This is a genomic window from Nonomuraea sp. WAC 01424, from assembly GCF_003947315.1.
Lineage (GTDB): Bacteria > Actinomycetota > Actinomycetes > Streptosporangiales > Streptosporangiaceae > Nonomuraea > Nonomuraea spiralis.
Genome location: NZ_QHHZ01000013.1, coordinates 1 through 226,387, shown reverse-complemented (window position 1 = coordinate 226,387; position 226,387 = coordinate 1). Strand labels below are relative to the sequence as shown.

Annotated in this window: 211 protein-coding genes, 3 tRNA genes, 1 other RNA gene and 4 pseudogenes (1 of these 219 cut by a window edge); 117 read left to right on the top strand and 102 right to left on the bottom strand. The window is 70.7% G+C overall.

Going from position 1 to position 226,387, the window contains the following annotated elements:
• The 3 genes in view from DMB42_RS33420 to DMB42_RS56080 are tightly spaced (at most 49 nt apart) and all read left to right on the top strand, a layout consistent with a single transcriptional unit that may run on beyond the window.
• Positions 1–2,371: the 3' portion of a BTAD domain-containing putative transcriptional regulator gene (locus DMB42_RS33420; RefSeq protein WP_125640842.1), read on the top strand. 827 nt of this gene lie to the left of the window's left edge; the window shows 2,371 of its 3,198 coding nt (coding positions 828–3,198); its start codon lies off the left edge, out of view; it ends in the stop codon at positions 2,369–2,371.
• Between the two features lie 35 nt (positions 2,372–2,406).
• Complete coding sequence (locus DMB42_RS53540) at positions 2,407–2,568, top strand: hypothetical protein (protein ID WP_185844989.1); 162 nt, start codon at positions 2,407–2,409, stop codon at positions 2,566–2,568.
• Positions 2,569–2,617: 49 nt separating this feature from the next.
• The gene (locus DMB42_RS56080) at positions 2,618–5,218 is read left to right on the top strand and encodes a LuxR family transcriptional regulator (RefSeq protein WP_125640839.1); all 2,601 of its coding nucleotides are present in this window, start codon (positions 2,618–2,620) and stop codon (positions 5,216–5,218) included.
• Here the strand turns inward: DMB42_RS56080 and DMB42_RS33410 are convergent.
• Positions 5,215–5,895 carry a hypothetical protein gene (locus DMB42_RS33410; protein WP_125640836.1) on the bottom strand — a complete coding sequence of 227 codons (681 nt, stop codon included), beginning with the start codon at positions 5,893–5,895 and terminating at the stop codon, positions 5,215–5,217. The genes DMB42_RS56080 and DMB42_RS33410 overlap by 4 nt on opposite strands.
• 165 nt (positions 5,896–6,060) lie before the next feature.
• On the opposite strand from DMB42_RS33410, the gene DMB42_RS33405 reads away from it, so the two are divergent.
• The 4 genes and pseudogenes from DMB42_RS33405 (at position 6,061) to DMB42_RS33395 (ending at position 8,280) form a co-directional block, all read left to right on the top strand.
• Complete coding sequence (locus DMB42_RS33405; protein ID WP_125640833.1) at positions 6,061–7,452, top strand: MFS transporter; 1,392 nt, start codon at positions 6,061–6,063, stop codon at positions 7,450–7,452.
• Between the two features lie 44 nt (positions 7,453–7,496).
• Positions 7,497–7,670, top strand: a pseudogene (locus tag DMB42_RS56440) (sigma factor); the annotation flags it as partial.
• A gap of 115 nt (positions 7,671–7,785) precedes the next feature.
• A pseudogene (locus DMB42_RS56435) lies at positions 7,786–7,866 on the top strand (zf-HC2 domain-containing protein); the annotation flags it as partial.
• 27 nt (positions 7,867–7,893) lie between these two features.
• Positions 7,894–8,280: a hypothetical protein gene (locus tag DMB42_RS33395; RefSeq protein WP_260478096.1), complete on the top strand. Its 387-nt coding sequence runs from the start codon at positions 7,894–7,896 to the stop codon at positions 8,278–8,280.
• On the opposite strand, the gene DMB42_RS33390 is transcribed toward DMB42_RS33395, so the two are convergent.
• On the bottom strand, positions 8,277–9,614 hold the full coding sequence (locus DMB42_RS33390; RefSeq protein ID WP_185844988.1) for an aminotransferase class I/II-fold pyridoxal phosphate-dependent enzyme: 1,338 nt from the start codon (positions 9,612–9,614) through the stop codon (positions 8,277–8,279). The two genes, DMB42_RS33395 and DMB42_RS33390, sit on opposite strands and share 4 nt — an antisense overlap.
• 38 nt (positions 9,615–9,652) lie before the next feature.
• Here DMB42_RS33390 and DMB42_RS33385 point away from each other — a divergent pair, with 38 nt between their 5' ends.
• Positions 9,653–10,276 carry an FMN-binding negative transcriptional regulator gene (locus DMB42_RS33385; protein ID WP_125640827.1) on the top strand — a complete coding sequence of 208 codons (624 nt, stop codon included), beginning with the start codon at positions 9,653–9,655 and terminating at the stop codon, positions 10,274–10,276.
• Positions 10,277–10,345: 69 nt separating this feature from the next.
• Here DMB42_RS33385 and DMB42_RS33380 read toward each other — a convergent pair whose 3' ends face one another.
• The gene (locus DMB42_RS33380; RefSeq protein ID WP_125640824.1) at positions 10,346–10,639 is read right to left on the bottom strand and encodes a hypothetical protein; all 294 of its coding nucleotides are present in this window, start codon (positions 10,637–10,639) and stop codon (positions 10,346–10,348) included.
• Positions 10,640–10,749: 110 nt separating this feature from the next.
• Between DMB42_RS33380 and DMB42_RS33375 the strand changes: the two genes are divergently transcribed.
• Positions 10,750–11,226 (top strand): GbsR/MarR family transcriptional regulator, encoded by a 477-nt coding sequence (locus DMB42_RS33375; RefSeq protein ID WP_125640822.1) that lies wholly within the window; start codon positions 10,750–10,752, stop codon positions 11,224–11,226.
• On the opposite strand, the gene DMB42_RS33370 is transcribed toward DMB42_RS33375, so the two are convergent.
• Positions 11,223–11,447 (bottom strand): helix-turn-helix transcriptional regulator, encoded by a 225-nt coding sequence (locus tag DMB42_RS33370; protein WP_125640819.1) that lies wholly within the window; start codon positions 11,445–11,447, stop codon positions 11,223–11,225. The genes DMB42_RS33375 and DMB42_RS33370 overlap by 4 nt on opposite strands.
• Complete coding sequence (locus DMB42_RS33365; protein ID WP_125640816.1) at positions 11,448–11,867, bottom strand: hypothetical protein; 420 nt, start codon at positions 11,865–11,867, stop codon at positions 11,448–11,450. It abuts the gene before it with no gap.
• Positions 11,868–12,051: 184 nt separating this feature from the next.
• Between DMB42_RS33365 and DMB42_RS33360 the strand changes: the two genes are divergently transcribed.
• On the top strand, positions 12,052–12,381 hold the full coding sequence (locus DMB42_RS33360; protein ID WP_125640813.1) for a CU044_2847 family protein: 330 nt from the start codon (positions 12,052–12,054) through the stop codon (positions 12,379–12,381).
• Positions 12,382–12,389: 8 nt separating this feature from the next.
• Here the strand turns inward: DMB42_RS33360 and DMB42_RS33355 are convergent, their stop codons facing one another.
• Positions 12,390–12,779 carry a DUF4440 domain-containing protein gene (locus tag DMB42_RS33355; RefSeq protein WP_185844987.1) on the bottom strand — a complete coding sequence of 130 codons (390 nt, stop codon included), beginning with the start codon at positions 12,777–12,779 and terminating at the stop codon, positions 12,390–12,392.
• A gap of 101 nt (positions 12,780–12,880) precedes the next feature.
• Positions 12,881–13,462 (bottom strand): TetR/AcrR family transcriptional regulator, encoded by a 582-nt coding sequence (locus DMB42_RS33350; RefSeq protein WP_125640808.1) that lies wholly within the window; start codon positions 13,460–13,462, stop codon positions 12,881–12,883.
• A 90-nt stretch (positions 13,463–13,552) separates the two neighbouring features.
• On the opposite strand from DMB42_RS33350, the gene DMB42_RS33345 reads away from it, so the two are divergent.
• Positions 13,553–13,924 carry a DUF4267 domain-containing protein gene (locus DMB42_RS33345; RefSeq protein WP_125640805.1) on the top strand — a complete coding sequence of 124 codons (372 nt, stop codon included), beginning with the start codon at positions 13,553–13,555 and terminating at the stop codon, positions 13,922–13,924.
• A gap of 32 nt (positions 13,925–13,956) precedes the next feature.
• Here the strand turns inward: DMB42_RS33345 and DMB42_RS33340 are convergent, their stop codons facing one another.
• The 5 genes from DMB42_RS33340 to DMB42_RS33320 all read right to left on the bottom strand — a co-directional run bounded on the left by DMB42_RS33340 (position 13,957) and on the right by DMB42_RS33320 (position 18,334).
• The gene (locus DMB42_RS33340) at positions 13,957–14,556 is read right to left on the bottom strand and encodes an MFS transporter (protein WP_185844986.1); all 600 of its coding nucleotides are present in this window, start codon (positions 14,554–14,556) and stop codon (positions 13,957–13,959) included.
• 50 nt (positions 14,557–14,606) lie between these two features.
• Positions 14,607–14,969: a hypothetical protein gene (locus tag DMB42_RS53535; protein WP_185844985.1), complete on the bottom strand. Its 363-nt coding sequence runs from the start codon at positions 14,967–14,969 to the stop codon at positions 14,607–14,609.
• 142 nt (positions 14,970–15,111) lie between these two features.
• A complete protein-coding gene (locus DMB42_RS33330) occupies positions 15,112–16,431 on the bottom strand; it encodes a M20/M25/M40 family metallo-hydrolase (RefSeq protein ID WP_125640799.1) in 1,320 nt (439 codons plus the stop codon).
• Complete coding sequence (locus DMB42_RS33325; protein ID WP_260478095.1) at positions 16,428–17,192, bottom strand: GNAT family N-acetyltransferase; 765 nt, start codon at positions 17,190–17,192, stop codon at positions 16,428–16,430. Before DMB42_RS33325 ends, DMB42_RS33330 begins: the two co-directional genes overlap by 4 nt.
• A gap of 14 nt (positions 17,193–17,206) precedes the next feature.
• Positions 17,207–18,334: a M20/M25/M40 family metallo-hydrolase gene (locus DMB42_RS33320; protein ID WP_125640794.1), complete on the bottom strand. Its 1,128-nt coding sequence runs from the start codon at positions 18,332–18,334 to the stop codon at positions 17,207–17,209.
• Positions 18,335–18,521: 187 nt separating this feature from the next.
• On the opposite strand from DMB42_RS33320, the gene DMB42_RS33315 reads away from it, so the two are divergent.
• From DMB42_RS33315 to DMB42_RS33260, 12 genes and pseudogenes are all read left to right on the top strand, one after another.
• Positions 18,522–19,964 (top strand): M17 family metallopeptidase, encoded by a 1,443-nt coding sequence (locus DMB42_RS33315; RefSeq protein WP_125640791.1) that lies wholly within the window; start codon positions 18,522–18,524, stop codon positions 19,962–19,964.
• On the top strand, positions 19,961–20,941 hold the full coding sequence (locus DMB42_RS33310) for a MaoC family dehydratase (protein ID WP_125640788.1): 981 nt from the start codon (positions 19,961–19,963) through the stop codon (positions 20,939–20,941). Before DMB42_RS33315 ends, DMB42_RS33310 begins: the two co-directional genes overlap by 4 nt.
• Positions 20,938–21,756 (top strand): CoA ester lyase, encoded by an 819-nt coding sequence (locus tag DMB42_RS33305; protein WP_125640785.1) that lies wholly within the window; start codon positions 20,938–20,940, stop codon positions 21,754–21,756. Before DMB42_RS33310 ends, DMB42_RS33305 begins: the two co-directional genes overlap by 4 nt.
• Before the next feature lies 1 nt (position 21,757).
• On the top strand, positions 21,758–22,963 hold the full coding sequence (locus DMB42_RS33300; RefSeq protein WP_185844984.1) for a pyridoxal-phosphate dependent enzyme: 1,206 nt from the start codon (positions 21,758–21,760) through the stop codon (positions 22,961–22,963).
• Entirely contained in the window at positions 22,947–24,461 is a 1,515-nt protein-coding gene (locus tag DMB42_RS33295; protein ID WP_125640778.1) for a serine hydrolase, read from the top strand. Before DMB42_RS33300 ends, DMB42_RS33295 begins: the two co-directional genes overlap by 17 nt.
• A 10-nt stretch (positions 24,462–24,471) precedes the next feature.
• Complete coding sequence (menC, locus tag DMB42_RS33290; protein WP_125640775.1) at positions 24,472–25,587, top strand: o-succinylbenzoate synthase; 1,116 nt, start codon at positions 24,472–24,474, stop codon at positions 25,585–25,587.
• 63 nt (positions 25,588–25,650) lie between these two features.
• Positions 25,651–25,893 (top strand): annotated as a pseudogene (locus DMB42_RS56430) (IS5/IS1182 family transposase); the annotation flags it as partial.
• A 259-nt stretch (positions 25,894–26,152) separates the two neighbouring features.
• The gene (locus DMB42_RS33280; protein WP_125640769.1) at positions 26,153–27,775 is read left to right on the top strand and encodes a CdaR family transcriptional regulator; all 1,623 of its coding nucleotides are present in this window, start codon (positions 26,153–26,155) and stop codon (positions 27,773–27,775) included.
• Between the two features lie 126 nt (positions 27,776–27,901).
• Positions 27,902–29,842 carry a S9 family peptidase gene (locus tag DMB42_RS33275; protein WP_185844983.1) on the top strand — a complete coding sequence of 647 codons (1,941 nt, stop codon included), beginning with the start codon at positions 27,902–27,904 and terminating at the stop codon, positions 29,840–29,842.
• A complete protein-coding gene (locus DMB42_RS33270) occupies positions 29,842–31,071 on the top strand; it encodes a methylaspartate ammonia-lyase (RefSeq protein ID WP_125640763.1) in 1,230 nt (409 codons plus the stop codon). Before DMB42_RS33275 ends, DMB42_RS33270 begins: the two co-directional genes overlap by 1 nt.
• Entirely contained in the window at positions 31,055–32,257 is a 1,203-nt protein-coding gene (locus DMB42_RS33265; RefSeq protein ID WP_125640761.1) for a CaiB/BaiF CoA-transferase family protein, read from the top strand. The genes DMB42_RS33270 and DMB42_RS33265 overlap by 17 nt, the downstream gene beginning before the upstream one ends.
• Positions 32,254–33,504, top strand: coding sequence for an amidase (locus DMB42_RS33260; protein ID WP_125640758.1), 1,251 nt, complete (start codon positions 32,254–32,256; stop codon positions 33,502–33,504). The genes DMB42_RS33265 and DMB42_RS33260 overlap by 4 nt, the downstream gene beginning before the upstream one ends.
• Here the strand turns inward: DMB42_RS33260 and DMB42_RS33255 are convergent.
• Positions 33,484–35,142 carry a DUF885 family protein gene (locus DMB42_RS33255; protein ID WP_125640755.1) on the bottom strand — a complete coding sequence of 553 codons (1,659 nt, stop codon included), beginning with the start codon at positions 35,140–35,142 and terminating at the stop codon, positions 33,484–33,486. The two genes, DMB42_RS33260 and DMB42_RS33255, sit on opposite strands and share 21 nt — an antisense overlap.
• Before the next feature lie 248 nt (positions 35,143–35,390).
• Here DMB42_RS33255 and DMB42_RS33250 point away from each other — a divergent pair, with 248 nt between their 5' ends.
• The 7 genes from DMB42_RS33250 (at position 35,391) to DMB42_RS33220 (ending at position 45,325) form a co-directional block, all read left to right on the top strand.
• Positions 35,391–36,950: an ABC transporter substrate-binding protein gene (locus DMB42_RS33250; RefSeq protein WP_185844982.1), complete on the top strand. Its 1,560-nt coding sequence runs from the start codon at positions 35,391–35,393 to the stop codon at positions 36,948–36,950.
• Between the two features lie 14 nt (positions 36,951–36,964).
• Positions 36,965–37,945 carry an ABC transporter permease gene (locus tag DMB42_RS33245; RefSeq protein ID WP_031169949.1) on the top strand — a complete coding sequence of 327 codons (981 nt, stop codon included), beginning with the start codon at positions 36,965–36,967 and terminating at the stop codon, positions 37,943–37,945.
• A 1-nt stretch (position 37,946) separates the two neighbouring features.
• A complete protein-coding gene (locus DMB42_RS33240; protein WP_221762468.1) occupies positions 37,947–39,830 on the top strand; it encodes a dipeptide/oligopeptide/nickel ABC transporter permease/ATP-binding protein in 1,884 nt (627 codons plus the stop codon).
• A gap of 1 nt (position 39,831) precedes the next feature.
• On the top strand, positions 39,832–40,581 hold the full coding sequence (locus DMB42_RS33235; RefSeq protein WP_125640749.1) for an ABC transporter ATP-binding protein: 750 nt from the start codon (positions 39,832–39,834) through the stop codon (positions 40,579–40,581).
• Between the two features lie 1,084 nt (positions 40,582–41,665).
• On the top strand, positions 41,666–42,211 hold the full coding sequence (locus DMB42_RS33230; RefSeq protein ID WP_125640747.1) for a flavoprotein: 546 nt from the start codon (positions 41,666–41,668) through the stop codon (positions 42,209–42,211).
• 4 nt (positions 42,212–42,215) lie between these two features.
• Positions 42,216–43,430 (top strand): helix-turn-helix domain-containing protein, encoded by a 1,215-nt coding sequence (locus DMB42_RS33225; protein ID WP_125640744.1) that lies wholly within the window; start codon positions 42,216–42,218, stop codon positions 43,428–43,430.
• A gap of 1,304 nt (positions 43,431–44,734) precedes the next feature.
• Entirely contained in the window at positions 44,735–45,325 is a 591-nt protein-coding gene (locus DMB42_RS33220) for a DUF4240 domain-containing protein (RefSeq protein WP_185844981.1), read from the top strand.
• Here the strand turns inward: DMB42_RS33220 and DMB42_RS33215 are convergent.
• Positions 45,322–45,570: a UTRA domain-containing protein gene (locus tag DMB42_RS33215; RefSeq protein WP_125640738.1), complete on the bottom strand. Its 249-nt coding sequence runs from the start codon at positions 45,568–45,570 to the stop codon at positions 45,322–45,324. The two genes, DMB42_RS33220 and DMB42_RS33215, sit on opposite strands and share 4 nt — an antisense overlap.
• 107 nt (positions 45,571–45,677) lie before the next feature.
• Positions 45,678–46,904 carry an IS630 family transposase gene (locus DMB42_RS33210; protein WP_221762467.1) on the bottom strand — a complete coding sequence of 409 codons (1,227 nt, stop codon included), beginning with the start codon at positions 46,902–46,904 and terminating at the stop codon, positions 45,678–45,680.
• A 75-nt stretch (positions 46,905–46,979) separates the two neighbouring features.
• On the opposite strand from DMB42_RS33210, the gene DMB42_RS33205 reads away from it, so the two are divergent.
• Both DMB42_RS33205 and xerC read left to right on the top strand, forming a co-directional pair.
• Positions 46,980–47,294, top strand: a complete 315-nt coding sequence (locus tag DMB42_RS33205; protein WP_125640735.1) for a hypothetical protein — start codon at positions 46,980–46,982, stop codon at positions 47,292–47,294.
• 275 nt (positions 47,295–47,569) lie between these two features.
• Positions 47,570–48,379: a tyrosine recombinase XerC gene (xerC, locus tag DMB42_RS33200; RefSeq protein WP_260478094.1), complete on the top strand. Its 810-nt coding sequence runs from the start codon at positions 47,570–47,572 to the stop codon at positions 48,377–48,379.
• A 69-nt stretch (positions 48,380–48,448) separates the two neighbouring features.
• Here the strand turns inward: xerC and DMB42_RS33195 are convergent.
• From DMB42_RS33195 to dnaA, 9 genes are all read right to left on the bottom strand, one after another.
• Positions 48,449–48,522, bottom strand: a tRNA-Ile gene (locus tag DMB42_RS33195).
• 136 nt (positions 48,523–48,658) lie between these two features.
• Complete coding sequence (locus DMB42_RS33190; protein WP_125640729.1) at positions 48,659–49,312, bottom strand: DUF3566 domain-containing protein; 654 nt, start codon at positions 49,310–49,312, stop codon at positions 48,659–48,661.
• Positions 49,313–49,315: 3 nt separating this feature from the next.
• Positions 49,316–51,814 (bottom strand): DNA gyrase subunit A, encoded by a 2,499-nt coding sequence (gene gyrA, locus DMB42_RS33185; RefSeq protein WP_125640726.1) that lies wholly within the window; start codon positions 51,812–51,814, stop codon positions 49,316–49,318.
• Positions 51,815–51,829: 15 nt separating this feature from the next.
• Entirely contained in the window at positions 51,830–53,773 is a 1,944-nt protein-coding gene (gene gyrB / locus DMB42_RS33180) for a DNA topoisomerase (ATP-hydrolyzing) subunit B (protein WP_125640723.1), read from the bottom strand.
• A gap of 303 nt (positions 53,774–54,076) precedes the next feature.
• Positions 54,077–54,574 carry a DUF721 domain-containing protein gene (locus DMB42_RS33175; protein ID WP_229823898.1) on the bottom strand — a complete coding sequence of 166 codons (498 nt, stop codon included), beginning with the start codon at positions 54,572–54,574 and terminating at the stop codon, positions 54,077–54,079.
• Positions 54,564–55,796: a DNA replication/repair protein RecF gene (gene recF, locus DMB42_RS33170; RefSeq protein WP_125640720.1), complete on the bottom strand. Its 1,233-nt coding sequence runs from the start codon at positions 55,794–55,796 to the stop codon at positions 54,564–54,566. Before recF ends, DMB42_RS33175 begins: the two co-directional genes overlap by 11 nt.
• An 88-nt stretch (positions 55,797–55,884) precedes the next feature.
• Complete coding sequence (gene gnd / locus DMB42_RS33165) at positions 55,885–56,826, bottom strand: phosphogluconate dehydrogenase (NAD(+)-dependent, decarboxylating) (RefSeq protein ID WP_125640717.1); 942 nt, start codon at positions 56,824–56,826, stop codon at positions 55,885–55,887.
• A gap of 49 nt (positions 56,827–56,875) precedes the next feature.
• Positions 56,876–58,015: a DNA polymerase III subunit beta gene (gene dnaN / locus DMB42_RS33160; protein WP_125640714.1), complete on the bottom strand. Its 1,140-nt coding sequence runs from the start codon at positions 58,013–58,015 to the stop codon at positions 56,876–56,878.
• Positions 58,016–58,541: 526 nt separating this feature from the next.
• The gene (gene dnaA, locus DMB42_RS33155) at positions 58,542–60,122 is read right to left on the bottom strand and encodes a chromosomal replication initiator protein DnaA (protein ID WP_125640711.1); all 1,581 of its coding nucleotides are present in this window, start codon (positions 60,120–60,122) and stop codon (positions 58,542–58,544) included.
• Between the two features lie 447 nt (positions 60,123–60,569).
• Here dnaA and rpmH point away from each other — a divergent pair, with 447 nt between their 5' ends.
• From rpmH to DMB42_RS33115, 8 genes are all read left to right on the top strand, one after another.
• The gene (gene rpmH, locus DMB42_RS33150; RefSeq protein WP_043614899.1) at positions 60,570–60,707 is read left to right on the top strand and encodes a 50S ribosomal protein L34; all 138 of its coding nucleotides are present in this window, start codon (positions 60,570–60,572) and stop codon (positions 60,705–60,707) included.
• An 83-nt stretch (positions 60,708–60,790) separates the two neighbouring features.
• Positions 60,791–61,132, top strand: coding sequence for a ribonuclease P protein component (gene rnpA / locus DMB42_RS33145; RefSeq protein WP_229823899.1), 342 nt, complete (start codon positions 60,791–60,793; stop codon positions 61,130–61,132).
• Positions 61,129–61,407 (top strand): membrane protein insertion efficiency factor YidD, encoded by a 279-nt coding sequence (yidD, locus tag DMB42_RS33140; protein ID WP_125640704.1) that lies wholly within the window; start codon positions 61,129–61,131, stop codon positions 61,405–61,407. Before rnpA ends, yidD begins: the two co-directional genes overlap by 4 nt.
• A 4-nt stretch (positions 61,408–61,411) precedes the next feature.
• Positions 61,412–62,335, top strand: a complete 924-nt coding sequence (yidC, locus tag DMB42_RS33135; RefSeq protein ID WP_125640702.1) for a membrane protein insertase YidC — start codon at positions 61,412–61,414, stop codon at positions 62,333–62,335.
• Positions 62,336–62,355: 20 nt separating this feature from the next.
• Positions 62,356–62,844, top strand: a complete 489-nt coding sequence (locus DMB42_RS33130) for a R3H domain-containing nucleic acid-binding protein (RefSeq protein WP_125640699.1) — start codon at positions 62,356–62,358, stop codon at positions 62,842–62,844.
• A 544-nt stretch (positions 62,845–63,388) separates the two neighbouring features.
• Positions 63,389–64,060 (top strand): 16S rRNA (guanine(527)-N(7))-methyltransferase RsmG, encoded by a 672-nt coding sequence (rsmG, locus tag DMB42_RS33125; RefSeq protein WP_125640696.1) that lies wholly within the window; start codon positions 63,389–63,391, stop codon positions 64,058–64,060.
• 146 nt (positions 64,061–64,206) lie between these two features.
• Positions 64,207–65,139 (top strand): ParA family protein, encoded by a 933-nt coding sequence (locus DMB42_RS33120; protein ID WP_396984367.1) that lies wholly within the window; start codon positions 64,207–64,209, stop codon positions 65,137–65,139.
• Positions 65,140–65,580: 441 nt separating this feature from the next.
• Positions 65,581–66,546, top strand: coding sequence for a ParB/RepB/Spo0J family partition protein (locus DMB42_RS33115; RefSeq protein WP_125640693.1), 966 nt, complete (start codon positions 65,581–65,583; stop codon positions 66,544–66,546).
• 879 nt (positions 66,547–67,425) lie between these two features.
• Here DMB42_RS33115 and DMB42_RS33110 read toward each other — a convergent pair.
• The 3 genes from DMB42_RS33110 to DMB42_RS33100 form a co-directional block, all read right to left on the bottom strand.
• Positions 67,426–68,472, bottom strand: a complete 1,047-nt coding sequence (locus tag DMB42_RS33110; RefSeq protein ID WP_125640690.1) for a low specificity L-threonine aldolase — start codon at positions 68,470–68,472, stop codon at positions 67,426–67,428.
• A 1,418-nt stretch (positions 68,473–69,890) separates the two neighbouring features.
• Entirely contained in the window at positions 69,891–70,847 is a 957-nt protein-coding gene (locus tag DMB42_RS33105; protein WP_125640687.1) for a D-alanine--D-alanine ligase, read from the bottom strand.
• A gap of 129 nt (positions 70,848–70,976) precedes the next feature.
• On the bottom strand, positions 70,977–72,323 hold the full coding sequence (locus DMB42_RS33100; protein WP_125640684.1) for a PLP-dependent aminotransferase family protein: 1,347 nt from the start codon (positions 72,321–72,323) through the stop codon (positions 70,977–70,979).
• A 155-nt stretch (positions 72,324–72,478) separates the two neighbouring features.
• Here DMB42_RS33100 and DMB42_RS33095 point away from each other — a divergent pair, with 155 nt between their 5' ends.
• Complete coding sequence (locus tag DMB42_RS33095; protein ID WP_125640681.1) at positions 72,479–73,096, top strand: GNAT family N-acetyltransferase; 618 nt, start codon at positions 72,479–72,481, stop codon at positions 73,094–73,096.
• Positions 73,097–73,187: 91 nt separating this feature from the next.
• Here the strand turns inward: DMB42_RS33095 and trxA are convergent, their stop codons facing one another.
• From trxA to DMB42_RS33050, 8 genes and pseudogenes are all read right to left on the bottom strand, one after another.
• Positions 73,188–73,502: a thioredoxin gene (trxA, locus tag DMB42_RS33090; RefSeq protein ID WP_125640678.1), complete on the bottom strand. Its 315-nt coding sequence runs from the start codon at positions 73,500–73,502 to the stop codon at positions 73,188–73,190.
• A gap of 10 nt (positions 73,503–73,512) precedes the next feature.
• On the bottom strand, positions 73,513–74,445 hold the full coding sequence (gene trxB, locus DMB42_RS33085; protein ID WP_125640675.1) for a thioredoxin-disulfide reductase: 933 nt from the start codon (positions 74,443–74,445) through the stop codon (positions 73,513–73,515).
• A gap of 124 nt (positions 74,446–74,569) precedes the next feature.
• A complete protein-coding gene (locus DMB42_RS33080) occupies positions 74,570–75,448 on the bottom strand; it encodes an anti-sigma factor (protein ID WP_125640672.1) in 879 nt (292 codons plus the stop codon).
• Positions 75,438–76,073, bottom strand: a complete 636-nt coding sequence (gene sigM, locus DMB42_RS33075) for an RNA polymerase sigma factor SigM (protein ID WP_125640669.1) — start codon at positions 76,071–76,073, stop codon at positions 75,438–75,440. The genes DMB42_RS33080 and sigM overlap by 11 nt, the downstream gene beginning before the upstream one ends.
• 16 nt (positions 76,074–76,089) lie before the next feature.
• A complete protein-coding gene (locus DMB42_RS33070; RefSeq protein WP_125640666.1) occupies positions 76,090–77,607 on the bottom strand; it encodes a protein kinase family protein in 1,518 nt (505 codons plus the stop codon).
• A 230-nt stretch (positions 77,608–77,837) separates the two neighbouring features.
• Positions 77,838–79,442, bottom strand: coding sequence for a murein biosynthesis integral membrane protein MurJ (gene murJ, locus DMB42_RS33065; RefSeq protein WP_229823900.1), 1,605 nt, complete (start codon positions 79,440–79,442; stop codon positions 77,838–77,840).
• Positions 79,439–81,499, bottom strand: a pseudogene (locus tag DMB42_RS55310) (DUF6049 family protein). Before DMB42_RS55310 ends, murJ begins: the two are co-directional and overlap by 4 nt.
• Before the next feature lie 80 nt (positions 81,500–81,579).
• Positions 81,580–82,134, bottom strand: coding sequence for a YbaK/EbsC family protein (locus DMB42_RS33050; protein ID WP_260478093.1), 555 nt, complete (start codon positions 82,132–82,134; stop codon positions 81,580–81,582).
• Positions 82,135–82,234: 100 nt separating this feature from the next.
• On the opposite strand from DMB42_RS33050, the gene DMB42_RS33045 reads away from it, so the two are divergent.
• Positions 82,235–83,659 (top strand): CCA tRNA nucleotidyltransferase, encoded by a 1,425-nt coding sequence (locus DMB42_RS33045; protein WP_185844980.1) that lies wholly within the window; start codon positions 82,235–82,237, stop codon positions 83,657–83,659.
• On the opposite strand, the gene DMB42_RS33040 is transcribed toward DMB42_RS33045, so the two are convergent.
• Complete coding sequence (locus DMB42_RS33040) at positions 83,639–84,928, bottom strand: MFS transporter (RefSeq protein ID WP_125640655.1); 1,290 nt, start codon at positions 84,926–84,928, stop codon at positions 83,639–83,641. The two genes, DMB42_RS33045 and DMB42_RS33040, sit on opposite strands and share 21 nt — an antisense overlap.
• A 106-nt stretch (positions 84,929–85,034) precedes the next feature.
• Here DMB42_RS33040 and idi point away from each other — a divergent pair, with 106 nt between their 5' ends.
• On the top strand, positions 85,035–85,619 hold the full coding sequence (gene idi, locus DMB42_RS33035; RefSeq protein WP_260478092.1) for an isopentenyl-diphosphate Delta-isomerase: 585 nt from the start codon (positions 85,035–85,037) through the stop codon (positions 85,617–85,619).
• 24 nt (positions 85,620–85,643) lie between these two features.
• On the opposite strand, the gene DMB42_RS33030 is transcribed toward idi, so the two are convergent.
• Together DMB42_RS33030 and DMB42_RS33025 are read right to left on the bottom strand one after the other, a co-directional pair.
• A complete protein-coding gene (locus DMB42_RS33030; protein WP_125640649.1) occupies positions 85,644–86,723 on the bottom strand; it encodes an inositol-3-phosphate synthase in 1,080 nt (359 codons plus the stop codon).
• Between the two features lie 13 nt (positions 86,724–86,736).
• Positions 86,737–87,321, bottom strand: coding sequence for a PadR family transcriptional regulator (locus DMB42_RS33025; RefSeq protein ID WP_125640646.1), 585 nt, complete (start codon positions 87,319–87,321; stop codon positions 86,737–86,739).
• Positions 87,322–87,454: 133 nt separating this feature from the next.
• Between DMB42_RS33025 and DMB42_RS33020 the strand changes: the two genes are divergently transcribed.
• From DMB42_RS33020 to DMB42_RS33005, 4 genes are all read left to right on the top strand, one after another.
• Complete coding sequence (locus DMB42_RS33020; protein WP_125640643.1) at positions 87,455–87,841, top strand: DUF5318 family protein; 387 nt, start codon at positions 87,455–87,457, stop codon at positions 87,839–87,841.
• Positions 87,842–88,072: 231 nt separating this feature from the next.
• Positions 88,073–90,562 carry a transglycosylase domain-containing protein gene (locus DMB42_RS33015; protein WP_185844979.1) on the top strand — a complete coding sequence of 830 codons (2,490 nt, stop codon included), beginning with the start codon at positions 88,073–88,075 and terminating at the stop codon, positions 90,560–90,562.
• The gene (locus tag DMB42_RS33010; RefSeq protein ID WP_125640637.1) at positions 90,559–91,875 is read left to right on the top strand and encodes a glycosyltransferase family 87 protein; all 1,317 of its coding nucleotides are present in this window, start codon (positions 90,559–90,561) and stop codon (positions 91,873–91,875) included. Before DMB42_RS33015 ends, DMB42_RS33010 begins: the two co-directional genes overlap by 4 nt.
• A complete protein-coding gene (locus tag DMB42_RS33005) occupies positions 91,872–92,936 on the top strand; it encodes a mannosyltransferase family protein (RefSeq protein WP_125640633.1) in 1,065 nt (354 codons plus the stop codon). Before DMB42_RS33010 ends, DMB42_RS33005 begins: the two co-directional genes overlap by 4 nt.
• 80 nt (positions 92,937–93,016) lie before the next feature.
• Here the strand turns inward: DMB42_RS33005 and DMB42_RS33000 are convergent, their stop codons facing one another.
• Positions 93,017–93,760: a deoxyribonuclease IV gene (locus DMB42_RS33000; RefSeq protein WP_185844978.1), complete on the bottom strand. Its 744-nt coding sequence runs from the start codon at positions 93,758–93,760 to the stop codon at positions 93,017–93,019.
• Between the two features lie 75 nt (positions 93,761–93,835).
• Between DMB42_RS33000 and DMB42_RS32995 the strand changes: the two genes are divergently transcribed.
• On the top strand, positions 93,836–94,015 hold the full coding sequence (locus DMB42_RS32995) for a hypothetical protein (RefSeq protein ID WP_125640630.1): 180 nt from the start codon (positions 93,836–93,838) through the stop codon (positions 94,013–94,015).
• 58 nt (positions 94,016–94,073) lie between these two features.
• Here the strand turns inward: DMB42_RS32995 and DMB42_RS32990 are convergent, their stop codons facing one another.
• Positions 94,074–94,391 carry a hypothetical protein gene (locus tag DMB42_RS32990; RefSeq protein WP_229823904.1) on the bottom strand — a complete coding sequence of 106 codons (318 nt, stop codon included), beginning with the start codon at positions 94,389–94,391 and terminating at the stop codon, positions 94,074–94,076.
• Positions 94,392–94,583: 192 nt separating this feature from the next.
• On the opposite strand from DMB42_RS32990, the gene rpsF reads away from it, so the two are divergent.
• The 7 genes from rpsF (at position 94,584) to DMB42_RS32955 (ending at position 99,029) form a co-directional block, all read left to right on the top strand.
• Positions 94,584–94,874, top strand: coding sequence for a 30S ribosomal protein S6 (gene rpsF / locus DMB42_RS32985; protein WP_026214314.1), 291 nt, complete (start codon positions 94,584–94,586; stop codon positions 94,872–94,874).
• Positions 94,875–95,042: 168 nt separating this feature from the next.
• Positions 95,043–95,588 carry a single-stranded DNA-binding protein gene (locus DMB42_RS32980; protein ID WP_125640627.1) on the top strand — a complete coding sequence of 182 codons (546 nt, stop codon included), beginning with the start codon at positions 95,043–95,045 and terminating at the stop codon, positions 95,586–95,588.
• A 63-nt stretch (positions 95,589–95,651) separates the two neighbouring features.
• Positions 95,652–95,888, top strand: a complete 237-nt coding sequence (gene rpsR, locus DMB42_RS32975; RefSeq protein WP_020543048.1) for a 30S ribosomal protein S18 — start codon at positions 95,652–95,654, stop codon at positions 95,886–95,888.
• Between the two features lie 14 nt (positions 95,889–95,902).
• Positions 95,903–96,349 carry a 50S ribosomal protein L9 gene (gene rplI, locus DMB42_RS32970; RefSeq protein ID WP_125640624.1) on the top strand — a complete coding sequence of 149 codons (447 nt, stop codon included), beginning with the start codon at positions 95,903–95,905 and terminating at the stop codon, positions 96,347–96,349.
• 213 nt (positions 96,350–96,562) lie between these two features.
• Positions 96,563–97,432 (top strand): ABC transporter substrate-binding protein, encoded by an 870-nt coding sequence (locus tag DMB42_RS32965; RefSeq protein WP_125640621.1) that lies wholly within the window; start codon positions 96,563–96,565, stop codon positions 97,430–97,432.
• Positions 97,433–97,449: 17 nt separating this feature from the next.
• Positions 97,450–98,289: an amino acid ABC transporter permease gene (locus DMB42_RS32960; RefSeq protein WP_260478091.1), complete on the top strand. Its 840-nt coding sequence runs from the start codon at positions 97,450–97,452 to the stop codon at positions 98,287–98,289.
• On the top strand, positions 98,286–99,029 hold the full coding sequence (locus tag DMB42_RS32955; RefSeq protein WP_185844977.1) for an amino acid ABC transporter ATP-binding protein: 744 nt from the start codon (positions 98,286–98,288) through the stop codon (positions 99,027–99,029). The genes DMB42_RS32960 and DMB42_RS32955 overlap by 4 nt, the downstream gene beginning before the upstream one ends.
• On the opposite strand, the gene DMB42_RS32950 is transcribed toward DMB42_RS32955, so the two are convergent.
• The gene (locus DMB42_RS32950) at positions 99,026–100,501 is read right to left on the bottom strand and encodes an APC family permease (RefSeq protein WP_260478090.1); all 1,476 of its coding nucleotides are present in this window, start codon (positions 100,499–100,501) and stop codon (positions 99,026–99,028) included. The genes DMB42_RS32955 and DMB42_RS32950 overlap by 4 nt on opposite strands.
• A gap of 123 nt (positions 100,502–100,624) precedes the next feature.
• Positions 100,625–101,926, bottom strand: coding sequence for an MATE family efflux transporter (locus tag DMB42_RS32945; RefSeq protein WP_125640616.1), 1,302 nt, complete (start codon positions 101,924–101,926; stop codon positions 100,625–100,627).
• Between the two features lie 286 nt (positions 101,927–102,212).
• Here DMB42_RS32945 and dnaB point away from each other — a divergent pair, with 286 nt between their 5' ends.
• Positions 102,213–105,551, top strand: a complete 3,339-nt coding sequence (gene dnaB, locus DMB42_RS32940) for a replicative DNA helicase (RefSeq protein WP_125640613.1) — start codon at positions 102,213–102,215, stop codon at positions 105,549–105,551.
• Between the two features lie 34 nt (positions 105,552–105,585).
• On the opposite strand, the gene DMB42_RS32935 is transcribed toward dnaB, so the two are convergent.
• On the bottom strand, positions 105,586–107,124 hold the full coding sequence (locus DMB42_RS32935; protein WP_185844976.1) for an FtsX-like permease family protein: 1,539 nt from the start codon (positions 107,122–107,124) through the stop codon (positions 105,586–105,588).
• On the opposite strand from DMB42_RS32935, the gene DMB42_RS32930 reads away from it, so the two are divergent.
• Positions 107,111–107,536: a helix-turn-helix transcriptional regulator gene (locus tag DMB42_RS32930; RefSeq protein ID WP_260478089.1), complete on the top strand. Its 426-nt coding sequence runs from the start codon at positions 107,111–107,113 to the stop codon at positions 107,534–107,536. The genes DMB42_RS32935 and DMB42_RS32930 overlap by 14 nt on opposite strands.
• A 104-nt stretch (positions 107,537–107,640) precedes the next feature.
• Entirely contained in the window at positions 107,641–108,096 is a 456-nt protein-coding gene (locus tag DMB42_RS32925) for a universal stress protein (RefSeq protein WP_125640605.1), read from the top strand.
• Here the strand turns inward: DMB42_RS32925 and soxR are convergent.
• Both soxR and DMB42_RS32915 read right to left on the bottom strand, forming a co-directional pair.
• The gene (gene soxR / locus DMB42_RS32920; protein ID WP_125640602.1) at positions 108,062–108,568 is read right to left on the bottom strand and encodes a redox-sensitive transcriptional activator SoxR; all 507 of its coding nucleotides are present in this window, start codon (positions 108,566–108,568) and stop codon (positions 108,062–108,064) included. The two genes, DMB42_RS32925 and soxR, sit on opposite strands and share 35 nt — an antisense overlap.
• A gap of 9 nt (positions 108,569–108,577) precedes the next feature.
• Positions 108,578–109,009: an Lrp/AsnC family transcriptional regulator gene (locus DMB42_RS32915; RefSeq protein WP_125640599.1), complete on the bottom strand. Its 432-nt coding sequence runs from the start codon at positions 109,007–109,009 to the stop codon at positions 108,578–108,580.
• 56 nt (positions 109,010–109,065) lie between these two features.
• On the opposite strand from DMB42_RS32915, the gene DMB42_RS32910 reads away from it, so the two are divergent.
• Complete coding sequence (locus tag DMB42_RS32910; RefSeq protein ID WP_125640596.1) at positions 109,066–109,977, top strand: SMP-30/gluconolactonase/LRE family protein; 912 nt, start codon at positions 109,066–109,068, stop codon at positions 109,975–109,977.
• 5 nt (positions 109,978–109,982) lie between these two features.
• Here the strand turns inward: DMB42_RS32910 and DMB42_RS32905 are convergent, their stop codons facing one another.
• Together DMB42_RS32905 and DMB42_RS32900 are read right to left on the bottom strand one after the other, a co-directional pair.
• Entirely contained in the window at positions 109,983–110,714 is a 732-nt protein-coding gene (locus tag DMB42_RS32905) for an ABC transporter permease (RefSeq protein WP_125640593.1), read from the bottom strand.
• Positions 110,711–111,616, bottom strand: a complete 906-nt coding sequence (locus DMB42_RS32900) for an ABC transporter ATP-binding protein (RefSeq protein WP_125640590.1) — start codon at positions 111,614–111,616, stop codon at positions 110,711–110,713. Before DMB42_RS32900 ends, DMB42_RS32905 begins: the two co-directional genes overlap by 4 nt.
• Before the next feature lie 109 nt (positions 111,617–111,725).
• Here DMB42_RS32900 and DMB42_RS32895 point away from each other — a divergent pair, with 109 nt between their 5' ends.
• The 3 genes from DMB42_RS32895 to dnaN (DMB42_RS32885) all read left to right on the top strand — a co-directional run bounded on the left by DMB42_RS32895 (position 111,726) and on the right by dnaN (DMB42_RS32885) (position 115,031).
• Complete coding sequence (locus tag DMB42_RS32895; RefSeq protein WP_125640587.1) at positions 111,726–113,144, top strand: sensor histidine kinase; 1,419 nt, start codon at positions 111,726–111,728, stop codon at positions 113,142–113,144.
• Positions 113,144–113,797 (top strand): response regulator transcription factor, encoded by a 654-nt coding sequence (locus DMB42_RS32890; RefSeq protein WP_125640584.1) that lies wholly within the window; start codon positions 113,144–113,146, stop codon positions 113,795–113,797. Before DMB42_RS32895 ends, DMB42_RS32890 begins: the two co-directional genes overlap by 1 nt.
• A 136-nt stretch (positions 113,798–113,933) precedes the next feature.
• Positions 113,934–115,031, top strand: coding sequence for a DNA polymerase III subunit beta (dnaN, locus tag DMB42_RS32885; RefSeq protein WP_125640581.1), 1,098 nt, complete (start codon positions 113,934–113,936; stop codon positions 115,029–115,031).
• A gap of 4 nt (positions 115,032–115,035) precedes the next feature.
• On the opposite strand, the gene DMB42_RS32880 is transcribed toward dnaN (DMB42_RS32885), so the two are convergent.
• A complete protein-coding gene (locus DMB42_RS32880) occupies positions 115,036–115,491 on the bottom strand; it encodes a MarR family winged helix-turn-helix transcriptional regulator (RefSeq protein ID WP_125640578.1) in 456 nt (151 codons plus the stop codon).
• A gap of 63 nt (positions 115,492–115,554) precedes the next feature.
• On the opposite strand from DMB42_RS32880, the gene DMB42_RS32875 reads away from it, so the two are divergent.
• Both DMB42_RS32875 and DMB42_RS32870 read left to right on the top strand, forming a co-directional pair.
• Positions 115,555–115,842 (top strand): antibiotic biosynthesis monooxygenase, encoded by a 288-nt coding sequence (locus DMB42_RS32875; RefSeq protein ID WP_125640575.1) that lies wholly within the window; start codon positions 115,555–115,557, stop codon positions 115,840–115,842.
• Entirely contained in the window at positions 115,839–116,681 is an 843-nt protein-coding gene (locus DMB42_RS32870; RefSeq protein ID WP_125640572.1) for an SDR family oxidoreductase, read from the top strand. Before DMB42_RS32875 ends, DMB42_RS32870 begins: the two co-directional genes overlap by 4 nt.
• Positions 116,682–116,689: 8 nt before the next feature.
• On the opposite strand, the gene DMB42_RS32865 is transcribed toward DMB42_RS32870, so the two are convergent.
• The 6 genes from DMB42_RS32865 to upp all read right to left on the bottom strand — a co-directional run bounded on the left by DMB42_RS32865 (position 116,690) and on the right by upp (position 120,763).
• A complete protein-coding gene (locus tag DMB42_RS32865) occupies positions 116,690–117,364 on the bottom strand; it encodes a FadR/GntR family transcriptional regulator (protein ID WP_125640569.1) in 675 nt (224 codons plus the stop codon).
• A 100-nt stretch (positions 117,365–117,464) separates the two neighbouring features.
• On the bottom strand, positions 117,465–118,808 hold the full coding sequence (locus tag DMB42_RS32860) for a helix-turn-helix transcriptional regulator (RefSeq protein WP_125640566.1): 1,344 nt from the start codon (positions 118,806–118,808) through the stop codon (positions 117,465–117,467).
• Between the two features lie 96 nt (positions 118,809–118,904).
• The gene (locus tag DMB42_RS32855; RefSeq protein WP_125640563.1) at positions 118,905–119,438 is read right to left on the bottom strand and encodes a PH domain-containing protein; all 534 of its coding nucleotides are present in this window, start codon (positions 119,436–119,438) and stop codon (positions 118,905–118,907) included.
• A complete protein-coding gene (locus DMB42_RS53530; protein ID WP_185844973.1) occupies positions 119,435–119,593 on the bottom strand; it encodes a hypothetical protein in 159 nt (52 codons plus the stop codon). Before DMB42_RS53530 ends, DMB42_RS32855 begins: the two co-directional genes overlap by 4 nt.
• A gap of 97 nt (positions 119,594–119,690) precedes the next feature.
• Positions 119,691–119,915, bottom strand: a complete 225-nt coding sequence (locus tag DMB42_RS32850) for a hypothetical protein (protein WP_125640561.1) — start codon at positions 119,913–119,915, stop codon at positions 119,691–119,693.
• Between the two features lie 209 nt (positions 119,916–120,124).
• Complete coding sequence (upp, locus tag DMB42_RS32845; protein ID WP_125640558.1) at positions 120,125–120,763, bottom strand: uracil phosphoribosyltransferase; 639 nt, start codon at positions 120,761–120,763, stop codon at positions 120,125–120,127.
• A 149-nt stretch (positions 120,764–120,912) separates the two neighbouring features.
• Here upp and DMB42_RS32840 point away from each other — a divergent pair, with 149 nt between their 5' ends.
• From DMB42_RS32840 to DMB42_RS32825, 4 genes are all read left to right on the top strand, one after another.
• Entirely contained in the window at positions 120,913–121,428 is a 516-nt protein-coding gene (locus tag DMB42_RS32840; RefSeq protein ID WP_379478580.1) for a tRNA adenosine deaminase-associated protein, read from the top strand.
• 19 nt (positions 121,429–121,447) lie between these two features.
• Entirely contained in the window at positions 121,448–121,924 is a 477-nt protein-coding gene (locus tag DMB42_RS32835; RefSeq protein WP_125640552.1) for a tRNA adenosine deaminase-associated protein, read from the top strand.
• A gap of 14 nt (positions 121,925–121,938) precedes the next feature.
• Entirely contained in the window at positions 121,939–122,376 is a 438-nt protein-coding gene (gene tadA, locus DMB42_RS32830; RefSeq protein WP_125641180.1) for a tRNA adenosine(34) deaminase TadA, read from the top strand.
• A 10-nt stretch (positions 122,377–122,386) separates the two neighbouring features.
• A tRNA-Ser gene (locus DMB42_RS32825) sits at positions 122,387–122,476 on the top strand.
• A 42-nt stretch (positions 122,477–122,518) separates the two neighbouring features.
• Here DMB42_RS32825 and DMB42_RS32820 read toward each other — a convergent pair.
• The 4 genes from DMB42_RS32820 to DMB42_RS32805 all read right to left on the bottom strand — a co-directional run bounded on the left by DMB42_RS32820 (position 122,519) and on the right by DMB42_RS32805 (position 125,162).
• Positions 122,519–122,842, bottom strand: a complete 324-nt coding sequence (locus tag DMB42_RS32820; protein WP_125640549.1) for a hypothetical protein — start codon at positions 122,840–122,842, stop codon at positions 122,519–122,521.
• 109 nt (positions 122,843–122,951) lie between these two features.
• Entirely contained in the window at positions 122,952–123,248 is a 297-nt protein-coding gene (locus tag DMB42_RS32815; protein ID WP_125640547.1) for a type II toxin-antitoxin system VapB family antitoxin, read from the bottom strand.
• A 45-nt stretch (positions 123,249–123,293) separates the two neighbouring features.
• Complete coding sequence (locus tag DMB42_RS32810; RefSeq protein ID WP_125640544.1) at positions 123,294–124,151, bottom strand: neutral zinc metallopeptidase; 858 nt, start codon at positions 124,149–124,151, stop codon at positions 123,294–123,296.
• A 54-nt stretch (positions 124,152–124,205) separates the two neighbouring features.
• Positions 124,206–125,162 carry a neutral zinc metallopeptidase gene (locus DMB42_RS32805; protein WP_125640541.1) on the bottom strand — a complete coding sequence of 319 codons (957 nt, stop codon included), beginning with the start codon at positions 125,160–125,162 and terminating at the stop codon, positions 124,206–124,208.
• 88 nt (positions 125,163–125,250) lie between these two features.
• On the opposite strand from DMB42_RS32805, the gene DMB42_RS32800 reads away from it, so the two are divergent.
• Positions 125,251–125,892, top strand: coding sequence for a LysE family translocator (locus tag DMB42_RS32800; protein WP_125640537.1), 642 nt, complete (start codon positions 125,251–125,253; stop codon positions 125,890–125,892).
• Between the two features lie 3 nt (positions 125,893–125,895).
• On the opposite strand, the gene DMB42_RS32795 is transcribed toward DMB42_RS32800, so the two are convergent.
• A complete protein-coding gene (locus DMB42_RS32795; RefSeq protein WP_221762462.1) occupies positions 125,896–126,372 on the bottom strand; it encodes a hypothetical protein in 477 nt (158 codons plus the stop codon).
• A gap of 224 nt (positions 126,373–126,596) precedes the next feature.
• A complete protein-coding gene (locus DMB42_RS32790; protein ID WP_260478088.1) occupies positions 126,597–127,721 on the bottom strand; it encodes an FAD-binding oxidoreductase in 1,125 nt (374 codons plus the stop codon).
• Between the two features lie 258 nt (positions 127,722–127,979).
• On the opposite strand from DMB42_RS32790, the gene DMB42_RS32785 reads away from it, so the two are divergent.
• Positions 127,980–128,753 (top strand): DUF4253 domain-containing protein, encoded by a 774-nt coding sequence (locus DMB42_RS32785; RefSeq protein WP_260478087.1) that lies wholly within the window; start codon positions 127,980–127,982, stop codon positions 128,751–128,753.
• A gap of 39 nt (positions 128,754–128,792) precedes the next feature.
• Here the strand turns inward: DMB42_RS32785 and DMB42_RS32780 are convergent, their stop codons facing one another.
• Positions 128,793–129,731 carry a hypothetical protein gene (locus tag DMB42_RS32780; RefSeq protein WP_125640531.1) on the bottom strand — a complete coding sequence of 313 codons (939 nt, stop codon included), beginning with the start codon at positions 129,729–129,731 and terminating at the stop codon, positions 128,793–128,795.
• Between the two features lie 349 nt (positions 129,732–130,080).
• Here DMB42_RS32780 and DMB42_RS32775 point away from each other — a divergent pair, with 349 nt between their 5' ends.
• On the top strand, positions 130,081–130,263 hold the full coding sequence (locus DMB42_RS32775; protein ID WP_125640528.1) for a hypothetical protein: 183 nt from the start codon (positions 130,081–130,083) through the stop codon (positions 130,261–130,263).
• 368 nt (positions 130,264–130,631) lie between these two features.
• Here DMB42_RS32775 and DMB42_RS32770 read toward each other — a convergent pair.
• A tRNA-Ser gene (locus tag DMB42_RS32770) sits at positions 130,632–130,719 on the bottom strand.
• A gap of 107 nt (positions 130,720–130,826) precedes the next feature.
• On the opposite strand from DMB42_RS32770, the gene ffs reads away from it, so the two are divergent.
• Positions 130,827–130,922, top strand: an RNA gene (gene ffs, locus DMB42_RS32765) — signal recognition particle sRNA small type.
• A 31-nt stretch (positions 130,923–130,953) separates the two neighbouring features.
• Positions 130,954–133,293, top strand: a complete 2,340-nt coding sequence (locus DMB42_RS32760; RefSeq protein ID WP_125640525.1) for a DNA polymerase III subunit gamma and tau — start codon at positions 130,954–130,956, stop codon at positions 133,291–133,293.
• A gap of 24 nt (positions 133,294–133,317) precedes the next feature.
• Here DMB42_RS32760 and DMB42_RS32755 read toward each other — a convergent pair whose 3' ends face one another.
• Entirely contained in the window at positions 133,318–134,736 is a 1,419-nt protein-coding gene (locus DMB42_RS32755) for a GAF domain-containing protein (protein ID WP_125640522.1), read from the bottom strand.
• Between the two features lie 332 nt (positions 134,737–135,068).
• On the opposite strand from DMB42_RS32755, the gene DMB42_RS32750 reads away from it, so the two are divergent.
• The 5 genes from DMB42_RS32750 to DMB42_RS32730 all read left to right on the top strand — a co-directional run bounded on the left by DMB42_RS32750 (position 135,069) and on the right by DMB42_RS32730 (position 138,961).
• Positions 135,069–135,419, top strand: coding sequence for a YbaB/EbfC family nucleoid-associated protein (locus DMB42_RS32750; RefSeq protein ID WP_125640519.1), 351 nt, complete (start codon positions 135,069–135,071; stop codon positions 135,417–135,419).
• A gap of 2 nt (positions 135,420–135,421) precedes the next feature.
• Complete coding sequence (recR, locus tag DMB42_RS32745) at positions 135,422–136,021, top strand: recombination mediator RecR (protein ID WP_125640516.1); 600 nt, start codon at positions 135,422–135,424, stop codon at positions 136,019–136,021.
• A complete protein-coding gene (locus DMB42_RS32740) occupies positions 136,014–136,544 on the top strand; it encodes a DUF5063 domain-containing protein (RefSeq protein ID WP_125640513.1) in 531 nt (176 codons plus the stop codon). Before recR ends, DMB42_RS32740 begins: the two co-directional genes overlap by 8 nt.
• An 87-nt stretch (positions 136,545–136,631) precedes the next feature.
• Positions 136,632–137,906, top strand: coding sequence for an aspartate kinase (locus DMB42_RS32735; protein ID WP_125640510.1), 1,275 nt, complete (start codon positions 136,632–136,634; stop codon positions 137,904–137,906).
• Positions 137,903–138,961: an aspartate-semialdehyde dehydrogenase gene (locus DMB42_RS32730; protein WP_125640507.1), complete on the top strand. Its 1,059-nt coding sequence runs from the start codon at positions 137,903–137,905 to the stop codon at positions 138,959–138,961. Before DMB42_RS32735 ends, DMB42_RS32730 begins: the two co-directional genes overlap by 4 nt.
• A 116-nt stretch (positions 138,962–139,077) precedes the next feature.
• Here the strand turns inward: DMB42_RS32730 and DMB42_RS32725 are convergent, their stop codons facing one another.
• Positions 139,078–140,100, bottom strand: a complete 1,023-nt coding sequence (locus DMB42_RS32725; RefSeq protein ID WP_125640504.1) for a hypothetical protein — start codon at positions 140,098–140,100, stop codon at positions 139,078–139,080.
• A 157-nt stretch (positions 140,101–140,257) separates the two neighbouring features.
• Between DMB42_RS32725 and DMB42_RS32720 the strand changes: the two genes are divergently transcribed.
• From DMB42_RS32720 to DMB42_RS32705, 4 genes are all read left to right on the top strand, one after another.
• Positions 140,258–140,926, top strand: a complete 669-nt coding sequence (locus tag DMB42_RS32720; RefSeq protein WP_185844972.1) for a TetR/AcrR family transcriptional regulator — start codon at positions 140,258–140,260, stop codon at positions 140,924–140,926.
• A 66-nt stretch (positions 140,927–140,992) separates the two neighbouring features.
• Positions 140,993–141,958 carry an LLM class F420-dependent oxidoreductase gene (locus DMB42_RS32715; protein WP_125640499.1) on the top strand — a complete coding sequence of 322 codons (966 nt, stop codon included), beginning with the start codon at positions 140,993–140,995 and terminating at the stop codon, positions 141,956–141,958.
• Positions 141,959–142,072: 114 nt separating this feature from the next.
• Positions 142,073–143,374, top strand: a complete 1,302-nt coding sequence (locus DMB42_RS32710; RefSeq protein WP_260478086.1) for an amidase — start codon at positions 142,073–142,075, stop codon at positions 143,372–143,374.
• A 65-nt stretch (positions 143,375–143,439) separates the two neighbouring features.
• Positions 143,440–143,784 (top strand): YkvA family protein, encoded by a 345-nt coding sequence (locus DMB42_RS32705; protein WP_229823909.1) that lies wholly within the window; start codon positions 143,440–143,442, stop codon positions 143,782–143,784.
• Here DMB42_RS32705 and DMB42_RS32700 read toward each other — a convergent pair.
• The 4 genes from DMB42_RS32700 to DMB42_RS32685 form a co-directional block, all read right to left on the bottom strand.
• The gene (locus DMB42_RS32700) at positions 143,781–144,977 is read right to left on the bottom strand and encodes an amidohydrolase family protein (protein ID WP_125640497.1); all 1,197 of its coding nucleotides are present in this window, start codon (positions 144,975–144,977) and stop codon (positions 143,781–143,783) included. The two genes, DMB42_RS32705 and DMB42_RS32700, sit on opposite strands and share 4 nt — an antisense overlap.
• A 158-nt stretch (positions 144,978–145,135) precedes the next feature.
• A complete protein-coding gene (locus tag DMB42_RS32695) occupies positions 145,136–145,879 on the bottom strand; it encodes a tyrosine-protein phosphatase (protein WP_125640494.1) in 744 nt (247 codons plus the stop codon).
• A gap of 10 nt (positions 145,880–145,889) precedes the next feature.
• On the bottom strand, positions 145,890–146,720 hold the full coding sequence (locus DMB42_RS32690; protein ID WP_260478085.1) for an SURF1 family protein: 831 nt from the start codon (positions 146,718–146,720) through the stop codon (positions 145,890–145,892).
• A gap of 32 nt (positions 146,721–146,752) precedes the next feature.
• Positions 146,753–147,232 carry a helix-turn-helix domain-containing protein gene (locus DMB42_RS32685; protein ID WP_125640491.1) on the bottom strand — a complete coding sequence of 160 codons (480 nt, stop codon included), beginning with the start codon at positions 147,230–147,232 and terminating at the stop codon, positions 146,753–146,755.
• Between the two features lie 58 nt (positions 147,233–147,290).
• Here DMB42_RS32685 and DMB42_RS32680 point away from each other — a divergent pair, with 58 nt between their 5' ends.
• The 3 genes from DMB42_RS32680 to DMB42_RS32670 are packed head-to-tail and all read left to right on the top strand — an operon-like array spanning position 147,291 to position 149,410.
• Positions 147,291–147,803: a GNAT family N-acetyltransferase gene (locus DMB42_RS32680; protein ID WP_125640488.1), complete on the top strand. Its 513-nt coding sequence runs from the start codon at positions 147,291–147,293 to the stop codon at positions 147,801–147,803.
• Positions 147,800–148,399, top strand: coding sequence for a TetR/AcrR family transcriptional regulator (locus DMB42_RS32675; RefSeq protein ID WP_125640486.1), 600 nt, complete (start codon positions 147,800–147,802; stop codon positions 148,397–148,399). The genes DMB42_RS32680 and DMB42_RS32675 overlap by 4 nt, the downstream gene beginning before the upstream one ends.
• 33 nt (positions 148,400–148,432) lie before the next feature.
• Positions 148,433–149,410, top strand: coding sequence for a D-isomer specific 2-hydroxyacid dehydrogenase family protein (locus DMB42_RS32670; protein WP_185844971.1), 978 nt, complete (start codon positions 148,433–148,435; stop codon positions 149,408–149,410).
• On the opposite strand, the gene DMB42_RS32665 is transcribed toward DMB42_RS32670, so the two are convergent.
• Positions 149,382–149,684 (bottom strand): hypothetical protein, encoded by a 303-nt coding sequence (locus DMB42_RS32665; RefSeq protein ID WP_229823911.1) that lies wholly within the window; start codon positions 149,682–149,684, stop codon positions 149,382–149,384. The genes DMB42_RS32670 and DMB42_RS32665 overlap by 29 nt on opposite strands.
• 122 nt (positions 149,685–149,806) lie before the next feature.
• Here DMB42_RS32665 and DMB42_RS32660 point away from each other — a divergent pair, with 122 nt between their 5' ends.
• Positions 149,807–151,219 carry a class I SAM-dependent methyltransferase gene (locus tag DMB42_RS32660; protein ID WP_125641159.1) on the top strand — a complete coding sequence of 471 codons (1,413 nt, stop codon included), beginning with the start codon at positions 149,807–149,809 and terminating at the stop codon, positions 151,217–151,219.
• A gap of 256 nt (positions 151,220–151,475) precedes the next feature.
• On the opposite strand, the gene DMB42_RS32655 is transcribed toward DMB42_RS32660, so the two are convergent.
• The 3 genes from DMB42_RS32655 to DMB42_RS32645 form a co-directional block, all read right to left on the bottom strand.
• Complete coding sequence (locus DMB42_RS32655; RefSeq protein WP_125640480.1) at positions 151,476–154,484, bottom strand: AfsR/SARP family transcriptional regulator; 3,009 nt, start codon at positions 154,482–154,484, stop codon at positions 151,476–151,478.
• Positions 154,485–154,738: 254 nt separating this feature from the next.
• Complete coding sequence (locus tag DMB42_RS32650) at positions 154,739–155,383, bottom strand: GNAT family N-acetyltransferase (protein ID WP_125640477.1); 645 nt, start codon at positions 155,381–155,383, stop codon at positions 154,739–154,741.
• A gap of 141 nt (positions 155,384–155,524) precedes the next feature.
• On the bottom strand, positions 155,525–156,811 hold the full coding sequence (locus DMB42_RS32645) for a pyridoxal phosphate-dependent aminotransferase (protein WP_125640474.1): 1,287 nt from the start codon (positions 156,809–156,811) through the stop codon (positions 155,525–155,527).
• Positions 156,812–156,890: 79 nt separating this feature from the next.
• Here DMB42_RS32645 and DMB42_RS32640 point away from each other — a divergent pair, with 79 nt between their 5' ends.
• Genes DMB42_RS32640 through DMB42_RS32630 form a run of 3 tightly spaced genes read left to right on the top strand, consistent with a single transcriptional unit; the run spans position 156,891 to position 159,504 of the window.
• On the top strand, positions 156,891–157,826 hold the full coding sequence (locus tag DMB42_RS32640; RefSeq protein ID WP_125640471.1) for a LysR family transcriptional regulator: 936 nt from the start codon (positions 156,891–156,893) through the stop codon (positions 157,824–157,826).
• A gap of 9 nt (positions 157,827–157,835) precedes the next feature.
• Positions 157,836–158,507, top strand: coding sequence for a ribonuclease HII (locus DMB42_RS32635; protein ID WP_125640468.1), 672 nt, complete (start codon positions 157,836–157,838; stop codon positions 158,505–158,507).
• A 16-nt stretch (positions 158,508–158,523) separates the two neighbouring features.
• Complete coding sequence (locus tag DMB42_RS32630; RefSeq protein ID WP_125640465.1) at positions 158,524–159,504, top strand: LLM class flavin-dependent oxidoreductase; 981 nt, start codon at positions 158,524–158,526, stop codon at positions 159,502–159,504.
• Positions 159,505–159,546: 42 nt separating this feature from the next.
• Here DMB42_RS32630 and DMB42_RS32625 read toward each other — a convergent pair whose 3' ends face one another.
• The 3 genes from DMB42_RS32625 to DMB42_RS32615 all read right to left on the bottom strand — a co-directional run bounded on the left by DMB42_RS32625 (position 159,547) and on the right by DMB42_RS32615 (position 162,418).
• The gene (locus tag DMB42_RS32625; RefSeq protein WP_125640462.1) at positions 159,547–159,933 is read right to left on the bottom strand and encodes an SCO5389 family protein; all 387 of its coding nucleotides are present in this window, start codon (positions 159,931–159,933) and stop codon (positions 159,547–159,549) included.
• A gap of 77 nt (positions 159,934–160,010) precedes the next feature.
• Positions 160,011–160,940 (bottom strand): ATP-binding protein, encoded by a 930-nt coding sequence (locus DMB42_RS32620; protein WP_125640459.1) that lies wholly within the window; start codon positions 160,938–160,940, stop codon positions 160,011–160,013.
• Between the two features lie 101 nt (positions 160,941–161,041).
• A complete protein-coding gene (locus DMB42_RS32615; protein ID WP_260478084.1) occupies positions 161,042–162,418 on the bottom strand; it encodes an LCP family protein in 1,377 nt (458 codons plus the stop codon).
• 126 nt (positions 162,419–162,544) lie between these two features.
• On the opposite strand from DMB42_RS32615, the gene DMB42_RS32610 reads away from it, so the two are divergent.
• On the top strand, positions 162,545–163,273 hold the full coding sequence (locus tag DMB42_RS32610; protein ID WP_125640456.1) for a class I SAM-dependent methyltransferase: 729 nt from the start codon (positions 162,545–162,547) through the stop codon (positions 163,271–163,273).
• 40 nt (positions 163,274–163,313) lie between these two features.
• Positions 163,314–164,744, top strand: a complete 1,431-nt coding sequence (locus DMB42_RS32605) for an MFS transporter (RefSeq protein ID WP_125640454.1) — start codon at positions 163,314–163,316, stop codon at positions 164,742–164,744.
• Here DMB42_RS32605 and DMB42_RS32600 read toward each other — a convergent pair.
• The 3 genes from DMB42_RS32600 to DMB42_RS32590 form a co-directional block, all read right to left on the bottom strand.
• Positions 164,722–165,282 carry a hypothetical protein gene (locus DMB42_RS32600; protein WP_125640451.1) on the bottom strand — a complete coding sequence of 187 codons (561 nt, stop codon included), beginning with the start codon at positions 165,280–165,282 and terminating at the stop codon, positions 164,722–164,724. The two genes, DMB42_RS32605 and DMB42_RS32600, sit on opposite strands and share 23 nt — an antisense overlap.
• 48 nt (positions 165,283–165,330) lie before the next feature.
• Positions 165,331–166,005 (bottom strand): hypothetical protein, encoded by a 675-nt coding sequence (locus DMB42_RS32595; protein ID WP_125640448.1) that lies wholly within the window; start codon positions 166,003–166,005, stop codon positions 165,331–165,333.
• Between the two features lie 85 nt (positions 166,006–166,090).
• Positions 166,091–167,074, bottom strand: a complete 984-nt coding sequence (locus DMB42_RS32590) for a polyprenyl synthetase family protein (protein WP_125640445.1) — start codon at positions 167,072–167,074, stop codon at positions 166,091–166,093.
• A gap of 129 nt (positions 167,075–167,203) precedes the next feature.
• Between DMB42_RS32590 and DMB42_RS32585 the strand changes: the two genes are divergently transcribed.
• A complete protein-coding gene (locus DMB42_RS32585) occupies positions 167,204–168,154 on the top strand; it encodes a serine hydrolase (RefSeq protein ID WP_221762459.1) in 951 nt (316 codons plus the stop codon).
• Between the two features lie 4 nt (positions 168,155–168,158).
• Here the strand turns inward: DMB42_RS32585 and DMB42_RS32580 are convergent, their stop codons facing one another.
• A complete protein-coding gene (locus DMB42_RS32580) occupies positions 168,159–169,112 on the bottom strand; it encodes a zinc-binding dehydrogenase (protein ID WP_125640441.1) in 954 nt (317 codons plus the stop codon).
• An 87-nt stretch (positions 169,113–169,199) separates the two neighbouring features.
• Between DMB42_RS32580 and DMB42_RS32575 the strand changes: the two genes are divergently transcribed.
• Positions 169,200–169,787 (top strand): TetR/AcrR family transcriptional regulator, encoded by a 588-nt coding sequence (locus tag DMB42_RS32575; RefSeq protein ID WP_221762458.1) that lies wholly within the window; start codon positions 169,200–169,202, stop codon positions 169,785–169,787.
• Between the two features lie 35 nt (positions 169,788–169,822).
• Here DMB42_RS32575 and DMB42_RS32570 read toward each other — a convergent pair whose 3' ends face one another.
• Complete coding sequence (locus tag DMB42_RS32570) at positions 169,823–170,692, bottom strand: LysR family transcriptional regulator (RefSeq protein ID WP_125640435.1); 870 nt, start codon at positions 170,690–170,692, stop codon at positions 169,823–169,825.
• 71 nt (positions 170,693–170,763) lie between these two features.
• On the opposite strand from DMB42_RS32570, the gene DMB42_RS32565 reads away from it, so the two are divergent.
• Positions 170,764–171,642, top strand: a complete 879-nt coding sequence (locus DMB42_RS32565) for a 4-hydroxy-tetrahydrodipicolinate synthase (RefSeq protein ID WP_125640432.1) — start codon at positions 170,764–170,766, stop codon at positions 171,640–171,642.
• Here DMB42_RS32565 and DMB42_RS32560 read toward each other — a convergent pair.
• Positions 171,604–172,587 carry an FAD-dependent monooxygenase gene (locus tag DMB42_RS32560; protein ID WP_125640430.1) on the bottom strand — a complete coding sequence of 328 codons (984 nt, stop codon included), beginning with the start codon at positions 172,585–172,587 and terminating at the stop codon, positions 171,604–171,606. The genes DMB42_RS32565 and DMB42_RS32560 overlap by 39 nt on opposite strands.
• A gap of 85 nt (positions 172,588–172,672) precedes the next feature.
• Here DMB42_RS32560 and DMB42_RS32555 point away from each other — a divergent pair, with 85 nt between their 5' ends.
• Positions 172,673–173,113 (top strand): MarR family winged helix-turn-helix transcriptional regulator, encoded by a 441-nt coding sequence (locus DMB42_RS32555; protein ID WP_260478083.1) that lies wholly within the window; start codon positions 172,673–172,675, stop codon positions 173,111–173,113.
• Between the two features lie 158 nt (positions 173,114–173,271).
• A complete protein-coding gene (gene abc-f, locus DMB42_RS32550) occupies positions 173,272–174,891 on the top strand; it encodes a ribosomal protection-like ABC-F family protein (protein ID WP_125640424.1) in 1,620 nt (539 codons plus the stop codon).
• A gap of 3 nt (positions 174,892–174,894) precedes the next feature.
• Here the strand turns inward: abc-f and DMB42_RS32545 are convergent, their stop codons facing one another.
• Genes DMB42_RS32545 through DMB42_RS32535 form a run of 3 tightly spaced genes read right to left on the bottom strand, consistent with a single transcriptional unit; the run spans position 174,895 to position 182,316 of the window.
• A complete protein-coding gene (locus DMB42_RS32545) occupies positions 174,895–179,730 on the bottom strand; it encodes a DNA repair ATPase (protein WP_125640421.1) in 4,836 nt (1,611 codons plus the stop codon).
• 1 nt (position 179,731) lies between these two features.
• Positions 179,732–181,831 (bottom strand): flotillin family protein, encoded by a 2,100-nt coding sequence (locus DMB42_RS32540; protein WP_125640418.1) that lies wholly within the window; start codon positions 181,829–181,831, stop codon positions 179,732–179,734.
• Complete coding sequence (locus DMB42_RS32535; RefSeq protein ID WP_260478082.1) at positions 181,831–182,316, bottom strand: hypothetical protein; 486 nt, start codon at positions 182,314–182,316, stop codon at positions 181,831–181,833. Before DMB42_RS32535 ends, DMB42_RS32540 begins: the two co-directional genes overlap by 1 nt.
• 220 nt (positions 182,317–182,536) lie before the next feature.
• On the opposite strand from DMB42_RS32535, the gene DMB42_RS32530 reads away from it, so the two are divergent.
• Positions 182,537–183,451 (top strand): NADP-dependent oxidoreductase, encoded by a 915-nt coding sequence (locus tag DMB42_RS32530; protein ID WP_125641146.1) that lies wholly within the window; start codon positions 182,537–182,539, stop codon positions 183,449–183,451.
• 31 nt (positions 183,452–183,482) lie between these two features.
• Here the strand turns inward: DMB42_RS32530 and DMB42_RS32525 are convergent, their stop codons facing one another.
• Positions 183,483–184,004, bottom strand: a complete 522-nt coding sequence (locus DMB42_RS32525) for a CGNR zinc finger domain-containing protein (RefSeq protein WP_260478081.1) — start codon at positions 184,002–184,004, stop codon at positions 183,483–183,485.
• Positions 184,005–184,100: 96 nt separating this feature from the next.
• Here DMB42_RS32525 and DMB42_RS32520 point away from each other — a divergent pair, with 96 nt between their 5' ends.
• The gene (locus DMB42_RS32520; protein ID WP_125640413.1) at positions 184,101–184,961 is read left to right on the top strand and encodes an alpha/beta fold hydrolase; all 861 of its coding nucleotides are present in this window, start codon (positions 184,101–184,103) and stop codon (positions 184,959–184,961) included.
• A gap of 116 nt (positions 184,962–185,077) precedes the next feature.
• Here the strand turns inward: DMB42_RS32520 and DMB42_RS32515 are convergent, their stop codons facing one another.
• Genes DMB42_RS32515 through DMB42_RS32505 form a run of 3 tightly spaced genes read right to left on the bottom strand, consistent with a single transcriptional unit; the run spans position 185,078 to position 187,431 of the window.
• Entirely contained in the window at positions 185,078–185,995 is a 918-nt protein-coding gene (locus DMB42_RS32515) for an aminoglycoside phosphotransferase family protein (RefSeq protein ID WP_125640410.1), read from the bottom strand.
• Between the two features lie 34 nt (positions 185,996–186,029).
• Positions 186,030–186,908, bottom strand: a complete 879-nt coding sequence (locus tag DMB42_RS32510) for a 1,4-dihydroxy-2-naphthoyl-CoA synthase (protein ID WP_125640407.1) — start codon at positions 186,906–186,908, stop codon at positions 186,030–186,032.
• Positions 186,909–186,918: 10 nt separating this feature from the next.
• Positions 186,919–187,431, bottom strand: coding sequence for a PadR family transcriptional regulator (locus DMB42_RS32505; protein WP_125640404.1), 513 nt, complete (start codon positions 187,429–187,431; stop codon positions 186,919–186,921).
• 76 nt (positions 187,432–187,507) lie between these two features.
• On the opposite strand from DMB42_RS32505, the gene DMB42_RS32500 reads away from it, so the two are divergent.
• Positions 187,508–188,068, top strand: a complete 561-nt coding sequence (locus DMB42_RS32500) for a hypothetical protein (RefSeq protein WP_125640403.1) — start codon at positions 187,508–187,510, stop codon at positions 188,066–188,068.
• On the opposite strand, the gene DMB42_RS32495 is transcribed toward DMB42_RS32500, so the two are convergent.
• Positions 188,061–188,393 (bottom strand): helix-turn-helix transcriptional regulator, encoded by a 333-nt coding sequence (locus tag DMB42_RS32495; RefSeq protein ID WP_043615149.1) that lies wholly within the window; start codon positions 188,391–188,393, stop codon positions 188,061–188,063. The genes DMB42_RS32500 and DMB42_RS32495 overlap by 8 nt on opposite strands.
• 86 nt (positions 188,394–188,479) lie before the next feature.
• On the opposite strand from DMB42_RS32495, the gene DMB42_RS32490 reads away from it, so the two are divergent.
• Positions 188,480–188,650 carry a DUF3073 domain-containing protein gene (locus tag DMB42_RS32490; RefSeq protein ID WP_125640400.1) on the top strand — a complete coding sequence of 57 codons (171 nt, stop codon included), beginning with the start codon at positions 188,480–188,482 and terminating at the stop codon, positions 188,648–188,650.
• Positions 188,647–188,781 (top strand): hypothetical protein, encoded by a 135-nt coding sequence (locus DMB42_RS55305; protein ID WP_260478080.1) that lies wholly within the window; start codon positions 188,647–188,649, stop codon positions 188,779–188,781. Before DMB42_RS32490 ends, DMB42_RS55305 begins: the two co-directional genes overlap by 4 nt.
• A 64-nt stretch (positions 188,782–188,845) precedes the next feature.
• Here the strand turns inward: DMB42_RS55305 and DMB42_RS32485 are convergent, their stop codons facing one another.
• Complete coding sequence (locus DMB42_RS32485) at positions 188,846–189,673, bottom strand: alpha/beta hydrolase (RefSeq protein ID WP_125640397.1); 828 nt, start codon at positions 189,671–189,673, stop codon at positions 188,846–188,848.
• Between the two features lie 117 nt (positions 189,674–189,790).
• Here DMB42_RS32485 and DMB42_RS32480 point away from each other — a divergent pair, with 117 nt between their 5' ends.
• Entirely contained in the window at positions 189,791–190,357 is a 567-nt protein-coding gene (locus tag DMB42_RS32480; protein WP_125640394.1) for an NADPH-dependent F420 reductase, read from the top strand.
• A gap of 48 nt (positions 190,358–190,405) precedes the next feature.
• Here the strand turns inward: DMB42_RS32480 and DMB42_RS32475 are convergent, their stop codons facing one another.
• From DMB42_RS32475 to DMB42_RS32465, 3 genes are all read right to left on the bottom strand, one after another.
• A complete protein-coding gene (locus tag DMB42_RS32475) occupies positions 190,406–191,812 on the bottom strand; it encodes an LCP family protein (RefSeq protein WP_125640391.1) in 1,407 nt (468 codons plus the stop codon).
• A 164-nt stretch (positions 191,813–191,976) separates the two neighbouring features.
• Positions 191,977–192,636, bottom strand: a complete 660-nt coding sequence (locus tag DMB42_RS32470; protein WP_125640388.1) for a response regulator transcription factor — start codon at positions 192,634–192,636, stop codon at positions 191,977–191,979.
• Positions 192,633–193,772, bottom strand: coding sequence for a sensor histidine kinase (locus tag DMB42_RS32465; RefSeq protein WP_125640385.1), 1,140 nt, complete (start codon positions 193,770–193,772; stop codon positions 192,633–192,635). Before DMB42_RS32465 ends, DMB42_RS32470 begins: the two co-directional genes overlap by 4 nt.
• A 165-nt stretch (positions 193,773–193,937) precedes the next feature.
• On the opposite strand from DMB42_RS32465, the gene DMB42_RS32460 reads away from it, so the two are divergent.
• Entirely contained in the window at positions 193,938–194,978 is a 1,041-nt protein-coding gene (locus DMB42_RS32460) for a carboxymuconolactone decarboxylase family protein (RefSeq protein WP_125640382.1), read from the top strand.
• A gap of 2 nt (positions 194,979–194,980) precedes the next feature.
• On the opposite strand, the gene DMB42_RS32455 is transcribed toward DMB42_RS32460, so the two are convergent.
• Positions 194,981–195,463, bottom strand: a complete 483-nt coding sequence (locus tag DMB42_RS32455) for an MSMEG_6728 family protein (RefSeq protein WP_125640379.1) — start codon at positions 195,461–195,463, stop codon at positions 194,981–194,983.
• An 86-nt stretch (positions 195,464–195,549) separates the two neighbouring features.
• Here DMB42_RS32455 and DMB42_RS32450 point away from each other — a divergent pair, with 86 nt between their 5' ends.
• The 7 genes from DMB42_RS32450 (at position 195,550) to DMB42_RS32420 (ending at position 208,451) form a co-directional block, all read left to right on the top strand.
• Positions 195,550–197,829: a xanthine dehydrogenase family protein molybdopterin-binding subunit gene (locus DMB42_RS32450; RefSeq protein ID WP_125640376.1), complete on the top strand. Its 2,280-nt coding sequence runs from the start codon at positions 195,550–195,552 to the stop codon at positions 197,827–197,829.
• Positions 197,830–197,872: 43 nt separating this feature from the next.
• Positions 197,873–198,574 carry a DUF2267 domain-containing protein gene (locus tag DMB42_RS32445; RefSeq protein WP_125640373.1) on the top strand — a complete coding sequence of 234 codons (702 nt, stop codon included), beginning with the start codon at positions 197,873–197,875 and terminating at the stop codon, positions 198,572–198,574.
• Positions 198,575–198,763: 189 nt separating this feature from the next.
• Positions 198,764–199,231 (top strand): ATP-binding protein, encoded by a 468-nt coding sequence (locus tag DMB42_RS32440; protein ID WP_185844970.1) that lies wholly within the window; start codon positions 198,764–198,766, stop codon positions 199,229–199,231.
• 75 nt (positions 199,232–199,306) lie between these two features.
• The gene (locus DMB42_RS32435) at positions 199,307–202,570 is read left to right on the top strand and encodes a BTAD domain-containing putative transcriptional regulator (protein ID WP_125640367.1); all 3,264 of its coding nucleotides are present in this window, start codon (positions 199,307–199,309) and stop codon (positions 202,568–202,570) included.
• Between the two features lie 51 nt (positions 202,571–202,621).
• Entirely contained in the window at positions 202,622–204,337 is a 1,716-nt protein-coding gene (locus tag DMB42_RS32430; protein ID WP_125640364.1) for an acetolactate synthase large subunit, read from the top strand.
• A 91-nt stretch (positions 204,338–204,428) separates the two neighbouring features.
• Positions 204,429–207,215 (top strand): BTAD domain-containing putative transcriptional regulator, encoded by a 2,787-nt coding sequence (locus tag DMB42_RS32425; protein WP_125640361.1) that lies wholly within the window; start codon positions 204,429–204,431, stop codon positions 207,213–207,215.
• A gap of 45 nt (positions 207,216–207,260) precedes the next feature.
• Positions 207,261–208,451: an esterase family protein gene (locus tag DMB42_RS32420; protein ID WP_125640359.1), complete on the top strand. Its 1,191-nt coding sequence runs from the start codon at positions 207,261–207,263 to the stop codon at positions 208,449–208,451.
• On the opposite strand, the gene DMB42_RS32415 is transcribed toward DMB42_RS32420, so the two are convergent.
• Complete coding sequence (locus DMB42_RS32415; RefSeq protein WP_125640356.1) at positions 208,443–209,822, bottom strand: MFS transporter; 1,380 nt, start codon at positions 209,820–209,822, stop codon at positions 208,443–208,445. The two genes, DMB42_RS32420 and DMB42_RS32415, sit on opposite strands and share 9 nt — an antisense overlap.
• 85 nt (positions 209,823–209,907) lie before the next feature.
• Between DMB42_RS32415 and DMB42_RS32410 the strand changes: the two genes are divergently transcribed.
• The 3 genes from DMB42_RS32410 to DMB42_RS32400 all read left to right on the top strand — a co-directional run bounded on the left by DMB42_RS32410 (position 209,908) and on the right by DMB42_RS32400 (position 214,229).
• Complete coding sequence (locus DMB42_RS32410; RefSeq protein ID WP_125640353.1) at positions 209,908–210,888, top strand: Lrp/AsnC family transcriptional regulator; 981 nt, start codon at positions 209,908–209,910, stop codon at positions 210,886–210,888.
• A gap of 61 nt (positions 210,889–210,949) precedes the next feature.
• Entirely contained in the window at positions 210,950–211,930 is a 981-nt protein-coding gene (locus DMB42_RS32405; RefSeq protein ID WP_125640350.1) for a zinc-binding dehydrogenase, read from the top strand.
• Positions 211,931–211,952: 22 nt separating this feature from the next.
• On the top strand, positions 211,953–214,229 hold the full coding sequence (locus DMB42_RS32400; protein WP_260478079.1) for a polysaccharide lyase 8 family protein: 2,277 nt from the start codon (positions 211,953–211,955) through the stop codon (positions 214,227–214,229).
• A 14-nt stretch (positions 214,230–214,243) separates the two neighbouring features.
• Here DMB42_RS32400 and DMB42_RS32395 read toward each other — a convergent pair whose 3' ends face one another.
• Complete coding sequence (locus tag DMB42_RS32395; RefSeq protein ID WP_125640347.1) at positions 214,244–216,382, bottom strand: peptidase domain-containing ABC transporter; 2,139 nt, start codon at positions 216,380–216,382, stop codon at positions 214,244–214,246.
• A complete protein-coding gene (locus DMB42_RS32390; protein ID WP_125640344.1) occupies positions 216,382–216,675 on the bottom strand; it encodes a hypothetical protein in 294 nt (97 codons plus the stop codon). The genes DMB42_RS32395 and DMB42_RS32390 overlap by 1 nt, the downstream gene beginning before the upstream one ends.
• 214 nt (positions 216,676–216,889) lie before the next feature.
• Here DMB42_RS32390 and DMB42_RS32385 point away from each other — a divergent pair, with 214 nt between their 5' ends.
• Positions 216,890–217,927, top strand: coding sequence for an endo-1,4-beta-xylanase (locus DMB42_RS32385; RefSeq protein ID WP_221762457.1), 1,038 nt, complete (start codon positions 216,890–216,892; stop codon positions 217,925–217,927).
• A gap of 35 nt (positions 217,928–217,962) precedes the next feature.
• Here the strand turns inward: DMB42_RS32385 and DMB42_RS32380 are convergent, their stop codons facing one another.
• Positions 217,963–218,664 (bottom strand): hypothetical protein, encoded by a 702-nt coding sequence (locus tag DMB42_RS32380; RefSeq protein ID WP_125640341.1) that lies wholly within the window; start codon positions 218,662–218,664, stop codon positions 217,963–217,965.
• A gap of 288 nt (positions 218,665–218,952) precedes the next feature.
• Here DMB42_RS32380 and DMB42_RS32375 point away from each other — a divergent pair, with 288 nt between their 5' ends.
• A complete protein-coding gene (locus tag DMB42_RS32375) occupies positions 218,953–219,345 on the top strand; it encodes a hypothetical protein (RefSeq protein ID WP_125640338.1) in 393 nt (130 codons plus the stop codon).
• Between the two features lie 48 nt (positions 219,346–219,393).
• Here the strand turns inward: DMB42_RS32375 and DMB42_RS32370 are convergent, their stop codons facing one another.
• Positions 219,394–220,596: a cytochrome P450 gene (locus tag DMB42_RS32370; protein ID WP_125640335.1), complete on the bottom strand. Its 1,203-nt coding sequence runs from the start codon at positions 220,594–220,596 to the stop codon at positions 219,394–219,396.
• Between the two features lie 9 nt (positions 220,597–220,605).
• A complete protein-coding gene (locus tag DMB42_RS32365; RefSeq protein WP_125640332.1) occupies positions 220,606–221,265 on the bottom strand; it encodes a TetR/AcrR family transcriptional regulator in 660 nt (219 codons plus the stop codon).
• A gap of 273 nt (positions 221,266–221,538) precedes the next feature.
• Between DMB42_RS32365 and DMB42_RS32360 the strand changes: the two genes are divergently transcribed.
• Positions 221,539–222,864: a sensor histidine kinase gene (locus DMB42_RS32360; protein WP_260478078.1), complete on the top strand. Its 1,326-nt coding sequence runs from the start codon at positions 221,539–221,541 to the stop codon at positions 222,862–222,864.
• On the top strand, positions 222,849–223,502 hold the full coding sequence (locus DMB42_RS32355) for a response regulator transcription factor (RefSeq protein ID WP_125640329.1): 654 nt from the start codon (positions 222,849–222,851) through the stop codon (positions 223,500–223,502). The genes DMB42_RS32360 and DMB42_RS32355 overlap by 16 nt, the downstream gene beginning before the upstream one ends.
• Here the strand turns inward: DMB42_RS32355 and DMB42_RS32350 are convergent.
• Positions 223,499–224,947: a DHA2 family efflux MFS transporter permease subunit gene (locus tag DMB42_RS32350; protein WP_260478077.1), complete on the bottom strand. Its 1,449-nt coding sequence runs from the start codon at positions 224,945–224,947 to the stop codon at positions 223,499–223,501. The genes DMB42_RS32355 and DMB42_RS32350 overlap by 4 nt on opposite strands.
• Positions 224,948–225,184: 237 nt before the next feature.
• Positions 225,185–225,961 carry an alpha/beta fold hydrolase gene (locus tag DMB42_RS32345; protein WP_185844969.1) on the bottom strand — a complete coding sequence of 259 codons (777 nt, stop codon included), beginning with the start codon at positions 225,959–225,961 and terminating at the stop codon, positions 225,185–225,187.
• Positions 225,962–226,387: the final 426 nt, after the last annotated feature.

Here is a 226,387-nt window from a genome sequence, read left to right as displayed (position 1 = left end):
CTCCGGCCTGTCCGCCACGCTCGGCGCGCCTCCCGACACGCTCCCCGCCCTGATCAGCCGCGGCCTGTTCGTCGAGGCCGACCAGGACGGCCACCGGCTGACCTCGACCAGCAGGCACGTCCTCACCCGGCACGCCCCGCTCGACCGGCACGAGGCCCACGACGTGGCCGCCGTAGCCGCCCGCTGGTACGTCGAGCACGACCAGCCCGAGCTGGCCCTGCGCGCCGCCGTCGCGACCGCCCATCCGGACCTCGCCGCGTCACTGCTCAACTCCCACGGCCCCCGCCTGGCCGAGCGCGGCGACGTGATCGCGGCGCTCGACCTGCTGCCCGAGCCCGCCAGGAGCTCTCCCCCGATGCTCAGGCTCGCGGGCATCGCCGAGCTCAACCGCGGCCACTGGACCCGCGCCCGCGACCTGCTGGCCCAGGCCGCCGCCGGTCCCGCCTTCGACGCGTTCCTGGCCAGGCGGCTCGGCTTCATCGACCACCTGCGCGGCGACCTCGACGCGGCCATGGCGGCGTACGCCAAGGGCCACGCGTACGGCTCGCCGCCGGCCGACGCCGCCATGTGCGCCGCCTCCATGGCCTCGGTCCTGTGGCTGAAGGGCGACCGTACGGGCTGTGCCGAGCTGGCTGACCGGGCGCTGGAACAGGCCGGCCTGCTGGGCGACCCAGGCGCGCTGGCGATGGCCAACACGGTGCTGGCCATGCTCGCCGCGCTCGACGGCGACCGCCGCGCCAACGACGCCCACTACCTGCGCGCCCTCGAGTACGCCGAACGCGCCGGCGACATCGTCCAGCTCATCAGGATCCGGGCCAACCGGGCTTCCCGTCATCTCGACGAGGGCGCGTACGCCGAGGCGCTGGCCGAGACGGAGGCCGCGAGCCGGCTGTGCGACCTGGTGTCGTTCGCGCCCTACGCGGCGCTCAACGTCGCCAACCGGGCCAAGGCCCTCGTCGGGCTCGGCCGGCTGGAGGAGGCCGCGATCGACGCGGCCGACGCGGTGGCCAGGTGGGAGGCGATGGGCTCGCGGCTGGTCAGCGTCGGGCTGGTCAGGCTGGGCGAGATCCACGAGCTGCGCGGCGAACGCGGGCAGGCCGCCGCGACCTACCGCCGGGTGATCGCCGAGACCGGCTCGCTGGGCGAGGTGCAGACCCTGTCCAACGCGCTCAACGCGCTGGCCGGGCTGCTCGCCGAGGAGGACCCCGAGGAGGCCGGCGAGGTGGCCCGGCAGGCGCTGGCGCACGCCGACGGCATCGCGGGCGTCGCCGCGCGGGTGGCCGCGGCGCACGTGGCCCTGGCCGGGGGCCGCCGCGAGGAGGCCGCCCGGCTGCTCGACGCGACCGAGCCGGTCGCCGTCGAACGCCGGGACCACGCGGCCCAGGCCGTGATCTGCGAGCTGCGCGCCCGGCTCGACGGCGATCCCGCGCGGGCCGACGAGGCGGTGCGCAGGTGGGCGGTGCTCGGCGACCCGATCGGGCTGGCCAGGGCCGAGCTGGTACGCGCGGCCCTGGCCGACCCGGCGAACGGCGGCGAGGCGGCCGTACGGGTGCGCGAGCGGATGCACGCGATCGGCTGCCGGGCGCTCGACGACCGGATCGACGAGCTGATCGCCCGCGCGGCGCCCGTACCGGGGGCGGCGGTGGTGATCGAGACCATGGGAACGTTCCGGGTGCTGCGGGGGGCGGTGCCGGTCCCGCGTACGGCCTGGCAGTCGCGCAAGGCCCGCGACCTGCTGAAGATCCTGGTCAGCCGCCGGGGCGGGGCGATCAGCAGGGAACGGCTGGTGGAGATCCTCTGGCCCGAGCAGCAGGACGACACGGTCGGGCTGCGGCGGCTCAACGTCATGGTCTCCACGCTGCGCGCGGTGCTCGACCCGGCCCGCGAACGGCCTCCGGACGACGTCGTGGTCTCCGAGGAGGGCGCGCTGCGCCTGGACCTGGCCCACGCCGACGTCGACGTGGAGCGCTTCCTCGACCTGGCGGCCGAGGCCGTACGGCTGGAGCAGGCGGGCCGCGCGGCCGAGGCGCTGGAGCGGTGGACGGCGGCGGAAGGCGCGTACGGCGGCGAGTTCTGCGAGGAGGACCCCTACGCCGACTGGGCCGTGGGCCTGCGCGAACAGGCGAGGCTGGCCTACGTGCAGGCGTCCGCCCGGCTGGCCGCGGCACGCACCCGCGAGCGGCGCTACGACGAGGCCGCCCGCTACTGGCTGCGCCTGCTGGAGCGCGACGGCTACGACGAGCGTGCCCACCTGGGCCTGGTACGGGTGCTCGACCTGGCGGGCCGGCGCGGCGACGCCCGCAGGCGCTACCACCTCTACGCCGAGCGCATGCGGGAGCTGGAGGTCGAGCCCGCGCCCTATCCCACCTGAACCAGACCTGAACCATCCGGGGGGATGGTGCTGCGATGAGGACGGTCATCGTACGGCTGGTCGAGCCCGAGCAATCCGGCGGCCAGCTCCGCGGGCTGCTCGAAGAGGTGGGGGGCGAGCCGGTGCCGTTCAGCGGGGCCGACGCCGTGATCACCCTGTTGCTGAACGCGGCCGGCCTGAACCGCGATCCCGCCTGAACCTCGCACGAACCTCCCCTCGCCACCATCTGTGGTGAGAGGAGGCACGATGAGCGAGCAGCTGGGGAGCGGATGGCCGTTCGTCGGGCGAGGGGGGTCGATCTCGACCGTGCGCGAGGCGCTGCGGTCGGGAGCAGGCGCGATGATCGCCGGTGAGGCTGGGGTCGGCAAGAGCAGGCTGGCGGCACAGGCGCTGGCCGGGCTCGACGGGTACGAGGTCGTACGGGTGCTGGGCACCGAGACCGCGTCGATGATCCCGTTCGGGGCGTTCGCCCACGTACTGACGGGCCCGCCGCACGCGGGCGAGAACCTGCTGCGGTGGGCGGCGCGGCACCTTCGCGGCGAAGGAAGCGGTGGAGGAAGGGGAGAACTGCTGGTGAGCGTGGACGACGCGCACCGGCTCGACCCGGCGTCGGCGGCGCTGGTGCACTACCTGGCCGCCGGTGGGGAGGCCAGGGTACTGGTCACGGTATGTACGGGCGGGCCGCTGCCCGCGCCGGTGGCCGCGCTGTGGAAGGACGAGCTGCTGACCAGGGTCGAGCTGCCGCCGCTCGGCCGCGACGAGGTCGGCCAGGTGTTGGCGGGCGCGCTCGGCGGGGAGGTGGCGGCCGGGACCGTACGGCATCTGGCGGCCGTCACCGGCGGGAACGTGCTCTACCTGCGCGAGGTCGTGCACGCCGGACGCACGTCGGGCTGCCTGGCCGAGAGCGGCGGCGAGTGGCGCTGGCGGGGCGAGCTGTCGATGACGACCCGGCTGCGCGAGCTGGTCGGCGCCCGGATCGGACACCTGGACCAGGACGAGCGCGAGGTGCTGGAACTGGTGGCGTTCGGCGAGCCGGTGGGGGCCGAGCTGCTGGTCGCGCTGACCTCGGCGGGCGCGGTCGAGCGGGTCGAGGCCCGCGGCCTGGTCACGGTCGCCGGCGACGGCCGCCGGGAGCAGGTACGGCTCGGCCACCCCCTGTACGGCGAGGTGGTCCGCGGCGACTGCGGCACCCTGCGGGCCAGGCGGCGGCTGCGGACCCTGGCCGAGGCGCTGGAGACCCGCGGCCTGCGGCGGCGCGAGGACGAGCTGCGCGCGGCCGTGTGGCGGCTGGACAGCGGCTCGGCGGCGGCGCCCGGGATGTTGTTGTCGGCCGCGAACCTGGCCTGGGCCAGGCGCGATCCGCGGCTGGCCGAGCGGCTGGCCAGGGCCGCGATCGAGGCGGGCGCGGGCGTGGCGGCGGTCGCGCTGCTCGGCCAGGTGCTGATGGTCCTGGGCGACGCGGACGCGGCCCTGGCGGCGCTGCGGCAGGCGGCCAGGAACGCGGTCACCGAGGACGAACGCGCCCAGCACGCCTTCAGCCTGGGCCTCAACCTCGCCTGGGCGGGCGCGGACGCCGAGGCGTGCCGGGTGCTCGACATGACCGACGAGACGCTGACGGATCCGGCCTTACGACAGGAGAGGCACATCTACCGGGGCGTCGCGGACTTCTTCGCCGGTCGGCTGGCAGGGGCGGCGGACTCGCTGGCTCGGGCGCGCGCGTACGCGCCGATGACCGTACGGGGTGCGGCGCACGCGGCCGGGCTGGAGGCGTGGATCGAGGCCTACTCGGGCCGTACCGGACGTTGCCTGGCCGTGGTCGAGCGGGCGCTGGCGGGCAAGGACGACTGGGAGGACGACGCCCCGCACGCGCTGCCGACGCTGCTGGACGCGCGCTGCGCCGCGCAGGTGTTCTCCGGCCGGCTGGACGCCGCGGCGCGGACGGCCGCCGAGGGCATGGCGCTGACGGCGGCCGAGCTGTCGGTGTCGGGGTTCGGGGCGTACCTGGCGGTGGTCGGCGGGCTGCGCGGCGACGCGGCCGGCGCGGCCCGCTGGGCCAGGGAGGAGGCGGCCCGGCTGCCCGCGCGTACGCCGTACCTGGGGCGGTGCCTGGCCGAGCTGGCCCACGCGCGGGCGTTGCTGGGCGAGACCGGGGCGGCGCGGGCCGCGCTGGCCGAGGCCGAGGAGCTGGCCTCGCGCTGGGCCTTCACCCGGCAGCCGGTCCTGCGGGCCGCGGTCTGGGTGGCGGCCTCGGCGGGCGACCTGGACGAGGCCGTACGCCTGTGCCTGTCGGCCGCCGGTCTGGCCGAGCGGCACGAGCAGTTCGGGCACCTGATGTTCGCGCTGCACGACCTGGTGCGGCTGGGCGTACCCGCCCTGGCGGCCCGGCGCCTGACCGCGCTGGCCGAACGGGTGGACGGCCCGCTGGCCGCGCTGGCCGCCCGGCACGCCCGTGCCGCCGGTGATCCCGCCGAGCTGCGGGCCGTCGCCGCCGAGTTCGAACGGCTCGGCCTGATCCTGTACGCCGCCGAGGCCCTCGCCCAGGAGTCGGCGGCCCACCGCCGCGCGGGCCGGGGCACGCTGGCCAAGGGGGCGCAGACCAGGGCGTGGGCGCTGGCCAAGCGGTGTCCGGGCGTCTCGACGCCCGCGCTGGTGGAGCTGGCCACGCCGGAGCTCACGCCGCGCCAGCGGGAGATCGTCAAGCTGGCCGCCGCCGGGCTGACGAACCGGCAGATCGCCGACCGGCTGACACTGTCCACCCGTACGGCGGCCAACCATCTCCAGGCGGCCTACGAGAAACTGGGGGTCAACGACCGTACGCAGGTGGGACGGCTGCTGGCGGCGCTCTAGACGAGCCTGAGAAGGCCGTCGTACAGGGCCTGGCGGTCGCCGTCCGCCATGGCCCGGTACGGCTCTGCGGCCCGCCGGTTCGTGTCCGCCTCGATGGCGGCCCGCCTCGACGGATCCTTGAGCCCGATGATCCCGGCCGCGGCCAGGTCGGCCGCGCGCCAGGACTCGGCATGGGCGTCCGCGCGGTGGTGCCGCAGCGCGGCGAGCCGGTTGAACAGCAGCAGACCGGCCGGTGCGGCGACCGGCTCGTACGGCGGGGCCATCACCTCCAGCGCGCCGCCGGGCACCCGTACGGCCCGGTCGAGCACCGCGCCCACGGACGCGGCGAGACCGGTCACGTCGTGGCCGGCCCAGACACGGCCGGCCGCCTCGGCGTGCAGGGCGTACAGGGCGTCGATGAAGGCCAGGCCCTTGGGCGTCGGCCGCAGGGTCCCGTCGGCGTCCCGGACCAGGGCGCCTTCGCGCAGGTGGGTCTCGACGATTTCGGTGACGTCGCCGTACCGGTGGACGGCGGCGAGCGCGGCCGGGGTCACCGGGCGCAGGGGGAGCACGTAACGCAGGTCGTCGAGCAGGCCGGGGGTCAGGCCGGTGCGTCCGGCCAGGTCCAGGACGGCTCCGCGGGCGGCGGCGTGCACGTTGACGTGGGCCGCGTCGATGACGGGAGCAACCGCAGCCACAAACTCCAACAGGTCCCGAAATTTCGGCATTGAGCGTCATTATGTCGCTGATTCCGTGGTCGATCAGCAGGAAACCATAATCGCCCGGCTCCAGGGTGGGCTCAACCGTCCGGCGTCCGCCGGTGTTCTCCCACCGCCCGGTTCCTCCCTCCCCTGGAGTCCCCCATGTCCCTCCGTCCTCGCTGGGCGGCCCTGCCCGTCGTGCTGGTCGCGGTGTTCATGACCACGCTCGACTTCTTCGTCGCGAACGTGGCCGTGCCCTCGATCCGCGCCGACCTGCGGCCCGGCGACGCGGCGATCCAGTTCGTGATCGCCGGGTACGGGCTGGCGTACGCGGCGGGCCTGATCGTCTCGGGGCGGCTCGGCGATCTCCACGGCCCGCGCCGGCTCTTCACCGCCGGGCTGGCCCTGTTCACGCTCGCCTCGGCCGCCTGCGGCGGCGCGCCGGACGCCACCACCCTGGTGCTCGCCCGGGTCGCGCAGGGCGCCGCGGCGGCGCTGCTCGCACCGCAGGTCCTCACGCTGATCGGGGCACTGTTCCCGGGCGCGGACCGGGCGAGGGCCTTCGGCTGGTACGGCACGGTCGTGGGCCTGGCCGGGATGAGCGGCCAGGTGGTGGGCGGACTGCTGGTGGCCGCCGATCCCCTGGGCCTCGGCTGGCGGGCCTGTTTCCTGGTCAACGTGCCGATCGGCCTGGCGGCGCTGGCTCTGACCGGGCGGCTGGTCCCCCGCGTCCCGGGGGCCGGGGCCCGTACGGGGCTGGACCTGGCGGGGGCGGCGCTGGTCGCGGCGGGCCTGGTGGGCGTCGTGCTGCCGCTGGTCCAGGGGCGCGCGGAGGGCTGGCCGCAGTGGACGTGGCCGTGCCTGGGCGGGGCGGCGCTCACGCTGGCGGCGTTCGTACGGCGGCAGCGCCGGCTGGCGGCGGCCGGTCGCGAACCGCTGCTCGACCTGGAGGTGTTCGGCGAGAAGGGGTTCGCGGCCGGGCTGGCGGCGGTCGCGCTGCTGTTCGGCACCTCGGCGGGCCTGTCGTTCGTGCTCGCCCTGTACCTTCAGGACGGCCTCGGGCTCGGCCCGCTCGCCGCCGGGGCAGTGTGCACCGCGCTGAACCTCGGCTTCTTCCTGGCCTCGCCGCGCTCGGCCCGCGTCCCCCGCGTGGTCGGCCCGCTGGGGCTGCTGCTCGGGCTGGGGTTGCTCTACCACGCGGGGGACTCGCCGTATCTCGTGGCGCTCGCGCTGCTGGTGGCTGGCGCGGGGATGGGCCTGGTCATGTCGCCGCTGCTGTCCACGGTCCTGGCATCCGTACGCCGGGAGCACGCGGGCGCGGCGGCCGGCGTGCTCGGAACCGTTCAGGAGACCGGCGGCGTGCACGGCGGCACGGTCACCGGCGCGATCTTCTTCGGCGCACTCGACGGCGGCTGGCACGCGGCCACCAGGGCCGCCCTGCTCGTGCTCGTCGTGGGCGCGCTGGGCGTGCTGGCGCACTCGGCGCTGCGTCCCCGGCGGGCCGCTTCGGCCCCTGCGATGTCGTTGAAGCCGAACCGCTGCTCATCTCCGTAGTACCGGGTGTGTGGCTTGTTTCGGACGAGTCTCTGCTGGCCGGCATGGCAACTGGCGACACCCAGGCCGCCACCGCCCTCGTACGCCGTTACCAGGCCAGGGTCTACGGCCTGGCCCGGACGATCGTGCGCGAGTCCGCGCTCGCCGAGGAGATCGCCCAGGAGGCGTTCGTACGGGCGTGGCGGCACGCGGCCGCGTACGACGCCCGGCGCGGGGCCGTACCGGCCTGGCTGCTGACCATCACCCGCAACCTCGCCCTCGACGCGCTGCGCATCAGGCGCGAGGAGCCGGTGGATCCGGCCGTCCTGATGACCCGGCGGCTGCGCGGAGACCGGCGACCTCATCCCCGAACTGGCCGCCGACACCCTCACCGGCGCCGAACGCGCGGCCGCCCTGCATCACCTGGCCGCCTGCGCGCGCTGCCGGCACGACCTGGCGGACATGGCCGGGCTGGTGGACTCGATCATCGCGCTGGCCCCGCCCGAGAACCCGCCGCCCGCCTTCGAGTCGCGCGTGCTGGCCGGGATGACCGGCAACTGCTGCCTGGCCGCCGCCTTCCACGACGGCCGTCGCCGGGTGGGCACGGCCTTCGCCTACCAGGGCTCCCCGAGCTGGCTGTTCCTGGTGGTCCAGTCGGCCTCGGGCAGCGGCGCGTACCGGGCCACGCTGGTCAGGACGGACGGCCTGCGCGTCCCTCTGGGCGAGGTGCCGGTCTCCGGCGGCAGGGGCTCGTGGGGGACGACGATCGACACGCCGGTCGCGCAGGTGGGCCGGATCGTGCTGGCCAGACCGGGGGCGGGAGATCTGGTGGCCGCGTTCTGGCCCTAGCCGTAGCGGCCGGAGGTGGGCGGGCGCAGGGCGGTGGCCAGGTCGTCGGCCAGGCGGACGGTCTCACCGGGCCGCAGCGTGGAGACCGTCAGGCGCAGCGCGGGCGGCGTACGGACGCGGTTGCGGGCGCCGGGCGCGGCGGCCCAGCCGAGGGCCAGCAGCCGGGTGACCGCGGTGGTCTCGTCGGCGACCGGCACCCAGACGTTGAGCCCGCTGCGGCCGTGCGCCCGGATGCCGCGCGCGGCCAGCGCCTCGATCAGGCCGTCGCGGCGCTCGGCCAGCGCGGCGGCCACGGCCGGCGTGTCCACAGCCTGTGCACGCCAGAGGTGGGCGACCGCGCGTTGCAGCAGATGGCTGACCCAGCCCGCGGCCAGCCGCTGCCGCCCGCGCAGCCGGTCGAGCGTGACGGTGTCGCCCGTGACCAGCGCCAGCCGCAGGTCGGGGCCGAACGCCTTGGCCGTCGAACGGGTGAGCAACCACCGGGTCGTGACGCCGGACAGGGGATGGAGGGGGAGGTCCACCAGGCTCGCGCCGTGGTCGTCCTCGATCAGCACCACGTCGGGGCGGGTGGCGAGCAGGGCGCGCAGGTCCGCGGCGCGTCCGGCGGTGACGGCCGCGCCGGTCGGGTTCTGGGCCCGTGCCGTGATCACCACCGCTCGTACGCCCGCCCGCAACGCCCGGTCGAGCTCGTCCGGCAGCGGGCCCTCATCGTCCAGCCGCATCGGCACCGGGCGCAGCCCGAGGACGGCGACCAGGTCGAGCAGGGCCGTCCAGCCCGGGTCCTCCACGCCGATGGCGTCGCCGGGCCGGAGGTGGGCGGCCAGGACGCGCTCGACCGCGTCGAGGGTGCCCGAGGTGATCGCCAGCGGCGCGGCGGGCACGCCGTCGGCACGCAGGCGGGTGGCGGCCAGGGTGAGGAGTTCGGCGTCGTCGCCGGTGCCGTACATGGCCGGGTGCTCCTCGTGCGCCCTGGCCGCGGCGGCGAGCGCGTCGTGCAGCCGCGGCAGCAGGGCCGGGTCCGGATTGCCGTGGGACAGGTCGCGTACGCCCGGCGGCACCTCGATGCGGATCTCCTCGCGGGTCGTGCTGGCCGGACGCGGCCGGACCCGGGTGCCGCGCCGGCCCGCCGTCTCGACGATGCCGCGCTCCCGCAGCAGCCGGTAGGCGGCCGCGGCGGTGTTGGGGCTGACCTCGGCGATCGCGGCCACCTCGCGCACCGGCGGCAACGACGCCCCCGGGAGAAGCAGCCCCGCGGACACGGCGGCCTCGACGCCCGCCGCGATCTCACTGGCCGTCCCGCCAGCGATCAGATATGTTTCTGACACAAAATGCATTATGTACTAATACAAAGCCCGACGGGAGGGGTTTCGTCATGCTCATCCACCCCTGGGACGCGGCCCGCGACGACGACGAATGGCGTACCTGGCTGGCCACCCGCGACTTCGGCCAGATCGCCGCGAACGGCCCGGACGGCGGCCCGCCCGTCGTCGTCCCCACCCATTTCCTGTACGACGGCGCGGCCGAGGTGCTGCTCCACCTGGCCAGACCCAACCCCCTGTGGACGGCGATCGAGGCCAACCCACTGGTCCTGCTGACCGTGCACGACGACTACGCCTACATCCCCGGCGGATGGCGCACCGGCTCCCCCGAGACCGGCGTGCCCACCAGCTACTACGCCTCCGTCCAGCTCACCTGCCGGGCCGAGATCGTGGACGACGCCGAGGGCAAGGCGGAGATCCTGCGCCGCCAGCTCGCCCACTTCCAGCCCGACGGCGCGCACGGCGTCGTGGCGGCCGGCGAGGGGCCGTACCACCGGCAGCTTCCCGGGCTGCGCGGGCTGCGGCTGGCGGTGACGGAGGTGCGCGCCAAGTTCAAGTACGACGGACGCCGTACCGTCGAGGACCTTGAGCGCATCGCCGGCATGCTGGCCGAGCGCGGCCGTCCGGGCGACGCCGGGGCCAGGGAGCAGCAGCTCAGGCGAATGGCGGGGCAGTAGCGCAGGTGCGCAGCATGCGGAGCAGGGCCCGCTTCTCCCGTACGGTGACGGTCAGCCCGTGGTGGTGCTTCACCGTGATCCAGGCCCGCGCGTACATGCACCAGTACGACCTGCGCGGCGGCCGCCGGAGACCCAGGCGTTGGCCAGCGGTACGAGGTGGTCGACGTCGATCTGTTCCTCGCTGTGCAGGGTCAGGCCGTCGTACTCGCTGAACCAGGTGCCGCGGACGGCCTCGCAGTCGAGGTCCGTGGTCACCGACAGCGCGTCCCGGCGCAGGACGACCTCCCGGGTGTCGCACGCGCCCTCGGCCTCGGTCCAGAGGTGGGCTCGGGCAGGACCAGGGGTAGGAGCAGCAGCGGCCACACGACGACGATCACGGGTCCAGCATTAGCAGCGGGCCGTTGTTGCTCCTAGTATTTGACCACCTACCGAGAGCAATGTCGGCCGAGATCGCGGCGGGCTGGAGGTCCCACATGGCAGCGCAGGACGGCCCAGGCCGGGAGCAGGTGCTCGACTGGGTCGAGCGGGTTGCGGCCTTCGTCTCCGAGGAGTGGGGACTGGCCCCCATCACGGGCCGCGTCCTGGGCTGGCTCATGGCCTGCGACCCGCCCGCCCAGAACGCGTCCGAGATCGCCGACGCGATCGGCGCGAGCCGCGCGTCACTGACGACGACCATGCAGCTCCTGACGTCCCTCCGGCTCGTCCACAAGGTCCGCAGGCCGGGCGAGCGCAACGTCTACTACCAGATCGAGGACGACGCCTGGTCGAAGGTCCTGCGCCAGAAGCTGGCCGCGTTCACGGCGTTCGACGCGCTGGCCGAGGAGGGCCTGCGGCTCGGCTGGACCGACGAGGCCCAGACCGCCCGCATCCGCTCCGCGCACGAGTCCATCGCGGCCGTCGCCACCGCCCTCGACAGCCTGTGGAAAACCGGCGCGCCTGTGGATAACTAGCCTTCGGAGTCCGGATACTGGAAGACGTCGTCGAGGGGCACCCGGAACACCCGGGCGATCTGGAAGGCCACCTCGAGAGAGGGTGAGTAGCGGCCCTGCTCGATGGCGATGACGGTCTGCCGGGTGACGCCGATCCTGCGGGCCAGCTCGGCCTGCGTCATCTCCTCGTGGGCGAACCGCAGGGCCCTGATGGAGTTGGTGACCTTGGTGGCCTTGCCCATCTACAGGCCCCTCCGATAGGCGACCAGCCGCACCGGCGTGGCCACCAGGGCCGACAGGACGAGGCCCGCGTAGATGGCGTTGGCGATCCAGAAATGGGCGGCTTCCGCCATGGTCAGGCCAAGGGGGACCGTCATGGAGACCCCTAGCACAAGGCCCCCGACATGCTGGGCCGAACGGTTGATTTCCCTGTCTCGCACGTCGCTCTTGTGACTCTCGCTGGGCTTCACGATCTCGACCACGATACGGCCCGCGATCGACAGGCCGATGCCGATCCCGATCGCCCACAACATCGGCGCGACGTAGGGGACGGCACTGAGAGGACCACCGGCGGCGCGGCCGAGGATGACGACGACGTAGGCCGCGTAGGTGCCGGCCGTCGCCACGAGATAGATCCAGGCGCCCTTTTCCTCGTACGACATCACAACTCCGGAAAGTAAAACATCCCAGACATGATGTCAATGATTTTGGACTTCTCCACCGCTGTGGACAATCAGCGTCTTCCTGTGGATAACTTTGGCGCCGAGGCCGTCCTCTGGTGGAAAGCCCCGCCGTCGAGCGGCCCGTCCAGCATGCTTGCTCTTGTCCCAGGACAGGAGGCCAACCGTGCGCTACTTCCTAGAGGTCCCCCTCGACGACGGCGGCACCGTGCTCGTGGAGGTCGACGAGCAGCACGTCGACGAGGCGCTCCCCGCCGGACGGGCCCGCGCGGCCGTCGAACGTATGCCCGAGGCGCTGGGCGCGGGCCTCCAGCGCGTCCAGACGTTCGCCACGGACGTCCTGCGCCGCATGCGGTCGTGCCCCGAACCGCCCGACGTGGTCACGGTGGAGTTCGGGATGAAGTTGACGGCCAAGGCGGGCGTGGTGATCGCCGAGTCGTCGGGAGAGGCCCACCTCAAGGTGACCGCAGAATGGCGGAAACCGGAGAACGCCTGACCTGCCGCTCACATCTTGATGGCGGTGCCCTGCGCCGAGACGAGCCGCCAGCCGCCGTCGGCCCCGGCCGCGTACACGTGCGTGTACCGGCTCCCGGCACTGAACGTGCCGCCATCGGGATTGGTGAAGTTCATCCCCGTACGTCCCACCACGATCCCCACGTCCCCGACGAACCGTACGATCGCCTCGTCCGGGAAGGAGTCGATCCTGGGGAAACTCAGGCTGCCCGACGCCACCAGGCCGAGCAGGAGGTCCTTGCCGGCAACCGTCCCGTCCTCCACCCCCACCAGGACGAAGTCGTCCGACAGGAGCTCCTTCAGCCGGTCGTGGTCATTGGCCACGAGGGCGTCGAAGAAGCTCTGGTCGAGCTCCAGAAGGGTGGCGCGGTGGGTGCTCATGGGCGTCGTCGTCCGTTCTCGTCGATGGGCGGACATCGAATGTAGACGTTGACGCTGATGACAAGGTCAACCGGCGAGGCTGGTCGGACCGGCCGGATCGGTCAGTCCGGTCGGGCCGTGAACCTGGCCAGGAGCAGCTCCAGCCTGCGGTCACGGTGTTCCCGGGGCAGCCGGGCGCCGCGCGTGAGCGTGACCAGGCCGTGCAGGGCGGCCCAGAAGGTCTCGGTGACCAAGGGCAGGTCCTCCTCGGCGGCGTGCGGGCGAACGCCCTCGACCAGCTCACCGAAGGCCGCGTGCAGGGCGGCGGGCGCCTCCGGGGTGGCGAACGGCAGATCGACCTTCTGGGTGAATATGACGTCGTAGAGCGCCGGATGCCGCTCGGCGAAGGCCGTGTAGGCGGCGGCGACGCCCGCGAGGCCGCTGTCCGCGTCGGCCGCCGCGGTACGAGCCGCGCGCAGTTCCACCGCGAGGTCGGCGCACCCTTCCACGGCGACGGCCGCCATGATCGCGTCCTTGCCCTTGAAGTGGCTGTAGAGCACCGGCTGGCTGTACTCGATGCGCTCGGCCAGCCGCCGGGTCGTCACCGCCTCCCAGCCCTCGGCCTCGGCCAGCTCACGAGCCGCCGTGATGATCAGCTTCTCGCGCTCCGCACGTTCGCGCTCCCGGCGCGCCTGAATCGGCATGCTTCAGATTCTAGCACCGCTAGCGCATCTGCCAACGCTCTGCTAGCGTCGTCATCGTTCCTAGCACTGCTAGCCCCTCTGGAGACGGACATGCTGACCACCATCGCCTACGGCCTCGCCATCGCCCTCAACCTGCTGGTCATCCTGATCGGCGCCCGCTTCCTGCTGGTCCCCCGCCTCGCGGCCACCGGCTACGGCGTCCCCGCCAAGCAGGACGGCGACGGCGCGTACCTGATCATCAAGGGCCTGCGCGACGGCACGTACGGCCTGCTCGGCCTGGCCCTGCTGGTCTTCGTGGGCGCCCAGGCCGAAGCCTGGTTCATGCTGGTCGTCGCCCTGCTCCCCCTGGGCGACACCCTGATCGTGTTGCGCAACGGCGGCACCAAGGCGGTCGCCTTCGGCGTCCACTTCGCGACGGCGGTCGCCCTCCTCGTCAACGCCGCCCTGCTCTTCGCCCTGTGACCCCGCCGCCGTCCTTGTGTTCCGCTCGGGTGCTACCCGGCCGCCGTCGCCGTCCGTACGTCCCGCTCGATCTCCCGCCGGGACGTACGCAACGGCGAGAACCACATCACCACCGGGCCGACCAGCATCCCGGCGGAGAACACCAGAAGAGACCCCCGCATGCCGATCCCCCCGGCCAGCAGCCCGGACAGGACCGCGCCGACCGGCGTGGCCGCCCACGTGAGCCACCGGGAGGTGGCGGCCAGGCGGCCCTGCATGTCCTTGGGCGTCAGGAGTTGCCGCAGACTGCGCTGGGTGCTCTGGAAGACGAGCGTGACGATGATCAGCAACGACCAGGACACGCCCACGACGACCTGCCCCGCCAACCCCGGCTCCACCAGGCCGATCGACCCGCTGCACAGGGGATACGCGAAGGCGGCCCCGAGCAGGACGCGCGGCATGCCGTACCGGTCGGTGAGCGGTCCGACGACCGCCCCGGCCGCCAGGCCGCCCGCCATGCTCACGCCGAAGACCAGGCCGGTCGCCAGGCTCGACCAGCCGAGCTCCCGTACCACGTAGTTGACCTCCAGCGCGGTCAGCCCGGCCAGGCAGAAGCTGACCGTGGCCATGTAGAGCACGAGCGGCCCGATCACGCGATGACGGACGACGTAACGCAGGCCCTCCCCGATCTGCGCACGCAGCCTCAGAGCCTCAGCACCCCGCCGACCGGCTGCCCCACGATCCCCGCGACCGTGACGGTGCTGGTCAGCCTGGCGTTCCCGGCCATCAGCCGATCCGGCCCGAGCAAGGTGAGCGGGTACGTCTGGTAGGCGGGCGTGAAGAACACCTCACACGTCGCGACGACCAGCGCGACCGCGTACAACTGCCACAGAGTGAGCACCCCGGCGACCGCGGCCGCCGGCACCGTGCCCATCGCACAACCGGAGACCAGGAACGTCGTGATCATCACCGGCCGGTCGAACCTGCGCAGGAACGCCTGCCAGAGGTTGTCCACATGAGACGGACAGACGCCGGTGCGGGACGACCGCAGCCACATCACGGTCACCGGGCAGGTGCTGCACCGTGAGCCGGATCAGCGTGCCTTCCAGCACGGGCAGGTCGCCATGGTCCAGCCAGCCAGCCAGCCCGGCGGGTCAGGCGGGGATGCAACCGGTCCCACGCCAGGGCGTTCGCGGCGCCGTAGCGGGTCATACCGTGCGCAGGAAGTCGTCCAGCACGTCGAGGCCGCTGCGCAGGGACGCGATCGGCACGCGTTCGTCGACGCCGTGCATGCCGGCTGGTGTGCGGCCGTCGGGGTCCTCACCGAGCGGGGCGAAGCCGAAGCCCGCCATCCCCAGCTCGGCGAACGGCTTGGCGTCGGTGCCACCGCCCATACAGAACGGGACGATCACGCCGTCCGGGTCGTGGCGCAGGACCGACGCGGCCATCGCGTCGTACCAGGCGTTGTCCCAGCCGGCCCCGATCGCGGGGCGGTAGGACAGGAATGACCGGGTGACGGACGGTCCCAGCAACTCGTCGATGATGGCGAGCTGTTCGTCCTCGGTGCCGGGCAGCGAGCGTACGTCGATCTCGGCGTACGCCTCGCCTGGTACCACGTTGAACTTGTAGCCCGCGTCGAGCACGGTGACGTTCGTCGAGCAGCGCAGCGACGGCTCGACGTACTCGCGCAGCGGCCCGATCTCGTCGAGGACGGCCTCGACGCCCTCGTCGGAGGAGAGGTCGGCGTCGAGGCCGAGGGTCCGCACGGCGGTGTCGAGCAGCCGGCGCACCGGTGGCGTCAGCGCCAGCGGCCACCGGTGCGCCGAGATCCGGGCCAGGCCGGTCACCAGGTGGGCGACGGGGTTGTCCGGGTTCGGGCGTGACCCGTGGCCCTCCGTACCGGTCGCGCGGACGCGCATGTGGAGGGAGCCACGCTCGGCGACAGCGATCGGGTAGAACCGCCGTACCGTCCCGTCGGGCGCCCGTACCGGCACGGGCCGCCCGCCCGACTCGCCGACGGCGGCGGTGACCCCGGCGAAGAGCTCGGGTCGGTTGCGTACCAGCCACTCGGCGCCGAGGGCACCGTCCTCCTCCTCGTCCGCGACGAAGGCGAAGACCACGTCGCGTCGTGGTCCGGTCGCGTCGGCCGCCCACCGCAGCAGGGTGGCGAGCATCATCGCGACCGTGTCCTTCATGTCGGTCGCGCCGCGGCCCCACACGTACCCGTCCGCCACCCGGCCCTCGAACGGCGCCACCGTCCACCGCTCCGGCTCGGCGGGGACGACGTCGAGATGCCCGTGGACGAGCAGGCCGGGCAGCAACCGGTCGGCGCCCGGGACCCGGAGAACGACGTTGGCCCGGGTCGGCTCGGACTCGATGATTTCGGGGTCGTACCCCGCCCCGCGTAGGAGACCGGCGACGTACTCGGCCGCGGCCAGCTCGCCCTTGCTGCCCGCCTTGCCGTAGTTGCTGGTGTCGATCGCGATGAGGTCGGAGCAGATCGTCACGACGTCCGGGTGGTCTGTCATCGTTCTCCTGTCTTGGCTGGGTAGGTGATCAGGTAGCCGTGCCGCCGGTCGAAGGCGGCGATCTCGGCGCCGCCGGCCAGGGCCCCGGCCAGCACGTCCCGTACGTGGGCACGCCAGGCCCGCGCGAGGAGGGGGTTCTCGACCCGGACCCGTTCGATGTCCTCGGGGACCGGGACGAAGGCGGGCCCGCCGGTCCACGGCACCACCCGGAGCGCGTCGTCGCGGACCGTGATCAGCGGCCGATGGTCGCCCTCGGGCGGCCCGGCGGCGGCGGGGGAGAGCAGGTCCCACTCGACGAACAGCCGGTCGCTGGCCTCGCCGCGGTTGAGCCCGTCGTGCATCGGGCCGTAGCAGTCGGGCAGGTAGTCCGTCGCCCGGGCGCCGAGCTTGACCAGGTTGAAGTACGCGTTGCGACGGACCAGGGGGTCGAACGTCCAGGTGATCGAGCCGATGCCGCGGCCCAGCGCCCAGTCGCGCTGGTGGCACTTGAGCAGGTAGCCGATCTGCTGGGCGCGGTACTTCGCCTCGACCCCGGTGATGTGGCTGTGCAGGGATCCGTTGTGCGGCGCGAGGAACCCGACCGCGGCGCCGGCCAGATGCTCCCCGACGAATGCGACGGCGACGTAGTTGCCGGTCATGCTGAAGGCACGCAGCAACGCGACGGTGATCTGGCTGGAGTCGGGTGCGCCGTCCCAGACCCGGTTGAAGAGGGCGGCGATCGCCTCGAGGTCGGCGAGCCCGGCCGCCTCGCGGACTGACACTCCGTGCTCCGGCGTCATCGCCTGGCCTCGCCGAGCAGGTCGGCGAGCAGCCCGGTCAGCAGGTCGAGACGGTCGCCGAGCCGAGCCACGTCGACCCACTCGTGGCGGGCGTGCGCCCCGCCGCCCACCGCGCCCAGGCCGTCCAGGGTCGGCACCCCGGCAGCGGCCGTGAGGTTGCCGTCCGATCCGCCGCCGACCGCGACGCCGGCGAGCGGGCCGATGCCCAGCCGATCCGCCACGGCGCGGGCCCGCTCGAACAGCCCGGCCGTCATCGTGGCCTCGAGCGGCGGACGGTCGATGCCACCCTCCATCTCGACGGTGACGTCACCGTTCGCCGGCGCCAGGCCGCGGATCGCGGTGTCGACCCGCCGCAGCTCCTCGGTGGTCCGGGCGCGAACGTCGATCGTCAGCGTGGCCCGGTCCGGCACCGTGTTGACGGCCGTACCGGCGGAAGCCATCGTCGGCGTCACGCTGGTCCCCGCCGCGTCGTCGGCCAGCGCGGCGACGGCGCCGACGGCGGCGCCCAGTGTGATCAGCGCGTTCGCGCCCAGGTGCGGTTCCAGGCCGGCGTGGGCCGCGCGTCCGGCGAAGGTCAGCTCGTAGTGGGCACGGCCCTTGCGCTCGGTCTTCAGGGCGCCGGAGTCGTCGCCGGCCTCCAGTACCAGGGCCGCAGCGCAGCCCCTGGCCTCATCCTCGATCAGCTCGCGGGAGGTCGGAGAGCCGAGCTCCTCGTCGCCGGTGACCAGCAGGGTGACCCCGGATGGGTCGTCGAGCGCGGCGATGGCGTGGAAGGCGAGGGCGAGGCCCACCTTCATGTCCAGGCACCCGGGCCCGCGGATCCGGTCGCCGGCCGTGCAGGGGATCGTGTCGATCGTGCCCAGCGGCCAGACGGTGTCGTGGTGCCCCAGCACGAGCACGCGAGGTGGTTCCTTTCCCCACCGCCAGCGCAGGTGGGTGCGGCCGGCGGTGACGATCGGCTCGGCGGGGCGGCCCAGGATCTCTTCGCCGACCCGCGCGACGCAGTCGGCGCTGCGGGCGACCGCGGCGAGGTCGGTGGAGGGTGACTCGCAGCGGATCATCCGGACCGACGCCGCGACGACGCCGGCGACCCGGGAGCGGGAGCCGACGGACAGTGCGTTCATGGGTTTTCCTCCGGCGCTTTGGACGGCGCCGCCAACGTTTCATCGGGTGCGGTGGCGACTCTTGTGGCCCGACATGAAAGGCGGTCCCGAGGTTGGGTGTTCGACACCGACGGCGGCCGGCGCCGCCGGTTAGCTTGCTCAAACGAGACGGGTCGCAGCGGGCGGCCCGCGTGTTCAGGAGGACCAGGTGACGGAACGGGTGGCGGACGTGGTCGTCGTGCCGGTCGGGACCGATGGGGCGGTGCCGGCCCCGGTCGCCGGCTTCCTCGCGGAGGCCGGCGTTGATGTTGACGTGCACGCGATCGGGGCTCGCCTCGGCCCGGCCGAGCCCGGCGACGTGGCCCGGGTCCCCATCCTCGACGGCCCCGACCTCGTCTACGTGACCGTCGGTGATCCCCGTCCGGGTCTGGCGTTCGACCACGTGCGGGCGGCCGCGATGGCGGCGGCCCGGCACTGCGGATCCGCGCCGGCGGTGCTCGACGCGATCGGGTGCTGGGAGGCCGACCCGGATTGCGCGGTCGCCGCGGCGGAGGGCTGGACCCTCGGCACGTACCGATACCGCCCCGACTGGACCGTCACCGGCCTGCTCGCCCGGCTCGACCCCGGTCCGCGTCGGCACGGGGGACCGGAGCATGCCGTACGGGAAGGGGTCGCGCTCGGCGCGGCCGCCAACCTCGCTCGGGACCTGATCAACACGCCGCCCGGCCAACTCGTCCCGGCGCGGCTGGCGACCGTGTGCCAGGAACTCGGCGAGGCGCTCGGGTTCGAGGTACGCGTACACGACGCCGCGACGCTGGAGCGCGAGCAATTCGGCGGCATCGCCGGGGTGGGCCGGGGAAGCGTGCATCCGCCGTGCCTGATCGAGCTGCGACGCGGAGGCGACGGCCCGCACACGGCGCTCGTCGGCAAGGGCATCACCTTCGACGCGGGCGGCCTGTCGCTCAAGCCCACCCGGGGCATGCTCACCATGAAGGCGGACATGGCCGGCGCCGCCGCCGTTCTCGGCGCCCTCGTCGCGCTGGCCCGCCTGGGCTCCGACGCGCCGGTACGGGCCTATCTGCCGTGCGCCGAGAACATGCCGGGCCCGTACACGGTCCGGATCGGGGACGTCCTGCGCCATCGTGGTGGCCGGACCGTCGAGGTGACCAACGCCGACTGCGAGGGACGGCTCGTGGTCGCGGACGCCATGGCGTACGCCGTGGAGGCCGGCCCTGCCGCGATCGTCGACCTGGCGACGCTGACCTCGGTCACCGGCCTCGGCCCCGACATGTGGGCCGGTTTCGGCACCGACGACGCCCTGCTGGCGCGGGTGCTGGCCGCCGGCGGCGCGGCCGGTGAACCCGGGTGGGCGATGCCGATGTGGGAGCCCTACCGGGCCACCCTCGCCTCCGACGTGGCGGACACCCGGAACTTCGATCCGGACGCGCCCCAGCCGTACGGCGCCATCACCGCGGCGCTGTACCTCGAGCCGTTCGCGTCCGGCGTGCCGTGGGCGCACCTCGACCTCGGGCTCACAGTGATGCGCCCGGCCGCCGACGCCCGGTGGGCCGCAGGCGCCAACGGCCGCGGGGTGCGCCTGCTCACCCGCTACCTGACCGCCGGCGCGCCGGCACTGGAGGAGGACGCATGAGCGTCGTGGACGGTCCCTGGTTCGACGATCTCGCCGTCGGCGACACCTTCACCGCGCCGGCCGTCACGCTGGATGCCGGGCTCCAGGCCCAGCACCGGGCGATTCTCGGCGACCGGCTCCGGCTCTGCCTCGACGAGACGCTCGCCGAGCGGGTCACCGGACGTCCCGGCCTCGCGTATCCCGGCGTGGTCTGGGACGTGGCCGTCGGCCAGTCGAGCGTCGTGACCCGCCAGGTGGTGGCGAACCTCTTCTACCGGGGGCTGCGGCCGCGGGCGACGCCGTACCTCGGCGACACCCTCGTCACCTCGACCGAGGTCGTCGCTCTCCGCCGGGTCCGGTCCCGGCCCGACCGGCCCGAGCGCGGCAAGGCGGTGCTGAGCATCGTGACCCGGGACCAGACCGGACGTGTCATCCTCGCTTTCGACCGGTGCGCGCTGCTGCCCTGCCGCGACGGGTCCGGACCGGCCCCGGAGGCGGGCCCCCACGTCGACGGCCTTTTCACCGCACCGTCCGTGCCGGACGTGGCGACGGCCCCCGACTGGCTCGCGCAGTGGTCGCTCAAGCCGCTGGCGCCCTCGCCCGGCGGTCCGCCTGCGGCCGGCGACACCTTCGAGCTGGCGGCCGGCGACGTCGTCTCGAGCGCGCCGGAACTGGCGCGGCTCACCGTCAACATCGCGGCGGTGCACCACGACGCGGAGGCCGCCGGCGGCCGCCGGCTCGTCTACGGCGGGCACACCATCGGGCTCGCGCTCAGCCAGACCTGCCGGATGGTCCCGGGGCTGGTGATCGTGACCGAGTGGTTCGCGTGCGACCACGTCGCGCCCGTCTTCGAAGGCGACACGGTGCGCAGCCGCGTCACGGTGCGGGGCGTCACGCCCTACCGGGACGGCACCGCGATCGCCGTGCTCAACACCCAGACGTCGGTGGCCGGTCGCGGAGCCGTCCTCGACTGGACCTTCGCGGCGCTGGTCGCATGAGCACCGTACGAGGCCCGGCCTGGCTCTTCGTCCCGGGCGACCGCCCTGAGCGCTTCGCGAAGGCCGCGAGCGCCGCCGACCAGATCATCTGCGATCTGGAGGACGCCGTGGCGCTGACTGCCAAGCCGGCGGCCCGGGACCACGTCGCGGGCTGGCTCGCCGTCGGCGGATCCGCCTGGGTACGGGTGAACCCGGCAGGATCACCGTGGCATGCGGACGATCTGCGCGCGCTGGTCGGCTGCGCGGGCCTGCGGGGCGTGATCGTGCCCAAGGCCGAGTCGGCGGCGGACCTGCAACGCGTGTGCGACCTGCTCCCGGTGCCGTCGGTGGCCCTCGTCGAGTCCGCCGCCGGCGTCGAGCGAGTCGCCGAGATGCTCGCCGTCGAGCGGGTGGAGCGGCTCATGCTGGGCACTGTCGACCTCGCCCTCGATCTCGGCTGCGAGCAGGAGTCCGACGTCGTCAGGCAGGTCCGGAGCCGGCTGGCTCTGGAGTCCCGCGCGGCTGGGAAGCCCGCGCCGGTGGACGGGGTGACCATGGCGCTGCGGGACTACGACGCCACGTTCGCCGACGCCGGGCGAGCGCGCCGCGAGGGCTACGCGGGCAAGCTCGCAGTCCATCCGGTCCAGGCCGGTGCGATCCGGGCCGCCTTCGCGCCGTCGCCGGAGGAGGTGTCCTGGGCGCGCGAGGTGATCGCGGCGGCCGGGCAGGGTGCGGTCGCCGTCGGGGGCGTCATGGTCGACGCCCCGGTCGTCGAGCGCGCGCGCCGGATTTTGGCCGGCTCGGCCATCGATGAGAAAAGGGGAACTGGGGACTGAGATGGCGCACTTCGAGAGTAACGTCCTGTGGAACCCGGCGTGGTCGGCCCTCGACGGCTGGGCGGAACGCCCTCCGGACGCGATCGAGCACTTTCACCGATCGATCCCGGGATTCGCCGAGTCCGCGCTGGTGCCGGCGCCGGCGATCGCCGACCAGGTCGGCGTCGCGCACGTGCTCGTCAAGCACGAGGTCGAGCGCCTCGGCCTGCCGTCGTTCAAGGTCGTCGGTGCGAGCTGGGCCGTCAGCGTGGCGATCGCCGGCCACATCGGCCGCGTGCCCTTCCCGACGTTCGACGCGCTCGCCGAGGCGGCCGGCGCCCTGCGCGCCTCGATCGTCCTGTCGACCGCCACGGACGGCAACCACGGCCGCGCCGTCGCGTACCTGGCGCGCCGGCTGGGCCTGAACAGCCGGATCTTCGTGCCCGCGGACATGACCGAGGCACGCGTCGATGCGATCCGCGGTGAGGGCGCCGAGGTCGAGGTGGTCGCCGGATCGTACGACGATGCCGTTCGCCGGTCGGCCGAGAGCGCGGAGCGGGACCGGCCCGACGGTCGGCACGAGCTGCTCGTCTCGGACACGTCGTGGCCCGGGTACACCCGGATCCCCGAGGCCGTGGCCGCCGGCTACTCGACGATCTTCGCCGAGACCCGGCGCCAGCTCGCCACGGCGCTCGGCTCGGACGCGTCGATCGACCTGGCGCTCGTCCCGGTGGGCGTGGGCGCGTTCGCCTCGGCCGCGGTCCGCAGCCTCGCGAGCGGGTCGTGCAGCGTCGTCACCGCCGAGCCGGCGGCGGCCGACTGCCTATGGCAGTCCCTGGCGGCCCGGGAACGGGTGACGGTGCCGGGACCGCACGAGTCCACGATGGCGGGGCTCAACTGCGGCGAGGTCTCGCTGGTGGCATGGCCGGCGCTGCAGCGGGGCGTCCGTGCCGCCACCCGGGTCTCCGACCTCGAGGTGGCCGCGGCCGTCCGCGACCTCGCCGCGCTCGGCGTCGCGACCAGCGAGAGCGGCGCGGCCGGCCTGGCCGGTCTCCGGCGGCTGCGGCTCGACTCGCGGGCGGGTTCGCTGCTGCGGCCCAGATCCACGCTCGTCCTCTTCGACACCGAGGGGGTCACCGATCCGGCCGGATACGAGGCGGTCCTGGCCGGATCGTCGACGGCGCGGGGTCGTACCGAAGAAGGGTCGGGTCATGTCGCGGGTCGATGAGCTCATCGCGTACCTCTCAGAAGCCGTTCCCCGCGAAGCGAGGTCGCGGGGGATTCCGGGGGTCGCCGTAGGGTTGTGTGATGCCGACGGCGTCCTGTGGGCCGAGGGATTCGGCAGCGGCATCGGCGTCCGCACCATGTTCAGCGTCCAGTCGACGTCGAAGCTGGTCACCGCGACCGGCGTGCTGCTGGCCGTGCAGGAGGGCCTGGTCGACCTCGACCAGCCGATCCTGCGCCACCTGCCGGACTTCACCGTACACAGCGACTTCGAGGAGCGGCCCGAACGCCGGATCACCCTGCGCCACCTGCTGACCCACACCGCCGGCTTCACTCACGAGGCGCCGGTCGGGTCCAACTACGAGGTCGGCGACGCCACGTTCGAGGAGCACCTCGCCAGCATCCCCGAGACCTGGCTGCGGTTCCCCGTCGGCCACCACCACGAGTACTCCAACCTCGGGATCGACCTCGCCGGCCAGGTGGTGGCCACCGCAGCGGGGGAGACGTTCGCCGAGTTCATGCGCGGGCGGCTGTTCGAGCCGCTCGGTCTCACCCGGTCGACGTTCGACTTCGGCGCCTTCGACGGCGACGAGGACCGGGCGCTCGGGCACTCCCGCACGTTCGCCCGCGCGGGTCGCGACGTGCCCCGGCGAGTGCCGATGGTGCCGTCGGGCGGTCTCTACGCCAGCGTGGGGGATGTACTGCGCTACCTGCGATTCCAGTTGCGCGAGGGCGACGGCGTCCTACGGCCCGAGTTGGCCCGGCAACACCTGGACTTCCCGAGGCTGACCGAGGAGCAGACCCAGGGGTACGGGCTGGGGCTCTACGTCGACCGCTGGGCGCCCGGGGTCCGGGTGCTGCACCACGGCGGGGCCGGTTTCGGCTTCCTCTGCCAGGTGTTCTGGCTGCCGGACCTCGGCATCGGCGGTGCGGTGCTCACCAACTCCGTGGACCACGACCTGCAGAACGAGCTGGCGGCCGACATCGTCCGGCGGCTCGCGGACGGCCACGGCTCGCAGGCCATCCCACCCCCGGCGGCGGCTTCGCCTTACCCGCAGGACGCGGCCGGCCGGTACGTCGGGCGCCTTGGCGACATCCGGGACATCGTCGCCCGCGACGGCGAACTTCACGGCGTCGACGGCGGGTCCGTGTTCCTGCGCGACGCGGCCGGGCACGTCCGTTACCAGCTCGACGCCGCCACCGGCGATGTGCGGTACCGGACCGTCGTGCCCGAGCTCGGCCCGTCGACGCTCGAACCCGGCCTGGCCGGCGACTACGAATCCCGGGTCGGGGAGGTGCCGATGGCGCCGTACCGCCTGCGGCAGGACGGGGACCACGCCGTGATCGACCTGCCCAGTGGGGGCTCCCTCGACGACCCGATCACCCTGCAGCTCACCGCCGTCGGCCCGGGACGCTACCTGTCCGCGACCGGCGAGGTGCTGACGGTCGGCGACGCCGGCCCGGCGTACGCCAACATCCCCCTGACCCGGACCGAGGACTGAGGTGACCCTGATGGGTAAGGTATCCGCGCTGGAAGGCATCGAGATGCGGCGGCTCCGGCTGCCCCTGGTGTCGCCGTTCCGCACCTCCTTCGGCACCCAGACGACCAAAGACGTGCTGATCCTCCGCGCCGTCACCGCCGACGCCGAGGGCTGGGGCGAGTGTGTCGCCGCGCAGCACCCGCTGTACGCCTCGGAGTACGTCGGCGCGGCGATGATCACGCTGCGCGACTTCCTCGTGCCCGCGCTGCGCGACCTGCCCGCCATCGACGTCAACCTCGTCAGCGCCGCGCTGGATCGCTTCCGCGGGCACCGGATGAGCAAAGCGGCGCTCGAGATGGCGGTCTGGGACGCCGAGCTACGGGGTCTGGGGATGCCGCTGAGCCGCGCGCTCGGCGCCGTCCACACGTCGGTGCCGGCGGGCGTCTCGGTCGGCATCATGGACACCCTCGACGAGCTGGTCACCGCGGTCGGCGCCTACCTGGCCGACGGATACCGGCGGATCAAACTCAAGATCGAGCCAGGCTGGGACGTCGCGGCGGTGCGCGCGATCCGGGACGCGTTCGGCGACATCCCGTTGCAGGTCGACGCGAACGCGGCGTACACGCTCGCCGACGTCGACCAACTCCGGAAACTGGACGATTTCGACCTGCTGCTCATCGAGCAGCCGATGGCCGAGGAGAACGTGCTGGGCCACGCCGAGCTGGCCCGCCACCTGCGAACCCCCATCTGCCTGGACGAGTCGATCACCTCCGCCCGGGCCGCGGCCGACGCGATCAGACTGGGCGCGTGCCGTGTCGTCAACATCAAGGCCGGCCGGGTGGGCGGCTACCTCGAGGCCCGGCGCGTGCACGACCTCTGCCAAGCCCACGACGTCCCGGTCTGGTGCGGCGGCATGGTCGAGACCGGCCTGGGCCGCGCCGCGAACGCCGCCCTGGCCGCCCTGCCCGGCATGCGGCTACCAGGCGACATCTCCGCCTCGTCGCGCTTCTACCACCAGGACATCACCCCGCCCCTCGAACTCAGCGACGGCTACATGTCAGTCCCGGAAGGCCCAGGCCTGGGCGTCACCCCCGACCCCGAAGCCCTCGCCGCAGCAACAATTCACACCGAGTGGCTACCCCTGTAGGAGGCCGCTGAGGAATCGGCGCGTCGTCTGTAGTGATTTATACCGAGATGCGATGATTTCTGGGTGCGGGGTGTGGAGCGTACAGACCGGGAGCTTCTCGACGACGCCGCGCTGGTGGGTCATCTGGTGCCCGAGGGCAGTATGTTCGCGTTTCTGGCCGAGCATCGCGGTGCGCCGTTCCCGGACGAGCAGTTCGCTGATCTGTTTCCGTCCGGGAAGGGCCGTCCATCGATGCCGGCGTCGGTGGCGGCCTCGATCCTGACGTTGCACACGTTGCCGGACCTGTCGGACGCCGACACCACCGAACGCACGCACCACAGCTTCGACCGACCACCGCGCACCCGGACCCCCCACCAACCTCGGGCTGAGCAGACCGATGAAACGCTGACATTCAGCGGCCTCATAGACAGCGGCGACCGCTACCGCCCATCCCGCGGGGACCCCGAAGCCTCCTAGAGATGGTGCTGCCGCACCAGATCGAGCAGGCCGATAGTGTCATGGAACAAGATTGGGCTTATCGGCCGTGGTTAGAATCACGGCTGTGGGACGCCCGGAACAGCCGGAAATGTCCGTCGTGGTAGACGGACCGTCGATCACGCTGGCCCGAATCCTGGAGGACGCCGGCCACATCCTGCTCCGCCCGGCGTTCGACGGCCAGGACCTCGACCGGATCGTCGACGGCCTGGTGATCTTCGACCCGGCCGACCAGGTCGCCTGGTCGCGGCGCCCCCTGGTTCTTGCCGTCGGGGTCCAGGCTGGTGAGCAGCTCACCGCCCTCAGCGAGCGGGTGGCACGCCAGGGCGGCGCGCTCATCGTCCACGAGAGCGCCGTCGCCTCGCTGACCGGCCCGCGGACCGTCGCGCCGGTGCTCGCGCTTGGCAACGAGAACTCCTGGATGCAGCTCGCCGCGACCCTCGCGCCGCTGATGAACGGCTCGTCCGGCCCCGCGCTCGCGGCGCCGCTCGGTGGCGTCCCGACCGGCGACCTGTTCGCCCTGGCGAACGCCATCGCCGAGATCCTCGACGCGCCGGTCACGGTCGAGGACCGGGACTCCCGGGTGCTCGCCTTCTCGATCCGGCAGGAGGAGGCGGACCCGTCGCGCATCGGCGCGATCCTCAACCGCCAGGTCACGCCCTGGGCCACGCAGGATCTCACCGAGCGCGGCATCTTCCGCCAGTTGTACCGCACCCAGGAGCCGCTCTTCGTCGATCCGCCCGAGAGCGGGTACGGCGGTTTCACGATGCCCCGCGTCGTGCTGGGCATCCGGGCCGACGACGAGATCCTGGGCTCAGTGTGGGCCGCGGTCCCCAGTCCGCTCTCGGACGAGCGGATGCAGGCCTTCCGCGAGCTGCAGGGCACGGTCGCCGTGCACCTGCTGAGCCACCGCGCGAACGCCAACGTGGAGCGCCGAATGCGTTCGGACCTCACCGCCCAGGTCCTGGCCGGCGGCCCGGAGGCGGAGGAGGTCGCGGCCCGGCTGGGCCTGCCCCACCGCCCGATGCTGGTGCTCGCGGTCGCGCTCCCGGACGGCGAGGACGAGCCCGCACGCCTGCGCGGCGACCGCGCGGCCGAGCTGCTGCGCATCGGTGACGCGTTCGACATGCACCTCGGCACCGTCCAGCCGGGCGCCTCCGCCGCGCTGGTCGGCGACGTCGTGTACGGGATCGTTCCGCTGCCCCCGGCCGCCGACCCGCACTCGGACCGCGGTCAGCGGATGGCGAAGGACTTCCTCGCCCGGGTAGGGCGGCGGTCCGCCGCGGTGATCGGGGTCAGCGCCGTCGCGCCCGACGCCTACGCCCTCCCGCGGGCCCGGGAGGAGGCCGACCGCGCGCTGCGGCTGGCCCGCAGCGCGCAGCAGGGCGACCGCGTCTGCTCGACGGTCGAGCACGCGTACGAGCTGCTCATGATGGAGATGGCCGACCTGGTGTCGGCGCGGGGGATGGGCCTCAGCGGGCCGCTCGCCCGCCTCGTCGAGCAGGACGAGCGCCACGGGTACCTGGTGCCGACACTGCGCGCGTGGCTGGACCACTTCGGCGACAACATCGCCGCGTCGGCGTCGCTGCACGTCCACCCCAACACGTTCCGCTACCGCCTGAAGCGGGTCGCGGAGGTCTCCGGGATAAGCCTGGACAACCACGACGAGCGGCTGTCGCTGATGCTCCAGTTCCGGCTCTTCATGCGCTCCTGACCGGCAGCCTCGTCGCGCGGCGCTACCCGGCGTCCGCAATTTCGTGCCGCGACACCAGCGCCGCCGCCCCCGGACTTGTGACGATCAGCGGTGTCCGGCATCCAGGCAACCGACGAGAGGACCGGTGTGAACCGCTATCTGACTGTCGACGACATCCGGCGGATCGACGTACCCAAGCAACCGGCGATCAGCCCGGACGGCAGCGAGGTCGCCTACGTCGTCCAGACCGACGACCTCGACGCGGACCGCGTCGAGCAGACCCTGTGGCTGGTGCCCACCGGCGGCGGGAACCCGCGCCGCCTGACCGACGGCGTCGGCGACTGCGCCCCGGCCTGGTCGCCGGACGGCCGGCTGCTCGCCTTCCTGCGCACCACCGACGGCCGGCCCCAGATCTGGCTGCTCGACGTCGGGACGTCCGAGGCGCGGCAGCTCACCCGCCGGCCCGGCGGAGCGGGCGCCCCGGCGTTCAGCCCGGACGGCTCGCGGCTGCTGTTCACCGCGCCGGCCGATCCCCCGGAATCCGAGGGCACGTGGGCGTGGGGCGCGCCGGTCGTGAGCCGTCGCCTCGACTACTACGCTGACGGCGCCGGCGTGCTGAGCGCCCCGCGGCAGCACATCCACGTCGCCGACGTCGGCACGGGCGGATGCGAGCAGATCACCGCCGGCGAGTGGAGCGCATCCGGGGCGGCCTGGTCGGCGGACGGCACCCGGATCGCCTTCTCCGCAGCCATGTCCGCGGACGCCGACCTCACCCGGCATTCCGCCGCGTACACCATCGACCTCGGCGACCCCGGACGGGTCCCGCGGCCGGCGGGCCCGGAATCCGGCAGCGCCGGGCCGCTCGCCTGGACGGGCGACGGCACCCGGCTGCTGGTCTGCGGCCACCCGGAGGGGGCCGCGCGCTTCACCGGCCTGCTCCTCGTCGATCCGGCGGACGGCACGGCCCGGCACCTCACCGAGCAGATGGACCGGCAGGTCATGTACGGCGCGCCCGGTTATCCCGGCTCGACGCCGCGCGTGGTGCCGCAGCTCGGGACGGTCCTGTTCTGCGTGCGCGAGGGCGGCTACGTCGTCCCGTACACCATGCCCGAGACCGGCGGCACCCCCACCGCGCTGCTCGCGGCGCCCGACCAGAACGTCTCGAGCCTGAGCGTGGCCGGCACACTGGTCGCGTTCCTCGGCAACGGGCCGGACACGTTCGGCGAGATCTACGTCCTGGACCTCACGACCGGCACGTCGACCCAGCTGACCAACCATCGCGAGCGGCTCGGCGACCGGCGTCCGGCCCCGCGCGCCAAGCGTACGTTCACCATCTCCGACGGGACGGCCGTCACCGGATGGGTCATGCGCGACCCCGACGCCACCGGCCCGCAGCCGCTGCTGCTGGACATCCACGGCGGCCCGCACAACGCCTGGAACGGCGCCGCGGAGGCCGTGCACCTCTACCACCACGAGCTCGTCGCGCGCGGCTGGACCGTACTGCTGCTCAACCCGCGGGGAAGCGACGGCTACGGCGAGGAGTTCGCCCGCGCCGTGAGTGGCCGGTGGGGAACCTCGGACACCGCGGACTTCCTCGAGCCTCTCGAAGAGCTCGTCGCCGAGGGGCTCGTCGACGACAACCGCATCGCGGTGACCGGTTACAGCTATGGCGGCTACATGACCTGCTACCTCACCAGCCGCAGCGACCGGTTCGCCGCGGCCGTCGGCGGGGGCGTCATCAGCGATCTGCGCAGCGCCGCCGGCACGACCGACAACCGGCGCGCCCTGTCGACCAGCGAGTGGGGCGGCGCGTTCTGGGCGGACGCCGAGAACTACGCGGCGATGTCGCCCATCACCCACGTGGCCGACGTACGCACTCCCACGCTGCTCCTGCACGGCGGTGCGGACGTCCGCTGCCCGCTCGACCAGGCCAGGCAGTGGCACACGGCGCTGCGCGAGCTCGGCGTGCAGACCGAGATCGTGATCTACCCGGAGGCGTCGCACAACATGCTGTTCAACAGCCCGCCCCGGTTCCGGCGCGACTACAACGCCCGGGTCGTGGACTGGGTGACAAGGTACGCCGGCTGATGCGCGTCTCGGGGATTCTGGCGGTGCCCGGCATCGGCACCTACAGCAACGACGACCAGGCGGCGATCAAGGCCGGGGCGGTACGCGACGGCTACTTCTACGACGGCCCCGCGCTCACCCCAGGCTACCGCGCGATCCGCCAGCCCAGCGAGTCGCTGCAGATTCTGCTCTTCCTCGACGACGACCGCGTGGCCACCGGGGCCGGGGTGTCGGTGCAGTACGCCGGCGGCTCCGGACGCGAGCCCGTCCTGCTGGCGGAGGCGGCCCGCGACCGCTGGCTGCCGGTGCTGCGCGACGTCCTGCTGGACGCGACCGTGGACTCGTTCCGGGAGACCTCCGCCCTGATCGCGCCGCTCGGGCTGCCACGAGCGGTCGCGTACGGGGTCAGCCAGGCCCTGCTCGATGCGGCCGCGAACGCCACCCGGCGCACGATGGCCGAGGTGGTCGCCGCCGAGTACGGCGGCGCCGATCCGATCGGTCCGGTCCCGCTGCTCGCCCAGTCCGGCGAGGACCGGCGGGGCGCGGTCGACCGGATGGTGCTGCGCCGGGTCGAGAGCCTGCCGCACGGGCTGATCAACAACGCCGATCTGCTCGTCGGGCCCGGCGGCCACCTGCTGCTGGACTATGTCGGCTGGGTACGCGACCGGGTGCTGGCGCGGCGCCCGGACGACGACTACCAGCCGGTGATCCACATCGACTGCTACGGCACCCTCGGCGACGTCTTCCCCTCCACGGCCGAGGTGGCCGGCTTCCTCGCCCGGCTGGCCGAGAAGTGCGCGCCGTTCCCGCTGCGCGTCGAGCAGCCGATGCGCGCGGCGTCGCGGGAGGCCCAGATCGACGTCCTCCTGCGCCTGCGCAAACACGAAACCGGCGTCCAGATCGTCGCCGACGAGTGGTGCAACACCCACGAGGACGTGCTGGCCTTCCTCGACGCGCGGGCGGCCGACATGATCCAGATCAAGATGCCCGACGTCGGCAGCCTCGACGACGCCGTGCGGTCCGTTCTCGCCTGCCGGGCCGCGGGCGTCGCGGCGTACCTCGGAGGGTCGTGCACCGAGACCGACCTGTCGGCCCGCATCGCCACCCACGTCGCGATGGGCGCGGGCGCGGACGTGCTGCTGGCCCGGCCCGGCATGGGCGTTGACGAGGCAGTGATGGTGACCAGGAATGAGATGGCACGCACCCACGCGGTCATCGAGCACAGGAGCAGACGTGACCGGACTCAGTGACATCAGGATCATCGCCGTCGAGCAGTACGGCGCCGGCCCGTTCGGATCGTTGCACCTCGCCGAGCTCGGCGCCGACGTGATCAAGATCGAGGACGCGCGTACGGGCGGCGACATCGGGCGGCATGTCCCGCCGTTCGCCGAGGACGACGACAGCCTCTTCTTCCAGAGCTTCAACCGGAACAAGCGCAGCATCTGCCTCGACCTCTCGGTTCCGGCCGGCGTGGCGGTGCTGCACCGCCTCGTCGAGGGCGCCGACGCGCTCATGTACAACCTGCGCGGGGACGTGCCGGACAAGCTCGGCCTCCGGTACGCCGACCTGAGCCACCTCAATCCGCGGCTGGTGGTCTGCTCGCTGTCCGGTTACGGGATGACCGGGCCGCGGCGGGCGGAGCCGGCGTACGACTACGTCGTCCAGGGTCTCGCCGCGTGGATGGACCTGACCGGCGACCCGGCCGGACCGCCGACCAAGAGCGGCCTTTCGCTGGTCGACTACTGCGGCGGAGTCGTCGCGGCGATGTCGTTGCTGGCTGGGATCCACGTCGCCCGGCGCGGCGGCGTCGGCGGCGAGTGCGACGTCAGCCTCTTCGACACGGCGATGGCGATGCTCTCCTACCCGGCGACCTGGTTCCTCACCCGGGGGCACGAGACCCGCCGCAAGACCCGGTCGGCGCACCCCTCGGTAGTGCCGTTCGGCGCCTACCCCACCGCGGACGGCTGGTTGATGCTCGCCTGCGTCAAGCCGGTGTTCTTCGAGCGCCTGACCAAGGTGCTGGGCGTCGAGCAGGCCGCCGCCGATCCCCGGTTCGCGACGCTCGCCGGCCGCCAGGAGCACCAGGCCGAGCTGGACGCGGTGCTGGACTCCGCCCTGTCCCGGCACGGCACCGACCACTGGGTCGGCCTGCTGTCGGCGGCGGGCGTGCCGTGCGGCCCGGTCAACGGGCTGCGCGAGGCCTTCGAGGAGCCGCAGGCCGCGCAGCGCGGCCTGGTCGTCGACACCGACCACCCCAACTTCGGTACGGTACGGCACGTGCGCACGGCGGGACGCGCCTGGTGGGAGAACCCGGCGCCGGACCGCGCGCCGGGCCTCGGCGAGCACCGCGAGCAGATCCTGCGGGAGGAACTCGGCATGAGCGCCGCGGAACTGGCCGATCTTGCACGGGACGGCGCCTTCGGCGGTGAACGGTGAGCGGCGCTCCCGCCGCCGTGGTGGCGCTCGCCGCCCGGCTGAACGCTTTCACCCAGCTGATCGAGGACGGCATCGCGGCCGAGAAGAACGGCCCGATGGCGGGCTGGACCATCGCGGTCAAGGACAACATCGACGTCGCCGGGACGGTGCGCACCGACGGGCTCCGCGCCCCGCATCCGCCCGCGGCGGTGATCGACGCGGAGGTGGTGCGCCGGCTGCGGGCCGCCGGCGCGCGGATCGTCGCCAAGGCGAACCTCGAGGAGATCAGTTTCGGGGCGACCACGCAGAACGACACGTGGGGCGCCTGCCGCAACCCATGGGACCCGGACCGGATCCCCGGCGGCTCGAGCGGCGGGTCGGCCGTCGCGGTCGCCGCGGGCCTGGTCCGGCTCGCGCTCGGCACGGACACCGGCGGCTCACTGCGCAACCCGGCCGCGTTCTGCGGCGTGACCACGCTGCGCCCGAGCCACGGGCTGGTGCCGACGCTGGGAGTAACGCCGCTGAGCCCCAGCATGGACGTCGTCGGGCCGCTCGCGCGTAGTGCGGCCGAGGCCCGCATCGCCCTGGAGGTCATGGCCGGCACGGACTCGCGGCCCCTTCCGCCGCGGGACCTGTCCAGCCTGACCGTGGCCGTACCCGAGCAGTACTTCCTCGACGACCTGGAGCCCGCGGTCGCCGCCGGCTTCCGCGACCTGCTCGACCTGCTGGGCGCGCACGGCGCGAAGATCCGGCGGGTGGTCCTGCGCGACGTCGATCGGGTGCACCAGGCGATGGCCGCGCTGCAGAACTCCGAGGCGATCCGCCACCTCCGGCCGTACTGGCACGACGCCCGGGTCTGCGCCGGGATCAAGGGGCGGATCGAGGCGGGCCGCCGGGTCACCACCGAGGAGATCGAGAGCGCGCTCGCGGTGGCCTTCGTTTGGCGGGCCCGGGTCGACGAGGTGCTCGCCGAGGCCGACGTCATCGCCGTGCCGGCCACGCCCTTCGTCGCGCCCGTTGCCGGGGACGGCGATCTCACCCTCGCCAGCCGGCGGATCAACCAGCTCACCGGCTGCTGGTCGATCACCGGCCTGCCCGTCCTCGGCCTGCCGGTGTCGCCCACGCCGGCCGGGCTGCCGGTCGGCGCACAGCTGGTCGGCCGGCGCGGCGCCGACCGGGCCCTGCTCGTGGTGGGCGAAGCCGTGCAGGCGGTCAGCGACTGGCATCGCCGCCGCCCGCCCGGCGCGCTACCCGACGACGCCTGGTAGTGCCGCGGCGACGTGCGCCTCCAGCAGGGGCAGAGGCAGCTGCCCCGCGCCGAGCACCACGTCGTGGAACCGGGCCAGGTCGAAGCCGGCACCCTGCCGGCGCTCCGCCTCCCGCCGGATCCGCACGATCTCGAGCCGGCCGACCAAGTAGGCCAGGGCCTGGCCCGGCGTCACGATGTACCGGTCGACCTCCGCGTCGATGTGCCCCGGGCTCAGCGGGGAGTGCTCGGCCAGGTAGCGCTTGGCCCGCTGCCGGCTCCAGCCCTTGGCGTGCAGGCCGGTGTCGATGACCAGGCGGCAGGCCCGCAGCGAGTCGAACGACAGCATGCCCAGCCGGTCCAGCGGGCTGCTGTAGAGGCCCATCTCGTCGGCGAGCCGTTCGGCGTACAGCCCCCAGCCCTCGAGGAAGCCGGTGACCGTGGTGGTGCGGCGGAACTCCGACAGCTCGGTGAGCTCGGCGGCGAGGCCCATCTGCAGGTGGTGCCCGGGAACGCCCTCGTGGAAGGCGAGGGCCTCAACCTCGTACCGGGCCCAGGCACGCGGATCGGAGACGTTGATGACGAACGTCCCGCCCCGCGAGCCGTCCTTCGGCGCAAGCATGTACTGGCCGAGCGATCCGCTCGTCGCCGCCTCGACCGCGCACGCGGCGCGCGGCAGCCGCCCGAACCAGCCCGGGGCGCGGTCGGTCGCCCGGGCCAGGGCGACCTCCGCGGCGCGTACGAGGCCGGCGGCGTCGTCGAAGTGCAGGGCCGGGTCGTCGCGCATCCTGGCCATGACGGCGGGCACGTCCGAGGTGCCGAAGACCTCCCGGCCGAGGGCGGCGTACTCCTCGTCCAGGGCCGCGACCTGGGCGAGCCCGATCTCGTGGATGCGGTCAGGGTGGAGGTCGGTGGTGGTGTGCGAGCGGACCAGGGTGGCGTAGACGCGATCGCCGTCGTCGAGCCAGCACAGCCCGCACCGCTCGTCGGACCGCGCGGACGGCGCGACCTCCCGTGTCAACGCGTTGGCATAGTCGGCCAGCGCGGGGCGCACCACCTCGCCCACCACCGCGCGCAGGTGATCCGTGCGCGCGGCGCGGTCGACGGCCAGCAGCGGGTCGTCGTCGAGCGGGGTGTGCAGCCACTTCCGCACCCTGTCCACGGTGTCCGCCACGGCGAAGGCGACCGGGGTACGGCCGGCCGCGCGGCCCGCGGCGAGACGCTCCAGCCTGTCGCGCAGATTGCGCGCGAAGCCGCGGTACTTCTTCGGCAGGGCGCCGGCCACCTCGGCGGACGGGAGCGCCAGCTTGGCGACCTGGCCCGGGAACTGGGTCACCGGCCCGAAGAGCGGGTCGACGTCGAGCTCGGCGAACCGGTGTTCGAGCACGTCGGCTCTGGTCGCGGCCTGCCAGGCGAGGACCGCGCCGTCGAGCGAGACGGGTGTGCCGTCCGGCGTACGGGCGAGCGCGGCGGCGGCATGTGCCACCTCGCGCAGCTCGCGGAGCTCGGCCGCCTCGGCCGTCGCGCTGACGTCCTCGAAGTGCCCTGCCACCGAGTACTCACCGATCAGGTGCGCCCAGGTGGGCGCCGTGCGGTACCGGAGCTCCTGGTACCGCTTGCCGAGGCTTTCGACGTCCACCAACCCGGACCCCTCCGTCATTTGATCCACGTTTCACCTAGTCAGGTACGGTTTGACGCACGACGTTAAAGTGAGGGGCGACCGTGGGGCTTGGGTCTGGCCACGATCGAGCACGGGCACCTTTGTGGGCTTGGACAAGAATCGCTGCCGCGCTGTGGCTTCAATCGTGGGTTACATCACCCGGCGCCGAGCTGGCTCGTCCCGCCGGCCGCAGAGGAAGTCACACGCCAATGGTCAAAAATCGCCCTTTTCGTGTCTCGATTTCCGTATTGTGCTCTACGGTCGCGCTGGCTGCCTGCTCCAACGGTGGGAGCACCGGTAGCTCGTCCGGCGACGACTATGCCGACGGCGGCTCGCTCACCATCGCGATCGACAGCGACCCCGGTGCGCTCGACCCGCAGCGCTCGGTCAACGGCGTCAACAAGATGATGGCCGTCTTCGCCTACGACACGCCCGTCAAGCTGCTGGACTCCGGTGAGGTGGCGCCCAGCGTCGTCAAGTCGTGGACCGGCGAGGGAACCTCCTACACGCTGACCGTCCGCGAGGGTGTCACCTGCTCGGACGGCTCGCCGATGGACGCGCAGACGGTGGCCGACAACATCAACTACGTGGCCGCCGAGGGCAACGGCTCGCCCATGCGCGGCGCCGCCGTTCCTGCCGGCGCCACGGCAACGGCCGGCAAGGCCGCCGGCACCGTCGCGGTCAAGCTCAAGGAGGGCGCGCCCTTCTTCTTGCAGAACCTGGCCGAGCTGCCGCTGGTCTGCTCGAGCGCCATCAAGAACCGCGACTCCCTGAAGGCCGCCTCCGCCGGCTCCGGTCCGTTCGTCCTGTCCAGCGTGCAGGCCGGCAACCAGTACACGTACACCCGCCGCGACGGGTACGCCTGGGGGCCGAACGGCGCCTCGACCGCCGAGAAGGGCATGCCGGCGAAGGTGACCTTCAAGCTCGTGACGAGCGTGACCACGACGGCCAACCTCCTGCTGAGCAAGGGCGTCAACATCTCGTACCTCTCCGGTGCCGACACCCAGCGGCTCAAGGCCGCCAAGGTGTTCTCGGACGGCGGCAGCATCATCGACGACGAGCTCACCTTCAACCAGGCCGCCGGTCTGCCGACCGCCGACGTCAACGTCCGGCGCGCGCTCGTCGGCGCTCTCAACATGAAGGAACTGGCCCAGGTCGCCACCAGCGGCCTCGGACAGGAGGCCAACGGGCTGCTGACCGACCCGAAGATCTGCAGCGGTGACACCGTCACCCCGAACAAGCCGGCGTACGACGCGGCCGCCGCGGCGGCGCTGCTCGACCGGGCCGGCTGGACGGCCACCGGCGGCGGAGCCCGGGCCAAGGACGGCAAGCCGCTCGAGGTCGCGTTCGTCTACGACAACGAGGACACCACGACCGCGGCGACGGCCGAGTACATCGGCCAGAAGTGGACGGCGCTGGGCGTCAAGGTGGACCTCAAGGGACAGTCGTTCAACGCGCGGTCCGATGTCGTCTTCGGCGGCAAGGGCCCGTGGACCGCGACCCTCATCGGCCTCGGCGTGTCCAACCCGGCCACGCTCGTGCCGTTCTTCTCCGGCGCCACCCCGTCGCATGGCGGCATCAACTACGGCTCGATGCACAACGACGTCTTCGACAGCTCGATCAAGGCGGCGCAGGCGAAGTCCGGCACCGACGGCTGCGCCGACTGGAACGCGGGCGAGGGCGCCCTGATCAAGGACGCGGACATCACCCCGATCGCCGTCTCGCCCTACCTCTACTGGGGCAACGGGGCCAAGTTCGACGTCGTCGCCCGCGTGCTGGAGCCCACCTCGCTCCGGGTTCTGCGCTAGGTACGGCGGGGAGGATGGGAGGTTCTGTGAAGTCGTCGCTGCGCGCCAGGCACCCGTGGCCGGTATTCCTGATCCGGCGGCTGGGGAGGTTCGTCGTCTCGCTGGCGGTCGTCGTCACCGCATCGTTCGCCATGGTCCACGCGCTGCCGGGCGACCCGGTACGCGGAGCCCTGGGCCTGATGGCGCCGCCGGAGACCATCGCGGCCACCCGGGAGCGTCTCGGGCTCAACGACCCGCTGTGGCGGCAGTACCTGGACTATCTCTGGAACCTGCTCCACCTCGACCTCGGTACGTCCCTGGACACCCAGACGCCGGTGCGGGAGAAGATGGCACAGTTGGTGCCCGCGACCCTCCAGCTCGGCCTGACCGCGTTCGTGGTCTGCCTCGCGGTGGCGATACCGGTGGGCCTGCTCCTCGGTATCGCCACCCGGGACGGCCGGGGCCGCGGCCTGCACTTCGGCTTCGGCGGCGTGACCGGGCTCGCGCTCTCCGTGCCGGACTACCTGGTGTCGGTCGGACTCGTGTTCGTCTTCGCCGTCTCCCTCAATGCGCTGCCGGTCGCGGGCTTGTCCGGTCCCGCGTCGTTCGTGCTGCCGGTGACCGCCCTCGTCGTGGGGCCGGCCGCCTACCTGGCGCGGATCGTCCGGGCCGAGACCCAGCGGGTGCTCGGCGAGGACTACATCCGGGCGGCGCGCGCCAAGCGCCTCCCGGCGCGGCTGATCTACCTGCGGCACGCGCTGCCGAACACGCTGACCCCGACGCTGACCGTCTCCGGCATGATCCTCGCGTCGATGGTGGCCGGCACCGTGCTCGTGGAGAACGTGTTCGCCTGGCCCGGCGTCGGCGCCGAGCTCGTGCATTCGGTGCTCGCCAAGGACTACCCGGTCGTCCAGGCGGTCGCGCTCTTCTTCGGCGCCGGCATCCTGCTGATCAACCTCGCGGTCGACATCGCGATCGCCGTCATCGACCCGCGCTCGACGATCAAGGAGAGCTGACGTGTCCTGGTCACGTACCCGCCATCACCTGTCGTCGCCGCTCGGCGTGGTCACGGCCGCCCTGCTGCTGCTCCTGGTCGCGACCGCCGTCGTGGCGCCGCTGCTGCTCGGCGACCGGGCCACGGAGATCGCGGGCGGCGCGCTCCAGGCAGGACCGTCGGCGGCGCACCCGTTCGGCACGGACGCCCTCGGACGCGACGTCCTCACTCGGACGCTGGTGGCCACCCGGCTGTCCCTCGTCCTCGCTCTGCTCGTCGTCGGCATCGGCGTGACCTGCGGGCTGATCATCGGCACCGTCCCCGTCGTGCTCGGCCGACGCGCCGGCCGAGCGGTGGTCGCCGTCCTGAACCTGATGGTCGCCTTTCCCGGGCTGCTGCTCGCCCTGTTCCTCGCCATGATCTTCGGAGTGGGGGCGCGCGGCGCTGTGCTGTCGATGGCGATCGCCTTCGCGCCCTCGTTCGCGCGGCTGACCCACACCACCGCCAGCGGCGTCGCGAACGCCGACTACGTCTCCGCCGCGCGACTGCTCCGGGTCCCGCGGTGGCGGATCCTGATTCGCCACGTCATCCCGAACATCTCGGAACCCCTCGTCATCAACGCGACCAGCCAGGTCGGGGCGGCGCTGCTCAGCATATCGGCACTGTCCTACATCGGCTTCGGCGTGCAACCGCCGCAGTACGACTGGGGACGCATGCTCGCCGACGGGCTGCCGGCCATCTACACCAACCCGGCGGCCGCGCTCGCGCCGTCCATCATGATCGTCGTCGCGGGTCTCGCGTTCGTCCTCGCCGGCGAGCTGCTGACCCAGGTCCTCGGCGGCAGCCAGCACGGTCACCTCCGGCTCCCGTCCCTCAGGTCCCAGCGCCGGGATACGGCCCCGGCCGAGACGCCGCCACCGGGAGACGAGGTGCTCCGGATCGAGCGCCTGACCGTCACCGTACCCGGCGAGACCGCGCCCTTCTCCCCGGTCGTCGACGTCAGCATGCGCCTTCGCCGCGGCGAGATCGTCGGGCTGGTCGGCGAGTCGGGATCGGGCAAGAGCCTCACCGCCATGGCGGCCGCACAGCTCACCTCGTACCCGAACGTCGCTGAGGCCGACGTGCACCAGATCAAGGGCAACGAGCTGCGGCGGATGCGCCCCCGCGACCGCGAGCGGCTGCTCGGCACCTCGCTCGCGATGGTGTTCCAGGACCCGATGTCGTCGCTGAACCCGACGCTCAAGGTCGGACGCCAGCTCGCCGAGGTCGCGGAAACCCACGAACGCCTCGGCCGCCGGGACGCGTGGCGACGAGCCGTCGACCGCCTCAGCGCAGTGCTGATCGCCGACCCGCAGGCGCGGGCGAAGCAGTACCCGATGGCGTTCTCCGGCGGCATGCGCCAGCGCGCGTCGATCGCGATGGGCCTCATGGCCCAGCCGGCGCTGATCGTCGCCGACGAGCCGACCACCGCCCTCGACGTGACCGTCCAGAAGGAGGTGCTCGGCCTGCTGCGGCGCATCTCCCGGGAGAGCGACGCCGCCGTCCTGCTGATCAGCCACGACATCGCGGTGGTGGCTGAGAACGCGTCGCGGGTCCTGGTCATGTACGCCGGCCGGGTGGTCGAGGAACTGCCGGTCAGCGGGCTCGCCGAGGCCGCGCATCCGTACACCCGCGCGTTGATCGCGAGCATCCCGGACATGTCGACGGACCGGTCGCGGCCGCTCGCGAACATTCCCGGCCGCCCGCCGCACGCCTCTGACCTGCCGCCGGGCTGCGCGTTCGCGCCCCGGTGCGGCCGGGCGGACGACCGATGCCGGCAGGCGCGTCCCGAACTGGCCGACTCGGGCGGTGGCGGCGCCGTCGCCTGCTGGCATCCGCTGCTGCCGATCCTGGAAAGCGAGGCGTGACGTGCTCGAGCTCCGCGACATAGTTGTCCGGTACGGCCACAATCAGGGCGCCGTGACGGCCGTCGACGAGGTCAGCCTGACCGTGGCGGCCGGCTCGGTCGTCGGGCTCGTCGGCGAGTCGGGGTCCGGCAAGTCGACCCTCGCCCGGGCGGCGGTCGGCCTCGCCCCGCTCACCTCGGGCACGATCCTCTGGAAGGGGGCGGGGCTCGACCCGCGCGACCACCCACCGTTGCAGTACGTGTTCCAGGACCCGTACGCGTCCCTCAACCCGCGGATGAGTGTCGGCGCGTCGATCGCCGAGGGCCTGCCCCGGGCGATCGGGCGGCGGGAGCGGCCGGCCCGGGTCACCGAGCTGCTCGAGATGGTCCGGCTCGATCCTGGCGACGTCCACAAGCGCCCCCGGCAGCTCTCCGGCGGACAGCGGCAGCGCGTCGCCATCGCCCGCGCCCTCGCCGCCGAGCCCGAGGTCCTGATCGCCGACGAGATCACGTCGGCGCTCGACGTCTCGGTCCAGGGTGCCGTGCTCAACCTGCTCAAGGAGATCCAGACCCGGACCGGTGTCGGGATCCTGTTCATCTCGCACAACCTCGCCGTGGTCCGCTACATTGCCGACTCGATCGCGGTCATGAAGTCCGGCCGGCTCGTCGAGCACGGTACGACGGAGGACGTCATCGAGCGTTCCACGCACCCGTACACGAAGCAGCTCCTCGAAGCCGTCCCGACCATGACGATGGGTGATGGCCGCTCATAACTGAGAGTCGATGCCGGACTCGAGGTGTCCAAGCCGTTACTCATCAACACCTACTCGACGCTCGACCTGGTGGCGGCGGGCGCTGATCCTGCGCCCGCCGGGCGTCGTACCACAACCACCGGGTCATCCTCGGCGGGGCCGTCGGTAAGCAGCTCGCCGGCTTAGCCGCCCCCACGGCGACACCGAGCTTGCGCATCTGCACGGCCTCGGTGAGGTGCGGCGTATGGTCCCGCCGGACGAAATCCGCAGCCAGCGGACCGATGCCGGACAACGCGCTCCGCTCGATCAACCCCCAGCCGGTGAAGACCTTCGGCCGGCCCGCCTTGGTCCGCCAAGTCACGGCGGTGCCCCACACCGCCGCCCGGCACCACCATCTTCACCAGCAACTACGGCGAAGCCGGGGCGCCTCATGCATCGCGGCCAAGTGGCGCATGACCTCACCTGGCAGGTGCTGGACCGGCTGTTCCCGGGTCAATGGAAGTATCGACGGGGCGGAAGAGGCCAGGCCGAACCTGCGTTCCGCTTAATTCCGGCTGACGCCGTGCTCAACCTGGCCCTGATGCGGCTGCTGCGTCCGCGCAGCCAACCGGACCGCCCGGGAGTCACCGCAATCCTGTGGGAGCCTTTCAGGCTTGTAGGTCTACCTCAATCCCAACGGGCTATCGGTCGAGGAACGTTCAACTCGCCATCATTCGACCTCGCCCAGAAAGCCGGCTGCTGTCGATGTGGACTGATCTCTGTCACCTGATGACAGACGATCTTGGTGGCAAATTGATGGCAAGCAATCAAAAAGCCGCTTCCCGACTGTCGGGAAACGGCTTCTGAACTGGGAAAACAGTGTGGGGCTACCAGGACTTGAACCTGGGACCTCTTCCTTATCAGGCAACCCCGGTAGGGGCGGGACAGCAACCGATTCCTGCTCCTACCTGGGAAATCAGTCCGCTGAGATCCCGTGTCGTCCGAGCTCGTCCAAGGCGATTGTCACTCAGTTCGTCACTCACCAGCGAGACCATTCCCGCTGGTCAGGGCCCATCACAGGCTAGTCGCTGTGAGTGGATATCAGCCTCTCATTAGGATCACGAGCATGGAACCCCACGAGGGCACGCGCGGCGTTCTCTACGTGATCGCATGTGCCGCACCTGCCGCCGCCGACCTCCACCGCCTGGTCCCCATGGCTCAGGCGGCCGGATGGCGGGTGCACGTGATCACCACGCCGATGGGCGAACGCTTCGTCAATGTCCCAGAGCTGGAGCGCCTGACCGGTGACCTGGTCCGCAGCACGTACCGCATGCCACAGGACCCCAAGGGGCTCCCTCCCGCCGAAGCCGTGGTAGTCGCTCCGGCCACGTTCAACACGATCAACAAATGGGCGAACGGCATCGCCGACACCTTCGCCGTCAGCCTGCTGTGCGAGGTGATGGGGTTCGGCGTCCCGATCCTGGCCGTGCCGCTGCTGAAGGACGCACTCGCCCGGCACCTCGCCTTCCCGCGGAGCCTGGACACGCTTCGAGAGATGGGGGTGCGGGTCCTGTTCGATCCAGCCGCTCCACCGCAGTCCCGCATGCCATCCTGGGAACGCATCATGCAGGAGCTGCACGCCGTTGTCGGGGAGCGACAAACGCAGAGGTGATGGCATGGACGCCCACAAGGAGATCGGCCAGCGAATCGCTCGGGCACGCCGTCGCCGTGGACTGTCCCAGGCGGTCCTCTCCGGTCTCGTCGGCCGTTCCGAGAGCTGGCTGAGCCAGGTGGAACGTGGACAGCGCGCCGTGGACAACCACACCGTGATCACTGTCCTCGCTGACATCCTCGGCCTGCCCGTGGCCGAACTGACCGCGAAGAAGACGAACGCGATGACGCGCTACCAGGCAGCATCGGCCATCCGGCAAGCGATGATGGGCTACGACGGTCTCTCCTCGCTCATCGACCCTCGGCCCCCGGAGGGCTCCGCCGAGAGCGTCGTGTGGCTCCGGCACGAGATCCGCCGCGTCAACCGGCTCTACCAGGCCACCCATTACGACGAGGTCGGCCGGCGGTTGCCTCACCTGATCGTGGCCACCGAACTGGGCAGCCGCCATGCCCCCGCCGCCCAGCGCCGGGCGTACCAGACCCTTCGCTCACTGACCTACCACTCCGCCACCACGACCCTGCGCCGCGTGGGAGAGGCGGAACTCGCCTGGGTGGCCGCCGACCGCTCGCTGGCCGCCGCACAAGAAGCGGACCGGCCCCTCCTCGCCGCTGTGAGCGCCTACCGGCTCGGCTACGTCCTCGTACGGCTTCGTGAGACGGAACGCGCGCTGCACCTGGTTCTCCAGGCGGCCGACGCGTTGCAGAGCGCCACCCGGCGCCCCGCTCCGCGTGCCCTGCCCATCGTCGGCGCTCTCTACCTGGTCGCCGTCACCGCCGCCGCTGCCTCGCACGACCAGGCCGCGGTGCGCACCTTCCTCGCACAGGCCCGACAGATCGCCGACACGATCGGCGAAGACCGCAACGACTTCTGGACCGCCTTCGGCATGACCAACGTGACCATTCACGAGATCTCGGCGGCCGTCGAGTTCGGCGACACCCGGCAAGCGATCGGCAGCAGCGAATCACTCGACCTGGCACAGCTCTCTGACGGCCTGGTCGGACGGCGTGCCCAAGTCCACCTGGACCTCGCCCGTGCCTATGCCTTGCAGCGCAAGGACGCCGCGTCGGTCAACATGCTCCTCGAAGCCGAACGCCTCTCACCCGAACTCGTTCGCTACGGCGGTCGTCCCCGAGAGCTGCTGACCCAACTGCTCAAGCGGGAGCACCGTGCCAGCACTCCGCAGCTTCGCGGACTGGCTCACCGGGCCGGCATCGTCTGACCCGCACTTTTGTGCGGCTCCTTGACCTTCACCACCGTGCGGGTTCTTCCGTTGACCCGCGCCTACGGTTCCTCCTTGCGTGGCGTGACCAGAGGCCACGTCCCCCAACAGGAGGGAACGTCACATGCGGCACGACCAGAGAAACGCGTTGAATCGGTGCGCCTGCTGTCCCGAGCCGCCTCAACCGATCGCCCTCGACACCGTGCCTCGCGCGGTCCGCCCTCTCTCGGTGCTTGAGAGCGCCGACGAACTCCGCGCGCTCTTGGTGCGCATGGAGATCTCCTCCGACGTCCACAAGGGACGCGGGCTCGCCCTGATATCGGTGTGGGCCGGACTCGTGGTGTGGACGGACGGCTTCTGGTACCGGTGGTGGACGGGACGTTGCTCAAGAACAGGCCGCTGGCTGTACGCACATCATTCCGCGTTCGAACCGGAACGGGCCGCTCACCGGATCGCCGCTCGGTACGCCGAACTCCGCCGAGAGCCAAGCACCGAGGCAGTCGGCGTGTCATGACGGGTGACGACGGCTGCCTGAGCCCGCACCTACCCATGCCCCAACGTGACCACGTCCGGCTCACGTGGCTGGAACCATGCGGCATCTTGGAGCGCGTCCGCGTCGTGGTGTGGACGTGCACATGCCGGGCCCTGTTCTACGAACTATGCGAGGGCGGCGGCCAGACACTGATCCGCCGCATCTTGCAAGCCGAAGGCGGGGCCGTGGTCCACGAGACCCGCCCGTGCTCCACCGTCGAAGCTCGCACGATGTGGACGGCACTCCTGTCAGGCCGAGCCCGGTAGCCGGGCACGGCGGCTGGGATAGCGGTCGTCGCATCCCACGGCCACTCTGCCCCCGCCCCCGATAGCTGCCCGATTGTGTGTCCCGACCGAGGTGTCAACGCCGTCTCCGGATCCCCTGCCCATCGGTGTTCCTCGCGGCCCACACCCATGCCGCACAGACGGAGTTGACGCCGACCGAGGGACACGAACAATGCGGTATCGGGGGCGGGGGTACGGCCCTCAGCCCGCGAAGCTTGTGCGATCGGAGTGGAACGGCCGGCACCCATGCGAAGCGGTGTGAGTCGGTGGCGGAACGGCTTCGAACGCTCCATGAGTCCGGATCACGGGCTGATCGTCATTGCGCCGCCTTGGAGCGGGGCGGCGCGCGCCGGGACCGGCCCCCAGGCCGCAGCCCGGCGCGCTGGCCGCCCGACGTGGCGGCGGCGCGGCGAGCGAAGCGAGCCCTTGAACCATTAAGAAGCTCTGAGCCAGCGAATTGTCGTCGGCGCATGTCAAGATCGGCCAGCATGAACATCGACGAGTTCTGGCACCTGATCGAGGAGTCCGCGCGAGAAACCGCCACGAAGGAGGCCCGCCTCCGATGGCTTCACGAACGGTTGGCGCAACGCCCTTCCGAGGAGATCGTCGATTTCGACGCGTGGATAGTCACTGCGCGGCGCAAGGTGGACACATGGTTGATGTGGGGTGCGATGCGCGCCTTGTTCGGGGGCGGGTCCGATGACGGCTTCTGGTACTTCCAGATGTGGCTCGTCGGCCTTGGCCGGGAGACCTTCGAGCGGGTAGCTCATGAGCCTGATGCTCTGGTGGATGTGCCAGCGGTTCAGCGACTTGTCGCCATGAAGCGGAACCAGAAGATGTGGACCGACGATGACTGGCCCGAGTTCGAAGAACTGGGCTACGTAGCCCGCAGGGCTTGGGATCAAGTGACTGGCCAGGAGCGTGAGGAACTGGCGGAAGCTCTTCGGTCTCGCGGCTATGAGTTGTTCGCGTTTCCCAATCCCACCGATGAGGCATGGGAACTCGACGACAGGAGGGAGTCTGCTCTCAGGCTCCCTCGAATTCACCAGTGCATGCGCGAGATTTACCGTCGCGCCTAGACCACCAGGTCTATGCCGTTGCCGCCGAGTTCCTGCGGTGTGAAATCGGCTTCGGGGTCGTCGGCGAGTTCGCGGTGGTAGCCGATCTCGTAGCGGTTGGCGGGGGCTTTGACCTCGGTGACTTCGATCGGGTGGCCGTTGGGGTGGGCCATGGTGCGGCGGATGATGAGGGCGGCCTCGGCGTAGTCCATGCCGAGTGCGGTGCGTTCGTCTTCGTAGGCGATGCGGGCGGTGGTGAGGGTCATCCAGCGGACGGGGCCGTGTTCGTGGATGAGTGACTGGTAGAAGAGGCCGGGGCGCTTGCGGTACTGGGCGTGGCGCTTAGTGGTCGTCTCCGTAAATCTCTCGGGGGTTACGCGGCCGCGTCGATTACGGCAGGCTGATGGTTGCAGTCAGCGGGCTGCTTGGAGTTGCGCTCCTTCTGTTCGTGTCGCTCGATCCGGGCCAGCAGGTCCTCGAGGTCGGCCGGGGTGAACTTCCATCTGAAGGGCCGGGCGGTCTCGTTGTAGCGGCGCTCGAAGGCGATGAGCCGGTCTTCGACCTGGTCAAGGCTGGTGAAGTCGTTGGGTGTGACGACCTTGCGCTGCACGATGGAGAAGAAGATCTCCACTTGGTTCAGCCACGAGGCGTGTACCGGGGTGTGCACCATGACCGCGTTGGGGAACCGTGCGCTCAGCCGGTCGGCGGCGGCCTTGCCGCGGTGGGAGGAGCCGTTGTCGACGACCCAGAACACCCGCTTGGCCGAGGCGTAGGGCTCTTGGGTCATGACCTGCTCGACCAGGTCCATGAACGGGACGATGCCGGTCTTGGACGAGGTGCGGCCGTAGACGTGGGCGTTGTGGACGTCGTAGGCGGCCAGGTAGGCCAGCGCGCCGCCGCGGTCGTAGTCGTGGTTGACGCGCATCATCCGTGATCTGCCTGGTGGCAGGGTGGGATGGCAGCGGCAGCGCGCCTGGATGGAGGTCTTCTCATCGGCGCTGATGACGTACTCGGCGTCGCCGAGCGGGAGGTCGTCCCACCAGCGCGCGTATAAGCCGAGCACGCGAGCGGCCTTGACGGCGAACTGTGGGTCGCGGATGAAGATCCACGATTGGTGTTGCCAGGGCTTGAGCGCGTCTTCGGTCAGGATCCGGCGCACGGTGGAGGCAGAGATCATCGCCGTCAGGCCGCGCCTGGCGGCCTCGCGCGCCAGCTCGGGACAGCTCCAGCGCGACAGTGGCGCGCCGGTCTCGGCGGGAAGTTGGCAGGCCAGTCCCTTGATCTCGGCGCGCTGGAGTGGGCTGAAGGTGGGTGGCCGGCCGGAGCGAGGCCGGTCCGTCAGGCTCTTGATGCCGTCCTGGCTGCGGTAGCGCCCTCGCCATAACCGCACGGTGTCCACCGTCACCCCGCGACGCTGGGCGATCGTGTTGTTGGCGTAGCCGTGGGCGGCATCCAGCACGATCCGGACCCGGAGCACGAGTTGGTAGGCGGCGGTGTGAGAGTAGGCGATCTTCTTCAGCTGCCGCCGTTCGGAGGCGGTCAGCGTGATCAGGCGGGCGCGGCAGCGGGGCACCGAGGGCTTTCTCCAGTCAATCTTCACCGATGATCCGCCGACTTTGCCCGGCATATGTCGGTGTGTCCACGCCTGACATGCCGGCACGGCAAGATGGCGGTCATGCCCGCGATCCCCGCCTCGACCAAGACCTCGCTGGACCAGCGGCTCACGCTGCACGCCCAGGAGCGCTGGCCGCAATTGGTCACGGTTCACGTGCGCTACCACGGCTCGTTCGCCTACGTTGAAGGACAGCTCACTGATGGCGGCCGGCTGCCCCTGATGCGGCTGCGTTACGGCGGCTCGGCCACCTACTGGGGGTTGGCCATCCACACCCCCAGCAATGATCGCTACGAGGCCGCGCCCTGGTTCACCGGCACCCCGCAGGACGCCTTGGATCTCGTCTGCGACCTCTACGTCACCAGCATCGACATCTGACGCTGAGGCGCGATCAGCCTCGGCTCGTCTACCCCCGAGGGACTTCCGGGCGGCACCACTTAGGGTCGTCCCAGTCGGGGAGCATGTCGGCGTTGGTGTAGGAGTTGATCTCCAGGCGGGCCGATGCGCCGTGAATGACGGCGGTGTGCCCTCGGTGCCACATGCTGCGACGGTGGATGACCGGGTGGCCGGCCCGGACGCTGAGCATGATCGCGATATCGCGGTTGATCCCGGCTCTCGGCGCTCGCAAGCTCCGGGAGCTGTCCGCCGACGACGTGGACCGGTGGCTGGCAGCCAAGGCGCGGGTCCTCAGCACGGAAACGCTGCGGAAGATCCACTCTGTTCTCAAGCGATCGATCGCCCGCGCCCAGGCTCGTGACAAGGTCAAGCGCAACGTGGTCATGCTGTGCGAGATCCCCAAGGGCAAAACCGGACGCCCCTCCAAGTCCCTGACGCTCACCCAGGCCGAAGCCGTCCTCAATGCCGCCGAGTCGGCGAACCTGTACGCCTACATAGTCCTGTCGCTGCTCATAGGTGCACGTACGGAGGAACTACGGGCGCTCACCTGGCCACACGTGGACCTGGAAGGTACCCCCGACGCCAATCCTCCGACGCCGCCGTCAATCATGGTGTGGCGATCCGTACGGGCCGGGGGAGACACCAAGACCGAGAGGTCCCGACGCACCCTCGCCCTGCCCAGGCGATGTGTGGAGGCGTTGCAACGCCACCGCGAGCACCAGGTCACCAGCAAGCAGAAGGCGGGGGAGTTGTGGCAAGAAAACGATCTCGTCTTCGCGAGCAAGCACGGGACCGAGCTGGACGCGGCCAACGTACGCCGCGCCCTTCGCTTGATCCTCAAACGAACGGACCTCAACCCCGATGAGTGGACACCCCGAGAGCTGCGCCACAGCTTCGTCTCGCTCATGTCGGACGCCGGGGTGGCCGTGGAGGATATCGCCCGGCTCGTCGGCCACAAGGGCACCGTGGTCACGGAGAAGGTCTACCGCAAGCAGCTCCGCCCCGTCCTTCTGGAAGGCGCGGAGGCCATGGACCTCATCTTTCCCGGAGAGAACCGGGAAGCATAGTCACTCACTTAGTCACTCAGAAGACCAAAAAGGCCACTTCCGAGTTACGGAAATGGCCTTCGAGCTGGGTGGGGCTACCAGGACTTGAACCTGGGACCTCTTCCTTATCAGGGAAGCGCTCTAACCGTCTGAGCTATAGCCCCGCGCACACCGAACCGTATCGCATTCGCCTGATGGAGGCGAACCGGTTGTTCAGACGAGAAAAGCTTACCGTGCCCGACGGGCTGCTCGCGCCGCACCAAACCACCCCGGTACGGCGCGAGCCCCCGCCCAAACCTGCTATTCCGCCTCGCTGAACGTCACCTCAACGCCCCCGACCAGGTCAGAGGCGATGTTGTAGATGACGGCCCCCAGCGTGGACAGAGCCGTGATCAGCACCACGTTCACGGCGCCGATCAGCGCGGTGTACCCGAGGATGCGCACCGGCTCGAACCACGAGGCGATGTCGATCGGGATCGAGCTCTGCCCCTGCTCACCCTTGCCGAGCTGGTTGACCAGATCGACGAGCGAGTCGAACACCCCCAACGCGGACAGCACGCCGTACAGAACGGCGACTGCCACGAAGAGCACCACGAAACAGACCAGGGACACCACGAAGCTGAACTTCATGGCCGACCACGGCTCGATGCGACGCAGCACCAGGTGTGCCTTGCGAGGCAGCCTGGACCCGGCGTTGTTCGACGACTTCTTCTTGGGCATCTCGACGGGCGGCGGAGGCGCCTCGGACGTGAGCGACGGACGGATGCGCACCGTCTCGTTGCCCTCCGCCTGCGGCTCGTCCTTGGAGCGAGGCTGCGCAGAAGCACCCTGTGCGGGCGTCTTGTCCTGCTCGCCGTCGACCGAATTGAAGATTTCCGTTGCAGTGGACTTCTTCGGCTGTTGTCCGTTACCCGAAGCCGCCTGGGTCCTGGCGGGGCCACCCTGGGCGCTCATGATTTACTCTCCTCCCCCGTCTTCCTCATTCTCCACCGGAGTCTCCATTGACTCCGCGTTCCGGGCGAGGGCAACCACGCTGTCGCCTTCGGCGAGGTTCATCAATCGCACTCCCATGGTCTGGCGGCCGGACTGCTTGATCTCGCCGGCACTCGTCCGGATCACCCCGCCGGCGGACGTGATCGCGAAGACCTCGTCCTCTGGGTTGACCATGACGGCTCCGACCAGCTTGCCACGGGAACTCACGATCTTCGCAGTCAGCACGCCCCTACCGCCACGTCCTTGAACCGGATACTGCTCCACTGGCGTCCGTTTTGCGTACCCAGCCTTCGTGGCGATAAGCACGTCTTGACCGTCGGCGATCCGATTCATGGCGAGAAGTTCGTCCCCTTCGAGGAACCTCATGCCGATGACACCGCTGGTGGCGCGGCCCATGGGGCGGAGCGCCTCGTCGGAGGCGGTGAACCTGATCGACTGCGCGCCCTTGGAGACGAGCAGCAGATCGTCGGTCTCGGAGACCAGGCGGGCCCCGATGACCTCGTCGTCCTCACGCAGGTTGATCGCGATCAGACCGCCTGACCTGGGGGAGTCGTACTCGGACAGGCGTGTCTTCTTGACCAGGCCGCTGCGCGTGGCGAGCACCAGGTAGGGAGCGACGTCGTAGTCGCGGAGGTCGAGAACTTCCATGACTGTTTCGTCGGGCTGCATGGCCAAAAGGTTCGCGAGATGCATGCCACGCGCGTCGCGTCCGGCATCGGGCAGCTCGTACGCCTTGACCCGGTACACCCGGCCCTTGTTCGTGAAGAACAGCAGCCAGTGGTGCGTGGTGGTGACGAAGAAGTGGTCGACGATGTCGTCCTGGCGCAGCTGGGCGCCGCGTACGCCCTTGCCACCCCGCTTCTGCGCCCGGTAGAGATCGGTCCTGGTGCGCTTGGCATAGCCGCCGCGGGTGATCGTGACGACGATCTCCTCCTCGGCGATGAGGTCCTCGATCGACATGTCGCCGTCGTAGGCGATGATCTCGGTCTTGCGCTCGTCGCCGTAACGGTTGACGACCTCGGCGAGCTCGTCGCCGATGATCTCCCGCTGGCGGGCCTCGCTGGCCAGGATGGAGTTGTACTCGGCGATCTGCGTCATCAGGGAGTCGTACTCGTCCTGGATGGCCTGCCGCTCCAGGGCGGCCAGCTTGCGCAGCTGCATGTCGAGGATGGCCTGCGCCTGGACCTCGTCGATCTCCAGAAGGCCCATGAGGCCCTGCTGGGCGTGCGAGGCCGAGTCCGAGGCCCGGATGAGGGCGATGACCTCGTCGAGCCGCTCAAGGGCCCTCAGCAGCCCGCGCAGGATGTGCGCGCGCTCCTCGGCCTTGCGCAGCAGGTAACGGGTCCGGCGGACGATGACCTCGACCTGGTGGGCCACGTAGTGACGGATGAACTGGTCGAGCCGCAGCGTGCGCGGCACGCCGTCGACCAGCGCCAGCATGTTGGCGCCGAAGGTGTCCTGGAGCTGGGTGTGCTTGTACAGGTTGTTGAGCACGACCTTGGCGACCGCGTCGCGCTTGAGCACGATCACCAGGCGCTGCCCGACCCGCGAGGAGCTCTCGTCGCGTACGTCGGCGATGCCCGTGAGCTTGCCCTCACGCACCAGCTCAGCGATCTTCAGCGCCAGGTTGTCCGGGTTGACCTGGTACGGCAGCTCGGTGACGACGAGCGCCTGCCGCCCCTTGTCCTCCTCGACCTCGACCACCGCGCGCATGGTGATCGAGCCGCGGCCGGTGCGGTAGGCGTCCTCGATGCCCCGGCGTCCGACGATCAGCGCCTTGGTCGGGAAGTCGGGCCCCTTGACCAGCTTGATCGAGGCTTCCAGCAGCTCCTCGTCATCGGCCTGCGGGTTGTCCAGGTACCAGTGGACCGCGGCCGAGACCTCGCGCAGGTTGTGCGGCGGGATGTTGGTCGCCATGCCGACCGCGATGCCGCCCGAGCCGTTGACCAGGAGCTGCGGGAACCGCGCCGGCAGGACGTCGGGCTCCTGCGACTTGCCGTCGTAGTTGGGACGGAAGTCGACGGTCTCCTTGTCGATGTCGCGCAGCATCTCCATCGCGATGGGCGCGAGCTTGCACTCGGTGTACCGCATCGCGGCCGCCGGGTCGTTGCCCGGCGAGCCGAAGTTGCCCTGGCCGTCGACCAGGGGATAGCGCAGCGACCACGGCTGGGCCAGGCGGACCAGCGCGTCGTAGATCGAGGTGTCGCCGTGCGGGTGGTAGGTGCCCATCACGTCGCCGACGACGCGGGCGCACTTGAAGTAGCCGCGGTCGGGGCGATAGCCACCGTCGTACATCGCGTAGAGCACGCGCCGGTGCACCGGCTTGAGACCGTCGCGCACGTCAGGCAGCGCCCTGGACACGATGACGGACATCGCGTAGTCCATGTAACTGCGCTGCATCTCGGACTGGATGTCCACCGGCTCGATGCGCTCAGCCGGGGGAGTGGTGTTCACGTCCGTCACAGGTTTGGATCCTTCTTAAACGTCGAGGAAGCGAACGTCGCGCGCGTTGCGGATGATGAAGTCACGCCGCGCCTCGACGTCCTCGCCCATGAGTACGCTGAACAGGTCGTCGGCCTGGGCCGCGACGTCGAGCGTGACCAGGCGCAGCAGCCGCGTCGCCGGGTTCATGGTGGTCTCCCAGAGCTGGCCGGCGTTCATCTCGCCGAGGCCCTTGAACCGCTGGACGTTGTCGCGCGGCCGCGGGTCGGCCTTGCCCTGGGCGATGCCGTCGTTGATGACGGCGTCGCGCTCGGAGTCGGAGTAGGCGTAGGAGGCGTCCTCGCCCTTCCGGTCCCACTTGATCTTGTAGAGCGGCGGGCACGACAGGTAGACATGCCCGGCCTCGATCAGCGGCCGCATGAACCTGAACAGCAGCGTCAGCAGCAGGGTGTTGATGTGCTGGCCGTCGACGTCGGCGTCGGCCATCAGGATCACCTTGTGGTAACGCAGCTTGGCGATGTCGAACTCGTCGTGGACGCCGGTGCCCAGGGCGGTGATGAGCGCCTGGACCTCGTTGTTCTTCAGGACCTTGTCGATCCGCGCCTTCTCCACGTTGAGGATCTTGCCGCGGATGGGCAGGATCGCCTGGAAGCGCGAGTCGCGGCCGCCCTTGGCCGAGCCGCCCGCCGAGTCACCCTCGACGATGAACAGCTCGCACTTCTCCGGGTCGTTCCACTGGCAGTCGGCCAGCTTGCCGGGAAGGCCGCTGCCGGACTCCAGGAGCGACTTGCGCCGGGTCAGGTCGCGGGCCTGGCGGGCCGCCAGGCGGGCCCTGCTGGCCTGCAGCGACTTGTTGATGATGTCCTTGGCCTCGCCGGGGTTGCGCTCGAACCAGTCACGCAGGTGGTCGTTGCACGCCTTCTGCACGAACGACTTGGCCTCGGTGTTGCCCAGCTTGGTCTTGGTCTGGCCCTCGAACTGCGGGTCGGACAGCTTGACCGAGATGATCGCGGTCAGGCCCTCGCGGACGTCCTCGCCGGAGAGGTTGTCGTCCTTGCCCTCCTTGAGGAACTTCTGCTCGCGCGCGTAGCGGTTGACGATGGACGTCAGCGCCGCGCGGAAGCCCTCCTCGTGAGTGCCGCCCTCAGCCGTGTTGATCATGTTGGCGAACGTGTAGACCGACTCCGAGTAGGAGTTGTTCCACTGCATCGCGATGTCGACCGCGATGCCGTCGCCCTCCTCCTCGAAGGAGACGATCGACGCGTGCGCCGCCTCCTTCTTGGCGTTGAGGTGCTGGACGAAGTCGGCCAGGCCGCCCTCGTAGTGGTATTCGACCGTGTGGGGCTCGCCGTTGACGTGGTCGGGCCGCTCGTCGGTGAACGTGATCGTCAGGCCCTTGTTGAGGAAGGCCGTCTCCTGGAACCGGCGCGAGAGCGTCTCGTAGTTCCAGGTGGTGGTCTCGAAGACGTCGGGATCGGGCCAGAACGTGATCGTCGTGCCGGTCTCGTCGGTCTCCTCGCCCTGGGCCAGCGGGGCCGTGGGCTTGGAGTGCTCGTAGCGCTGGCGCCAGAAGTGGCCGTTCTGCTTGACCTCGACGTCCATGGCGGTGGACAGCGCGTTGACGACGGCCGAGCCGACGCCGTGGAGGCCGCCGGAGACCGCGTAGGACTGGCTGTCGAACTTGCCGCCCGCGTGGAGCGTGGTCAGCACGACCTCGACCGCGGAGCGCTTCTCCACGGGGTGTATGCCCGTGGGGATGCCGCGGCCGTTGTCGACCACACGCACGCCGCCGTCGGCCAGCAGCGTGATGTCGATCCTGCTGGCGAAGCCGGCCAGGGCCTCGTCCACCGCGTTGTCCACGATCTCGTAGACGAGGTGGTGCAGGCCGCGCTCACCGGTCGAGCCGATATACATACCCGGGCGTTTGCGAACCGCCTCAAGTCCTTCGAGTACGGTGATTGAGCTAGCGTCGTAGGACAACTGCGAAATCCTCCTGCCGCGGACACGCGGCGGGGGAGGCCATCAACTTCATGCTGCCCCTGCCGTGCCCGTCACCGTCGTGAGTGCCCCGATGCGCGGTCACCCGGGGGAGTCGGCTTGCTGCCGGGGTGACACGCAAGCGGACGTGTCCGGAATCCTTTTTCATTCTACCGCTTCCCGGAGCCCGTGGTGGCAATACACGCGCCTGTGATGCTCCCTAGCTCGTTTTGCCCCCCACTCAAGCATCCCCCCTTCGGAAAGGGGGCTTATCGCGTCTGCGGCTGTCTGATCGCCCCCGGCGCCCTAACCATAGGTGTCGCCGGGCCCTCGGCTTCCGGTCACCCGCAAACCCCCTGTTGGACGGGGGGCGTTCTGTGGTCCCCTGACCTTGACCTTTGTCACGGCCCCATCACCGAGCTCCTCGTTGAGCCTGCGGATCAGGGTGCGCGCGAGCAGCCTGACCTGCGTCGCCCAGGCCGTGGAATCGGCCGCGATGAGCACCTCGCCCTCGTCGAAGGACTCGGGCCGGGTGTGGGCGGCGAGGTCGGGGCCGACAATGTCTTGCCACCGGCCGAACACCGCGCCGACGGCCGCCGACCGCTCCCAGCCGCGGTCGGCCAGCAGGTCGGCGATGGCCCGGCCGAACAGCTGGGGATCGCCGGCCTCCCTGCGCGGACCGGCCTTGCGCCTGGGCTCGCGGCGCGGGAGCTGGCCGCGCTTGGCCGCGTCGGCCTTGGCCTGCGCGAGCTTCTCCCTCGCCATGGCGGCCCCCCTGGCCGCCGCGTTGGGCTCATCGGACACGGGTCACGCTCCCCTCAGCGACGTCGAAACGGGCCCCGGCCAGCTCCTTCGGCACGTCGTCGGGCACCGCGGCGGTGATCAGCACCTGTTCGGCCGGCGCGACGATCTCAGCCAACCTGCGCCTGCGCTGGCTGTCCAGCTCGGCGAACACGTCGTCGAGGATCAGCACCGGATCGCCGCCGTCGGCCCGCAGCAGGTCGTAGGCGGCCAGGCGCAACGCCAGCGCGAACGACCACGACTCGCCGTGGCTGGCGTAGCCCCGCGCGGGCAGGTCGCCGAGGCCCAGGATCAGGTCGTCGCGGTGTGGGCCGACGAGTGTGACGCCCCGCTCCAGCTCGGCCTGGCGGACCTCCAACAGCCGGTCGCGGAGCTGCTGTTCAAGGGTTTTCCCCAAGTCTGTGGATAACGTCTGCGCATCGGAAGATCCCCGCTCACCGGGGACTTCGTCCTCCGCGTCGTCCCCACCTGTGGACAACGTGCTGCGGTAGGCAAGGCTCGCGGGGGCGCTCGTGGGGGCCAGCGCGGAGTAGGCTCCGGCCACCAGCGGGCGCAGCGCCTCGACGAGATCCAGCCGCGCCTGCAACAGCTCCGCGCCGTGCCGGGCGAGATGGGCGTCCCACACCTCCAGCGTGCTCAGCACGTCGCCGGCGCCCGCGGACGCGAAGGCGGTGTCGCTCTCGGCCCGCCGGGCGCTCCTGCTGCCTCTACGGGCCTGCGCGGCCGTACGGAGCAGGGCGCCGCGCTGCTTCAGCACCCGGTCGTAGTCGGCCCGGACCCCGGCGAACCGGGGGGCCCTGGCCACGAGCAGGTCGTCGAGGAAACGACGGCGCTCCGAGGGATCGCCCTTGGACAGCGCCAGGTCCTCCGGCGCGAACAACACCGTACGCAGCAGGCCGATGACGTCGCGCGGCCTGGAGACGGGGGAGCGGTTGAGCCGCGCCCGGTTGGCCTTGCCCGGGTTGATCTCCAGCTCCACCAGCGCCCGCCGGTCGTCCCTGTGGACGGCGCAGCGGACGATGGCCCGCGCGGCCCCCCGGCGCACCAGCGGCGCGTCGTTGGCCACCCGGTGGCTGGAGTGCGTCGCGACGTAGCCGAGGGCCTCGACCAGGTTGGTCTTGCCCTGGCCGTTGGGCCCGACGAACGCCGTGACGCCCGGCTCCAGACCGAGCTCCACGGACGCGTAGGACCTGAAGTCGGTCAGCGAGAGGTGGGCGACATGCACCCCACGAAGGTTAGTGCGCCCCGGAGGCCGCTGGGGTCACCGGCGTGCCGTCTGTGGAAAACCCGAGCTTCCCGTGACGGCCTGTGGACTACTCGGCCTCGCGCGGCGGGGTGACGTCGGCGCTGGGCGCGCCGGCGCCCTTGCCGGTGCTGCCCTCGGACGAGGTGATCGCGTGGCCGCCGAACTGGTTGCGCAGCGCGGCGACGACCTTCATCGCGGGGGAGTCGTCCTGGCGGGAGGCGAACCGCGCGTAGAGGGCGGCGGTGATCACCGGCAGCGGCACGGCGTGGTCGACGGCCGCCTGTACGGTCCACCGGCCCTCGCCGGAGTCCTGTGCGTAACCGCGGAGCTCCTCGAGGTGCTCGTCGTCGTCGAGCGCCCGCACCATCAGGTCGAGCAGCCACGAACGGATGACCGTGCCGGTACGCCAGCTGCTGAAGGAGCCCCGGACGTCCTTGACGACGTCGGAGGCCTCAAGCAGCTCCCAGCCCTCGGCGAACGCCTGCATCATGCCGTACTCGATGCCGTTGTGCACCATCTTCGCGAAGTGGCCGGCGCCGACGTCGCCCGCATGGACGAAGCCGTCCTCGCCCTCGGGCTTGAGCGTCTCGAAGATCGGCATGACACGCTCGACATCGGCCTGCTCGCCGCCGCACATGAGGGCGTAGCCGTTCTGGAGCCCCCACACGCCGCCGCTCACGCCGCAGTCGACGAAGCCGATGCCCTTCTCGCGCAGCTCGGCGGCATGCTTCTGGTCGTCCACATAGTGTGAATTGCCGCCGTCGACGACGATGTCGCCTTCGTCGAGCAGCTCGCCGAGCTCGTCGACCGTCTGCTGGGTGGGCTTGCCCGCGGGCACCATGACCCAGACCGTACGCGGCGCCGAGAGCCGTTCGACCAGCTCCTTCAGGCTCGCCACGTCGCTGATGGCCGGATCGCGGTCGTAACCGACCACCTCATGACCGCCGCGGCGCAGCCGCTCGGCCATGTTGCCGCCCATCTTGCCCAGTCCCACCATGCCGATCTGCATGACGCTCCTCTACCCCCTTGTCAGGCTTCCATCATCCCCGATGACGGGATCAGCCCGACAGGCGGATGGGCATGATCAGATAACGGTAGTCCGTACCTGCGCCTTCGTCCACAGGCTTGCCCCCGGTGAGGATGGCCGGCTTGGTCGAGGTCGTCATCTGCAGGCGTGCGATGTCGGAGTCTATGGCCCCCAGCCCCTCAAGCAGGAATTGGTGGTTGAAGGCGATGTTCATCTCCTCGCCCTCGTAATCCACAGGCAGCGCCTCGACGGCCTGCGCCTCGTCGCCGCTGCCGGCCTCCAGCACGACCTCGCCGCTCCTGAACGCCAGGCGTACGGGGGTGTTGCGCTCGGCGACCAGGGCCACGCGCTTGACCGCCTCGACGAACGAGCTTGTGGACAGATCCGCGTGCGCCGAGAACTCCGTGGGCAGCAGCGAGCGGTACTTGGGGAACTCGGGGTCGAGCAGCCGCGTCGTCGTGCGCCGGCCCGCGCTGGAGAAGCCGATCATGCCCTCGCCGGTGCCGCCGGCCGAGCTGAGCGCGATCTCCACCTCGGCGCCGGTGGTGCCGAGGGCCTTGGCCGTGTCGGCGAGCGTCTTGCCGGGGATCATCGCGATTGCGGCGAAGTCGGGCTGGCCCGGCTGCCACTTGAGCTCGCGCACGGCCAGCCGGTAGCGGTCGGTGGCAGCGAGGGTGACCGTGTCGCCCTCGATCTCCATGCGTACGCCCGTGAGCATCGGCAGGGTGTCGTCCCTGCCCGCGGCGACGGCGACCTGGCCGACGGCGGAGGCGAACACGTCGCTGCCCACCCGGCCGGCGGCCGGCGGCATGGCCGGGAGCGACGGGTAGTCCTCCACAGGCATGGTCAGCAGTGTGAATCGCGCGCTGCCGCACGTGACCACGGCCTTGGCGCCTTCCACCACGAAGTCCACAGGCTGTGCGGGAAGCGCGCGGGTGATCTCGGCGAGCAGCTTGCCCGAGACGAGGACGACGCCCGGCTCACCGGTGTGGACCTCGAGCGTGACCTCGGCGGAGACCTCGTAGTCGAACCCCGACAGCTTGAGCTGCTGTCCCTCCGTCACCTCCATCCGCATGCCGGCGAGAACGGGCACCGACGGGCGCGCCGGGAGACTGCGTGCCGTCCATGCCACCGCCTCAGCGAGGACGTCTCGCTCGATTCGGAACATCACGGTGATCAGCCTCCTGGGTTCGTCGTTGATTTCAAGTGTTCACTCTCCCGCACCTCGGTTCGGGCGGAACCCCTCTATGGGTCTTTGATTTTCTTAGTAAGAGAGATAAGAGGTCATCACACTAGGGGCTGTGGGAACTGTGGACAACTGAAGTTCTCGCAGGTCAGTCCCCGTATTTTCATCCACCGAGGTTGTGGGTGACGCCTGGGGGAAACTTCGCCGCCTGGGGACGAAGATTCGTCACCCACAGGCCGTCCCCAGATCATGGTGTGTTCATCCACGGGTTATCCACGGGGTTTCCACAGGTTGTCCACGGGGTAAGAGGGGTCCTTCTGGAGTCCCAGATCGACTGTTCACAGGCCGTCCACACGTTATCCACGAGTCATCCCCAGGTTGTCCTCAGGATGTCCCCAGATTCGTCCCCAGCCCTTGTGGGCGGATTTTTCCCGGCATTGGTGGGCGTACCGTCGCGGCGATTCCGCGTTTCCGCTGGTCCACAGTGTTTTCCACAGGCTGTGTACGACCATCAAGATCCACGCTTGCTCTGTTTGATACGCATTGTCAGCTCGTTGACCTGGTTGTACATCGACCTGCGCTCGGCGATGAGCGACCGGATCTTGCGCTCGGCGTGCATCACGGTGGTGTGGTCGCGGCCGCCGAACTGCTGGCCGATCTTCGGCAGCGACAGCTCGGTCAGCTCGCGCGCCAGGTACATGGCGATCTGCCGGGCGTTGACGAGCGCGCGGCTGCGCGAGGTGCCGCACAGGTCCTCGATGCTGATGCCGAAGTAGTTGGCGGTCTCGGTCATGATGGCCGCGATCGTGATCTCGGTGTCGGACTCCGAGGTGATCAGGTCCTTGAGCACGACCTCGGCGAGCTGCAGGTCCACACCCTGCCTGTTGAGGCTGGCGAACGCGGTCACCCGGATCAGGGCGCCCTCCAGCTCGCGGATGTTGGTGGAGATGCGGCTCGCGATGTACTCCAGCACCTCGGGCGGCGCGGCCAGGCCCTCCTGGATGGCCTTCTTCCGCAGGATCGCGATGCGGGTCTCCAGCTCGGGCGGCTGGACGTCGGTGATCAGACCCCACTCGAACCGGTTGCGCAGCCGGTCCTCCAGCGTGATGAGCTGCTTGGGCGCGCGGTCGCTGGAGATGACGATCTGCTTGTTGGCGTTGTGGAGCGTGTTGAAGGTGTGGAAGAACTCCTCCTGCGTCTGCTCCTTGCCCTCCAGGAACTGGATGTCGTCCACGAGCAGGATGTCGATCGCGCGGTAGCGGCCCCGGAAGCCGTCGGCCTTGTGGTCGCGGATGCTGTTGATGAAGTCGTTGGTGAACTCCTCCGAGCTCACGTACCGCACCCGGGCGCCGTCGTACAGGCTCTGCGCGTAATGCCCGATCGCGTGCAGCAGGTGCGTCTTCCCCAGGCCGGAGTCCCCGTAAATGAAGAGCGGGTTGTACGCCTTCGCGGGGGATTCGGCCACCGCCACGGCCGCGGCGTGCGCGAACCGGTTGCTGGCGCCGATGACGAATGTCTCAAATGTGTACTTTTGGTTGAGTCGGGCCGGTTCGCTCGGCTTGCTGCTCTTCGCTTCCCAGCGATTCGGCGCCGGCTCAGGCGCCTTCTCCACAGGCGGTGTGTACGGCTGCGCCTGTTCAAAAGAGAACGAAGGCTGTGGATATTCGGTGGACGCCGGTGGCTGCTCAGGCTGTGGAGAATAGAACTGCGGCGGCTCGGATACCTGGTAGTGCTGCGGTTGCACGGGCTGTGCGTAACGCGGCTGGCTATCCACACTCTGGGGATAAGGCATATTCACAGGCTGTTGATGGGCGTCCGGCAAAAGCTGTTCGGGCGCCGTGGTGTCGATCATCACAGCCAGCCGCATCGTCATGCCGAGTTCCTGCGACAGCGCGTGGGCCACCAGCGGGCGCAACTTGCCCTCGATGAGGTCCTTGAGGAAGTCGTTGGGGACGCCGAGCACGATCGTGTCGTCCGCGAGGGCGATCGGCCGGACCATCGACAGCCAGGTGCGCTGCTGTATGGGGACGTTCTCGTTGAGGAAGTTGCCCAGGGCCCTCGCCCATACCGTGCCGAGGTCGACACCACTCATGGTGCGGCTCCCCTCCTCCCTCTCGCGGCCCCCCGCGATCGTTTATCCACATGGCAGTGGTCGCCCCGTGTGGCCGGCGACCCTTCGTCCACAGCGTGGCGGCAGGGCTCCGTACCCAGGTCCTCCACAGGAGATCCACAGGCTGTGTACTGTGTTTCAGGTGGTCCGGAAGGGCCGACAGTATCCATGTGCACAGCTGTGTTCAAGACGTTGTCCACAGCCTAGTGGCACCTGGATGCACAAACTGTGGACGCGGGCCCGGCGGTGGAAAAGTCGCCTGTGGATCAGTGGATAACCCGTTCGGTTTGACCTGAGACACTGTTGGCCCGTAACGTACGACGGTCGGCTTGCCACGCGACGGCTATTTCGCGTGCCCTCGCTCCCACGGCAGGCCAGCCATGTGTGTATAAGCGCCCCTGGGCGCACCTTCAAGCCTGGAGCCCACCCGTGAGCAAGCGTACTTTCCAGCCGAACAACCGTCGCCGCGCGAAGACCCACGGCTTCCGGCTGCGGATGCGCACCCGGGCCGGTCGCGCCATCCTCGCCGCCCGTCGCCGCAAGGGCCGCGAGAAGCTGTCGGCCTGATCGACCCGCGCCAGAAGTCCGGCCCGTCGGTGTACCTCGCCGACGGGCGTTAGGCGTATACGGTGCTGTCCCGTCAATCCCGCATGCGACGCGGGGATGAGTTCGAAGCGGCGGTCAGGCGTGGCAAACGCGCCGGCCGCCCCACTCTCGTGGTGCATCTCAACTTTTCCGGGGAAGAGACACCCCTGGTCGGTTTCGTGGTGAGTAAGGCCGTTGGTGGCGCCGTGACCCGGAACAAGGTCAAACGACGGCTCCGACACCTGATGCGGGACCGTCTCGACCGGCTGCCGCGAGGTAGCCTGCTGGTGGTACGCGCCAATCCACCGGCCGCGTCCGCGCGCATCGAGCAACTGGCCGCCGAGCTCGACGCCGCGCTGGATCGTTTGCTCAGGCGGCGCGAGTCCTCGACGGGTGGACACAAATGACGGAGCAGCCGCAAGGGGTGCCGGGCCTCGCCGCTCGGGTGCTGATCGTCCCCATTCGGTTCTACCGGGCCTTCATCAGCCCGCTGCTCGGTCCACGCTGCCGGTTCTACCCGTCGTGCAGCGCATACGGGCTCGAGGCGATTGCCGTACATGGGGCATTGCGCGGCACTTGGCTGACTGTCCGGCGCATCGGGCGGTGCCACCCATTCCATCCCGGAGGTATAGACCCGGTGCCCCCACGCCCGGTCCGGTCCCACGAAACGCAAGGGAGCTAGCTCGGTGGAGCTGTCCTGGCTCAATTGGCTGTACACAGCCGTCGCCCAAGTCATCACCTGGATCCATCAGGTCTACAGCACTTTCCTCGACCCCAACAGCGGGTTGACCTGGGCGCTGACCATCATCACGCTGACCGTCTGCATGCGGATCCTCATCTTCCCGCTGTTCCTCAAGCAGATGCGGTCGTCGCGGAAGATGCAGGAGCTGGCACCGAAGGTCCAGGAGCTCCGCAAGCGCTACAAGAACGACAAGCAGCGCATGAACCAGGAGGTCATGGCGCTGTACCAGGGTGCGGGCGCCAACCCCCTCGGTGGCTGTCTCCCCGTCGTGGCCCAGTTCCCGATCTTCATCTCGATGTTCACCGTACTGCGGGCCATCGCGGCGGACCAGGCCAAGTTCGGCATGTCGCAGGAACTGGTCGACAGCGCCAAGCACGCGCTGATCATCAACGCGCCGCTGCCCGCCACGTTCTTCGAGGCCCCCAGCGTCTCCCAGAAGATCGTCATCGGCTGCTTCGTCGCGATCAGCTCGCTGACCACGTTCCTCACCGTCCGGCAGAGCGTGACCCGCTCGATGGCCCAGATGCCGGACAACCCCATGGCGCAGCAGCAGAAGATCCTGATGTACATCTCGCCGCTGTTCGCCTTCTTCAGCCTCAACTTCCCGCTGGGCCTGATCCTCTACTGGGTCACCACCAACCTGTGGACGCTCGGCCAGCAGCACTGGTTCTACAGCCGGCACCCGATGCCGCAGTTCGACGCCAAGGGCAACGCCATCCCCGTGAAGGCCAAGCCCAGCCTGGTGGCCAAGATGCGCAAGACTACTCCGGAAGAGGAGGCACCTCCCGCCCCGCCGGAGCCTAAGATCGTTAGGCAGCAGCCCAGCCGCCAGTCCCGCAGCAAGCGCACCGGCAGCAAGAAGTCTTGAACACGAAGGAGAGGCCGGCCATGACCGAGGCCGAGCAGGAGAAGGCTCCTGATCTCAACGCGCTTGAGCAGGAAGGCGAGATCGCTGCCGACTACGTCGAGGGCCTTCTCGACATCGCCGACATCGACGGTGACATCGACATGGACGTCGAGGGCGACCGTGCCATGGTCTCCGTCGTGGGGCTCAAGGGCAACGAGCTGGTCGGGCCCGCGGGTGAGGTCCTGGAGGCGCTGCAGGAGCTGACCCGGCTCGCCGTCCACCGGCAGACGGGGGAGCGGTCGCGGCTCATGCTCGACGTGGCCGGCTACCGCGAGCGGCGCCGGGCCGAGCTGAGCAAGCTCGGCACCGAGATCGCCACCGAGGTCAAGGAGAAGGGTGAGCCGAAGGCGCTGCACCCGATGACGCCGTTCGAGCGGAAGATCGTCCACGACGCGGTGGCGGCCGCCGGGCTGCGCAGCGAGTCCGAGGGTGAGGAGCCGCAGCGGTACGTGGTGGTCCTGCCCGCCTGAAACGTGCATTGTCAGCCGGTCCGGCCGTCTGTCCGCGCTTGGGTGCGCTGATGGGCGGCCGTTTCCGTATATATAGCGGTACGTCCGAGGCTCGGGGCTTGCGTGGGCTGTTGGCTTGGTTTGCAGGCGAGCATCCGGACCTGTGCGGATTGATCCGGCTTCCTGGCGTTCGGAGCGTTATCGAGGGCCTTCGTGCGCTGCCGTTCGCGTTCGGAGTGATTAGCGGAGGTTGCGCGTTTTTGTACATTGGAGTTGGTGTTCATCCCGAAAGTGCCAATATCGGTGTCTTTTGAGGGTTATGAGCTTCATATCGTTTATGGGTGAGTTGGCGTCGATGGCGGGATCGAGAGGTGGGTACGGCGGCGTGCTCGACGGCCGCGTACAGGCCAGCCCGCTAGTCTTCCCCTGTGATCTCACATCTAGCCTTGGGTAGACACCGTCCCTAGAGCGTCGAGACACCCGCCGTCGAATGCCACCGGCGCCACCGCCGAGCAGGCAATCTGAGAACAAGCACCATCGAAGACTGAGAAAGGGCCAGCATCCAGTGAGCGAAGAGCTTCCGGCGCCGCCGGACATAGCGCGGGACGTCTTCGCCGGGGAGGCCTGGGATCGCGCGAACGCGTTCGCCGAGTTGCTGGCGGGCCCGGGTGTCGTTCGGGGGCTGCTGGGGCCGCGTGAGGTGCCGCGTATCTGGGATCGCCACCTGCTCAACTGCGCCGTGGTGGCCGAGGCAGTGCCGCCGGACGTTCGCCTGGTGGACATCGGTTCCGGGGCCGGATTGCCCGGGCTCGTCCTGGCCATCGTCCGCCAGGACATCCAGGTCACGCTGCTGGAGCCGCTGCTTCGCCGTACCGTGTTCCTGGAGGAGTGCGTCGAGGCGCTCAAGCTGGACAACGTCGAGGTGTTGCGTGGACGGGCGGAGGATCTGGCGGGCGTACGGGAGTTCGACGTCGCCAGCGCTCGTGCGGTCGCGCCGCTCGACCGGTTGCTCAAATGGGCCATGCCTCTTCTGCGTGAGGGCGGCGAGCTGATAGCCATGAAGGGGGAGCGAGCCGCCGGCGAGCTCGCCGAGGCCGAGGCCCAATTGCGGGCCAGCGGCGCCCGAACGGCCGAGCTTGTGACCGTCGGGCACGGTAAGGTCGAGCCGCCTGCAACATTGGTTCGGGTGGTAGCGGGTCGCGCGCCGGAGCAAGCCAGGCGGCGACGAAGGAGGTGACGGTTGTGCCAGTCGCGTCTTGCGGTCTTGGCTGGCCGGACAGCCGTCTGTCCGAGAGCCCAACCGGGGTTGGATGGCCCGAAATGGGCGTGTCGCAACAGCAAATTCCCGGCACTGGCACACCACTGGTTGAAAGGATGGCCAACGTGACCCAGACCCCCCTGAACCCCGGTGATTCGCCGTTGGTACGAGAGGCGCTCAGCTCAGTGGTTTCACGTGAAACACCTGCCGCCACCCAGCCTGCCACCGCCCAGCCGGGTGGCACCGGTAGTGAGGGCGACGGCTCCTGGCCGCGTCCGGCGAAGTGCAGAGTGATCGCGGTGGCCAACCAGAAGGGCGGCGTCGGCAAGACCACCACTTCGGTGAACATTGCTGCGGCCCTGTCCATGCATGGGCAGCGTGTCCTCGTGGTGGACCTTGACCCTCAGGGCAACGCCTCGACGGCCCTGGCCACCGAGCATCGCGGCGATGTGCCCGACGTTTACCAGGTGCTCGTTGACGACCTGCCCATGGCGGACATCGTCAAGCAGGTCCCCGAGATGCCGAACCTCTACTGCGCTCCCGCCACGATCGACCTGGCCGGCGCGGAGATCGAGCTCGTGTCGCTGGTGGCGCGGGAGGCCCGGCTGCGGCGGGCGCTGGCGGCGTACGAAGAGGTGGAATTCGACTACATCATCATCGATTGCCCGCCGTCTCTCGGCCTGTTGACGGTCAACGCCCTGGTCGCCGCGGACGAGGTCATGATTCCGATCCAGTGCGAGTACTACGCGCTGGAGGGCCTGGGGCAGCTTCTGCGTAACGTGGACCTCATCAAGGCCCACCTCAACCCGACCCTGCGGCTCTCCACGATCGTGCTGACGATGTACGACGGGCGTACCAGGCTGGCTTCGCAGGTCGCCGACGAGGTGCGGTCGCACTTCGGGGACACGGTGTTGAGGACGGTCATTCCGCGTAGCGTGCGCCTGTCGGAGGCGCCCAGTTATGGGCAGTCGGTCATGACGTACGACCCGGGGTCGAGCGGCGCGATGGCATACATGGACGCGGCCCGCGAGATCGCGCATCGCGCCACCGTGGCCTGATCGGCCGCGGTTCTTCCGCGTACCGCACGTAAGGGAGCAACTGGTCGCCTTGGCGCCGGCTGTTCGGTCGGCCGTGCCCGAACGCCTGCTGGTGGGGAGTCCGGGTAGGGGCCCGCCATCGTTCGTCCCGCCGCCATCGTTTGTCCGGCCGTTATTGTTGTCCGGCGCAGCCGATCGCCGCGAGGTTGCGGCCTCCGGAGGGCCGGGGGAGACGTTCGGTCCCGGGTGGTGTTCACCGATGGTCGCGCAGCGGTCGGCAGTCAGCCGGCGATGCCGGAGTCTTGGGTCCTCTGGTTGTCCTTAGTGACACGTAGAGCAGATTTGTGATCGTGTCGGCGTAAATCCCACGGGACTGTGTGTGGCGTGGGGGCACCCCGCTGGGCCCGCAACGGTAACCTCTCCTGGAGTGACCGGAATCGACCGGCTGGATGAGGAGACGCAGTGAGTCAGCAGCGGCGGGGATTGGGCAAGGGACTCGGGGCGCTCATCCCGACCGGACCCATCGTTGACGGCCCGGGTACAGCGCCCGCTCCTTCGAACGGATCCACAGTCGAGGTTGGTCCGAAGCCGATCGCTGGAGCGTACTTCAAAGAGGTTGCCCTGGCCGCGATCGTGCCCAACCCGCGCCAGCCGCGCGACGTGTTCGACGAGGAACGCCTCCAGGAGCTGGCCGACTCCATCCGCGAGGTCGGACTGCTGCAGCCGATCGTGGTGCGTTCCGTGGGCGGTGGGCAGTACGAACTGATCATGGGGGAGCGGCGCTGGCGTGCCTGCCAGCAGGTCGGCCTGGACCCGGTTCCGGCGATCGTCCGGAACACGCAGGACACCGATCTTCTCCGGGACGCGCTCATCGAGAACCTTCAGCGCGAACAGCTGAACGCTCTGGAAGAGGCGGCCGCCTACCAGCAGCTGCTGGACGACTTCCAGGCTACGCACGAGCAGTTGGCCAGCAAGGTGGGGCGCTCCCGTTCGCACATCACCAACACGCTCCGGCTGCTCAACCTTCCTCCGGAGGTTCAGCTCAAGGTGGCCGCCGGCACCATCAGCGCCGGGCACGCCCGCGCTCTGCTCGGCCTGAGCAGTGCGGAGGAACAGATCCAGTTGGCCAAGCGGATCGTGGCGGAGCTGCTGTCGGTGAGGGCGGTGGAGGAGATCGTCGCGATGGGCAGCGCCAAGGCGGCCGCCCAGAAGGCGCCGCGCGAGCGGCAGGTGGCCAAGCCCACCGCTCCTGGCCTGACTCATTTGGCCGACCGGCTCTCCGATCACTTCGAGACGAAGGTGAAGGTCGACTTGGGGCGACGGAAGGGGCGCATCGTGGTGGAGTTCGCCACCATTGATGACCTTGAGCGGATCATCGGGACGATGGCGCCTGAGGCTGCTCGTGCGATGCGGGAGTCCGAAGACTGACCCTCACGTGTTTCACGTGAAACCCCTCACCTCATCCACGGCCTCGCTTTGCCAGGCATGCTCGCCGCGCCTCTTCCCCTTCTCTTCGTTTCTTCTCGCCACCTCGCGACCGCCCGGCTTCGTTCTCCTTGAACCAGCGCGTACGCCCGCTGGTTCTTGGATGAGCCCCTTGAGCCTCTGAGGCGCGATGCTGGGGCGATTCGCGCACCTGGCTTTGCGTTCGGGCTGCTTCACGTGAAACACGTGCCTCTTTCTCTCCGGGGGAGCTTCGGCTCGTGCGCTTCCAATTGATGGCCAGCTCGATTGACCGTCTGGGCTCACGTGAACCTGAGCTCCTGAAGGCGATGTCCTGAGGGTGGGGAGAGGTTGCGCCCAGAAGGTTGGTAGCGGCTTCTCTGGAGCATGCGGACCCGTGTAGCTTCCGGAGGTCTGGCGTCATGCATGCGTGCTTGGTGCGGTGTCTTCTGGGCGTTGTCTGATGTGGCCGGTGTTCGTGCGAAGTGCTTGACGCTGTGGTGGCACGTCTTCATTGAACCGTCTGCATGGGACACCACTCCTGGAGGGGCGAGTCACCTCTCTCGCCGAGGGAGGCGGCGGGGCTGGCGGGTGTTCGCTTCCGGCCGGCGGGCGCAGCTTTCGCTGGACTTTGATGTTTCGCATGCAGCCCCTGGGAGCTTGTCGCCTGCGGCCCTTCGTTGCTTCTCCTGCGTGCAGCCTCTCGCCGTCCCGCAGCGTTTCACGTGAAACAGCTCCGGGATCCATGCACTTTCTCGGCTCGGGCTTCTCGCTTCGTTTCACGTGAAACGCCGGCCCTGGCTCTCCTTGCTCGTGCTGAGTCGAGCGGCGCTCCGGCGGTGTTTCACGTGAAACGGCGGCGGGTCAGGTGGTGGCGGCTTTGTGGAGGGCGGCTAGGAAGTCGTCTACATGTTCTTCAGTGGTGTCGTAGGCGGTCATCCAGCGGACCGTGCCTGCCTGCTCGTCCCAGTAGTGGAAGAGGTAGTGCTGGCGAAGGGACTCGCTGACGGCGTGCGGGAGGGTGGCGAAGACGGCGTTGGACTCGACGGGCTGAGCGAGGGAGACGCCGGGTACGTCGGTGATCCCGTTCGCGAGGCGGAGGGCCATCTGGTTGGCGTGGGAGGCGTTGCGGTGCCACAGGTCGTCGGTCAGGAGCGCTGAGAGTTGAGCCGAGATGAAGCGCATCTTTGAGGCCAGTTGGAGTGACTGCCGGCGGAGGTAGGGGACTGCGTCCGTCAGGGACGGGTCCAGGACGACCACCGCTTCGGCGGCCAGGGCGCCGTTCTTGGTGCCGCCGAAGCTGAAGACGTCCACGCCTGCGTCTGTGGTGATGGCTTTCAGAGAGCAGTTGAGGTGGGCGGCGGCGTTGGCCAGGCGGGCGCCGTCCACGTGGAGGCGTAGGCCGGATGCGTGTGCTGTTTCGGCTAGGGCGGCGATCTCGGTGGGGGAGTAGCAGGTGCCGAGTTCGGTCACCTGGGAGATGGAGACGACCCTTGGTTGGGGTTCGTGGTGCTGGCCCAGGAGGTTCAGGTGGGCCTTGATGTCGTCGGGGCGGAGTTTGCCTTGGGGGGTGGGGATGGTTCGGAGCTTCACGCCCAGCAGGCGTTCGGTGGCACCTGTTTCGTGGGTAGCGATGTGGGCGGTGTCGGCGCAGAGGATGGCGTCGTAGCGGCCGAGCATGAGGGCCAGGCCGACCATGTTGGCGCCTGCTCCGTTCAGGACGGCGAAGCCTTCGGCTGTGGGGCCGAAGGTTTCCTTGATTTTGTGCTCGAAGGTCGAGGTCCAGGTGTCGTCGCCGTAGGCGGGGGCGTCGCCTTGGTTGGCGGTTGTGATGGCGTGGAGGATTTCGGGGTGCACGCCGGCGTGGTTGTCGCTGGCGAAGCTCTTGGGGTGGGTGGGATCGATCGGCACACCGTAAGGCTATTCAAGGTAGTTCGGGGGCGGCTGTTTTGGGGGCGCGAGGGTGTGAGGGCGTGGCGGCTGTGCGGGGCGTCAGGGGTGGTGTTGCGTTGGTGTCGTGTCTCTGTGGTGGGTCTGTGTATGGCGCCGCTGGGTGGGTGTGGCATTGGCGCATGCGGTGCTCGGGCGTAAGGGTGCATGCACGGTGGCGCGCATGTGAGGGGTGTAGGCGGCGTGGAGGGGATGTGAGGCGAAGCGCGATGGCATGCGGCAGGCGCGGCCAGGTGAGGCGTGATGGGGGTGGGGGCACGGCAGGGGAGCGCGGTGAAGACCGGAATGCCTTGAGCTGCGAGGTGCGCGGGTGGTCGTCTGATCGGTCTGGAGGGCGGCGGTGGAGGGGGTGGTGCTTGGTGGGTTTTCGTTGGTGGCGCGACAGTTCAACGATGGGGGCGAGCTTTCGGAAGCGTCGGAAGAGGGGGAGTGGGTGAGGTCTCGCGGTAGGCAGTGTGCGGGAAGGGTGGAGGGCGTTGTGAAAAGTGGTCTGGCGCGTGGTGGTGTGGCGGTAGGCGAGGGACTTCCTGGGCGATGCCGCTAGAGAGGGCATGAGGAGGGTGTAGCAAGGGCAGCGGCGTCGGGGCGTGGGACGGTGAGTGACAGCGGATGACGGCGGAGGGCCCTGGGGGATGGTGGCGTTGCGGCTCATGCGGTGCGGCTTGCGCGGGTCTACGAGGGTGTCCGATGCGGCTCTGTCTTCGACTCCAATGCGACGGATGGCCGCGTCGATGACCCTTCGCTAGAGGGGAGGGGGCCAGGCCCTCGGTGGCGGCCAACAGCTGCAGCGGGCTGACGGTGCCTGCCAAGCCCGTCGATTGCCGGGTGTCGGTTGCGCCCGGGAGGTAGGCGGGGGCGGTGGTGTGAACGGCTGCGCGCGGGGGTGCGGGTGGGGTGCGCTTAGGAATGACGGTGGTGCGGGTGGTGGGTGACGGTGGCCGCAAAGCCGTGAAGCCGTGAAGCCGCAAAGCCGTGAAGCCGCGAAGGTGTGAAGGCGTGAAGGTGTCTGTGGTTACGGCGGTGAGGGGTGCCTGGGGCGGATGGTGGTGTCCGGGAGGGAGGCCTGTGACGGTGTTCGCGATGGCGGTTGCTGCGGTGCCGTGAGGGCCTTCCGCGCGATGCATGTGACGGGTGCCTGCGATGTGGCCCGCTGTGGGGTCCGTGAGGGGTCTTTGCGGCGGGGCCCTCAGGGCGGCCCTGGAGGAGTCTGGTTTGAGGTCCGCGATGGTGTGGCTCTTGTGGTGTCCGTACGGGGTGCTTGAGGGCGGCCCCAGCGGCGACTGCGGTGGCGCCCGTGATGGGGGGCGGGAGGGCGCCAGGCTGACGGTGGGGGAGACGCCGGATGGGGGGCGTAGGCCGGCGATGTGGACGGGGGAGGGTTAGGGGCGGGGGCGGTGGGCGGCGTTTTGGAGGAGGGTGCGGCAGAGGTCGCCGAGGTCGCGTCCTGCCGCTTCCGCCGCCATCGGCAGCAAGGACGTCTCCGTCATCCCCGGTGCCACGTTCACCTCAAGGAAGTGCGGGTCGTCGGCCGAGTCGACGATCAGGTCCGTACGGGAGATGTCCCGCAGCCCCAGCGCCGTGTGCGCCGTCACCGCCATCCGGGCGCACGCCTCGGCGGCGGCCGCGGAGAGGCGGGCGGGGGCGAAGAACTCGGTGTGCCCGGCCGTGTAGCGGGCCGCGTAGTCGTACACTCCGGCGTCGGGGACGATCTCCACGGCCGGCAGGGCCACGGGGCCTTCGCCGAGGTCGACGACGGAGACCGACACCTCGACGCCGTCGACGTACCGCTCGATGAGGGCTGTGTCGCCGTAGGCGAAGCAGCCGACCATGGCGGCGGGCAGGTCCTCGGCGGTGCGGACGATGGACGCGCCGAGGGCCGAGCCGCCGCGGGCGGGCTTGACGAACAGAGGGAGGCCGAGCCGGTCGATGATGCGGCCGAGCACCACGGTGGCGCCGAGGTCGTGGAAGGTCTCCCGGGGGAGCGTGACGGACTCGGGGGTACGCAGGCCGACCGAGCGTACGACGGCCTTGGCGGTGGGCTTGTCGAAGGCCACACGGCAGGCGTCGGGGCCGGCGCCGACGTAGGGAACGTCGAGGAGTTCGAGCACGGACCGGATCGCGCCGTCCTCGCCCGCGCCGCCGTGGAGGGTGACGAACACCGCCTCGGGCGGGTCGGCGAGGATCGAGGGCACAAGGGAGGCGTCGGTGTCGCGGGCCTCCACGTCGATGCCCGTGGCGCGCAGCACCTCGCTCACCCGGCGGCCGGAGCGCAGGGACACCTCTCGCTCATAGGAGAGGCCCCCGGCCAGCACGAGCACGTGGCCCAGATCGCTCATCACATCTCCTCCGCTGATCGTACGCGTCCAACCGTACCGGCGGCTGGCGGCGAATGGTGTAGGTGAGGCCCGCACACGAGTACGGCCGGCGTCCCCGTCCCCGGGGAGCGCCGGCCGTGCCCGGGAAAGCTAGGCCAGTTCGGGCCCCGGCGTGTCAACGCCGATCCGCTCGGGCCCCGAGCCGGTGCCGAACATGTCCCGGAGCTGCATCTCCTGCTCGATCACCCCGGACAGGCGTCGTACGCCCTCGCGGATGCGGTCGGGCTCGGGGTAGCAGTAGGACAGCCGCATGTGCCGGGCGCCGCTGCCGTCGGAGAAGAACCCGGTGCCGGGTACGAACGCCACCCGTTCGGCCACCGCGCGCGGCAGGATCGCCTTGGAGTCGAGCCCTTCGGGCAGGGTCGCCCATACGAAGAACCCGCCGGCCGGACGGGTCCAGGTGACCTCGGGCGGCATCAGGGCCTCCAGAGAGTCGATCATGGAGTCGCGCCGCTCGCGGTAGAGCTCCTTGAAGGACTTGATCTGCTCGCGCCACGGCTGCGTGGCCAGGAACTGGCCCACGGCGAGCTGCGTGAACACCGAGTGCGACAACACGGCCGACTCCATGGCCAGGATGAGTTTGTCGCGGATGGCGTGCGGCGCGAGCGCCCAGCCGACGCGGAAGCCGGGGGCGAGGGTCTTGGAGAACGACCCCAGGTAGACCACGCCGTCGGGGTTGTCGGCCCGCAGGGCGCGCATCGGCTCGCCGTCGAACCCGAGCAGCCCGTACGGGTTGTCCTCGATGATGAGGATCCCGGCCCGCTGGCAGATGTCGAGCACCTGCTGCCGCCTGGCCAGGTTGAGTGTGACGCCGGCCGGGTTCTGGAAGGTCGGGATCGTGTAGAGGAACTTGATGGGCGCTCCGGCGGTCTCCAGTGCGTAGATGGTCTGCGCCAGCGATTCGGGCACGATGCCCTGATCGTCCATGGCGACATGAACCACTTTGGCCTGGTAGGCGGAGAACGTCCCCAGGGCTCCGACGTACGAGGGGCCCTCGGCGAGCACGACGTCGCCCGGGTCGATGAAGATCCGGGTGATCAGGTCGAGCGCCTGCTGTGAACCGACGGTGACGACGACGTCGTTCGCCCCGGCCTCGATCCCCTCCAGCCGCATGACCTCGCAGATCTGCTCGCGCAGGTGCGGGTCACCCTGGCCGGAACCGTACTGCAGCGCGACCGTGCCGCGCGTGGTGACCAGGTCGGAGACCAGCTCGCCGACCATGTCGAGGGGGAGCGCCGTGACGTACGGCATGCCGCCGGCGAGCGAGACCACCTCGGGTCTCGACGCGACGGCGAAAAGAGCTCGGATCTCGGAGGCGACCATCCCGGTAGCTCGTGCGGCGTACCGATCGACGTAGGCGTCGATACGCGACCCTTGGGTCGCGGGTGTCTGACCGTGATCCCGCTCTTGCGTCACGGCCCACCTCCTAGGTGTCATATAGGACCGAAATACCAGATTACGCCAGTCGGACATGTCCTTCGTGACCGGGCTCGACCGTCGTGGTACCCGCTGGCTGCATCTTCACTGAGCTACCATGCCAGCTACGGACGCGGTTTTCGCGCGCTTTTCTGGGTCGACGATAGGGGCCGTAGTTGTCGCGCCGGCTGGTCAACATAACCCTGGACAATCTCGAAGATCTGCCACGCCGTTGCCGGCGGTGCGTGTTCTGGGAGCTCGATCCCGTCAGTGGCGAGCGCGCGGTGAACTCGGGCGATCCCGGGCTGGAGAAGGAGGCCTGGATCTCCGGCACGCTGCTGGAGTGGGGGAGCTGCGGGAAAATCGCCTACGTCGACGGGGTTCCGGCCGGGTTCGTCCTCTACAGCCCGCCGCTCTACAGCCCGCGTTCCGTGGCCTTCCCCACCTCGCCGGTCAGCGCCGACGCGGTGCTGCTGATGACGGCCCACATCATTCCCGAGTTCTCGGGCGGGGGGCTCGGCCGGATGCTGATTCAGGGAGTGGCGAAAGACCTGACCAGGCGCGGGGTGAAGGCCATTGAGGCGTTCGGCGACCTGAAGTGGGAAGAGCCTAGTTGCGTAGTTCCTGCTGAATACTTGCTTTCTGTGGGTTTTAAGACGGTTCGACCGCATTTGCGGTTTCCGAGGTTGCGTTTGGAGTTGAAGAGCGCCGTCTCGTGGCGCGAGGACGTCGAGGTGGCCCTTGAACGTCTCCTTGGCTCCATGAGTCCGGAACGCGCCCTCCGTCCCGTCTGACGCCTTCTGAGGGCCCACGACGGACCGTCCAGGACGGACATACGAAAGCCCCCCGCGGCGGTGACCGCGGGGGGCTTCGACACAGGGCGGACTAGATGATGCCCTCAAGCTCGCGGAGCAGCATGGCCTTCGGCTTGGCGCCGATGATCTGCTTCACGACCTCGCCACCCTTGTAGACGTTCATCGTGGGGATCTGGAGCACGCCGTACTCGCGGGGAACCTCGGGGTTCTCGTCGATGTTGAGCTTGACGATCTCCAGCTTGTCGCCGTGCTCGTTCTCGATCTCCTGGAGGATGGGCGCGACCTGACGGCACGGGCCGCACCACTCGGCCCAGAAGTCGACCAGCACGGGCTTGTCGCTCTTGAGGACCTCGGACTCGAACGTGGCGTCGGTTACTGCCTTCACGGTGCGCTCCTTACTTCTCGTTGTTCGCAAGCCAGCGCTCGGAGTCGAGCGAGGCGGCACAGCCGGTGCCGGCCGCGGTGATGGCCTGGCGGTAGGTGTGGTCGACGACGTCGCCCGCCGCGAACACACCGTCGATGTTGGTGGCCGTGGACGGCGAGGCGACCTTGATGTACCCGTTCTCGTCGAGCTCGATCTGGCCCTTGACCAGGTCGGTACGGGGGTCGTGACCGATGGCCAGGAACAGCGCGTCGGTCGCCAGCTCGCACTCCTCGCCGGTCTCGACGTTGCGCAGCTTGACCGCCTCGACCTTGCCGTCGCCGAGCACGTCGACGACCTCGGAGTCCCAGACGAACCGGATCTTGTCGTTGGCGAACGCGCGCTCCTGCATGATCTTGCTGGCGCGCAGCTCGCCGCGGCGGTGGACGACCGTCACCATACGCCCGAACCGGGTCAGGAACGTGGCCTCCTCCATGGCGGTGTCGCCACCGCCCACGACCACGATGTCCTTGTTGCGGAAGAAGAAGCCGTCACAGGTGGCGCACCAGGACACGCCGTGGCCGGACAGGCGCTTCTCGTTCTCCAGGCCGAGCTCGCGGTAGCCGGAGCCCATGGTCAGGATCACCGACTTGGCGTAATAGGTGTCGGTGTGCGTCCTGACGACCTTGGGGTTGGCCTCAAGGTCGACCTCGACCACGTCGTCGGCCACCAGCTCGCCGCCGAAGCGCTCGGCCTGCTTGCGCAGGTTGTCCATCAGGTCGGGGCCCATGATGCCGTCGGGGAACCCGGGGAAGTTCTCCACGTCGGTGGTGTTCATGAGCGCACCGCCCGCCGTCACGGAGCCCTCGAAGACCAGCGGCTTGAGTTCGGCGCGCGCGGAGTAGACGGCCGCGGTGTAGCCCGCAGGGCCCGACCCAATGATGATCACGTTACGAACGTCGCTCAACGCTCCCACGCCTTCCTCGTCTGCTGTTTGCTTCGGGCTCAACAGATCCTAGGCCGAGCTGATTCCCGGCCCTGCCCGCAAAACGAAAGAGCCCGCCGAAGCGGGCTCTGACGTGGGCTTTCGATTACCAGCGGCCCAGTGTGGGCTTACGCAGGTTCTTGCAGTTGAACGGGTCGACGATGTCGATGCGCAACTTCTTGGCGGCCTGGTCCTTCCAGGAGGCCACGATCAGCGCCTCCTGACCGTTGTACTGCCCCTGGTCGACCGCGAACGTCTTCAGCTTCGAACGGCCGGCCACCTTGTCGACGCACCTGTCGACCCTGGCGGTGTCCGTGGGGCCTTCGAGGGCCGGAGCGGCGCCGAAGTACCCGAGCAGCGGCTGGCGCAGCTCCCGGTCGCTGTAGTTGTAGTTGCTGTCGGTCAGCGCGTAGGCCCTGGCCCGCTGATGGGACGACCCCGACGGGGACGCCGGCTGCGCCGCCGTGGAGGAACCGGGCGAACCGCCCGGCCCGCTGCCGCCCGCCAGCAACCCGCCCGAGACCGCCAGCGTGCCGACCACCACCGCGGCCGCCGCCGAGGCCGCCACGGCGGGCATCGCCCACCGGCGCCGCCTGGACGACCTGGTCCTGGCCGGGACGATGGTGCCGTCGTCGGAGACCACCCCGAGACGTACCGGCTCGGGGATCTCCGCCGCCGGCTGCTCCCACGGGGAGTCCCGCATGAGCCTGTCCCAGTCAGGTGCTTCCACGAGGTCGACACCACCGCGGCGGGACTCCGCCTCGGCGGCCAGCGCCTTGTCGATGCGCAGTGCGACGCCCATCGGCATGGCCGGTGTGGGGGTCGCCGCGAGCACCTCGCGAACCGCCGCCAGGTCTGCCAGTAGCTCCCCACAGGGGTCGCAGACCGCGAGATGCTCGCGGACCCGGCGTGCCGTCGCGGCGTCCAAGAGATCCTCTGCCAGCTCGGCGAGGACCTCAAGATCGTAGTGCGTATCACCCGTCACGAAGTTCTGCTCCCTTCGCGGATGAGACGCGATTGAGGTTCGAACGGTTCCGCAGATGCGAAAGAATTGGGGCAAGTTTCGCGCGGCCCCGCGCGCACCTGCTCTTCACGGTGCCGCTCGGCACCTCAAGCACTTGAGCTGCGTCTTCGACTGAATAACCCATCATGTCCACGAGCACGAGGGCCGCCCGCTGGTCGGTGGGCAGCAGTTTCAGTGCGGCCGAAACCTCCATCGAGACCTCACGCTCGACGGTCTGGTCGGGGAGCGGGCTGTCCCGCTCGGCGGCCTCGATCAGCTCGTCGTCGGCGACCGGACGGACGGACTTGCGCCGCATCCTGTCGAGGCAGGCGTTGACGACGATGCGGTGGAGCCAGGTGGTGACGGCCGCCTCACCTCGGAACGAGGCGGCCTTGCGATATGCGGAGACGAACGCGTCCTGAACGGCGTCGGCCGCCTCGTCAGGGTCACCGAGAGTACGCAGCGCCACCGCCCACATGCGGTCACGGTGGCGTTTGACGATCTCGCTGAACGCGTGTGGATCCCCGTTGATGTGCGCGGTCAGCAGCTCGGCGTCTGTGACCGCCGGCCGCTCCGCAGATGAAGGTGTCTCGGGTGGGGAGTTCACAAGAGAGATTCCTGATTTATGCCGATCCGGGAGAATGCACCACTACCTCATAGATGGTGCCACGAAACTGGCCTGCATCCGCTGGAACGCGCGTAAACCAGATCAAAACGTACCGGCCGCTTGCCGGTTCCTCGGGAGTCAGGGTGGTTTTGCCCGAGGCGGCCTTCTGGGTCGCCACGGTCTTGAGCGAGTCGAGATCGGGGGAGTCACCGACCTTGAGGTCGACGCTCGACCCCTCGGCCTTGGCCAGCGTAGCCACCACGTCGCTGATCTGCATGGACTTGCCCATGTCGAGCAGCAGGCCGACGCCCTTCTTGAGGTTGCCCAGCTCGGCGTTGCCGTAGCTGGAGGTCGTCCAGGCCGTGCTGGGCTTGCCGTCGATGGCCAGCCCGGCGATGTCGGACTTCTCATCACCGTCGTCGCCGAGCGGGTCGAAACCCTTGGCCTTGGCGGGCTTGACCGCCTGGGCCGAGGCCGAGGCCGAGCTCTTGCCGGTGGTGGGGGTGGACGACGCCTCGGGCGTGGCCGGGCCGCCCAGGCTGCGGCCGATCGTCCAGGCGCCCACGCCCACGGCCGCGATGACCAGCAGCACCACCAGGGTCATCAGCACCCGGTTGAGCACGTTGCCGCCACCCTGGTTGGGCGGGCGGCGCGGCATGATCGGCTGGGGCGGCAAGGTGCGCTGCTGCCGGTGTGCGATGTCGAGGCCCTCGGTGTGCGAGGCGGAGGCCACCGCCGGCGTCGAGGGGTAGGAGATCGCGATCGGCATCGGCCTGGCCACGTCGGCCAGCGCCTCGGCGACCTCGGACGGGCTCGCCAGCGCGCCCTGGCCCTTGCGCGACTCGGGCAGGCAGGCGCGCACGGTGACCGTGTCGAGGTAGTTGGGCACCCCGGCGGTCACCTGGCGGGGCGAGCAGAAGTGGCCGTCGATCATCGGAGCGGCGGGCAGGCCGCCCTCCTCCTCGTCGCCGGGCCAGTGGCCGGTCAGGCCGGCGTACAGCAGCCTGCCGAGGCCCTCGGCGTCGTCGAGGGCAGGCTGGTCGGTGGTGAGGCCGGACAGCGCCGCGTCGACCGCCAGGCCCAGCACCTTGACCGTGTTGCCGGTCGTCCAGACCAGGTGGGCCGGGCGCAGGCACAGGTGGTAGAGCTTGGCCTCGTGGGCGTGCGCCAGCGCCTCGGCGGCCTCGGCCACCAGGCCGGCCGCGCGGTCGGGCTCCAGCGGGCCGCCCGACAGCAGGTCGGTCAGCGACTCGCCGGTGACCCACTCGCTGACGACGTAGGAGTGGTCGTCGTCCTCGGCGGCGTCGAACACCTGCGTCAGACGCGGGTCGGTGAGCCGGCTCGCGGCACGGGCGGCCGTGACGACCTCGTGCACGCGGGGGAAGTCGGGGCCGAACGTGTGCACCGCCACCGGGCGGGCGAGGATCTCGTCGATCGCCTTCCACAGGGTCGCGCCGTCGGACTCGCTGACGCGGTCCTCCAGCCGGAAGCGCTCGGCCAGTCGGGTGCCGGGTTCCACGGCCGACGTGCTCACAGGCTCTCTCCGCTAGGCCGTTCGGGCGTGCTCATGACTCGACTCACCTGCGTGGTGGTGTCCCACGTAGGCATGGTTTGCCGGGTGGATCCGCCCACGCCCCTCCTGCTTCCATTCGCGCGTGTCGGGCACCATGGTAGTGCCGAGTCGATTCCGCCCGTGTTCTTTGCCAACGGGAAACTCGTCAGCCGTCGTGGTCAAGACCGTCCATATTGCGGATTTCCCAATTACTACCGACCTACGCGCCTTGCGACCATACCAACGAGTGAGTTGACCTCCGCTATGCGCATCCTGTGGGCGACGGCGAGGTAGAGCAGCAGCCCCAGACCGCCGCCCACCGCCAGCACGATCAGCGAGTTGACGAAGCCCAGACCGCCGAACACCTGCGTCACCACCCAGACGGTGAGCAGCGCCAGCACGGCCGTGGGCAGGGCCGCCAGGTACATCCTCGTCAACGCCATGCCGACGGTCCAGCCGCCCAGGCCGTGCACGCGGCGGCTGGCCAGCATCCAGGCGATGACCGCCCCCAGTCCGTACGCGATGGCGTACGCGAGCGCCAGCCCCATCACGGCGTAGCGGGCGGGCAGCAGCACGAAGAAGATCACCATGAGCAGCGCGTTGACCGCGGTCGCCCCGGCGCCCACGAACACCGGCGTACGCGTGTCGCCGAAGCTGTAGAACACCCGCAGCAGGAGCTGGAACACCGCGAACGGCACCAGGGCCAGCCCATAGACCTGCAACACGTTCCCGATGTAGACGGCGTCGGCGATGCTGTTGGCGCCGTGGCCGTAGATCGGCACGGTGATCGCCGGCCCGAGCACCATCAGCAGCAACGAGACCGGCACCATGAGCGAGCAGATGAGCCGTACGCTCGACCCGAACTCGGTGCGCACGTCGTCGAGCCGCCCCTCGCCCACGGCCCGGCTCATGCGCGGCAACATGGCCGTGATCACCGACACGCCGATGATCCCGTACGGAAGCTGGAAGAGCTGGAACGCCAGCGTGTACGCGCTGATGCCGTGACCGGACACCGCGTTGCCCGCGGAGCTGGACAGGTTGGTCGTCAGCATGAACCCGAGCTGCGTGACCACCACGTAGCCGATGGTCCAGGCCCCGGCCCTGCCCATCTCGCCGAGCCGGGCGTTGCGCACGTCGAAGCGCGGCGTGAACGTGAACCCCACCCGCTTGAGCGCGACGATCAGCACCATCGCCTGGGCGACGATGCCCGCCGTGGTGCCGAGGCCGAGCAGCGCGAGGTCGCCGGTGGTGACCGCGTCGATGTCGGACCCGCTGCCGACGACGGCGTAGGCCAGGAAGACGCAGATGACGACCAGGTTGTTGAGCACCGGGGCCCACATGGGGGCGCCGTAGCGGTCGCGGGTGTTCAGGATGGCGCCCGCGACCGCGCCGACCCCGAAGAAGGCGAGCTGCGGCAGGATGAACCTGGCCAGCATGACCGCGGTGTCGAACTTGGGGGTGCCGTGGTCCCAGTCGGTGTAGAGGTCGATGAGCAGCGGCGCGCCCAGCACGGCGAGCGCGGCCACCACGACCAGCACGGCGGTGGCCAGCGTCAGCAGGCGCTGCTCGTAGGCACGGCCGCCGTCGGGGTCGTGCTGCTGCGCCCGGACGATCATCGGCACCACGACGCTGCTCAGCACGCCCAGCAGCAGCAGGTCGAGGATGCTGTACGGGATCGCGTAGGCCGCGTTGTAGGAGTCGCCCAGCGCCGCGGTGCCGATGGCGTAGGCCAGCACCATCGTGCGCGCGAACCCCGTGACCCGGGACACCATCGTGCCCGCCGCCATGATGGCGCTGGCCCGCATCATGCGGCTCATACGGTCTCACTCTCCCGGGATTTGCCCGCTCGCGCGAGCCGTCGCTCCGAGCGCCTGCGCAGGATCCGCGTCACGACGGCGGCGAGCATCACCGTCAGCGCCGCGCCCACGATGACCAGGGCGATGCCGGTGTAGCCGGTGGTGCGGATGGTCAGCCGCTGAGGTTTGCCGTAGGGCAGGTTGTCGATCGTGCGCAGTTGCACGGTGACGGTGGCGTCGCCGCTGGTGGTGGCGTTCATGCCCACCTGGAGCGTGCCGCTCTGGTTGCCGCCGATCACCAGGGGTTCGTCCGGGATGGGCTGGATCTGCAGCCGGGCCCGGTCGTTCGACTTGACGTCGATGTGCAGGGTGATGGGCTTGTCCAGCGAGTTCTTCACACTGATGGGCACCACGCCGTTGCTGCCCGCGAGCGTGCGCGGCGCGTCGGTGATCCGGATCTTGCCGATCCGCTCGTCGACGGCCGTGCTGACCAGCTTGGTGATCGCGCGGCCGGCGCGGGTGTTGTTGCGCCAGGCCGAGGAGGTGAGCCTGAGCACCGCGGCGTCGAAGCCCGAGGGGCCCTTGGGCGTCGTGACCGACGCGGTGAGCTGCGCCTGGGCGGCGACCTCCTTGACGGGGGCCAGGTACTTGGCGCTCAGCTCCTCCTTGCGGTCCTGCTCGGTGTACGTGAGCCCGGCACGCGGGACCGACGCCTTGCTCGGCCTGATCGAGTCGAGCTTGGTCAGCGACAACCACGGCAGCTTGTCCGCGGTCTTCAGCAGGCTGGTGACCAGCGTCGGGTTGGGGTCCCAGCGGCGCGACGGCGCGACGACCAGCGACCGCGGCGTGACCTGGCCGGGCTAGGCGGCGATCATCGCGGTCTCGGCGATGAAGCGCTGTGTGCTGAGCAGGACCGACGTGGGCGCGGTCGGCTCGAACAGCCGGCTCAGCTCGGCGTCGGCGACCAGAGCCTTGACCGGGCCGGCGACGGAGTCGAGCGTGACGGCCGCGTCGGGCGTGTGCGTGACGGGCGGCTGCGGCGGCAGGTTGGTGGAGTTGAGCAGGACGGTGGTGACCTTGCCCGGGTCGACCGAGAGCAGGTCGAGCGCGTCGGCGTCGAGCATGCCGGCGGGCGGCCAGTTGATCGAGGTCTGCGCGTTGCGGTTGAGCAGCGCCCGCGCGGTCTGGCCGCCCAGCTCGATCGCCCGGCCGGGCAGCGCGTCGAGCCCCTGGTGGGCCAGGGCCGTCACGTCGGGGTCGCCGTAGGGGGTGGCGACCACGGGGGAGGCGGCCAGCGCCGTGCTCATGGTGGACAGCCACTCGCCGGCGGTGTCGTTGGCCGGTTTGCCCTCGGTGCGGTCCTTGGTCTTGATCTGGTAGCCCTTGGTCATCGTCTTCAGGTCGTCGAGCAGCGACGGCTCGACGAACCAGGTGACGCTCTTCGGCGCCGCCAGCGCGATGCGGGCCAGGTCGGCCAGGCGGCCCTTGCCGCTGAGCGACTGGCTCAGCTTGTCGTCGACGAACGTGTCCCCGTCGGTGGCCCGGTGGGGCTGGTCGATGACGGGCAGGGCGACGGCGAGCCGGTTGCGCGGCAGCTTCGGCGTGGTGGGCGGGGCATAAGTGAGATACGTGCGCTGCGTCGTGATCGGCACGCCGTTCTGGGCGACGTCGACGGCGATCGGGTAGACGCCGAACGCGGTGTAGCCGAGCTGCACGGGGGTGGCGGTGAACGTCCAGGTCGCCTGCGCGCCCACGGCAAGGGCCGGGATGTCCATGGCCGAGCTCGGGGACACGTTGCCGGGCAGCGTGGCGGGGTTCTGGTCGCTCTGGTACGCGGCCATGGTGGCGCGGTCGAGGAAACGCTGCGGCGTGTAGCGCAGGCGTACGCGGAGGGGGCCCAGCGCGGCGGCGGTGTCGTTGCGGACCGTGCCGGTGAACGTGATCACGTCGGTCTGGCTCTTCGGGACGTCGGGCGTGATCGACGCGACGGAGACGGAGAGCGTCTCGCGGGCGACCTTCACCGTGGCAGCCGAGCTGGGCGCCGCCGCCACCAGGGGGGCGAGCGACGCGACGGACATCACGGCGAGCAGCGCGACCTTACGGATCACGCGGCTGCCCGGGCTCGAGTACGACGACGCACGCCCGCAATGGTACGGGTTCAGTGCCGCGCCGCGACCGCCCCATGTGTTCCCCTCGGTCTCGGCGCACGCAGGTCCACCGTCTTGCCGCGGAGAAGAGTGAGCAGGTCGAGCGCACGAAGGAAGAGCGCGGTGTGCCGTTCTCCGGTGGCGGTGAAGACGGGTGCGTCATCGGCCACGAGCCGGTCGTCGATGAGCACCGGCAGCGACTCGGGCAGCAGCAACGGGCAGACGAGCCCGTCGGTGTAGTCGGTGGCCGAGTTGACCAGGAAGGCCGGGGCGCGGCGCACCTGACGTACCCCGAGCAGGCCGCCGACGGCCCCCGGCTGCGGCGGGGTTGCCACGGTGGAGACGACGGCGACGACGACCTCGTCGCCGATCCTGGTGGCGACGTCGAACACGGTGACCACGACGCACCTGTCGGGTGTGGACGAGACCGTCTCCGGCAGTTCCTCCGCGCAAGTCATGGGGCGCGGAAGGCGTACGATCTCATGATGGACCTGGTGTGCGAGGAGCCAGCGGTGGATCGCGAGGGCGTCCTTCATGAAGTCCTCCTCCGTCTCGCCCTGTTCCATGGCCCCCGACGGTCCCCAGACCGACGGTAACCCGGACCTGATGTGGCTCGGGGGATATGTTCCGGAATCGAAGGACCGACAGGGTTTGTCCGACTCAACAATGACCGAAAGCCAGCAGCGGGCGATGAACGACCTGTTCCGCAAGATCGCACCGGTGGCCGACGACCTCGGCCGCCTGTTCGCCGACCACGGGCACGAGCTGGCGCTCGTCGGCGGCCCCGTGCGCGACATCCTGCTGGGCCGCGTCGGCAACGACCTCGACCTGACCACGGACGCCAACCCCCACAGGGTCCTCGACGTCGTCAGGGACTGGGCCGACTCCGTCTGGACGATCGGCATCGACTTCGGCACCGTCGGCCTGCGCAAGGGCAACTGGCTGATCGAGATCACGACGTACCGGAGCGAGTCCTACGACCCCAAGTCGCGCAAGCCCGAGGTCGCCTACGGCGAGACGCTGGAGGCCGACCTCGAGCGGCGCGACTTCGCGGTCAACGCGATGGCGGTGCGCCTGCCCGGCCACGAGTTCGTCGACCCCTACGGCGGCCTGACCGACCTGCGCGCCAAGCGGCTGCGCACGCCGGGCACACCTGAGAGCTCGTTCACCGACGACCCGCTGCGCATGCTCAGGGCCGCGAGGTTCGCCTCCCAGCTCGGCTTCAGCGTCGACCGGGCCGCCCTGGCGGCGATGACCGCGATGGCCGAGCGCATCGAGATCGTCTCGGCCGAGCGCATCCGCGACGAGCTCGACAAGCTCATCTGCGGCGCCTACCCGCGCGAGGGCCTGCGCCTGCTGGTGGAGACCGGCCTGGCCGCGCACGTGCTGCCCGAGCTGCCCAAGCTGCGCCTGGAGATCGACGAGCACCACCGCCACAAGGACGTCTACGAGCACAGCCTGACCGTCCTCGACCAGGCCATCGCGCAGGAGGAGGACGGCAAGCCCGACCGGATCCTGCGCTGGGCCGCGATCATGCACGACATCGGCAAGCCCAAGACCCGGCGTCACGAGACCGGCGGCCGGGTGTCGTTCCACCACCACGAGGTCGTCGGCGCGCAGATGACCAAGAAGCGCATGACCGAGCTGAAGTTCCCCAAGGACGTCGTGTCCGACGTCTCCCGCCTGGTCGAGCTCCACCTGCGCTTCCACGGCTACGGCACGGGCGAGTGGACCGACAGCGCCGTGCGCCGCTACGTGCGCGACGGCGGCCACCTGCTCGACCGGCTCCACAAGCTGACCAGGGCCGACTGCACCACCCGCAACAAGCGCAAGGCGGCGGCGCTGTCGCGCACCTACGACCAGCTCGAAGAGCGCATCTCCAGGCTCGCCGAGGAGGAGGAGCTGGCCAAGATGCGGCCCGAGCTCGACGGCAACGAGATCCAGTCCGTCCTCGGCGTCGGGCCGGGGCCCGTGGTGGGCCAGGCGTACAAGTTCCTGCTCGACCTCAGGCTGGACAAGGGCGTGCTCGGCAAGGAGGCGGCCACCGAGGCGCTGCTCGACTGGGCGAGGTCAAACGACGTGGGAGCGTGACGACGACGTCGTGACCATCCGGTAGACGAGCGCCGCGACGGGGTAGCCCACCGTGATGATCACGACGGCCAGGTACGACTTGCCGTTGGGCGGCAGGATCGCGGCCGAGAGCGCGGCGGCCAGCACGTACATGCCGTTGAAGAGCATGTCGTAGAGGGAGAAGGCACGGCCCAGATAGGCGTCCTCGACGTCGCGCTGGACGGTCGTGTCGGCACAGATCTTGACGCTCTGGCCGGCGACGCCCAGCACGAACCCGGCGATCGGCAGCCCCCACGTCTGGAACGGCAGGACGAGCGCGCCCGCCAGCACGCCGGCCGACGACAGCGCGATGACCACCCAGGTGCCGATCCCGAACCGCTCGGTCGCGTACGGGGTGATGATCACCGCGAGGAAGTAGCCGAAGCCGGACGTGGCCACCACCAGGCCGATGCCGCGCAGGGCGGCGTCGGGGTCGCCGTCGGTGAAGTAGTAGCGGTAGAGGATGATGCCGAGGGCGGTGGCCATGCCGTAGAGGAAACGGTGGGCGGCCATCGCGCCCATGGTGGCGGCGGCGTCGCGGCGGTGGGCCAGGTGCCTGGCGCCGTCGATCAGGCCCACGACCACGTTGCGCAGGGCATCGCGGGCCTGGGGGCGGTCGGGGTCGTAGGAGGGGCCGAGCAGGGCACGGTCCATGGTCCTGGCGACCAGGGCGCTCGTCCCGAACATCACGCCCGAGACGACCAGCAGCAGCCCGATGCCCTGGTCGGTGTCGCCGAAGACCTCGCGCAGCAGGAACCCGGCGCCCACGCCGACGAACGTGGCCACGGTGCCGCAGGTCGGCGTCACCGCGTTGGCCGCCATCAGCCGGTCGGCCGGGACGACGTGCGGCAGCGAGGCGCCGAGCGCGGCCAGGAAGAACCGGTTGACCCCCAGCACGCCGAGCGCGGCGGCGTAGAAGACGGGGTCGGGCACGTCGGAGGCGACCAGCGCGGCGGCGACCAGCAACAGCCCTCCGCGTACGAAGGGCGCGACCACGAGGATCTGCCGGCGCGACCACCGGTCGATGAACACCCCGACGAACGGCCCGAGCACGCTGTACGGCAGGAACAGCACGGCCAGCCCGGCGGCCACGGCCAGGGCCGTCGTCTGCTTCTCCGGGCTGAAGAAGGCGAAGTTCGTGACGCCGAACTGGAAGATCCCGTCGGAGAACTGGGAGACCAGCCGCGTGCGGAACAGCCGTCGGAAGTCGCGGCCTTGGAGGACGACGCGGAGATCGGCGACGAATGACACCCCGTCAGCCTAGCCGGGTGCCGTCCGCGTAGGATGCGCCCGAGTCCGGCGCGGCAGGTGTCCCATGGGTTACGCAGGTGTGCGGGGATCTCGTACGCTTCGAAGCGTGACGACTGAGGAACACGTTGTGCTGGTCGACCGCGAGGGCCACGCGCTCGGCACCGCGCCCAAGCGGTCGGTGCACGGCCGGGAGACCCCGCTCCACCTTGCCTTCTCCAGCTATGTCTTCGATCCGGAAGGCCGCGTGCTGCTCACCAGGCGGGCCGACCACAAGATCACCTGGCCTGGCGTCTGGACCAACAGCTGCTGCGGCCACCCGCTGCCCGGCGAGCCGCTCGACCGGGCGGTCATCCGCAGGCTCTCCTACGAACTCGGCCTCGACGCCGGCCGCGCAGACCTCATGCTGCCCGGTTTCTCCTACCGCGCCGTGATGGGCAACGGCATCGTCGAGCACGAGTTGTGCCCGGTCTATCGCGTCACGGTCGACACCCCGGCGGCGCCCAACCCCGAAGAGGTGGGGGAGGTGCACTGGATGCCGTGGAAGGAGTTCGCCGACGGCGTGCAGAGCGGCCTGCTGGCGATCTCACCGTGGTGCAGGGAGCAGGTCCCGCTGCTCGTCGAGCTGGGCTCCGACCCGATGGCCTGGCAGCCGGCCCCGGACGACCAACTGCCCCCCGCCGCGCGCGGCTGAGCCGCCGGGGCGAGGGGCCGACGGCTAGCGCTCGACCTCGCCCCTGATGAACTTCTCGACGTACTCGCGGGCCTCGTCGTCGGAGTACTGCTCCGGCGGCGACTTCATGAAGTACGACGACGCCGACAGGATCGGGCCGCCGACACCCCGGTCGAGGGCGATCTTGGCGGCGCGTACGGCGTCGATGATGATGCCGGCCGAGTTGGGGGAGTCCCAGACCTCCAGCTTGTACTCCAGGTTCAGCGGCGTGTCGCCGAACGAGCGGCCCTCAAGGCGCACGTACGCCCACTTGCGGTCGTCGAGCCACGGCACGTGGTCCGACGGGCCGATGTGCACGTCGGCCTTGCCCATCTCGTGGGGGATCTGCGAGGTGACCGACTGCGTCTTGGAGATCTTCTTCGACTGGAGCCGCTTGCGCTCCAGCATGTTCATGAAGTCCATGTTGCCGCCGAAGTTGAGCTGGTACGTGCGCAGCAGCTCGACGCCGCGGTCCTCGAACAGCTTGGCCAGCACGCGGTGCGTGATCGTGGCGCCGACCTGCGACTTGATGTCGTCGCCGACGATCGGGACCCCGGCCTCGGTGAACTTCTCCGCCCACTCGGGGTCGGAGGCGATGAAGACCGGCAGCGCGTTGACGAACGCCACCTTGGCGTCGATGGCGCACTGCGCGTAGAAGCGGTCTGCCTCCTCGGAGCCCACCGGCAGGTAGGAGACCAGGACGTCGACCCGGTTCTCGCGGAGCACCTGGACCACGTCGACGGGGGCCTCGTCGGACTCCTCGATGATCTCGCTGTAGAACTCGCCCAGACCGTCGAAGGTGTGACCGCGCATCACGGTCACGCCCGTCGGAGGCACATCGGTGATCTTGATGGTGTTGTTCTCGCTGGCGACGATCGCCTCGGACAGGTCGCGGCCGACCTTCTTGGCGTCCACGTCGAAGGCGGCCACGAATTCGACGTCGCCTACGTGGTAGTCACCGAACTTCACGTGCATCAGGCCCGGCACTCGTGCGGCCGGGTCCGCGTCCTTGTAGAAGTGCACACCCTGGACCAGCGAAGACGCGCAGTTGCCGACACCGACAATGGCCACGCGAACCGAACCCATCGCACTCGCTCCCTTACTCATCAGTTGACGTGGTATCTCTCTCGGGCCCTTCCGAGGCCCGCCGTTCCGTGGCGATCAGCTCGTTCAGCCAACGCACCTCGCGTTCGACCGACTCAAGCCCATGGCGCTGCAGCTCCAGCGTGTAGCTGTCGAGCCTTTCCCTGGTACGGGCCAGCGCCGTGCGCACGCTGTCGAGGCGCTCCTCCAGGCGGCTGCGGCGGCCTTCGAGGATGCGCAGGCGCACCTCGGCCTCCGTGTGCCTGAAGAAGGCGAAGTGCACACCGAAACTCTCGTCCTCCCAAGCTGACGGGCCGGCCTGGGTCAGCAGCTCCTGGAGCCGCTCCTTGCCCTCGGCGGTCAGCTTGTAGACGATTTTCGACCGGCCGCCGACCATCGTGGCGGGAGCGGGCTGCTCCTCCACGATGAGCCCTTGGGCCAGAAGTGATCGCAGACAGGGGTACAGCGATCCATAGGAGAACGCACGGAACATGCCCAACAGGGCGTTGAGCCGTTTGCGCAGCTCATAGCCGTGTAGCGGCTGCTCGTGCAGCGACCCGAGCACGGCCAGTTCCAGAACTCTGCCCTGTCCGCTGGCCACTGGAACCGCCTCCTCTCGCGTCGATGTATCGAGTCGATACATCCTGAGGATACGTCGATTCGCTATATGGCCGCAATCAAAGGATTTGCCAAGCCGTTGGGATGAATCGGTAAAACGCCGTAGTCTGGCGCTCATGTGGTCACAGCGGAGGGTGGTGGACTACGGCCTCGCCAAGCGGTCAGCGGTCCGTTCCCTGAAGGCGGGCCGTGCTTCGCGCGGTGACCTCTGTGACGCACAGCCGTACCTCCTTCGGGCCGCCCGCGTGTTCGGCGAATCGACCGAACGTCTCTGCCCGGTGTGCGAGAAGGAGAACGTCACCAACGTGACCTATGTCTACGGCGATTCGCTCGGGCGGCATGCCGGTCAGGCAAAGGTCACGTCAGAGCTTGTCGAAATGGCCCATGATTACGATGAGTTCCGGGTGTACGTCGTCGAGGTCTGCCAAGGTTGTTCCTGGAACCACCTGACGGTCTCGTTCGTCCTCGGCAACGGACCGCCAGACCTCGTCGGCCAACCGTGAACACCGAGGGCGGCGAGTCACCTCACGCCCATACGCCGTTTTGATCCGACGACGATGCGAGGACGTGTGAGTAACAGCATGAATGAGGGGACGGCCCGCCCGGGAAGGCGCCGTCGCTCCAACTCATCCCGTTCTGTGCCCCCAGGTTCTCCTCCGCAAACCGGCGACTCCGACTGGGGTGCGTCGCAGTCGGCGCGTCGTCCTGAAGCCGCCTACGAGCAGACCGGCGCGATGAACGCGCAGCCGTACAACGATCCCGCCTCCGGGCCGCAGCCCCAGAGGGCGCCGCAGGGGCGCGAGGAACTGCCGCCGCGCACCCGCTCGCGGGCGCGGCAGGATCGGCAGGACACCCGCTCGGTGAGCAACCAGGAGACGGTGATCAGCGACGCGCCGCCCAGGCGCTCGCGCCGGGCGAGCGGTCAGGGCGGTCCGCCCGGCCCGCCCAATCCGCCCGGTCCGCCGGAGGAGCCGGCCAAGGGCGGGCGCAGCGGCTGGCGCCGGTTCGTGCCGAGCTGGAAGATCGTCGTGGCCAGCGTGGTCGTGCTGGGGGCGGGCATCTTCGGCATGATCATGGTCGCGTACTCCCTCACGCCGGTGCCCGAGGGCACGCAGGCGTCGGCGGTGGCGCAGCAGAGCACGCTCTACTACCGCGACGGCAAGACCGTCATCGCCAAGCTCGGCGTGCCCCGGCAGACGGTCGGCATCGAGAAGATGGCCGACACCGTCAAGGACGCCACGGTCGCCATCGAGAACAAGACCTTCTACGAGGACTCCGGCGTCTCCATCTCCGGCATGGCCCGCTCGGTGTGGATGACCGCGACCGGCCAGCAGCTCCAGGGCGCCTCGACCATCACCCAGCAGATGGCCCGCGGCTACTACGACGGCCTCAGCCAGGAGGTCTCCGTCAAGCGCAAGCTCAAGGAGATCTTCGTCGCGGTCAAGCTCAACCAGACGCTGGGCAAGGAAGAGATCCTCGCCAGATACCTCAACACCGTGAACTTCGGCCTCGCCTACGGTGTCGAGGCCGCCTCACAGGCGTACTTCGGCAAGAACGTCCGCGCCAAGGACCTGACCCCCGAGCAGGGCGCCTATCTGGCCGCCCGCATCCAGCGCCCGAGCTGGGGTCCAGACGACCCCGGCCTGCGCCAACGGTGGACCACGACCATCCAGTACATGGCCGAGCAGTGGCCCCAGAAGTACGGCGACCTGCCGGCGAAGGCGAAGTTCCCGAAGATTCGCAAGGCCGACACCAAGGACGAGTACGCCGGCCTGCGCGGATACATGATCACGCAGGTGCTGGAGGAGCTGAAGCAGCGCAAGCTCACCCCTGACATGGTCAGGAGCGGCGGCTACCAGATCACCTCCACCTTCGACGAGAAGCTGATGAAGGCCGCCAAGACGGCGGTCGAGACCACGATGGCGAGCATGTCCAAGGAGTTCCACGCCGGGCTCGCCGCCGTCGACCCGAAGAACGGCCGCGTCCTGGCCTTCTACGGCGGCTCCGACTTCATCACCGACCCCTTCAACGAGCCCTTCGACGCGCGCAAGCAGGCCGCGTCGGCGTTCAAGCCGTACGTGCTGGCGGCATGGTTGCAGGCCGGCTACTCGCTCAAGAGCTACGTGCCGGGCAACGAGACCGTGCCGAAGGTCATCCCCGGCCAGCAGACCGGCGGTTTCCGCAACAGCCACAACGTCGGCCAGTCCGTCGACGTGATCAAGGCCACGGCCCAGTCGGTCAACACCGCGTACGTGTCGATGGCGTTCAAGCTGCCCAACCAGCTCGACGACGTGAAGGACCTCGTGGAGTCCGCCGGGTTCGACCAGGGCCGCATGGAGAAGGACGTCAAGGACCACCACTTCCAGTTCGCCATCGGCAGCGCCCTGGTGAAGCCGGTCGAGCAGGCCGCCGGGTACTCGATCTTCGCCAACGGCGGCAAGTACACCAAGTACCACGTGGTGCAGGACGTCAAGCTCAACAAGCAGGTCGTCTACCCCGAGCAGCGCACCGCGACCAGGGTCATCGACGCCGAGGTGGCCGCCGACGCGACGGTCGCCATGCAGGAGGTGCTGAGGAGCGGCACCGCGCACGGCCAGGGGCTCGGCAACCGGCCCGCGGCCGGCAAGACCGGCACCAACAACAACGAGAAGGAAGCCTGGTTCGTCGGCTACACGCCGCAGATCTCGACGGCGGTCGGGTTCTACCGTGAGCAGTGCGTGACGAAGAAGGGCAAGATCGTCCAGCCGGAGCACTCCAACTGCCCGCAGACCCCCCGCGGCAAGCCGAACAAGAAGTACGGCCCGAACAACCCGTACACCACGGCCAAGGAGGTCTCGCTCGGCTTCGAGGGCGCCGGCCCGCCCACCGCGACCTGGCGGCGGTTCATGCTCGCCGCGCACGAGGGCAGGCCGGTCGAGCAGTTCCCGCAGAAGGCCGACATCGGTCTGCCGGAGAACATCGTGCCGCGCCCGGTGCCGACGCCGACTCCGACCGCCACGAACCCGTTCGACGACGGGGACAACCCGTTCGACGACGGCAACCAGCAGGACTGCCTCGTCGCGCCGTGCAACGGCGACAACGGCGACGTGTCCGACGACTCGCAGGACACCGGGATCCCCGAGGCCGACGATCACGGCATCCTGAGCGGCGGCGGGGGCGGCAGGGTGCCCGACTCCCGCCCGTCGGGCTCCTGGCCGATGAACGCCCGGCACGAGGAGTGGTGACGACCACCGAGGTACGCGCCCCTTTGGTGGCGCGTACCGTGCCGTACCTGCCTCTGGGGCTGATCGCGGCCCTGGGGGCCACCCTGGCCTACCTGGTGCGCCTGCCCTGCCGGACCGGCGGATGGAACGACCAGGTCCAGACGTACACGAACTTCTGTTACACCGACATCTTCCCGCTGTACTTCGACCGGCAGCTCGCGACCCAGAACCCGTACTTCGCCGACGTGCCCTTCGACAAGCAGGTCGAATACCCGGTGGTGCTCGGCGAGGTCATGCAGGTCATCGCCTGGATCGCGCGGAAGCTGGAGTTCGACCAGGTCGCCCAGGCCGTCAGGTTCTACGACATCACGGTCGTCCTGCTCGGCATCTGCCTCGTGGCCGGCGTCCTGCTGATGGCGGCGGTGGCCGGGCCCACCCGGCGGTGGGACGCCCTCTGGTACGCGATCTCGCCCGCGGTGATCCTGGCCGCGTACATCAACTGGGACCTGGTCGCCGGCGCGCTGTCGATGGGCATGCTGCTGGCCTGGGCACGCAGGCGGCAGGTGCTCGCGGGCGTGTTGCTGGGGCTGGCGATCGCGACCAAGTTCTACCCGCTGATGTTCCTCGGCGCGCTGTTCCTGCTCACGCTGCGGACCGCGCGCTGGCGGCCGTTCCTGGTGTCGGCGGCGTCGGCCGCCGGCGCCTGGCTCGTGGTGAACGTGCCCTTCATGATCTTCGCCTGGGACGGCTGGCGCCGTTTCTACGTCTTCTCCCAGGAACGCGGGATCGACTGGGGATCGCCGTGGTTGTTCTTCCAGCGCAAGGGCTGGGGCATCCTGGGCGAGGGCGACGTCAGCACGATGGGCATGGTGGCGCTGGCCGCCCTGTGCCTGGGCATCGCCGTGCTCGCGCTCACCGCGCCGCGTCGGCCAAGGCTGGCGCAGATCTGCTTCCTCGCGCTGGCCGCGTTCATGATGACGAACAAGGTGTGGTCGCCGCAGTTCTTGTTGTGGCTGGTGCCGTTCGCGGTGCTGGCCAGGCCCAGGTGGAAGCCGCTGGTGTTGTGGCAGCTCGCCGAGGTCTGGTACTTCGTGGCGATCTGGCTCTACCTGCTCTCCCAGCCGCCCCTCAGCAGGAACGACCTGGGCATCGAGGACGACACGTACTTCACCGCGGTCTGGGGGCGGGTGATCACCATTGCGATCATGATGGCGTTCGTCGTCCGTGACATCCTGCGTCCGGAACGGGACGTCGTACGCCAGGACGGCGTCGACGACCAGGCTGGCGGGGTGTTCGACGACGCTCCCGACCGATTCGTCCTGACGACGCGATGATCACCCGCTCGGCCGCCCGGGACGCGCTGTTGTTGTGGCTCGGCTCGCGGGCCGGGCTCCTGGTGTCGACGCTGCTCGGCGTGTCCTTCGCCGAGTACGCCGGCAAATGGCGTCAATGGGACGCCGGCCTGTTCATCACGATCGCCCAGTACGGCTACGACGGCGAACCGGGCAAGCCGCACGACGACGGCCTGCCCGCGTTCTTCCCCGGGCTGCCGGTCGCCCTGCGGGCTGTGCATCTCGTGGTGCCCGACTGGGCGGCGAGCGGGCTGCTGGTCTCGCTGGTCGCCGGGGCGGTGGCCATGGTCGCGCTGGCCATGCTGGCCGAGTTCGAGGGCGCGACCGGCTGGATGGCGGTGCTGGCGCTGCTGCTGTTCCCGATGGCGGTGTTCCTGGCCGCGGGGTACAGCGAGCCGTTGTTCCTGGCCTTCGCGATCCCCGCGTGGCTGGCCGCCCGGCTGGGACGCTGGCCGGAGGCGGTGTTGCTGGCGGCGGGGGCGTCGTGCGTGCGGATCACCGGGCTGTTCCTGGCGGTCGCGCTGGTGGTGGAGTTCGTCAGGCGCAAGGAGTCGTGGCGGCGGGCCGGATGGCTGGTGGTGTCGTTCCTTCCGCTGGTGGCGTACTCGTTCTACCACTACCGCAGGTCGGGCGACTGGCTGGCGTGGAAGCACGCGCAGGAGGCCGGCTGGGGACGCGACTTCGCCTGGCCGTGGGAGGCGTGGCGGACGACCTGGCAGTCGGCCATGGGCGGCGACGACTTCGCGGTGGCCTTCCGGATGGAGATCGCCGCCGCCGTGCTGGCGGTGGGCGTGCTGGTGTGGCTGCTGGCGCTGCGCAGGTGGGGCGAGGCCGTCTACTGCGGATTGCAGGCCGCGGCGCTGATGACGTCGGCGTACTACCTGTCGATCCCGCGTTCGTTGCTGCTGTGGTTCCCGCTGTGGGTCCTGGTCGCGAAGGTGGCGACCAGGAAACCGTGGGTGCTTGTCCTCTATGCGATGGTCTGCGGGCCGCTCATGTATCTGAACGCGGCCCGCTTCCTCACGGGCGCCTGGGCGGGCTGATCTCTCTACCCGTTTCTTCGCCTCGGTAATCCAGGGAAGTTATCCACAGGCTGTGTGTTTTCCCTTGTGGGCTCTCGCGTTCAGAGGTTCTTACGCAGGAAGGCGATGTCGTCGGCCTGGCCCTCGCCCGGCGTCTCCACCACGACCGGGGCGCCCGCCGCGCGGCAGATCGCCAGGATCAGCTCGGGGTCGATCTTCCCCTGGCCCAGGTTGGCGTGCCGGTCGGCGCCGGAGTCGAAGTCGTCGCGCGAGTCGTTGCAGTGGACGAGGTCGATGCGGCCGGTGATGGCCTTGACCCGGTCGACCAGGTCGACCAGCTCCTCGCCGCCCGCGTGCGCGTGACAGGTGTCGAGGCAGAAGCCCACGTCGAAGCCGTCGAGCGCGTCCCACAGACGGGCGATGCGCTCCAGCTTGCGGGCCATCGCGTTGCCGCCGCCCGCGGTGTTCTCGATGAGCACGGGGATCGGGCACTCCATGCGCTCGAACACCTTGCGCCAGTTGTCGAAGCCCACCTGCGGGTCGTCGCTCTTGTTGACGTGGCCGCCGTGCACGACCAGGCCCTTCGCGCCGAGCCCCGCCGCCGCCTTCAGGTGCTGTTCGAGCAGCTTGCGGCTGGGGATCCTGATGCGGTTGTTCGTCGTGGCGACGTTGATCAGGTAGGGGGCGTGGATGTAGATGTCGACGCCCTCGACCGGCTTGGCCGGCAACACCGGCTTGTCATAGCCCTGGGGGTCGCCGAGGAAGAACTGCACGACCTCCGCCCCGACCCGCCCGGCGTGAGCGGCGGGATCGTCCTGGTCGACGTGGGCTCCGATACGCAGCATGTCAAGGAGCTTATCCGTTTGCCGGTACCGCACCGGGGAAGTCGCCGAGCACCCCCTACCTCGAGGAGAACGCATATGACACGCTGGCGGCTGCGGGCGCTGATCTTATTCGTCTACGTGATCATCGGGATCTACGTCGCCTGGATCCACGACTACATCACCCCGGGTCTCCTCCGGGACGTCGCCGAGGCCCTGCTCGCGGTGTTCCTCTGGTTCCTGGTCCTGCTCGGGATCGACCTGCACATCGGCAGGTGAGCCCATATAGCCGACGGCCCCGGCGTTCACCGGGGCCGTTCGCCGCAGGCGGGACAGGTCACGGGTAGGGCAGGAAGCCGCCGTGGGCGATGCCGAGCACGGCCCCCACGAACGAGGCCACGAGACCGACGATGTTGACCGAACGCTGAGGCGTGGTCACCGAGATGTACTGCGAGAAGAGGCCGACCCCGAACCCGAGCGTGCCGAGCCAGGACGAGATCATGTGGGCGGCGGGGAAGAACGTGGCGACGAATGCCACGAGACCGCACGCCAGTGTCGCGACCGCCAGGCCGTTCTCCACCGGGTGAGAGCGCCCGTCGGTGTTGAGCGTGAGCCTGAACCGCTCCCTTTCGGAGGGATGAAGCACATGTGGCACAGCCACCACCCCCTTGGTTTCCTACATGCCTTCCCACCTACTCGCGGCTGGTAACCTGGGCAGCGCTGCGTTGTGATGGGTGACCCATCGCCCCGGGGCGCCGAAATGGGGCGCCGCGGCCCAAACGTCAGCGTCCTCCTGTCACGGCAGAGTGTCGTGACCGCAAGAGTCCAGAGGAGGTTGGAGTCCCGCATGCGTCGTTACGAAGTAATGGTCATTCTGGACCCTTCGCTCGATGAGCGCACTGTCGCGCCGTCCCTCGACCAGTTCCTCACCGTGGTCCGCAACGACGGCGGCACCGTGGAGAAGGTCGACGTCTGGGGCCGTCGCCGCCTTGCCTACGACATCGACAAGAAGTCGGAAGGCATCTACGCCGTCATCGACCTGTCCGCGGAGCCCGCGACGGTCAAGGAGCTCGACCGGCAGATGAACCTCAACGAGGGCATCCTGCGTACCAAGGTCCTGCGCCCGGACGTGCACTAACAACAGGAAAGCCGCGAAGCGGACCGCCGCCGTGGTCCTCATCGGAGGACGACGGCGGAGTGACGGGCCGACGAGCGGGTTTGTTGTTGACCACCGGCTTTTTGTCGGAGAACACCCGTACTCTGAGCCGTATCCCAGCGAAGGCGTGCAGGAAGGCGAGCGCTAGCCATGGCAGCAGGCGACACCGTAATCACCATCGTCGGCAATCTTGTCGACGACCCGGAGCTGCGCTTCACCCCGACGGGTCAAGCGGTGGCTCGATTCCGCATCGCGTCCACTCCGCGGTTCATGGATCGTCAGACCAACGAGTGGAAGGATGGCGAGAGCCTCTTCCTGACCTGCAACGTGTGGCGGCAGGCGGCCGAGAACGCCGCCGAGAGCCTCCAGCGTGGCATGCGGGTCATCGTGCAGGGGCGGCTCAAGCAAAGGTCTTACGAGACCAAGGAAGGCGAGAAGCGCACGGTCTATGAGGTCGAGGTCGACGAGGTCGGCCCGTCCCTGCGCAACGCCACCGCCAAGGTCAACCGCACCTCCCGCCAGGGCGGGGGCGGCGGTGGCGGCTTCGTCGGCGGCCCCGCCGACGACCCGTGGGCCTCTGCCACGCCCGCCCCGTCCCAGGGCGGTGGCGGCGGCGGTGGTTTCGGCGGCGGTGGCGGCGGAAACCAGGGCGGCGGCTTCGGCGGCAACGACTTCAGCGACGAACCGCCTTTCTAACACCTGTCCACAAGCCCGAGTCCATTCCCGCCCGAAAGGCGGGGCTCTGAGAGGAGCACCACGATGGCTAAGCCGGCACTGCGCAAGCCCAAGAAGAAGGTTTGCCTGTTCTGCCACGACAAGATCTCATACGTCGACTACAAGGACACGGCGCTGCTGCGGAAGTTCATCTCCGACCGCGGCAAGATCCGTGCGCGCCGGGTGACGGGCAACTGCACCCAGCACCAGCGCGACGTGGCGACCGCGATCAAGAACGCCCGTGAGGTGGCTCTGCTGCCTTACACGAGCACCGCGCGCTAAGGAGGTCTGTCGACATGAAGCTCATCCTCACCAACGAGGTCTCCGGCCTCGGCGCCCCTGGCGACGTCGTCGAGGTCAAGGACGGCTACGGCCGTAACTACCTCATCCCGCGCGGCTACGCCATGCGCTGGACGCGTGGCGCCGAGCGCCAGATCGAGACCATCAAGAAGGCTCGCGACGCTCGCGAGATCCGCGACATCGGCACCGCCAAGGAGGTCGCCGCCGCGCTCGGCGCCCTGCGCGTGCGGCTGACCACGCGCGCGGGCGACTCGGGCCGGCTGTTCGGCTCGATCACCACGGGCGACATCGCCGACGCCGTCAAGGCCGCCGGTGGTCCGGTCCTCGACCGCCGTCGCATCGAGATCCGCAACCCGATCAAGAGCGTCGGGTCGCACAAGATCACCGTCAAGCTCCACCCCGAGGTGTCGGCGTCCGTCGACGTCGACGTCGTGGCCAGCTGACAACGGCTGATCAGGCCCCTCTCCTCGCGGAGAGGGGCTTTTTCGTGTTCGAGGGCCGGTCGGGTGGCACGCTCGCCGGCCCTTCTGCGGCGGGACGCCGGCACGCCGGCCCGGGTGTAGCCGACGGCCGTGGTGACCTGCGCACTTATTTCCTATTCGGGCCGCGTAGAATGCCTGCGTTCTTGTGTGTGCGTTCCCCCTGGAGGCTTTGCCATGGCCCGTTCCTCGATGCTGCTCGCGATCGGTGTGCTCGCGGTAGGGGCCGTCGCATGTGCCCCGGCGGACCAGCCGGCGAGCCCGGCCACGGCGACCGGCTCGTCCACCGCCGCAGCCTGCGCCAAGGAGCAGCTCAAGCTCGTCAACGCGGGCAAGCTGACCGTCGGCACCGACAAGCCGGCCTACGAGCCGTGGTTCAAGGACGACGACCCGAACAACGGCCAGGGGTTCGAGAGCGCGGTGGCGTTCGCGGTGGCCGGCGAGCTCGGGTTCGACCGGACCGAGGTGCAGTGGAACACGGTCAAGTTCGATTCGGCGTTCGCGCCGGGGGCCAAGCAGTTCGACTTCGACGTCAACCAGGTCTCGATCAACCCCGACCGCGCCAAGGCCGTCGACTTCAGCAAGGGCTACTACACGGTCAAGCAGGCCGTCGTGGCGATCAAGGGCAGTAAGTTCGCCGAGGCGAAGAGTGTGGCCGAGCTCAAGGACGCCAAGTTCGGCGTCCAGGTCGGCACGACGTCGCTGGCCGGCGTCAAGGAGGTCGTCAAGCCGACCGCCGAGCCCAACGTCTACAACGACCAGGTCGACGCCGTGAACGCGCTGAAGAACAAGCAGGTGGACGCCATCGTCGTCGACCTGCCCACCGCGTTCTACGTCACGGCCGCCCAGGTGGAGAACTCCAAGATCGTCGGCCAGTTCAGCTCGACCGGCGGCACGCCGGAGGAGTTCGGGCTGGTCATGGAGAAGGGCAGCGCGCTCAAGCCCTGCGTCGACAAGGCCGTCGACTCCCTGAAGTCGAAGGGTGAGCTGGCGAAGATCGAGCAGGAGTGGCTGGGTTCGGCGGCGGGCGCGCCCGAGCTGTCGTGAGCCCGACCAGTAAGCCCGTGAGCGAGCACGTCCCCTCGCAGCGGCAGCTTGAGCGCGAGCGGGTCCGCAGGTCGCGGGCGCGCCGCTCGGCCTCGATCGCGACGGCCTCGACGATCGTGTTCGTCGTCCTGGTCGTCGTCCTGGCCACGAACTCGCCCGGCTGGCCCCGGGTGCGGGAGTCGTTCTTCTCGCCCGAGTGGTTCGTCAAGGCGCTGCCCGAGGTGCTGGACGGGTTCCTGCTCAACATCAAGATGTTCCTGATCGCCGAGCCGCTGATCCTGATCGTCGGGCTGCTGGTGGCGCTGGCCAGGGGCATCACCGCGCCCGCGTTCTTCCCGATCAGGGCCCTGGCCACGCTCTACACCGACGTCTTCCGCGGTGTGCCGACGATCCTGGTCATCTACCTCGTCGGGTTCGGGCTGCCCGCACTGCGGTTGCAGGGCATCCCGACGGACCTGGCGACGCTGGGCGTGATCTCGCTGACGCTGTCGTACGGCGCGTACGTGGCCGAGGTGTTCCGCTCCGGCATCGAGTCGGTGCACCCCAGCCAGGTCGCCGCCGCCCGCTCGCTGGGCCTGAGCCACGTCAAGACCATGCGGTTCGTCGTGCTCCCGCAGGCCACCCGCCGGGTCGTGCCGCCGCTGCTCAACGACTTCGTCTCGCTGCAGAAGGACACCGCGCTGGTAGCGACCATCGGGCCGCTGGAGGCGCTCAGGCAGGCCCAGATCATCGTCCAGAGCAAGTTCAACTACACCCCCTACCTGGTCGCCTCGCTGCTGTTCATCCTGCTCACGATCCCGATAGCCAGGTTCACCGACCATCTGGCCGCCCGTACGCGCAGGAGGCGTGGCGCATGAGCCTGCTGACCATCGAAGGGGTGTGGAAGAACTTCCACGGCCACAGCGTGTTGCGCGGGATCGACCTTGAGGTGCAGCCGCACGAGGTGGTCAGCCTGATCGGCCCGTCCGGATCGGGCAAGTCCACGCTCCTGCGCTGCGTGAACCTGCTGGAGACCGTGGACGACGGCTCGATCCACCTCGACGGCCAGGAGATCACCGACCCCCGCGTGGACGCGGACGACGTACGCAAGCGGCTCGGCATCGTGTTCCAGGCGTTCAACCTGTTCCCGCACATGACCGTGCTCGACAACGTCACGCTCGCGCCCCGTCAGGTGCTCAAGACGCCCAGGGCACAGGCCGAGGAGGAGGCACGCGAGCTGCTGGCCAGGTTCGGGCTGGCGGCCAAGGCCGGCGCGTACCCCGACCAGCTCTCGGGCGGTCAGCAGCAGCGGGTCGCGGTCATCCGGGCGCTGGCCATGCAGCCGAGGCTGATGTTGCTCGACGAGGTCACCTCGGCGCTCGACCCCGAACTGGTGCTGGACGTGCTGGGGATCATCAGGGAGCTCAAGGAGTCGGGCATGACGATGATCCTGACCACCCACGAGATGAGCTTCTGCCGCGACATCTCCGACACCGTGTGCTTCCTCGACGGCGGGGTGCTGGTGGAGAAGGGCTCGCCCGAGAAGATCTTCGCCTCGCCGGAGCAGCCGCGCACCAGGGAGTTCCTGCGCAGCGTGCTCGATTCCGGGCGGCTCTAGCGGCGGTGGCGGCCCCGGCCGGGTTCGGCCGGGGTGTCCCGCGGGGCGGCGAGCAGGCTGTGGCGGCGGCCGTACAGGAGATAGACCAGGACGCCGAAGGCCATCCACAGGATGAACCACGCCCAGGTGAGCACGCGCAGGTTGAGCATCAGCCAGAGCGTGGCGACCAGCGAGAGCGCCGGGAGCAGCGGCGAGAGCGGCACGCGGAAGCCGCGCTCCAGATGCGGCATGCGGCGGCGCATCACGATCACCCCGGCCGCCACGAACAGGAACGCGAACAGCGTGCCGAGCACCACCAGCTCCTGCATGGTGAGCACCGGCACGAACTCGGCCAGCACGATCGCGATGAACCCGATCACCAGCGTCACCCGCGACGGCGTGTGGTACCTGCGGCTGACCGCGGCCAGCCCGCGCGGGATCAGCCCGTCGCGGGCCATCGAGAACAGCACCCGCGTCTGTCCCACGATCAGTACGAGGATCACGGTGGTCAGCCCGAGCACCGCTCCCGCGTCGATGACGTGCACCATCCAGTCGACGCCCACGGCACGGAACGCGCTGGACAGCGGCGCGTCCCCGGTGATCTTCGTGTACGAGACCATGCCCACCATGACCAGCGCGACCGCGAGGTAGATGACCGTGGTGATCACCAGGCTGCGGATCATGCCCTTGGGGACGGACTTGGGCGCGTTCACGCTCTCCTCGGCCGAGGTCGCGACGATGTCGAAGCCGATGTAGGCGAACGCGATGGCCGAGGCCGCGGCGAAGATGCCGAACCAGCCGAAGGCCGTGCTCTGCCCGGAGAAGACCTCCATGACGGTCTGGGGGCGTACGGACAGGGTCTTGGACGGGACGTAGAAGTCGCCGAAGTTGGCCACGTCGATGTGGGCCAGGCCCACGACGATGACCGCCCCGATGGCCAGCAGCTTGGCCGACACCATGATCCACAGGGCCCGCAGGCCGATCCGGGCGCCGAGGGCCACGATGCCCGTGAGCAGCACCAGGATGACCAGGACGAGGATGTTCTCCACGGAGTCGGCCATCGGCACTCGTACGCCGAAGTTGGTGACCGCCTTGACCGCGATGGCCGCCCACGCCCTGGCCACCACCGCCGCGGCGAACTGCAGCTCAAGGATCAGCGCCCAGCCGATGACCCACGCCCAGACCTCGCCGAAGATGACGTACGTGAAGGTGTAGGCGCTGCCCGAGGTCGGCATCGTGGACGACAGCTCGGCGTAGCACAGGCACGCGAGCAGGCACGCGATACCGGCGATCATGAACGAGAGGATCACGCCGGGACCGGCCGTGGTGTGGGCCTGCTCGCCGGCGACACTGAAGATGCCCGCGCCGATCATCACGCCGAGCCCGAGAACCACGAGGTCGGCCGGGCGGTAGACCTCGGCCAGGCTGTGGCCGGCGCCGGTGCGCAGGCCGGTCGCGTCTGACGGTGGCAGTCGTCGCAGAATCGTGGACACGGAACACCCCGCTCTGGGAACTCGCCCACTCTGTCTCACCGCTTGGACGACGGGCAAGCACGGGACGGTTACGGTGACGCGGTCGCAGGCCGTCCGCGGGGGTAACGCTGCAGGTCGGGTCGGCTACGCTCCGGTCACGAGCCACGCTGTGCCGGCCGCGCGACGGCCGAGGGTGATCAGCCGGGCGACCATCCACACCCCGAGCGCGCACCAGAGCGCGACCAGGCCGAACCCGGAGGCGAGGAAGGCGGCGGGCAGGTACGCCAGCGTCGTCCACACCCCGGCCCAGGCCAGGTATCGCTGGTCGCCGGCGCCGATGAGCACGCCGTCCAGCACGAACACCACCCCGCAGATCGGCTGGAACAGCGCGACCGGCCACAACACGGCCAGGAGCTCGCCGGTCACGGCCGGGTCGGCGCCGAACAGGCCGGGCAGCAGCGGCCTGGCCGCCACCACCAGCACGCCGAGCGCCAGGCCCGACCACAGGCCCCACTGCGTCATGCGCCTGGTCGCGGCCCTGGTGGCGGCCGTGTCCCTGGCGCCGAGCGAGCGGCCGGTGATGGCCTGGCCGGCGATCGCGATGGCGTCGAGGGCGAAGGCGAGCAGGTTCCACACCTGGCCGGCGATGGCGTACGCGGCCAGTTCCGCCTTGCCCATCCTGGTGGCGACGACGGTGCCCACGAGCAACACGATCCGCAGACAGACCGTACGGATGAGCAGGGCGAACCCGGCCGTACCGGCCTGGCGGACGCCGGCGAGGTCGGGCATGAGCGGCGTACCGAGCCGGCGGGCGCCCCTGACCACCACGACCAGGTAGACGGCGGCGCCCAGCGTCTGGGCCAGCGTGGTGCCCCAGGCCGACCCGGCGATGCCCCAATGCAGCCCGAGCACGAACCAGGCGTTCAGCGCCGCGTTGAGCGCGAACGAGCCGACGGCCACCACCAGGGGCGTGACCGTGTCCCGCAGGCCGCGCAGCACCCCGGTGCCGGCCAGCACGACCAGCATGCCGGGCGCGCCGAGCAGGCTGATCCGCAGGTACGTCACGGCCAGGGCGGCCTGGTCGGGGCCGGCGCCGAACAGGTCCACCATGGCGGGCGCGAGCGGCCAGCCCAAGGAGATGAGCGCGGCGCCGATGGCCAGGGCGAGCCAGATGCCGTCCACGCCGTTGCGCATCGCCCGCGCGTGGTTGCCCGCGCCGCTCTGCCGCGCCACGGACGCCGTCGTTCCGTAGGCGAGGAAGACGCAGAGGTTCACCAGCGTGGCCAGGACCGCGCCCGCCACGCCCAGCGCGCCCACGGCCGTGGTGCCGAGGCCGTGGCCGACGATGGCGTAGTCGGCGAGCAGGAAGAGCGGCTCGGCGACCAGGGCGCCGAACGCGGGCAGCGCGAGCCGCAGAATCTCCCGGTCCTGGGGTGTAATGGGCATTTGTCCATTATGGCCATTACACGGCGTGTCGAGCCAACTTTCTTTCCTCCACAGCCGGTGGACACTGTTTGCCCAGGTCGAGGGGTGATCGGTGGATATCCGGAACAGTTATCCCCAGGCTCGTCCACAGAGCTTTCACACCCTGGGCGCGATAGTGCACAGCTCACCCACAGCGTTGTCCACAGGCCGCGTTGCCCTCGCGCGCCGAACCGGCGAAACTGTCACACCGGTCGACTACAAGTGGGGGTGGTGCGACCGCCTGCGAGGTTGTGTGCGAGGGGGCGCGGTGACCATTGACGAAGAGGGCGGCGGAGGCCCGGGATTCGAGCGCACGCCGCCGCACAACATCGAGGCCGAGCAGTCGGTGCTCGGCGGCATGCTCCTGTCGAAGGACGCCATCGCCGACGTCGTCGAGATCCTGCGTTCCGACGACTTCTACCGTCCGGCCCACCAGATGGTCTACGACGTCGTCACCGACCTCTACGGCCGCGGCGAGCCCGCCGACGCGGTCACCGTCTTCGACGAGCTGCAGAAACGCGGCGAGATGGCCAGGGTGGGCGGCGCCGCCTACCTCCACACGCTCACGGCCGTCGTCCCCACGGCCGCCAACGCTGGCTACTACGCCAAGATCGTGCGCGAGCAGGCGATCCTGCGCCGCCTCATCGAGGCCGGCACCCGCATCGTCTCCTTCGGCTACGGCGGCCAGAACGAAGAGGTCGACGACCTCGTCGACCGCGCCCAGGCGGAGATCTACAAGGTCACCGAGCGCCGCACCTCCGAGGACTACGCGCCCCTGGCCGACATCATGCCGGGCGCCCTCGACGAGCTTGAGGCCATCGGCAGCCGCGGCGGCCAGATGGTCGGCGTGCCGACCGGCTTCCAGGACCTCGACCAGCTCACCAACGGCCTCCACCCGGGCCAGATGATCGTCGTGGCCGCCCGTCCCGCCATCGGCAAGGCGCTCGCGCTCGACACGCCGCTGCCCACGCCGACGGGCTGGACCACCATGGGCGACGTGCGCGTCGGCGACCTCCTGATCGGGGCCGACGGCAGGCCCACGCGCGTGGTGGCGGCCACCGACGTCATGCACGGCCGGCCGTGCTACGAGGTGGAGTTCGGCGACGGCACGGTGATCCTGGCCGACGCCCAGCACCAGTGGCTCACCGACACGCGTGCGTCCCGCCGACCGGATCGGCGGTCGTCCGCGCAGGTGCGCACGACCGAGGAGCTCGCCGCGACGCTGCGGTGCGGCGACGCGGAGAAGCGGCTCGACCACGCCGTCGTCAACGCCCGGCCGCTGGACGTGCCCGACCGTGATCTGCCGGTTTCCCCGCACGCGCTGGGGGCCTGGCTGGGTGGCGGTGACGCGGACGGCGCACCTCTCACCACCGATGATCCCGAGGTGACCGCCGAAGGGCTGCGGACGCTGGGGATGTCGGGGGACAAGCACATCCCCGGTGAATACCTGCGCGCGTCCGAGGACCAGCGCCGGGAACTCCTGGCGGGGTTGCTCGACGCCGGCGGCCACATCAGCCCCCTCGGGACGGTCCGGCTCGCCGTCCCGAACCGCCGGCTGGCGCAGGACGCCCGGGAGTTGATCCTGAGCCTGGGATACACGGCGTCCTGGACGTCCGAGCCGGCATCCGGACAGGCCGAGGCTCATGTGGTCACGTTCACGCCTTTCGACAAGGTGTTCCGGTCGAGCCGGAAGAACGCCCTGGTGAACACCGGCGCCCACCCCGGCACGACCTGCCGCGAGATCACCGATGTCCGCCCTGTGGCGTCTGTGCCGGTGCGATGCGTGGAGGTGGACAACGCCGACCACCTGTACGTGGCGGGCCCCACTTGGATCCCCACCCACAACTCCACCCTGGGGCTCGACTTCGCCCGTTCCGCGGCGATCAAGCATGGGATGACCACCGTCATCTTCTCCCTGGAGATGTCCCGCAACGAGATCACCATGCGTCTGCTGTCCGCCGAGGCCAGGGTCGCCCTGCATGCCATGCGCTCCGGCATGATGGGCGACGACGACTGGACCCGCCTCGCGCGCCGGATGAGCGAGGTGGCCGAGGCGCCGCTGTTCATCGACGACTCGCCCAACATGTCGATGATGGAGATCAGGGCCAAGTGCCGGCGGCTCAAGCAGCGCAACGACCTGCGGTTCGTGGTCATCGACTACCTCCAGCTGATGAGCTCGCCGAAGAAGACCGAGAGCCGCCAGAACGAGGTCTCGGAGATCTCCCGTGCGATCAAGCTGCTGGCCAAGGAGCTGGAGGTGCCGGTCATCGCCATCTCCCAGCTCAACCGAGGTCCCGAGCAGCGTACGGACAAGCGTCCCGCGGTCAGCGACCTTCGTGAGTCCGGCTGCCTGACCGCCGCCACCCGGATCATGCGCGCCGACACCGGTGCCGAGGTGTCGATCGGCGAGCTGCTGGAGAGCGGCGCGCGTGACGTCCCGGTGTGGTCGCTCGACGACCGGCTGCGGCTCGTGCCCCGGACGCTCACACACGCCTTCCCGAGCGGGGTCAAGGAGGTCTTCCGCCTGCGGCTGCGTTCCGGGCGTGAGATCGAGGCCACCGCGAACCACCCCTTCCTGACCTACGACGGCTGGCGTCCGCTGGGGGAGCTCGCCGCCGGGTCCCGGCTGGCGGTCCCGCGTCACGTACCGGCTCCCGAGCGGCTCAAGGAGTGGCCGGAGGCGGAGATCGTGTCGCTCGCGCACCTGATCGGCGACGGTTCCGTCGTGGAGGACCGGCCGATCCGCTCTGCGAGCCATGAGAGGCACGTTCCGGAGGGGGTCTTCGCCCTGCCCAAGAAGCAGATCGCGGTGTTCCTGCGGCACCTCTGGGCGAGCGGCGGATCCGTACGGTGGGACACCGACGGCGGCCAGTCGCGGCTCTCCTACGCCTCGGCGAGCCGCCGGCTGGTGGACGACGTGGCCGGGCTGCTGCTCCGGTTCAACGTGATGACGCGTGTGGAAGAGGCGCCGAAGGGCGCCGACCGGCCCGGGTACACGCTGGTCGTCGACGGTGTGGAGAACCAGCTCCGGTTCCTGGACGAGGTGGGCGTCCATGGTGAGCGGTCGGCGCAGGCGGCCTCGTCCGCCGGCAGGCTGCGGGAGATCAAGGGCGACACCAGCCTGGACACGATTCCCGCCGAGATCTGGGACCGTGTCCGCGGTGTCCTGTCGGAGCGTGGCACGGCCCATCGTGAGTCCTACGCCCGGGTCGGCGGCGGCGCGGCGCGGGAACACGTACCGGGCCGGGCGCGGCTGGGCAGGGTGGCCTCGATTCTTGACGACGCCGACATGGACATTCTGGCGACGAACGACGTGTTCTGGGACGAGGTCGCCTCGGTCGAGAGCCTGGGCGAGCAGCCGGTGTTCGACGCCACGGTCCTGGGCACGCACAACTTCGTCGCCAACGGCATATCGGTGCACAACAGCATCGAGCAGGACGCGGACATGGTCATCCTGCTTCACCGAGAGGACGCCTACGAGCGGGAGTCGCCCAGGGCGGGGGAGGCCGACCTGATCGTGGCCAAACACCGTAACGGCCCCACGGCCACGGTGACCGTGGCCTTCCAGGGCCATTACAGCCGGTTCGTGGACATGGCCCAGCACTGACCGGTCCACGCCGGAGTGCCGGGCCAGGCGGCTATCAGCGCGGGATCGCCGCCCCCTTCGTACGGATCGCCGGCACCACCGAGGCCGCCACCCCGAGCACGAAGCAGGCGGCGACCACGCCGGCCACCGGCAGCCACGGCACCTCGAACGCGACCGGCCCGGCCAGCCGCAGCAGGGCCGTCCACAGGCCGAGCAGGCTGACCGCCGTGGCGCCGAGCGCCAGCACCACGCCCACGGTCACCACCAGCAGCGCCTCGCCCATGACGAAGCGCAGCACCTGCGCCCGCGTGGCCCCGAGCAGCCGCAGGCCGCCGCGTTCCGCCGCGCGGTCGGAGGCCGCCATCAGCAGGGTGTTGACCAGGGCGATCGCGGTGTAGCCGAGCATGATGGCGAGCACCGCCAGCAGTCCGAGCCGGCTGGCGGAGTTGCGGCGGGAGGCGGAGTCGCCGCTCCAGTCCGCCTTGGTGACCGCGTGGGCGTTGTGGCCGCGCGTGGCCGCGACGAGGGCGGCGCGGACGGCGGGGGCCGAGGCGCCGGGGCGCAGGGTGACGTACGCGGTCGAGGGCAGGGCCGAGAAGGCGTGGGCGGGGGTGACGTAGGAGTCGGCGGCGGAGTCCGCGCCGAGCAGGGCGACCACCTTGAACGTGGCCTGGCTGCCGTCCGCCCGCCACATCCGTACGGTCCGGCCGAGCCCGAGCTCCCAGGTCGGCGAGACCGCGATCGTGTCGTCACGCAGGTCGGCGAGGGATCCGGCGGTCACCGGCACGGACAGCGCCGAGGTGAGCGCGGCCGGGTCCACGGCCTCGGCCGGACGCCGGATGAGCTCGGTCCGGCCTTCGAGCGTGTACACGCTGGTCGCGGTGGCCGTGGTGATCTCGGCGCCGGGAACGGCACGGAGGCGTTCGACGAGCTGCCGGTCCAGGCCGGCCGGGCCGTCGGGCAACACCAGGAAGTCGGCGCGTACGGGAGCGGTCTCCATCGCGGTCTTGGTCGCGTCGGTCATGGCCGCGCCGCCGAGCAGGGTCCCCGCCAGCGCCACGGTCACCAGGACGGGCGCCGCGGTGGCGGCGGTACGCCGGGCCGAGGCGAGGGCCCCGGCGGCGACCACGGTGCCCCCGGCGCCGCGCAGGCGCTCGACCGGCCCGGCGAGCAGGCGGGTGACCGGCCGGACGAAGACCGGCGCGAGCAGCCCGGCGGCCGCGATGAGCAGCATGACGATCGGCATGAACGTCTTGTTGTTCGTGGCCGAGGCCGGATCGCCGATCGTGTTCACGGCCATGCTGACGAGCGCCGTGACCAGCACGCCGGTGCCGAAGGCCACGAAGGACGGCACCGAGGACGTGGAGGGCACGAGCCACGCCGGTGCCATGCCGAGCGCGGTCAGCCGGTCGAGCAGCGGCCGGGTCGCGAGGGGGCCGAGCACGGCGCCGAGGGCCGAGGCGGCCAGCGCGACCAGGGCGGCCTCGCCGTACACCATGCGCCTGACCTGGCCGGCGGTGGCGCCGGTCGTACGAAGGAGGGCGAACTCGCGGCGGCGCTGGCCGACCGCGAACGCGAAGGTGGAGGAGACCACGAAGACGGCGACGAAGGCCGCGAACCCGCCCGCGATGCCGACGATGGTGACGGCGTTGTTGCGCGCCCGTTCGTCGGCGGCCCGGGAGGGGTCGAGCAGCGCCCGGCCGCACCTGCGCGCGGCGCTGGAGACGTTCGAACGGCTCGGGGCCCGCCCGTGGGCCGAGCGCGCGCGAACGGAGCTGAGGGCGGCGGGGGACACCAGCGCGCCCGCCGCGCCGGACACGGCCCTCGCCGCGCTCTCCCCGCAGGAGCTCCAGATCGTCAGGCTGGCCGCCAAGGGGCTGACCAACAGGGAGATCGGCGCCCAGCTCTTCCTCAGCCCGAAGACCGTGAGCTACCACCTCTACCGGGCCTTCCCCAAGCTCAACGTGGCCAGCCGGGCCCAGCTGGCCGGTCTCGACCTCTCCTGAGCGCGGCTTCGGCTCGAAGTGTGACAAACCAGACAGTCCCCGACGGGATGGCGATCGATCATCCCGCTGCTTCAAGTGATGACTGAAGCAAAGGGGAGAACGCCATGACCATCCTGATCGCCTACGACGGCTCGGCCGACTCGCGCAGCGCCATCGAGTTCGCCGCCAAGCACCTGGCCGCCCAGCCGACCGTCGTCGTCACCGTGTGGGAACCGCTGCTCGTGCAGCTCAGGAAGTATCCGCTGGCGGCGGGGGCGATCTCCCCCGAGACCGAGACCGAGGCGCAGACCCAGGCCGAGTACTACGCCAAGGAAGGCGCCGAGCTGGCCACCGCCGCCGGTCTGCCCGAGGTGACCTACCGCGCGGTCGCCGACAACGAGTCCATCTGGAAGACGATCGTGGACGTGGCCGACGAGATCGACGCCTCGCTCATCGTGACCGGTTCGCGTGGCCTGGCGGGGGTCAGGTCGGTGCTGCTCGGCAGCGTGTCCAACCATGTGCTCCACCACGCGCGGCGGGCCACGCTCATCGTGCCGCCGGTTGCGCGTCCGAAGGCGTGACGCAGCAGACCTTGGGCGGGGACAGCCGGGTGTCCATGCGACGGGCGCCCGGCCCCTCCTCGCCGAGCCGGTCGTACGGGTTGGCGACCGGGCACCGGTCGAGCGACAGGCAGCCGCAGCCGATGCAGTCGGTCAGGTCGTCGCGCAGCCGCTGAAGCTGCTCGATGCGGTCGTCCAGCTCGCCGCGCCAGGCGGCCGACAACCTGGCCCAGTCCTCCCGGTTGGGGGTACGGCCGTCGGGCAGCTCCGCGAGAGCGTCCTTGATGGTCGCCAAGGGGATGCCGAGCCGTTGCGAGAGCCGGATGAAGGCGACCCTGCGCAGCGTGTCGCGGTGGTAGCGACGCTGGTTGCCCGCCGTGCGGCGGCTGGCGATGAGACCCTTGGTCTCGTAGAAGTGCAGGGCGGACACGGCAACGCCGCTGCGTTCGGCGAGCTGTCCCACTGTCAGCTCTTTGCTGTTCCAGGCGACCATACCTGAAGCTTACTTGAGGGTCCGTTCGAAGAACGTCTCCAGTACCACGACCGTCTGGGTGCCGGTCACCCCGTGCACCTCGAACACCTGGCGCAGGACGTCCTGCAACTCCTTGGTGCTGGACGTACGCACCTTGAGCAGCAGCGACGCCGGCCCCGCGATCACGTGGGCCTCCTCGACGGCGGGGATCGCCGCCAGCAGGTCGGCGCTGTCGCCCATCCAGCTCCCGCCGTCCACCAGGACGTAGGCGCTCACCGTGCGGCCGAGCGCGGCCTGGTCCACCTCGATCGTGGTGCGCCTGATCACGCCGCGTTCGCGCAGCTTCCGTACGCGTTCGTGCGCGGCCCCGCCGGACAACCCCACGGCCTTGCCGAGCGTCGCGTACGACTGCGTCGCATCCTCCATCAGGAGGCCGATCAATGTCCTGTCGATATCATCCACAACCGAATACTATCTGGCAAAAGTCATCGAAGACCGAATGCCGTATGGTTGGCGACATGGACACGATCCCCACCGAGTTCGAAGCCCTCGACGAGCGTTTCGCCACCGTCGGCGGCGACGACCGGCTCGAACGCCTCCACACCGGCACCCGCTGGGCCGAGGGCCCGCTCTACGTCCCGGCCGGCCGCTACCTGGTCTGGAGCGACATCCCCAACGAGCGCATGCTCCGCTGGGACGAGACGACCGGCGCCGTCGGCACGTTCCGCCGGCCGTCGGGCTACGTCAACGGCAACACCCTCGACCGCGAGGGCCGGATGATCTCCTGCGAGCAGGGCAACCGCCGCGTCACCCGCACCGAGCACGACGGCTCGATCACCGTCATCGCCGACCGCTGGCAGGGCAGGCGGCTCAACAGCCCCAACGACGCGGTCGTGCGCTCCGACGGCTCCGTCTGGTTCACCGACCCCCCGTACGGCATCACCAGCAACTACGAGGGCGTCGTGGCCGAGCAGGAGATCGACGGCTGCAACGTCTACCGGGTCGACCCGGTGACCGGCGAGGTCAAGATCGTGGCCGACGACTTCGTCCGCCCCAACGGCCTGGCCTTCTCCCTCGACGAGAAGCTCCTGTACGTCGCCGACACCAGGCGGAAACACCTGCGTGTCTTCGACGTGGCCGAGGACGGCACCCTGTCCGGCGGCAAGGTCTTCGCCGAGGGCACCCCGGCCGACAACTTCGACGGCATGCGCCTCGACGACACCGGCCGCGTCTGGGCCGCCGCGGGCAAGGCCGTCCTCTGCTACGCCCCCGACGGCGCCCTGATCGGCCGGCTCAGGCTGCCGGAGTTCACGTCCAACCTGGTGTTCGGCGGGCAGAAGAGGAACCGGCTGTTCATCACCGCCTCCTCCTCGCTCTACTCCCTGATGACCAACGTCACCGGCGCCCGCCCGGTCTGGGCCAGCCGCTAGCGTCCCTACTCCCACCGGAACAGCCGCACGGCCAGGCCCCCGAACAGCACCAGCCCTGCGGCCATCACCACCACGTGCAGGAGCTGGGGAGAGTGTCCCGCCCAGGTGTCCTTGAGCGCCTGGGCGAAGGGCCCGGCCACGGAGTAGTCGCTGACCACGCGCAGGGCGTCCGGCATGGCCTCGCGCGGCAGCCACATGCCGCCCACGAACATCAGCGGGAACATCACCATCGACCCGATCCCCGAGGCCGCCTTCCCGTTGGGCGCCAGCGCCGCGATCACCAGGCCGATCGCCATCATGGCGGCGGTGCCGAGCAGGAAGACCAGTACGAACCCGGCCCACTGCCGGGGCGCCGCCGAGCCGAACACCAGCTTCGCCGTCACGATCAGCACGAGCGTGGACACCGCGCCGACGGTCACGTTGATCACCAGCTGGGCCGTCAGCAGCCGTACCGGATGCACGGGCGTCGTGGACATGCGCCTGAGCACGCCCTGCTCCCGGTAGCCGGCCAGCACGGTCGGCAGCACGCTGCAGGCCAGCGTCAGCAGCGCGAGCAGGGCCATCATGGCCGGCATGTGCGTGTCCACGACCCGCAGCCCCGAGGCGTCGGCCTTGGTCATGTCCGGGACGCTGAGCCCGAGCACCAGCAGCAGCCCCACCGGCAGCCCGATGGTGAAGATCATGAACGGCCATTCGCGCAGGTGCAGCTTGGCCTCCACGAGCAGGATCTTCGTCATGACAACTTCCTTCCGGTGAGCGCGAGGAACGCGTCGTCCAGGTTCGCCTGCTCGATGCGCAGGTCGCCGGGGATGATCTCGTGCTGGGCCAGGGTCAGCGTGACCGCGTGGGCGAGGTTGCCGGTGCCGCTCACCGAGACCTGCCCGCCGTGCCTGACGACCGCGTGCACCTCGGGCAACGCCAGCAGTACGGCGTCGTCCAACGGGCCCGAGGGGCGGAACCGTACGTGCTGCTCGGCCCCGACCTGGGCGATCAGGCCCGCGGGCGTGTCGGTGGCCACCACCTTGCCCGCGTCGATGAAGGCGAGCCGGTCGCAGAGCCGCTCGGCCTCCTCCATGAAGTGCGTGACGAGCACGACGGTCACGCCCGTGTCGCGTACCTGCTCGACGAGCTCCCAGGTGTCCCTGCGGGCCTGCGGGTCGAGGCCGGTGGTCAGCTCGTCCAGCACCGCCACGCGCGGCCGGCCCACCAGTGCCAGCGCGACCGACAACCGCTGCTTCTGGCCGCCGGACAGGCTCTTGAACGCGGCGTCGCGCTTGTGCCCGAGACCCACCTGGTCGAGCAGGTGCGTCCAGTCGGCGGGGTCGGCGTAGAAGGAGGCGTACAGGTCCAGGGCCTCCCACACCTTGATCTTCTCCGGCAGCGCGGCGCTCTGCAGTTGCATGCCGAGGACCTGGCGCAGTTCGTCCCGGTCGCGCCGCGGGTCCAGGCCCGCAACTCGTACGGTGCCGCCGTCCGGCGCGCGCATGCCCGCCACGCACTCCACGGTCGTGGTCTTGCCGGCGCCGTTGGGGCCGAGGATGCCGAAGATCTCGCCCTCGGCGACCTCGAAAGACACGTCGTCCACAGCCAGGTGGTTCGGATACTGCTTGCGCAGGTTCCGCACTTCGATGACCTTCATGCCATCGACGCTAGGATCAGCGCCTTTCTTACGGAATCGCGGTAGATGCCGAGCAAGGGTGTATCTAGGTGCAGTGCCCCGGCCACGGAGGATGACGCACACTGGGAGCATGCTTCAACGATTCGGGCAGGTCGCGCTCCTGTACGCGCTGCTGCTGGTCGAGGTCGCGCTGATCCCCGTGGCCAGTGCCATGATCATGTTGTCGTTCGCGATGGGGATGGTCTTCTTCTTCCCCTGGCAGGCCAGGATGATCAGGTGGGTGACCCAGCGTCACCGCCGCCTGCTGCGCGAGTGGACCGACATCGAGATCGAGGCCCCCTACCTGCCCGCGCCGCCACCGCCGGTCCCGATGGCCGACGGTCTCTACCGCGCGGACCGCACGCTGTACAAGTCGCCGCGCATGCCGGCCTGGAACGACCGGTTCAAGTGGCTGCTCACCGACCCGGCGACCTGGCGCGACGGGCTCTGGCTGCTGCTCGACCCGGTCGTCAAGGTCGGCCTGCTGCCGCTGTTCGCCGTGTTCCCGGCGCGCGGCCTGCGCCTGTACGCCCTCATGGTCCGCGTCCTGCTCGGCGCCACCTCCGCCAGTCGCCTGGCCGTCCAGGTCACCCACCTCAGGCAGGTACGCAACCTCGCCGCCGACTCCCAGGCCGCTGAGATGCGCAGGATCGAACGCGACCTGCACGACGGCACCCAGGCCCGCCTGGTGGCCATCGGCATGACGCTGGGCGCGGTCGAACAGCTCATCGACGACAACCCGGCCGCAGCCAAGGCGCTGCTCGCCAAGACCCGGGACGCCTCCGCCGAGACCCTGACCGAGCTGCGTACCGTCATCCGCGGCATCCACCCCCCGGTGCTGGCCGAGCGCGGGCTCGCCGACGCCGTACGCGCCCTGGCCGTGGACAGCCCGCTGCGCGTCAGCGTGGACGTCGAGCTGCCCGACCGCCTGGAGCCCCCGGTGGAGGCCGCAGCCTACTTCGTGATCAGCGAGCTGCTCGCCAACGCCGCCCGCCACAGCGAGGCCGAGTCGGTGGTGATCGACATCAGCACCAGCGGCGGCGCGCTGCGCGTCACCGTACGCGACGACGGCATGGGCGGCGCCGACCCGGCCAAGGGCAGCGGACTGACCGGCATCGAACGCCGCCTGGCCGCCTTCGACGGCGTGCTGGCCCTGAACAGCCCCCCGGGCGGTCCCACGGTCGTCACCCTGGACATCCCGCACGTACTCCCCGACCAGGGCGACTCGGCCAAGCTGCCCGCGAAGAAGGCCGCCACGCTGGGCGTCCTGTACGCCACGGCCTGGTGCCCGCTCTTCCCCCAAGGCCTGATCGCGGCCATCTTCAAGATCTTCCACATCGACGAGCGGAGCTGGTTCGTCGCCCTCTACCTGCCCGAGCCCCTGCAATGGCCCATGATCGTGTTCAATGTCACCCTGGGCATCATGATGTACATCGTCGCCATGCGCATCCGGGTCGTCCACAAAAGAACCGTCGGACTCGGCCGAGCCGGCGGCCCGAGGGCCTGCTGATGAAACGCGTGCTCATCGCCGAAGACCTCTACCTGCTCAGGGACGGCCTGGTCCACCTGCTCCAGGCGCACGGCTTCACCGTCGTCGCCGCCGTCGAGAGCGGCCCCGAACTGCTGAAGGGCCTGCTGGAGCTGCGTCCCGACGTCTCGGTCGTCGACGTGCGGCTGCCGCCGACGTTCACCGACGAGGGCCTGCAGGCCTCGCTGGCGGCCCGCGCGAAGGTCCCGGGCTTGCCGATCCTCGTGTTGTCGCAGCACGTCGAGCAGCTCTACGCCCGCGAACTGCTGGCCGACGGTTCGGGCGGCATCGGCTACCTGCTGAAGGACCGGGTGTTCAACGCCGAGCAGTTCGTCGACGCCGTGCACAGGGTGGCCGAGGGCGGCACCGCGATGGACCCGGAGGTCATCGCCAAACTGCTGGCCAGCAACGCCAGGAACGAGCCGCTGGCCGCGCTCACGCCCCGCGAGCGCGAGGTCCTGGAGGCCATGGCGGAGGGACGCTCCAACGCCGCGATCTCCCAGCGGCTCTTCCTCAGCGAGAGCGCCGTCGCCAAGCACACGGCCGGCATCTTCGCCAAGCTCGGCCTGGCCCCCTCCGACGACGACAACCGCCGAGTACTCGCCGTGCTCGCCTACCTGAACAGCCGCGCCTGACCGGCGTCCCACCCGCGCGGAAACCCCATGAGACACGTGGTTCACGCAGTGCGCACCCGTACCCGGGCCGAGCCGTAGTTGTCGGTGGGAGCGGCTATTTTCATAGAGGCACGGTGCGACGAAAGGGTGGATCCTCGTGAAGATCCGGGTTAACCGCGATGTACTGGCAGATGCGGTGGCATGGGCCGCCAGAGTCCTGCCCAGCCGCCCGGTGGTGCCCGTGCTCTCCGGGTTGCTGCTGGAGGCGGGCGAGGAGCTGACCCTGTCCGCCTTCGACTACGACGTCTCCGCGCGTGCCCTGGTCGACGCCGACGTGGCCGAGCCCGGCAGCGTGCTCATCCCGGGCCGGCTGCTCGCCGAGATCAGCCGCAGCCTGCCCGCCGACGACGTCGAGATCGTCACCGAGGGCGCCGAGGCCGTGCTGACCTGCGGAAGCGCCGAGTTCGGGCTGATCACGATGCCGGTCGAAGACTTCCCGAGCCTGCCGGCGATGCCGCCGGTCATCGGCGCCATCGGCGGCGGCGTGTTCGCCTCCGCGGTGAGTCAGGTCGCGCCCGCGGCCAGCCGCGACGACACGCTGCCGATGCTCACCGGCATCCGGGTCGACGTCGAGGGCGAGTCCGTGGCGATGGCCGCCACCGACCGCTACCGCATCGGCGCGCGCGACTTCACCTGGCGCCCGGCCGCCCCCGACGTCGCCTTCTCGGCCATGGTGCCGGCGAAGGTGCTGGTCGAGGTGGCCAAGTCGATGCGCGACGGCGAGGTGCAGGTCGCGATGGGCGACGGCGTGGCCGGGTTCGAGAGCGTCGGCCGCAGCACCACCGTGCGGCTGCTCGACGAGCAGTTCATCGACTACCGGGCCAGGCTGACCTCCGACTGGTCGATCAGGGCCGACGTCGCCGTGGCGCCGTTCGTCAACGCGATCAAGCGGGTCGCCCTGGTGGCCGAGCGCAACACCGCGATCCGGTTGTCGTTCTCGCAGGGTCAGGTGCTGATCCAGGCGGGCGGCGGCGACGTCGGCCGCGGCACCGAGGTGGTCCCCTGCGAGCTGCGCGGCGACGACATCCAGATCGCCTTCCAGTCGCAGTTCCTGCTCGACGGCCTGACCGGCATCGAGGGCGAGCTGGCCAGGATCAACATGGAGTCGTCGACCAGGCCCGCCCTCATCCAGGACGTGCCGGGCGACTCCCAGCCCGCCTTCCGCTACCTGGTCATGTCCCTGCGCACGACCTGAGCCGTCACTCCGCCGTGCCCGTCTGGCGCTCGGCGACCAGCTTGAAGACCCTCTTGAACTCCGCGTACGCCTGCTCGCCCACGGCCCGCGCGTGCGCGGCCTCCATGGCGGCGATGATGGCGTCCGACTTCGTCATGTGGTCCAGCGCCTTGTCCGTGGGCACGATCAGCTTGGCGCGCCGGTCGGCGGGGTCGGGCTGGCGCTCCACGTAGCCGAGCGCGACCAGCTCGTCCACCAGCGTGCCGATCACCTGCTTGTGCTGCCCCGACTGCGCGGCCAGGTCGGTCGCCCGACTGCCCTCCTCGTCCAGGTACGCCAGCACGGCCCCGTGCCGCGGTCGCAGCTCCGGATGCCCCTGCTCGGCCAGCTTGGCGAAGAGCTCGCGCTGCAGGGCGAAGAGCGTCCGCCCCGCCAGGACGCCGAGGTCTGGTTCGTCCTGCTTGCGATCACTCCTGCGCACGTGTCGGCCCTCCATTTAGTCACTGATTTTGACTGTCACTAATTCTTACTATATCGTCGTCCCATGACGACAACGGTGGAACTCACCAGGTTCAGAGTGTCCCCGGAGCGTGCCGACCAGTTGCTGGCGGCCCGTCCCGGCATGCTCTCGGACTTCGCGGCCGACCGCGCCGGCTTCCTCGGCGCCAGGCTGGTCCGCCTGTCCGACGACGAGTGGCTGGACATCGTCGACTGGCGCTCGGGCGACGACTTCGCCGCCTCCCGTGCCAAGGGCGCGAACCTGCCCGGCATCCAGAAGTTCTTCGACCTGATCGACGAGTTGATTTCCGCAGAAGAGGGGACAATGCGATGACCATCTTGATCACCGGTGCCAACGGCACCGTTTCGGGCGCCGTACTGAGGTCTCTCGGCGACCTGGACGACGTGCGCGTGCTGGTCCGTGACCCCGCCAAGGCCCCTGCGGGCGTGGCGGCGGCCGTCGGCGACCTCGACGAGCCCGCCACGCTCGACGCGGCCTTCGAGGGCGTCGACACCTTGTGGCTGCTGACCGCCATGGGCCCCCAGGCGCCCCACGCGAGCATGAACGCCCTCTGGGCGGCCCGCAAGGCGGGAGTGCGTCACGTCGTGCGTCTGTCGGCCATCGGGGCCGCCCACGACGCCCCCACCCGCAACGGCCGCCTGCACGCCCTGTCGGACGTCGAGCTGGCCGCCTCGGGCCTCGACTGGACCGTCATCCGCCCGGCCTTCTTCATGCAGAACCTTCTCGGCTCGGTCAACGGCGACACCCTCTACGGCGGCACGGGCGAAGGCCGGATCGGGCTGGTCGACGTCCGCGACATCGGTGACTTCGCCGCCGCGGTGCTGCGCGACCCGGCGCCCCACAAGGGCCGCACCTACACTCTCACGGGCCCGGCCAGCATCTCCCTACGGGAGGCGGCCGCCGACCTGACCGAGGTCTACGGCACGCCGATCGCCTACCAGCCGGTGACGCCCGACGACGCCTACCGCTCGATGCTGGAGGCGGGCCTGCGCGACTGGGACGCGGCGGTCACCAGGGAATACCTCAAGGCGTACGCCGCGGGCTGGGGCGACCGTACGACGACGGCCTTCACCGACGTGACGGGACGCCCCGGCCGCTCCTTCGCCGAGTTCGCGAGGGACCACGCGAGCCTGCTGCGCCCCGCCGCCTGACGCCCGGGTCAGGAGTCGGTGAGAGCGATGAGGATGTGCTCCATGCAGGCGTGGCCGGCCCGCTCGGCCGCGGCCGCGTCACCGGCGGCGATGGCACGGGCGATGGCGTCGTGCGGGATGTAGCTCTTGTTCAGCGACGTGCCCGCGGCCGTGATGCTGGCCCGCAGAGCCGCCGAGAAGTCCTCGTAGAGGTCGATGAGCACGAGATTGTGGGTGGCGTGCGCGACCGCCATGTGGAAGGCGAGGTCGGCCTCGACGAAGAAGTCGGGATCGTCCAGCTCCCACGCCCGGTCGCGCTCGGCCAGCGCGGCCTCGATGCGGCGGATGTCCTCGTCGGTACGGCGGGTCGCGGCCAGGCGCGCCGACTCGACCTCCAGCGCGCGCCGCACTTCCAGGATCTCCAGCTGCTCGGCCTGGCGCAGCCGGCGCAGCATGGCCCCCGACAGCTCACTGGTCGCCCGGACGTAAGTGCCGTCCCCCTGACGGCACTCCAGCAGCCCGGCGTGCGTCAACGCGCGCACGGCCTCGCGAACGGTGTTGCGTCCCACCCCGAGTTGCTCGGCGAGCACCGTCTCGGTGGGGATCTTGCCGTTCATCTGCCACGACCCTGAGGTGATCTGCTCCTTGAGCTGATCGATCACCTGGTCGACGAGCGAAGCCCGCTGCGCCGTACGCAGACTCACAGTCCGCCTCCTCCGGGGAAACCAATCATCCTATGAGTCAATGACTGGTCGACCCTAATTATTCCAGACTCAAAAGTCCAAATCTGGAGCTCCCGGAGGTTCAGTGCGCGACCGTTGCCTCGACCGTCACCCCTGCCAAGGCGGAGCGAACTCCGGCAGCTTCGAGGGCTTTACGATATGCGGCGGTCTGCTGTGCTCTTGCGCCGACCCGGCCGTAAAGGTCGCCGAGCTCGCGCCAGCAGCGGGCGGCCTGCCTGTCGGACCCGAACACCGGACGGTCGAGCGAGTCGAGCAGCTCGTGCGCGGTCCGCAGCAGCGCCTCGGCGTTGCCGTCGAGATCGAGCGCCACGGTGGCGAGCACGAGGTTGGCCTCGGCCGGCGTGGTGCCAGAGCCGTCGTGGGCCAGTGCCAGCGCCTCGGTGGCCAGCTCGCCCGCCCGCGCCTGCTCGCCCGCACGCAGCCGCACCCGCGCGTGCGCGACCAGGCTCTCGCCGTGCTCGCGGACGCTGCCGGGGGAGGCGGCGAAGGCCCGCGACGCGGCGGCGGCGAGCCGCTCGGCCTCGTCGAGGGGCGCGGTGACCAGCCTGGACCAGTGCATGGCCGCCCGTGCGAGCTGAAGCGCGAGCCGGGCCTGACGACCGGCCATGATGGCGTCGTCGGCCAGGCGCACGGCCAGCGCGGAGTCCTCTCCGGCGGCGGCGGCGGAGCTCGCCTGCCACAGCGCGTGGATCTCCTCGGAACGGTCCATAACTTCAGGAACGCCACTGTTGTCCAGCACACGCTTGACGTACTCGAGCTCGGGGGAGTCGCCCTGACGCTCGCTGCGCGCCTCGACCAGAGCCGTCGCCAGATCGACCGCGATCTCGCCCTGCGAGATGTCCAGCCGCTCGGCCTGCGCCAACGCGGACGCGGCCAGGTCGCGAGCCCGCAACCGGTCGCCGGCCCGCTGGTAGCAGCGGCTCAGCGCGATCGTGAGCGGCAGGTCGGCCAGTCGCTCGGGATGCGCGGCGGCCTCCCTGCGCAGCCGTTCGAACGCCTCCACGGCCTGGCCGAGACGCCCCTGGACCTCCAGCGCACGGGCCCGGCCGAAGCGGGCGTGCGCGGTCAGCATGGCGTTCTCCTCGTCGGCCGCCTTCACGATCTCCGTGAAGCGGTCGGCGGCCACGGCCGGATCGCCGTGCTGCAGCTCCAGCTCGGCGTGGCGAAGACCCAGCTCGGTGTCGATGCGCTGCCTGGGCTCGATGCCGTGCAGGAGGAACTCGGTGGTGCATCCCAGCCGCTCGGCGAGGAGGCGTGCCACGACAGGAGTCGGCGTGCGCTTGCCCGACTCAATGAGCGAGACATAACTGTCAGACAGGTCGGGTCCGGCCAACTGGGCCTGGGACATCCGCCTGTTCAGCCGCAGTCCACGGACGCGGTCACCGATGGTTCCCTGACTCGGCATCTCATCTCTCAAGGCGGGGAAGGGTCAACAACACGCAATGATTGCATGAAGTAGCCGAATCTGGTATCCCCGCGTGAAGAATTTGCCACGCGGAGATTAATCGTCGCTCTCGTCCTTGCTGGGGAAAAGCATCTGGCAGACCTCAAGGTAGAGCGTCTCCGGGTACGGAATGTACTCGACCGTTGACAGTGCCTGGTCCTGACCGGCGGACTCAAGGATGAACTCGCCGTAACCGAGCATGCGCCCCAGGAGAGATCGCTGGAAGCTCATGTCGGTGACCTTGCCGAGCGGCATCATCGCGACCTTGCGCGTGATCAAGCCCGTGGTGAGCAGCATGCGCTTGGACGTCACCACAAAGTAATCGACCGACCACTCCGCGACTTTCCATACGAAACGGACAAGCAGCAGGAGCCACAACCACCACACGACGACGAGCGCCGTGCCGCCGGACTCCCCACCTCCGAAGAACTTGCTGAGGAGCCCGGCGACGACCAGGCCGCCGAAGACCTCGGCGACCGGGCGCAGCAGTACGGCGGGATGACGCCGCACCATGATGACCTGTTGTTCATTGGGGAGGAGGTAGCGGTTGACCGACGACGGAGCAGAGTCCCCGTGGGTCACCAGCCTCATGCGAGGTTGTTCACAAACTGGGCCAGAGAGTCGGCCGCGTTGAACACTGTGTCGAACGCCCCCTTCACCGCGTCTGCGGCGTCGGCTGGTCGTGCGAACAGGTAGTACGCCACAAATGCGATACCACTGTAGGTGAGGACTTTTTTGACCTGCACTGTCGCCTCCGTGCCACTAACCCACTCCACCCGCCGTATACATTACCCACCCGGTAGCCCGGGTAAAGGTGTCTTGGCGGGATAGTTTTGATCTTGATTACCCACGCTCGCTGGCGACCAGCGCCAGGACGTGAAGGTGCTTCCGGGCGATGCGCTCCACAAGGCTGGGATGCGCATAGCCAGTGACCTCCAGCGCGCCGTAGTGCGCTGCTTCCACACAGCGCGTTACGGTGGTGGAGGAGTGCACGCCGGCGAACTCGTCGCGCAGCGCTGCCTCCACCTCCGCGTACGGGGTTGGAGTTGCCTCGGCGTGCTCGCTCATGCGCCCTCCTTGGCCGGTCGCATGAGACGGGGCGCTGCTGTTACCGGTCGCTCGCTCGTTCACGAGGACCCCTCGGCACCGGGCATGTCGCTCATCGTGCTCCCCCACGCGCATGCGGAAGTTCCCTTCCTGTCTCTTCGTACCCACCCAACCACAGTATGTAACGAAGTGACGACCCGGCGTAATGAGAAGCGGAGCCTATGGAAGGGTCAGACCACGCCGTAAAGGCGGTCGCCGGCGTCGCCGAGGCCGGGGACGATGTAGCCGTTCTCGTTGAGCCGCTCGTCGAGGGAGGCGGTGACGACGCGGATGGGCTTGCCGGAGTTGGCGAAGACTTTGTCCATGTAGGCCAGGCCCTCGGGGGCGGCCAGCAGGCAGATGGCGGTGACGTCGACCGCGCCCCGGTCGAACAGGAACTGCACGGCCGCGGCGAGGGTGCCGCCGGTGGCGAGCATCGGGTCGACGACGAAGCACTGCCGCCCGGACAGGTCGTCGGGCAGGCGGGTGGCGTACGTCTCGGCCTGGAGGGTCGACTCGTTGCGGATCATGCCGAGGAAGCCGACCTCGGCGGTGGGCAGCAACCGCGTCATGCCGTCGAGCATGCCGAGCCCGGCCCGCAGGATCGGCACGACCAGCGGCTGCGGCTTGGCCAGCCGCACGCCCTTGGCGGAGGAGACGGGGGTCTCGACGGTCACGTCGGTGACCCGTACGTCGCGGGTCGCCTCGTACGCCAGCAGCGTCACCAGCTCGTCCGCGAGCCTGCGGAAGGTCGGCGAGTCGGTGCGGACATCACGCAGCGTGGTGAGCTTGTGGGCCACGAGCGGATGGTCGACGACGAGGGTTTCCATAGAGGCCAACGGTATCCGGTGGCAGGAGTGGTGGCATCCCGGGCCATTGGTTTTGATCACAATTTGGTCGGAGAGGCACACGGCGCGTGGCCTGTTCTGGAACGATTGGGGTCTGGTGACGACCTGTCGTGTCAGAGGCTCGGGTGGGGATGGCGATGACAGACGAAGATGCGCTCGACTTCGCCATCGTGATTTATCGCGAGGACGAACGGTGGCACGCCGAGCTGCTGCCTGCCACGCTCACGTCCGATCTCCAGGGCCTGATCCAGGCCCTGCGGCAGCAGCCGAGCGAGAGCGGCACGATCGGCCTGGTCGCCGTCGGTGACGAGTTCTTCGTGGCGCTGCGGGTGCTCGGCGACCGGGTCGACGTCTTCCTGTCCGACATCGCCGCCTCCTGGGACTTCCCGCTGGCCCGCGAGGTCCTCCACTATCTCGACGTGCCGGTCCCCGACGAGGAGGAGCTCGACGAGATCCTCCAGGACGAGGAGACCGTGTTGCCTGCGGGAGATCTGTCGATCTTCGCCGATCTCGGATTGGACGAGATGGAGCTGGGCATCCTCTCGGGCGACATCGATCTGCTCCCCGAAGATGTGTTGTCCAGCATCGCCGCGCGGCTCGGCTTCTCCGAGCCGTTCGAGCGTGCCATCGAATCGGTCTTCGGCTGAACCCCCCTGGAGTGCGGGCATGGCGTCCAACACCTTCTCTGCGGCTTTCGTCAGGACTTCTGGCGGCTGGACCGGTGCAGAGGTCGATCTGCGTGACGCCGAGATCGTCGACGACTTCGGTGACGCCGTCATCGAGACACTGGGCCTGACGGGCGACGAGCTGGCCCTGCTCTGCGTCGAGGTCGAGGACGAATGGTTCGCCATCGCCCGCTACCGCGGCGAGGACGAGCCCCGCGTGTTCCTGTCGGACGTGCATGCGATCGCCACCAACAGCATGGGCGAGCTGTTCGCCGAGTTCGCGGGCGTGGCCCCCGACAAGGAGGGCAACGGCCTCGGCGTCCGGCCGGCCGGTGACTTCGAACTGCTCAGCGACCTCGGGGTCAGCTCGGAGGAACTGCTGGAGCTGAGCATGGAGGAGGGCATGCTGCCCGCCGACATCCTCTCCGTGATCGCCGAGCGGCTGTCGTTCGCCGACGAGCTCGACCGGTTGCGTTGACCGACGAGGAAGCGATGCGCCTGGCCCTGGCCGAGGCCGTCGCGGCCGGCGGCAGGGGCGAGATCCCCGTCGGGGCCGTCGTGCTCGGCCCGTCCGGCGAGGTGCTGGCCGCGGCGGGCAACGACCGCGAGTCCGCCGCCGACCCCACCGCGCACGCCGAGGTGCTGGCGCTCAGGCGGGCCGCCGCGCTGCGCGGGCAGTGGCGGCTGAGTGGCTGCACGCTCGTGGTGACCCTGGAGCCGTGCACGATGTGCGCGGGTGCGTCTGTGCTCGCCCGTGTCGACCGCATCGTGTACGGCGCGGTGGACGAGAAGGCCGGCGCCGTCGGCTCGCTCTGGGACGTCGTACGCGACCGCAGGCTCAACCATCGGCCCGAGGTCGTCATGGGCGTGTTGGCCGGAGAATGCTCCGCCGTCCTTAAGGAGTTCTTCGCTACTCGGAGAATCCGGTAAGCTCGTCCGCGGTGGTGTCGCCTAGTGGCCGAGGGCGCACGCCTCGAAAGCGTGTGATGGGGCAACTCATCCGTGGGTTCAAATCCCACCACCACCGCCAACGGGCCTCCGACGACCTCGGAGGCCCTTTTCTTTTTCCTGTTCAGGGCGCCTGCGTGGGCTGGTCGGCCGGCGGGCTCAGGTTGAGCTTGATGTCCGGCGGATTGTCCTCGACGACCTGCGTCTGGACCGTCTCGCCGACGCGGCTCTCGGGGCGGCCCTCGTCGGTGAGGACGAAGAACAGGGCGCCGCAGGCACTGAGGAGCAGCAGCGGCAGACCGATCGCCAGCAACACGATCAGGTTGCGATTGTCGAGCGGCTCGGGCTCCTCGACGTAGTGCTGGACCTGCTGAACCGGCTGGTACGGGTAGAACGGCGGGCCGTATCCGGGAGGCGGCCACGGGCCCTGTGGCGGTGGATACGACACGGCATTCTCCAAATGATGTTGAAAGACGCTGGCGTGACGCACGGCACGTCGATCAGGTTGACACATGAAAAAGGGAGCCGCGAATGGCGACTCCCTTTTTCCGGGCCTTTCAGTTGGGCAGGTCCAGGACCCTGGCGTGCAGGATCGACCGTTGGTGCAGGGCCGCGCGCAGGGCCCGGTGGAGGCCGTCCTCCAGATAGAGCTCGCCGCGCCACTGCACCACGTGCGGGAACAGGTCGCCGTAGAAAGTGGAGTCGGCGGCGAGCAGCGAGTGCAGGTCCAGCATGGCCTTCGTGGTGATCAACGAGTCGAGCCGGACCTGCCTGGGAGGTATCTGCGCCCACTCTCGGTTCGTCAGACCGTGTTCGGGATAAGGGCGTCCGTCGCCGACGAGCTTGAAGATCACCCACCTCATTTTAGGAGAGAAATCGAGCTCCTGGGTTGGCCGGGCCTATCGGCCCAGCTCAGCCTGCCGGCAGTCGCCGGGCCGGCCGTTTCGGTAGCCCCGCTGGAAGGCGTTGACACGTTGCTCCGACGTGCCGTGCGTAAAAGATTCAGGGTCGATTCTGCCGCTCGTGCGCCGCTGGATTCTGTCGTCGCCGACGGCGGCGGCCGCGTCGAGGGCCTCGGAGATTTCCGCCTGGGTGAAGGGCTTTTCGTAGAAGCCGGTGTTGACGGCATTGTGCGCCCAGACGCCCGCGTAGCAGTCGGCCTGGAGCTCGACGGGGACCGAGCTGCCGGTGTCGGACTGGAGGGCGCCGCGCAGGTCCTGGACGTGGTGACCGTATTCGTGGGCGATCACGTACGCCTGGGCGAAGGGGCCGCCTTTCGCGCCGAACTGGCTGTGGAGCTGGTCGAAGAAACTCAGGTCGAGATAGACGCGCTGGTCGCCGGGGCAGTAGAACGGGCCGACGGCGGAACTGGCCGCGCCGCAGCCCGTACGGAGGCTGCCGGAGTACAGAACGGTCTTCGCCGGTCGATATTCGGAAATTTCCTTCTTCCAGTAGTCCTGGATGCTGTTCACCACGCCCACGACGCGGCACTTCTCCGACTGGTCGGCGTCCTTGCCCGTCTTGCATTCCTCGGAGAGCTTCGCCGGAGGCTGTCTCTGCGTGGGCTCGCCGCCGCCGCCCACGTTGTTGAGCACGAACACCAGTACTAAGGCGATCAGACCGACGATGCCGCCGCCACCGAGGATCACGCCGCCGGGGAAGCCGCCGCCCGAGAACCCGCCGCCGCCACCTCCACCGCTTCCTCCGACGTCCTCCACCTGCGACGAGTCGAGGTTGACGTCGTCCCTGAAATCCATCTCTGACGTCCCTTCTGGGGTGCTGCCCGCAAGTCAGCTTCCCCAATGGGAGGTCTAGATGCCATCGGAGAAGGTGTCGCACCTCTCGGGTACGCCGCTGTCGTACCCGACGCTGAACCACTTCTCGCGCTGCTGCGAGGTGCCGTGGGTGAAGGCGTCGGGGGTGACGCGGCCCTGCGAGCGGCGCTGGATGCTGTCGTCGCCGACCGCGGCGGCGGCGTCGAGCGCCTGATTGATGTCGGCCTGGGTGAACGGCTCCCGGTAGAAACCGGTCTTGACCGCATTGTGCGCCCAGACGCCGGCGTAGCAGTCGGCCTGCAATTCCAGGCGTACGGACGCGCTGTTGGCGCCGGGCCGGCTGTTGCCGCCGACCTTGTCCATGGTGTCGAGCAGGTTCTGGACGTGGTGGCCGTACTCGTGGGCGACCACGTACGCCTGGGCGAACGGGCCGCCCTCGGCGCCGAAGTCGCGCTGGAGCGAGTCGAAGAAGGCCAGGTCCAGGTAGACCTTGCGGTCGCGCGGGCAGTAGAACGGGCCCACCGCCGACTCGGCGGGACCGCACGCGGTGTTCACGGCCTGCGAGAACAGTACGGTCTTGGCCGGCGTGTACTCCTTGTCCCGCTCCCTGAACGCCTGCCGCCAGTAGGACTGGATGCTGTTCACCGTGCCGACGATCCGGCAGTCCTCCGACTGGTCGGCGTCGGCGCCCGTACGGCAGCGTTCGGCCAGGTTGCCGCTGGGGGAGAGCTGGCCGGGGGCGGTCGGGTAGCGTCCGCCGCCCTGCTCGCCGCCCTCCTCGCCGGTGAACGGCGTGGGGATGACCTTGAACAGGAACAGCCCCGCCACCGCCAGGATCAGCAGCAGACAGCCGCCGCCGCGGCCGCCGATGGGCAGCATGCAGCCCCCGCCCGGCATCCCGCCCCAGCCGCCTCCGCCGCCGGGCCGGGGTCCGGAGGCTCGGGCGTCCTCGACCTGTGAGGGATCGAGCGGCGCGTCTTCGTCGAACTGCATGTCCTACTATCTCCCCTGTAGTTGGGTGATTACGCAGAGCAATATGCAGGGACATGATTTTTCTGGATTTGTCGGTTAATCTGCCGTTATGACGGGTGGGTTGATCGGGATCGCGCTGGTGTCTCTGGGCATGGTCCTCACGCCCGGGCCGAACATGATCTATCTGGTGTCGCGCACGATCACGCAGGGGCGTCGCGCCGGGCTGATCTCGCTCGTCGGCGTCGCGCTGGGCTTCATGGTCTACCTGACGGCCACGTGCCTCGGCCTGACGGCCGTGTTCGCGTACGTGCCGGTGGCGTACACGGTGCTCAAGCTGGCCGGGGCCGCGTACCTGCTCTGGATGGCCTGGAACGCGGTCAGGCCGGGCGGCGCGTCGGTCTTCCAGCCGCGCGAGCTGGCGGTCGAGCGTCCGCGCAGGCTGTTCGCCATGGGTCTGCTCACGTGCCTGCTCAACCCCAAGATCGCGATTCTGTACCTGTCGCTGCTCCCGCAGTTCATCGATCCGGCCATGGGCCACGTACTGCTGCAGAGCCTCGCGCTCGGCTCGGTCCAGATCGCGATCGGCACCCTCGTCAACGCGCTGATCGCGATCTCCGCCGGCGGCCTTGCCGCCTTCCTCGCCCGGCGTCCGGTCTGGCTGCGCGTGCAGCGGTACGCGATGGGCACCCTGCTCGGCCTCTTCGCCGTACGGATGATGGCCGACCGCTCCAAGGCGCTCGTGCCCGCCTGATCCCTACGGGCTCACCTGGGCCCTGAACCGCTCGTGGGCCGCCTGCTTCGAGATGCCCATGGCCTCGCCGATCTCCGCCCATGAGGCGCCGGTCTCCCGGGCCCCGGCGACGGCCTGGTCGAGCAGCGTACGTTGCCAGCTCTCCACCTGAGACAGCAGTGTGAGCGCGGCCAGCGGACGGTCGGAGGCCAGCTTCACGACCTGCTCGCACAGCAGGTTCGACTTGATCACCAGCCAGCTGGGCGGCGCGGCGGCGAGCAGGGGCGGCGTGTGCCTGCTCCACCACCGGTACTCCGCCTCCTTGGCCCCCTCCGGCGTGGCCGAGTACCGCCGCTGATCGGCCCACCCGCACGAACACGCGGCCTGGTAGCCGACGAACGTCCTGGTGAACGCGCTGGACGACGAGGCCAGCTCACCTCCGGGCAGCACGGGCGCGGCGAACCCCTCATGGCCGGGAAGATCGGCGATGCTCAATGTCATGACCGTCAAGATATCCTGACGAATCCCGTTCACGCCAGAAGGTCATCGGGAAGGGCCGTCCGCTCCACGGGTCGGCGTGTAGCCGGTGGTGGCGAAACAGTTGTGCGGGGGCTTCGGGCTCGGGTGCTCCACGAAGGGGGGACCGGCGCGATCAGACGCGCGCCGGGCCTGAGCGCCCGGCGTATCTCGGCCGGCGCCGGCACCCAGTCCTCCAGGTCGTACCGTCAACTTGCCGGGTTGTCGTGGGAGAACCGTTCCGGGCGGAAGTCGGCGAGCGTCTCGTCCCTCCTCCCGCTGACGATCTCCGACGCGAGCAGCCGGCCGATCACCGGCCCGAGCGTGATGCCGCTGTGGGAGACGGCCTCGTAGTAGCCCGGCACGGACGGCACCGCTCCCACCGAGGGGAATCCGTCGCCCGGGATGGGCCGGTAGACCACCCGTGTCCCGACGACGCGGGAGTCCTCGAACCCGGGAACGACGTCCCGCGCCGACTCGTGGAGCAGCCGTTCGAGCGCCGCCGGATCTTCGCCGGTGTCGATGAGCGCGTCGACCTCGCGGCTGTGGAGGACCACCGAAGCGTCTCCGTCAGGACGGATCGCGACGCGGGGCGCGTGCATGGTCCGGCGGATCGGCACCTGAGCACAGCCGATCCGGGTGACGACACCGGGCTCTCGGCGCATCGGCAAGTGCCGCGCGACGAGCCCGGCGACGTGGGCGGCGCCGGGGCCCGCGGCGTTCACGACGACGTCGACGTCGAGACGGCTGCCGTCGGACAGGGCGACGGTCCGTACGCTCCCGTCGGCGCCGGTGCCGACGTCATGGACCGTGGTGCCGAACCGGTGCTCGGCACCGGACGCGACGGCCTGGCCGACCAGGCGGCCGACGAGATGGCGTCCGTGCACCCAGGCTTCGTCGGGAAAGAACACGACCGGAACCTCGCCGGACACCGTGAGCGCGGGTTCGAGGTGGCGGCGTACCTCGGCTCCCGTGCGTACCTCGACCTGGTAGCCCCAGCCGGCCAGCAGCCCGGCCGTTTCCAGGAGGCTCGCCTCCGTCGCGGGGTCGTCCGCCCAGCGCAGGTGGCCGTCGGGGTGCCACCATGGGTCCGGCCCGATGATCCCGGCAAGCTCGCGGTACGCCGCCATGCTCGCGACGTTCAGGTCGAAGTAGGGCCTGCTCGCGGTCTTGGCACTGGCGTTGACCCACGAGAACGACGAGTCGGTGACCCCTTCACCCGGTCGGCCCGCGTCGACGAAGACCACCTTGACGCCGTGCCGTGCCAAATTCCAGCCCACACAGGCTCCGAGAACGCCCACCCCGATGACAGCAACACATCCAGGTCGCTCCACGACCCGATTCTCTCACGAACACCCGTTTCCAGCCCCTTGGCAAGGGTCGTGACTTTCTCTTTCTTCCGCGCAGATGTGGTGACCAGTGAAGCGCGGCGTCGAGGTTGTCCGCTCGGCAGCCGGTACGACCTCGGCCAACCCTTCTCCTTGGGCACTCAGATCGGCGGTTCCCTCAATTCCGGCGGCTACGACAATGATTCATCGCCCAATCGGAAACGCACGCGTAGAAGGAGATCCGAAACCTCATATCGGTCAGGCGTGTCCTATTGTACTGCGATGAATTCTGATCATCAGCTTCACTCGGACCTGGCAACACTGACCGGCCGCGCGGACAGCGCCGTGGAACTGTCCGGTCTGTTGCCGCCGGGTCGCCTCATTGAGACGGACGAAGATGAAGGCCGTCCGACTTTATGGATGCCCTCCGGACCGGCCTCGGCCGATCTGTGGACGGCCGCGCACGAGGCCCACGGACGAACGGGCTTGTGGCCGCTGCTGCTGGAACCATTACCGCGCGACGACGATTTCAGGCCCTGGGAATCCGGAGAACTGGACCTGGAGACGACCACCTCGCCGGATCTGCACGACCACGCGGCTCTCCTGGCGGCATGGTGGGCGGGACACACCGAGGTCGATCCGGACACCGATCTACTGCCGGAGACCGAGCGGATCGCCGTGACCGCGCCGTACGGTCAACGCTGGCCGGGAATGGCCGCCTCAGGCCGAGGCGCGGACGCTCTGGCCGCCGTCGGATGGACGGGCCCGGCGAACCACACCGACGACACCGGTGAGATCGCCGCCGTCGTACGCAGTTGGGAGGACCGGTTCGGCGCCGGCGGCTTCGGCGTCGGCTTCGCCGACCTGTACGTGAGCGTCGCCGCCCCGCCTTCGACGCTTCAGGAGGCCCTCCACGTCGCGGCCGAGCACTTCGCCTTCTGTCCGGACAACATCTGGCAGAACAGCCACCCCCACACGCTCGCCGCCTACGCGGAGCGCCTCGTGGGAATCAACTCGTGGGAATTCTGGTGGGACTGACGCACAGCCGGACATGCCGACCCTCGTACGAGCAAGGCCTCAGGCAGGCGGCGCCAGCCGACCTACCCGATCAAGAAGCGCGTCGTCCAGATCGCCCACCAGCACCCCGTTGTGCACCGAGGGACGGCACCCGGGATGGATCCGTACCCACGCCGGCGGTCCCTCCTCATAACCGAAGTGCAGCAGGAACGTCTCCCGTCGTCTGCCGCCGACTTCCGTGCAGGTATTCCCGCCCGTTGCGGTGTCCAGCGAGTTCAGCTCGGCCGCCAGTTCACGCGCCTGCTGCTCCCCATGCTCCAGTCCGCGAGACGGGCCGGGTGTGGGACTCCCGCCTTGTCCGTTCCGGCAGACCAGCACCTTGATCGCCCCGTCGGGCACCATCTGCTCCTGCTGCCCCCGCCGTCCGGTCGCCGGGGCGCAGGGGTCCTTCGGCTTAGGGAGTGCCCAGGTCCCGGTGCGATAGGCAGCGGTGATGCCGGGCCCGACGTACGAATTGCTGTTGACTGTGCCGTTGGTGGTGGTGACGCAGGAGTTGACCTCTTCCGCGCTGCCCACCCACAGTGCCCGGCCACCCGGATAGGCGAACCGGATGAGGTAGTTGGTGGTCTGTCCGCCCATCAACGTGCACATCCTTCTGACGCGATCGGCGGTGACGGGAAGGTAGCCCAGGTCATAGGCCATCGACCTGGCCTGATCGGTCAGGATCCGTGACCCGGCGAGCGGCCCTCCGCCCGGATACGAGTCGCGCCCCGGGTAGGCGCAGATCAACGCGCTCGTGGGCGTGCCGGGCACGAGGGACTCCTCGACTCCGTCCAAGTCGGCGGCGTCCGGCACCCAACGCCCGATCTCGCCGCTGTCCCATCGCCGCGGACACGAAGCCGGCGGCGCAGGCTCGCCGACCGTACGCGGAACCAGAACGACCGCGGCGAGCAACACCACCGCCGCCACGACGATGCCGATCCAATGGCTGGGCTTCACACGCTGATGACGTCGTCCGCTTGCCACCGGTTCACCTGGGGCCGGAAAGCCGGAAGGAGTGCGCCGTGATCTCGGCACATCCCTTCCGAACTGGCGGAGGATAGGGGATTTGAACCGCCGGTCATGAGCGTCCCTGTACAGGGTTAATCGAGACTAGGAATGAGACTGCGTAACAGTACCCGGCCATTGATTTAAGTGGCCGCCTCTGCGTCATGGCTTTCTCCCTGGCGGCGCAGGTTGCGCCGGCTCAAGGAGAGGGGTTTTCCTGTTCCAGGAGGCCCATCAACGATCGCCGCACGTCGGGGACTCGGCTTCCGTGATAGATCGCAGAGGCGTAAGAATGGCCTGCATGATCATGCGCATCGTCTTCCTGGTACTCGGCACGGCTGCTCTCTTATTCAGCGTCGCTCTGGCATTCGACGGGCACAGCCCGGAGGACACTCCCGTCACAATTCTGAGCTTCCCGCTCGCCGGAGTCGGCTTCATGATCGGCGCCGTGGCCATGGCGATTGCGGAACAACGCAAGAAGTAGGCCGGGTTGCGAGCCCACGGACAAGATCGCCTGGCGTTGATCCGTCTCTACGTCGCCGGCCTTTTCCACCGGGACCGCAAGGCCATCGGGTCGACATGGCCCGCATACACCCAAGGAACCCTCCCCGCGAGGAGGTGCAGCGAAGACGGGTCCCGCGCAAGATCCAGCTGAACCGCCGGGGCGCGAGTGTTGCAGCTCATGGGGCGCGGCCGGAGGGCGCCGACTTCGTTTCCTGCTGTCGGTGCAACGGATGCGGACGCCACAGTGCACGACTGGCATCGCCCTCAGACGAACGGCCCGGAAGGGCAGCAACTGCGACTGGCAATGAAGAGGGGCCATGCCGTTGACCTGGCATGACCCCTCTGAGCTGGCGGAGGATAGGGGATTTGAACCCCTGAAAGGTTGCCCTTTACACGCTTTCCAAGCGTGCGCCCTCGGCCACTAGGCGAATCCTCCGTCGACGAGCTTACCGGACTTCCGGCACTGTGGTGACCGCGTTTTTTCACCGGACGAGCTTGGCCGGAAGCGTGGAGCGAGCACTGCTGAGGCCGGTTAGACTGTCCAGGGACCCCTCGCGCGGCGTCATCCTGTGAACCTCCCCAGGGCCGGAAGGCAGCAAGGATAAGCGGGCTCTGGCGGGTGTGCGGGGGGTCTCTTCGTTGAGAGCCCCCTCGCAGGCGGGATGGTCGCATGAGCCTTGCGCTTTACCGCAAGTACCGACCCGGGACCTTCGCGGAGGTCAAGGGTCAGGAACACGTCACAGACCCGCTGCGACAGGCGTTGCGTACGGGCCGCATCAACCACGCTTACCTGTTCAGCGGCCCCAGAGGATGCGGCAAGACCTCCAGCGCGCGGATTCTCGCCCGCTCTCTCAACTGTGAGCAGGGCCCCACTCCCGACCCCTGCGGCGTGTGCGAGTCGTGTGTCGCGCTCGCGCCGACCGGCCCCGGGCACCTCGACGTCATCGAGATCGACGCGGCTTCCCACGGTGGCGTCGACGACGCGCGTGACCTGCGCGAACGCGCCTTCTTCGCGCCCGTGTCGGCGCGCTACAAGATCTACATCATCGACGAGGCGCACATGGTGACCCGCGAGGGTTTCAACGCGCTGCTCAAGCTCGTCGAGGAACCTCCGCCGCACCTGAAGTTCATCTTCGCGACGACCGAGCCGGAAAAGGTCATCGGCACCATCAAGTCGCGTACGCACCACTACCCGTTCAGGCTGATGCCGCCGGCGACGCTCAAGGCGCTGCTGGAGGAGATCCTCACCTCCGAGAGCGTGCCTTTCGAGCCGCCCGCCCTGCCGCTGGTCGTACGCGCGGGCGCCGGGTCCGCCCGTGACTCGCTGTCCATCCTCGACCAGCTCCTCGCCGGGGCCGAGGAGGACGGCATCACCTACGCCAAGGCCGTCTCCCTGCTCGGCTACACCGACGGCGACCTGCTCGACGAGGTCGTCAACGCGTTCGCGGGGCGGGCCGGCGGCGAGGTGTTCCAGGCGGTCAACCGGGTGATCGAGGGCGGCCACGACCCGCGCCGCTTCGCCTCCGACCTGCTGGAGCGCTTCCGCGACCTGGTGATCCTGGCCAACGTGCCCGAGGCGGCGTCGAGCGGGTTGCTCGACCGGCCCGCCGACGAGCTGGAGCGGCTGGTGCAGCAGGCGGCCTCGATGGGGCCCGCCGAGCTCACCCGTGCGGCCGAGATCTTCAACGCCGGGCTCACCGAGATGCGCGGCGCCACCTCGCCGCGGCTGCTGCTCGAACTGATGTGCGCGCGGGTCCTGCTGCCGGGCGCGGCGCAGGGAGAGGCGTCCCTGCTCGCCCGGCTCGAACGCCTGGAGCGCGGCGGCACGGTCGCCCAGATGGCCTCCAGGGCGGGCGCGGTCACGATCCCGCGCCCGGCGGCTGCCGGCGACGCGCCTGTTCCCGCCGCCGGTCCCGGTGCTTCCGTCGGTACGGCCGCTCGCGGCGCGGTGGTGGCCCAGGAACCCGCGGCGCCGGTTCCGGGCGACGGCCGAGGCCCGGCAACCGGCCAGGGTCCGGTGGGCGGAGCGGCCGACGACTGGCCCGAGCCCGTACGCCCCGGCACACCCGCGCCTCCGGCCGCCGGCACGCCCGCGCAGACCCCCGCCGCTCCGGCCTCCGCCCCCGCGCCCGCGGCCGCGACCGGCCCCGTCGCGGGCGGAGCAGGCGGCATGCAGCAGCAGTGGCCCGCCGTGCTGGCCGCGCTCAAGCAGCGCAGCATCGTGGTCTGGGCCAACGTCAGTACGAACGCCCAGGTCGTCGGCGTCGAAGGCAACCTGGTCACGCTCGGGTTCGCCCAGGTCGGCGCGATGAAGAACTTCACCGGCGGCGGCAAGGACGCCGTCGTGGCGACCGCGCTCGGCGATGTGCTGGGCGGCACGTGGCGGGTCGAGGCGGTGGTCGGCGGCTCTCCGGCGCCCCAGACCACCCGCGGCCCCGTACGCCAGCAGCCGCCGTCGGGCGGCCACGGCGGTCACGGCGGCCCCGCGCCTCAGCCGGCGGCCGGGTCGCCCGGCCAGGCGACGACCAGCCCGCAGGGCGGGGCGGGTGTGCACGCGGCCTCCCAGGGGCGGTCCGGCTCGCACGGAGGCTCCCAGGAGGAGCAGGGGTCGCAGGACCCCGGGCAACCTCCGGCCGACTCGGCCGCGCGTCCGACCACCGACGAGTCGTGGCCCGACGCGCCCGACGACCTCAGCCCCGGTTCGCCGCCGAGCCCCGATCCCACCCAGACCATGACCGCCAGGCAGCCGGGGGGCGTCCCCGTCGGGGCGGGCCTGGCCGCCGCGCGGTCGGCGGCCAAGGCGGCCGCTCAGGCGGGGCCGCGCGCTCCCGCCTCACGCGGCGGCACCGCGGCGTGGCCGAGCGCGATCCCAGGACGTGACAAGGCCGCCGACGCCGACGACGTCGATCCGCTGAACGACGCCGACGCCGACGTGGACGCCGTCTCCGGCATGGCGCTCCTGCAACGCGAGCTCGGCGCCCAGGTCATCGGCGAGATCGACCACACCTGACGAACCCGCCCCTACCAGGCCCTTTCAGGGGAACAGGCGGGCGCGGGCGGCGGCCGAACGCGGGTCCGTCGGCGGCAGGGCCGACAGGCGTTCGAGGATCTGGTAGTCGTCGCGGCCGTTCGGGGTCTGGGCGTAGGTCCACAGGTCGTCGGGGGAGCCGTGGCGCAGGAGGCAGGCGCGTACCTGGGCTTCGAGCTCCTCGCGTTCGCGCCGGATGTCGGGTGACTCCGAACGCGGCAGGAGCGGGCCGGGGTAGGCACGGGCCAGGGCGGCGGTGTCGCCCGACGCGAGGAGCCTGCGCAGTTCGAGGAAGTCGGCCTCCACCGGGCACACCAGCCGGTACGGCTTCGCCGCCAGCACCTCCCCGAGCTGCCCGCGCAGCCGGTGGATCTCGGCCCTGATCGTCACCGGGTTGCCGTCGTCGCCGTAGAGGTGGAACGACAGCTGCTCGGCCGACAGACCTTGGGGATGCAGGGACAGCAGGGCCAGGATCTCGGCGTGGCGGAGCGAGAGCGGGCGTTCGCGGTCGCCGAGGCCGGCCGTCGGGGTGCCCTCGCCCAGGCAGGTCAGCCGGAGGGCGGGCGGTGTCGCGGACGGCGTGTCGCGCAGGAGGTAGCCGTCGCAGAAGGGCTCCAGGAAGGCGACGCTCCCGTCGCGCAGGATCATGCGCTGCCCGGACAGCGGCAGGCGGGCGCCGAGCCGGCCCATGGGGTCGCCCGAGATGACCCGGCCCGTGGGGGACAGCAGGATGCCCGGCCGGTTGCGCAGCGACTCGTAGCGGCGGCGCAGGCGTTCGTCGCGCTCGTGCATGCGTATGGTGAGTTGCGACTCGGCGAGCTTGGCCGTGGCGCCGACCAGGGCGACGGTGGCGGGGTGGAGGTTGCGCGCGATGCCGCTGACGTCGACGCAGCCGATGACGCAGCCCGACTCGGGATCGGTGATCGGGGCCGCGCTGCACGACCATACGTGCAGCACGCGCATCAGGTGTTCCTCGGAGTAGACGTGCGTCGGGCGGCCGGTGGCCAGCGCGGTGCCGATGCCGTTGGTGCCGGCCATGTACTCGCCCCAGTGGTGGCCGTCGGCCAGTCCCACCTGGTCCGCGTGGCGCAGGACGCCGCCGTTGCCCTCGCGCCAGAGCACCCGGCCGTCACCGTCCGTGACGATCATGACGTGGTCGGTCTCGTCCGCCAGGCCGGAGAGCGTCTGGGCGAGCAGCGGCAGCAGCGGTTGCAGCGGATGGGCCTGCCGGATCTCGACGATGTCGGAGGAGTCGCAGACCAGAGGGGCGCTCTTGCCTTCCGGGTCGATCCCCGCCTCAAGTGATCGCCGCCAGGACGCCGTGATCAGTTTGCGGGGCGAATCGGGCCAGCTCTGCCCGGTAGCCGCTGCTTCGTGTGCTCCGCGTAGAAGACGGGAGTACGCATCGAGATGGCCGTAACTCATCGGTCACTCCAAGTAGTCAACAAGAGCATCCGTCCTGGCGGCGATCTGCGCAAGCCGTTCGGGGGGATTGCGGAGGGTGATTGAATGAACGCAACGTGTGTGCAACCTTTGGCGCACTAGCGTTCCGAAGCACGCGTCGGCGTGGTGCGGCCGCTCCGTCCGACGTGATGGCCGGGTCTCGGACACTGGAGGGGGGCCGAGACCCGGCCATGACAAAGGCCCGCGACGAAATGCCTGGAGGGAAACATGGGGAGCCCTCCCAGTACATGACGCCGCCCAAACACCGTAGGCTCGTGGCAGTCAAGAACCGGAGCCACGAGGAGCGCACGACGGTGAACCCAGGGGATGTCAACCTGCAGCAGCTGCTGGAGCAGGCTCAGCTCATGCAGCAGCAGCTTGTGAGCGCCCAGCAGGAGCTCAACGACGCGCAGATCGAGGGCTCGTCAGGCGGCGGCATGGTCACGGCCGTCGTCAACGGCTCAGGTGAGCTGCTCGAACTCAAGATCGACCCGAGCGTGATCGACGCGGCCGACCCGCAGGACACCGCCGACACGATCGCCGACCTGGTGATCGCGGCCGTCCGCGACGCGGTGCGCGCAGCCGCCGACCTGCAGCAGGAGAAGCTGGGCCCGCTCGCCCAAGGTCTGGGCGGCGGCGGCCTCGGACAGTTGCCAGGGTTCTAGGCATGTACGAAGGGGTCGTCCAGAACCTGATCGACGAGCTCGGCATGCTGCCCGGCGTCGGTCCCAAGAGCGCGCAGCGCATCGCGTTCCATCTGCTGGCGGCCGATCCGGCCGACGTCAAGCGGCTGGCGCACGCGCTGCTCGAAGTCAAGGACAAGGTGCGCTTCTGCCGGGTGTGCGGCAACGTGGCCTCCGAGGAGGAGTGCCGCATCTGCCGTGACCCGCGGCGCGACACGCACGTGATCTGCGTGGTCGAGGAGTCGAAGGACGTCGTGGCGATCGAGAAGACGCGCGAGTACCGCGGCACGTACCACGTGCTCGGCGGCGCGATCAGCCCGATCGACGGCATCGGCCCCGACGACCTGCGCATCCGCGAGCTCATGACGCGCCTGGCCGACGGGCGGGTCACCGAGCTCATCCTCGCCACCGACCCCAACCTCGAAGGCGAGGCGACCGCTACCTACCTCGCCCGTCTGGTCAAGCCGATGGGCATCAAAGTGACACGACTCGCCAGCGGCCTGCCGGTGGGCGGTGACCTCGAGTACGCCGACGAGGTGACCCTGGGCCGTGCTTTCGAAGGACGGAGGCTCCTGGATGTCTGATATGTGGGATGTGCTCGCCGAAGAGATCGCCGCGCACGCGCAGAACTACGTCGACGGCCTGACCAGGGTCGCCGGCGGTGAGGGCGGCGACGCGATCTGGTCGCTGCTCCTGGTGGAGGTCGCGCAGGTGAGCCTGGCCGGGGCCAAGCTCGGCGCCAACCGCGACGTGATCCTCTCGGGCAACTACGAGCCGCCGATGAGCGAGGACCCCGACATCGACGGCGTGCGCACGGCCCTGGCCGAGCGGCTGGAGGCGGTCGACGACTACGCCGAGGTGTTCGACCCGTACAAGGACACGTCGGTGACGCCGTACCGGTTGTCGGACGACCTGACCGCGGTCGCCGCCGATCTCATCCACGGGCTGCGTCACTTCCACGCCGGCCGGCCGCACGAGGCGCTGTGGTGGTGGCAGTACTCCTACTTCAACACCTGGGGAAACCACGCGGGCGCGGCGATGCGCGCGTTGCAGGCCCTCGCCGCGCACTCGAGGCTCGACGTGGCGGAGGAAGCCACCGCGGTGTGAAGATCATCCACATATTGGTATGAACCATCAGCCTCATGAGAGGCCCCCAGTAGACTGGCAGTTCACAGTCCAGACCGGGAGACTCTCGTGGCGCTCGTTGTGCAAAAGTACGGTGGTTCGTCCGTCGCCGACGCGTCCTGCATCAAGCGGGTCGCGCAGCGTATCGTCGCGACGAAAAAAGCCGGCAACGACGTGGTCGTGATCGTCTCCGCGATGGGCGACACGACGGACGAGCTGCTCGACCTGGCCGAGCAGGTCTCGCCGCTGCCTCCGGGCCGCGAGCTCGACATGCTGCTGACCTCCGGCGAGCGCATCTCGATGGCCCTGCTGGCCATGGCGATCGCCAACCTCGGTCACGAGGCCCGTTCGTTCACCGGCTCGCAGGCCGGTGTGATCACCGACTCCACCCACGGCAAGGCGCGCATCATCGACGTGACGCCGGGCCGCATCCGTGAGGCGGTCGACCAGGGTCACATCGCGATCGTGGCCGGGTTCCAGGGCGTCTCGCAGGACACCAAGGACATCACCACGCTGGGCCGCGGCGGCTCCGACACGACCGCGGTCGCGCTCGCGGCGGCCCTGGAGGCCGACGTCTGCGAGATCTACACCGATGTCGACGGCATCTTCACGGCCGACCCGCGCATCGTGCCCGTGGCCCGCAAGATCCCCAGGATCTCGTACGACGAGATGATGGAGATGGCCGCCTGCGGCGCGAAGATCCTGCATCTGCGCTGCGTCGAGTACGCTCGGCGGTTCAACCTGCCGATTCACGTACGCAGCTCGTTCAGCACCAGGGAAGGCACGTGGGTCGTCTCCGACCCTTACACCGAAGGAACAGAGATGGAGCAGCCGATCATCTCCGGCGTCGCGCACGACCGGAGCGAGGCCAAGATCACTGTTGTCGGGGTTCCCGACAAGGTCGGCGAGGCTGCCTCGATCTTCAAAACGCTGGCCGACGCCGAGATCAACATCGACATGATCGTTCAGAACGTCTCGGCCGCGGCCACGGGCCGCACTGACATCTCCTTCACGCTGCCGACCGCCGACAGCCAGATGGCGCTGACGGCGCTGAAGAAGATCCAGGGTCGCATCGGTTACGAGTCGCTGCTCTTCGACGACCAGATCGGGAAGGTGTCGCTGATCGGCGCGGGCATGCGCTCGCACCCCGGCGTCACGGCGACGTTCTTCGCGGCCCTCGCCGACGCGGGGGTCAACATCGAGATGATCTCCACCTCGGAGATCCGCATCTCGGTGATCGTCGAGCAGGACGGTGTCGACGCGGCCGTGGCGGCCGCCCACCGGGCCTTCGATCTCGACGCCGACCAGGTCGAAGCCGTGGTGTACGGAGGTAGCGGACGATGAGCAGGCCCAATCTCGCGCTGATCGGCGCCACCGGTGCCGTGGGCACCGTCATGCGGGACATCGTGTCCACGCGGGAGGACATCTGGGGCGAGATCCGTCTCGTCGCCTCCGCGCGCTCGGCGGGCAAGGTGCTGAGCGTGCGCGGCGAGGACGTCGTCGTCCAGGCGCTCGCGCCCGAGGTGTTCGACGGCATCGACATCGCCATCTTCGACGTGCCCGACGAGGTGTCGGCCGTGTGGGTGCCGATCGCGGCCGAGCGCGGCGCGATCGCGATCGACAAGTCCGGCACGTTCCGGATGGAGCCCGACGTCCCGCTGGTGGTGCCCGAGGTCAACCCGCTCGACGCGCGCAACCGGCCCAGGAACATCATCTCCACCCCCAACTGCACGACGCTGTCGATGATGGCGGCCATGGGGGCGCTGCACACCGAGTACGTGCTCAAGGAGCTCGTCGTCGCCTCCTACCAGGCGGTGTCGGGCGCGGGCGTGGCGGGCTCGGCGCGGCTCTACGACGAGGTCGAGGCGCTGGCCGGCGACCGTTCGATCGGTCAGGCGGCCGGCGACGTGCGCAACGTCCTGGCCGACAAGCTGCCCGGGGAGTCGCCGTTCCCGGCGCCCATCGCGTTCAACGTGGTGCCGTGGGCGGGCTCGTACAAGGACGGCGGCTGGGCGTCGGAGGAGCTCAAGCTCCGCAACGAGTCGCGCAAGATCCTCGGCATCCCCGACCTGAAGGTCTCGGCGACCTGCGTCCGCGTGCCGGTGATCACCACCCACTCGCTGGCCGTGCACGCCCGCTTCGAGCGGGAGATCACGGTCGACGACGCTCACCGCGTGTTGTCGGCGGCGCCGACCGTAGTGCTGATGGACGACCCGGCCAAGGGCGTCTTCCCGACGCCGCTCGACGTGGTCGGCAACGACCCGACGTACGTGGGGCGCATCCGCCAGGCGATCGACTTCCCGAACACGCTCGACCTGTTCGTCTGCGGCGACAACCTGCGCAAGGGCGCCGCCCTGAACGCGGCGGAGATCGCCGAGCTGGTGGCCTCCGAGCTGTAGGCCCGACCGACTCCGTGGGGGACGCCGTGCTTCGTGTACGGCGTCCTTCGCCTTTCCGGCGGCCGGGTCCCGTGGCTTCTGTGGGGGGTTGGCGCCCGATGAGCGGGCGGGGCCTGTCACTTGAACAGGATGTCCCAGTGGCTGCTCTCGTCGGCGAAGACGGTGCCGCTGGCCGAGCGGTAGAGGGCCGAGCCGTCGCCGCGGACGCCGGTCCTCTGGTGGTGCCTGGTGATGTAGCGGTCGATGCACGCGTTGTGCGTGATGTCGAGCTTGTAGCCGTTCCCGTGGCTGTAGAGGCCGGGGGCGTGGCCCGTCTCCGTGCCGCCGGTCACCATGACCGGGCAGCCGCTGTCATGCTTGAGGTCGATGACGCGGGCGATCGTGCCGGCGCGTACGGAGTCGAGCGAGGTGCAGTGGTGCAGATAGCGGCTCGTACAGTGGCCGGATGACTTCGTGCGCAGGCCCGAGCTCTTCAGCCAGCGGGTCGCCGTGGCGTGGGTCATGTGCATCGCCGCCTGCCTGGGCAGCACGCGTGCCAGATCAAGCTGAGATCGCTTCTGCGCCCTCTGTGCGCGGCTTCTGGGCATCATGCCCTCTCCGACGCTCGCGGGCCGCGTGACGGCTTCTGAGCGCTCGGCACGGTCCTGGGTGCTCGACCGCTCGGCGTACTCCTCGCCGGTCTCGACCCAGGCGTCCGCGGCCTCGTCCCAGGCGGCCCAGGCGTCTTCGGACTCCTCGGACTCCTCGGACTCGTCGGCCGGGAACGGGGATCCGGCGGTTGCCGGGCGGCCGGGAACGGCCTGGTGCTCCTGTGTGACGGTGAAGCGCCCGTGCGCCTCGCCGATGTCCGTGCCTGGCCAGGCCAGGCCCGGTTTCAGCCGGTACATCTCCGCCAGGGCGGCCTCGACGGCCGCCTGCCGGACGTTCGTCCACGGCCGGTCGGTACCCTCCGGGATCCGGAGGGGCAGGTCGAGCAGCCCCTCGGTCCCATCAGGACGGGTGAACGGTGTTGGCGCCTGAACCCGCTCTCCACCTGATGGGTGGGAGGTGGCGGAAGCGGCCGACGCCAGCGCGATTATGGTGATCTGAATGCCGAGGAGCGCCACTGCGAAGGTGCGCGCTGTTCCACGTATCCACATGTCGATGCCTTTTCGCGGAAAAGAGCCCTTCCGCCTGAAACGACAATCCCACCATTCCCAGGAGATAACTCATGCCTCATGCCCATCTTTGCCCTGTGGCGGTGATCACCGTGCCACTCCATGACCCACCGCGCTTTCAAGACGTAAAGTGACGAACGTGTCCGAAGCCCGAAACAGAGGATCGGAGAGCACCCGAGAGGTCATCGTCGAGACGGCTTTGCGACTGTTCCGTGAGCGTGGCTTCGACGCGACGACCATGCGTGCCATCGCCGCCGAGGCAGGGGTGTCAGTGGGCAACGCCTACTACTACTTCGAGAGCAAGGAGGCGTTGATCCAGGCGTACTACGACCGCGCGCAGGCCGAGCACGAGGCGGCGTGCAGGGAGTTCCTGGCCACGGAGAGGTCGTTCGCCGCACGGCTGAGCGGGGTGCTGCGCGAGTGGGTACGGGTGTCGGAGCCGTACCACGAGTTCGCGGTGAAGTTCTTCAAGCACGCCGCCGAGCCGACGAACCCGCTGAGCCCGTTCAGCGCCCAGTCGTCGCCGGCGCGGGAGGCGTCCATCGGGATCTACCGCGAGGTGGTCGAGGGGTCGAAGGACCGGATGAACGCCGAGTTGCGGGCTGAGCTGCCCGAGCTGCTGTGGTTGTTGTCGATGGGCATGGTGCTGTTCTGGGTGCACGACACCTCGCCGGGGTGCGTCCGTACGTACCGGCTGATCGAGGTCACGGTGCCGCTGGTGGACCGGCTGGTGGGGTTGTCGCATCTGCCGGGTCTGCAGGGGATCACGAAGGACTTCATCGCGGCGGTGCACGAATTGCGCGCGTAGAGGACTCCTTCAGGCCACATACCGCTTGGTATGGTCGGCTCACCGTCGCCGAACCGGAGGCCCTGAATGACGCGCAACTGGGGCATGACCATCCCCTTCTACGACCGTTCCCTGGCGAAGTCGCAAGAGCTGATCGCGGAGCTGCCCGGCCTCGGCTACACCGACGCCTGGTCGGCCGAGGTCAACGGCAACGACGGGTTCGTCCCGCTGGCCATGGCCTCGCAGTGGGCTCCGGGGATCAGGCTCGGGAGCGCGATCGTCCCGGTCTCGACGCGCGGGCCGGGGTTGCTGGCCATGTCCGCGGCCACGCTGGCCGACCTGGCCCCCGGCCGGTTCGTGCTCGGCATCGGCTCCTCCTCGCCGGCGATCGTCGAACGGTGGAACGCCGGGGAGTTCGCCAAGCCGTACGCGCGGACCCGCGACACGCTGCGTTTCCTGAGGCGGGCGCTGGCGGGGGAGAAGATCTCCGAGCGGTACGAGACGTTCGAGATCAAGGGCTTCAAGCTGGAGCGCGCACCGAAGACCGCACCGAAGATCGTGCTGGCCGCGCTGCGGCCCCGGATGTTGCGCCTGGCCGCCGAGGAGGCCGACGGCGCGATCACCAACTGGCTCGCGCCCGAGGACGTGCCCAAGGTGCGCGCCGAGATCGGCCCCGGCACCGAGCTGATCGCCCGCCTGTTCGTCTGCGTGAGCGAGGACACCGACAAGGTGCGCGAGATGGCCCGGTGGATGCTGGCGAGCTACCTGACCGTCCCCGCGTACGCCGCCTTCCACGACTGGCTGGGCCGCGGCGAGGTGCTGCGCCCGATGCACGAGGCGTGGGCGGCGGGCGACCGTCAGGCCGCGCTCAAGGCCATCCCCGACGACGTCGTCGTCGCCCTCGTCGTGCACGGCGACGCCGCCACCTGCCGCGCCAGGATCCGCCGGTACGTCGACAACGGTCTCGACACGCCGGTGCTCGCGCCGATCCCGGGCGGCGAGGTGCCGATCGAGCAGGCCGTACGCGATCTCGCGCCCGTACGGGAGGACTGATGGACGACGTGCTGCGGCTCGACGCGGTCGGGCAGGCCCGGGCGGTGCGTACCGGGCAGGTGTCGGCACGGGAGCTGGCCGAGGCCGCCATCGCCGCCATCGAGGCCCACGACGGTGAGCTCAACGCCGTCGTGCACCGCCGGTTCGAGCGGGCGCTGGCCGAGATCGACGACCTCCCGGCCGGGGCGCCCTTCCGCGGCGTGCCGATCCTGCTCAAGGACCTGGGCTGGCGGCAGTCGGGCGAGCCGTACAGCGGGGTCGCGGGTGCTCGACGGCCTGGACGGCGCCCCGGACGACCACGGCGTCGTACGGCTGCGCGCGGCCGGTTTCGTCCTGCTGGGAAGGACGAACACCCCGGAGTTCGGCAGCACGATCACCACCGAGCCGGCGGCGTTCGGGCCCACCCGCAACCCCTACGACCCGGCGTACTCGGCGGGCGGGTCGAGCGGCGGCTCGGCCGCGGCCGTGGCGGCGGGCATGGTCGCGCTGGCGACCGCGAGCGACGGCGGCGGCTCGATCCGCGTACCCGCCTCGCTGTGCGGCCTGGTGGGGCTCAAGCCGACGCGCGGCCGCCTGAGCCTGGGCCCGTCCATGGGCGAGGGCTGGAGCGGGTTCTCCTGCCCAGGCTTCGTGAGCAGGACCGTACGCGATACGGCGGCCGCGCTCGACGGGGTCTCCGGCTACCACCCGGGCGACCCCTACGACGCCCCCGCGTTGCCCGGCCCGCTGGCCGCCGAGGCGGGCGCCGACCCCGGACGGCTGCGCATCGGCTTCCTGACCCACCACCCGCGCGAGGACGTACCCGGCGACCCCGACCTGGCCGAGGCCGTCACCAGGGCGGCCGCGCTCCTGGAGGGACTCGGCCACGACGTGGCCCCCGGCGGGCCGCAGGCGTTCGGCGAACCGGAATTCCCCGGACATTTCGGTGCCATCGTCGCCAACAACCTGGCCGCGCAGGTCGCGAGCCTGGGCACGTCCCGTGGCAGGCCGGTAGAGCCCGCGGAGCTCGAACCGCGCAACGCGGCCATGGTCGCCGCCGCCCGCGCCAACAGCGCGGCCGACCACATCCTGGCCACCCAATGGGTGGACGGCTTCCGCCGCCGCATGGCCTCCTGGTGGGCCACGGGCAACGACCTGCTGCTGATGCCGTCGGCGGGGGCGGCGCCGTTCCCGCTCGGCTGGATCCCGCCCACCGACCTCAGCATCGCCTTCGGCAGGACCGCGCAGGTGGTGGCCTACACCTCGCCGATCAACGCGACCGGCCAGCCCGCGATCTCGCTGCCGCTGCACGCGACCGCGGCGGGGCTGCCCGTCGGCGTACAGCTCGTGGCGGCGGCCGGTCGGGAGGATCTGCTGATCCGGGTGGCCGCGCAGATCGAGCAGGCCAGGCCGTTCGCGCACCCGGCCATGCGCTGATCGTCAGGAACCCCTTGCCCGGCTGACACGTTATGTCGTGAGTAGCCTGGGGTAGGAGGATCCTCATGATGGCGAAGGCAGCACGGGCGGCGGCGGCGTGGCGGACGTACCGCGAGGTGACCAAGCCTGGCACGCCGGGAATGATGACCAGGGTGCGCGCGATCCCGCGCATGATCGGCGCGGTCACGCGCGGCCGCTACGACGGCATGGGCAGGGGCAAGCTCGCCCTGATGGCCCTCGGCGTGGTCTACATCCTGTCACCGATCGACGTCATCCCCGACTTCCTGGTGCTCGTCGGGGTGGCCGACGACTTCGGCGTGTTCCTCTGGCTGATCGCCTCGCTGCTCGGCGAGAGCGGCCGCTACGTCGAGCACGAGCGCAGGATCATCCAGGGGCGGCTGGAAGGCTAGATCTCCTCCATCCGCAGCCAGGCACGTGAGGGCAGCGGGTGGCCGAACAGGCGGGCGGCGTTGCCGTAGGCGACCCTCGCGATGTCGGCGGGCGGGAGCGCGCCGAGGTTCCCGGCCACGGCCTTCTGGGTGTCGGGCCAGGTCGAGTCGGAGTGGGGGTAGCCGCTCTCCTGCAGCACATGGTCGAGGCCGACCGCGAGACGCACGCCGGACAGCGCGTGGTCGTCGAGCGTGCCGAAGAAGAAGTTGCGGCGCAGCACCTCGCTGGGCTTCAGGCCGCCGTCCCAGGCCGCCTCGCCGGCGACCGGGTGGTCGAGCGCGTAGTCGGCGCGCTCGGCCAGCATCGGCAGCCAGCCCACGCCGCCCTCGACGATGAGGATGCGCAGGTTGGGGAAGCGCAGCGGCAGGCCCGACCAGAGCCAGTCGGCGCAGGCGAACATGGCGCTCGTGGGCATCAGCGTGGTGATCGCCTCGATGGGTGTGTCCGGCGAGGGCACGGGCGACCAGGAGGCGTCTCCGGTGTGCAGGGCCACGACCGTGCCGGTCTCCTCGCAGGCGGCGAAGAACGGGTCCCAGTGGCCGGTGTGGATCGACGGCAGCCTGAGTCTGGTCGGGAACTCCGGGAAGACCACGGCCTTGAAACCGCGGGCGGCGTTGGCCCTGATCTCCTTGGCGGCCACGTCGGGATCGGGCAGCCAGGGCAGTTGCAGGCCGATGATGCGCTCGGGGTAGGTGCCGGCCCACACGTCGATGTGCCAGTCGTTCCACGCCTTGACCAGGGCCAGGCCGAGCTCCTGGTCGCGGGTCCTGGCGAACGGCATGCCGGACTGGCCGGCCAGCATGCCGGGGAAGCAGAGCGCGGCCCAGATGCCGGCGACGTCCATGTCCTGGACGCGGGCCTCGATGTCGTGGCAGCCGGGGCGCATCTGCTCGAATCTGACCGGGTCGAGGGTCCACTGCTCGCGCGGCAGCCCTGCGCCGACGTCGATGCCCGCGCACGGGTAGGTGGCCCCGCCGTAGCGCCAGACCTGGTGGCCGGCGTCCGTCTCCACGACCTTGGGAGCGACGTCGGCGTATTTTTCCGGGAGCCTGTCCTCGAACAGGTCAGGAGGCTCGATCAGGTGATCGTCGGCGGAGATGATCACATAGTCGCGCCGCCTTGGGTCTGGGTCGGGGAGCAGCGGCGTAGTCACGCAGGTAACCGTACGACGACGGCATAACGTCGAACAAGCTGCGACGTATCCGTTGGGTATCCATACATTCGTGCCCGGGACCGCCTGGAGGGGGATGGGGGCGATCCCGGGCTTGCGGGGTCCCTGAGGATGCTGCCCCTTGCAGACCCCGGCGGCTTCTACCCGCGGGAGATCGAATCAGTCAGGAGATTTTCCCGGAGCCCGGCGACGGTGGCCCGATCGACCTGGAGGACGTCGGTGACATAGCCCTGGACGGAGCCGTGCCGCTCGGTGAGGTCGTCCAGGAACAGGCGCATGGCCTGGGCGGGGGCCAGCCCGAAACCCGGCCACATCGGGGCGTCAGGGTGCCTCGTGCGCCAGTCGGAGATGAAGCGTTCGGTCGCCAGGCCGGTCAGGGCGTAGTCGGCGACGATGTCGTCCTCGGCGACGCCGACGAGCGAGAGGATCAGCGCGGTGAGCAGGCCCGTACGGTCCTTTCCCGCCGCGCAGTGGATGACGACCGGCGCGTTGTCCGCGACGGCGACCGTCTCCACGGCCGCGCGCAGGTTGTCCACGCCGTCCTCGGTCACCTCCAGGTAGCGGTCGGCGAGGTAACGCTCGACGCCCGTCTCCTCGCGGAACTCGGCGAGGTTCCAGCGGCGTCCCTCGACGGGCAGGTTCCGGTACCGCAGCCCCTCGGTCTCCGGCACCCGGCCGGCCCGCTCGACCTCGAAGGGATGCCTCAGGTCGATGACGGTCCGTACGCGCAGCGCGTGGAAGGCCGGCAGGTCGTCACCGGCCAGCCAGCCCAGGGAGTCGGCCCGGTAGAGCCGCTGCCACCGGACGGTGCGCCCGTCCTGAGCGGCATATCCACCTACGTCACGAAAGTTGCAGAGATTGGCGAACTCAATGTGGCGGATCACCCTCCACACCTTAATTGGCGGCGGTTTCCGACTCCTGAGCCGCAGTCCCGTCGCTGGTCTCGTCAGTGGGCTTGGCGGCCTTCCGTTCGGCCACCTCGCGCCGGATCAGCAGGATCCACCCGCCGATCGCGATGCCGATGAACAACCACCACTGGACCCCGTAGGCCAGGTTGAGCCCGCCTCCCGAACCGACGTCGGGCGCGGGCACCGGGGCGGGCGCCGCGACGCCCTCCGGCTGCTGCCCGGTGAGCTCGACGTACCCGCCCACGAGCCGGTACGGCCACCGCTTCCCGATCTTGTCCGGGTCGATCAGCAACACCTGGCCGTCCGGCAACCCGGACCGCTCGCGGATGCCCGTGGAGTCCTCGGTCTCGCTCGTACGTAGCCGTCCGGTGACAGTTACCTGACCTGTGGGCGGGGCGGGGACCGGGGGAGAGGCGTCGGCGGTGGCGGCGGCCTCGATCCAGCCGCGGTTCACGATCACGGCGGTGCCGTCGCCGGTGACGAGCGGGGTCAGGACGTAGAAGCCGTTGCGGCCCTCCTGGGGGCGGCGGCGTACGAGCAGGCCGTTGGCGGCGTCGTACGTGCCGGAGGCGACGACCGTACGGTAGCGGTCGCCCTCGCCCACCGGACGGCCGGCGGCCGCGAGCCGGTCGAGCGGGACGGCGGCGGCCTCGATGTTGGAGGTCACCCTGTCCTTGTTGTCGGACCGCTCCTCGAAACGCCCGAACTGCCACCTGCCCAGGAACACGAAGGCGGGGATGACCAGCAGCACCACGACGTGGAGCGCCAGCCACCGAGGCGTCAGCAGGAACCGGTACACGCCTTCAAGGTTAGGCACCGGGGTGGGTGCTCCCTCACGCGGCTCGCCCGCTACGCGCTCCGGTGGCCGGCGCCCGAGCCGGGCACCGGCGTGACCTCGCGCGGCCCGGCCACCTCGTGGCCCTCCGTGCAGTGGAAATGCAGCTCGACAGGGGCGCCGCAGTCGCGATGGGTGAGCAGCACCGGCGGGCCCTCCGCGTCGGCCATGTACTTGTCGCCCCAATGCATGAGCGCGACCAGCAGCGGATAGAGGTCCCGGCCCTTGTCGGTCAGCCGGTATTCGTCACGCTGGCGCTGGCCGGGCTCGCGGTAGGGCTCCTTGCGCAGCAGGCCCTCGTCGACCAGCCGGGCCAGGCGCGCGCTGAGCACCTGACGGGGGGCGCCGGTGATCGCCTGCATGTCGGCGAACCTCCGCACGCCGCTGAACGCCTCGCGCAGCACCAGGAAGGTCCACTTCTCCCCGACGATGTCCAGGGTGCGCTCGATCGAGCAGTTGTCCACCCGGAAGCCCACTAGGAACGGCAGGTTCATCTTCGCATTATATCTGAGTTCGATTGACAGACTCAGCTCTCGTGGGCACGCTGGGTCTATGCAAGGAACCCAGATTCGCCCGGCTCGCCAGGACGACGAGGAGCGGATCAGACGCTTCCTGACGGGGTTGTCGCTGCACACGCAGACGCTGCGGTTCTTCACCGGGCTGAGCTCCCCGGGGGCCGGCCTCGTACGCACCCTGCTGACCCTGGACGAACGCCGCGACGCCCTCGTCCTCACCGCCGAGGACGAGATCGTCGGGCACGCCATGAGCTATCAGGGCGGCTGCGCCGACGTGGAGATCGCCGTCGTCGTGGCCGACCGCTGGCAGGGGTACGGGCTCGGTCCGCGGCTCGTCGACGCCTTGCTGCTCAGGGCCGCCGTACGGGGGGCGCGTACCGTGGGGATGGACGTGCTCGGCGAGAACCGGCGGGTGCTCAGGCTCGTCCGCAGGCTCTGGCCGGACGCCCGGATGAAGGTCACGTCCGGGACGGTCGAGGTGACCGCTATGATCGATCTGGCGGGAGTATTTGCGGAACAAGGTTCTGGTAGCACACCATTGACAGCGTGAAGAGTGTCAAGAACGGACGCGACGGCCGCACCCGCATCATCGAAGGTGCCCTCCGACGCTTCAGCCAGGACGGGGTCTCGGCCACCACGCTGGCCAGTCTGCGCGAGGAGAGCGGTGTAAGCGTCGGCAGCTTCTACCACCACTTCGCCAGCAAAGAGCATGTCTACGGCGTCCTCTACGCCGAGATCCTCGACGCCTATCAGCAGGCCTTCCTCGCCGAGCTCGTCGGGCACGACGACGCCCGCGCCGGCGTCGAGGCCGTGGTCGCCTTCCACATGCGCTGGGCAGGCGAGCACCCCGAGCGGGCCAGGATCCTGGTCAGCGAGCGGCCGCCGCGCAAGCACGAACCGGGCGGCGCCGAGGTGGCCGAAGCCAGGCGGGCGTTCTTCCGCCAGGTCTCCGACTGGTGGAAGCCGCACATGAAGAACGGCCTGCTCCAGCCCGTCCACGCCACCATGTGCTACGTCCTGTGGCTCGGGCCCGCGCAGGAGATGTGCCGCCTGTGGTTCGCCGGGGCGCACACCCCGACCGAGGAGGAGATCAAGGGCCTGGGCGAGGCGGCCTGGCAGAGTCTCCGCCAGCGCGGGGAGCAATGATCTGAGCACCGTCTGTGGTGTTATTGTCCAAATGTGAGAAGACCTCGGGCTCTGGTACTGCCCGACCTGCCGGAGAGCGCGCTCGCCCGCCTGGGCGAGGTCGCCGACGTGGCCGAGGCTCCTCCGCGGCCCAGCGTCGGCTTCACCGACGAGCAACTCGCCGACCTGGTCATCGAGACCGGCGCGAACGTGCTCATCACCGACGGCGACCAGGTTCGCACCTCGGTTCTCGCACTGCACATCGACATCGTGGCCAGCCTGGGCGTCCCCACCGGCGTCGATCTGCGGCTGGCCGCCGAACGCGGGGTCACCGTCCTGCACGCCCGTGACCGCGACCCCGACGCGGTGGCCGAGCTGACGCTCGCGCTGCTGTTCGCGGTCAGCAGGAACATCGTCACGGCCGACCGCGAGGTACGCAGGGGCCGTGCCAACCGCGGCAGGGTGCCGCCCGCCCAGCGCCACCGCGGCAGGCGGCTCACCGGGCGTACGCTCGGCATCGTGGGCCTCGGCCGGGTCGGCAGGGCCATGCGCTGGCGCTGCCAGGGGCTCGGCATGCGGGTGGTCACCTGCGACCCGTACGTCCCCGAGGCCACGCACACCCTGCCCGCGCTGCTGGCCGAGGCCGACGTGGTGTCGCTGCACGTGCCGCTGACCCAGGACACAAGGGGCTTCTTCGGCTACAGCGAGTTCGGCGCGATGCGCCAGGGGGCGATCTACCTCAACACCTCACGCGGCGCCCTGCACGACCTGACCGCCCTGGTGGACGCGCTGCGGCAGGGCCAGGTCGGCGGCGCGGGGCTCGACCACTTCGAGGGCGAATGGCTCGACCCCGCCCATCCGCTCACCAGGTTGCCGAACGTGGTGCTGACCCCGCGCCTGGGCGAGGCCACGGGGGAGAGCCTGGAGGAACTGGCGGAGGCGCTGGTGGAGGACATCGCACGGCTGCTGCGGGGCGAGCCGCCCGCGCACGCGTACGCGCCGGTCAGGCCGGTTGCCGGATCCGCGTCCTGACCTGCCACCTGGCGCGGTCGAGGGAGATGTCCAGCCGCAGGTCGCCGCGCTGCCTGCGCAGACCGGGCACGCGCAGCCGGTCGTGCACGTCGAACCTGCCCCGCGAGGGATAGCCGAAGCCCAGCTCGCCGGGCAGCACCCGCAGGTCGTCGCGGTTGCCGCAGCGCGGGCAGGTCCAGGAGACCAGGTCGAGGCCCCGGTTGTAGTCGGAGCAGGCGTTGAAGTACTCGTCGGGCCCGAATCGCGACTCGCAGGCCAAGCAGGGGATCAGCATGGGTGCGCTCCTCGGTGCGGCGTCTTGCACCCTAAGAGATACCGCCCCCCACTTGTCCGTGGCTTGCAGAACACTTGGGCGCGTAAGTAACAGTATGAGCACTGTCGGTGTCTGGTGAAAGGATGGTGTCCGTGGAACGACTGCGCCATCACCTCCTGGAAACCGGCTACACGATCGACGGCGTCCGCGTCCGGCTCGGCGCCATGGCGGCCTCGGCCCTGGCGCGGGAGGAGCTGGTCCCGGCCCTGCGGGCGACCGCCGACGGCGACCCGCTGGCCACGCTGATCAGGCTCTGGTGGCTGGGCGTGCCGGTCCCGGCCAAGTCCGTGCCCACCGAGGTCCTTGAGTCGGGCCTGGTGTCGGCCGACGGCGATCAGATCAGGGCGACCGTGCACCTCCAGCCGTGGGAGACCGGCGGCTACGTGGTCTCCGACCGCAAGGTGCGGCCCGGCGACCCGGCGCTGCGGCCCGACCACGTCGTGGGCGCGGGCGGCGCCTCGGCCAACCTGGCCCAGCTCGCCACGAGCCGCGCCGTGCCGCGCGCGCTCGACCTCGGTACGGGCTGCGGCGTCCGGGTGCTCTCCCTGGCCGGCCGGGCCGAGCAGATCGTGGCGACCGACCTCAATCCGCGTGCCGTCGAGCTGGCCCGGCTGAGCTGGGAGTTGTCCGGTGTCACGGGCGTCGACGCGCGGGTGGGGTCGATGTTCGAGCCCGTCGAGCACGAGCTGTTCGACCTGGTCGTCAGCAACCCACCGTTCGTCATCGCGCCCGGGGCCGAGCGTACGCTGACGTACCGGGAGTCGGGCGGCGACGGTGACGACTTCTGCCGCGACCTCGTCCGCCGTACCCCGCGCCACCTCGCGCCCGACGGCCAGGCCCACTTCCTGGCCAACTGGCTGCACGTCGAGGGCGAGGACTGGCACGACCGGGTCGGCGGCTGGCTGCGCGAGACCGGCTGCGACGCCTGGGTGGTCCAGCGGGACGTCCAGGACCCGGCCGAGTACGTCGAGCTGTGGCTCAAGGACGCCGCCGAGCAGGGCACCAAGGGCTACACCGACCACTACGACCGCTGGCTGGCCTGGTTCGACGAGCGCAAGGTCGAGGGCATCGGCTTCGGCTGGATCACCATGCGCAACTCGGGCACGCTCGACCCGGTCGTACGCGTCGAACACCTCTCCCACCAGGTGGGCCTCCCGGTCGGCGACTACGTCGACGACGTGCTCGACTCGATCGCCGCCGCCCATCGGGCCGCCGACCTCGACGCGGCGCTGCTGCGTACCGCCGAAGGGCTGCTCGACGAGCGCGTCGGCCTGCCCGGCGCGGAGGACCCGATCCGCATCGTGCTGCGTCAGACGCAGGGGCTGCGGCGCAGCAGGGAGGTCGGCACGGTCGAGGCCGCGCTGGCCGGCGTGTGTGACGGCGAGCTGGCGCTCGGGCCGCTGCTCAACGTGATCGCCGAGCTGGTCGGCGACGGCGAGATCCCCAACGCCGACGCGGTCAGGCCCCTCATCGCCGAGGGCTTTTTCCTGCTTTGATTCGCCGTTGATCCGACGTTGACCCCCTGGGTGGAGGCTTCTGACCGAGGCACGGGCCTGGGGGGTTCGAAGGCCCGGTGCCGAGTCCGGCCGGTCGTCTGTGTGAGGCGGCTAGCCGCTACGCGAAGCATCCGGATGACCGGGCCCCCTGGCGACGCGTGGCGGTCAGGATGACCGGCCGGGCTGCCATCTGCATTGACGAAGGACAGCCTTGATCAACCATGTGTGGATGACACGTCTGGACGACGAGCTGTACTCAGGACTCGACGACGGACTCCTCGACGGCGAAGCCGTCGAGCAGCAGCTTCAGGTCACCGGCCTCGGGGGCGCCGAGCCTGGTGAAGATGTCGAAGGCCTGCCTGAGACAGTCGAGGCTCCGCGCGGCGCTGCCCAGCCCGCGTAGGGCCCGGCCGAGCACGGCGAGCGAGAGCGCCTCCCCGTAGGGGTGGCCGATCTCGCGCGAGACCACGAGTGCCTGCTCGGCATGGCGTACGGCGTCGGGGTAGCGCGTGGCGGCGATGAACGTCTCGGCCAGCCGGGAGCACACACGCTGCTCCCAGACCCGCTGCTTGCTGGAGCGGAAGAAGGCCAGGCACTCGGCGTGGTGGTGCACCGCCTCGGTGAGCCGGCCGACCCGGCTGAGCACGATGCCCAGGTGGTAGCGGGCGCGGGCGGTGCCGGCGCCGCTGCCGATCTCGGTGAAGATGGCCAGGCCCTTCTCCGCCGCGGCGATGGCGTCCTCGGCGTGGCCGAGTCCCAGGTGGTCGCGGGCCGAGTAGCTGAGCACCAGGGCCTCGCCGGCGGGGACGCCGTTCTCGCGGTAGTAGCGGGAGGCGGCGTCGAACAGGGCCAGGGCCTCGGTGTGGCGGCGCTGGCGGCCGACGACGACGGCCAGCGCGTTGAGCACCTCGCCGGTGACGATCTTCTCGCGGCGGGACTCGGACAGTTCGTACACGCGGCGGAAGTGGGTCTCGGACTCGGCGAGCCGGTTGCTCGCGAACAACACCCGGCCGAGGACGTACCGCGAGCGCAGCTCGCTCGCCTCGTCGCCGAGGCTCAGCGCGGCGGCCAGCACGGCGCGGGTGCCGTGGTCGAACTCGCGGGTGTGGGTACCGGCCTCCAGCAGCGGTTCCATGGCCACCAGCATGTCGGCGGCGGGCAGGAGCTGCTCCCCGGTGGGGGAGGCGGTCGCGGCCTGGTTGATGGCCGCGAACAGCGAGTCGCCCTCGGAGATCAGCCAGGCCACGGCCTCGTCGACGGAGGTGAAGGTGAGCCCGGCGCCGACCACGACGAGGTTGTCGGGGATCATGCTGCCCTCGTAGGCCAGCCGGTGGGCGGACTGGGACGAGGACAGGTAGAAACCGAGCAGCCGGCGCAGCGCCAGCGTCTTGTCCTCGGGCCGTTCGGTCCGGTCGAGGGTACGCCTGGCGAACAGCCTGAGCAGGCCGTGGAAGCGGTAGCGGCCCGGCGCGGTGGCCTCCAGCAGGCTCATGTCGACCAGCGACTCCAGCAGCTCCTCGGCCTCGAGCGCGCTCATCGCCAGCACGGCGGCGGCGGCCCCGATCGAGATGTCGGGGCCCTTCGGCAGGGACAGCAGGCGGAACGCGCGGGCCTGGGCGGGTTCGAGCTGCCCGTAGCCGAGCGCGAACGTGGCCTCGACGGCCAGGTTGCCCACGCGCAGTTCGTCGAGGCGGCGCTGCTCGTCGGCCAGCCTGGGCGCGAGGGAGGCGACCGTCCAGGAGGGGCGGGCGGCCAGCCGCGCGGCCAGGATCCGTACGGCCAGCGGCAGGAAACCGCAGGCGGCGACCACGTCCATGGCCGCGCTGCGCTCGGCCGCCACCCGCTCGGGCCCGGCCACCGAGGCGAACAGCGACAGCGCCTCGTCCGGCTCCATGACGTCGAGGTCGATGAGCCGGGCCGCGGGCAGGTCGGCCAGCTTGGCCCGGCTGGTGACGATCGTCGCGCAGCCCGGCGAGCCCGGCAGCAGCGGGCTGACCTGGTCGGCGTCGCGGGCGTTGTCGAGCAGGACGAGGATGCGGCGCCTGGCCAGCAGCGAACGGTAGAGCGCCGAACGTTCGGCCAGGCCGTCGGGGATGACGTCGGGCGGGATGCCGAGCGCGCGCAGGAAGCCGCCGAGCGCCGACTCGGGAGCGGTCACCTCGTCGGCGTAGCCGCGCAGGTCGGCGTAGAGCTGGCCGTCGGGGAACAGGTCGTCGGCCGCGTGCGCCACGTGGACGGCCAGCGCGGTCTTGCCGACGCCGCCGATGCCGCAGAGCGCCACGACCGGCACACCCTCGGCCGACGACTGCGAGGCCAGCAGGGTACGGATCCGGACGGCCACCTCCCGGCGCCCGGTGAAGTCGTTCACCGCGGCGGGGAGCTGGGCGGGCCGCGGCAGTTCGAGCGCCGGCGGCTCCTCCTCGGCCTCGGGCTCGTCGGCGGCCGGCTCGGCGGAGACGGCCGGGACGGGCGCGGGAGGCGCGAGGGCCGGGTCGGCGGCCAGGATGCGCTGGTGCAGCGTGGTCAGCTCGCTGCCGGGCTCGATGCCGAGCTCGTCGATCAGCGCCTCGCGGGTCTCGGTGAACACGTTGAGGGCGTCGCCCTGACGTCCGCACCGGTAGTAGGCCAGCATGAGCTGGGCGCGCAGGCGTTCGCGCAGCGGGTGCTCGGCGGTGAGCGCGATCAGCTCGGACACGACCGCGGCATGCTCGCCCAGCTCCAGGTCCAGGTCCATGAGCGTCTCGATGACGCTGACGCGGCGCTCGGCCAGCCGGTCGCGCTGGTGCTCGGCGTACGGGCCGACGGCTCCGGCCAGCGGCTCGCCCTCGAACAGGGTCAGCGCGGCCCGCATGCCCTCGGCGGCGTCCGCCGGCCGGCCGGACTTGCGCGCGGCCTCGGCCTCGGCGATCACACGTTCGAAGCGGGTCAGGTCAAGCGCGTCCTGCGGCAGGCGCAGCGCGTATCCCCGGCCGATGGAGGTGAGCAGCTCGGGACGGGAACGGGCGGGCCTGTCGGGTTCGAGGACCGTGCGCAGGCGGGAGACGTAGGTGCGCAGCGCGCCCAGGGCCCGCGGCGGGGCTTCCTCGCCCCACACGGCGTCGATCATCTCGGCCGGCGTGACCGCCCGGCCCTCCCGCAGGAGCAGCATGCCGAGGATGGAGCGTTGCAGGGGAGTGCCAAGGTCGAGTTCCTGCCCCTCGCGCCACGCGCGGACGGGACCGAGCACGGCGAACCGCAGCCCGCTCTCAACGCTCTGACCAGCCATGCCGTCTGTCTCCTGGGCAATGGAACGATTTGTGTCCAAATGATAGATCCAGCACTGCTCACCACCTAGAGATGGGCTGATCCACGGATGACCCGTTGATCCGCCTTTGATCCGGTGTTGACCGTGCCCCTGGATGCTGAAGGTGGGTCAGACATGACACTCCAAACACGGGGGCGTGTCATGCAGAGCCGATAGGGACGCCGAAAAATACAGGCCCCGCCCGGAAAGTATGGGCGGGGCCGTTGCCGATGTTCCTACGCTGCCTCTACCAGTCCGAGCCGCATGGCCAGCCGTTCTCGGACGAGCGGCCATTCGGAGCTCAGGATCGAGTAGAAGGCCGTATCTCGGACCGTGTTGTCGGCGCCTCGGCTATCCGCTCGCCGCACCCCGTCGAAGTGTGCGCCGAGGGCCTCGATGGCGGCCCGGGATCGTACGTTCCTGACATCTGCCTTGAGTGTGATGCGGTGGACGTTCCAGGTCTCGAAGGCGAGTGAGAGCATGAGGAACTTGCTCTCCCGGTTGACGCCCGTGCCCTGGGCGCAGGCGCCCAGCCAGGTGTAACCGATGTCCGCCACGGACGGGATCTCGCCCACCGCACCGCGTGTACCCGGAGGCCAGGGCATGGGGCCCTGCCAATACTCCAGGTGCATGAGACGGGTGGCACCGACCACACGGTCGGTGTTCAGCCACCGGATGGCGAAGGGCAATGTGCGGCCCTCCGCCTGCTCAGCCAGTGCGGCCTCCACGTAGGAGACCATCTCGTCCCGGCCATCCGGGACGCGGGTGAAGGCGTAAGTAGCACGGTCTTCACTCGCCGCGGCGACGAGTTCGTCGATCGCCGCGAGGCTGAGAGGTTCCAGGCGCACGGAGCGCCCGGACAAGGTGACAAGAGCGGGCATGAGCACATGATGAGGCTCGCGCGGGGCGCGTGTAACCAGGCTCTCGAACCCATCTTTCCCGGGTTTCTGGATCTGCGGTGTTTCCGCAGGTCAGAGGGCTGATTTGATGGATGGTCAACCAGCTCTTGGGGAAAGATTCGCCTAACCGTGACATGGCGCTGGGACGAGCGCCGGGTGACGTTCACTGATCACGCCGTGACGGACCAGGGAGAGCTCCTTCAGGCCCATGGACAGATGGTCCAGATTCGCTGCGATCCACGGGAGTTGAAGGGGATCTGTACTGGTCAGAGCGGTAAGTCGTTCGTCCGGGGTGTCGCCGTAGAGCAGGCTCACCGCCACGCGTACCCGGGCGGCCGACGGCTCGTCGCCGAAGGCGTGTCCGGGCAGGACGCCGATGCCGTGGTCGTCCAGCAGGATCTTGGTGATCTCGGCGGAGCCGCCGAGCCTGAGGTGGCTCAGATCGGGATAGAGGTAGAAGCCTCCCTGAGGTTTCGGGACCGACGCGCCGATCTCGACGAACCGTTCATGGACGGCCCGTGCCACGATGCCGTGCAACCGGCGGCTGCCCGCGACGCGGTCGGTCAGCTCCCGCGGCTCGTCGAACGCGTAGGACGCGGCCTCCTGGACGGGCGCGGCCGGCGCCGACCAGATCTCGCTGGCCACGGCCAGCAGGCGGGTACGCAGCGCGTGCGCGCCCTCGGGCAGCCGGGCCACGCCGATCCGCCATCCGCCGAGCGCCAGGCTCTTGCTGAGCCCGGTGGTGATGATCGTGCGCTCGGGCGCGAGGTCGGCCGGCGAGGTGTAGACCGCCGACGTGTCGTGCACCAGGTCGCGGTAGATCTCGTCGGAGATCACGATCAGGTCCAGCTCGCGCGCCACGGCCGCCAGGCGGGCGACCGTCTCCGGCCTCGCCAGCCGGCCGGTTGGGTTGTCGGGCAGCGTGACCAGCACGGAGCTGACGGTCCTGCCCTCCGCCCGCGCCCGGCGGACCGACGCGGCGACCAGGTCCGGGTCGGGGACCCCGCCCTCTCCTGGCGGTGCGGGCACCAGGATGGGACGCGAGCCCACCAGATCGGCCTGCGCGGCGTAGCTGACCCAGCTCGGCATGGGCAGGACGACGTCGCCGCCGATCGCCAGCAGCAGGCCGTACAGCAGTGACTTGCTGCCCGGTCCGCAGACGACCAGCTCGGGGTCGGTGAGGAGCCCCCGTCGTGTCCAATAGCCCGCTGCCGCGGCTCGGAGCCCGGCCGCCCCCGCGACCGGCCCGTAGCCGTTGCGCTCTGAAGCGGCTGCCAGCTTGTCGCGCAGCGCCGGGTGGACGGGCAGACCGGCCTCACCGAAGGCCAGGTGCAACACGCGTTCCCCGGCGCGTCGTCTTCGTTCGATGTCCTCGTTCGCCGCCAAGGTGGCGGACAACGTAACGGTCATGTTTGTCACGTTCCCAGCGTGGTTGTATGAAGGCATCAGCACAAGCGAGGCTTTTTGTGGGTAGGCGTAAGGAAGTCTGATGCTCGAATTCCGGCGTTTGGCGCTGATCTGCGAGTTCGCACGCCGAGGCAGCATCGCGGCCGCCGCCGAGTCACTGGGCTACAGCCCGTCGGCCGTCTCCCAGCAGCTCGCGGCGCTCGAACGGGAGACCGGCACCGCGTTGATCGACAGAACCGCACGCAGCGCGGAGCTCACCGACGCAGGACGCAGGCTTGTCCAGCACGCCGAGCGCATCCTGTCAATGGTCGAGGAGGCCGAGTCCGACCTCTCCGCCCATGCGGGCACCCCGTCGGGGCGCGTCGTGGTCACCGCCTTCCCCACGGCGGCGGTGGCATTCGCGCCGGCGCTCGCGCGTTCGCTGCGCCGCTACACCGAGCTGACGCTCCGCCTGGGCCAGAGCAGGTCCGGACGGGGGATGCGGGAGGTCCAGTCGGGCGAGGTGGACCTCGCGCTCGTGGACGACTGGTACGGCGCGGTCCGCGAGAGCGAGAGCCTGCGGGTCTTCCCCCTGCTGCGCGACCCGATCGTGCTCGTCGTGCCGCGAAGGCACCGGCTGGCCGACCCCGGCGTGCCGCTCGACCTGCGCGAGCTGCGCAACGAGCCGTGGATGGCCACCCCCGACGGCGAGCCCTCGCGGCTGGCGGTCGACCGCCTGTTCGTGGACGTGGGCGGTACCCGGCCGACGCCGTGGGAGTTCGAGGGGCTGGGGACGATCCTCTCCCTCGTCGCCAAGGGCATCGGCATCGCGGCCGTGCCCGCGCTCGCGCTGGCCGCCGGGGTGCGGGGCCTGGCGGTACGGGAGTTCCCCGGCAACCCGGTCGGGCGGGACGTGCACGCGATCGCCCGCAGGTCCAGCGTGCACCGGCCGTCGGTGTCGGTGACGTTGCGGGCGATCCACGTGGCCGCCCGGTACATCGCGGGCGATCTGGAGCCGGTGACCCCGGCCGAGCGGTAGCGTCTGCCCATGGCGCCGACGTACGACATCGAGCAGCTTCTGCTGTCCATGCCGAGCACCCGCACGGTCGCGGGCGTCGACGAGGTGGGCAGGGGCGCGTGGGCCGGGCCGGTCACGGTCTGCGCCGTGGTGACCGATCTGTCCGAGCCGCCGTCCGGCCTGACCGACTCCAAGCAGGTCTCGGCCGCCAGACGACCGCCGCTCGCCGCCGAGGTGGGCGCCTGGGCGGCCGGGATCGGGTTCGGCGAGGCGAGCCACGCCGAGATCGACGCGCTCGGCATGACCGAGGCGCTGCGCAGGGCCGCCCGCCGCGCGCTCGACGCCCTGCCGGTCCGCCCCGACGCCGTGATCCTCGACGGCAAGCACGACTACATCGGCGCCCCCTGGCCGGTCCGCCTGGAGATCAAGGGCGACGCCGCCAGCGTCTCGGTCGCGGCGGCCTCGGTCCTGGCCAAGGTACGGCGCGACGCCTACATGGCCACGATCGGACACGACGAGTACGGCTTCGCGGAGAACGCCGGATATCCCTCGCCCGCCCACCAGGAGGCCCTGGCCCGGCTCGGCCCCACGCCCCACCACCGCCTCTCCTGGTCCTACCTCGACGACCTGCCGCGATGGCGGCACCTGAAGCAGGTCAGGGATCCGCTCGTGGGCGAAGGGCAGGCCGCCCTGTTCGGCTGAGCCGTAGCATCGGAGGGTGCGGATCGGGATCTTCGTCATCGCGGCGTGTTTTCCCGGGCAGGACCCCGGGCGGGTCCTGCGGGAGTCGGTCGAGCTGATCGAGGCCGCCGAGGAGGCCGGGTTCCACGACGCGTGGATCGCCGAGCACCACTTCATGTCCTACGGCGTGTGCCCTTCGGCCCTCACCCTGGCCGCCGTGGCCGCGGGCCGTACCAGCCGGATCGGGCTCGGCACGGCGGTGAGCGTGTTGTCCTGCCAGCATCCGGTCGCGCTGGCCGAGCAGGCGGCCATGCTCCACCACCTGTCGGGCGGGCGGTTCACGCTCGGGGTGGGCAGGGGCGGCCCGTGGGTGGACCTGGAGGTGTTCGGCACCGGGCTCGCCCGGTTCGAGCGGGGGTTCGGCGAGTCGCTCGACCTGCTGGTCAGAGCCCTGTCCGAGGGCTCGGTCGTGGCCGAGGGGGAGTTCTTCCGGTTCAGGGAGGTCGGTCTCGTGCCACGCGCCCGGCTGCGGCCCGTGGTGGCCTGTACGTCGGAGGCGACGGTGGGGCTGGCGGCCGGGCGCGGGTTGCCGATGTTGCTCGGCATGCACATCGGCGACCGGGACAAGGCCCTGCTGGTCGCCGAGCACGTCGCGCGCGGCGGGAGCGGGAGCGGGCACCTGGCGGCGGGGGTGGCCCACGTGGCCGACTCGACCGAGGCGGCGGTACGCGAGCTGAAGGCGTCGATGCCCGCGTGGCTCGGGCCGGGACTGGCCGGGTACGTGCCGGTGGACGACCGGCCGCGCCCGTCGCGGGACGTCGCCGCGTACGTCGACCTGCTGACCCGCATCCACCCGGTGGGGTCGCCCGAGCACTGCGCCGAGGTGTTGCGGCGGACGGCCGGGAGCACCGGGATCGAGCACGTCATCCTGACCGTGGAGGGCATCGGGGACCATCGGCGGGCCCTGGAGGACGTACGCCGGCTCGGAGCCGAGGTCCTGCCCCTGCTGAGGGACTGACGGAACCGGGGCGAGCCGGGACGAACCCGGCTCGCCGCGGGTTCAGCAGTCGACCAGCTCGGGTTTCTGGTTGAGGATCTGGGCCCTCGGGGTGACGAACTCGTCGAGGGCCTTGGTGGCCGACGGGTCGAAGACGGCGACCCGGTGGCAGTTCTGGAAGGCCAGCCGTACGCCGAAGTGGCGTTCGAGCGCGCCGCGCATCGCGTCGCTCGCCAGACACCGCAGGAGCTGGCCGCGGGCCTCCTCGGACGGCGGTGGCACCTGGTTGTCGGCGAACTCGGCTCCGCTCTGCGCGCGTTCGGTGACCAGCTCGCTGATCAGCGACCACGCGTACGGGAGCGAGTCGCGGACGCAGGCGACGAACGCGGCGTCGTCCACGTCTCCGGCTCGGGCCTGGTCCAGCAGATCGTTCGGGACGGTCAGCGACATGCTGTCTCCTCTCGAAGGGGATCGAATCTGACGTTATGCGGGGGATTGGGGTCGCTCCAGATGCCTGGAGGTGTGGTTTAGGGGCCGTAGACGAAGTCCGGATCGATCTGCCCGGCCAGGTCCGTCCCCGTACGGGCGTTGCCCCACGCGCGGGCGTTGCGCAGGTGGAACTCGGCGGTCTGGCGGCCGAAGCGCGCCCAGTCCTTCTCCTGCTCGTCGAGGGTCTTGCGCAGGACGGCCAGCGCGTCGGTGTTGGCCGGCTCCAGGTCGTCGAGCGTGAGGTGGCGGCCCTGCTCCATGGCGCGCACCGCCGAGGAGTGCTCCATCCAGGTGAGCAGGTCGTCGCCGACGTGCTCGCGCAGGAACTCCACGTCGGACGGGCCGTGGACCTTGTTGCCGACCACGGCGAGCGCGACGCCGTACTTGGCGGCGTGGTCGCGGTACTGGCGGTAGACGCCGACACCCTGCCTGGTGGGCTCGGCGACGAGGAAGGTCAGGTCGAACCGGGTGAACAGCCCCGAGGCGAAGGAGTCGGAGCCGGCGGTCATGTCGACCACGACGTATTCGCCCGGGCCGTCGACCAGGTGGTTGAGCAGCAGCTCCACCGCGCCGACCTTCGAGTGGTAGCAGGCCACGCCGAGGTCGTCGTCGTCGAACGGGCCCGTCGCCAGCAGGCGCAGGCCATGGGGGGTGGTCACGGCGTAGTCGAGCGCGGCCAGGTCGTCGAAGCTCAGCAGGCGGGAGCCGCGGCCGGGCGGGGTGGTCTTGAGCATGGCCTCGGCCGAGGCGATGAGCGGGTTGTCGCCGCGCAGGCGGTCCTTGATCTCGGTGAGGTGGGCCCCGAGCGGCTCGGGCTGGGCGTCGAGGCCGAGGACGAGGGCCAGGTGCTGGTTGATGTCGGCGTCCATGACGACCACCGGGTCGCCTTGGCTCGCCACGTGCCGTGCGAACAGCGCCGAGATCGTCGTCTTCCCGCTGCCGCCCTTGCCGACGAATGCCACTCTCACGTGCGCTCCCCTGAAGTGACGATGAAAATCATTTCCGTTGGGCCCGCGCACCATCATGCCACACTCCGTACACGGATGGTGGCTGCTCGGAAGGGTGGTCCTCAGCCGCAGGCGGCGTCCAGGGTGACCGGGCTCTCCGGGTCCTGGGTCGGCTCGGCGTGGTGGTGGGCGCTGGCGGACCTGCTGACCGGGCGCTCGCGCAGGGTCTCTGCGACCTTGCGCCTGATCAGGTACCAGTCGGGCGTGACGGTGCTGATCAGCGGCGGGACGAAGCTCAGGCTCCTGATCCTGGTGCTCTTCACCTTGTCCGACAACTCGATCAGGGCAGGCAGCAGGTCCTGGGGCACGTCGCTGGAGATGGCCCGCTTGGTGGCCGCGGCCAGCTTCTCGAAGCTGTTGAGCACGGTGATCGGGTCGGCCTGCTTGGCGACCGCGTTGAGCAGGCACTTCTGGCGGCCCATGCGGACGTAGTCATCGCTGTCGGTGCGGGACCTGCCGTACCAGAGGGCCTCCTCGCCGGAGAGCTTGCGGGTGCCCGCGGGGAGCAGGCCCTCGCGGTACTTGCCGTAGACGATCGGGTCCTTGACGGTTACCCGGACGCCGCCCATCGCGTCGATGATCTCGGCGAAGCCCTTCATGTCGACCATGGCGTAGTAGTTCACCGGGATGCCGAGGATGTCGCTGACCGTGCGCTTGAGCAGCGACGGGCCGCGCTTGCCCTTGGGCGTGCCGGGAACCGTCTCCGGGTGGTCCTCGGCGTACTGGAAGATCTCGTTGAGCAGGCCGGGGGTGCTCGGGCCGTCGCCGGTGAAGCCGTAAGGGAAGCGGTCCCTGGCCGGGCCGTGCGGGAGCTGGACGTTCTGCAGGTTGCGCGGCAGGCCGAACAGGGTGGTGGCGCCGGTCTCGGTGTCCACGCTGGCCACCGTCATGCTGTCGGTGCGTACGCCGGGGCGGCCCGGGGCGGCGTCCGCGCCGATCAGGAGGAAGTTGACGCGCCGCGCGCCGTTCCACGGGTCCTGGGCGACGACGGGGGCGGTGCTGGTGGTGGAGAAGACGCTGCTCACGACGTCGCGGGACAGGTAGGCCAGGCGGGTCGCGTACGCCGTCGGTGCCAGGACGAGCGCGCAGAGGGCGGCCGCGAGCGTCGTGGTCAGGAAACGGCCGGCCGTGTCGGAGGACTCGGGGCGTACGAGCAGGAACGAACGGATGATCACGGCGGTCCACGCGAGCGCGATCGCGACCAGCGCCACGGTGAGCACGGTGAGCCACCCGGGCTGGACCGCCAGCGACAGCAGGCGGGTGCTGAACGCGGTGAACACGGTGAGGATGCCGGCGAGCATCAGGACGTAGGTCGCCATCAGGGCGATGCCCATGCGGTGACGATGGGTGGCCAGATGGGCCACCCCCCACAACACGGCAGACGCCAGCGTCAGCGCGATGCTGGCCCCAAGGCCGAATGCGCGTTCTTTACCTGTCATGCCTGGTCAAACCCCCAATGCCACCCCATCCAAGTCACCCTAGTTATGCGTTGCGGGCCAATTGAGGGTGAAGGGGAAGTGTTCGGTCAATTCCCAGTCAAGACCCTCTTGAGATATAACGTGAGTGTGAGCACTCGACACGGTAGCTACGGTTTCGACGCGCCGTGGGCCCTCGGCGGACTGCTCTTCGGGGCGGTCGTTCTGCTGGCTCTCGCGGCGGTCTCCTTCACGCAGGACATCCCCGCGGCCGGGATCGCCTTCGCCCTCGGCGGGCTCTACACGCTGGCCAGCGCGAGCAGTTACCTCTACACCACGCGGCGGGGCAAGTTCGCCGTCTGGGCCGAGCTGCTGCGGCCGCTCGAAGGCGGCGAACGGGTGCTCGACCTCGGCTGCGGGCGCGGCGCCGTGTTGCTGACGGCCGCCGCCCGGCTCACCTCGGGACGGGCCACCGGCATCGACCTGTGGAGCAGGAAGGACCAGTCGGGCAACGCCGGAGCCGTCACCTCGGCCAACGCCGCGGCCGAAGGCGTGGCCGACCGGGTCGACCTGGTCACGGGCGACATGCGGACGTTGCCGTACGAGGACGGCGTGTTCGACGTCGTCGTGTCGAGCCTGGCGATCCACAACATCCCCTCCGCCGAAGGCCGGGAGCAGGCCGTCCGCGAGGCGCACCGGGTGTTGCGGCCCGGCGGGCTCATGCTGCTCGCCGACTTCCAGTTCACGCCCGCCTACGAGGAGACCCTGCGCGGGCTGGGTGTGACCGACATCCGCCGGCGCGACCTCGGCCCGCGATTCTGGTACGGCGGCCCCTGGTTCGCCACCTCCCTGCTCGAAGCCAGGAAACCTGCCTTGTAGAAACGTTTGCCGTTCGTTTACCGGGTACCCAGATGCCCTTATGAGCGACGTGGAAACCGGCACAATCACCACCAAGGTGCCCGCGCGGCTGGACCGGCTGCCGTGGTCCCGATGGCACTGGATGATCGTCATCGGTCTTGGCACCGTATGGATCCTGGACGGGTTAGAGGTCACCATCGTCGGCAACCTGTCGGGTCAGCTCGCCAAGCCCGGCAGCGGACTGGACATCACCCAGGCCCAGGTCGCCGGGCTCGCCGCGGCGCTCTACGTCGCCGGGGCCTGCGTAGGGGCGCTGTTCTTCGGCTGGCTGACCGACAGGTTCGGCAGGAAGAAGTTGTTCCTCCTCACGCTCGCGGTCTATCTGGCGGCCACGCTGATGACCGCCCTGTCGTTCGACGCGTGGTGGTTCTTCCTGTTCAGGTTCATGACCGGATTCGGCATCGGCGGCGAGTACGCGGCCATCAACTCCGCGATCGACGAGCTGATCCCGAGCCACCACCGGGGACGCATCGACATCATCATCAACGGCAGCTACTGGCTCGGCGCGGCGGGCGGCGCGCTGCTGACCGTGCCGCTGCTGAACGACCTGCCGGTCAACGTCGGCTGGCGGGTGGCGTTCGGGCTGGGCGTGGTGCTCGGCCTGGCCATCCTGCTGGTACGCAGGAACGTCCCGGAGAGCCCCCGATGGCTGTTCATCCACGGCCGGGGCCGCGAGGCCGAGGAGATCGTGGACGGCATCGAGCAACGGATCGGCGCGGACCTGCCCGAACCGCGGGAGTCGATGACCATCCACCAGCGCAGGTCGATCGGCTTCCTGAAGATCGCCCACACGATGGTCGCGCTCTACCCCAAGCGCACGGTGCTCGGGCTCTCCCTCTTCATCGGCCAGGCGTTCCTCTACAACGCGATCACCTTCGGGTACGCCCAGATCCTGACCACGTTCTTCAAGATCGACTCGCACACCGGCTACTACTTCGCCGTCATCGCGGTCGGCAACTTCCTCGGCCCGCTGCTGCTCGGCAGGCTCTTCGACACCGTCGGCCGGGTCCCGATGATCACGGCCACGTACATCGGCTCCGGGGTGTTGCTGCTCGGCACCGCCTGGCTGTTCGGCCAGGGCGCGCTGACCGCCATGACGCTGACCCTCTGCTGGTCGGCGGTGCTCTTCGTGGCCTCGGCCGGGGCCAGTGCGGCGTACCTGACGGTCAGTGAGATCTTCCCGATGGAGACCAGGGCGATGGCCATCGCGTTCTTCTTCGCGATCGGCACGGCCGCCGGCGGCATCGCGGGCCCGCTCGTGTTCGCCTCGCTGGTCGAGAGCGGCGCGCCGGGCGACACGGCGCTGGCGTTCTCGATCGGCGCGATCGTGATGATCGTCGCCGGGCTGGTCGAGCTGGTCTTCGGGGTCAAGGCCGAACGCAAGGGCCTGGAGGAGATCGCGGAGCCGCTCACCGCCGCGCGGGCCGCATGACACGCAGCACCTGGGTGCTGTCGGCCAGGTACAGGTGCGGCACGTCCACGAACACCCGCATCGGCCCCCGGTCCAGCTCCAGGCCGCGGGCCATGGTCGTGTGCACCTCGGCGAGCGGCAGGTAGTTGAGGTAGCTGGTGAAGGCGTTCTGGGAGCGGAAGGTCGCGGTCATGACGAGCGCGCCGTCCCGGATCCGGAACGCCACGCCGATCAGGCAGGGCACCGCGTCGTACGGCTCGCCGGGGGTGGTCAGCGAGATCCACGCGCTCTTGCTGTACGGCTTGACCCGCAGCAGGTCGGCGGCCCAGGTGAGCTGCCCCCTGATCCGCGCGCCGTAGCTGTACTTGAACGGCGGCACGATCGTGTCCTCGCTGAACTTCCTGCTGTAGAGGGCCAGGCGTTCGGCGTCGCCGTACCGGGCGATGATCGGGTCGTCGTCGCGCACCTCGGCGATCTCGAACAACACGGACGGCGCCTCGATCACAGGACCGCGGTCGTCGTCGGCGAGGGTGCCCGCGGTCCAGACATGGCGCATCATCCACATCCACGCCTCGCCACACGACGCCCATAGCGCAGGGCCGGGCATTCAGGTCTCCTGATCCGGGAGCTTGTAGGAGTTGTGCGGGAGCCGGCGCCGCCTGGTCACGTTGCAGCGCACGTAGTAGACGGCGTAGTGGACCAGCGCGACGAGCGTGATGCTGAAGGCGAGCAGCAGCGGGTTCGGGGTCTGCCCGCCGAGTCCCGTGACGCCGACCGTCAGGTACGTCGAGTTCGCCAGCGCCAGGGTCATCACGTTGATCCCGGGCCAGGCCAGCGGCGCGTACGTCTCCGGGAAGCGGGGGTCGATCGGCAGGTTCGGGCTCCAGCCGAGCTCGTCCTTGAGCCTGGAGGCGTACAGGAGGCGGAAGTTGTTGATCGCCCGTGCCGTTCTGGCGTGGGCGTCGGCCGCCTCGATCAGCCGCAGGAACGCCAGCACGCTGAGCACGCCGAACGCCGCGACCAGGGCGAACAGGTACCACGGCACGCGTTGCCACTCCGTGAGGCTCTGCGGGTCCACCACCTTGGCGCTGGTCAGGGCGATGGCCGCCAGGAACGGCCCCGACAACAGGCTCATCGCGAGCCTGGTCATCTTCAGCCGCTCTTCCTTCGCGGCCAGATGGACCGCGTAGATGCCGGTGAAGTCCACGGCGGCGAGCTGGAGGAAGTGACTGGACTCCAGCCCGTCGTCACGGATCATCATGCGATGGGGGATCTTTCGCATGTGCGCTCCTGCTAGTGCGTGACACCAGTATGGGCGCGTTCCTCTGGGCTGTGGAGGCGATTTCTACCAATTGTTCCAACAAATCTCAACCGACGCCCGTCAACTGCTCCGATACGCCCGCGACGTGGTCGATGTAGGCCGTGGGGAGGCCGTACAGGAGGGCGGCGATCTCCCTGTCGTGGATCACCGGGAGGGCGGCCAGCGCGTCGGAGGCCAGGCCCCGGCAGAACTCCAGAGTGTTGGCCACCATGTCGCCCGCCCGCAGCCTGGCCAGCGCCTCGGCCACCTGCTCGTCGCTCATGTCCCGGCCGAGCAGGTCGCGCAGGTCGGTGCCGGACATGAGCAGCGGCAGGCTGTAGACGCCCTGCCGCAGGTCGTTGCCGGCCGGCTTGCCGAGCTGGGCGCTGGAGGCGGTCAGGTCGAGCAGGTCGTCGAGCACCTGGAAGATCAGCCCGAACTTCTCGCCGTACGCCGCCACGCGGGCCCGGTCCTCGGCGGAGGCCCGCGCGCAGACGGCCGCCACCAGACAGCCGGCCCGGAACAGCGCGGCGGTCTTGCCGGTGATCGAGCGCAGCGCGCTCTCCCGCGTCCTGGCCGGGTCGAACAGGTCGCCCGTCTCCAGGTACTGCCCCTCGGCCAGCTCGACGACCGTGGCCGCGAGCACCTCGGCGACCGGCCTGGACACTGCCGTGATCGCCGCCAGGCCCGCCCTGGCCAGCATGAAGTCGCCGATCACCAGGGCCTTGCCCTCGCCCAGCTCGGCGTTGAGCGTACGGGTGCCCCGGCGCTCGGTCGCCCGGTCCATGAGGTCGTCGTGCACGAGCGACCCGGCGTGGATGAGCTCCACGCACGCGGCGGCGGTGATCACCCGGCGGTCGGGCGCCTTGCCGAGGGCGAGCGAGGTCGCCAGCGTCAGCGCCGGACGCAACCGCTTGCCGCCGGCGCCGACGATCCGCCCGGCGCCCGCGTTGATCCCGGGCAGCGCGGACGAACCGCTGAGCCGCCTGACCCTGGCCTCGACCTTGATCAGACCTTGGGCGACGGCGGGGCTGTTCACGAGTTGCTCCATGGGACCAAGCGTGCGCCCCCGCCGCTGTGCCGCGCCTGAGAGACGCTGAGTACGCTCTCAGCCCCGGACTTGACCCTGACACCGGGTGAGCCGGTAGTACAGGATGTGTTCCGGTCTTGGGAGGACATCATGGGAACGGCGGAGAGAGTCGACGCGGTCCTGCGGGCCGGCACGGCGCCCGGTCTGCACGCGGTCGTGGTCATGCGGGGCGGCGAGGTCGTCGTCGAGCACTACGGCGAGGGCGTGGACCAGCGCATCACCGAGGAGCCCCGGCACGTCGTGTTCGACCGCGACACGCCGCACGACGTGCGCTCGATCACCAAGAGCGTGGTGGCGCTCCTGTACGGCGTCGCCCTGTGCGACGGGCTGGTGCCGTCGCCGGAGGCCGGGTTGGTGCAGCAGTTCCCCGAATATCCGGATCTGGTGGCTGATCCCGGGCGGGCTCATCTCACCGTCGAGCACGCGCTCACCATGACGCTCGGGCTCGACTGGAACGAGGACGTGCCGTACACGAGCGACGCGAACAGCGAGCTCGCGATGGAGCTCGCGCCGGACCGGTACAGGTTCGTGCTGGAACGTCCCGTCATCGAGGAGGCCGGGACACGCTGGCGGTACTGTGGCGGCGCCTCGGCCCTGCTCGGCGGGCTCATCGAGCGCGGCGCCGGCGAACCGCTGCCCGAGTACGCCGCCAAGGTGCTCTTCGAGCCGCTCGGGATCACCGGGGCCGAGTGGACGAAGGGCACGGACGGGGTGGCCATGGCCGCCGCCGGGCTGCGGCTGCGGCCCCTCGACCTGGCCGCGCTCGGCCGGCTCGTGCTCGGCGACGGGCTCGGCATCGTGCCCGTACGGTGGGTGCGCGAGATGACGCGCCCCCGCGTCGTGATCGACGGCCCCTTCCGGTACGGCTACCAGTGGTACGTCAACACCGGCGACCGCCCGTGGGTCGAGGCCATCGGGAACGGCGGCCAGCGGCTGCTCGTCGTGCCCGATGAGGAGCTGGTGGTGGCGGTGACGGCGGGGGAGTACAACGAGCAGCAGGTCAGCGCCACGGCCGTGCTCGACGCCGTCCTCGACCGGTGAGCCGTCACGGCACCAGCAGCACGCGGCCCGTGAGCGCCCGCGACTCCAGGCGGCGGTGAGCCTCGGCCGCCTCCGCGAGCGGGAGGGTCCCGTCGACGAAGGCCCGGCTGCGTCCTGAGCCCAGGCGGGCCAGCATCTCGGGGTAGTGCGTGCCGAAGACCTGGCCGGCCCAGCCGGGGCCGCTGCAGCCGATCGCGGTCACGCCGCGTTCCAGCAGGTCGGCGACCGTGACGGCGGCGGGCTCGCCGCTCAGCATGCCGTAGTACAACATCCGTCCCGTGCCGGGGACGAGCCGGTCGAGCACCCGCCGGGCCGACGCGCCGCCGATGGACTCGAAGACCACGTCGATCTCCGGCAGCTCGTCCGGCCAGTCGGGGTCGTCGTGCCCGATCACCAGGTCGGCGCCCAGGTCGAGGGCCCGCTGCCGCTTGGCGGGCGAGCCGGCGGTGGCGATCACCCGGGCCGCGCCGAACTCCTTGGCGTGTTGCGTCACGTACCCGCCGACCGCGCTGGTGCCCGCCTCGACCAGCACGGTCTCGCCGCCTTCGAGCCGGGCCCGGTGCAGCAGGCCGAGGGCGATCGCGCCGGGCGCGGCCCCGGCCAGCGCCTCCAGCGGCGTCACGTTCTCCGGTACGGGGCAGGTCATGGCGGCCGGGAGGGCCGCGTACTCGGCGTAGGCGCCCAGGCCGCCGGTGATGCCCACACGTACGGTGCCGAGCAGCCCGTCGTCCACGCCCTCGCCCACCTCGACGACCTCGCCGACCGCCTCCGCGCCGAGCACGGCGGGCAGCGGCAGCGGGAACGGCATCGCACCCGAGCGGATCTGCGTCTCGGCGTAGCTGACGCCGATGGCCCGCGTACGGACGACGACCTGGCCGGCCTCGGGGTGAGGGCGGGGCACGTCCACGAGCCGCAGGGCCTCAGGGCCGCCGGTCGCGTCGAGCTGGATGGCACGCATGGTGGTTCCTTCCGCAGTTATCTGAACCAGAGGTCCAGTTAATATATGGACCACTGGTCAACTTTGTCCATGGGCAAGAATGACCGGATGGAACGTCGAGAGCGGGCCGACGCCGCGCGCAACAGGCAGGCGATCCTGCGGGCGGCCGAGGACCTGCTCCGCCGGCACCCGCCCGAGCAGGTCTCCGTCGAGCGCGTGGCGGTGGCCGCGGGCGTGGGCAAGGGGACGGTGTTCCACCGGTTCGGCAGCCGTACGGGATTGATGCGGGAGCTGATGGGCGAGCGGGCCCGCGAGCTGGACGAGGCGGTCGCCGAGGGGCCGCCGCCGCTCGGGCCGGGGGCGCCTCCCGTCGAGCGGCTGGTCGCCTTCCTCGGGGCGGTGGCCGAGCTGGCCGCGCGCAACGGCAACCTCGTCGCGGCGCACGAGCACGCGGTGACCACCCGCAGGTCCGAGCCCCGGGAGACCAATCCGATCTACGTCGGCTGGCACCGGCACGTGACCGCGCTGATCGCCGAGGGACGGCCGGACGTCGACGCCGAGGAGATCGCCCACCTGCTGCTGGGCACCCTGCACATGGAGCCGATCGCGAGCCAGCTACGCGCGGGCGACAGCGCCAGGCTCGCCCGCGCGTTCGCCTCCCTGGCCGAAGGGCTGCTCGGCGGGCCCGCCGCCTGACCGGCGGGCCGGGCCTTCGACCAGGGAAGGGCCGGTCAGAGGGGGAGCGTGGTCGCGGCGGCGTGGAAGGCGGCGACGGCCGCGCGCACCGCCGGATGATCGCCGTAGCCGCGCCGGAAGGCGGCGTGCGTACGGCGGCTCAGGGGCAGGCGGGTCAGCGCGACGCCGGCCGGCGGGGCGAGCGCCGCCAGGCGGGGCACGAGCGCGACACCCTGACCGGCGGCGGCGAAGGCGAGCACGGTGTCGAAGTCGTCGATGTGGTGCCGGACCCGGGGCTCGAAACCGGCCGCCTGGCAGGCCCTGATCGCCATGGTGTGGCAGAGCGTGCCGGGCTTGCTCAGGATCCAGGGATCGTCGCGGGCGTCGGGGACGCGCGCGCGGTCGGTCAGGTACATCGGCTCGGCGAACAGGGGCTCGGTCTCGATCGAGGCGTCGGTGACCGGGGGGACGAAGTCGTACTCGTGCACGAGGGCGACGTCGAGCTCGCCCGCCCGCAGGGCCGCGGAGACGTCGGCGGGGTCGATCTCGGCGACCATCGGCTCAAGCCCCGGGTACGCGCCGGACAGGCGGGCGAGCGCGGGCGGCAGGAGCACCCGGGTGGCCGTCGGGAACGCGCCGATCCGCAACGGGCCCGACGGCCCGCCACGGGCGGCGGCGAGCGCGGCCGAGGCGCGTTCGAGTTGTTCCAGCACGGCCTGCGCGTGCTCGACGAGCAGCAGCCCCGCCGGGGTCAGCGTGACCGTGCGCCCGGTGCGTTCGAGCAGCGGCACGCCCGCCTCCCGCTCCAGGGCGCTGAGCTGCTGCGAGACCGCCGACGGGGTGAACGTGACGGCTTCGGCGACGGCCGTGATCGTGCCGCGCCTGGCCAGCTCGCGGAGCAGCAGGAGCTTGCGGGGATCGAGCATAAGTTCATCTTAAGCTCGAACGTAGAAATCCGAACTGGACCTAACAGGTCGCCGGGCGGCAGGCTCGAAGCATGCTGAGAGGAATCCACGTACCGCTGGTCACGCCGTTCACGTCGTCGGGTGAGGTGGCCGCCGACGCGGTCGAGAAACTGGCCGGGCAGATGCTGGACGAGGGTGCGGCCGGGCTCGTGGCGCTGGGCACGACGGCCGAGGTGGCCGCGCTCGACCCCGCGGAGCGCGCCCTGATGATCGACACCTGCGTACGGGTGTGCGCGGAGCGCGAGGCGTTGCTGACCGTGGGCGTGACGGGGAACGACACCCGTACGACGCCCGCGGCGCTGCGCGAGCTGCCCGGCGGGGTGGGGGCGGCGCTGGTGACCGTGCCGTACTTCCTGCGGCCCGGCGAGCGCGGCGTGATCGCGCACTTCGAGGCGCTGGCCGAGGCTTCACCCGTGCCGCTGGTGATCTACCACATCCCCTATCGGACCGGACAGGCCGTGGGCGCCGCGACACTGCGGGCACTCGGGGAACATCCCAACATCGCGGGCGTCAAGTACGCCGTGGGCGGCATCGACCAGGACACGATCGACCTGCTCGGTGACCTGCCCGACGGGTTCGAGGTGGTCGGCGGCGACGACGCGTTCGTCTCGCCGCTGCTCGCGCTCGGCGCCTCCGGCGGCATCCTGGCCTCCGCGCACGTACTGACCAGGAGCTTCGTCGAGCTGGTGGACGCCTGGCAGGCCGGCGACGTGGCCACGGCGCGCCCGCTCGGGCACCGGCTGGCCCGGGTCTCCCACGCGCTCTTCGCCGAGCCCAACCCGACCGTGATCAAGGGCGTCCTGCACGCCAGGGGCCTGATCCCCACCCCCGACGTACGGCTGCCGCTGCTGCCCGCCTCCGCCGCCGCGGTGTCACAGGCTGACCTGGTGGCGGTACATCCAGGCCAGTGACTCCTGGCTCGCGCTCTTCTTCAGGAACATCGGCAACATCAGGTCGCGGAAGACCCGGGCGACCGGGCCCGCGGCCTTGCTGTTGCTGATCGTCCTGGAGTAGGCCACGACCCGTTCCACCCTGGGCCGCCGTTCGGCCTCGAAGCGTTCGAACGCCTCGCGGTGGCCCTTGCTCTCCCGCAGGCACCTGGCCAGCACGACCGCGTCCTCGACGGCCAGCGAGGCGCCCTGGCCGGAGCTGGGCGAGGTGGCGTGCGCGGCGTCCCCGGTGAGCAGGACGCGGCCCTTGTGCCAGACGGGCACCGGCGGCAGGTCGTACACCGGCAGCGCCAGGTCGACCGGGCTGCGGCGGATGATGTCGGCCGAGATGTTCGCGTCCCCCTCGAACGCCTCCACCAGGACCGGCTTCCAGTCCGCGGGCACGTCGCCGAGCCGCCTGGGCAGGTTCGCGAACCACCACGTGTCGCCCGAGCCGGACACCGTGTAGCCGAAGAAGGCCCGCTTGCCGAAGACCATGTTGTAGACGCCGGGCTCGCCGCTGACACCGGCGTCCCGGACGATGCCGCCGAAGCTGTACAGGCCGCTGTAGCGCGGGCCGGGCGCGGCGGGGTCGAGGAGCGAGCGGGTGCGCGAGTGCACGCCGTCGCAGGCGATCAGCAGGTCGCCGGTGGCCGACGTGCCGTCCTCGAAGGAGGCCACGACCTCGTCGCCGGTGTCGTCGTAGGAGACCAGGCGCGGGGTGGGGATGGCCGACGACAACACCTCGCGGTGCGCGCCGAGCACGCGCAGGGCGGCCAGGCCGTTGGAGGCGAGGTTGAGGAACGAGCCCACGTTCTCGGCGCCCCGCCCGTACGCCTCGTGGATCTCGGCGTCGATGCCGGCCGCCTGGAGCGCCATCGCGGTGACGGGGCCGCCGATGCCGCAGCCTATGATCAGGACCTTCATGGTGATATCCTTTCGTTCGGTCGAACGAAATACTATGAGGGGAGTTTGAGGGATGTCCAGAGATATTTCGGAGCATCGAAAGAAATTGTTGGACGAATTGGTCGAGGCGGGCCGTGAGAGCAGCAACGCCGCGGTCATGTACCACAGCGCCATGGGCGAGCGGCTGGGCCTGGGGATGACCGAGGAGAAGACGCTCGACCTGCTGCAACGCCTCGGGCCGCTGACCGCGGGCGAGCTCTCCCAGCACACCGGCCTGGCCCCGGCGTCGATCAGCGGGCTGATCGACCGGCTGGAGGCCAAGTGGCTGGTACGCAGGGTCCGCGACACCAAGGACCGGCGCCGGGTCATCGTCGAGATCAACTGGGAGCGGCTGGCGGGGTTCGGCGAGCTGTTCGAGCCGTTCGTGGCCGCCATGAACGGCCTGTACGACGACTACACCGACGACGAGCTGGCCCTGATCGCCGGCTACCTCAAGCGGTCCACGGCCCTGCAACGGGAGGCCACCGCGGCGCTGCGTGCCGAATAAAGGGCTGTACAAAGATCCGGTTACGGGTTACCGTATCCGGCGATATGGGCTACTGCTTCCTGTGATTCTCGCGCCCGAGGCGCCACCGCGTTGAGCCGATCGCTCCGCCGCGCCTCGTACTGGTCATATCCGCGTTGAGACGAGGAGGTGGAGCCTCTATGCGTACCGCTGCCCAATTGGCACTTACCGAGATCACCAAGCGTTACGACACCCGGGTCGTCCTGGACCGGGTGTCCCTCACCGTCAGGCCGGGCGAGAAGGCCGGCGTCATCGGCGACAACGGCTCGGGCAAGTCCACGCTGCTCAAGCTCATGGCCGGCGTCGAACGTCCGGACAACGGCGAGCTGACCGTGGTCGCGCCCGGCGGCGTGGGACACCTCCCGCAGTCGCTGGAGCTGCCGCCGCACGCCACCGTGGCCGACGTGATCGACCTGGCCCTGGCCGAGCTGCGCGAGGTCGAGGCGCGGATGCGCGCGCTCGCCGCCACCGACCTGGACGCCTACGCCGAGGCCGTCGCGGAGTTCGAGGCGCGCGGCGGCTACGACGCCGACACCCGCGTGGAGATCGCGCTGCACGGCCTGGGCCTGCCCGGCCTCGACCGGGACCGCCCGATCTCCACGCTGTCGGGCGGCGAGCGGTCCAGGCTGGTCCTGGCCGCGACGCTGGCCGCCGCGCCGGAGCTGCTGCTGCTCGACGAGCCGACCAACGACCTGGACGACCAGGCCGTCGCCTGGCTCGAACGGCACCTGCGCGAGCACCGCGGCACGGTCGTCGCGATCACCCACGACCGGGCGTTCCTCGACCGGGTCACCTCGGTGATCCTGGAGGTCTCCGACGGGCGGGTGCGCCGCTACGGCGACGGGTATTCGGGCTACCTCGCGGCCAAGGCCGCCGAACGGGCCGCGCACGTGCGGGCCCACGAGGAGTGGAGGTCCGAGCTGGCCCGGCACACGGGTCTGGTGGCGGCCAACGCGGGGCGGATGGCGGCCGTGCCGCGCAGGATGACCCAGGCGGGGATGGGCACCGGGGCGTGGCGGGCGCGGGCGCGTACGCACGGGGCGGCGGGGCGCGTCAGGCAGTCACAACAGCGCATGCGGTGGCTCCACGAACACCAGGTCCCGCCGCCGCCCGTCCCCCTCCGCTTCACCGCCGCCGTCACCACCACCCCGCCCTCGGAGGGCGGCGTGGTCGCACCGGGGGAATCCCCGGCGGTCGTGGTGGCGGCGGTGCGGGTGGCGGGCCGGTTGCGGCTGGAGGAGCTGGTCGTACGGCGGGGCGAGCGGGTACTGGTCACCGGGCCGAACGGCACGGGCAAGACCACGCTCATGCGCGTGCTCGCCGGCGAACTGCGCCCCGACGAGGGAACCGTACGCCGGTCCGGACGCGTCGGCCTGCTCCGCCAGGACGACCAGGCGGTACGGCTGGACCGTACCGTCCTCGCGGCCTTCGCCGAAGGACGGCCGGGCAGCCCCGACGAGCACGCCGACCGGCTGCTCGGCCTCGGCCTGTTCCGGCCGGACGACCTGCGCCGGAGGCTGGCCGACCTCTCGTACGGGCAGCGCCGCAGGGTCGAGCTGGCCCGCCTGGTCAGCCACCCGGTGGACCTGCTCCTGCTGGACGAGCCGACCAACCACCTGTCACCGATGCTGGTGGAGCAGCTTGAGGAGGCGCTGGCCCGTTACCGGGGCGCGCTGGTGATCGTCACCCACGACCGCCGTATGCGTGCCGCCTTCACCGGCTCCCACCTGGAGCTGCGTGCCGGCGCCAGAGTGGCCTGACCCTCAGCGGTCCGCCTCCCTGATGGCCGACCCGACCTCGCCCACCCGGTCGGCCAGCAGGCTCAGGGCGCCCACCGCTCTGGACATCGGGTCGTCGCCGTCGCCCCCGAGGGCCCTGGCCCTCAGGAAGGCCGCCTTGATCTCCGCCCACCGCGCCGCCTGGGCGGGGGTGAGGCGGCCGCGCAGCTCGGCCAGCTTGAGCAGGTTCGCCTCGGCGTCCTGGGTGAGGGTCTGCGCCTCGCCCAGGTAGTGGTCGTCGATCACCGCCTCCAGCTCGTCGTCGTTCATGGCGGGCACGATGCGTTCGGCCAGCTTGTTCATGTTCCGGTACGACCCCTGCAACCGGTACGGCGGCTCGGTCCTGGACGCCTCCGCCTGCGACGCCGAGGCGATGTACGCCGTGTTGTTGGCCAGCACGACCTCCTGGACCCGTACCAGCTTGGCCAGGACGCTGAGCACCTGGTCCAGCTCGGCCTTGCCGTAGGGGTGCCTGAGCTGGTCGGGGCGGACGGCAGGGTCGCCCTTGGCCAGGCGTACCAGCAGTTCGACGTCGGCGCGGTCGCGGCCCGAGAGCGGCGCGAGGACCGGGTTGGAGGTCAGCGCGTTGTCCACGTAGCTCAGCGCGAACAGGTCGCCCCTGCCGGAGAGCACGTCGCCCAGGTTCCACACGTCGGCGCGGTTGGCCAGCATGTCCGGGATACGGAAACGCTGCCCGGACTCGGTGTACGGGTTGCCCGCCATGCACACCGCGAAGCGCTTGCCGCGCAGGTCGTACGTGCGGGTCCGGCCGTTCCAGACACCCTCGATGCGGCGCTGGGCGTCGCACAGCGAGATGAACTTCTGCAGCAGCTCCGGCGAGGTGTGCTGGATGTCGTCCAGGTAGAGCAGGGTGTTGTTGCCGGTCTCCAGGGCGAAGGAGATCTTCTCGACCTCCTGCCTGGCCGTGGCGTCGGGCGCGTCGGCCGGGTCGAGCGAGGTGACGCCGTGGCCGAGGGCCGGGCCGTTCACCTTGACGAAGACCAGGCCGAGGCGGCTGGCGACGTACTCCATCAGGGTGGTCTTGCCGTAGCCGGGCGGCGAGATGAGCAGCAGCAGGCCCATCTGGTCGGTGCGTTTGCCCGCGCCCGCCGCGCCGAGCTGCTTGGCCAGGTTGTCGCCGATCAGCGGCAGGTAGACCTCGTCGAGCAGGCGGTTGCGGACGAACGCGCTCATGACCTTGGGCTTGTACTCGTCCAGGCGCAGCCGGTGGCGTTCCTGCTCGACCAGCTCGTTGCGGCGGCGCTGGTAGGCGCGGTAGGCCGGGACCCGCTCCCGCGCGAAGGCGTGGGCCCTGGTCAGCAGCTCGTCGAGCCTGATCCGCAGCCTGCGGTCCTCGATGCGCGGGTGGGCCCCGAGCAGGCCCTCGACGGTCTCCTCGGTGGCGGCACTGGAGTCGTGCCGGGGCAGGTCGCACAGGTGCACGGCGACGGCCTCGGCCACCTCGGGACGCCGCTGGTAGGCGCCGATCCAGGCGCGGGCGAGCTGCAGCCGCTCGGGCAGGGGCAGCGCGGCCAGCTCGCCCTCGAACTCGCGGCTCCCGGCCGGGCCGAGCCGCTGCCGGAAGCCGTCGAGGAGGTCGCGGGCGGCCTTGCTGGTCACGAAGCCGGCCGGGCTGCCGCCCAGCTCTTCGACCAGGTACTCGCCGGCGAGCCCGGCCACGTTCTCCCCGGCGTCCTGGTCCGTGGAGAAGGCGGCGATCAGCGTGCCGAGCTCTGCGGCCAGGCTCTCCAGGGCCGGTGTACGACCGAAGACCACGCGGGCGCGGACCAGGGAAGCGGCTCTGGTGGCGAATGTTTTACGTGAAACCTCGTCCGTCCCGAAGGCCCAGAAGAGCTGGGCCGCCGCGCGGGCCTCGGGCGGGTAACGCAGGAGGCCCGCGTCCTCGTGCAGGCGGAGCAGGGCGTCCAGGATGAGGGTGGCGTCGTGGTCGTGCACGCCGCGTTCGTAGCCCTCGTCGTAGCGTTGTTCGGCGGCCTGGCGTACGAGGTCGGCCAGGGGATCGCCGGGCCGTACGGACGCCAGGAGGGAGACGGCCAGGTGCTCGGCCCGGTACATGTCCGGCGTCTCCGACACCAGGAGCTGGTCCCAGAACGGGCGGGTGTCGGCGAACGAGGCCGGCACGGGCGCCCGGTAGTCGGTGCCGGTGATCGCGAACTGCATGACGACGTGTTCGCCGTCGCGGCCGGTACCCCCTCGCTCCACGTGCGGGACCAGCGTCAGGTCGATCGGCTGGGTGTTGACCGCGAAGCGGTGGTGGCCGAGGCGCAGCGTCTCGCCGCCGTCGGAGAACAGGTCCAGGCGGTCCCGCAGGGCGCGGCCCGCCTCCTGCTGCGCCGCCTTGACCCGCCCGTCCAGCTCCTCGGCCCGTACGGCGTCGCCCAGCGAACGCAGCTCGGCCGCCGCCGTACGGATCCTACCGACCATCGGATCGGTGGCGAAGTACGTGTTGACCTCGTCCGCCGACTTCAGCGCCGCCAGCCGCCCGGTCACGCTGCCCAGGATGCGCTCGGCCGAGGCGAAGAGCCGGTCGGCCCGCCTGGCCAGGCCGTCGAGCTGGGTCTGCTTCCTGGCCGAGAACGCCTCGTAGACCTCGTCCCGCTTGGCCGCGAGCTGGGCGGCGAAGTCGTCGAACTCGCCGAACCGCGACTCCAGGCCCTCCACCTGGAGCATCAGGCGGCCCAGTTGCTCGTCGCATTTGTCCGGTGTGTCGGCCATCGCCAGCGCGCCCGAGACGGCCTGGCCGAACAGGGCGAACTCGGCGGCGAAGGCCGCGCGGCCCTCCGAGCCCAGCAGCTCGCGCCGGCGTCCGTCGAGCACGGCCCGCGCCCGGTTCACTCCGGCGAGCACCTCGGCGATCCGGCCCAGGATCGACGTGCGGACGGTGGCGTCGGCGATGTCCAGCGAGCCGACGACCTCCGTCACCACCTCCAGGCCCTCCGCCTGCTCGGCCAGCCGCTCGGCGACCGGCGCGGCCTCGGCCACGGTCGCGATCGCGGCGGCGTCGGCGGCCAGCCGTTCGACCGCCGCGTGGTAGGCGGTGAACGCGTCGGCGCCCTCCAGGAAGGCGACCGCCCGCCTGCCGGTCGCGGCCAGCTCACCGGTCACGGCGGCGGACAGCTCGTCCAGGCCGGCGAGGTCCAGGTGGCGGACGTCGCGCAGGGTCACCAGGCGGCCCTGCTGCCTGCGCAGACCGGCCAGCGTGGTGACCCAGGCGTCGGCGGTGGCCGGGGTGTCGGCGGCGGCCTGGCGTACCAGGTGGGTGGTCTCCTCGGCCGCCGCCGCCAGGGTGTCGGCGGCCTGGCGGGTGAGCTCCTCGACGTTCTCGTACTCGTCGAGCACCTGCTCGGCGGTGGCGCGTACGTCGGCGAGCGGGACGGCGAGACCGTGCTCGCCGAGCCAGTGGTAGGAGTCGGCCGCGCGGGTGCAGGCGGCGATCAGCGCCTCGAACGTGGCCGCCGACGCCGCCATCTCCTCGACCATGCGGGCCACGGACAGGCAGTCGGAGATGCCGCGCACCAGCTCGGCGTTGCCGATGCGCTCCAGGGGCCCGGTCCCGGCGGGCTGGGCGGCGGCGTAGGTGTCGGACACGTACGGCGTCTGCCACACCTGCATCGGGTGGACCCGGGTCGGCTCCTCGGAGAGGGCGCGGAAGACCACCATCGTGCCGTCGTCGAACAGCGAGTACCCGTGGCAGACGATGGGGTTGGCCACCTCCTTCCTGATCACGTTGTACGGCAGCAGCAACGAACGGCCGTCGCCCCGGGCGTGGAAGACGTACAGGACGTCCTCGCCGTTGGGGGAGCGCACGACCCGCTCGAACTCCAGGTCCGTCACGTCCGTGTCGAACGTCTTGCTGATCCCGGTCGCCAGGTAGTACCCGCCCGGGAAGATCAGCCCCTGGTCCTCGGGCAGCCGCTGGCAGGACTGGCCGATGCCGTCGAGCCTGGTCACCGCCTTGGTACGGGTGTTGAAGACCAGATGCCGCCAGTCCGGCTCCTTGTACGGCCTGATCCGCATGAGCACGAGCGGCCCGACCCTGGCGTACTCGACGTCGGCGTCGGCCAGGGACTGGAGGCGTTCGGCGACCGGTTCGGAGTAGACGCCCGCGCCGGTCTCGGTGTTGTTCTCGACCTTGATGGTCAGGTCGCCGCCGATGGTCTCGACGAAGACCTCGCCCTCGATCGAGATGTGCGGATGGCGGCCGAGCACGTGGTCGTCGCGGGTGGTCGGCGTCCACTCGAAGTCGTGGGACGGGGGGAAGACGTGGTCCCGTTCTCCCCGGTTATCCAGATATTTCGGGATCCCGCCGTTGCTGACCGCCCATCTGAGCACCCGCGTGTCCGCCGGACCCGTCCTGAACACCGCCAGCAGCTTGCCCTCGACCCGCCTGAGCTGCTGGAGACTGGTCTCCTTGTAGTACCGGTACAGCTCGGCGAAGTCCTTCCTGAACGCCGGCTCCTCCAGCGTCTCCAGCTTGCCGGTCTCGAACGTGAACGTGTCCCCGTCCCTGGTGAAGCGGTGCACGGCGAACACGTCGGCCACGGTCGTCTCCGGCTTGAGCCCGATGAAGACGTTGTAGCCGAACAACATCACCTCGCCCAGCGAGACGATGTCCCTCGGGACGCAGTTGTTCTCGGTCCTGATCCGCTCGGTGCCGAGCAGGCGCAGCTCCGCGCCGCCGAAGACGCGCAGCCGCTGCCCGTTGACCTCGTCGGCCGCCGCCGCGAGGGCCTTGGCCTGCGTCTGGAGGCGGTTCCTGAGAACCTCGTAGGTCCCGGCTTCCAGCCCGGTGGTGCTCACGTCAGCCCTTCGCCGCCGCCGTCAGCGCGGCCACCGGGGAGTCGGCCACCCCCAGGCGCCGCGCGGTCTCCAGCAGCTCGCCGAGCGCCGACGACTGCGGGCCGCCGTCCTGGATGAGCCGCATGAGCACGGCCGAGACGGTCAGGTTCTTGATGTCCTCGGTGCGCACCCCGCCGACCACGCTCGCGAGGTCGGCCGCCAGGCTGGCCGTCCCGTTCAGGTACGGCTTCACCAAGGCCCCGGCCACCTCCGAGTGGCCCACGAAGCCGTCCACCGCCTTGCCCATGGTGATCGAGCCGACCACCTTGTCGAAGAACATCGTGTCGCCGCCGACGATGTCGATGTTGGCCTTGGACAGGCCCGCCGCCAGCACGCTGGCCTGCGACTCGGCCACCTGGCGGGTGACGTCGATGTGCTTGAGCCTGATCTCCTTGTCGGCCTCCAGGCGCAGGCGGTACTCCTCGTGGCCCCGGCTGGCCTCGTCCAGGGCCGCCATCGCGGCGGCCTTCTGGGTCAGGCCCTCGGCCTCGGCCTTCAGCTTCTCCCCGATCGCGGTGGCGCCGGCCAGCGCCATGGCCTGCTCGCCCTCGGCCTGCGCCTTGAGCCGGTCGCCCTCGATCACCGCCATGGCCCGCGCGCCGTCGGCCTCGGCCCGCAGCCTCTCGCCCAGGGCCAGGGCCTCGGCGCGGCCCACCTTCTCGATGGCGTCCGCGTCGCGCTCCTTGACCTGCACCTGCGCGAGCCCGGCGGCGGCGGACTCGGCCTGGACGCCCTCCGCGAGCCGGATCTTGGCCCGCGCCTCCATCTCCGCGGCCTGCTGCTTGGCCTCGGCCAGCACCAGTTCCTCGCGGGCCCTGAACTTCGAGGCCGCCTCCGCCGCCTCGGCCGCCTTGATGTCCTTGACCAGGTTCTCCTGCGCCTCGGGCGCGGCCGCGATGATCACCTGCTGGCGGGTCCGCTCGGCCTCCTCGACCACGCGCAGCCGCTTGATGCTCTCCTCCTGCTCGGCCACGGTCTTGTCGACCGCGATGCGCTCGCGGATGACCTCGGCGATCGACCGCTTCTCGGTCTCGACCTCCTTGTCCTTCGCGATACGCGACAACTCGGTCTCCCGCTCGCGGGCGATGACCTCCAGCAGGCGGTCCTTCTCGATGCGCTCGCTCTCGATCGCGAGCACCCGCTCGCGGTTCTTCTCGGCGACCGCCACCTCGCGGGCCTGGTTCTCGCGCTGCACGCCGAGCTGCTCGTCGGTCTTGATGCCGGCCGTCTGCGCGCGCAGCCGCTCCTCGGCCTGCACGCGGGCGATCTCCGCCTCCTCGCGGGCCTTGACGGTCTCGATCTCGCGGCGCTGCTTGAGCTCGGCGTCGGCCTGGCGGCGCTGGAGCTCAAGGATGGCCTCGCGGGCGTCCACGTTCTGGCGGGTGATCTCCTTCTCCTCCGCCCGCTGGAACTCGTTGGTCCGTACGTGCTCCAGCGCGGTCAGCTCGGTGATCTTCCTGATGCCCTGCGCGTCCAGGATGTTGCTGGAGTCGAGCTGGGTGAGCGCGGTCTGCTCCAGGTAGTCGATGGCGGCGTCCTCAAGGCTGTAGCCGTTCAGGTCGGTGCCGATGAGCCGGATGATCTCGTCGCGGAACTCGTCCCGCTTGGTGTAGAGGTCGACGAAGTCGAGGTGCTTGCCGGCCGTCTTCAGCGCCTCGGAGAACTTGGCGCTGAACAGCTCCTGGAGCGTGTTCTCGTCGCTGGCCCTGGCGGTGCCGATGGCCTGGGCGACCTTGATGACGTCCTCGGCGGTCTTGTTCACCCGGACGAAGAACGTGATCTTGATGTCGGCCCTGATGTTGTCCCGGCAGATCAGCCCCTCACGGCCGGTACGCGTGATCTCGATGGTCTTCACCGAGATGTCCATGGTCTCGGCCTTGTGGACGACGGGCAGCACGATGGCGCCGGTGAACGTCACGTCCACCTTGTTGACCTTCGACACGATCAGCGCCTTGCCCTGTTCCACCTTGCGGAATAGGCGGCCGATGATGACGAGCAGGCCAATCACGATGACCAGGACCACGGCGAGAAATACGCCGAAGCCCGTGGAGATGACGTCCATCAGATCTCGCTTTCGTAGGGCATGACCCAGAAGAATTCGCCGTCTTTGTCGTATTCGAAGATGAGTGCTTTGTCGCCGCGGGCCAGGCGGTCCCGTCCGGTCGTACGGACCTGGACGATCGCGGTCGAGCCGTCCGCGGAGGTGACCTCGGCCTGGCCGAAGTCGGCGGTGGCGGCGCCGGTGCGGATCACGCACGGGCGGCCGACGAGGTCGCCGCGCGAGTGGTGTCCGCCGTCCGGATACGCCCTGCGCAGCGGCACGACCAGGGCGCGCGTGGCGAGCCAGGCGCCGGCCGCCGCGGCGAAGGGCACGGCGATCCGCGCGCCGTCCGGCAGCACCTGGCCGCCGATCAGGCTCAGCAGCCAGGCGATCGCGATCAGCAGGGACAACGCGATCCCGGCGGGCACACCCCCGAGGCCCAGCCAGGGCGCGTCGTGATCGAGGTCGAACAGGCCGGCGATGACGGCCAGCCAATAAGCCACCACTGCCGCGAGAAGAAAACTGAAAATGACAGTCGGAAAGCTCAGAGCGGCGTGTGAGAACTCAGTCATCAACCCTCGGTCTGCCCATCCCCCGGTGTGTTCTGACGGACTATATACATATAAAGCGCGACTAAAGCGGAAAGTTCCCGAGTTCATATGGAAAGTTATCCGACTTGACCTCAAGTGCGGTTGAGGTAGCAAGCTCGGGGACATGAGCGAAGTGATGAGGGCTGCAGCGTTCGCCGAACCGGGCGGACCCGAGGTGCTGAAGGTGATGGAGGTGCCCGCGCCGCAGGCGGGCCCGGGAGAGGTGCGCGTACGGGTGCGGGCGGCCGGTGTGCAGCCGTTCGACACGGCCGTACGGGCGGGTTGGCTGCCGCCGTACATGGGGGACGTGCCGTGGCCGCGCATCCCCGGCAACGAGTTCGCCGGCGTGGTCGACCAGGTGGGCGACGGGGTGACCGGGGTGTCGGCCGGTGACGAGGTGCTGGGGTTCTCGCGCCTGTACGCCTACGCCGAGTACGTCGTCGTCCCGGCCGCCGACGTGGCTCCCAAGCCCGCCGGGATCCCCTGGGAGGCGGCCGGCGGGCTGACGTCCGGCGTCCAGACGGCCGAGCTGGCCCTCGACGCCCTGGCGGTCGGGGAGGGCGACACGTTGCTCGTGCACGGGGCGGCCGGGTCGGTGGGGACGGCGGCCGTACAGATCGCCCGCATGCGGGGCGCCACGGTGATCGGCACCGCCCGCGAGGTGAACCACGACTACCTGCGCGAGCTCGGCGCGATCCCGGTCGCCTACGGGGACGGGCTCGCCGACCGGGTACGCGCGCTCGCCCCCGGCGGCGTGGACGCGGCCCTCGACGGCGCCGGCGGGCACGCCCTGGAGGTCTCGCTCGAACTGGTCGCCGACCGCGGGCGCATCGTCACGATGGTCGAGCACGGCAAGGCGGCCGAGCTGGGCGTCAGGACCGTGATGGGCGAGCGCACCGCCGAACGGCTCGGCCGGTACGCCAGGCTGTACGCCGAGGGCCGCTTCGTCTTCCCGGTGCGGCGGACGTACCGGCTGGACGAGGCCGCCGACGCCCATCGCGAGGTCGAGACCGGCCACGGCCGGGGCAAGGTCGTCCTGGTGACGGACTGAGGACGCGCGCCGAGATCCCCTGGCGGGCCGGTCAGCCGACGCTCTTGTGGCGCCGGCTGAACCGGCCCGCCTTCGCGCGGTTGCCGCACACCTCCATCGAGCACCACCTGCGGCTGCCGTTCTTGCTCACGTCCAGGAACCACAGGACGCAGGACGGGTTCGCGCACTTGCGCAGCCGTTCGGGACGCTCCCGCAGGAGGGGGACGACGGCGGCGGCCGCCGTCCAGGCCGCCTCCCAGGCCGGGTCGGACACCACGACCGTGTCGCGGGGGCCGTCGTCGCCGAACCGGGGCCTGGTCGCGCCCTCGTCGAGCACCGCGTTGAGCCGGTCGTGCCCCCGCCCTTCGAGCAGCCCGCGCAGCGCGTCCCGCGCGAGGACGAGGCGGTCGCGCACCCGTTCCAGGCCGGGCGCGCCCGGCAGGCCGTGATCGCCGAGCCAGGCGCGCACGCCTTCCAGGTCGTCGAACTGGTCCAACAGGGCGCCCTGGTCCACCCACACGGTGTCCACCAGGTCCAGCGCCAAGGGCTCGTCGCGGAGCGGCCGTATCCTCACTGCTTCTAACCCCTCAAAGCGATTTGACTGGTTATCTCTTGGCATGCTATCACTTAACCGTCAAAACGGATTTAGCCGGTTAGAGAGTGTGTTGACATGACTGTTCAGTACCGCACCGCTGTGATCGACGGCCTCGACGTGTTCTACCGGGAGGCGGGCGACCCCTCGGCGCCCACACTGGTGCTGCTGCACGGGTTCCCGACCTCGTCGGTGGCCTACCAGGAGCTGATCGCCGAGCTGGCCGACGAGTTCCACCTGATCGCGCCCGACTACCCCGGATTCGGCCACAGCTCGGCCCCCGCCGCCGACGAGTGGGACTACACCTTCGACCACCTGGCCGACGTCGTCGACCAGCTGCTCGACACCCTGGGCCTCACCAAGTACGCCCTCTACGTGCACGACTACGGCGCCCCGGTCGGCTTCCGCCTCGCCGTCCGCCACCCGGAACGTGTCACCGGCATCGTCACCCAGAACGGCAACGCGTACGAGGAGGGTCTGACGCCCTTCTGGGAGCCGCTGCGCAAGGCGTGGGCCGACCCGTCCGAGGAGAACACCTCCGCGCTGCTCGGCCTGCTCACGCCCGAGGCCACCCACTGGCAGTACACGCACGGCGTCCGTGACGCCGGCCTGGTCAACCCGGACAAGGCGGTCCTGGACCAGGCCCGTCTCGACCGGCCCGGCAACCACGCCGTCCAGCTCGCCCTCTTCGTGGACTACGGCCGCAACCTGGGCCTCTACCCGGAGTGGCAGGAGTACCTGCGTACCAACCAGACGCCGGTGCTGGCCGTCTGGGGGCGGCACGACGAGATCTTCGGCCCCGACGGCGCCCTCGCCTTCGACCGGGACACCAAGCGCGTGCAGATCCAGCTCCTGGACGCGGGCCATTTCGCCCTGGAGACGCGCGGCCCGCAGATCGCCGCGCTGGTCCGCGACTTCCTCCGCCGCCTCTCCGACTGAACGCGCACACCCGCCGCGCCCGGCGACAGCAGGGTCGTGCTGCGCGAGCCGACCGCCCTGGCCGGCGGGGTGTCCTGACCAGGGCTCTACGTGGGGCGGGCTCTACGTGGGGCGGGCTACTGACGGTGGCGCATGGCCTCGCCGATCACCAGGCCGGTCTCGTTGAGCTCGGTCTCGCCGTCCTCGACGTCCCAGAGCGCGTTCTGCAGGAGCCGGCCGAGGGTCCAGCCGGCCGCCCTGGCCGGGTCGAGGCCCAGCACGTCCACCATCAGGTCGAACCGCCGCAGCACGCCCCGCACCGGGTCACCGGTGGCGACCACGGCCTCCCACCGGTTGTCCAGGGCGGGCCACAGGTCGAAGCCGGGGTCGCCGGCCAGCGGCTTGGGGTCGATGGCGAGCCACGGCTCCCGCTCGGCGGCCAGCACGTTGTCGTAGTGCAGGTCCCAGTGCAGCAGCCGGTCGCCCGGCTCGCCGACGAGCTCGGCGACCGTGTCGGCGCACCACCGCAGCCAGTACCTGTCCGCTTCCCGGGGCATCGCGGTCGCCGCCTTGTCCACGTCGGCCAGCATGTCCTTGGCGATGTCCCCAAGGCGGCGCATCCCGGGTGGGGCGGGGAAGGCGGTCAACCGGCCCAGCAGCTCGGTCAGGATCGTCAGCGCCTCGACGTCGTCGGGCACGGCCGACAGCGGGCGGGCGGAGTCGAGGCGTTCGAGCAGCAGGGTGCCGGTCTCCGGGTCCTCGTCGAGCAGCAGCACCGACCCCTTCCCGGCCCACGTGCGCAGGCCAGGAGCCTCGGTGGCGTTCTCGTCGGTGACGGGCTGGAGCTTGAGCGCCGCTCTGGTGCCGTCCTCCCGTACGACGGGCAGCACGAGGGAGACCACGCCGTGCATGGGCCGCCCCTCGTCCAGCCGTAGCGCCCATTCCTCCAGGTAACGTTCGGCCAGCGCGGGCAGGCCGGCCGACCAGGCGCGACCCTTCTCCCCGTCGATCTTCACATGTGACTCGGTCAACGCCTCGGGCACCTTGATCTTCATCACCCAAGTCTGCCTCCGGGCGCGGAGTCCGTGGCTAGAAATGCCAGGGGTAGGGCGACCAGTCGGGCGCCCGCTTCTCCAGGAAGGAGTCACGGCCCTCGGCGGCCTCGTCCGTCATGTACGCCAGCCGCGTCGCCTCACCGGCGAAGACCTGCTGGCCCACGAGCCCGTCGTCGATCATGTTGAAGGCGAACTTCAGCATGCGCTGGGCGGTCGGCGACTTGCCGTTGATCTTGCGGGCCCACTCCAGCGCCGTCGACTCCAGCTCGGCGTGCGGGACGACGGCGTTGACCATGCCCATGCGGTGGGCGTCGGCCGCGGTGTAGGTGTCGCCGAGGAAGAAGATCTCGCGGGCGAACTTCTGCCCGACCTGCCGGGCCAGGTAGGCCGACCCGAAGCCGCCGTCGAAGCTGGCCACGTCGGCGTCGGTCTGCTTGAAGCGGGCGTGCTCGGCGCTGGCGAGTGTGAGATCGGCCACGACGTGGAGGCTGTGGCCGCCGCCCGCGGCCCAGCCCGGCACCACGCAGATCACGATCTTGGGCATGAAGCGGATCAGGCGCTGCACCTCAAGGATGTGCAGGCGCCCGGTCGCGGGCGAGCCGTCGGCGTACTGGTAGCCGTCCTTGCCCCTGATGCGCTGGTCGCCGCCGGAGCAGAAGGCCCACCCGCCGTCCTTGGGCGAGGGGCCGTTGCCGGTGAGCAACACGCAGCCGACGTCGGTGGTCTGCCTGGCGTGGTCGAGAGCCCGGTAGAGCTCGTCGACCGTCTGCGGCCTGAAGGCGTTGCGCACTTCGGGACGGTTGAAGGCGACCCGCACCGTGCCCTGGTCGAGGGCCCGGTGGTAGGTGATGTCGGTGAAGTCGAAGCCCTCGACGACCTGCCACATCTTCGGATCGAACAGCTCGGAGACCATGGGCAGGAGCCTAACGGATCTGCCCCTCCGCCCATTCGGCCCACGACTTCTGCACGGCGCCGAGCCGCAGGCCGTACTCCAGGGCCAGGCGGCCGTAGACCGACAGGTTGTCCTCGCCGCTCTCGACGAAGCCCTTGATGGCCTGCATGTGCTCCAGGTGCCGGCCCACCACCTCGGCCTGGCGGCGCAGGTACGCGCGGGCCTGCTCGGGCGCGTCCTGGCCGAGGAAGAACACGCGCAGCAGCATGTCGCTGCGCCCGACCCTGGTCGGCTCGACCTCGGTGATCCAGTGGCGCAGCTCGGCGCGGCCCTCCTGGGTGATCTCGTACTCCTTGCGGCCCCGGGGGCCTTCGGCAGCCACGTGCACGAGCCCGGCCTCGGCAAGTTTGCCCAGCTCTGCGTAGAGCTGGCTCTGGGTGGCCGGCCAGACGTTGGACAATGAGACGTCGAAGGTCTTCAGCAGGTCGTAGCCGCTCGCCGGTCCCTCGGCGAGGAGACCCAGCACGGCGTGTCTCAAGCTCATATTCCTATATTGACATATCGCGGCAGGAGGTTCTACCTTCGACATGTCTACACAGGAATGTCTAAGGAGTTCCACGATGCGCGGTCTGCTCGGTTTCCTCCCCTGGGTCGTCTACGCGGTCATCGCCACCGGCGACGAGTGGCGCTGGGGCGCCATCACCGGCTTCGTGATCGCCCTCGCCCTCGTGGTCATCGACCGCCGGTCCGGCCGGGCCTGGGACGAGATCGTCATCGAGACCAGCGCCGCGATCTTCTTCGCCCTGCTCACCGTGGTCTCCCTGGTGGCCCCGCACTCGCCGCTCACGCCGTACGGCCCCGCGCTGGTCAACGTCTGGCTGGCCGGCACGGCCTGGGGCTCGATGGCCATCCGCAAGCCGTTCACGCTGGGCATCGCGCGCACGATGGCGCCGAAGGAGATCTGGGAGACCCCCGCGTTCTACCGCGTCAACGTGGTCATCACGACGGTGTGGGCGGTGGCGTTCACGCTCGCCGCCGTCTCGCTGACGTTCGTGCTGGCCGCGGCCCCCCACGCCACCACGGTGGTCATCGCCGTCAAGGTGCTCTCGTTCGTCGTCCCCGCCGTCTTCACCGCCCGTTACCCGAAGATCGTCCGCCGTCGCGCCGCCGCCGCTAAGTGACCTCCGCCCGCAGCTCGGCCAGGAGCTCTCCCTGGTCGGCCAGCATGTCGGTGAGGATGCGGCGGGCGGCCCCCAGCAGGTCGGCCAGCTCGGGAGTGGCCAGTGTGTAGACCACCGTGCTGCCTTCGCGGATGGCGCTCACGATCCCGGCCCTGCGCAGGACCGCAAGCTGTTGTGAGAGGCTCGACGCCTCGATGTCGATCTGGGCCAGCAGGTCCCTGACGGGCAGTGGCCCTTCCTGGAGCAGCTCCAACACTCTGATGCGAGCGGGGTGGCCGAGCGTCCTGAAGAAGTCGGCCTTGGCCTGGTAGACCTCCACGTGCATATTGCAAGACTAATCCAGCGCAGTTGCATAATTCTTCAAGTCGTAACGTTGTTGGATAGCATGACAGCGGGGACTAGGGAGTAGCCATGGGCCGAGGAAGAGCCAAGGCGAAGCAGACGAAGGTCGCTCGCCAGCTGAAGTACACCAACCACAACATCGACTACGACCGGCTGCGTGAGGAGCTGGGCGCGGACACGCCGCGGGAGGAGATGTACCCGTCCACGGGTTCCGAGCAGGAGTCCGAGCGCGCGCAATGACGCGCGTGAGCTTCGCGGGGGCGTCCGCGACGTTTCTGGACCGCCTGGCCTCCGGCGCCCGATCGGGCGCCGCGAGCCCCAGGCGGTGCGGCGCCCTGCCCGTCGCCCTCACGACGGTCCTGCTCGGTTGACCCGACACCGCTTCCGGCAGCGCTTCCGGCAGACTGCCGGTTCGGCACCGCGTCCGGCAGTTGGTCAGCTCGACGTCGTTTCCAGCAGGTGGCGCGCGTCGGTGAGCAGGCGGTCTACGGCGGCCTGCGACACGGGGTCGGTGTTCTGCTGGAACCCGTGCGCGAGGCCGGGCTCCCTGCGCCGCGTGACCGGCACACCCGCCTCGGCCAGCCGCCTGGCGTACGTCTCGCCCTCGTCCCTGAGGGCGTCGTGCTCGGCGGTGACGATCAGTGTGGCGGGCAGCCCGCGCAGGTCGGGCACGAGCATCGGGCTCAGCCGCGGATCGGCGCGCCGCGCCGGGTCGGGCGCCCACTGCCGCACGGCCCAGGCGAGGAAGTCCTCGTCGAGCGCGTGACCGGTGCCCTTCTCCCGTACGCTCGGCTGGGAGAGCGTGAGATCGGTGTTGGGGCAGACCAGGATCTGGACGGCGGGCAGCGGGCCGCCCTCGTCCCGTAGGGCCAGGCAGGCCATCGTGGCCAGGTAACCGCCCGCGCTGTCACCCGCCACCGCGACCGGACGGGCCCAGCGCAACACCTCCATCGCGTCCTCGACCGCGCCCGGGTACGGATGCTCGGGCGCCAGCCGGTACTCCACCGCCATCACCTCCACCCCGCACCCGTCGGCCAGCAGCCGGCAGAACCGGTCGTGCGTGTCCAGGTCGCAGAACACCCACGCGCCCCCGTGCAGGTACACCACGAGCGGCCGCCGTTCCTCCGCCGGCCGGTAGTGCCGCAGCCGCAGCCCGCGCGGCCCGGTCAGGTCCGTCACGTACGGCAGCTCGGGCCCGCGCGGACGCAGGTGCCCGCGCTCGGCACCGGCCCTCCTGAGCTGGTGGACGTCGGGATCGTTCATGGACGACGAGTGTAGGGATCACCCGTGGGCAAAGGTCTCGCTGCCCCGGCGCAAAGACAGGCATGCCGGGAGGACCGCTGGGCAGGTGCCGGGCGGGCGCGACAAGGAGATCGAGACATGCGCGTAGGAATCGTGGGTTCGGGAAGGCTCGGCGCGCCGCTCGGCCGCCTGCTCTCGGCGGCCGGTCACGACGTGCTCTTCAGCGACGCCCGGCTGACCCTCACCGAGGAGGCCGCGGTGGCCGCCGAGGGCCAGGCGGGCGGCGGCTCGCCGATCGAGGCGGCCCGCTTCGGCGAGGTCGTCGTGATGGCGGTGTGGTGGGAGGCGTTCCCCACCGTGGTCGAGGAGCTGGGCCCGGTGCTGGCCGGCAAGATCGTCATCGATCCCAGCAACCCGATCACCGAGCGCGACGGCGCCGAGGCGGTGGTGGCCGTGCCCGGCGGGCTCACCAGCCCGCAGTACCAGCAGCACGTGCTCGGCCCCGGCGTACGGCTGGTGCGCACGTTCAACACCAAGTACCCCAACGAGCTGCTGGACCTCGGCATGGCCGGGCAGCGCGGCGGCCCCCGGGCCGACATGCCCTACTGGGGCGACGACGACGCGGCCAAGAAGGCGGTGGTGCCGCTCATCGAGGACGCCGGGTTCACCGCCATCGACGGAGGCGGCCTGGCCGACGCCCTGTGAGGCGGGCGCCGGGTCGCGCAGGTGTCGTGGGACGCCCTGTGAGCCGGGTCAGGTCGCGCAGGTGTCGTGGGTGGCGTCGAAGCCCTTGAGCGCCTCGGTGTCGTCGGCGCGCTGCGGCTTCAGCCCCTTCCAGTCGTTGCCGATCACCAGCACCAGGTGGTTGGTACGGGCGCCCGCGACCAGCCTGGGCGTGGCGGCCAGGAGGTCGTTGGTGAGCGTGGGCACCCGCGTCTCGCCGTTGGGGCCGTAGAGCAGCGCGGTCTTCGCCAGGGGTTTCGTGGCCGAGTCGCCGATCTTGCTGATGTGGTAGCCGCGCTGTTCGAGGAAGGCGGCCACCTGCGTGCCGAGTCCGCCGCGGTAGGTGCCGTTGCGCAGCTCGATCTGGATCTTCGTCCGGCCCACCTTGGCCTGGCCGCCCTTGACGCCCTGGACGCGCTGGTCCCTGGCCACGATCTGGAACAGCCTGCCCGCCTGCGGCTGCACCCACTCGACCCGGCCCGGCTGGCTCAGCGAGTAGTGCCAGGGGGTGGTGATGAAGCGGATCTCCCCGGCGTTCAGGCCCTGGAGGCTGGTGGCGAGGTCCTTCATGACGGTGATCGACAGGTCGTCGTCGACGGTCACCGACTTGGTGCCGGCGTCGAGGAAGCCGAACAACTTGTTCGGGTCGGTGAGCGTGGCGCCGCTCATCACCTTCTTGAGCATGGAGGCGATGAACATCTGCTGCCGCTGGATGCGCCCGATGTCGGAGCCGTCGCCGAGGCTGTAGCGGGCGCGTACGTAGCCGAGCGCCTGCTCGCCGTTGAGCGTCTGCCGCCCGGCGGGCAGGTGGAGCAGGGCCTTCTTGTCGTTGACCGGGCCGGGCAGGCAGACCTCGACGCCGCCCACCGCGTTGACCATGCTCTTGAAGCCGGTGAAGTCGACCTTCACGAAGTGGTCGATGCGGATGTGGGTGAGCGCCTCGATCGTCTTCCAGGTGCAGGCGATGCCGCCCGAGTTGAACGACTCGTTGATCATGCCGAGGTGCGGCTGCTGGCCGGGCAGGCCGCCCGTCGCCCGGCAGGCGGGCAGCTGGACCAGCGAGTCGCGCGGGAAGCTGATCACCATGGCGTTGTCCCGCTTCGACGAGACGTGCGCCAGCATGATCGTGTCGGTGCGCTCGCCCGCGATGCGGTGGCCGTACCTGGCGTTCTTGCCGTCGCGCTGGTCGGAGCCCACGATCAGGACGTTCATCGCCGAGGTGGCGACTTTGGGCGGCCGCGTCTCGCCGAGGTCCTCCTTGGTGACCTCGGCGCGCTTGAGGTTGCCGTTGAGTTTGGCGGTGACGCCGACGGCCACGCCGACGACGAGGAGGATGACGGTGACCGCGATCGCGATCGTCCAGCGCAGCCAGCGCCGTCGGCGCTTGGGGGCGCCGGGGTCGCTGGAGGGGGGAGCGTCGAGAAGCCCGCTGCTCACGTGACTCCAGAGGGACGGGGGCCGAGGGGCCACCGCCCCGGGCCAAGAGCCTCGCCGTACAAGTCTCGGCCGTTGAACCTGCCCGAGTGTACTCAGTCCGGGACGAGGATGCGGAGGGACGGCGTTCCCCGTAGGTCAAGGCGGGCCGCGCGGGCCCGGCCGCGTCAGCGTTCGCGTGGCGTGACCAGGCCGGACTCGTAGGCGAAGACCACGAGCTGGGCCCGGTCGCGGGCACGCAGCTTCGTCATCGCCCGGCTCACGTGCGTCTTCGCGGTGGTCGGGCTGATCACCATCAGGGCGGCGATCTCGTCGTTCGACATGCCGCGGGCCACCAGGGCGGTGACCTCGCGTTCGCGGTTGGTCAGCACGTCCAGGCCCTTGGGGTCGGGTTCGGGGCGGCGGGCGACGTACTCGCCGATCAGGCGGCGGGTGATGGCGGGGGCCAGCAGGGCGTCGCCGCGGGCGGCCACCCTGACGCCCTGGAGCAGGTCGGCGGGCTCGGTGTCCTTGACCAGGAAACCGCTCGCGCCGGCGCGCAGGGCGTCGAAGACGTACTCGTCCAGGCCGTAGTTCGTCAGGATCACCACGTGGACCTCGGCGAGGCGGTCGTCGGCGGCGATCCGCCGGGTGGCCTCGATGCCGTTCATCACGGGCATCTGCACGTCGACGAGCGCCACATCGGGGCGGTGCTCCAAGGCCAGGGCGACGGCCTGCTCACCGTTCGCCGCCTCGGCGACCACCTCGATGTCGTCCTCGGCCTCCAGCAGGGCTCGGAAGCCGCCGCGGATGAGGGCCTGGTCGTCCACCAGCAGTACGCGGATCATCCAGCCTCCCGCAGCGGCAGCTCGGCGCGTACGGTGAACCCGCCCTCGGGACGCGGGCCGGTGCGCAGCCGCCCGCCGAGCGCCGTGACCCGTTCGCGCATGCCCAGCAGGCCCACGCCGGGGTCGGCCGGGCCGCCGTCCGTGTCGCCGTCGTCGTCCACCTGCACGATCAGCTCCTCCTTGCCGTAGTCGACGCGTACCGAGGCGGTGGCCGGCCCGGCGTGCTTGGAGACGTTGGTCAGCGCCTCCTGGACGATCCGGTAGGCCGCCCGGTCGACCTCGGCCGGCAGGTCGCGGCGGTCGCCGGTGACCGTCACCGTGGCCGGGACGCCGGTCGAGCGGGCCCGTTCGACCAGGTCGGGAAGCCGGTCCAGGCCGGTGGCCGGCCGCTCGCCGTCGGCCTCGCGCAGCACCTCCAGCGTGGCGCGCAGCTCGCGCATCGCCTCGCCGCTGGCCTCCTGGATGGCCAGCAGCGCGGCCGGCACCTCCTCGCCGCGCTTGCGCGCGATGTGCACCGCCACGCCCGCCTGCACCTTGATGACCGAGATGGTGTGGGTGAGCGAGTCGTGCAGCTCCCTGGCGATGCGCAGCCGCTCCTCGCCGGCGCGCCGCAGCGCCGCCTCCTCGCGGGTGCGCTCGGCCTCGGCGGCCCGCCGTTCGACCTGCACGAGGTACGCCTGCCGATGCCTGGTCACGGTCGCCGTCACCCCGGCGGCCAGGAACCAGCCGAGCAGCAGCGTCGTCTTCTGCACGATCTCCTGCGGCGACTGCCCGCCGGGGGCGGCGGCCAGGTTGGCCGCGAGGGTCGCGCCCAGGAACACCGCGCCCGCCACCGCCGCGAGCGCCCGGTGTCCGGCCCTGACCGTGCCGAACACCGTCACCATTACGGGGAAGGCGGCCGGCGGTCCGGGCAGGGCGTGCACGGCGTAGACCAGCATGCAGAGCGTGGCGGCCAGCAGCGCCGGCACCGGCGCCCGCCGCCAGGCGACGAGCGCGAGCGACCCGGCCAGCACGGCCGCGTAGTCCACGGCGGACGCCCCGGGCGTGGTCAGGGCGGTCGCCGTCAGCAGTACGGCCACCACCGCCGCCAGCGCCACGTCCATGGCGGCCGGACGCCACCGGTGCTCCAAGGTCATGCCAGCACAGTAGAGCGTGAAGTGTCGATAATCCTCCCCATCTGGGCTGAATCGGGCACTACTCCCGCCGTCGTACACGGCCCGTCCCTGCGTCCCGTGCCGTAGCCGTAGGAGTCGCCCGGAGCAGGACGACTCCGGCACGCCCTGTGGCACACCATGACGGCCATGGACACGACTGTGAAGACCGGTGGGCAGTTCCGCTACGTCACCCCCGTCCGGCCGCAGGACGCGACGGGCCGGGTGGCCCAGGTCTACGCGTGCCTGGCCGACGACTTCGGCATGGCCCGGATGGCGGTCTTCCTGACGTTGTCGCCGGCGCCCGCCGTACTGGCCGGGACCTGGGCGTTGTTGCGGGAGTCGCTGCTGGCCGGGCAGGGGTCGAGGACCGGCCGGGAGGTCGTGGCGCTGGGGGTGTCGCTGGCCAACCGGTGCCCGTTCTGCGTGGCCGCGCACACGACGCTGCTGCACGCCACCGGCGACCACAGGCTGGCCGAGACGGTCGCGGCGGGCGGCGTCCCGGAGGATCCCGGGCACGCGGCGCTGCTGCGGTCGGCCCAGGGCCGGCGGGCGCCCGTGCCCTTCCCCGCCGCGCACGCCCCCGCGTACGTCGGGACCGCGCTCACCTTCCACTTCGTCAACCGCGTCGCCTCGGCCCTGCTGACCGAGAACCTGCTGCCGGGCAACCTGCAGAAGTCGCGCCTGGTGCGCAGCGTGGGCGGCCGGGCGATGTCGCGGACGGTACGCAGGGAGCTGCCGCCCGGCGCCGGCCTGGACGTGCTCGACGGCCTGCCCGCCACGGCCGAGCCCGCCTGGGCGGCCGGTACGCCCGTCGGCACGGCCTACGCCACGCTCACGGCCGTCGCGGGGGCGGGCGGCGAGCTGCTGGGGGAGGCGGCACGGGCGGCAGTCACCGAGGCGGTCGCGGGCTGGGACGGCGCGCATCCGCCGATGGGCGGCGACTGGGTGTCCGGCCCGCTGGCCGGCGTGCCCGTGGCGGAACGGCCGGGGGCCAGGCTCGCCCTGCTCACCGCGCTGGCGCCGTACCGGATCAGCGACGCGGACGTCGCGGCGTGGCGCGGGGCCGCCACGACGGACGAGGACCTGGTACGGCTCGTCGCCTTCGGCGCCGCGACGGCCATGCGACACGTGGAGTCCCAGATCGCGGGGGAGGGCGTCCGGGCAGCCGGAGTGACGGGACGGGGCTGAGGTCAGGCGGGCAGGCAGGCGGGCGGGCGGCCCGAGTGGGGCCAGACGTACTCCAGGTCGTCCGGCTCGTCGCCGAACAGCGGGCGGTAGTGGGCGGGGTCCTTGCGCAGAAGGGCGGAGCGGTGGCTGCGGTGGAAGTCCTCGTCGCCGAGCCAGGGCGGCAGCTCACCGGCCGCCGCCAGCTCGTGCTGGGTGCGGACGACGGGCGTGCCGCAGGTGTGGCCCAGCTCGGCGGACATCGTTGCCGCGCAGGTGTCGGCCCGGCCGGTCGAGCACCAGTGGGCGCACACGTCGAGGCCGTAGCGGACGAGGGCCTCCTCGTAGCCGGCCCACATCTTGACCACGGGGTGGTGGCGCCAGCCGTAGCCGGGGACGGTCAGGGCACGCAGGATCTGCAGGGCCTCGACCCGCTGCTTGCCCAGCCGCAGGGGGTCGAGCACTCCGGCACTGGCCTCGAAATCCGGATATGGAAGAAAAGTTTGCATCCATCCCCTCGCTGACCTGCTCTTTCTCGCCTGCCGTCCCGCGCGATCGTATAGACCGCACGCCCGGCGGCGCGCACAATCGGCCCATGGGCTATGTCGGCGCACGGACGCCTCGCAGGGAAGACGCCAGACTGCTGACCGGAAAGGGGAGGTACGTCGGCAACGTACGCCTGCCGGGCATGGCGTACGCGGTGGTGGTGCGCAGCCCCGTCGCCCACGGCCGGCTCCTGGGCTGCGACGCCAAGGCGGCCTGGACGGTCGAGGGCGTGCTCGACGTCATCACCCCCGCCGACGCGGCCGACCTCGTGCTGCCCTGCGTCAGCCTCGCGCCCGGCCAGCGGCTCCTGTCCTACCGGGTGCTCGACGACACGATCAGGTACGCCGGCCAGCCGATCGCCGTCGTCGTGGCCGAGACCCCCGCCGCCGCGCAGGACGCCGCCGGCCTGCTGGACCTGGCGCTCGACCAGTTCCCCGCGACGGTCGGCGCGGAACGCGCCCTTGAGGCGGACGCCCCGCTGCTGTACCCCGACTGGGGCACGAACCTGGTCACCGACTTCCCGCTCGGCGACGCCGACTGCGCGGACTTCGTCGAGGCCGCCGAGCACGTCGTCGAGATGACGTTCAGGATGGGCCGGATCTCGCCGCATCCCATCGAGCCGCGCGGCGTCGTGGCCGCCTACGCCGACGACGAGCTGACCGTGCACATCTCCTCGCAGGCCCCGCACCACGTGCGCGAGCACCTGGCGGACGCGTTCGGGCTCACCCACGACCAGGTACGCGTGATCAGCCGCGACACCGGCGGCGGGTTCGGCGGCAAGGAGCACGTCTATCCCGACGAGGCGCTGGTCTGCCTGGCCGCGATGCGCTTGGGCCGCCCGGTGAGCTGGACCGAGTCGCCCGGCGACCGGCTGTCGGCGACGCTGCCCGCACGGGCCGCCGTCCACCGGGCCAGGCTGGCGCTCGACGGCGACGGCCGGTTCGTCGCGCTGTACGCCGACATCCTCGGCGACCTCGGCGCCCACCCGTCGAACGTGGGCATCTCGCCCTTCGCGGTCTCGGGCACCCTTTTGCCGGGTCCGTACCGGTTCGAGCGGGTCGGCGTACGGGTGCGTGGCGTGGTCACCAACACCACCCCGACCGGCTCCTACCGCGGCTTCGGCCAGCCGGAGTGCACCTGGACCAGGGAGCGCCTGATCGACGAGGCGGCCCGGCGGCTCGGTCTCGACCCGGTCGAGCTGCGGCTGCGCAACATGCTGGAGCCGGACGAGCTGCCGTACCCGAACCGGGTGTACCAGCCCTACGACTCCGGCGACTACCCGCAGGCCCTGCGCACCCTGCGCGACCTGGTCACGCCCGTGACCGGCGTGGACGACGGGCGCCGGCGCGGCATCGGCTACTCCTGCCACGTCGAGACCACCGGCCTGGGCCCGTCCATGGACCTGAAGGCGACCGGCATCCAGGCGGGCGGGTACGAGACGGCGGTGTTGCGGATGGAGCAGGACGCGTCGGTCGTGGTGTCGTCCGGGGTGGTCGCGATCGGGCAGGGCATCGAGACCGCGCTGGCCCAGATCGCGGCCGACCGGGTGGGGGTGCCGATCGAGCGGGTGCGGGTGGTGCTGGGGGACACGGCGGCGACGCCGTACTCGTCGATCGGGTCGATCGCCAGCCGTTCGCTCGCGGTCGGCGGCGGGGCGCTCGTCCGGGCCGCCGCCCGGCTGCGGGACAAGCTGCTGGCCATCGCCGCCCACCGGCTGGAGGCGGCGCCCGGCGATCTGGAGATCGCCGAGGAGTCCGTAAGGGTGAAGGGCGACCCGCGGGCGTCGGTGCCGCTGCGTGAGCTGGCCACCTCCGCCTGGCGGGCCTGGGACCTGCCGGAAGGCGTCACGCCCGGCCTGGAGGAGCGGGTCAGCTACGACCCCTCCGCCTACACCTTCGCCTACGGCGCGCACGCCGCCGCCGTCGCGGTCGATCCCGAGACCGGCGCGGTCGAGGTCGAGCGTTACTGGGTGGTCAACGACGCCGGGACGCTGGTCAACCCGTCCCTGGTCGAGGACCAGATCCGCGGCGGGGTCGCGCAGAGCATCGGCATGGCGCTGACCGAGGAGATCGTCCACACCGACGAGGGGCAGCCGCTCGCCGAGTACTTCCTGCCGACCACGCGCGAGGTGCCCGACATCGAGATCGTGTTGCTGGAGACGCCCTCGCCGGTCACCCCCGGCGGCATGAAGGGCGTGGGCGAGGCCGGTACGATCGGCCCGCCCGCCGCCATCGGGAACGCGGTCGCCGCGGCCGTGCCGGAGCTGGCCGGACGCCTCACCGACGTGCCGCTGACCCCCGAGGTCGTGTGGAGGTGTCGATACCCCTGACCAGGGCACGAGGAGCCTGAAGGTTCGGATCGGGGGACGAATCATGGAATATCGCGCACTTCTGGCCTCCATCGGCCGCATGACGGGCCTGGGGGCCGGCCCGGCCAGAGCGGCGGCCGAGGCCACACTGACCACGCTGGCCCGTACGCTCGACGAAGAGGACCGGCGCGAGCTCATCGAGGCTCTGCCGCCCGAGCTGACCGACGACTTCCCCATGGACCATCCGCGCAACGACGGCACCGAGGAGGGGTTCGTCCGCCAGGCCGCGCTGCTCGGCCGCCGTCCGCCGGAGCAGGCCAGGCTGAGGGCCCAGGCCGTGCTGGCCGCCGTCGCCGAGCAGGACCCCGAACTGATCGCCCGGCTGCACATCCCGGAGCAGGTGCGCCCCCTGTTCGACCCGCCGGGCAGCGGCGGCGGCATCACCGGCCCCAAGGGCCACACCGCGCCGCTCACCGACGACGAGATCGCCTCGGCGCTGGCCACCCTCCCGCTGTGGACCGGCGACCGCTCGGCCCTGCGCCGCGAGATCGCCCTGCCGCGCGAGAACCTGCGTGCGGTACGCCGCGCGCTCGACCGGCTCAAGGCCACCTTCGGCCGGCAGCCCCACCTCCAGGACACCGCCGACGGCCTGGCCATCGTGGTCAGGACGGTCTCCGTGAACGCGGTGACGGCCCTCGACGTGGAGCTGGCCCGGCGGGTGGACGACCTCATCGAGGAGGTGGGCGCCGGCATCGGCCGCCCCTAGTCGTTCGCCCGCTGACCTGGGCAGACAGGTCGGACGGGAAAGAAAGCCGGGATTTCTCGGAAAACCTTCGACCCGGACGGCCCCTTCGTGCGTACACGTTTCGACAGCCGCATGTCCGTCAACTCGGAGGCAGGTCTCGTGTTGATTGAAACGAGCGTTCGATGCCGCCCTTCCCACGAAGGAGAGGCCATGTCCAGGCTGCGGTCGGCCCGGCAGAGCCGGATGCAGTACGTATGGCCGCTGCGCGCGGAGGCCAGGACCGTCGGCCACGCGCGGTCGATCATCCGGGAGGAGCTGTCCGGGCTCGACCTCCACGACGACGTCGTGGACGACGCTGTCCTCATGGTGAGCGAACTGGTCACCAACGCGTTCATGTACGGCGAGGGCCCCTATGAGCTGCTCCTCCACGTGGACGCCAAGGAGGTCATGTGCGTCGTCGTGGACGCCGGGCCGCCCCTGCCCGCCCCCTCGCCCCCCGACCCGGTCGCCGAGCACGGACGGGGCCTGCGCATCGTGGCCAGGCTCTCCGACGGCTTCTACGGCTGTCATCCCCAGCGCTACCTCACCCACCCCGACCTGGTCGGCAAGGCCACCTGGTTCGCGCTGCCGCGCCGCGGCCGGCCCGGCAACGTCGTCCCGATCAGGGCGGGCACGTGACGCGGGTTCCAGTCTCCTTCAAGTCGGCCCGACCATACTGGTGTTGATCAGGACGAAGCCGATGAGTGGATCAACGTGGAATTCCGAGTTCTGGGGCCGCTGGAGGTCCGCGACGCCGACGGGGGCACGGTAGCCCTCGGCGGTCCGCGCCCGCGGGCCGTACTGGCCCGGCTGCTGGTCGCGCAGGGGGCCGTGGTCCCCGCCGACACGCTGATCGAGGACATCTACGGCGGCGCCGCACCGCCGAGCGCCCTGCCCACCCTCCACTCCTACGTCTCCAACCTGCGCCGGGCGGTCGAGCCGGGCCGCGGGCCGCGTACCCGGCCCCGGACGCTGATCGCCCGGCCGCCCGGCTATCTGCTGGCCGCGGACGACGTGGACGCGCTGCGGTTCGCCGACCTGGTGAACCGGGCGGAGTTCCGGTCGGCCGGGGAGGCGCTGGCCTGCCTGGACGAGGCGCTGGAGTTGTGGCGCGGCTCGCCGTACGAGGAGTTCCAGGACGAGCCGTGGGCGGTCACCGAGGTGAGCCGCCTGCGCGAGCTGCGTCTCGTCGCGGTCGAACGGCGTGCCCGCGCGCTGCTCGACCTGGGCCGGCCCCAGCCGCTGATCAGCGAGCTGGAGGCCGAGACCGCGGCCAACCCGCTGCGCGAGCGCCTGTGGTGCCTGCTCGCGCTGTCCCTGTACCGCACCGGACGCCAGGCCGAGGCGCTGGCCGTGTTGCGCATGGCGGCCAGGCGGCTGTCCGACGAGCTCGGCCTCGACCCGGGGCCCGAGCTGCGGTCGCTGGAGTCGGACATCCTGCGCCAGGTGGACTCGCTCGAACCGGTGCGCGACACCCCGGAGCTCGTCGCCGCGCCACGGCCGGTGGACACCCTGCACGGGCGGGAGGCCCAGCTCGCCGAGCTGATGGCGCTGCCCGAGCGGGCCACGCGCACTGGGCTCGCGGTCGCCGAGGTCAGCGGCGAGCCGGGGATCGGGAAGACCCGGCTGCTGGAGGCGTTCGGCGAGCGCTGCGCGCGGCACGGCCGGCTCGTGCTCTGGGGGCGCTGCCACGACGCCGAGGGCACGCCCGCGCTGTGGCCGTGGACGCAGGTGTTCGAGGCGCTGGCCGCCCACTGCCCGCCGCCGGACCGTGAGGCCCTGTCCGGCCTGCTCGACCACCGGCCCGACCCGCTCCCGCCGGGGAAGGGCTCGGCCGACGCGCTGCTCTCGCGGCGCAACCAGGCCGTGGCGCGATGGCTCGGCACGGCCTCGCGCGCCCAGCCGCTCGTGATCGTCCTGGACGACCTCCAATGGGCCGACCCGGCCTCGCTCGACCTGCTCAGGCACCTGGTCATGCTGGTACGGGACGGCGCCGTCACCCTGGTCGCCGCCTTCCGCTCCGGCACCGGCGACGTGCTCGGGCGGCTGGTCCGCTACGACCTGCTGCGGCTGCGCCTGACCGGCGTCGGGCCCGAGGCGGTGGGTGCGATCGCGGCCGACCTCGGCGTCGAGCTCGATGGGGAGGCGTGCGCCAGGATGGCCGACTGCACCGGCGGCAACCCGTTCTTCCTGCGCGAGAGCATCAAGCTGATGGCCCAGGACCCGGACGTGGACGAGGTGCCCGCCGCGGTGACCGAGCTGGTGCGCCTGCGGCTGGACGCGCTCGCCGAGGTCGCGGGCACGCTGGCGGTCGCGGCGCTGGTCGGCCGGGAGTTCGACCCGGCGGTGGTGGCGCGGGTCGCGGGGGAGGAGGCGTACGAGCTGCTCGACCGGGCGGTGCGCGGCGGGCTGCTGGCGGCGCGTCCGGGCGGCCGGCTGGCCTTCGCCCACGACCTGGTGCGCGAGGCGCTCGTACGGGACCTGCCGCCGCTGCGCAAGGCGGCGCTGCACCGCGACATCGCGGCCGCCCTGTCGCGACGTCCGTCCACCGACGTGGAGGTGATCGCCCATCACGCCGTCCAGGCGGGGCCGGTGGCGTACGGGGAGGCGGTGCGGTGGGCGCGGGCCGCGGCCGAGCAGGCCGGGCTGCGCGAGGCCTACGCCGAGTCGGCGTCCTGGCTGGGCCACGCGGTGACCGCGCACGACGCCTCCGGCGGTGACCCGGCCGAGCACGTCGAGCTGCTGCTGGGGCAGGTGCGCGCGCTGCTGGCGGCGGGCGAGCCGGCCAGGGCGCGGCAGGTCAGGGACGCGGCCGTACGGGCGGCCGACCGGGTCGTTGCGGGCGGCCCGATGCTCCGGGTCCGGGCACTGACCTCGTTCGACACGCCGTCGATCTGGACGTTGCGCGACCCGTACGGCGCGGCCGACCCGCTGCTCGTCCGCCGCTTCGAGGGCGCGCTGAACGAGCTGCCCGAGTCGGACGGCCCCGAGCGGGCGATGCTCCTGGCCGGGCTGGCCCAGGAGCTCTACGACGCCTCCGGCGACCCGCGGGCGGACGCGCTGTCCGCCCAGGCCGTGGCCATGGCCAGGCGGCTGGGCGACCGCCGCCTGCTGATGCGCGCGATCAACGCCCGGCACCTGTCGCTGCCCCGGCCCCTGCACGTGCACGAGCTGATGGACCTGGCCGCCGAGCTGCACGAGCTGGCCGCCGACGAACCGGCCTTCCAGCTCCTCGCCAACATGATGGACGCGCACAACCGGCTGGAGCTGTTCGACGTCACCGGCGCCGACCTGGCCGCCGCCCACTGCGACGACCTGCTGGAACGCCTCCCGCTGCCCTGGCCGCGCTTCCAGCACACGTTGTGGCAGGCGGGCCGGCTGGTGCTCCGCGGCCACTTCGACGAGGCGGAGGACCTGTACGCCGACGCCGCCGACCAGGCGACCCGGCTCGGCATCTGGCACGCCGCCCGCTCGGTGACCGCCGGCCGCGTCGTCCTGGACTACCACCGGGGCACGATGGCCGGCGCGGGCCCGCTCATCGACGCCCTGCAAGGCGTGAACACCGCGCTCGACCAGGCCGCCCGCACCCTCCACCTGCACGCCCAGGGCCGCGTGGACGAGGCCCGCGAGCTGAACGGGCAGCCGCTGCTCGACCGGTCGCGCCCGTCCACGCTGTGCCTGCGGGCCGCCGCGGCGGCGGCGCTCGGCCGGGTGCACGAGTGCCGCGCGCTCTACGAGGCGCTGCTGCCCTACAGCGGCCGGATCACCGTCCTGTCGGCGTGCGCCTGGGTGGGCCCGGTGGACTGGCACCTCGCGCTGCTGGCCGAGGCGACCGGCCGGTACGAGAGCGCCGCCCGCCACCTGACCACCCTGGAACGGCTGGCCGCCCGCAACGGCCTGGCGTGGTGGCGCGACCGGGCGGTCGAGGCCCGGCGGCGCCCCTGCCACAAGCACCTGCAACTGGCCACCAGCGGATGACAAGGGCCGCCTGATCGACTTGTGCGCCGACCGACAGGAGGGAGAGCGGGGATGACGGGCGCACAGGCACTGGTGAGGGCTCTGGAGCAGGTAGGCGTGGACACCGTGTTCGGCATTCCGGGCGGCGCCGTCCTGCCCGCCTACGACCCGCTGTACCGCTCGACCTCGATCAGGCACGTCCTGGTACGGCACGAGCAGGGCGCCGGGCACGCGGCCGAGGGGTACGCGCAGGCCACGGGCAAGGTCGGGGTCTGCATGGCGACCAGCGGCCCGGGGGCCACGAACCTGGTGACGCCCATCGCCGACGCCTACATGGACTCGGTGCCGATCGTCGCGATCACCGGCCAGGTGCCCAGCTCGCAGATCGGCACGGACGCCTTCCAGGAGGCCGACATCTCGGGCATCACCCTGTCGATCACGAAGCACAACTTCCTGGTCACGGACGCGGCCGACATCCCCCGTACGATCATGGAGGCGTTCCACATCGCCTCGACGGGACGTCCGGGGCCGGTGCTGGTGGACATCACCAAGGACGCGCTCCAGGCCGAGACCGACTTCGTCTGGCCGCCGGTCATGCGGCTGCCCGGCTACCGCCCGGCGACCCGGCCGAACGCGCGGCAGATCAGGGCCGCCGCCGAGCTGATCGCCGGTGCCCGGCGGCCGGTCCTGTACGTGGGCGGCGGCGTGCACAAGGCGGGCGCGTCGGCCGAACTGCTGCGTTTCGCCGAGCTGACCGGCATCCCGGTCGTCACCACGCTCATGGCCAGGGGCACGTTCCCCGACAGCCATCGTCTGCACATGGGCATGCCCGGCATGCACGGCTCGGTCCCGGCCGTCGGGGCGCTCCAGCGGGCCGACCTGATCGTCGCGCTCGGCACCCGCTTCGACGAGCGTGTCACCGGCGACCTGGCCACGTTCGCGCCGCACGCCAAGATCGTGCACGCCGATGTGGACCCGGCCGAGATCTCCAAGAACCGGCGCGCCGACGTGCCCATCGTGGGCGACTGCAAGGAGGTGCTGGCCGACCTGATCGCCGTCCTGGACGGTCATACGGTCGAGCGTCCGGCCTGGCTGCGCACGCTGGAGGGCTACCGGCGGACGTACCCGCTCGGGTACGAGACGTTCGAGGACGCCCTCGCCCCCCAGTACGTCATGGAGCGGCTGAGCGCCCTGGTCGGGCCCGAGGCGATCTACACCTCCGGCGTGGGCCAGCACCAGATGTGGGCCGCCCAGTTCATCGGCTACGAGCGGCCGGGCACGTTCATCAACTCCGGGGGCGCGGGCACGATGGGCTTCGCCGTACCGGCCGCCATGGGGGCCAAGATCGGCTGCCCGGACCGTACGGTGTGGGCGATCGACGGCGACGGCTGTTTCCAGATGACCAACCAGGAGCTGGCCGTGTGCGCGCTGGAGGGCGTGCCGATCAAGGTGGCCGTCGTCAACAACGGCAGCCTCGGCATGGTCCGCCAGTGGCAGACCCTCCTGTACGACGGCCGCTACTCCAACACCGACCTGCGTCCCGCCCGCCGCATCCCGGACTTCGTCGCCCTCGCCGAGGCGTACGGCTGCCACGGCCTGCGCTGCGAGCGCCCCGAGGACGTGGACACGGTGATCGAGAAGGCCATGGCGATCGACGACGCGCCCGTGGTGGTGGACTTCGTGGTTCACCGGGACGCGATGGTCTGGCCCATGGTCCCCGCCGGGACGAGCAACGACGACATCAGGATCGCCAGAGACCTGGCTCCGAACTGGGGTGATGACGAATAAGTCAAGCCATGCCAAAAGCAGCGATCCATACAAAACCTCATTTAAGCTTCCTTGACCCGGGGCGCCCCGGGCGGCTGAACCGAGGTGGATAGTGGCGCTGCGCGTCAAGGTGCTGGGGCCGATCGTGGCCGAGATCGACGGGGTGGAGGTCGCGCTCGGCGGCCCGAGGCAGCGAGCCGTGCTCGCCGTACTGGTCGCGGCGCGTGGCCAGGTGGTCTCGGCCGAACGCGTGCTGGACGCCGCCTGGGACGAGGACGAACCCGCCTCGATGCCCACCCTGCACTCCTACATCGCAAGGCTCCGCAAGGCGCTCGAACCCGGCCGTACCAACCGGTCGCCGGAGAGCGTGCTGGCCCGCGTCGGCAACGGGTACACGCTGCGCGTCGAGCCCGACGTCGTGGACGCCGAGCGGTTCGCCCGCAAGGTCGGCGAGGGCCAGCTCCTGCTGGAGGCGGGCGACGCGGGCGCGGCGCTGGCCGTGCTGGCCGAGGCCGTGGAGTTGTGGGGCGGGCAGCCGTACAGCGAGTTCGCGGGCGCGGCGTTCGCCGTGCCGGAGATCGTCCGGTTGCAGGGGTTGTACCTGTCGGCGCGCGAGAGCCTGTTCGCCGCGCAGCTCGCGCTCGGGCGGCACGCGGCCGTGGTGCCCGAGCTGGAGAAGCTGACCGCCGAGCAGCCCATGAGCGAGCGCGGCTGGGAGCTGCTGGTGCTGGCTCTCTACCGGTCCGGACGCCAGGGAGACGCGCTGGCCGCGCTGCGCTCGGCACGCCGCATGCTGGCCGAGGAGCTGGGCATCGATCCCGGGCCGGGGCTGCGGGACCTGGAGGCCGCGGTGCTCGCCCAGGACGAGGCGCTGCGACCGGGGAGCGCCGGGCCGCTGCCCGAACGCGGCGGCAACCTGCCCTTCCCCGTGACCGCGCTGGTCGGCAGGGCGGCCGAGGTCGAGCAGGTGGCCGCGCTGCTCGCCGAGCACCGCCTGGTCACGCTCGCCGGACCCGGCGGCATCGGCAAGACCCGGCTGGCGCTGGAGACCGCGCGGGCCAGGGACGACGCCGACGGGCCGTGGCTGGTCGAACTGGCCGGGCTGGACGACCCCTCGCTGGTGGCCAGGGCCATCGCCCAGGTGCTCGGCCTCACCGGGCCGGCCTCCGCGCAGCGCCTGGCGTACGCGCTGCGCGGCAGGAGCCCGCTGCTCGTGATCGACAACTGCGAGCACCTCGTGGCGGCCGTCCGCGACACGGTCGCCGAGCTGCTGGCCGGAGCGGGCGGCGTACGCGTGCTCGCCACCAGCCGCGAGACGCTCGGCGTCCCCGGCGAGGCCCTGTACGACGTGCCGCCGCTGTCCGCGGCCGACGCCCGCGACCTGTTCATGAGCCGGGCCAGGGCCGCCGCGCCCGGCTGGGAGCCGACGCCGTCGGAGCTGCGCAGCGCCGAACGCCTCTGCCTGGGGCTCGACGGGCTGCCGCTGGCGGTCGAGCTGGCCGCCGGGCAGTGCCGCATGTTGTCGGTCGAGCAGATCCTCACCTCGATGGACGACAGGTTCACCGTGCTCACGGACGGCCCCGGCCCGCGGCGGCACCGTACGCTCGCCAGGACTGTCGAGTGGAGCTACGACCTGCTCGAACCCGCCGAGCGCGAGCTGTTCCACCGGCTCGGCGCGTTCGCCTCCGGGTTCGACCTGGACGCGGCGGCCGCGGTGTGCGGGCGGCCGGTCCTGGGCGGCCTGGGCGCGCTGGTGCGCAAGTCGCTGGTCGCGGTCGAGCCGGGCACCTCGCCGCGCCGCTACCGGCTGCTGGAGACCATCAAGGAGTTCGCCCGCACCCGGCAGGACCCGGCCGAGCTGGCCGAGGCCCAGGCCGCGCACCGCGTCTGGGTGCTGGCCCGCGCCGAGGCGGCCGAGGCCAGGATCCGCGGCGACGGGGCGACCGCCGCGATGGACCTGCTCCTCGCCGACCAGGCCGAGCACCGGGCCGCGTTCACCTCGGCGATGCTGGCCGGCGACGGCGAGTACGCGCTGCGGCTCACCGGCGTCCTGTCCTGGTTCTGGTACCGCAGAGGGCACGTCGCCGAGGGGCTGGCCAGCCTGTCGGCGGCCATGGAGCTCTACCCCGACGCCGAGCCCGGCGTGCGCTCGCAGGCGCTGATCGGCATGGCCGGACTCCACTACCTGGCCGGCGACTTCCCCGCCGCGCACCGGCGGGCCAAGGAGGCGGCCGAGATGGCCCGGCTGGCCGACGACCTGGTCGCCGAGGGGCAGGCCCTCACCTACCGGGCGCTGTTCGGCGGCCTGAGCGGGCAGCCGAACGCGCTGGTCGACGCCCGCGCCGCGCCGGCCCTGGCCGAGGTGGCGGGCATGGGATGGTTGCACGCCGAGGCGCTGATGGTCCTCGGCATGTTGCTGGTGTTCGCGCGCGAGACCGCCGAGGCGGCCGAATGGCTGACCGAGTCGATCACGGTGGCCGCCGGCACGGGACACCGCTTCGTCACCGCGTCCGCGACCTGGTTGCTGATGAAGATCGACCTGCTGACCGGCCGTACCGACCGGGCTCTGGCGTCCGGGCTGCCGATCCTGCGCATGCTCGACGCGGACCGGGACGTCACGTCCTGGATGGTGATGAGCCACACCCTGGCCGGGGTGCTCACCGCGGGCGGGCTGCCGCACGACGGCGCGCGCCTGCTCGGCGCGGTCGAGGAGGTCGGGGCCCGGGTCGGCTTCTCGCCGCTGGAGCTGGACCCCGCCGACGGCGCCGAGCGCGAGGAGCGGATACGCCGTTCGCTGCCCGCCGCCGAACTGGCCGAGTGCCTGCGCCAGGGCGCCCGCCTGTCGCCCGCCCAGGTGCACGACCTGCTCGACGCGCTGATCAGGACCCGCGTCCACTGACCCGAAGCCCTTGCGCGGGCGCGGCGGGCGGGCTTTGGTACAGGTATGCCACCAGGTGATCGGCTCGCGGTGCAGACCATCGAGTTCCATGGTGACCAGGTCGCCTTCGGCGAGGCCGGCGTGACCGACGAGGAACGCGCCGCCGCCGGCCGCGAGACGCTCGCCCAGCGCAACCAGGCCCTGCTGCGGGGCAACCGCCGCCGGGCCAGGCGCCGCTACGCCCAGGACCTGCCCGCCGGCCAGGACTTCGCCCGCGTGTGGCGGCGGCGCGCCCTGGCCGAGCTGCGTCCCAGGCTGACGGGCGGCCCGCTGGCCGTCTGGGGCGAGGACGACGACGTGCTGCACGTGCTCTGGCAGGGGCCGAACGCGCGGCTCGTCTCGGGGGTGCTGCTCCCGATGTGGCCGGTCAAGGGGGCGGGCGACCTGTGGGAGCTATCGGTGCGCGTACGGCACCTGGACCGGGCCGTGGTCGGCGTCACCGCGGCGCCTCCCGGCGGCCGGCCGGTGGAGCTGGTCTGGCACGGCCCGCGCGCCGGCCCCGCCCCCGCGACCGCCGCCCGGCTCGCCGGCACGCTCGTCACCCGCGAGATCGGCAGCGTCCACCTGGGGGAGCGCCGCGCGATCACGGTCTACCGCCCGCCGGGCCCGATCCGGCCGATGCCCCTGTGCCTGCTGGCCGACGGGCAGGCGGCCGGGTCGTACGCCCGCGTGCTGGAACCGGCGATCCTGGCCGGCGCGCTGCCGCCGGTGATCCTGGTCGCACCGCACGCCGCCGACGTGCCCGGCCCCTACCCGGACGGGCGGGCCAGGGAGTACCTGCCGTACGCCGACCCGCGGCGCTTCGCCGCGCACCTGGCCTTCGTCACCGGCGAGGTCCTGCCCGGCTTCCCCGAGGCGAGCCACGTGATCAGCGCCGGGTTCGCGGACGGCGCCGGCTTCGCGCTGACCGCCGCCGACCGGTGCCCCGGCCGGATCGCGGCGGCGGTCGGCCTCAGCCCCGGCCTGCTGCCGCAGCTCCTCGACACCTCCGTACGGGTGCCCCGATACCTCGCGGCCGGCACGCTCGAACCCGGCTTCCTCGACTGCGCCCGCTCGCTGGCCGCCCGCCTGCGCGGCGCCGGCATCGCCCACCGCTGCGAGGCGTGGATCGGCGGCCACGACGGCTACTGGTGGCGCGTGCACCTCCTGGCCGCCCTCACCTGGCTGACCCGCGAGCACCTGCCCCGCTCACGCTGACCGTACGGGCCGGGCGGCGGCCAGCACCAGCAGCCCGGCGAACAGCCCGGTGACCGCGGCGGCCAGGTAGACCGCGTTCAGCGCCGAGGGGAACGAGCCCGTCCCGGCCAGCCCGTCCTGGAACAGGACGCCGAACACGGCGATGCCGAGGGCGTACCCGAGCTGCCTGACGGTGTTGACCGCGCCCGCAGCCATGCCCGAGCGGTGCGGCGGGACGTGGGCCATGGCCGCCGAGCTGAGCGAGGGGATCGCCAGCCCGACGCCGACGCCGGTCACCACCAGGCCCGGCGCCAGGGACGTCCACGTCGAGTGCTCGTCCAGCATGCCCTGGAGGAACGCGCCCGCGGCGATCAGCAGCAGCCCGCCGCCGACCGCCGCGCGCGCCGACAACCGGGGGAGCAGGCGGGCGGCGGCGACCGAGACGACCAGCGACGTGCCGGCCATGGGCGTCAGCGCCAGCCCGGCGCTCACCGGCCCGAGCGCGAGCCCGCCGGGCTGCTGCAACCAGAGCGAGGTGAAGGCCAGGCAGGCGAACGCGGCGGGCATGAGCAGCGCGGCCCCCGTCAGGATCCCGCTGAACGCCGGGTTCGCGAACAGCCGCAGGTCCACCATGGGAAACGCGCCCCGCGACTCCACCAGCACGAAGGCGGCGAACGCGACGGCCGCCACGGCCAGCGGCACCAGCGCCCGCGCCGACCCCCAGCCGTACGGCCCGGCCTCGATCAGCCCGTACGTGAGCGCGGCCGCCGCCAATGTGAACGTGCCCATCCCGGCCCAGTCGAGCCGGCCGCCGCCCGGCAGGCGGGACTCCTCGACCGTGCGCAGGGTCATCCACGCGGCGGCCACGCTGATGGGCAGGTTCACCAGGAAGATGGCCCGCCAGTCCAGGTGCTCGGTGAGCAGCCCGCCGAGCACGGGGGCCAGCGCCGCGGCGGCCCCGTTGACGCCGCCCCACACGCCGAACGCGATGCCGCGCTCCCGCCCGTGGTAGGTGGCGCTGATCAACGCGAGCGTCGTGGCCATCATCGCGGCGCCGCCCGCCCCCTGCGCCACGCGGGCCGCCAGCAGCATGCCGCCGGTGGGCGCGAGGCCGCAGGCCAGGGAGGCCAGCGCGAACACGCCGAGGGCGATCAGGTACACCTTGCGCCGCCCGGCGTGGTCGGCGACCGAGCCGGCGGCGAGCAGCAGCGCGGCCAGGGCCAGGGCGTAACCGTCCAGGAGCCATTGGGTGTCGGTGAAGGACATCCGCAGGTCGGCGGTGATGTCGGGCAGGGCGACCATGACGATGGTCACGTCCACCAGCAGCATGAAGGCGCCCAGGCAGGCCGCCGCCAGCGGCCACCAGCTCGTACGTGTCAGTGTTGTGGTCATGGCGGCAAGGGTCGGGGCCGGGTGGGGCTTGCCCCTAGTCGAAGCGGGCTTTCTGCTGGAATTCCTCGCCGGATAGCCTCTTCTGATGGAAAACGTCACGCTCGACGAGGTCGATCGCGGGCTGCTGCACGCGTTGCAGGTGGACGGGCGGGCCTCGTTCAGCCGGATCGGCGAGGTGCTGGGGGTGTCCGACCAGCGGGTGGCCCGCCGCTACCGGCGGCTGCGCTCCAGCGGCACGTTCCGGGTCGTGGGCGTGGTGGACCGGCAGCGGCTCGGCCACCAGTCGTGGGCCATCAGGTTGCGCTGCACGCCCGACGCCGGGGCCTCGATCGCCGAGGCGCTCGGACGGCGGCCCGACACGTTCTGGGTGCACCTGCTGTCGGGCGGCACCGAGATCTCCTGCGGCGCGATCCAGCGCCTCGACCAGGAACGCGAGCCGCTGCTGCTGACCAAGCTGGCCAGGACCAGCCGGGTGCTCGCGGTGTCGGCCCACCGGACCCTGCACATGTTCGTCGGCGGCCGGATCGGCTGGGCCGGGCTGGCCGTGCTGTCCGCCGAGCAGGTCGCCCACCTGCTGGCCGGGCGCGTCCACGGCCCGCGCGACACCGCCGAGGCCGTCACGCTCGGCCCCGGCGACGACGCGCTGCTGGCCGAGCTGTCACGGGACGGCCGTACGGGCTATGCCGACCTGGCGGCTGTGACCGGCTGGTCGGAGTCGACGGTCAGGCGGCGGGTGGAGCAACTGTGCGCGGCGGGCGCGCTGTTCTTCGACATGGACGTGCTGCCCATGTTGCTGGACTACCAGGTCGAGGCGCAGTTGTGGATGTCGGTGCCGCCCGCCGACCTCGACGCGACCGGGCGGGCGCTGGCCGACCATCCGGAGGTCGCCTTCGCCGGGGCGACCACGGGCCCGACCAACCTCGCGGCCAGCGTGGTGTGCCGCGACGACGCCGCCTTCTACCGCTACCTCACCGACAGCCTGGGCGCGCTGCCCGCCATCCGGCACATCGAGACCGCGCCGATCATCAGGACCATCAAACGGGCGGGCGCCGGGCTGAGCAGTTGACCTCAACTCGACTTGAGGTAGCAGGCTGGTCTCCGGACACGATCCCGGATGAGGAGTGATCATGAGAGTGGTACGGGTGGCGAGATTCGGCGGCCCCGAGGTGCTGGAGACGCGGACCGGGCCGGACCCGGTGGCCGGGCCGGGCGAGGTCGTGGTGCGGACCGGGTACGCGGAGATCAATTTCATCGAGACGCAGCTCAGACAGGGGTTCACGCCGGGCCCGCCGCTGCCCGAGCTGCCGTACGTGCCGGGCGGCGGCGTCGGCGGGCACGTGGTCTCCGTGGGTGAGGGGGCCGATTCCGGGCTGGTGGGGCGGCGGGTGGTGGCCCGTACGCCGGGGTTCGGCGGCGGGAACGCCGAACTGGTCGTGGTCAGGGCCGAGGACCTGGTCGAGGTGCCCGACGGCGTCGAGCTGGCCGACGCGACGGCGCTGCTCAACGACGGCAGCACGGCCGTGGGACTGTTCGCGAACGCCGGGATCCGGCCCGGCGAACGGGTGCTCGTCGAGGCCGCGGCCGGCGGGCTCGGCAGCCTGCTCGTGCAACTCGCGCACGGGGCGGGCGCCCGGGTGATCGGGGCGGCGGGCAGCCCGGCCAAGCTGGAGGTGGCCGCCGGGCTCGGGGCCGAGGTCACCGTCGACTACTCGCGTCCCGGCTGGACCCGCGAGGTGCTCGACGCGACCGGCGGGCGCGGACCGGACGTGGTCTTCGACGGCGTGGGCGGCGAGCTCGGCCGCGAGGCGTTCGGGGTGACCGCGCGCGGCGGGCGGTTCTCCGTGCACGGCGCCTCCAGCGGGAGTGTCACGGCCGTGGACCCGGAGGAGGCCGCCCGGCGGGACGTCACCGTGATCGGTCTGGAGCAGCTCATGGCCATGAGCGAGATCAAGGGCGCGAACGAGCGGACCGCGCGGGCGCTCGCCGAGGCGGCCGACGAGGGGCTGCGGGCGGTCGTGGGGCGTACGTACCCGCTGGAGCGGGCGGGCGAGGCGCACGCGGCGATCGAGGCCCGCGAGGTGAGCGGCAAGACGCTGCTGACGATCTGATCGCCGGGGTCATAATCGAGGCGTGCATCGGCCATCCAGGCGACTGTTGTTCCGGGCGGGCGCCGTGACCGTGGCCGGCGTGGCGGGGGCGCTCGTCCGTGCCGACCCCGCGCACACGCCGGACTCCTCCTTCGTCACGCTGCGCCGGCAGTGGCGCCACGTGACCCTGGGCTTCGACACAGGGGCCGGCGCAGGCGCCGAGCGGCATGAGGTGGGGGCAGGCTTCGAGGCGGGGGCGGAGCCGTACCGGACGTGGCTGGCCGAGGCGGGGCGGCGGGCGGGGCGGTACCGCGCGGCCATGGCTCCGGGGAACGCGTCGCTCTGGCCGGACCAGCCGTTCCCGTCGTTCGTGGCGACGCCGGGGCGGCTGCTGGCCATGGCCCGCGCGTACGCGCTGCCGGGGACCGGGCTGACCGGCGACGCGGGCCTGGCCGCCGCCGTCGCCGCCGGGATCGACCACTACCGCCGTCACGTCTACGCCGACGGCGCCGACCCGGCGGGCAACTGGTGGCACTGGGAGATCGGCGTGCCGAGGGCGCTGCTCGACGCGGCCGTACTGATCGGCCCGCACCTCGGCGACAAGCGCAGTGCCGCGCTGCGGGACGCCGTGGACCACTTCGTGCCCGAGAGCCGCCTCGCGCACTACAGCGGCACCAGCACCGCCGCCAACCGGGTGGACCTGTGCGTGGTGATGTTGCTGCGCGCCATGCTCAGGGCCGACCCCGGCAAGGCGGCGCTGGCGGTCTCGGCGCTCTCCCCGGTGTTCCGCACGGTCTCCGAGGGCGACGGTTTCTACCGTGACGGGTCGTTCATCCAGCATTCGACCGTGCCCTACCAGGGGGCCTACGGGGTGACGCTGCTCGACGGGCTGGCGACGTTGTTCGCGGTGCTGCGCGGCACGCCCTGGGAGGTCGTGGACCCCACTGTGCTCGCGATGGTGGAACGCTCGTTCGCGCCGTTCGTCCGCGACGGGTTCTGCATGGACCTGGTGCGCGGCAGGGGCGTCGGCAGGAAGCCGTTCGGCGACCACGACAAGGGGCGCGCGCTGGCCGCCGCGATCCTGCTGCTCGGCGAGGTGGCCCCGGCCGCCGACCGGGCCCGCTGGCAGGCCATGGTCAAGGGATGGGCGGTACGCGAGACGTGCCGGCCCATGCTCGCGGCGGCCGACCCGGCCTTCCACGCACGCCTGACCGCCGTCCTGGACGACGACGCCGTGCCCGCCGCGCCGGAGCCGATCGGGCACCGGCTGTTCCCGATGAGCGCCCGTGCCGTGCACCGCCGGCCGGGCTGGTGCGCGGCACTCAGCATGGCCTCGTCCAGGATCGGCCACTACGAGCACGGCAACGGCGAGAACCCGCGGGGCTGGCACACCGGCTCCGGCATGCTCTACTGGTGGGCAGACGGCCACGCCGACCAGTACTCCGACTCCTTCTGGACCACCGTCGACCCCTACCGGCTGCCCGGCACGACGGTCTCGACCCGGCGGCTGCCCGACGGCGCGGGCCCGGCCTGGGGCGACACCTGCCCGCCCGGCCGCTGGGTCGGCGGCGCGACGGACGGCACGTACGCGGTGGTCGGCCAGCGCCTCAACGGCCTCGACAGCACGCTGGAGGCGTTCAAGTCGTGGTTCTTCCTCGACGACGCGGTGGTCTGCCTGGGCGCGGGGATCAGCGGCGCGGACGGCGTACCGGTCGAGACGATCGTGGACAACCGCAGGACCGCCGCCCTCCTGACCACGGACGTACGGGCGGGCTGGGCGCACCTCGACGGCCACGGCGGCTACGTCGTGCCGGCCGGCCTGCGGACGCTCCGGGAGCGGCGCGGCGACCGCGACTACGTGACGCTCTGGCTCGACCACGGCGTCGACCCGGACCAGGCCGGCTACGTCTACCTGCTCCTGCCGGGCGCGAGCCGGGAACGCACCGCGGCCAGGGCCGCCGACCCCGGGTGGGCCCGCGTGCTCGCCAACAGCGCCCGGCAGCAGGCCGTCCAGGTGGCCGCGCTCGGGATCACCGCGGCCGCCTTCTGGAACGGCGGCGCGGCCGGCCCGCTCGCCGCCTCCGCGCCCTGCGCCGTGCTGGTCAGGGAGAGCTCCGACGGCACAGCCACGGTGACCGTGGCCGATCCCCGGCGCGACCTGGCGGAGCTGACCGTGACGTGGGAGCGGCCGGTCGCCGCCGTGCTGCGCGCCGGCCCGGTCCTGGCGGACGCGGCGACCGGCGACCGGCTGAGGCTCACCTTCGGCCCGTCGGCGGCCCTGGAGGGCGGCTCCGCCACGGTGACCGTGCGGCTGCCCTGAAGGTCGTCATGCGGTCATGACGGCACGGATTGGGCCGCGACCAGGTCGGCGTACTTGCCGCTCATGGCCGTCAGCTCGTCGTGCGTGCCGCGCTCGACCACCCGGCCCGAGTCGACCACGAGGATCAGGTCGGCGTCCCTGACCGTGCTCAGCCGGTGGGCGATCACGATCCTGGTCTGGACGAGCCGGCTCAGGTTCGCCTCGATGGCCGCCTCGGTGGCGCTGTCCAGGTTGCTGGTGGCCTCGTCGAGCAGCAGCACCTTCGGCCGCGACAGGACGGCGCGGGCCAGGGCGAGCCGCTGCCGCTGCCCGCCCGACAGGCCGCCGCCGTCGGTGAGCATCGTCTCGTACCCCATGGGCATGTCCATGATCTCGTCGTGCAGCGCGGCCAGGCGGGCCGCCGCGACCACGCGTTCCAGGGACGCCCCCGGCTCGTTCAGCGCGATGTTCTCCCTGATCGAGCCGCTGAACAGGGACGGGTCCTGGGTGACCACGCCGAACTGGCGGCGCAGCGTACGCAGGTTCAGCTCGGCGGCCGGGACGCCGTCGTAGCGGATCTCGCCGAGCACCGGGGTGTGCAGTGCGAGCAGCAGCCTGGCCAGCGTGCTCTTGCCCGAGCCCGACGAGCCCACCAGGGCCACCTTCTGACCGGGCCGGACGGTGACCGAGACGTCCCGTACCGTCCAGGGGGCGCGCGGGTCGTGGCGGAAGCTCACCCCGCGCAGCTCGACCGCGCCGCGCAGCCGCAGCACCTCGATGCCGTTGCTCGGCTCCGGCTCGGAGGCCAGGATGTCGGACAGCCGGTCGAAGTGCGCGCCCGCCTGCTGGAGGCTCTGCAACCCGGTCATCAGCGAGCCGAGCGGGGTCAGCGCGCCGAGCGCGATGGCGTTCAGCGCGACCAGCGCGCCGATCGTGAGCTGCCCGTCGAGCACCCGCCAGGCGCCCAGCCACAACAACCCGAGCGGCGCCGTCACCCGGATCGCCGACAACGCCGACTCCAGCAGCCCCCTGGTCAACCCAGCCCGTACGTCCGCGTTGAGCTGTTTCGTGAAGTGGGCCGACCACTGGTCGACGGCCCGCTTCTCGGCTCCCGATGCCTTGAGCGTCTCGATGCCGGTGATCGTCTGGATCAGGCTGGCCTGGGACGCCGACAACGCGGTCAGCTCCTGCTGGGTGAGCCGGGCGATGCGGCTCGTAGTGGCCAGCAGCAGGACCGTCTGCAGCACGGTGACCCCGGTCAGCGCCAGCCCGAACACCGGGTCCCACACGTAGACCAGCACCAGATAGCCCACGGCCAGCGGGCCGTCCAGCAGCGCCGCCACGACCTGGCCGGTGAGGATGTCGCCGAGCGTCGAGACACTGGCCGCCCTGGTCACCAGGTCGCCCGTGCCCCGCTGCTGGAAATACCGGTACGGCAGCGTCATCAGATGGGTGACCAGGCCCTCGGTGAGCTCCTGGTCGGCCCGGGCCCGTACGGCGACGAGCAGGGCCGCCCGCAGGTAGCCGATCACGAGCTGGGCCGCCCCCGCCGGCAGCACGGAGACGCCCAGCAGGGACAGCACCTCCACCGCCCGCGTGGGCACGATGGCGTCCAGGAGGAGCTGCGAGAACATCGGCAGGGCGAGCCCGAGCAGTTGCAGCAGCAGCGAGGCCGCGATGAGCTGCGCGAGCAGCCCCCTGCGCCGCCTGAACAACGTCCGTACGAACTCTCTGCGCCAGGCCCCCGCCGCCGAGGTCGTCCCTCGGTGGAAGCCCTCGCCCGGTTCGAAGACCAGCAGCACGCCGGTGAACCCGGCGCCGAACTCCTCCGGGGTCAGCCTGCGGCGGCCGTCCCCGGGATCGACGACGTCCACGCGGTCGGGGGACCAGCGTTCGATCACGATGAAGTGGTTGAACTCCCAGTGCGCGACGGCGGGCAGCGGCACCCGGGCCAGGTCCTCCGGGGCCAGGGAGAAGGCGCGGGCCTTGAGCCCGTGCTCGCGGGCGCCGTCCACGAGGGCCTTGGCGCTCAGGCCGTCCCTGCCGACCTGAAGCCGTTCGGCGACCTGGTGGAGGGTGGTGCGCTGCCCGTGGTGGCACAGCACCATGGCCAGACAGGCGGCGCCGCACTCGGTCTCGGTGTTCTGGAGCAGTACGGGGAGGCGGCGGAACATCACGCGACCGCCTCGACCGCGACCGTGGTCACCAGGAGGACGACGACGAGCAGCGCGGCCACCAGGAGCCACAGCGCGAGGAACGACGGGGTGCTGATCACCAGCGGCATCCGGGTGATCCGCGACATCGCCCGATGCCGCAGCGCCTCCTCCCGGTAGATCCCCCGCCCGGCCCCGTCCGGCGCGGGGGCCGGGGTGGGGGCCGGGGCGGGCGCGGGCGCGGGGGCTGCGTGGCGGGCGCGGTGCTCGGCGTGGCGCGGGACCGGCCGGGTCGTGTCGTAGGGATCGCTCAAGGCCGACGCCTCCCGGCGCGGCTCGGCGCGGCTCTCCACCCCATCGTCGTCCTGCCCCCCTCTGTACGAGTCCGGACAAAGGCTAAGAACGCCTACTTGGAAGCCACTTGGGATCCACTGCTTGACGGGACGCCCCCACGCGCTTACGTTTCCCGCGACGAAACATATCGTCACAACTCCGAAACTTTCGGAGCCGTACCGTCGGAGGTCACCGGTGAAACCCCTGATCGTCGCCTTGGCACTCGTGCTCGCCGCCCCCGCCCCCGCCGCCCAAGCCGCCGCCCGTACCCCGCACGACCTGCGCCGGCTGGCCCACCAGAACGGCATCAGGATCGGCACCGCCGTGGACGTCGCGGCCCTGCGTACCGAGCCCGACTACCGCGCCACGCTGAACCGCGAGTTCACCAACGTCACCGCCGAGAACGCGATGAAGTGGGAGTCGGTCGAGCCGCAGCGCGGCGTACACACCTGGGCCGACGCCGACGCCGTGGTCGACAACGCCCGCCGCCACGGCCAGCAGGTACGCGGCCACAACCTGGTCTGGCACAACCAGCTCCCCGCCTGGCTGACCGAGGGCGTGCAGAACGGCACGATCGGCGCCGCCGAGCTCAGGCGCATCCTGCGCGACCACATCACCACCGAGGTCCGCCGCTACAAGGGCAGGATCCGGGCCTGGGACGTCGTCAACGAGGTGATCGACGAGGACGGCACCCTCCGGAAGAGCATCTGGCTCACCCAGCTCGGCCCCGGCTACATCGCCGACGCCTTCCGCTGGGCCCGCCAGGCCGACCCCCGGGCCAAGCTGTACGTCAACGACTACAACCTCGAATGGAACAGCCCCAAGATCGAAGCCACCCTCGCCCTGATCAAGGACCTGCGCTCGCAGGGCGTCCCGGTGGACGGCATCGGCTTCCAGGGCCACCTCGGCATCCAGTACGACTACCCGGGCGACTGGGCGAACGTCATGCGCCGCTTCGCCGACCTCGGCCTTGAGGTGGCGGTCACCGAGATGGACGTACGCATGGTGCTGCCCGTCACCCCCGAGAAGCTGGCCACCCAGGCCGCCTACTACGGCCGCGCCCTCACCGGCTGCCTGAGCGTGCCGGCCTGCAAGGAGTTCACCGTCTGGGGGTTCACCGACCGCCACTCGTGGGTGCCGGGCTGGTTCGACGGCGAAGGCGCCGCCTGCCTCCTGGACGAGTCCCTGACCCCCAAACCCGCCTACACCACCCTCCTGACCTCCACCCCCTGAGCCACCCCACGACGGCCCGTTGTCGTCGGGACGGGTCAACGGGAGCGGCGCTCCTGCGAAGGCGGGTGGGGGGTTTCGCTGGGTGGGGACGGTGACAGGACGGAGGTCGGCGTGTCCGAGGGGGTGGGGTCCGGTGTGGACGGCGGGGACGGTTCCGCCGAGCCCGTCCCACCGCCCGAGGGCGTGGGCGTCACCACAGCCGAACCGGACGGCGTGGGCGTCGCGACCGCCCCGGTGGACGGGCCGGGTGAGGGCGTCGGGCTGGGCAGCCGGGTCACGGGCCGTTCGTGCCGCGGCTCACCCACCGCCCGCCCGTCCCGCCGGTCCTTCTTGCCCTGCCCCTTGCCCGCCTCCTCCCGGGTCCGCCCCGCGACCTGGTCGGCCACCGTACGGTCGGCGATGAGCTCGTAGATCAGGATGCTGCCCATGCTGACGGTGAACACCAGGGCCGCCGCCATCCCCACCCTGGCCCACCGCCGCCGCCCGCCCGCCTTCGCGTCACCGGACTGCCCGCGCCAGGCGATCACCGTGTGCTGCTTCACCTTGTCGCCCGTACGCTTCAGGTAATGCGTGTAGACGTCGGCGACGACGGTGCTGGCCAGGCTCATCATCGCGGCGCCGATCAGCGTCCCGGCCGTCCCCAGGTACGAGGCCGCGACGGCGGCGGTGAGCGCGGCCAGGGCGCTCCCCACGATCTGCGGCACGCTCAGCTCCAGCTTCCGCTGCTTGCCGCTCATAGCCAGGATCGTCCCCTCTTGTGCTGCGACGGCGGTGAACAAGCCACCTTGGCCACAACGGGACGGGACACCCACGGCAACGCGCGGCGTTTTGCCACCTCCTGGCCGCACATTGCCCCTGGCAGGAACGTGATGGGAACCGGGCGGGGACCGGCCGCCCACCGCTTGCCCTGGATCTGTGGCGCCGATCACTCAGGCTGTGTGCATTCCTCCACAGAAGATCCGGTGCGTCCTCCGTAACGTCCCTTCTGCCGGAACGACCGGCAGCACGGACACGGGAGGCACCCCATGCGCAAGACCCTCGCCATCGCGGCCCTGGCCGGATCCCTGGCCGCTTCCACGGCCGTCACCGCCCTCGCCACCGCCCCCGCGGCCCAGGCGTCCACGGTCGTCAGCTGGGGCAGGTTCTTCTCCGGCGACCACAAGGCGTACACGTTCGGCAAGACCTGGAAGAGCGGCGGCAAGGTGTTCACCACCTGGCACGGCGTGGACAAGCCCGGCGGCAAGAAGGCCTGGGTGTGGTTCGAGTTCTACCAGAACGGCGGCTGGCACAAGTTCAACCGCTCCTGGGACGGCAAGGTCACCGGCAGCTGGAACGGCCGGGGCGTCAGCAAGGTCTACACGTTCACCTGCTGGGCCGGGAAGTTCGACAACTGCGGTGACAAGCACCGCATCTACTGACCCGCCGTCCCGCGCCGTCGGCGCGGGCGGCGGGCGCCCGGCGCCGGATCAGCGCAGCAGGGGGAGCCGGCTCACCCCGGTCATGGTCGGCGTGGGCATGAAGACCACCGGGTCATCGGGATCGGTACGGAAGGTGCCGATCCGGTCGAGCAGGATGTTCAGCGCCACCCGCCCTTCCAGCCGGGCCAGGGGAGCGCCCAGGCAGAAGTGGATGCCCCGGCCGAAGGCCAGATGCGGGTTGGGATCGCGGCCGGGGTCGAAGACGTCGGGATCGGGGAACTGCCGGGGATCCCGGTTCGCCGACCCGAACCAGAGCATGACGATCTTGTCGGCCGGTATCGTCACCCCGGCCAGCTCGACCTCGCGGGTGGTCGACCGGGCAACCGCGGCGAACGGGGTGAAGAGCCGCAGCGACTCCTCGATCACGGCCGGCACCGTGGAACGGTCGGCCCGTACCCTGTCCTGCTGCTCGGGGAAGGCGTCCAGGCACACGACCGTGTTGCCGAGCAACATCGTCGTCGTGATGTGCCCGGCCAGCAGCAGGAGCATGGCGAAATTGATCACCTGGTCGTCGGGCAGGCGCTCGCCGTCCACCTCGGCCTGGACCAGCTTGGTGAGCAGGTCGGCACGGGGGCGTTTCCGGCGTTCGGCGGCGTGCTCGGCGAGGTAGCGGGTCATCTCCCGCCACGGCCGCATCGTGGCCTCCATCTCCGCGGCCCGGTTCTCGGCGGGCTCGGAGAAGGAGATCTTGGTGTCCCGCTGGAACAGGCCGTCGGCCCACTTCCTGAACAGGGCCCGGTCGCTGCTCGGCACCCCCAGCAGCTCGGCGATGACGATGACGGGAAGCGGGTAGGCCAGGTCGGTCACCAGCTCCAGGCGGTCACGGCCGTCGGCCGCGTCCAGCAGCTCGTGGGTGAGCTCGGCGATGCGCGGTTCGAGGTCCGCGACGACCTTGCGGGTGAACGCGCTGCTGACCAGCTTGCGCAGCTTGCCGTGCTCCGGCGGGTCGATCTGGGTGATGAACCCCTTCAGCGAGAACTCCTCACCCTCCGGCAGCAGCCCCTTGGGGGTCAGCCGTACGGTGTCGGAGGAGAACGTGGTGGGGTCGGCGAGGACGTCCTGCACTTCCTGGTAGCCGTGGACGTTGTACATCCCGGCGGCGGCGTCGTACTCGACGGACGGGCCCGTTCGAGGCCCGTGCAGCCAGAAGTGCTGCTTGGAGATGTTGTACCGCTCGACGATGTCGGACATCGCCTCTCCTTAGTCGTAGATCCACTTGCGGTAGGGCGGGATCAGTTCCTCAAGAATCGCGACGTACTCCGCGGCCGCCGCCTCCAGCATCTCGGCGGACGGCTCCGCGGCGGGCTCGAAGGCGTGGCGTACGGTGAAGGCCAGCGCGTCGGCCTGTTCGTCCACGGTCAGCTCCGAGCCCATGGTGTCGATGCCGTTGAGCACGTAGAAGCCCGTGGACGCGGCGCTCAGCGTGTAGTGCGGGTGTGGCATGTCGGCCCTGAGCAGTCCGTACCGGTCGGCCACGCGCTTGAAACGTTCGGCCGCGAGGAGGTCGTGACTGCGCAGCGGGTGCTTGGCCAGCTTGCCCAGGAGTTCGATGTCGGTGGTGAACAGCGCCCGGAGCAGCGGCCTGCGACTCACGGAGACGAAGGCCGCCCGCGAGAAGCGATGCGGTCGCACCTGGGCGGGTTCGTGCCGCAGCAGCGCCGCGAACTCCTCCACCACCTCGATGGACTCGCGCAGCAACAGCGCCTCGAACAGCTCGTTCTTGGTACGCCAGTGCAGGTAGATCGTGCCCTTGCCCACCCCGGCGCGGCCCGCGATGTCCTCGACGGTGACCCTGCGGTATCCGTGACGCAGCAGCAGCTCGCCCGCGGCGTCGAGGATCCGGTCCGCCCTCTCGAACATCTGCTGCACCTCGTGACTAGATGTGAAATCTGGTCACGAGTCACGCTACGCCGCGCCGATGCCGTCCACAAGCCTCCCGTCGAGTGGGTCCAGACCCACTTCGTACGGGGTTCAGCGGGATTCCGGGGGTACGGGCCCCGGCCGTAGGTTTCCGACGTCGGACGGAACCACCCGCGAACGGAGAAGACGAACGTGGTCGCACTGTCGGGCTCCGGAACATCCCAAACCAGGACTGACTGGCACAATGAGGACCATGGTCAGGGAAGCGGGCGGATGAGGTCCTCCGCGGGAGGCGGCTTCCTGCGCCGGTGCTCGGAGATCGTGCTCGGGCTCTACCGCTCCGCCGTACTCGTCCTGCTCACCTGCCTGATGCCGATCGTCGGCGCCGCCGTCGGCTACGGCGGTTCCAAGCTCGCCTACTCCTGGTCGGCGAACCTGACCGGGCCCCCGCTCGTCGTCGCCCTGGCGCTCCTGGGCGAGACGCTGGTGGTGATCCTGTGGATCGCCGTGGCCCTGTGGTGCGTGCACCCGCTGACCAGCCGCACCCTCAGCCAGGCCGCCCGCCGGCTCGCCGCCCGCTGGCTCGGCCTGCGCATCGAGGTGACCTACCGCACCGCGTCGCCGGTCACCCGCATGGCCACCGGCCACTGGTGGGACGGCGAGGAGTACCACAAGTCCGAACGCGAGGCCCGCCGCCGGGCCAGGATGAACGCCCGCTTCCACGATCCCCAGCTGCACTGGGACGGGTTGTGGAGCGTGCTCGCCGGGGTGACCGTGCTGCCGGTCGCGGCCCTTCCGCTGGTCGGGCTCGCCGGCGGCGTCTACCTGACGCTGACGCCGGGCTTCCTCGGCCCCGGCATCGCCATGATCCTCGCCGGTCTGGCCGCCGCGCCGTTCGCGTGGCGGGTCCTCGGGCCACTGGCCCGCCGCTTCCTCGGGCCCATCCCGTACGCGCGGCTCGGCCGGCGGGTGGCGGAGCTGGAGGCCATCCGCGCCGACCTGACCCAGACCCAGGCCGCCGAGCTCGAACGCATCGAACGTGGCCTGCACGACGGGGCCCAGGCGCGGCTGGTCGGCATGGGCATGTCGATGCAGGCCGCCGAGCACCTTCTCGAAAGCGACCCGGCCGCCGCCAGGGCGATCTTGGCCGAGGCCCGCGCCTCCTCGGTCACCGCGCTGGCCGAGCTGCGGTCGCTGGTACGCGGCATCAACCCGCCCGTGCTCACCGAACGCGGCCTGGTCGACGCCGTACGCGCCCTGGCCCTCGACGCGCCCGTCGAGGTCGCCGTACGCAGTTCCGTGCCCACCCGGCCCGAACGCCCGGTCGAGGCCGCGGTCTACTTCACCGTCGCCGAACTGCTGGCCAACGTGGCCAAACACGCCCACGCTCGCCACGTGACCGTCGAACTCGGCTACGAGGCGCGTACTCTCACCGCGACCGTCACCGACGACGGCGTCGGCGGCGCGAACCTGTCCTCGGGCTCCGGGCTGCACGGCGTCGAACGCCGGATCGCGGCCTTCGGCGGCCGGCTGGAGATCGACAGCCCGGCCGGCGGGCCCACCCGCGTCCATGTGGCGGTGCCATGCGTATTGTCGTAGCCGAAGACCTCTTCCTGCTCCGCGACGGGCTCGTCCGCCTCCTCCAGGCGTACGGGCACACCGTGGTCGCGGCCGTCGACTCGGGCCCCGCCGCGCTCGAAGCGCTGCTCGGCAACCGCCCCGACGTGGCGATCGTGGACGTACGGCTGCCGCCGACGTTCTCCGACGAGGGGCTCCAGGCCGCGCTCGCCGCCCGACGGAAGGTGCCGGGCCTGCCCGTGCTCATCCTGTCCCAGCACGTCGAGCAGCTCTACGCCCGCGAACTCCTCGCCGACGGGCAGGGCGGCGTCGGCTACCAGCTCAAGGACCGCGTACTCGACGCCGGACAGTTCATGGACGCGCTCGCCCGCGTCGCCGAAGGCGGCACGGCGCTCGACCCCACGGTGGTCGCGAAGCTGCTGGGCCGTCCCGCGCACGCCGACCCCCTCGCCACCCTCACCGAACGCGAGCGCTCGGTGCTCGAACTGATGGCCGAGGGGTTGTCCAACGCGGCGATCGCGGCCCGGTTGTTCCTCAGCGAGGGCGCCATCAGCAAGTACACGACCACGATCTTCGCCAAGCTCGGCCTCGCCGCCGACGACGACACCAACCGCCGGGTGCGCGCCGTCCTCACCTACCTGGACGCCACCGGCTCCTAGTGCCCGGCGTGCCCGGCGGAGCCGGCCGCCGCCCGCGCCGGCAGGAGCAGCGCGGTGACGACCACCGCCACCGACAACACCGCGCCGATCACGAACGCCAGCCGCATGCCCCCGAGGGTCGCCATCGTCTGCGTGAGGCCCTCGGCCCTCAGGGTGTCGGCCTTCGCGCTCATCACAGTGATCACGAGCGCGGTGCCGATCGCCGCCGCGACCTGCTGGAGCGTGCTCAGGATCGAGCTGCCGTGCGAGTACAGGTGCGGCGGGACCGCCCCCAGGCCGAGCGTGAAGACCGGGGTGAACGTCGCGGCCAGGCTCACCATGAGCAGCGCGTGCAGGCCGAGCAGCTGCCAGTACGGCATCGTCATCGTGACCTGGGTCAGGCCGGTCAGCGCGAGCATGATCCCGATCGCGCCGGGGACGACCAGCACCCGGCCGCCGTAGTTGTCGAACAGGCGGCCCACGGCCGGACCGAGCACGCCCATCGCGAGGCCGCCCGGCATCACGAGGAGCCCGGTCTCCAGCGGGCTGAGCGCCCGGATGTTCTGCAGGTACAGCGGCAGCAGGATCATCGAGCCGAGCATCGCCATGAAGGCCACCGACATCAGGATGAGCGCGACCGTGTAGGTGCGGTGGAACAGCGTACGCAGGTCCATCAGCGGCGTGCCGCGCCGCTGCAGCACGAGCTGGCGCACGACGAAGACGGCGATGGTGACCAGCCCGGCCCCCGTGACGGCCGCCGCGACGCGGACGTCCCCGCCCTCGAACCGGCTGAGCCCGTAGACCAGGCCGCCGAACCCGGCCGCCGCCGTCACCACGCTGAACCAGTCGTTGGCGCTGATCTTGGGCTCGCCCGCGTTCCTGAGCCGCCTCAGACCGCTCCACGTGATCAGCCCGGCGATCGGCAGCACCACCGCGAACAGCAGCCGCCACGACCCGAAGTGCAGGATCACCCCGGAGATCGCCGGCCCCATGGCGGGCGCGACGGAGATGGCCAGGGTGACGTTGCCCATCACCCGCCCCCGGTCCTTCTCCGGCACGACCTGCATCAACGTCGTCATCAGCAGCGGCATCATCACGGCCGTCCCGGACGCCTGGATGATCCGCGCCCCTAGCAACACCGCGAACGACGGCGCCACGGCGGCCACCGCCGTACCGACCAGGAACAACCCCATCGCGGTGGTGTAGGCGGTCCGGGTGGTGACCCGTTGCAGGAACCAGCCGGTGATCGGGATCACCCCGGCCATGGTCAGCATGAAGGCCGTGGAAAGCCACTGCGCGGTCTGCTCGGTGATGTGCATGGCGTCCATCAGCCGCGGGATCGCGTTGATCATGATCGTCTCGTTGAGCACCACCACGAACGTCGCGAGCACCAGCAACCGGATCACGGCCGGAGTACGCCGCGAGCCCGCGGCCTCGGCGGAGGATTCGAGTTGTGGGCTGGACACGGTACCTCTATCGGAGTCGGGCCCGGCCGCGTCACGGCCGGCCTTACGGTTGTCGGTCTCACCAGCGGTCATCTTCATGCCCATACTGACCACCCCCACCGACGAAACTCATCGCCCTACCTCAAACCACCCCCCAGCCGAACGAGCCCGCCCCACCCACCCCGAACACCTCCGAACGGCCACCGAACGGCCACTGGATGGGCGGCACGCCGTGTTCACGACCCGATCCGAAGCCCCTCACCGACCAGGGACGATGATCTCCAAGAGCCGTTCCGGCGCACGCAGCGGCAGATAGTGATCGGCCGCGGCCACGATCTCCAGGCGCGCACCGGGAATGCCCTCGGCGAGCCGGCGGGCGATCACACCGATCTCCGGATGATCGTGATCGCCGACCACGACGGTGGTGGGCACCGCGACCCGCTCAAGAACCTCTACGGCGCCCACCTCCGAGAAGCGGACGTGACCCTTCTCGGCGGCCACCCGTACCTTGGCGTTCTCGGTGACCATGCCGGCGATCGCCGCGTACCCCGGCGCCCGGTCGCCCAGCGAGGCCCACACCGTGAGCTCCATCTCGGCCAGGCGGTCGGCGTCGTCCCCGCGGTCCGCCGCCGCGTAGGCGTCCATCTCAGGAGACCGCGGCCAGTCATGCCCACTGGCCGACGCCGCGACGAGGACCAACGAGCGCACCCGTTCCGGATGCTCCAAGGTGAAGTCGAGCGCGACCTCGCCGCCCATGCTCAGCCCGACCAGCGTGGCGCTCTCGACGCCGAAGTGGTCGAGGACCGCGAGCAGGTCGTCCTCGTACCGGAACGGCGCGGTCGGCGGCGTCGAACGACCCAGCCCTCGCGCGTCGTACCGGATCACGGTGTGGTGGCGCGCGAGCCCAGGGAAGACGCCGTCCCACAGACGGCTGTCATGCACGGACCCGTGCAGCAGCACCATGGGCGCCCCGCTACCGCCCTTCTCGGCCCACAAACGGCCGTCACCCGAGACAGGGACGTATTCGATCGTCATACAACCGATTCGACCACACTCGCCCCACTCCACCTCGAACACCCGGTGGGTTTCATCGGAGGACGAACGCAAACGCCTGCCGATGCCGATCAGGCCGTGCGGCAGGTCGTACTCGGCGAACGCCGGGAGTTCCCCGCGTGTGGTGCCCCAGAACTGCATCCATGGACAAGCCGCGACTTGAGTACGGAAGGCCCTTCACGCCCTCAACCGGGCCTCTGGCCTGCGGGAGCAGTCTCGGTCGAGGAGCTGCGCCGAGAAACGATCAGCAAGAATCAAGCCGTGGATCCAGGTCCGTGAACTATCGAGGTTGAAAGCGTGAAGTCGTCAGGGCGGGTGGGGGACGAGTCCGGTGCCGGCCAGGCAGCCGTCGAGAACGTCGTGGCGGTACTGGAGTCGGCGTAGGCCTTGGCGGACGGCGGTGATCAG

Coding starts and splice junctions, on each gene's coding strand:
- DMB42_RS53540 (WP_185844989.1), top strand. CDS start 2,407: ATGAGGACGGTCATCGTACGGCTGGTCGAGCCCGAGCAATCCGGCGGC.
- DMB42_RS56080 (WP_125640839.1), top strand. CDS start 2,618: ATGAGCGAGCAGCTGGGGAGCGGATGGCCGTTCGTCGGGCGAGGGGGG.
- DMB42_RS33405 (WP_125640833.1), top strand. CDS start 6,061: ATGTCCCTCCGTCCTCGCTGGGCGGCCCTGCCCGTCGTGCTGGTCGCG.
- DMB42_RS33395 (WP_260478096.1), top strand. CDS start 7,894: ATGGCCGGGCTGGTGGACTCGATCATCGCGCTGGCCCCGCCCGAGAAC.
- DMB42_RS33390 (WP_185844988.1), bottom strand. CDS start 9,614: ATGCATTTTGTGTCAGAAACATATCTGATCGCTGGCGGGACGGCCAGT.
- DMB42_RS33385 (WP_125640827.1), top strand. CDS start 9,653: ATGCTCATCCACCCCTGGGACGCGGCCCGCGACGACGACGAATGGCGT.
- DMB42_RS33375 (WP_125640822.1), top strand. CDS start 10,750: ATGGCAGCGCAGGACGGCCCAGGCCGGGAGCAGGTGCTCGACTGGGTC.
- DMB42_RS33370 (WP_125640819.1), bottom strand. CDS start 11,447: ATGGGCAAGGCCACCAAGGTCACCAACTCCATCAGGGCCCTGCGGTTC.
- DMB42_RS33365 (WP_125640816.1), bottom strand. CDS start 11,867: ATGTCGTACGAGGAAAAGGGCGCCTGGATCTATCTCGTGGCGACGGCC.
- DMB42_RS33355 (WP_185844987.1), bottom strand. CDS start 12,779: ATGAGCACCCACCGCGCCACCCTTCTGGAGCTCGACCAGAGCTTCTTC.
- DMB42_RS33350 (WP_125640808.1), bottom strand. CDS start 13,462: ATGCCGATTCAGGCGCGCCGGGAGCGCGAACGTGCGGAGCGCGAGAAG.
- DMB42_RS33345 (WP_125640805.1), top strand. CDS start 13,553: ATGCTGACCACCATCGCCTACGGCCTCGCCATCGCCCTCAACCTGCTG.
- DMB42_RS33330 (WP_125640799.1), bottom strand. CDS start 16,431: ATGACAGACCACCCGGACGTCGTGACGATCTGCTCCGACCTCATCGCG.
- DMB42_RS33320 (WP_125640794.1), bottom strand. CDS start 18,334: ATGAACGCACTGTCCGTCGGCTCCCGCTCCCGGGTCGCCGGCGTCGTC.
- DMB42_RS33310 (WP_125640788.1), top strand. CDS start 19,961: ATGAGCGTCGTGGACGGTCCCTGGTTCGACGATCTCGCCGTCGGCGAC.
- DMB42_RS33305 (WP_125640785.1), top strand. CDS start 20,938: ATGAGCACCGTACGAGGCCCGGCCTGGCTCTTCGTCCCGGGCGACCGC.
- DMB42_RS33300 (WP_185844984.1), top strand. CDS start 21,758: ATGGCGCACTTCGAGAGTAACGTCCTGTGGAACCCGGCGTGGTCGGCC.
- DMB42_RS33295 (WP_125640778.1), top strand. CDS start 22,947: ATGTCGCGGGTCGATGAGCTCATCGCGTACCTCTCAGAAGCCGTTCCC.
- menC (WP_125640775.1), top strand. CDS start 24,472: ATGGGTAAGGTATCCGCGCTGGAAGGCATCGAGATGCGGCGGCTCCGG.
- DMB42_RS33280 (WP_125640769.1), top strand. CDS start 26,153: ATGTCCGTCGTGGTAGACGGACCGTCGATCACGCTGGCCCGAATCCTG.
- DMB42_RS33270 (WP_125640763.1), top strand. CDS start 29,842: ATGCGCGTCTCGGGGATTCTGGCGGTGCCCGGCATCGGCACCTACAGC.
- DMB42_RS33255 (WP_125640755.1), bottom strand. CDS start 35,142: ATGACGGAGGGGTCCGGGTTGGTGGACGTCGAAAGCCTCGGCAAGCGG.
- DMB42_RS33245 (WP_031169949.1), top strand. CDS start 36,965: ATGGGAGGTTCTGTGAAGTCGTCGCTGCGCGCCAGGCACCCGTGGCCG.
- DMB42_RS33230 (WP_125640747.1), top strand. CDS start 41,666: ATGGAACCCCACGAGGGCACGCGCGGCGTTCTCTACGTGATCGCATGT.
- DMB42_RS33225 (WP_125640744.1), top strand. CDS start 42,216: ATGGACGCCCACAAGGAGATCGGCCAGCGAATCGCTCGGGCACGCCGT.
- DMB42_RS33220 (WP_185844981.1), top strand. CDS start 44,735: ATGAACATCGACGAGTTCTGGCACCTGATCGAGGAGTCCGCGCGAGAA.
- DMB42_RS33215 (WP_125640738.1), bottom strand. CDS start 45,570: ATGACCCTCACCACCGCCCGCATCGCCTACGAAGACGAACGCACCGCA.
- DMB42_RS33205 (WP_125640735.1), top strand. CDS start 46,980: ATGCCCGCGATCCCCGCCTCGACCAAGACCTCGCTGGACCAGCGGCTC.
- DMB42_RS33190 (WP_125640729.1), bottom strand. CDS start 49,312: ATGAGCGCCCAGGGTGGCCCCGCCAGGACCCAGGCGGCTTCGGGTAAC.
- gnd (WP_125640717.1), bottom strand. CDS start 56,826: ATGCAGATCGGCATGGTGGGACTGGGCAAGATGGGCGGCAACATGGCC.
- dnaA (WP_125640711.1), bottom strand. CDS start 60,122: ATGAGTGGTGTCGACCTCGGCACGGTATGGGCGAGGGCCCTGGGCAAC.
- rnpA (WP_229823899.1), top strand. CDS start 60,791: ATGCGACGCGGGGATGAGTTCGAAGCGGCGGTCAGGCGTGGCAAACGC.
- yidD (WP_125640704.1), top strand. CDS start 61,129: ATGACGGAGCAGCCGCAAGGGGTGCCGGGCCTCGCCGCTCGGGTGCTG.
- DMB42_RS33130 (WP_125640699.1), top strand. CDS start 62,356: ATGACCGAGGCCGAGCAGGAGAAGGCTCCTGATCTCAACGCGCTTGAG.
- DMB42_RS33105 (WP_125640687.1), bottom strand. CDS start 70,847: ATGAGCGATCTGGGCCACGTGCTCGTGCTGGCCGGGGGCCTCTCCTAT.
- DMB42_RS33100 (WP_125640684.1), bottom strand. CDS start 72,323: ATGACACCTAGGAGGTGGGCCGTGACGCAAGAGCGGGATCACGGTCAG.
- murJ (WP_229823900.1), bottom strand. CDS start 79,442: ATGAGCCGCATGATGCGGGCCAGCGCCATCATGGCGGCGGGCACGATG.
- DMB42_RS33050 (WP_260478093.1), bottom strand. CDS start 82,134: ATGGAACAGGGCGAGACGGAGGAGGACTTCATGAAGGACGCCCTCGCG.
- DMB42_RS33045 (WP_185844980.1), top strand. CDS start 82,235: ATGACCGAAAGCCAGCAGCGGGCGATGAACGACCTGTTCCGCAAGATC.
- DMB42_RS33030 (WP_125640649.1), bottom strand. CDS start 86,723: ATGGGTTCGGTTCGCGTGGCCATTGTCGGTGTCGGCAACTGCGCGTCT.
- DMB42_RS33020 (WP_125640643.1), top strand. CDS start 87,455: ATGTGGTCACAGCGGAGGGTGGTGGACTACGGCCTCGCCAAGCGGTCA.
- DMB42_RS33015 (WP_185844979.1), top strand. CDS start 88,073: ATGAACGCGCAGCCGTACAACGATCCCGCCTCCGGGCCGCAGCCCCAG.
- DMB42_RS33005 (WP_125640633.1), top strand. CDS start 91,872: ATGATCACCCGCTCGGCCGCCCGGGACGCGCTGTTGTTGTGGCTCGGC.
- DMB42_RS33000 (WP_185844978.1), bottom strand. CDS start 93,760: ATGCTGCGTATCGGAGCCCACGTCGACCAGGACGATCCCGCCGCTCAC.
- DMB42_RS32995 (WP_125640630.1), top strand. CDS start 93,836: ATGACACGCTGGCGGCTGCGGGCGCTGATCTTATTCGTCTACGTGATC.
- rpsF (WP_026214314.1), top strand. CDS start 94,584: ATGCGTCGTTACGAAGTAATGGTCATTCTGGACCCTTCGCTCGATGAG.
- DMB42_RS32980 (WP_125640627.1), top strand. CDS start 95,043: ATGGCAGCAGGCGACACCGTAATCACCATCGTCGGCAATCTTGTCGAC.
- rpsR (WP_020543048.1), top strand. CDS start 95,652: ATGGCTAAGCCGGCACTGCGCAAGCCCAAGAAGAAGGTTTGCCTGTTC.
- rplI (WP_125640624.1), top strand. CDS start 95,903: ATGAAGCTCATCCTCACCAACGAGGTCTCCGGCCTCGGCGCCCCTGGC.
- DMB42_RS32965 (WP_125640621.1), top strand. CDS start 96,563: ATGGCCCGTTCCTCGATGCTGCTCGCGATCGGTGTGCTCGCGGTAGGG.
- DMB42_RS32955 (WP_185844977.1), top strand. CDS start 98,286: ATGAGCCTGCTGACCATCGAAGGGGTGTGGAAGAACTTCCACGGCCAC.
- DMB42_RS32945 (WP_125640616.1), bottom strand. CDS start 101,926: ATGCCCATTACACCCCAGGACCGGGAGATTCTGCGGCTCGCGCTGCCC.
- DMB42_RS32925 (WP_125640605.1), top strand. CDS start 107,641: ATGACCATCCTGATCGCCTACGACGGCTCGGCCGACTCGCGCAGCGCC.
- soxR (WP_125640602.1), bottom strand. CDS start 108,568: ATGGTCGCCTGGAACAGCAAAGAGCTGACAGTGGGACAGCTCGCCGAA.
- DMB42_RS32910 (WP_125640596.1), top strand. CDS start 109,066: ATGGACACGATCCCCACCGAGTTCGAAGCCCTCGACGAGCGTTTCGCC.
- DMB42_RS32905 (WP_125640593.1), bottom strand. CDS start 110,714: ATGACGAAGATCCTGCTCGTGGAGGCCAAGCTGCACCTGCGCGAATGG.
- DMB42_RS32900 (WP_125640590.1), bottom strand. CDS start 111,616: ATGAAGGTCATCGAAGTGCGGAACCTGCGCAAGCAGTATCCGAACCAC.
- DMB42_RS32895 (WP_125640587.1), top strand. CDS start 111,726: ATGCTTCAACGATTCGGGCAGGTCGCGCTCCTGTACGCGCTGCTGCTG.
- DMB42_RS32890 (WP_125640584.1), top strand. CDS start 113,144: ATGAAACGCGTGCTCATCGCCGAAGACCTCTACCTGCTCAGGGACGGC.
- DMB42_RS32875 (WP_125640575.1), top strand. CDS start 115,555: ATGACGACAACGGTGGAACTCACCAGGTTCAGAGTGTCCCCGGAGCGT.
- DMB42_RS32870 (WP_125640572.1), top strand. CDS start 115,839: ATGACCATCTTGATCACCGGTGCCAACGGCACCGTTTCGGGCGCCGTA.
- DMB42_RS32860 (WP_125640566.1), bottom strand. CDS start 118,808: ATGCCGAGTCAGGGAACCATCGGTGACCGCGTCCGTGGACTGCGGCTG.
- DMB42_RS32855 (WP_125640563.1), bottom strand. CDS start 119,438: ATGAGGCTGGTGACCCACGGGGACTCTGCTCCGTCGTCGGTCAACCGC.
- DMB42_RS32850 (WP_125640561.1), bottom strand. CDS start 119,915: ATGAGCGAGCACGCCGAGGCAACTCCAACCCCGTACGCGGAGGTGGAG.
- upp (WP_125640558.1), bottom strand. CDS start 120,763: ATGGAAACCCTCGTCGTCGACCATCCGCTCGTGGCCCACAAGCTCACC.
- DMB42_RS32840 (WP_379478580.1), top strand. CDS start 120,913: ATGGCGATGACAGACGAAGATGCGCTCGACTTCGCCATCGTGATTTAT.
- DMB42_RS32835 (WP_125640552.1), top strand. CDS start 121,448: ATGGCGTCCAACACCTTCTCTGCGGCTTTCGTCAGGACTTCTGGCGGC.
- tadA (WP_125641180.1), top strand. CDS start 121,939: ATGCGCCTGGCCCTGGCCGAGGCCGTCGCGGCCGGCGGCAGGGGCGAG.
- DMB42_RS32810 (WP_125640544.1), bottom strand. CDS start 124,151: ATGGATTTCAGGGACGACGTCAACCTCGACTCGTCGCAGGTGGAGGAC.
- DMB42_RS32805 (WP_125640541.1), bottom strand. CDS start 125,162: ATGCAGTTCGACGAAGACGCGCCGCTCGATCCCTCACAGGTCGAGGAC.
- DMB42_RS32800 (WP_125640537.1), top strand. CDS start 125,251: ATGACGGGTGGGTTGATCGGGATCGCGCTGGTGTCTCTGGGCATGGTC.
- DMB42_RS32795 (WP_221762462.1), bottom strand. CDS start 126,372: ATGACATTGAGCATCGCCGATCTTCCCGGCCATGAGGGGTTCGCCGCG.
- DMB42_RS32775 (WP_125640528.1), top strand. CDS start 130,081: ATGATCATGCGCATCGTCTTCCTGGTACTCGGCACGGCTGCTCTCTTA.
- DMB42_RS32760 (WP_125640525.1), top strand. CDS start 130,954: ATGAGCCTTGCGCTTTACCGCAAGTACCGACCCGGGACCTTCGCGGAG.
- DMB42_RS32755 (WP_125640522.1), bottom strand. CDS start 134,736: ATGAGTTACGGCCATCTCGATGCGTACTCCCGTCTTCTACGCGGAGCA.
- recR (WP_125640516.1), top strand. CDS start 135,422: ATGTACGAAGGGGTCGTCCAGAACCTGATCGACGAGCTCGGCATGCTG.
- DMB42_RS32740 (WP_125640513.1), top strand. CDS start 136,014: ATGTCTGATATGTGGGATGTGCTCGCCGAAGAGATCGCCGCGCACGCG.
- DMB42_RS32730 (WP_125640507.1), top strand. CDS start 137,903: ATGAGCAGGCCCAATCTCGCGCTGATCGGCGCCACCGGTGCCGTGGGC.
- DMB42_RS32725 (WP_125640504.1), bottom strand. CDS start 140,100: ATGTGGATACGTGGAACAGCGCGCACCTTCGCAGTGGCGCTCCTCGGC.
- DMB42_RS32715 (WP_125640499.1), top strand. CDS start 140,993: ATGACGCGCAACTGGGGCATGACCATCCCCTTCTACGACCGTTCCCTG.
- DMB42_RS32705 (WP_229823909.1), top strand. CDS start 143,440: ATGATGGCGAAGGCAGCACGGGCGGCGGCGGCGTGGCGGACGTACCGC.
- DMB42_RS32685 (WP_125640491.1), bottom strand. CDS start 147,232: ATGAACCTGCCGTTCCTAGTGGGCTTCCGGGTGGACAACTGCTCGATC.
- DMB42_RS32680 (WP_125640488.1), top strand. CDS start 147,291: ATGCAAGGAACCCAGATTCGCCCGGCTCGCCAGGACGACGAGGAGCGG.
- DMB42_RS32665 (WP_229823911.1), bottom strand. CDS start 149,684: ATGCTGATCCCCTGCTTGGCCTGCGAGTCGCGATTCGGGCCCGACGAG.
- DMB42_RS32660 (WP_125641159.1), top strand. CDS start 149,807: ATGGTGTCCGTGGAACGACTGCGCCATCACCTCCTGGAAACCGGCTAC.
- DMB42_RS32655 (WP_125640480.1), bottom strand. CDS start 154,484: ATGGCTGGTCAGAGCGTTGAGAGCGGGCTGCGGTTCGCCGTGCTCGGT.
- DMB42_RS32650 (WP_125640477.1), bottom strand. CDS start 155,383: ATGCCCGCTCTTGTCACCTTGTCCGGGCGCTCCGTGCGCCTGGAACCT.
- DMB42_RS32645 (WP_125640474.1), bottom strand. CDS start 156,811: ATGACCGTTACGTTGTCCGCCACCTTGGCGGCGAACGAGGACATCGAA.
- DMB42_RS32640 (WP_125640471.1), top strand. CDS start 156,891: ATGCTCGAATTCCGGCGTTTGGCGCTGATCTGCGAGTTCGCACGCCGA.
- DMB42_RS32635 (WP_125640468.1), top strand. CDS start 157,836: ATGGCGCCGACGTACGACATCGAGCAGCTTCTGCTGTCCATGCCGAGC.
- DMB42_RS32625 (WP_125640462.1), bottom strand. CDS start 159,933: ATGTCGCTGACCGTCCCGAACGATCTGCTGGACCAGGCCCGAGCCGGA.
- DMB42_RS32615 (WP_260478084.1), bottom strand. CDS start 162,418: ATGACAGGTAAAGAACGCGCATTCGGCCTTGGGGCCAGCATCGCGCTG.
- DMB42_RS32605 (WP_125640454.1), top strand. CDS start 163,314: ATGAGCGACGTGGAAACCGGCACAATCACCACCAAGGTGCCCGCGCGG.
- DMB42_RS32600 (WP_125640451.1), bottom strand. CDS start 165,282: ATGATGCGCCATGTCTGGACCGCGGGCACCCTCGCCGACGACGACCGC.
- DMB42_RS32595 (WP_125640448.1), bottom strand. CDS start 166,005: ATGCGAAAGATCCCCCATCGCATGATGATCCGTGACGACGGGCTGGAG.
- DMB42_RS32590 (WP_125640445.1), bottom strand. CDS start 167,074: ATGGAGCAACTCGTGAACAGCCCCGCCGTCGCCCAAGGTCTGATCAAG.
- DMB42_RS32585 (WP_221762459.1), top strand. CDS start 167,204: ATGGGAACGGCGGAGAGAGTCGACGCGGTCCTGCGGGCCGGCACGGCG.
- DMB42_RS32580 (WP_125640441.1), bottom strand. CDS start 169,112: ATGCGTGCCATCCAGCTCGACGCGACCGGCGGCCCTGAGGCCCTGCGG.
- DMB42_RS32575 (WP_221762458.1), top strand. CDS start 169,200: ATGGAACGTCGAGAGCGGGCCGACGCCGCGCGCAACAGGCAGGCGATC.
- DMB42_RS32570 (WP_125640435.1), bottom strand. CDS start 170,692: ATGCTCGATCCCCGCAAGCTCCTGCTGCTCCGCGAGCTGGCCAGGCGC.
- DMB42_RS32565 (WP_125640432.1), top strand. CDS start 170,764: ATGCTGAGAGGAATCCACGTACCGCTGGTCACGCCGTTCACGTCGTCG.
- DMB42_RS32560 (WP_125640430.1), bottom strand. CDS start 172,587: ATGAAGGTCCTGATCATAGGCTGCGGCATCGGCGGCCCCGTCACCGCG.
- abc-f (WP_125640424.1), top strand. CDS start 173,272: ATGCGTACCGCTGCCCAATTGGCACTTACCGAGATCACCAAGCGTTAC.
- DMB42_RS32540 (WP_125640418.1), bottom strand. CDS start 181,831: ATGGACGTCATCTCCACGGGCTTCGGCGTATTTCTCGCCGTGGTCCTG.
- DMB42_RS32530 (WP_125641146.1), top strand. CDS start 182,537: ATGAGGGCTGCAGCGTTCGCCGAACCGGGCGGACCCGAGGTGCTGAAG.
- DMB42_RS32520 (WP_125640413.1), top strand. CDS start 184,101: ATGACTGTTCAGTACCGCACCGCTGTGATCGACGGCCTCGACGTGTTC.
- DMB42_RS32515 (WP_125640410.1), bottom strand. CDS start 185,995: ATGAAGATCAAGGTGCCCGAGGCGTTGACCGAGTCACATGTGAAGATC.
- DMB42_RS32510 (WP_125640407.1), bottom strand. CDS start 186,908: ATGGTCTCCGAGCTGTTCGATCCGAAGATGTGGCAGGTCGTCGAGGGC.
- DMB42_RS32505 (WP_125640404.1), bottom strand. CDS start 187,431: ATGAGCTTGAGACACGCCGTGCTGGGTCTCCTCGCCGAGGGACCGGCG.
- DMB42_RS32500 (WP_125640403.1), top strand. CDS start 187,508: ATGCGCGGTCTGCTCGGTTTCCTCCCCTGGGTCGTCTACGCGGTCATC.
- DMB42_RS32495 (WP_043615149.1), bottom strand. CDS start 188,393: ATGCACGTGGAGGTCTACCAGGCCAAGGCCGACTTCTTCAGGACGCTC.
- DMB42_RS32490 (WP_125640400.1), top strand. CDS start 188,480: ATGGGCCGAGGAAGAGCCAAGGCGAAGCAGACGAAGGTCGCTCGCCAG.
- DMB42_RS55305 (WP_260478080.1), top strand. CDS start 188,647: ATGACGCGCGTGAGCTTCGCGGGGGCGTCCGCGACGTTTCTGGACCGC.
- DMB42_RS32485 (WP_125640397.1), bottom strand. CDS start 189,673: ATGAACGATCCCGACGTCCACCAGCTCAGGAGGGCCGGTGCCGAGCGC.
- DMB42_RS32480 (WP_125640394.1), top strand. CDS start 189,791: ATGCGCGTAGGAATCGTGGGTTCGGGAAGGCTCGGCGCGCCGCTCGGC.
- DMB42_RS32470 (WP_125640388.1), bottom strand. CDS start 192,636: ATGATCCGCGTACTGCTGGTGGACGACCAGGCCCTCATCCGCGGCGGC.
- DMB42_RS32465 (WP_125640385.1), bottom strand. CDS start 193,772: ATGACCTTGGAGCACCGGTGGCGTCCGGCCGCCATGGACGTGGCGCTG.
- DMB42_RS32460 (WP_125640382.1), top strand. CDS start 193,938: ATGGACACGACTGTGAAGACCGGTGGGCAGTTCCGCTACGTCACCCCC.
- DMB42_RS32455 (WP_125640379.1), bottom strand. CDS start 195,463: ATGCAAACTTTTCTTCCATATCCGGATTTCGAGGCCAGTGCCGGAGTG.
- DMB42_RS32450 (WP_125640376.1), top strand. CDS start 195,550: ATGGGCTATGTCGGCGCACGGACGCCTCGCAGGGAAGACGCCAGACTG.
- DMB42_RS32445 (WP_125640373.1), top strand. CDS start 197,873: ATGGAATATCGCGCACTTCTGGCCTCCATCGGCCGCATGACGGGCCTG.
- DMB42_RS32440 (WP_185844970.1), top strand. CDS start 198,764: ATGTCCAGGCTGCGGTCGGCCCGGCAGAGCCGGATGCAGTACGTATGG.
- DMB42_RS32430 (WP_125640364.1), top strand. CDS start 202,622: ATGACGGGCGCACAGGCACTGGTGAGGGCTCTGGAGCAGGTAGGCGTG.
- DMB42_RS32420 (WP_125640359.1), top strand. CDS start 207,261: ATGCCACCAGGTGATCGGCTCGCGGTGCAGACCATCGAGTTCCATGGT.
- DMB42_RS32415 (WP_125640356.1), bottom strand. CDS start 209,822: ATGACCACAACACTGACACGTACGAGCTGGTGGCCGCTGGCGGCGGCC.
- DMB42_RS32410 (WP_125640353.1), top strand. CDS start 209,908: ATGGAAAACGTCACGCTCGACGAGGTCGATCGCGGGCTGCTGCACGCG.
- DMB42_RS32405 (WP_125640350.1), top strand. CDS start 210,950: ATGAGAGTGGTACGGGTGGCGAGATTCGGCGGCCCCGAGGTGCTGGAG.
- DMB42_RS32395 (WP_125640347.1), bottom strand. CDS start 216,382: ATGTTCCGCCGCCTCCCCGTACTGCTCCAGAACACCGAGACCGAGTGC.
- DMB42_RS32380 (WP_125640341.1), bottom strand. CDS start 218,664: ATGAGCGGCAAGCAGCGGAAGCTGGAGCTGAGCGTGCCGCAGATCGTG.
- DMB42_RS32375 (WP_125640338.1), top strand. CDS start 218,953: ATGCGCAAGACCCTCGCCATCGCGGCCCTGGCCGGATCCCTGGCCGCT.
- DMB42_RS32370 (WP_125640335.1), bottom strand. CDS start 220,596: ATGTCCGACATCGTCGAGCGGTACAACATCTCCAAGCAGCACTTCTGG.
- DMB42_RS32365 (WP_125640332.1), bottom strand. CDS start 221,265: ATGTTCGAGAGGGCGGACCGGATCCTCGACGCCGCGGGCGAGCTGCTG.
- DMB42_RS32360 (WP_260478078.1), top strand. CDS start 221,539: ATGAGGTCCTCCGCGGGAGGCGGCTTCCTGCGCCGGTGCTCGGAGATC.
- DMB42_RS32355 (WP_125640329.1), top strand. CDS start 222,849: ATGCGTATTGTCGTAGCCGAAGACCTCTTCCTGCTCCGCGACGGGCTC.
- DMB42_RS32345 (WP_185844969.1), bottom strand. CDS start 225,961: ATGACGATCGAATACGTCCCTGTCTCGGGTGACGGCCGTTTGTGGGCC.